The sequence below is a fragment of the Acinetobacter sp. V89_4 genome (assembly GCF_029967875.1).
Classification (GTDB): domain Bacteria; phylum Pseudomonadota; class Gammaproteobacteria; order Pseudomonadales; family Moraxellaceae; genus Acinetobacter; species Acinetobacter oleivorans.
This window is the reverse complement of record NZ_JASCAI010000029.1, coordinates 1-230,686: the sequence shown is the minus strand read 5'-3', so window position 1 is coordinate 230,686 and position 230,686 is coordinate 1. Positions and strand designations below refer to the sequence as shown.

The window sequence follows — 230,686 nt, the reverse complement described above, 5'->3', positions numbered from 1 at the left end:
TATTTTTTTCAAACACAAAATGTCCAACCCAAGCATTTGCGTAACCCGCTACCAAACCATAGATCACATATTTGGCCTGTCTCTTACGAATTGCTTTTGAAAAAAAGTATATACCAATACTACTACCCACCACATGTAAGCGTCTGCTCATGATGTTACGGTGTTCGGTTAAATAAAAACGATAAAATTCCTGATAGTTTTTAATCGGCAATTCAAACTCTGGCTGAGCTTCATGGCTAAAGTTTACTGGTGCATTCACGATCATCTTCCTGATTTTTATTTGATCAAAACGTCACCTGATTGTACACCTAAATAAAAGCCTAGCGTCATATGTTTGATTGTAACTTTCTCTATCAAAAGCATTACTTTTAGGACTAAGCTATTATACTTATTCAAGATAGTTTAAATACCTGATTCAGGGAGATATATTATGGTCGAAGTCGAACTAAAGTTTCAGTTACCTGAATCGAAGAAAAAAACTGTCCAGCAATACTTAAAAAAACATAAAGCGAAATATATTCACTTACAGGCAAAATATTACGATACCCCTGATCGATTACTCGCAAAAAATGGCATGGCCCTACGTTTACGTAAAGAAGATGATCAATGGGTACAAACATTTAAAGCCGCAGGTCAAAGCCACCTGCACCGTGTTGAAGAAGAAATTCATTTAGGTGCGTGTGACCAAGAACCTGACTTAAACCTTGAGTTATATCAAGATAATAAAGTCGTAACTGATTTAATCAATGCGGTTTTAGGAACGCAAGCTGAAAAACTAAGTTTGCAGTTTGAGACCGATGTACAGCGCACCTATCATGTGTTTGAAGCAGATAATACAGCTATTGAAGTTTGTTTAGATGACGGCGTCGTAAAAACTGCAGATACACAAAGTATAATTTGTGAAGTCGAATTTGAACTTAAGCAAGGCGCAGTAAAAACGCTAATTCAATTTGCACAGCAATGGATTAATCGTTATGCCCTTTGGCTTGATGTCAGAAGTAAAGCCGAGCGTGGGAATTTATTAGCACTGGGGCAAGCAGCCTCACCCGCTGTACATGCCAAAGCGCTGACATTAAATAAAGATATTACTGCTGAACAGGCTCTAAAAAAGATTATCGAAAACTGTTTAGGACAATTCTTACCCAATATGGCTGTAATTGCCGATGGAGTTGCCGAACCTGAGCATATTCATCAGGCACGTGTAAGTTTACGTCGTTTACGCAGTGCACTAAAACACTTCTCTGGCTGGTCAAGCGAGCTAAACCCTGTTTGGGAAGAACAAATTGCCGAGCTTTTCCGTAAGCTTGGAGACACTCGTGATGAAGATGCTATCCGTACCGAGGTGTTACCTGTCATTCAACAACATGGCTCACCAGAACTTTTACTACCTGTTTCAGTTCAGCCCTCAAAAGAACTCTCAACAATCTTTACCTCTGCGGACACGATTAAGCTATTACTCGATTTATTAGCATTTGCGTATTCAGAAGAAGATTCAAAGAACAAAACAGGTGGATTAAAAAAACATATTAAAAAGAGTTTAGATAAATTACATCATAAAGTGATTAGCAATGCTGAACACTTCTCTGAGCTTGAAGTTTCTGAACAGCACAAAATACGAAAGACAGCTAAGCAGTTACGTTATTGTGTTGAGTTTATTTCAAGTCTTTATCCTGACAAGAAAGTACAGCAATATTTAAAACATCTACAACCTGTACAAAACACCTTAGGTCAATATAACGACTTATTTATTGCGGAAGGTATTTTCAATAAAGTTGTCGAAAATGACTCATCTTTCTGGTTTGCCTTAGGCTGGGTAAAAGCCAAACAACCGCACCTACAAAAGCGCTCAGCAAAAGCTTTACAAACTTTTAGCCAAGCTGAAACTTTCTGGTAATTTATAAAAAGTCGCTGTAAACAGGCAGCGACTTTTTATCGGTATTTACCAAATACTTTCCACACACCGTTATCTGCTAACGGGTCATTATAGCTATCACTACGTTGCTTTCTTGGCTTATCACGGGCATCGACCAATTTAAAATGTGGTTCTACCCCTAACACAATACCATTGGTATAAAACCGTGAACGGGTATATTCACTTTGTCCATGTTGAAATACATACGTTCTTAAATCGATAAATTCACGGTGAGCAACTAGAGCCGCGGTATCATCGCTCTGCAACCATTCTTGCATTGTAAAAATCTGATCAGTTTCGAACTGCCCGCATTTTTCAATAAGACTTGCCACACCACGGAAAGTTTTCGATTCTTTTGCGCGTGTTTTATTAATCCGAATTCGATCTACATGAAAAAAGAATAGCGGTAAATTTAAATGACTTGGCAAATGAATGGCATCTGGTAATTCATCTTCCATAAATGGCTGAAAAAGTTCTTGTGCCCTTTCAATTAGGTCCTGCCATTGGTGATAATAATTTTCGACTTCTTCTTGCAAGCCATAATAAATTGGCAATCCTTCAACATGTTCTAAATATTGAGGTGGGAAAACATGCTGGCGTAATAAAGCAATATCTGTTTTTAAACTTTGAATAGCAATCGCATCTTGCATATTAGACTCTCCAACCAATACTTAGGCTATTTACAGACTAAGTCAAAGGTTTTGTTTCCGCAAGCGTTTGCCTATAATAAGCAGCTCTATTTTTGCGGGAATAAGTCATGTCTCAAAAGATTAATGCAACAGATATTACTGAAGAAGAAGCGTTAAATGCGGTTTTCTTTGAGCGTGCGGATGAATTCATTAAACAAGCCAATGATTTTTGTCGCCCGCCAAAAGGTGAAAAGCCAGATCCAGCCGAACTGCGTGGTCAAGTAAGCGCAGCAATGTTGTTTGCTAGTGCCCGTTTTAACACGTGGGTAGCAGCAAATAATTTTAAAGATGGCGAAGAAATGCGCGCTGCTAAAGATCAAGTGATGTCTTATCTTGTGCAACAATTTCAAATGATGCTTGAAGATAATTTTGATGAGTACTGTGAACAGTTCGAAAATTATTTACGTTTCCGTAAAAATGAAGATTTTCATGCGCATAAACATGATCATTAAGATGATTTAAACATCCAAATAAAAAGCCACAATTTAGTGGCTTTTTATTTGCGATAAGACTTTATTTTTTTGCTGCCTGACCATATTGATCAGCCATCACCTCAACTAAATGTTCAGGTTTAATATACTTTTTAATTACTGCATTTACGTCTGCAACAGTCAGTTTAGTCAAGTTTTGATCATGTCGAATACGGTCTTGTAATGTTTTATCTGTTTCAAGCTGTAGATTTAACATCCCATGAATATTACGTTCATCTTCTAATGCCGTAACGCGTTTCTTCATGATATCTGCTTTAGCAGCTTCAAGCTCTTGCTCAGTCACACCATTTTTCAACAAGTCATTCAACACTTTATGTATTGATGCAGACACTTGTGCTGAGCGACCAGAAGTATAATTTGCACTAATACTTAAGGCCCCTACATTCGTATCACGGTCAAGTTGCAGCCCACTTCCAAAACCATAGACTAGCGCATTTTTCTCACGAAGCTCTTGAGCCAAACGTGATGAAATTTGAGACTCACCTAAAATATAGTTAAGTAAAATTAATGCAGATGCATCTGGATGGTTTTTCCCAACTGGAATTGAAAGCACACTTTGGTAACTACCAAATTCGCGCTGCTCAGATAAAACATGAACTTGCTGAGCTGGAAAATCAACATGATTAATCAAGATTTTTTGATAAGGCTGTTTACCATTCCAACGACCAAATTCCTGATTAAGTAATTTCTGCATTTTTTTCGCATCAAATTTACCTGTAATAGCAATTTGAGCATGGTTCATTGCAAAGAAACGCTCATACAACTCTTTCACTTGCTCTTGAGTTGCATTTTTCAATTGCTGTTTTGCCAGTTCAGGTTCAAAGTGATAACGCAAATCACCCGGTTGATATTCTTCGAGTAAACGTGAAAGTGTTAAGCCCGCTACTACATCTGGCTCGGTATAAGGACGATCAAGACTTGATAAACTTTGCGATTTAATTAAATCAAATTGAGATTGCTCAAATTTTGGATTTTTCATCACATCAAGAACAAACTCGAAAAACTCATCAAATTTTTCTGATTTAGACTGAATATTAATAGTCATGCCATTGCCGTCAGCACTTGCATAAGCCGCGCCGCCCGCATCAATCGATTTATCGGCAATATCTTGCAAACTGTATTTATCAGAACCACGAAGCAATAAGTATGAAGTTAAATCAACGACCGTACCTTTATTAAATAAAGATTTTTCTGTTCCGAAGTCCATCGTAATCGTTGCATAAGTACGATCATCACGTGTTTCAACTGGGAATAAAGCGTACTTCATTCCATTTTTCAGTTTTCCACGGATAATCTTTTTCTCATTACTTTCAACATATTGCTTAGAAGTTTTTAAAAACTCCGCGACTTCTTGTTGATACACCTTTGGATCTTTTAAAGGCTCTGCCTTTGCTTCTACCTGATCTAGAGTTTTAGGTGCGTCTTTTGCATTTTGCTGTTGAGCTTTTTTCTGATCTTCAGGTGTTGGTAAAATATCACCGTCAATACGATGCTCTGCAACAAGGAATTGTTTTAAAGTTTGATTCACTTGGTCTAACTTAACGTTTTCTACTGAATCTAAATCTTTAAAATATTGATCCCACTGACCGCCAGCGACAGTGTAATCACTTAAACGTGACCCAAGTGCTACCGCATCTTTAGTAATTAAATCACCTTGAGTTTTCATTAAACTCTTAACACGATTTAATTCAACCTCAGTAAAAGGCTTTCCTTTCTCGATACCCGCTAGCAGAGAGCTTTCAACTTTTTTAGGGTCATTACTTGGTGAATAAATGGCACCCAAAAACACCACATTAAAATCTTGGTCTAACCACGTACTTGCATCAACATTTGTGGTAATGCCTGTTTCAACCATATTCTGGTATAGATGACCACTTGGCTGCATGGTATATAACAAAGGTGCTAAAGCGAGTGTTGGCTGAATTTTGGTATTTTTACCATTCATATAGATATGGAATTTAGCGAGATCGCTCCCCTTTTTCACGACAAACTGACGATTTTTTATTTTTGTAGAGTCGAGCACAGGAATCTGTACAGGCTTAGGAACATCACGCGCCGCAATTGGGCTAAAGTATTGATCAATGGTTTTTAAGACATCTGTCTTATCGAACTTACCTGAAATCACCATGACTGCATTATTAGGTGCATACCAGCTACGATAGAACTGATTCAATTCAGGCATTTTAATAGATTTAAGCTCAGGTAAATCGCCAATCGGTAAACGACCTAAATATTGGTTACCATAAGCTGACTTCCACATTTGATCCATCAGGACAGCAAAAGGCTGATCCATACGGACTTCACGTTCGCGTTTTACGATTTCGATTTCAGAAGGAACAAATTTTTCTTGTAGAACTAATTTATCCATACGTTCCGATTCAAGATATAACACTTCATTGAGTGCAGTCTTTTCCGGGCGAACGATATTGGTATATTTGGTCGAGTAATAATCTGTGCTGGCGTTCGTCATCAATGTATATTGATCTAGACGACGCTGGAATTCTTCCCCTTTAACATTTTTTGTCCCCTTAAAAGCCAAGTGCTCAAGCAAATGAGCTAAACCACTTTTACCTTGCGGGTCATTTAATGAACCAGTTAAATAAATGGTATTAATAAAGATTTTATTTTCTTTGTCGTTCGGCGCAAGTACAACCCGAAAACCATTATCTAATTTATATTCCTCAATATTTTGCTTGCTTTTTACTAGTGTAGTTTGTGCAAAAGACGCAGCACTTAAACCAAGAATACATAGGGAGAGAGTCAGTTGTTTAAACTGCATAAACATATAAATACCAATTAATTTGAATAATAAAAAATCAATAGTTGTGGGAGTATAGTAGGAAATTTAAGCTGACATTAATAGTAAAGATTTGAAAAAAAAGCCGTTTATTTAAACGGCCTTATATTTTAAAGAAAAATTTCAGCTTGCATATAAAGTTTTCCATAGCCTGAAATTTCAATACGCTCTTCAGACAGGATATTGCAATATAAAACGCCTCCACGGCTAGAAGCCTGATAAGCCAATATATTATTTTTGCCCAGCTTTTCTGCCCATAACGGCGCTATTGCAGTATGAACTGAACCTGTAACAGGATCTTCATCAATGCCCGCGACAGGTGCAAAATAACGCGATATACAGTCATATTGTTGGTCTGCTTTTGAGGTAATTACAACCTCCATTCCCGTCGTTGTAATCGCAGTCCGCTTACCTAGGATTTTGAGCAAGCTCATGTCAGGTTGCTCGTCTAATACATCTTGCACTGACTCATATTCAACAATGTAAGCTTGAACATTTTGATAAACCGCTTTAAATGGTTTGGTTAATGCCTCACGTAAAACACCTGGATAATCTTCGACTTGATGAGCTTTACGAATCGGAAAATTCATTCTGATTTTGCCATCTTCATCTTGATGAACGATAAAAAGACCTAAGTTTCGGACATGAAAATTAATGGTCTTTTTATCAGTAAAATCTTTAAATATTACAAAAGCACTTGCAAGCGTCGCATGCCCACAAAAATCGGCTTCAACTGTTGGCGTAAACCAACGAATTTCATAATTTTCAGCGTCTATGATTTTTACAAAAGCAGTCTCAGATAAGTTATTTTCAAGTGATATCTTTTGCATTAAATCTGCATCTAGCCATTCTTTTTCAACAATCACAGCCGCAGGATTGCCACGAAATAACTCTTTTGTAAAAGCATCGACTTGATACATTTTCATGATAGTGCTCTCTTTTGTAACAGGTTCATTTTCGAAAATTATTTAAAAGAAAAAAAGATACAGTTTTTTAAAAATTAACATCACAGTGGCAATTAAAGCATATAAAAAAACGGCTCATCCAAAGTGAATGAGCCGTTTAATACTAATTCTTAATGATGTTGAGTTAACTCAATTTCATCTTCACTATTTAAGATGTCTTTATCGGTCTGACCCATAAATTGACTTGTAACTACGCCCGCAGTCATTGAGCCATTTACGTTTAACGCAGTACGTCCCATATCAATGAGGGGTTCAATTGAAATAAGAAGTGCAACTAAAGTCACAGGTAAACCCATAGCTGGAAGAACAATCAGTGCAGCAAAAGTCGCACCACCACCTACTCCAGCAACCCCAATTGAACTTAAAGTCACAATACCCACTAACGAAGCAATCCACATTGGATCTAGCGTGTTAATTCCCATGGTTGGCGCAACCATGACTGCCAACATTGCTGGGTATAAACCCGCACAACCATTTTGACCAATGGTCGCACCAAAAGAAGCAGAAAAACTTGCAATAGATTCAGGAATACCTAAACGGCGAGTCTGCGTCTCAATGCTCAGTGGAATACTGGCAGCACTTGAACGGCTGGTAAATGCGAAAGTCAGAACAGGAGCAACTTTTTTGAAGAACTTAACTGGAGAAACGCCTGTCAGGGTCAAAATAATGGCATGCACGACAAACATGATGGCTAAACCTAAATAAGATGCCACCAAGAAACCGCCTAGATTTAAGATATCTGCCACATTCGAACTTGCCACAACTTTGGTCATGAGGGCAAAAACACCATACGGTGTAAGTGTCATCACTAAACGAACCAACTTCATTACCCAAGACTGTAAAGTCTGAATTGCAGTCAGAATACGCTGGCCTTTCTCTGCATCATCTTTCATTAGGTTAAGCGCAGCTATACCTAAAAAGACAGCAAAAATAACCACACTAATAATTGAAGTTGGGTTTGCACCAGTTAATTCGGCAAATGGATTACTTGGAATAAAAGAAAGAATAAATTGCGGTACACTTAAATCAGTAACTTTACCTACATAATCTGTATTAATGGCAGTTAAGCGTGCAGTTTCAGCAGCACCTTGCACTAAACCTTTTGCCGTTAAGCCAAATAGGTTAGTAACAAATACACCTACGAGTGCAGCAATCAGTGTTGTAAAGAGTAAAGTACCGATTGTATAAAAACTGATTTTGCCTAAAGATGAAGCTTGGTGTAATTTTGCAACCGCTCCCAAAATAGACACAAATACCAAAGGCATAACGACCATTTGTAAAAGTTTTACATAGCCGTTTCCAACGATATTAAACCAGCTAATAGATTCAGCAAGAATCGGATGGCCACCGCCATAAATCAAATGTAGTCCTAAACCAAACACTACACCTAGAACTAAGCCAGCCAGAACTTTTTTCGATAAGCTCCAGTCTGTTTTACGTGTTTGGGCGAGTAAAAATATTAACCCGACAAAAACCACAATATTGATGATTAAGGGTATATTCATTCCCAAACTCCAAATTATTGCTTGTGTCATCTTTCAAGGGGGCATATTTGACCATAGCCGGCCTATATAAACTACCCTTTTCAACAATTTTATAGCATCAAGATGATTACAAACTTGCGTGAGAATATAAAATGACTTTTAAATACATATATATCACTTTTAATTTATAAATTAAGTGAGATATTTATGTATAAAAACCAGCCTCTACTTAAGCAACCTTTAATTCAAATTGCTGCTCAATAAAATGAATAAATTGCTTTAAATTGGTCCCCCATGTTTCTGGTAACTGGGCAACTAAATAGGTAGTGAAAAAAGCAGATTCTGTATTTAGTCCAAAACAATTAACTGAAACTTTATCTGCAACTTTTGTGAGATATGATTTCGGTAATAAAGCAAAACCAACACCCAACTCTACACAGCTCACGATTCCGTCAAGACTACCCATTTCCATAATTTGCGAAGGCGGAATACTAAAGTCATTCAAGAAAAGCTCTATGGCATGTCGATATGAACAACCTTGCCGAAATGCAATAAATCTGGTCTTTGCAAGGGTTGCCTTGTCTGGAAAACTCTGTTGTTGCTTAGGGCAAACCAAAACCAGCTCTTCATGCCACACAGGAAAACTATATAACTCAGGAATCGAATGTTTAGATGCCACAAAAGCACAGTCCAATTCCCCCTGATGTACCGCATTTAATAAATAACGGGTCGGATGAGTTTGAAGCTCAATAGGCAAAGTAGGATATTGCTGCATAGATTGATTGAGCAACTGTGGCAAACGTATTGCTGCGGTTGTTTCCATGCTGCCCAAGCGAATAGTTTCATTCGGGTCAATATCACCTTCTTGAAAGATCTTTTTAGCTTTATCGTGCAATGCAATCATTTGAACAGCGTAACTATGTAGCTGTTGTCCTGCATTCGTTAAAGTCACAGGATTATTACGATTGAATAAAATAACCCCTAACTCTTCTTCAAGTTTTTTTATATGGCTCGTGATATTCGATTGAACCGTATACATTTTTTGTGCAGCCAATGAAAAACTTCCACTCTCTGCAACCGCTAAAAAAAACTCTAAAGACTTAAGTAACATTTCACTATCTCAAAATAAGATAATTGCTATCATATTAAATCATTTTTAATGATTGATAAACTCGCTTTTAATAATAAAAAAATTGAGCGTCTTCTCATGTCTACGTTTTATCGAATGAGCTTAATTGTCTTTTTGGCAACTTGTTTGGGAATTGGTGTTTTTAGATTTTCCTATACCGCACTCATGCCCATCATGATCGAGCAGTACCACTGGACCCATGATTTTGCCAGTTACTTAGGCAGCGCAAATTTATTGGGATATCTCATAGGTGCCTTATTAGCGCTATTGAGTATTAAAGAAAAGTACATTCCATTCATGATCGTACTTTCGACTATAGCTGGCAGTCTCAGCCTACTATGCTGTTCATTCATGGATATGCCTTTGGTGTGGTTCATTTTCTGGCGTACGATTTCAGGTATTGCTGGCGGCTTACTTATGATTTTGGCACCTAGCTTTGCAATGAAATACATTCCCACCACGCAAAGATTAAAAGTTAACTTTTTAGGATTTAGCGGAATTGGTGTGGGGGTTTTATCTGCCACCATTATTATTCCCCTACTTAAAAATATGCCCGTGCATTATGTTTGGGATATTTTTGCAGGTATTTCTTTATTAGGAAGCTTAACTCTTTATTGCTTATTAAGTAGCAATACTTCCCAGATGATTAAACCGCAATCTACTACTTTACAAGCCTCACAAAAATCACGTTTGGGTCTGGTCATTATTATTGCCTATATGTGTAGTGCCTTTGCCTATATTCCACATTCTTTGTTTTGGATGGATTATTTATCTGGAACTCTGCATTTCCCCTTACAGCAAAGGAATTTATTTTGGGTTCTCTATGGATTAGGAAGCTGCATTGGTGCATTTGTCGCTTATTGCTTAAGCCGAATAGTGGGATATATACAGGCCATTAAATGGCTCTATGGCATTTACTGCCTAGCCGTTGTTTTACCTTTCCTTTCACAGACCACTTCTTTACTCGCCTTGTCTTCACTTTTGACAGGCTTACTGACTCCCGCCACCGTATTTATTAGTTCTTATAGTCTGCTACAGATTTATGAGCAAAGTTATCAAAAGCTTTGGAGCCTTGCCACTATTGGGTTTGCTAGCACTCAGCTTTTAGGTGGGGTTGTCATTAGTACTCTGCATCATTTGCATTGGTCTTATGCCCATCTCTTTCTTTTGGGTGGAATCGTTCTTCTTTTTGCGGTTTGCCTTTTATTTCCTGTACGCCCTTCTTTCACCTCAACTCTCGGAGAAAACAAATCGTGAAAACTCTGCTCTTTCCTTTATTTCTAGTTGCTTTCGTTCTTGTTATTCAAGCCCTAGACCAGAGTTATCAAAAGAAAACTGGTTTTATTAAAACTCCGAAGCATCCAGAATTTATGCAATAAAGAAAGCCCTCAATCGAGGGCTTTCTTATGCAAAATTTATTTAATCTTCCATATGTTTGATAATCGCATCACCAAATTCAGAACAACGTAATAAGGTTGCACCCGGCATTAGGCGTTCAAAATCGTAAGTTACGGTTTTAGCAGCAATCGCTCCAGCAATTCCTTTAATGATCAGGTCAGCTGCTTCTGTCCAGCCCATATCACGTAGCATCATTTCTGCGGAAAGAATAATAGAACCAGGGTTTACTTTATCCTGACCTGCATATTTAGGTGCAGTACCATGAGTTGCTTCATAAACTGCAATTGCACCACCAATATTCGCACCAGGTGCAATACCAATACCGCCTACTTCTGCTGCCAAAGCATCAGAAATATAATCACCATTTAAATTTAAAGTAGCAATAACGGAATAATCTGCTGGACGCATGAGGATCTGTTGTAAAAATGCATCTGCAATGACATCTTTAATAATGATGTCTTTACCAGTTCTAGGATTTTTAATTTTAACCCATGGACCACCATCAATTAGTTCTCCACCGAAACGATCTAGAGCCAGTTCATAGCCCCACTCTTTAAATGCCCCTTCGGTATATTTCATGATATTCCCCTTGTGAACTAGCGTCACAGAAGCCTTATCATTTTCGATTGCGAACTGAATGGCTTTACGGACTAAACGCTGTGAACCTTCTTTCGATACAGGTTTAATTCCAATCCCACATCCTTCAGGGAAACGGATTTTTGTGACTCCCATTTCTTCTTGAAGAAACCTAATCACTTTTTTAGCTTCTTCAGAATCAGCTTTCCATTCAATACCTGCATAGATATCTTCCGAATTCTCACGGAAAATCACCATATCTGTTAATTCTGGGTGCTGAACAGGTGAAGGAACGCCTTCAAACCAACGTACTGGACGTACACAAACATATAGATCTAATTCTTGGCGTAAGGCAACGTTGAGTGAACGAATGCCTCCACCCACTGGTGTCGTTAACGGACCTTTGATTGATACAACAAATTCACGAAGAGCTTCAAAAGTTTCTTCTGGCATATAGTTGCCATAAATTTTATTAGCTTTTTCACCGCAATACACTTCCATCCATTCGATTGAGCGCTTGCCACCGTAAGCTTTTAAAATAGCAGCATCTACAACTGTTTTCATGGTTGGCGTAATATCCACCCCAATACCATCACCTTCAATGAAAGGAATAATTGGATGGTTTGGTACGTTCAGTGACAGGTCTGCATTTACTTTAATTTTGTCGCCGTCAGCAGGAACCACGATCTTCTGATAACCCATTGTGTAAATTCTCCCTTTTATAATACTTAATTAACTAAAAATAATTATCGATAAACAATACTTTCAACTTTTATTAACGCATAATAGCTTAATCGAATTTAATTCTTTTTGAGATTTATGTGGGAAATAAGCAAATTTCACACTTAAATATAGCTCAATGTTTTCTCTAGTTATTTGAAAGAAGAAGCCATTTTTTATGAAAATTGTCATTCTCAACAAGCCTTATGACGTTCTCTCCCAGTTTCGTAAAGACGAAGCGCATATGACCGTCTCGGACTTTGTTGATGACCCGACTTTGCGCTTGGCAGGCCGTCTTGATATGGACTCTGAGGGTTTAGTCTTTTTAACCGATCATGGTGGTCTGAACCAGTTCATTACCAATCCTGCAAATAAAAAATACAAAACGTATTTAGTTCAAGTTGATGGCGATGTAACTGAAGAAGCGCTTGAGCAGCTTCGTAAAGGTGTAGAACTTAATGATGGTATGACGCTTCCGGCTACTGCCATTAAAGTAAGTGAACCTGAGTGGTTATGGGAACGTAATCCACCTGTACGTTATCGTGCAAATATTCCAACATCTTGGGTCGAAATTTCAATTTGCGAAGGCCGTAACCGTCAAGTTCGTCGTATGACTTCTGCGGTAGGTTTTCCAACTTTACGTTTAATTCGTACTAAAATTGGTTCAATTGATTTAGTTCAACTCGGTTTAAGACCTGGTGATGTGAAAGAAATTGAGCCTTTGCTTTATCCTGACTTTAAAGATGTTCCTGCGGAAGAGCCTTATCGTTCACGTTCATATGTGAAAAAACCAGGTGGTACTGGCGGCAAACCGATGGTTCGTAAAAACAAAGATGGTTCTGCGAAAAAGTCGGGTACAAAACGTATCTGGCAAATGGATGAAAGCGAGAAGCCGCGTCGTAAGACTAATGGTACAACTCGTCCAAATACAAAAGCACCACGTGGTCGTGGACGTAATAGTCGTTAAGATCTAAATTTTCAAAGCTCACTTCGGTGGGCTTTTTTAATGTCATTTATTTTTATAAAAATAAAAAAGCCGGTGTTTATACACCGGCTTTTGAGCTATTCACTAACGAATTAGTAATTAAGCACCAACAGTTGCAAGAGCTGCATTAAATGTAGCACTTGGACGCATTACAGCATCTACTTTTGCTTTATCAATTGCATAGTAACCACCGATGTCAGCTGGTTTACCTTGTACTTGAGCAAGTTCAGCAACAATCTTCGGTTCTTCTTCAGCTAATGTTTTTGCAAGTGAAGCAAATTTAGCTTTTAACTCAGCATCTTCGTTCTGTGCAGCAAGTGCTTCTGCCCAGTAAAGTGACAAGTAGAAATGGCTACCACGGTTGTCAATCTCACCTGTACGGCGTGATGGAGACTTACCATTATCAAGTAACTTGTCAGTCGCTTCATCAAGCGTCTTCGCAAGTAACTTAGCACGAGCATTATTTTCTTTAATGCCCATTTCTTCTAAAGAAGCTGCTAGAGCAAGGAACTCACCAAGCGAATCCCAACGCAAGTGGTTTTCTTCAACAAGCTGTTGTACGTGTTTTGGCGCTGAACCACCCGCACCAGTCTCGTACATACCACCACCCGCCATAAGCGGAACGATAGATAACATTTTCGCAGAAGTGCCAAGTTCCATAATTGGGAACAAGTCAGTTAAGTAGTCACGTAAGATGTTACCAGTTACAGAAATAGTATCTAGACCACGTACTACACGCTCAAGTGTGTAACGCATTGCACGAACTTGAGACATAATCTGGATATCAAGACCAGTCGTGTCATGATCTTTTAAATACGTTTGTACTTTCTTGATCAATTCATTTTCGTGTGGACGGTACGGGTCAAGCCAGAAGATTGCAGGCATGCCTGAGTTACGTGCACGAGTTACTGCAAGTTTTACCCAGTCACGAATCGGAGCATCTTTAACCTGACACATACGCCAGATATCGCCTTCTTCAACATTTTGAGTCAATAACACTTCACCAGTGTCAAGATCGGTAATGTTTGCAATACCAGCTTCTGAAATTTCAAAAGTCTTGTCGTGAGAACCGTATTCTTCAGCTTTTTGAGCCATCAAGCCAACGTTCGGAACAGTACCCATAGTCTTCGGATCGAAGTTACCATGCCACTTACAGAAGTTGATCATTTCTTGGTAAATACGGGCAAATGTTGATTCTGGCATAACAGCTTTAGCATCATATTGCTTACCATCAGCACCCCACATTTTACCACCGGCACGGATCATTGCTGGCATAGAAGCATCAACGATGATGTCGTTTGGTGAATGGAAGTTAGTGATGCCTTTTGCCGAGTCAACCATTGCAAGTGCAGGACGGTGTTCTTGACAAGCATGTAAGTCTTCAATGATTTCTTCGCGTAATGAAGTAGGAAGAGTTTCGATTTTCTCGTATAACCCAGCCATACCGTTATTAACGTTAATGCCTAATTCGTCAAATAACTTACCGTGTTTTTCGAAAGCTTCTTTGTAGTAAATTTTCACACAGTGACCGAAAACGATCGGGTGTGAAACTTTCATCATTGTCGCTTTTACGTGTAGAGAGAATAAAATTCCCGCTTCTTTACAATCATCAAGTTCTTTTTCATAGAAATCACAAAGTGCTTTCTTGCTCATGAACATTGAGTCAATGATTTCGCCTTCTTGAAGCGCAACTTTTGGCTTAAGAACAATGCTCTTACCACTGGTCGTGATAAGTTCCATTTTCACATTACGTGCGCGATCAAGTGTCATTGATTTTTCACCATGGTAGAAGTCACCTTCTTCCATATGTGAAACGTGAGTTTGTGACCACTGTTTCCACTCGCTCATTGAATGAGGGTGTTTTTTCGCATAGTTTTTAACTGCTGCTGGAGCACGGCGGTCAGAGTTACCTTCACGAAGGACAGGGTTTACTGCTGAACCAAGGCACTTACCATAACGAGCTTTGATTGATTTTTCTTCTTCGGTTGCAGGATTTTCCGGATAATCAGGAATTGCATAACCTTTTGATTGAAGCTCTTTGATACATGCAGTTAATTGCGCAACAGACGCACTAATGTTCGGGAGTTTGATAATGTTAGTATCTGGATCTTGTGTAAGACGACCAAGCTCTGCAAGGTTGTCGGATACCTTTTGCTCTTCACTTAGGTAATCAGCGAATTCTGCGAGCACACGTGCAGCTACAGAGATGTCACTTTTAATAATCTCGATGCCAGCTGGCTTAGTAAAGGTCTCAATGATCGGCAGTAGCGAATAGGTCGCCAATAGTGGCGCCTCGTCAGTCAGTGTGTAAATAATAGTTGACTTTTCACCAGCCATATATAGCCCCTTCCGTTTGATTGAGTGTTGAGGACCGAGCTTTTGGCCCAGTGCCTACGAACCGATATGCTTAAATAAAACCCTGAGAGTATCGGCTCTCATTGCCTTCCAGTCAACGAAATATCCAGTGATAACGACATTTCGCAGCGAAATAATACATAATTCAAATATATAGATAATTTTCTGATATCTAAGTCATTGTAATACGCACATTCAGATCACTTTCCAGGCATTAAACATCATTAAATTACATGAGATATCTTTCAGTGTTCTGACAATTATTATACTTTTCATTCAAAATAAACTCAAAGGCAAAACGGATTTCGCCATCTGGAAGTACTTAAAAGTAAAAACCGATGTGCAAAACATCGGTTTTTTATAAACTATTTAGCTTTAATCTAAGCTTTTAACCATTTTTCAGTTTTAGCTTGATCTTCAACGATGAGTTCAACTTCGGTTAAATCAGATGTAGCGCAATCGACTTCAAAAGAGATTAACTCATCACGACGGAAAGCAAAGACAGTATAAGTTCCGCCCTGCTTTGCATACTTCTCAATAAGCTTAGTGGATGCTTTTAAACCATCAATTGCAATAATCACATCATTGGCAGAAATACCTGCTTTCGCTGCTGCACTATCACGGCGGGCACTTTGCACAAGCACACCTTCTGGCTTATCGACAAGTTTTAAACCTAATGGCAAAGATTTATCAGTTTTAACTCTATAGCTTAAGCCAAATTCAGGAAACAATTGATCAAGCGGTAATTCATCAGTCGTGTTAATCAGATGATTAATTTGTTCAATCCAATTATCACCTGTCAGTTCTTTACATAAATCAAAAATGGTTCTTTCGTTTACCTGCATATCATTTTGAGTATTTTCATATAATCGACGCATTAAAGCATCCAGACTAGAACCACGTAGACGTAAGCCTAAATCTAGGCACAACGCAACTAAAGCACCCTTATTGTAGTAACTCGTACCCGCGTTATTTGAGTTTTCATCTTGACGATAAAATTTAATCCAAGCATCAAAACTTGATTCGGCCACTGTTTGAACAAAACGGCCTGGGTTTTGTAAATAGCGATCAATTTGTGCTTTGAGTAAATCAAGATAAGACTTCTGAGAAATTACGCCACTACGTAATAAAATCAGGTCATCATAATATGAAGTAAAGCCTTCAAATATCCAAAGTAAAGAGGTATAGCCTTCTTGGTGCAAATTATAATTTGCAAAGTTTTCTGGACGAATAAACTTTACTAACCATGAATGAAAGTATTCGTGACTACATAAGCCTAAAAAGCGTTGATAGTCTTTAGAAGGTTCAGTTGGTTCATTTGATTTTGGCAAATCGTCACGCGGTGTAATCAGACTTGTACTATTACAATGTTCTAATCCACCATAACTATTCCCTGTTGCCATCGTCATAAAGGTATAGTTTTTAAATGGCGCTGAACCGAACATATTTATTTCGGCTGCACAGATCTTTTCAATGTCAGCTTTTAAGCGATCAACATTGGCATTATGTGGGCCAGAAATTACAAACTCATGTTCAATATCATGTGTTTCAAAACTAAAACGTGTTTGATCAGCCAATTCAAACGGGCTATCAATCAATTGATCATAATGATCGGCTTTTAAAGTAAAGCGGCCTTTGACTAGACTTTTTGAAGCTAAGCCCGTTGCTAACTGAAAATGTTTTAACTCATCGGGTAAGAAAACTTCGACTTCACAAGCAGACTGTTCTTGTCCTTCTAAAGCTAAACATACGCATGCTGGATTAATATATAAGCGGGTCTGATCGACATATGCACCACGTACAGACAAATCATATGCATAAACATCATATTCAATCGTCATTAACTCATGATCGGTATTAAATAAACGCCAACGATTCTTGCTCGTTTTTTTAATATCCAGCAGACGTCCAGCTTCATCATAAGCTTTAACGGCTTCAATATGTTTTGAGAACTCTCGAATTAGATAACTACCCGGAATCCACGTTGGCAGCCAAAGTTCCTGATTCGGATTGGCTAAAAAACGAATTGTCACGTGAACAAGGTGTTGTTTGTAATCATCGAACTCAATTTGATAATGCAACATAAATTCTTCAATTTAAAAATAAGAACGGCTTCGCATTAGATTATCACTTTTTTGTATCGTCTTGCGTACATGTATTTTTTGGCAACAATTTCCACTAGCCATCCATAAAAAAAAGGCATAGCATGCTGTGCATCTGTGTCCCGTATTTGCCAGTAAAAGTTAAGGTCATCCGTGAAATTTTTTCTATCTCTTTTTACCCTCTTCAGTATTTTCTGCACCACTCTAACCAATGCTGCGCTACTCAATATTGCACCTGAAAGTGTTGAAGCCGCCGCATGGACTATTGTAGATACTCAATCGGGTCAAATCATTGCCGAGCATAATAGCCATGTGCAACGTGCGCCAGCATCTTTAACCAAAATGATGGTTGCCTATATTGCTTTAAAAGAGATTAAAGCAGGAAAGCTGAAAAAAGAAGAAATCATTACTGCAACACCAGTGGTTGGTGTCGTACAGTGGGACGAATCACAAATGTATCTTAAAGCTGGTGAACAAATTTCTGTTGATCAGTTATTGGCAGGTTTAATTGTTATGTCTGCGAATGATGCAGCCGTGACCTTAGCTGAAAAAATTTCTGGTGATGTTCCCCATTTTGTACAACGTATGAATCAGGAAGCTCAGGCTTTGGGTATGAAAGATACCCATTTTAGTAACCCTCCTGGAATTACGATGCCGGATCATTACACTACGGCACATGATTTAAGCTTATTAGGTCAGGCCGTAATTAAAGAAACGCCTGAATATTTGCATTATTCAAAAATGCCAAGCTTTAGCTTCAATCAACGTTTTCATCATGCGACTAACCTTGCTTTGAAATATGACCCATCTGTTGATGGTCTAAAAACTGGTTACACTAAAGCAGCGGGTTATAATTTGGCATTAACAGCTTCACGTCCTTCATTTTCATCAAATTTGGCTCAAAGACGTTTATTGGTCATCGTTTTAGGTACACCGAGTGCGGTAAAACGTGCTGAGATTGCAGATAAATTAATGAATCTTGCTTATACCTATACACGTGATGAAGTCATTATTCCTGAGCAAAAATTAATCGCAGAGCTACCTGTTGTAAAATCGACTTTAAAAATGTTTAAGGTAGCGACAAAGCAACCTACGATTGTAACGACTTCTTTATATGCTGACCCAGCACCAATTGACTTAAATAATTTTGATAATATCACTCAGCGCGTTCAAGTACTTGATAGTAACCTTCAGCCAAAGGTTATTGCTCCTCTCGAAACGACTCAAACACATGTAAACATTGAACTCAATGAAAAACAATTAACTGCGCCTTTAATGAAAGTAATGAGCTTAGCAACAGTATCGATTTATCAAAATAATCAACTGATCCGTAGTCTTCAAATCGAAGATAATGTACATATTGAAGAAGCTAATATTTTCCAAAAAATTGCAATGTGGTTTTCTAGCCTCTTCTCTATTTTTTCATCAAGTGAACATAGTGCTGCAAAACTCTACCCTGTAGATTCGCACTAAAAACATCAAATTGTGCACAGACGCACAATAAATTTTATAAATAAAAGATGGCATAATTTAGCCATCTTTTTTTATAGAAAAATAATTAGGTGAAAAAAATGGCCCAAAATTTACATCATATTGTAATTGTTGGTGGTGGTGCTGGTGGCTTAGAACTGGCAACACAACTCGGTGAAACTTTTGGGAAAAATCGTAAAGCAAAGATTACATTGGTTGACCAAAATCTTACCCATATTTGGAAACCTTTGCTTCACGAAATCGCTGCTGGTTCTTTAAATCCACACGAAGAACAAACTAACTATTTCGCACACTCAGAAAAACATCATTATGAATTTGTGCTCGGAACATTAATTGGGGTCAATAAAGATAAAAAATTAATTGAACTAATGCCCCCTCAAGTGTCTAAGGATCAACAGAATCATTCGCAAGAGCTCAGTTATGACACTCTTATTTTAGCGCTTGGTTCAGTATCAAATGACTTTAATACCACGGGTGTGCGTGAAAACTGTCATTTCCTCGACAGCAGAAAACAAGCCGATGTTTTCCAGCAAGATTTATTACATCTTTATATTGAAGCTCAAAATCAACCTAATCAACGGACTTTAAATATTGGAATCGTTGGTGCGGGGGCAACAGGTGTAGAGCTTGCAGCCGAGTTAATTGAAACAACCAAAAACTTTTATCGATACGGTTTAAAGAAAATTCACCCTAACCAAGTCAAAATTACACTCATTGAAGCCTCTGAGCGCATTTTACCTGCTCTGACAGATAAAACTGCTGAACATAGTGCCGAACAACTCAGAAAAATGGGCGTTGAAATTTTAACTCAACACCGCGTTGAAAAAATTGATAAGCATTGCATCTACTTTAGTAATGGCAACCAACTCAAAAGTGATATTACCGTTTGGGCAGCAGGCGTAAAAGCACCTAAGGTACTAGAAAGCTTTACAGATTTTAAACGCGATAACATTAACCGCTTAATGGTCTATGCAACGTTGCAAACCTATTCTGATCCAAATGTATTTGCGTTTGGTGATTGTGCTCATTGCCAACTTGATGCACGAAACCCTCCTCTTGGACCACGTGCTCAAGTTGCCAGCCAACAAGCAAGCTTTTTAGTTGATGCGATGGCTGCCAGACTTAATGGCCGTTCGCAGCCAATGTTCACTTTTAATGACAAAGGTTCACTTGTGTCTTTAAGTCGTAATAAAGCCGTTGGAGAATTACTTGGCGATGTAAGTGTGCAAGGTTATATTGCAAAAACTATGTACGTATCTTTGTATCGTTTACATCAAGCAACGATTCATGGATACACTCAAGCTGGACTACTCACAATGAAAGATTTACTTACAAGACGTGTACGTCCAAAAATTAAGCTGTATTAAGTTGAATTTTTTAAGTTCGTCCCTATTTAAATAAAAACGCATTAGAAAAAGTGCCAAAGATTAAGATTTTGTAGTCTACAAAATTTATTTTTCACTTTATGATGTACGCTTTAATTGATTGAATGGATCAAAAACATGACTGCTATTGCAAATAACCACGTGGTTTCATTCCACTACAAATTAACAAACGCTGAGGGTGAAACACTTGATCAATCTCAAGGCGAACCACTTGCCTATTTGCACGGTGCAGGCAATATCATTCCTGGTCTTGAAAATGCATTAGAAGGTAAAACTGTTGGTGACAAATTTACTGTTAATGTACCAGCAGCTGAAGGTTATGGCGAATACAACCCAGACCTAGTACAAGAAGTTCCAGCTCAAATGTTCCAAGGTGTTGAAAACATTCAACCTGGTATGCAATTCCAAGCTCAAACAGATGACGGCGTTCAGATCGTAACTGTTAAAGCTGTTGAAGGCGACAACGTTGTTGTAGATGCTAACTTCCCACTTGCTGGTCAAGATTTAACTTTTGAAGTTGAAATCGTAGAAATCCGTGAAGCTTCTGAAGAAGAATTAGATCACGGTCACGTACACGGTGCAGGTGGTCACCACCACTAATTCATCTTTAGATGAAGATAAGAGCAAAGCTTCGGCTTTGCTTTTTTTATGTATTTATTTTTATATAATATCTTGATAATAAACCTCTAACTCACTCAACTTTATAAGGGTATCTTTCATGTCAAACGTAAATCAGCTGATTTGGTTTCGTCAGGATTTGAGAGTTCGAGACCATGCTGCTTTATGGCATGCTTGCCAGCAAGGACCTTCAATTGGGTTAGTTATTTTGTCGCCTGAACAATGGAAAATACATCACGATGCAACTATAAAAATTAATTTCTATTTACATCAGCTTCAACAACTTAAAAAAGAATTAGAACAGCTTAATATTCCACTTATTATTCAAGTGATTCCCTACTGGAAAGATATTGCAGATTATATTTGCCAACTCACACATCAACTTCATATCGAAAATGTTTACTCAAATATAGAAGTAGGTGTGAATGAGTTAAAAAGAGATAAAACTGTACAGCAGGCTTTAAATCAACAAGGTAAAGAACTTTTTTTATTTCATGACCGTACGATTTTTCCTTTACGTTCTATTCGCAACCAGTCACAGCAACCATATCAAGTTTTCGGCGCATTTAAAAAAGCATGTTATTCGAAACTAGATATCAGTGGTTTGCCTCAGTGCTATCCAATTCCTGAAAAGCAAAAATCTAACCCAGAGTCTGATTCAAATATAAAAAGTTTAAGTCTAGAAGATATCGAAGCTTTTTTTGACTCATCTATTTCTAAAGAGCAACAAAACTTGTGGCCGACTGGAGAAGATTTTGCTCTGGAGCAGCTCTACATATTTATTGAAGATCATTTATCTGATTATAAATTAGAACGTGACTTTCCAAATGTAAAAGGAACTAGCCAACTTTCCCCCTATTTAAATCTTGGAATTTTGTCTATTCGTCAATGTTTACAAGCCCTTTTCCGAGCTGAACATGGCAACTTCCATCTGGCAAACGAAGGTCAGCAGACTTGGTTAGATGAACTGCTTTGGAGAGAGTTTTATCAGCATATTTTATTTGATTTTCCACATGTTTCTAAACACATTCCGTTTAAAAAAGATACTCAGAAAATTAAGTGGAATCATAATCCAGAGCACCTAATCGCATGGCAAACTGGCCAAACAGGTATACCGATTATTGATGCGGGCATGCGTCAGCTACAAAAAACAGGATGGATGCATAATCGAGTACGCATGATTACCGCTATGTTTTTATGTAAAAACCTACTCATCGATTGGCGAATAGGTGAACAATGGTTTATGGAACACTTAATCGATGGTGATTTAGCAGCGAATAATGGTGGTTGGCAATGGTGTGCATCAACCGGAACTGATGCTGTCCCCTATTTCCGAATTTTTAACCCTATTGCTCAGTCTAAGAAATTTGATCCAAACGGAGACTATATTCGTCAATGGGTGGATGAGTTAGCCCATCTAGACAATAAAGTGATTCATGAACCCTACTCAAGTAAGACTCCACTTCAGTTGAATTATCCGAAACCAATTGTTGATTTGAAAGAAACTCGTATGAAAGCAATTGAAACTTTCAAGAGTATTTAGATAAGACTTGCGTCTTATCTGTTTATTTTTGATTAAAAAAATACGAGAAATTTGACTATATTGTGACTTTACTCTAAAAATAATACTAAAAGGATTTATAAAAGGACAAACACAACAATAAATTCAAAAAGCATCACAGCTCATTATAAAAGTATAAAAATTAACATTACAAAAAAGGTAGCCAGAGGTCGCATGCAGCAAAAGAACCCGGGAAGAACACTCGTCTTATGGATTATCGCAGCTCATCTATTTATGGGGATGGTGGCATATGAGTGGCTGCCGGTAAGTTTTAGAGGAAGCTGGATTTTTATTCTTATTCTTTTAATTTCTGGTGCTTTTTTAGAAGTCGGCGCATCTTTAATTGTTGGTTTACTCGCATTTATAGGTGTTGCAGTATATTTTCTGCTTGACCTAGGCGCACAAACACATATTGAACGTCAGCTCCTTTTACTTTTTATTATCCCTCTTATTCCTCTTTTTCTTAGTGCTGTACGCCACAATATTGAAATTAACGTCCAAAAATATCGTGATATACAAAGTTATGATCGAAATTATCGCCGTGATATTTTCCCGCTTAGCGCACTTAAGTATTTTCAACGTAGTTTCTTTAAACTTCTTGATCATCACCACATACAAGACTATGAAGTCTTTGAAATCAGGATTCTCAACCGAAGCTTAATTAAAGAAATGTTAGGTGATGATGTATGGAAAACAACTCAAAATGAAATGATTAAAATTTTGAGCCAGCATCACCCGCAAGAAATTGTTTTCCAGTTTGCTGATGATGATCTAGAAACGATATACAGTATTGTTATTCGTAAACAAAAAACAGAAGAAGAACCTGAATTTATTAAAAAGCTAAGAGAAATTATGACTTTGCGGCTTGAAGTCGAATATAAAGTTATTCAGATTCCACCTGAAGAGGAGATTACTTAATGTCTAATCTTCTTAATATTTGTGGAATTATTATCGCCTCTAGTCAATATCCAGATGGCACTTTGCAGCAGTTCTATCGTCAATATTATCATTGTGAAATTAAATCTGAACAAACAAAAACTGAAGTTCAGAGCATGAATGACCTTTCCATGTTTTTCCCGTCACAGGACACATGGTGGCCTATTTTTACAATTGATCAAATCAGTTCCGATAGCTTTCAAGGACTTATTCATAAAGGAATAAAGCCAGGCATCATATTACCAGATGAAGTTTTTAGCTTTTCTCACTATTTCTTATTAAAAGAAGCAGTGAGCCAAGGTGCTATTCCGATTGTACTTTTTAAATCTGAACAACCTCAATATTTTGCCGCCAAAGCTACATTTTCAACTGCAATTGGCTTACGGCCTATGGCTGCTTTTGTTTCAACAGGTTGGGATGAAAATTTAATTTCCCAGACGGCTGGTAGCTATATTGTTCAGTTTAATCCAAAGGAACTTCCGCTACCCTCCAGAGAGATTAAACAAAAGCAGCACTTATTTTATTCAGCCAAAAATTTTAATGGTCATGTTTCTGGTTATGAAATTATTATTAACCCTCCTGCTGATCTTCCGACCACAAATATTCGATATCCTCAACTCGGCATTTCATGGAAATTTAATAATATTAAATACATAAGCACCCCAGAACATGTAAACACTAGTTTTATTGGGTATGTTTTTATTGGTTTAAGCACAGTCGTAGTTCCACTCGATCTTATTTTAACCACAACCTATCCTGACCTACTTGGTACTTTCGGCAGCTATATTTCTTGGATCTCCTTGGTCGTCGGGGTGATTTTATTGTTATTGCTGATCTCATCTATCATTAGGAGGGTTAAATCAAATGGCTCCCATTGATATTCTCTTCCTATTTGGTTTTTTAGGCATCTGGATTCCTCAAGCATTTTGGGCATGGCTAAGTTATCAGGCTTGGAAATACTCAAAAACAGCAGAAAAAGAATTGCAGAACTTACCCGTACCCGATAGATGGCCCGTTTTGAGTGTTTTGATTCCTGCCTATAATGAAGGCGTAGTCATTGAAGATACTTTACATGCAATCGCGCAACAGGATTATCCAGCCGAAGCATATGAAGTTTTGCTGATTAATGATGGTTCTAAAGATAACACCCTAGAAATCGCCGAAAATCTAGCGCAGATTTATCCTTGCATAAAAATTGTCAATGTTCCTAAAGGGATGGGAGGCAAAGGTAAATCTAGGACACTAAATAATGGTCTACCTCATGCCAAAGGTGAACTCATTGTTGTTTATGACGCAGATAGTACACCTGAACCCGACTGCGTAAGGTTATTAGCTCAAACACTACTTGCAGATAAAAAATTAGTGGCTGTAAATGGCAAAGTAAGAACCCGTAATTGGCAAGATAGTATTCTGACTCGATTTATTGCCATTGAATTCATCTTTTTCCAATGGATTTTCCAAGGTGGGCGTTGGCAACGTTTTGAGCTATCGACATTAATGGGTACCAACTATGTCATTTGGCGTGATGCTTTAGAAACCTTGGGTGGTTTTGATGAGAAGTCATTGGTCGATGACACTGAAATGAGCTTCCGAATTTTTATCGGTCAAAAACGAATTAAATGGGTTCCCTACGCAATTGGTTGGCAACAAGATCCGCCATCATTAAGTGTGTTTGTTAAGCAGCGCTCACGTTGGACTCAGGGTAATTTTTATGTGACTCGTAAATATTTACCCGTAGCGTTAAGAACCCCATTTCCTATTGGAATTGAAATTCTAAATAACATTATGTGCTACATACTTTTCGTACCTGCTTTATTCTGGAGTCATATTACCTTGACGCTTGGGTTACTAGGTATCGCAGGCATTTCAGTTCCAGGCCCCTTTACATTACTGTGGGGCCTCTCGTTTTGCCTATATGTCGCACAAATGTGGTTTACCCTTTCACTCGAAAAAGTTAAACCAGAACTCTATTTTTACTCTGTTTTATCTTATGTAAGTTACTCACAAATATTTCTATTTATTGTTTTTAAAGCCGCATATGACATGCTTAAAAATAAAATACAGGGCAACTCCCTTCAATGGTACAAAACGGAACGTAGCAAGGAGAAAAAATAAATGAAAAAGACTTTTGATCTCTACAAAACAGCTCAAGTGCTCCTTGCCAGCACCAGTCTTATGCTCGCCATGTCTGCTCATGCGTACATATGGAAACTCGACGATATTAGTACTTCAACTAAATATACGGTCGAGCCTCATTTTTTCTATATTGGAAAAGGTGCCCAGTGGCAAAACATTCAATTTTCAAGTGATTATTCCACTGAAAGTGATACAACTTTACTCGTAAAATATGATGATAAACTCATTTATAACACTACGCTGAGTGGTGATGGTCAATTCAAATTTGATATCCCAGCAAGTCAGAGTGGCTTTCATCGTTTAGATTTTATTATTCAACAGTATGCTAAACCGACTACGCTGAATCAAACAAAAGAAACATTCTGTACAGAAGATATTGATCACTTAACTTATTTAAGCAATTCCCAACTCGACTTTACGCCTATCCGTAATATATACCGTTTAAAAGACTTACCAGATGCTTTAGCTAATCCACAAGCTAGACGGCCTACTCCATTTGTTGGTATTTTAAAATATAACCGTAAAGAGATTATAGAAGCTTCTATGCTCGCTAGATTAGCAAGTTCATGGACTTCAATCACACCAATTGAATGGGTTGATTCAGGACAAACTAATTTAAATGATGAAACAAATTTCATTATTGAAGTGATTCACTCAGCTACGCCACTCAAAGGGGGAGCATTCGTACAAATTGCAAAACCAGCAGATGGAGTAGCTACTCTTTCAATTACTTATCACACACCACAAGAACTCACTGCTGCCATAAATGGACTAATCAACCCCTCGTATGTAGAGCAACTTGATACAGGAAGTGCAATTTTCCCCACAACGATCTCCACTCCAACTTGGGCACAATTTAAAAAAATCAATACACTTGCAGACTTAGGCATTGAGGACTTCAGATTAAATCACGCTGAAAAGAACTTATTCCTTGATTTCCCAGCAGTATGGCAACCAACCGATATCTTGCAAGGGCAAATTGCACTACGTATTCAAAGTGGTTTATTGCAAGGTTCAAATATTACGGCTTGGATTGATGGCGGACTCGCAGGCAGCATGAAAACAGCCGACCTTGCTTCCGATCCCGTCAACCGACAATTCAACATTTTTGCCAAAGCTATTTCTAATACGACCAATTTTAATTTAAAGCTAGAAAACTCAGTCATTGCTAATTCACAGTGTTTACCCACTGCACATGGTTCGCTCTGGATTGATACAGCTAAATCTACTCTAAAGCTACCTCATAAACTAAAAAATGGTGTAGCCGCAATTTCAATGACTTTAGCAACGACTCCGACAATTGCAATTGATGATCAATCTGGTGCGTTAAATATCGCGATTGTATTAGGCCAAACTGCGAAAAAAATGCTTTTAACACAAGGACCAATGCCACTTAACCTAGTCCGGTATTCGCCAAATGCACCACAAGCAATAAATGTTCGTGTGAATAAAGATATTTATCAACAACAGGTATTAATGCATCAAGATATTATTTATGCGCCTGCTGCCCAAAATGGTTTCATTGTCAGTTATAACAATAACCGCTTTGATGTGATTACCGACTCACAAGGCGGTGCACAAGCTTTCATGCACCTTTGGGAAAAAATACAACATAAAATTCCAAATAACGTGACAAAAATGCTCGTTTCAGAAAATGGAAATATTTATGTTTTACAAAAACTTATTGTCGGAAATCAAAAAGCACCTTTAGTTCAACAATCTTCTTTCTTCTTATTAGTTGTGATTATCTCTGCAATCATGATAATAATTATCTTCTTGTGGTACTGGTTAAGACGAAATAATGAAAAAACAGATACCAATTAAAATAGCTGCTTTTATTATTTTAATTATTTGTAGTGTTATCGCTTATGCGGGGTTGTTCAAACATCAAGGACAAGCCCCACATATTGAAGGAATTTTCTGGCAGCCCGACAATAACACGACTCCACCAGAGGGAAACTGGCACTATTTAGGTGTTGATACATTTGTTCCCCAATGGTCTGTTGTTGAGTCTAAATCATGGTGGAAAGAATCAAATTTTCCTCAATGGGAAAAAGCAATTAATTTAGAAAAAATTAAACAAGAGCCTTGGGCTAAAAATCTAATATTGGGTTTAGCCGGCGAATATAATGAACCTAAAGCTCGGGCAAATGTCACTGAGTTAGGGGAAAAATCTGCTGAAATTATAAAAGAGCAAAAAACTGCACCTAAAGGTTATTATTTCCCAGTGGAAGCAGATCCGACTTGGTTAAGAGTAAGTGCTTTAGGTCAGGTTTTAACTAAACTTCCAGTACCAGTTTGGGTGAGTATTTATAGTGGTGAAACCGAACCCGAACATTACGATTTATGGGTTAAAAGCTGGTTACCAGAACATAACGGCGTTTTCTTCCAAGACGGAGTTGGCGTAGGTGTACGTTCTCCTCAGCAAGCTAAACATATTTTAGATCAACTTGAACAAAAGCTTGGAAAAGATAAAGTAATTATAGTACTCGAAGCCTTTAGAGTTAAAAAGAATGGGCAATTTAGAGCCGCATATCCTTGGGAAATTATTTCTCAGCTAAAAGCATATGAAGGAAAAACTGTCTATATTTTTGATGGTCCTCATTACATGAGCCGCTGGTGCGTCAATATAGTGAGCTTGTGGTATCGCCTCACTTATGGTGGTGTTAATAAAGCCATAAGTGAGAAGAAATTCTTAACTCATCATTATGCCAATTCATAAGATTTAGCAATTTGATCTAGAATACGTTGAGCTGCTTGCCCGTCACCAAATGGGTTTTCTACATGTGCCATTTTTTCATAGTGCTGTCGGTCGGTGAGTAACTTTTCAGCTTCTTCAATAATTTTTTGTTGATTCGTTCCCACCAAAACGCCTGCTCCCACTTCAACAACTTCAGGTCGTTCTGTGGTATCTCGTAAGATTAAAACTGGCTTATTAAATGATGGACTCTCTTCTTGTAAACCACCTGAGTCCGTCAAAATAAAAGTAGATCGGTCTATGACTGCCAATAAACTAGGATAGTCTAATGGTTTAACTAGATGGATTTGCGGATGGTCTTTAAACTTATCATGAACCACATCATGTACTGCTGGGTTTAAATGGACTGGCCAAATAAAATGTAAATCAGGATGGTCATGGGCTAAGTGCTCAACGGCATTACAAATATTTTGAATTCCCCCGCCAAAGTTTTCACGACGATGCGCAGTAATAAGCACAACTTTATCATCTTGCTTTAATTGAATTCCATAAGGTTCAAGCTGGTTCTTCAAATCAGATTTTTCAGAAATTAATTTACGTCCTAAATACACTGCATCAACAACTGTATTACCTGTAACTGTAATGAGTTCTAATGGAATTTGCTCATTGAGTAAATTTCTTTTTGATTGTTCTGTCGGAGCAAAATGCCATTTGGTAATACGTGACACTAACTGACGATTTCCCTCTTCTGGAAAAGGATGATCCAAATCATAAGAACGTAAACCAGCTTCGACATGTGCCACAGGAACTTTCATTGAAAACGCGACTAAGCCAGCTGCTAAAACAGTTGTTGTATCTCCTTGAATAACAATTGCATCTCTTTTTTGCCCATCAGTGTATACATTCTCGATTTGGCTCAAACCGTGTATGAGTAGCTGATTTAAACTTTGTCCCGCATTCATAATTTTAAGACGATGGTCAATTTCAACCCCAAAGAAATCTATCGCATCTCTTACTAATTCATCGTGTTGACCAGTAAAAATCACCTCAACTTGAAAACGAGGATCTTGCTTTGCCAATAAAATAACAGGGGCAAGTTTGATTAATTCAGGACGAGTTCCAAATACAATAGATATAAAAATTTTCTTCATTTTAGAAATCCTTATAAAAGACGAGTTCCACTCGGGTATTGTTGTAATGATCTTTTGTATTTACTGGCACATCTTTAAAGTAATTGCCATATAGTCGCTCAACACGTAGTTTTATCGGCTGATAATTAAAAGGCTGCCATGAAATGCCGGGGCCATATTCAAATAAATTGTTGTAATACTCATCTTTACTGTCAGCTAAGCCATGCAATTTCAAATAAGCCTGTACAGTTCCGTTCTCACCTCTATAGACATTCAAACCCGTACGTAAGCGTAAATCGCCAATAACGTTATAATCTTCTCTAGAATAAGTTGCTGCATTACCATATAAATCAGTGAAGTAATCATTAAAGCAAAGTGAATGATTACAATTATTTTGAGAATACCACTCTTGATAACCTGTCACCCCACCGACAACACTTTCACGAAATTTATCTCTATTTCGATCAATCAGATCGTAACTTCCCCCTACTTCTAAATACATGCGCACAGGTATAGATGTCCAAGGTTGATAATTAGCGCCCACACCTAGAGTTACTGCATTTTCATCAATAATTTCAGGTCGTACCCCGCCCTGAGATTGGGTATCACGGTTTAGGTTTAAAAAGCCATACACTTGTGCTCGACCATTATCAAGATTCTTACCATAGCGAGCTTTAAGTGGAAAAATCACATCGTCGTAACGTGACTCATATGAAGGTGCAAAATACACATCACGGAAATAAGTTTTGACTTCCCCTCCACTTAAATTCTTTACGGCCTGTGTCGCCTTATTGGCAATATCGGTATCTTTAGATTGCGTAAGCTCCTTAAAAACTACCAAAGCTTCTTTATTATTTTTTTGAGAGTTAAGTAAATAGGCTTCTTGAAGTTTTAAATTATCGTCTGCTGGGTATAATGCCTCTGCTTTTCTTAAACTTTGCAAAGCTGCTTCTTGTTTGCCTATTCTAATCTGCAAATAAGTTAAACTTTTCCATACTTTAATATCTTGAGGTGTCATTTCGCCGAGCTCTAATAATAACTTCTCGGCATTTTCCGGTTGAGTCTTCTCAATTTTATAAAATTGGTCCCATTTATCATAAATCGGATTACCTGGTTTATATTCTTGATTCACAATCTCTTGGGCAAATGTAGTCTCTATGCTTAAGAGGCCTAAAGCTGGACAGATCGAACCAATAACGATGAGGGAACGGGTTAGAGATTTTATTGTTTTGTTATTCATTGAGACCTCTAGAGTAAAGTGGATAGAATGTTTGCGTAGAAGTAAGATTAAAATTTAATCAATAAATATTATAATTAAACTTATAAATTACACTATTTTGTAAGTAGGCTAGATTCCATAAATTGTTCATTTTATCTCCTTTTATATTATGTTTTAAAAAGTAGTTATCTGATTGTTTTTCCTATAATGACACATTTTTTAATCGTATTATTGTAAATAATCTTATAGGATAAGATAAAAATTTATAACTAAAAAAGGTAAAGTCATGTCCTTTTCCCAACATCCAGAACATCATTTTATTCACCGCTCAGGTTGGTTAAGGGCAGCCGTTTTAGGCGCTAATGATGGAATTATTTCTGTTACTAGTCTAATCATGGGAATGGCTGCAAGTGGAGCCACTGCTCATACGCTTCTTATTACCTGTATTGCTGGTTTAATTTCTGGCGCAACCTCTATGGCAGCCGGAGAATATATTTCTGTAAAATCACAAGAAGATATTGAAAAAGCAGACTTAAAATTTGAGGCACAAGAACTCAAAAAGCATCCGCAGCGTGAGTTGGATGAGCTCACCCAAATTTATATAGCCAGAGGCTTAGCACCAGATTTAGCTCGACAAGTTGCGACTGAACTTACAAATCATGATGCCTTAGGTGCTCACGCACGTGATGAAATTGGTATTCATGAAAATACAGCAGCAAATCCTGTTCAAGCCGCATTAGCTTCAGCTGGCTCATTTTCATTTGGGGCATTGTTTCCTATGCTCGCTATTTCACTCAGCCCTGATATATGGATCGAAAAAACAGTTTTAATATTTGGCATTATTTCATTAGCTTTTTTAGGAGCGTTATCAAGTCATTTCGCAGGTACTTCGAAACTGAAAGGAAGTTTACGCATTACCTTGTGGGGAATTTTAGCGATGGCTTTTTCAAGCTGGATCGGATCTTTGTTTCATGTTACTCCACTTTAAAAAACCAGAACTTTTAAATATTTAAGAAATAAATATTTAAAAACTAAATGCCCAATATTATTTGCTCTTGGTTCTGATTTCACGTTATGGTGAAGAGAAAGAAATGAGGTGAATAAAATGACCCTGTTACAACAACTTGAAATTAAGCATCCTATTTTTCTTGCCCCTATGGCGGGTGTATCTACCCCTGAACTTGCTGCAGAAGTTTCTAATCAGGGTGGTCTTGGGTCATTAGGACTTGGAGCAAATACGGCGCAAAGTGCTCGAGAACAAATTTTAAAAACTCAAACACTTACAGAAAAATCATTTCAGGTTAATTTTTTCTGCCATCAGCCCGAACAACTTAACCCTCAAACCTCAGCACAATGGATTGAATATTTACGGCCACAGTTTGAAAAGTTCGGAGAACAGCCTCCTCAAAGCTTAAACTGTATTTATCCAAGTTTTCTTGATAACGATGATTTTCTAAATGTCGTATTAGAAACTAAACCTAAAGCTGTAAGTTTTCATTTTGGCATTCCCCATCCCCATCAAATTCAGGCATTAAAAGATGCCGGAATTATCACTATGGTTTCTGCTACTAATTTAGTTGAAGCACAAGCCATTGAAGCGGCTGGTATTGATATTATTATTGCTCAAGGGATTGAAGCAGGCGGACACCGAGGAATCTTTAATAAGACTTTTGATGCAGCAATTAAAACAAGTGATTTAGTACATCTTATTGTCAAACATTGCAAACGACCTGTGGTAGCCGCTGGTGGTATTATGAACGGTGCACAAGCACGACATATGTTGAGCTTGGGAGCTACAGCTGTTCAACTCGGAACTGCTTTCGTTCAATGTCCATCTTCAAATGCATCTGCCGAGTACCGTAAAGCTTTATTTAATGAGCCTGTGACGCAAATTAGTGCCAGTCTTTCTGGACGTCCGGCCCGTGGATTGCTCAACCATTGGCATACACAAATTGATTTACCTAATCGCCCTCCTCAACCAGAATATCCATATACTTATGATTTGGCTAAGCAACTCAATGCAATTGCAAGCAAAAATAAAGACTATGGCTTCGGTGCTTTTTGGGCGGGTAGTAATGTCTCACAAATACGTGAATTAGCTGCTGCCGATTTAGTTAATCAGTTAGTGGTAGAAATGCTAGAAGATGAGTAAATTTAAAAAAGCCAGTAAACATTTACTGGCTTTTTCTTTAATGAGTTTCTAATAAGTTAACCTGTTCAACTTGCACATCACTCATCAAATTGCCTTCAGCTAATAACTGATTAAAATAGTTTTCGACCACTAATGCTTGTTCAGCAGTACTTTCAACTTTATACATATTTTGGCGAAATTCGTTACTTGAGCGTAATCCTTTTGTGTACCAAGCAATATGTTTACGGGCAATACGACATCCAGAATATTCACCATAAAATTGATAAAGTTCTGATAAATGCCCAAGTAGTACATGCTGCACCTCTTCAATATTAGGTGCAGCTAAGTGCTCTCCAGTTTTTAAATAATGAGCAATTTCACGGAAAATCCATGGTCGACCTTGGGCAGCACGACCAATCATGATTGCATCAGCACCTGTATAATCGAGCACATATTTTGCCTTTTCAGGACTATCAATATCACCGTTTGCAATAAGTGGAATATTGATTAACTCTTTGACATGTTTGATCAAATCATAACGTGCTGTATTTAAATACATGTCTTCACGGGTGCGACCATGTAAAGCCAATGCAGCAATTCCCGCTTCTTCTGCTCTTTTTGCGACTCTTAAAATATTTTCTTGACCATTTAAAAAGCCCAAACGGGTTTTTAATGTCACAGGAACCTCAACAGCAGTAACCACTGCATCAAGAATTCGTGCCACTAAATCTTCATCTTGTAATAATGCTGAACCAGCAAGTTTGTTACATACTTTTTTGGCTGGACATCCCATATTGATATCAACAATTTGTGCGCCATTTGCCACTTGATAACGTGCAGCTTCTGCTAATTGCTCAGGATCAGAACCTGCAATTTGAGCAGAAATTGGAGCGAGTTCGCCGTCAAAATTTGCACGGTAGAGGCTCTTTTTGCTCATCCGCAAAGTCTTATCGGCAGTCATCATTTCACTGACTGCATGGCCTGCGCCAAAATACTTGCAGAGCGTTCTAAATGGACGGTCAGTGACCCCAGCCATTGGAGCAACGATTAAATTATTTGACAGTTGATAGGGACCAATATACATATATATTCATACAATTGATGATCAACATAGTATACTTCATCCGCTTAATCGGCTCATCTTTTTATGCAGGTGCTTTCCTCGCCATGAACAAACCGTTGTCTTCCCGTTTTTTATTAAAATCATTCGGTATGGTTGCCGTGTGCATGAGTTTAGCTGCTTGTGGAGATAAAGCTTGGTGGTCAAATAATGATGAGCCTGAATTAGAAAGCCAACAGATTAAAAAGTTAATTCCATCGCGTGTGCATGATCGTGAATCATGGGCTAAAGATATTGATGACATTATGAAAGACTTGGATATTCCTAAAACCAAGAAAAATGTCTGTAGTATTGTGGCTGTAGTAGATCAAGAATCTAACTTTGTTGCCAACCCTCAAGTACCGGGTTTAGGCCAAAAAGCAGTTGAAGAAGTCAGCACACGTTTAAATGAAAAGTTTGAAGATAAGCTTGGCAAAACCATTGGTGGAACAATTGCGGGTTATTTTGAAGAAGTGCTAAGAACTCAGCCTTCTCCCGATAACAACTATATGAGCCAAATGCGTAAGGTTAAAACCGAGAAAGACCTCGATTTACTTTACCGAGAAATTTTCGATTTTATGGCTAAGCATTACCATGTGAGTGCATTAACAGGTGCGGCCAAATTAGTTGGACAAGATATTGGTGAGAAAATGAACCCTATTACGACTTTGGGTTCTATGCAAGTTCATATTAACTATGCGAAAGCTAATAAACGCTCAAGCATGAATACTGCTGCACTTCGTGATGACTTATATACTGAATATGGCGGTTTATATTATGGTATTCATCGTTTAATGGTTTATCCAGCAGACTATGATAAAGCCATTTATCGATTTGCAGACTATAACTCAGGTATGTATTCTAGCCGTAATGCTGCTTTTCAAAGCATGTTAAATGACCTAACAGATACTGAAATCAGTCTTGATGGAGATCTGCTTCTTTACACAAAAGATGGTGATCCACGCCCGACTCAAAGCCAGTCAGAAAAAGAACTGATTACTGTATTTGCAAAAAATAATGTATTGGTTACCCCACGACAAATTCGTGATGATCTTAAATTAGAAAAAGAGAAAAAGTTTGAAAGTACTCAAACCTATATTGCTCTGACGAAACTTTATAAAGCAAAGACAGGTAAAGACCCTATCTATGCAATGATGCCACAAGTGGTCATTTCTGGGCCAAAATTAAGTCGTGACTATAATACCAACTGGTATGCAACCCGCGTAAACGGACGATATGAATCATGTATGCAACGAGCGAAACGCATAAGACTATAAAAAGTCTCGCCCTGTTCGATTTTGATGGAACCTTGTGTAGTAAAGATAGTTTTACAGGGTTCATCTTTTATGCTTTGTCTAAGCGCCATATTGTTAAACAAGGTTTGAAAATCCTGCCATGGATTCAAGCCTACTATCTTAACTTTTATCCAGCCCATGCTATGCGTGCCAAGTTATTTCGTAGCATGTTCAAAAATACCCCTGCAATTGAGCTGCAAAGATTAGGTGAAGAATATGCTCAAGATTTAGTCTCTTCGCTTTCACCTGAACTTTTCGCACAGTTACAACACCATCAGTTACGTGGTGATCGAGTGGTACTGGTTTCAGCTTCAATTGATGTCTACCTTGCCCCACTTTGCAAACTACTGAATATCGAATTAATTTGTACTGAAACTCAAATTAAAAACGGCATGATGACAGGTTACTACTCCACCCCAGATTGTAGTAGTGAACAAAAGAAGTTAAGAATACATCAGCAATATACGCTCCAGCATTACCATCAAGTTTATGCGTATGGTAATAGCTCAGAAGACCTAGATATGCTCAGTCTCGCGACACACCCCTATATGGTGGGTGAAGACCGTGTGCTACCTAGTTTAACACCAGAAAAAAAGCTCGCATAAAGCGAGCTTTTTTATTTAGACATAACTTAATAAATTGCCATATGATCGCGATGAATCATTTCAAGTGAACGAGCTTCACCTAACACTTGATAAACCTTATCTGAGGCTAAGCCTTTAATAATTTCAGCAGATCGTGAACTGAAATTCACTCGACCTACTGCAATACGTTTACCTTGTTTATCTACACATTCAACCACATCGCCACGATCAAAATGTCCTTCAACAGTTTTAACTCCAACAGGGAGCAAACTGCGATGTTTTAATTTAATCGCTTCAACAGCACCATCATCAATTACAAGACGGCCTGCCGTTTGTAAATGAGCAGCGAGCCATTGTTGATGAGCAGTCATACGGTCTTTATCTGTAGTAAACAACGTACCTAGCATTTCACCTGCCATCGCACGTGACAAGACATTATCACTTTCACCACTCGCAATGAGTGTTGGACAACCAGACTTAGCAGCTAAACGTGCGGCACGAACCTTAGTCACCATACCACCTCTGCCAAGCACACCGCCACCGCCAGCCATTTCGAATAAAACATCATCCATGGCACGAACAGTAGAGAGTAATTTCGCATCGGGGTTGTGACGCGGATCTGAGTCAAACATACCCTGCTGATCAGTTAAAATAATCAACAATTCTGCATGAACCTGACCTGCAACCATCGCAGCTAAAGTATCGTTATCACCAAAGCGAATCTCGTCGGTAGATACCGTGTCATTTTCATTAATAACCGGAATTACACGCCAATCAATCAAGTTTTGCAAAGCATCACATGAGTTTAAATAACGACGGCGGTCTGCTAAATCATCATGAGTGAGTAAAACCTGAGCAGTACGAATGCCATGTTCTTCAAGTACACTAGACCAAGTATGAATTAAACCCATCTGCCCAATTGCAGCACAGGCTTGTAGACTGGGTAGATCGGTGGGTCGACTTGCAAGCTTCATACGAACCATACCTTCAGCCACAGCTCCAGAAGACACTAAAATAATTTCGTGTCCGGCATCGTGTAGATCTGCAATCTGTTTCGCCCAATGCGAAATAGCATTCAAATCTAAACCTTGCCCATTGGCTGTGAGTAAAGATGATCCGATTTTAACAACGATTCGTTTACACTCACTGAGCTGACGTTGCCCATCGACCACTTCTATCATGTTTTCCTCGGTTTTTTAGTCACGAACGTAGATGCTTTCTACATCATTGTCGTCTTCATCATCGTCAAAATCATCATCATCGCCCAACATGCCTTCCAGACGTTGTGCTCGACGCATAGCACGATATGCTTCTTTTGCCGCAATGGTTTGTTCACGTGTTTCAACTTCTAGTTGTTCACGGAAAGCTCTTACTTCTGCTGCATATTCAGGATCTTCAACTTCGCGTTCACGTTGTTGTTCAATCTGATCCATGAGGTAATACACAACGTCTTTTGTACCTTCACTTAATAGACCTGATGTCTTAAAGACAGGTCCAGTCCACTCTAGTTCATCTAGAATATGCTGACACCACTCTTCACGACTTTCTTCAGCAATCTGATCCAGTTTATTCAGTACTAAAACAATCGGTAGTTTAGCCAATGTAGGAGAAAACTTAGCTAACTCATTCATAATTGCTTTTGCATTATGCGCAGGATCCGAACCGTCAATTGGTTGCACATCAATAATGTGTAAAAGTATACGCGTACGTGCCAAATGTTTAAGGAAACGAATTCCCAAACCAGCACCTTCCGCTGCACCTTCAATCAAACCAGGAATATCGGCCATTACAAATGAACGATGACGGTCAGCATCTACAACGCCAAGGTTTGGAACCATGGTTGTAAATGGATAATCTGCTACTTTTGGTTTTGCAGCACTTACAGCACGAATAAAGGTTGATTTACCAGCATTTGGCATACCCAATAAACCAACATCTGCCAATACTTTTAATTCAAGACGAATTTCACGAAATTCACCTTTGATGCCTGTCGTACATTTACGCGGAGCACGGTTAGTTGATGATTTAAAGTGGGTATTCCCCAAACCACCATCACCACCACCTGCAACCAGAATTCTTTGGCCATCTTCAACCAAATCGCCAATAATATCGCCTGAATCTGTATCAACAATTGTTGTACCAACGGGTACTTTTAAAACCACATCTTCACCACCACGTCCGGTACAGTTAGCACCTGCACCATTCTTTCCGCGTTCAGCACGGAACTTACGTGTGTAACGGTAATCGACTAGCGTACTTGTATCATCATCAGCTTGAATATAGATACTTCCACCACGTCCGCCATCACCACCATCTGGGCCACCAAATGGTACAAATTTTTCACGGCGAAAACTGGCTACGCCATTGCCACCGTCGCCAGCCTCTACGGTAATGACTGCTTCATCAACAAAGCGCATCTGCCAATCCTCTAAAAACTCTAAAACCGCCTATTCTGCCATATTTTCATAAAATTCTCGAATAGAAAATGGGACAATTCCCATTTATAACGGTCTGTTTTTATCTTTAAGTCATCAAAAGCAATTTAGATTTACAAATACGGGCTTTACCCAACATAAAATGCAGAATAACTATTTAATTTTTAAGGATGCACATTGCGCAGTGGCAAGGTCATTTGCATATCAAGATTTGCTTTTGTTTTTGGAACCGAATTATACATGATCGCATTAAATGAAGAGACATTCCCCATTTCCATAGGGTCATTCACTTGTAGACTTGGGTTAAACCGATGTTTAACAGATAAATTTACTGGCTCATCAAATTCAAAATAAACAGGACCATCAAAAACAATTTTAACTGGAATGGTATAACTACGTTTTAAATTAAAAGGAACATCTAGCTTGATAGGAATATCTAGCTTAAGTGGAAATTTTGGTAAAAATTTACTTTGGTAGACGAGGTCTGTAGTAGTTTCAAGAGGCATAACCTGATCAATTTTTAAAGTTGTTGAATAGTCAACGCTCACTGTAATTGGTGTCTCTACAGCAAAACTTAAATCTGCCAGATATTTCCCTTTTAAAGGTAAAGTTAGTTGGCGGTCTATATCTAATGTTGTATCAAGTTTACCAATAGATTGAACCTGTAAAGTATTGCCAACTTGAATCTTTGTTTCTAAAGAGTCAGGCAAACTAATATCCGCATTATGAGCCGAAACAACTAAATTAGCTTGAATATTGAGATATACCCAAAACATAACAGCAGCAAGGATCATCATTAAGAAAAAACTGATCAACATACTCTTGAGTGAACGAAACATTACTATTCACCCTATTGATCAGTTGTTGTCTGCGATGTTTCTGAACCCACTACCCGATTTAATCGCATAGTGGACAGAGGAATTTTTAACTCACCATTTGCAATCTTCACAGGCAATGTGTTTTTCACATCAACCGAAGCATTTAGTGCTGTTTTAACAGGGACATTCAAATTACCCTCAATTGGAATATTAGTATCCAATCTTGCTTTTAGAGGAATATGGAGATTTTCTTTTAATACCGTCCGCACTGGCGCATCAAATTTTAAATGAACCTTTTGCTCAAGCGGAACATTAATATCAATCGGAACATCAAGTTTTAATGGAATTGTTCCTTTTAATGGTAACGTAATATCACGTCCTAAAACCCTCACTTGAACCTTCGTATCGATTGGTAAATTCTGTTCAACTTTTAATGTTTCTTTGACAGGAATGGTGGTGCTAATCGGCACCATATTATCGAAGTAAACACGTGGCGTTAATGTCTGGGTTAATGGAATATTCAGTTTCTCATCAATTGGAATACTGGCATTTACCCGCCCTTTTACATCCACGTTTAAAGCATCTTGTACTTTAACCTTAACTTGTAGAGGTTCTTGCAAGTCAATAGCAACTGCTTGATTCTTCAAAGGAATGTAAATATTAAAATGCTTAAACACCCATATTGCAATGAGTACACCACATAAATTGGCAATAATGATGAATATAAAAACGACCAACAAACGTTTAAACTGCGACAATTCCTATCCCTTACTATTTTCTTTTTTTCCTTAATTCCTATTCTCATTTATTTACAAAAAATAGTCAGCATATATTTTGTACGGTTGTAAAAAAACCCAGTCTAAACTGGGTCTTTTTGTGAAAATCTTTTATAGATCGTTAAATGATCTTAAGCATTCAATTCTGCTGGAATTTTTTTGTAACTTACGCCGCACATTTGTTCAGCGATACGTAATACCTGACAGCTATAACCAACTTCGTTATCGTACCAAACATAAGCAGTTAAACGGTTACCAGAAGTAATCGTTGCTTGAGCATCATACACACCAGCAGTACGAGAACCGATAAAGTCACTCGATACAACTTCAGTCGAGTTGGTATAACCAATTTGACCTTGAAGGCTAGAGTTAATCGAAATTTGACGAATGTATTCGTTCACTTCTTCACGATCAACTTCTTTATCAAGCGTTAAGTTCAAGATAGCAAGAGATACGTTTGGCGTAGGAACACGTACAGAGTTACCAGTTAACTTACCTTTCAATGCAGGTAATGCTTTAGCAACAGCTTTAGCAGCACCAGTTTCAGTAATAACCATGTTCAATGTAGCTGCACGACCACGACGATCTGCTTTATGGTAGTTATCAATTAAGTTCTGGTCATTTGTAAATGAGTGAACAGTTTCAACGTGACCGTTAAGAACTTTATATTTGTCATCCAATACTTTAAGAATTGGAGTAATTGCATTTGTTGTACAACTTGCAGCAGAGATGATTTTGTCTTCATCTAAGATATCTGTGTTGTTTACGCCAAATACAACGTTTTTCATTTCGCCTTTACTTGGTGCAGTCAATACAACACGTGCAACGCCTGGGCATTTCAAGTGTTGGCTCAGACCTTCAGCATCACGCCATTTACCAGTGTTATCGATTAAAAGCGCGTTTTGAATACCGTATTCAGTATAGTCAACTTCACTTGGGCTTGATGCATAAATCACTTTAATGAAGTTACCGTTAGCAATGATTGCTTCGTTTTCTTCATCAACAGCGATTGTACCAGCGAAAGTGCCATGAATAGAGTCACGACGAAGTAAAGAAGCACGTTTTGCTAAATCGCCATCAGAAGATTTACGCACAACGATTGCTTTAAGGCTTAGGCCACGACCTAAACCTGATTGGCTAATGATTAAACGAGCCAAGATACGGCCAATACGACCAAAACCATAAAGAACTACATCTTTAGGCTGTTCAGAAGTTGCACTACCTTTAATTGACTCAACTGCTTGAGCAACAAAAGCGTCAACATCACCGCCTTTTTCTTTATATTCAACTGCAAGTTTACCGATATCAACTTCTGCAGAACCAATGTTTTCAACTTTTGCTAAAGCTTCTAAAATTGGAAATGTATTTACAACAGAAAGCTCAACATCTACAACACGTGTACGACGGTGAGTTTTCAAAATTTGAATAACAGAACGGTTAATTAAAGAGCGACCGTAAACAGATACGACAATATTTTTTTCACGGTATAATTGACCGATTACGGCAATCATACGTTCCGCGATTTCTTCACGGTTTTTCCAACGGCCTTGGTGTTCAGCATGCAGGGCGATGATAGTGTCTTTGCTCACAGATACGTCCTCTAATTAATTATATCTAGGCGTGATTTTTTAAACCCCGTAATTGTAATGGAATTATCGACAAGAATGAATCAAAAGCTGACGTTAGTGGCTAGATTTTCCTAAAATTCATCATAAATTCATAAAATACCTATAATTATTTTTTATTATCTTATTGTTTAAAGCAGCTAAATTTTTGCTTTTTCTTACTTTTTAGATTCTGATGCTCTAATCATGAGCATCATTTTTTAATCTTTTTTGATATTTTGCGACGTTTAGCTGCAAATTTTTGGCTTTTTGACGTTGTTGATAAAGGTGAACTGCGCCTTCTAAAACGAGTACAAATACTGCACACCAGATCGGAATATAAGTAAACCATTCTTCTTGGCCAATACTCTCCCCTAAAACTAGAGAAGCTAAAGCAAGCAAAACTGGTTCCAGATATCCTAAAAGTCCAAACACAACTAAAGGTAAAAAGCGACTTGCCAGAATATAACTTCCCAAACCAATAGCACTTAAAATTCCAAGCCCAATAATGATCAAAGCAAGGCTCGGTTGATCTATAAATTTGCTATAAGGGAGTAAACCTGTATGAGTTAAATAAATCGCAATCGGCAAAATAATGACTAAGTCCCACCAAAAGCCGCCTAAATTGTCTGTTTTAATTTTTTTACGCAATAAAAAGTAGGCAGAATAACCAACCGCAACCAATGCAGTTTCCCAAGCAATGCTTCCTAAACGCCAGATTTCATGGCCCACACCAATGACAGCAAGAATAATTGCGACCCATTGAAATTTTGATATTTTTTCGCCATATAGCACACTTCCAGCCAATACTAAAACAAGCGGCAATAGAAAATATCCTAAAGATACTTGTAGGCCTCGCCCATGCATAGGCCCCCATAAAAACAGCCAAAGTTGGACTGAAGTTAAAACGGAGGTTGTGATTAACAACAATAATAAAGATGGCTTAGCCAAAATACGCTGGTAGATATTTTTGATATACGCTAAATCGCCACTCCACCACATAAACAAAGTTAGAAATGGGATTGTTGCAATAATCCGCCATCCGAAAGTTTGTTCACTATCAAGCTGGCCTAACAATTGAGTATAAAAATAAAGTACACCAAAAGTGACAGATGCCATGACAGACAAGCTCACGCCCTTAAACATCACCACCCTCTTAGACTTTATTAAAAACAGCTCACCACAATACTTGATTTATCCACTATAAAAAAGAAAAAACCATGTGAAAACATGGTTTTTTCTTAATCAGACATTTACATTTATTCTTTATGTTCTGTACGGATAATATCGCGAATATCAAAACCCAATGTTTTTGCATAATTTAGATATTCATCCACCACTTCTTGTTCAGGATGAGGAGTTCTTGATAATACCCAAAGATATTTACGAGAAGGTTCTCCTACTAAAACAGTTTGATAGTCTTCATCTATTTTTAAAATCCAGTAATCTCCGCGAATAACTGGAATCCATCGCACAGCTTCCGGTAAGAAACTCACCTTCAATTTGCTGTTATATGGCGGGTTAACCACGAAGGCTTCACCAATAGATTGCTGTAATTGTTTTCTATTGTCATAGCAGCGATTATCTACAACCACATTTCCATTTTCATTTAAGGTGTAAGTTGCAGATACGTTATAAGCACATTTTTTTTGGAAAAATGCAGGCTTACGGGCGACTTCATACCAAACACCTAAATATCGGTCCAGTTCAACTTTATAAACAGTTTGCAAGGGTTTCGGCTGAGCATAGACATAGGTTCCAACAGCTAAACCAGCCAAAACGACACCGCCTAACGCAATTTTAGCCAAACGCCAACTGGCTTGCGGAACATTATTTCGAAATGCCATTGTTGCCCTCAACGATTAGTTGTGAATACAAAAGAACTCAAATATCTACAGTAGCTTGTTTTTTAAACACATTATGTAGCGTTATGTATTCATTTATTGCAACATCTGCGCTTTTAATCGAAGAATTTCATCACGTATCCGCGCTGCTTGCTCAAACTGTAAATCTTTCGAGGCCTTCAACATATCTTTTTCAAGCTTAGTAATATGTTTACTAAACAATTTAGGGTCTGAAAGAATATGTCTTTCATCGGCACTCAATGCTTGTGCTTGTTCAAGTACTTTTTCATCAATCTCGTCGTCTGAAAGTACCTCACCCGAGTCAATTTCTTTGACAGCCTGACGAACCGCACTCCGCGGCGTAATACCATGCAACTCATTAAATTCAATTTGCTTGGCTCTACGGCGATCAGTTTCATCTATTGCTTTTTGCATAGAGTCAGTAATTCGGTCAGCATATAAAATTGCTTTACCTTTTACATTACGCGCAGCACGACCGATTGTCTGAATAAGAGAACGTTCCGAACGTAAAAAGCCTTCTTTATCTGCATCTAAAATGGCAACCAAAGAAACTTCTGGCATATCCAGACCTTCACGTAGCAGGTTAATACCGACTAAAACATCGAATACGCCTGTACGTAATTCATGAATAATTTTGACACGTTCAACCGTATCAATATCTGAGTGGAGATAAGCCACCTTAACGCCATATTCTTTTAAATATGAAGTCAGATCTTCTGCCATACGCTTCGTTAAAGTCGTAATTAATACCCTTTCATTCAAATTCTTACGAATATTAATTTCAGAAAGAACATCATCCACTTGGGTTAAGACAGGACGAATCTCAATTTCAGGGTCAATGAGACCTGTTGGACGTACCACCTGTTCAACGATTTGATCTGACTTTTCTAATTCATATTTAGCAGGTGTTGCACTTACAAAAATGGTGGTCGGTACAATACGTTCCCACTCTTCAAACTTCATTGGACGGTTATCAAGCGCACTTGGTAAACGGAAGCCATAGTTTACTAAGTTTTCTTTACGCGATCGGTCACCTTTGTACATCGCTCCAATTTGTGGAACGGTAACGTGTGATTCATCAATAATCAGTAAAGCATCTTCTGGAATATAGTCGAATAAAGTCGGCGGAGCTTCACCAGATGGGCGCCCAGACAAATGACGTGAGTAGTTTTCGATACCATTGGTATAACCCAGCTGTTGCATCATTTCCAGATCGTAACGTGTCCGTTGCTCAATACGCTGTGCTTCGAGCAATTTGTCATGTTCACGGAAGAATTTAAGTTGATCTTGTAATTCATCCTTAATTGTATCGATGGCACGGGTTAAATGATCTTTTGGTGTTACATAGTGGCTTTTCGGATAGATCGTTACCCGAGAAACTTTACGAACCATTTTACCAGTTAGCGGGTCAAACCAACGGATTGAGTCGACCTCATCATCAAATAGTTCAATGCGAATGGCATGTTGATCAGATTCTGCTGGGAAAATATCAATAATTTCACCGCGAATTCGATATGTACCACGTAAGAATTCAAGTTCATTACGCGTATATTGCATTTCAACCAAACGACGGATGATTTCATCACGGCTTACTCGGTCACCCTCGACCACATGCAGCAACATTTGCATATAAGCATTTGGATCACCCAAACCATAAATTGCAGACACCGATGCCACAATAATTGCATCGCGACGTTCTAATAAAGCTCGTGTTGCAGATAATCGCATCTGGTCAATGTGATCATTAATAGCTGCATCTTTTTCGATGAACGTATCCGAAGATGGAACGTAAGCCTCTGGCTGGTAGTAATCGTAATAACTTACAAAATATTCAACCGCATTATTAGGGAAGAAAGATTTAAACTCACCATAAAGTTGGGCAGCCAAAGTTTTGTTATGGGCCATCACAATTGTAGGACGCTGTGTTTGAGCGATCACATTTGCCATGGTATAGGTCTTACCTGAGCCAGTTACCCCTAGCAATAACTGATTACGAAAACCATGCTCGATACCATTGACCAGCTTTTCAATTGCTTGTGGCTGATCACCTGCTGGCTGATAATGAGTGACCAAATCAAAAGGTTGATTTTCGTTCAAAGTTATCTCTCTTTATGAAAAAATTGAATTTGACGTCTCCCCTTTTAATGGGGATTTTTATCTTAATTTAAAGTGCAAATGGAGTTGGAAATTCAATGTAAAAGATTAAGCATCTTAACACTTGACCAATACCATAATCAGTTGCAACATGAAGCTATCCATTAAATAAAAAGCATAACCATGACCTATCAATATCATGATGAAAGTATTGTAACCGAACTTCCAGAAGATACAGTTTTTGTATTTGGTAGTAACCTTGCTGGACAGCACGGTAGCGGCGCAGCACGCGTTGCCAGTCAACACTTCGGAGCAGTTGAAGGTGTGGGGCGCGGCTGGGCTGGTCAAAGCTTTGCAATTCCAACTTTAAATGAACATATCCAACAAATGCCTCTTTCACAAATTGAGCACTACGTTGAAGATTTTAAGATATATGCAAAAAACCATCCTAAAATGAAATATTTTGTCACTGCTTTAGGTTGTGGCATTGCAGGTTATAAAGTCTCTGAAATTGCACCACTCTTTAAAGATATTGATCACAACGTTATCTTTCCAGAATCTTTTAAACCGTATGTTGAAGATAATGCAGTTTCACAATTTCCAACCTTAACTCAAAAGATGGTAAAAAGTTTCATTAATGATGAAGTAATTTTTTACTTTAATCATGGAAGTGAATCTTTTGAAGAAGCCTTAGATAAAACAGATTTATCGGCTGCTGAAAAAGCGATTGCTCTTATTGTTTTAAATGAAGAGCTATACCCTCGGGATCGTTATGGCCGAGGCCGCGATCATGAACTTAGCGATATTTTAGGTAAGCTCAATGGTAAAATTTTTGACCTGCACGGCAACTCTGAGGGTGCCATGATTTTTGTGAGCGCAGTCGTTGCACTCATGGAACTTTATGATTTTGACGAGCAAGACTTTATCAAATTATGGCGTGGTGAAAAGAATATTGACCACCCTATTAATCGTTAATTTCTCTAATAAACTTATGAGCTAAGCAGATAATATCTGCTTTCTCATTATTTTATTTTTACTTACATTTAATTTTCTTATTTTTAATTATTCTAATAAATTTAAGTCCTTTATATTCCCAAATCTTAATTTTTCTCATTATACTTTAAGGCAAACTGAATACTTAAAGAAACATATGGAAACTTTAGATTCTTCAATTTTTGACCTTAGCCCAATTCCAATGTGGATTGAGGATTTCAGTGAAGTTAAACAACAATTTGACCTATGGAGAAATCAAGGTATTGAAAACCTCCATGAATTTTTAAGCCAAAATAAAAATTTAATTATTGAATGTGCCCATAAAATTAAAATTGTTCGTGTAAATCAGAAAACCTTAGAACTCTTTGAAGCAAAAACTCACGAAGAACTATATTCGAGTTTAAATCTTATTTTTAAAAAAGAGATGTTTGAATCACATATTAATGAATTACAAGAACTATGGAATGGTAAAACCCATTTTTCAAGTACGACTGTAAATTACACTTTATCGGGCAAACGTATTGATGTTCAGTTAAGAGGCTCAATTTTACCTGGTTCTGAATCGACTTTTGAACGTGTATTAATTACTACCGAAGACATTACGCCTTATCAAAATGCGCTTCGTGAAGAAGAAAAAAATCGTCGCTTGGCTGAATCCATGTTTATCTACTCACCCACGTCTCTGTGGGTCGAAGATTTCAGCCGTATAAAAAATAGAATTGATCAACTTAGGCTATTGGGAATTGAAGATTTTAGAACTTTTCTAGATGTTCATCCTGAATTTGTCCGCCAATGTGTAGAAGATATTCTGATTTTAGATGTTAATCAGGCAACTCTCGATTTATTTAAGGCCCCTGATAAATCCACACTTTTCAGAAATACACATAAGGTTTTTGCTGAAGAGATGATTGAAACATTTCGCGAGCAACTCATCGAATTATGGCAAGGTAATATTCATCATAAACGTGAAGCCATTAACTACGCTTTAGATGGCCAAATAAGAAATGTCTTGCTTCAATTTACCGTTTTTCCTGGATACGAAGAGACTTGGGGACTTGTACAAGTTGCACTTACCGATATTACAGCGCGAAAAAAAGCGGAAAACTACCTTGAATATTTAGGACAACACGATGTTCTTACCAAACTATATAACCGCGCTTTTTTTACAGAAGAACTGAATCGTTTAAATCGAAGCATTATTCGCCCTGTTTCTTCAATTTTCTTAGATATGAATGGATTAAAAGAAACCAATGATCAGTTTGGTCATGATATTGGGGATGGTTTATTGCGTCGCGTTGGAAATATTTTAAGTCAGGCCATTTTAAATACGCCCTATACGGCTTCTAGAATAGGTGGCGATGAATTCGTGATTTTAATGCCGGGGGCAGATGAGGCGAATGTTCTTATTATGCTTCAAACCATTCAGGAACTTTTCAATATCGACAATCAATATTATTCAAGTCACCCAATTAGCATCGCAATTGGACATGCAACCACTCAAACAAATGAACAAATTGAGGACATGTTAAAGCGAGCGGACCATCACATGTATCAAAAGAAAAAAAGTTATTATCAGGAGATTTTACTCAATCAATAAAAAAACAGGCATATTGCCTGTTTTTCAAAATTAGCGTTTTCCCATAGAACGACGCGTACCACGTGGAGGCATCCACGTTCTATCTGCGTATTGCTCTGGTTTAGGACGTACTTGGTTGTGTACCGCATCGTCGGCTTGATTGCTTTCATTCGGCATTGGGAATGGCAATTTCACCAAAGCCTTTTTCTGTTTTGGCTGTTGCTCAGTCATGATTCATTCTCGAAATTTCGATTGCGACTTATTATAAATGATTTTTATCATTTCTTTCCAAAAAAGCTTCAATTGAATAAAACAGAGACAAGATCTTTCTTAAATCAAACTTTTTTACATCTAAAAATACCCACATCCGCAAATTACTTAATTTTTGCGATAAGATAGTATGCTTTTTATTTTTTAATCCCATAAGAGGAATATTGCCGTGGACGTACGTCTTTCTGATCGTGTCAATGCTATCAAACCGTCCCCTACACTTGCTGTAACCAACAAAGCTGCTGAACTTAAAGCTGCTGGCAAGAACGTGATTGGTTTAGGTGCTGGCGAACCAGACTTTGATACCCCGCAACACATCAAAGATGCTGCAATTGAAGCGATTAATAATGGTTTCACCAAATATACGGCTGTAGATGGTACTCCTGGATTAAAAAAAGCAATTATTGCTAAATTTAAGCGTGATAATAATCTTGATTATCAAGCGAATCAGATTTTGGTTTCATGTGGTGGTAAGCAAAGCTTTTTTAACTTGGCACTTGCTCTATTAAACAAAGGCGATGAAGTTATCATTCCAGCACCTTTCTGGGTAAGCTATCCAGATATGGTTATTATTGCTGAAGGTACTCCAGTCATTGTGAAATGTGGTGAAGACCAACGTTTCAAAATCACTCCTGAACAATTAGAAGCTGCTATTACACCTAATACTCGTTTAGTTGTATTAAACAGCCCTTCTAACCCGACTGGTATGATTTATAGCAAAGCTGAATTAGAAGCTTTAGCTGAAGTTCTACGTCGCCACCCACAAGTATTTGTTGCATCTGACGATATGTATGAACCAATTCGTTGGGAAGATGAGTTCTACAACATCGCAACAGTTGCTCCAGATTTATATGACCGCACGATTGTTTTAAATGGTGTATCTAAAGCATATGCAATGACTGGTTGGCGTATTGGCTATGCAGCCGGCCCAGCAAAAATCATTGGTGCAATGAAAAAGATCCAATCACAGTCAACTTCTAACCCAACTTCTATTTCGCAAGTTGCTGCTGAAGCTGCATTGAATGGTCCACAAGACGTTTTACAACCGATGATCGAAGCGTTTAAACGCCGTCATGACTTAGTTGTAAACGGCTTAAATGACATCAAAGGTATCTCTTGCTTACCTGCTGATGGCGCTTTCTATGCCTATGCAAACATTCGTCCTCTTATTCGTGCAAAAGGCTTAAAATCTTGCACAGAGTTCTCTGAATGGTTATTAGAAGAAACTGGCGTAGCAGTAGTACCTGGTGATGCATTTGGTTTAGGCGGTTTTATGCGTATTTCATATGCAACAGCTGACGAAGTACTTGTTGATGCGTTAGCACGTATCAAAAAAGCTGCTGACTCAATTGAAGGTGTGGATGCTGCTATCGCTTCAATCGAAGCTGAAAAAGCTGCGAAATAATCTGTAAAAATTAAAAGGGCCTCAAAATTGAGGCCCTTTTTTATAATTAAAATTATTATAGGTTAAATAACGCAGCAACCTGAGCCTCGGTCAATTTCTTTGTATCATTTTGAAAAGTATAAAAATCGGGTTTTGAATCAATAAAAATTTCCATATCCAAATTCAAGTCTTCTACTGGCTCATTTAAAGAAAATGCATTGATGTTGCAGTAGCTTTGATCTTTCATTCTCCAAAAAATTGTTGTTCCACAAGCATTACAAAAACCTCGTTCTCCCCAGTCAGAAGAGTTAAATACACTAAGATGCTTTTGCTGAATAAACTTTAAACTACCTTTGACCACATCAATTGTCATAATGACACCACTGGTTTGCCTACGACACATCGAGCAATGGCAAGCATGTACATCATGATTTTTTAATTCAACTTCAAAAGTTGTTTCACCACATAAACACTGACCGTTCATTATTATTTTCCATAAGAAGTTTATATTTTTAGAGTTATAAAATATTCTGCTCAACCAAAATTTACAAGTTCATAAACTATAAAGTGGCCTATATTTCTTGTACTTGACAATATATATTTTAACGCCTAATTTAACATCAAGTTCCATTTTAGAACTTAAAGAATTAAAGGACTCAAAAAATGAAAAATCCGATGGAAATGACTGGTCTTGAATTTTTACAAGCCATGATAGAAGGCCATATTCCTCCTGCAAGCATTAGCAAAACCATACCTATGCAACCTACTGAAATCTCGGAAGGATCTGTTACTTTTAAAGCCCAAGCTGATCATAACCATCTAAATCCACTCGGTGGAGTGCATGGTGGTTTTGCTGCCACCGTCCTAGATTCGGTAACTGGCTGTGCAGTACATACGATGTTACCTGCGGGTGTAGGCTATGGCACAATCGACCTTAACGTGAAAATGTGCCGCCCGATTCCAAAGAACCATCCTTTAATTGCGACAGGCAAAGTCATTAATTTAAGTAAAAATTTAGGTATTTCCGAAGGAAAGATTATTGATGAGGAAGGTAAACTGTATGCCTATGCAACAGCAACCTGCATGATTATTCGTCCCTAATGATTAAAGGCAGCCTTAAACCGCTGCCTTTTTTGTTGAGTAATCTTGATTATTTGGACGTTCACAAGTTTGCGCAATCACATAAGGTGCCCAAATATTTTTAAGTTGAAGTTCTATAATTTCTTGATGCTCAGTAGACCAAGCTAATACTTTATTTTTACCCAACAATAACTCCCCTTCCAATTGAAAAATATATAGAGATTTAGAGGAGTTTAATAATTTCGAGCTTTTTAAAATTTTAAGTGAATTATGCACATTCCATTTAGAACTAAACCAAAGCTGCAGTAAATCGCCTAAATATAAATTCTGTTTTTTGAAAGGATAAGCATCAATCCATGCATCTTCTACAGGTGTGTAATAAGATTCTGATTGAGTTAAGACATTAAGATAATTTTGTTGATAAAAATCAAAATTAGAAAAAATAGAAGCAATCGTAAGTGTTTTCATACTTATCTCCGATTTAGCCATTTTAGTGCTGGCAAGTTGGTTTAAATCCACACTGTTTGGATTTCTCCAAACGCTTGTTCTTTCTTGAATCTAGCAATTGACTTTTTAAAGTTCAAGTAATTTCTTAACACAGCACCCAACTGATCAAATAAAAAGCATACAACACAAAAATGAAGTAAACATGACAATTTAGACTTGACCCTTCTCAAAATCTCCTTATAATCGCATGCAGATTCTCCCATAGCTCAGTCGGTAGAGCGACGGACTGTTAATCCGCAGGTCCCTGGTTCGAGCCCAGGTGGGAGAGCCAAATACTAAAAAGCCCGCAGCATTAAAGCGGGCTTTTTTTTGCCATAATTTTATTAATAGTTATAAAAAATCCCCTATCAAGATAGAGGATTTAATTTTCATGCTTAAACCATTTACTTGGCTTAATGATCTAATCTAAGTTTGAAAAAATATTCCTTTCTTAAATCATTATTCCATTTCAACCACTTTTAAAGGATTAAAAGACTGAGTGGTCGGCATCATTTCAATACGATTAATATTAATGTGCGGAGGTTGTGAAGCAACCCAAGCTACCGTATTTGCAATATCTTCTGGCAAGATTGGATTCTTTTTATCATAAAGACTGTTCACTTTCTCTTGGTCACCTTTAAAACGTACCAAAGAAAACTCTGTACCCCCACAAAGCCCTGGCTCAATGTTAGTTACTCGAATACCCGTACCTGCTAGATCAGCTCGAAGGTTTAAACTAAATTGCTCCACAAATGCTTTGGTTGCACCGTAAACGTTACCCCCCGGATATGGGTATGTACCTGCAATTGACCCCATATTGATAATTAAGCCAGACTTTTTCTTTACCATGCTTGGCAAAATTAGTCGGGTAATAGTAATAAGCCCCTTAACATTGGTATCAATCATAGTGTACCAATCATCTAAATCTGATTTATCTGCTGATTCTAACCCTAAGGCCAATCCAGCATTATTAACCAATAAATCAATTTCACTGATTTGAAATTCGGCTGGTAAGTCAACCAAGGCTTTATTTATATTTTCTACGGTATCTGTCATGTCAAATACTAAGGGATAGAACTTTTCACCAAGTTCTTGCTGTAATTCTTTTAATTTTTCTGCCCGTCTTCCACAGCCAATAACTTTGTAGCCTAATTCAATCAGTTTTTTTGAAATACTATAACCAAAGCCCGCAGAGGCACCTGTAACTAATGCTAACATTCTTATATCCTTAAAATATTCGACTAATTGAGTTAAACCGATTATGAACAAAACTATCTTTATATTTACATAATATTCGTTATTACTTTAAAAAATAAAAGTTTTTAAAAAAATTTTAAGAGAAATTAAAATTTATAAAAAATATATTTATTAAATAATTATATGCATAAAAAAACTAAAAGCAGAACATGCCGACCGCCGAAGAAATAAAGCTCACCTAATAAAAAGTTTACCTTTTACGGTAAACTTTTTATTTAAAACTTCTAATATTATGCAGGCACACCGCTATGAAAACGGAAGGTATCATCAGGCGTTAAAATCAGATTCTTTTCAACCTCACGAATATGCTCAATACGCTGCTGAATATCCTCTTTAGGATTTTTCATTTTTGCAGTTTTTGCAACATCAAGTGCAAGTGCCAAGTAGTCCTCAAAATGACGAGACTCCGACTTAAGCAAATAGCGATAATAGCGTCCTAACTCATCGTCTACACGTGGGGCAAGAGCATGAAAGCGTTCGCATGAGCGCGCCTCAACAAAAGCACCTACCACAAGTACATCAATTAAAGCCTCTGGCTCATAAGTACGAATCTCTTTACGGAGCCCACCAGCATAGCGCCCTGCACTTAAGCCATCCCATTTTTGACCACGCTTAGCCATAAGCTCAAGCACTTGTTCATAATGAAGCATTTCTTCCCGTACCAGCTGTGCAAGCTTTACTTGCAAATCAGGGAAGAAGCTATAACGGAACATTAAGTTCATTGCTGTACTAGCTGCTTTTTTTTCACAATTCGCATGATCTTGCATCAAAATATCTAGATTATTGATTGCCTCATCTAACCATGCTTTTGGCGTTTGACAGCCTAAAAAAGCCAAAACAGGTTGCATTAATTCATCGTAATTGATACTCGACATAAACAATTAACCTGCCACCTGAATTGCTGCTTTCATATCTTTAACAGCTTGAACCAGACCTACAAAAACACTATCTGCAATAATTGAGTGCCCAATGTTTAACTCGTGAATTTGCGAGATAGCAGCAATTGGAGCAATATTTTTAAGGTTAAGGCCATGACCAGCATTTACAACTAAACCTTTTGAAGCTGCATATTCAACACCTTTGATGATACGCGCCAGCTCAGCCTGTTGATCTTGCTCTGTTGCCGCATCTGCATATGCACCCGTGTGTAACTCAATCGTAGGTGCACCACATGCAACTGCTGCATCAATTTGAGCTAAATCCGCATCAATAAATAATGATACGTCGCAGCCAATAGCAGCTAAAGTCTGAGTTGCAGCTTTAACTTTTTCAAAGTTACCTACTACGTCTAAACCACCTTCGGTAGTTACTTCTTGGCGTCTTTCAGGAACAAAACAAACATGCTGTGGCTGAATTTCTTTCGCAAACTCGACCATTTCATCAGTAACAGCTAACTCAAGATTCATACGTGTTTTTAATAATGGACGCATGCGGCGTACGTCATCATCTTGAATATGGCGACGGTCTTCACGCAAATGCAAAGTAATGCCCTCTGCACCCGCTTGTTCACAAATAAGAGCAGCTTCTACAGGATCTGGGTAAGTAGTACCGCGCGCCTGTCTCAAAGTAGCAACATGGTCTATGTTTACACCAAGCAATGCAGCCATAAATAAATCCTAATTACGATTGAGTTTGAGTGTTTTGAATCCATAATTGTCGACTTTTTAGGGGACGATCACCTAAAAGCGATGTAATCATTTGACGGTATAGTTTACCTAATAATTGCAATTGTTCGAGAGAAAAATCCTGCCCTTGCTCATAATCCAACATAGACAAAATCGCTTTCCCCCACAAAGAAGAACGACTCGCCTGCACAACAGGAGCGAAACCTTCTGTCACTTGAAATTGATAAAACTGATGAGCCTGGATAGGCTGTTGTTGGGTATCGACTGAGAAATCAATCGCATATCCAAGTTCAGGAAGTAAAACATGCTCGAACTGGCGCAAAATCTGGCGAAGAAAAAGGTCAGGATTTTCGTGGGAAGATAATTCTTGTAATTGAAGTAATGTTAACTGATATTGCTCAAACGTTTGTGGCATTGTCTCTTCTAAGGGACAAAGTCTAAGAACAACTTCATTTAAATAAAATCCGGCAAAAAAAGCATCACCAAAAAAGAAAACAGGCTGATTTAAGATTTCAAGCTTTGTAAAGTTTTTCAGCTCACTTTTACCCGTGGCTTGCAAGCGAATAGGCTGATATTGAGGGGGCGGAGTCTGTCTTAAAATACCATCGACTCGCCCATACTCCTGAGTAAAAAGATGCACAATATGACTTTTTTCACGGTACTTACGGTGATGAATCATATATCCATGGAGGACTTCATTGCGCATCATAAAAAGAAACTATTCCTCAGATTCTTTTTCTTTTTTGTCATCCTCATCATCACCGTCAGGAATTACCGCCCCTACAACAGCTGCTGTACCTTTAACAACACCTTTTGTAGTTTTATAGGCGATACCTACTGGTACGGTTACAAGCTTATATACACAACCTTGTAACATCAATGTACATCCAATTATAGCGACCAATGATGTAATTGTTTTCATACCAGCATCCTTATCCTTTAGATATCACTATACCCTAAGCTTTTTAAAGCACGCTCATCATCAGACCAACCACCTTTAACTTTAACCCACAAAGTAAGCATGATCTTTTGCTCAAACATTTTTTCCATGTCTTTACGAGCATCCATACCGATTGTTTTAAGCTTGGCACCTTTTTCACCAATCACAATCGCTTTTTGGCCTGCACGATCTACAAAAATCGTTGCATCAATATAAGTACAAGCTGGCTTTAAACGACCAGTTTTTTCATTAACAGTCTCTTCTTCCGTTTTGAAAGATTCAATTTGTACTGTTAAATCATAAGGTAATTCTTCACCTAACTGACGCATGATTTTTTCACGAATAATTTCGCTAGCTAAAAAGCGTTCAGAACGGTCAGTAATCTGATCAAATGAATACAAAGGTGCTTGGTAAGGAAGATACTTCTCAATTGTTTCACTCAAGTGTTCCAAATTTGCTCCGCGTAATGCAGATACAGGAACGATCTCGGCAAAATTCATAAGCTTAGCGCGCTCTTGAATCAAAGGAAGAATATCTCTTTTATCTTCAAAAGTATCAGCCTTATTAATCACCAAAATAACTGGCATTTCAGCATTCTTGAGCTTTTCAAGCACTAAGTCGTCATTTTGCGTCCACTTATAAGCATCAATAACAAATAAGACCAAATTGACGTCGCGCAATGCAGAATGAGCTGCACGGTTCATCATTTTATTAATAGCACGCACTTCTTTTTTATGCATACCCGGGGTATCTACATATACCGCCTGCATTTTTTCACGCGAATCAATACCAATAATTTTATGACGTGTTGTTTGAGGTTTACGCGAAGTAATAGAAAGCTTTTGACCTAACAAATGGTTCATGAGGGTAGATTTACCCACATTTGGACGTCCCACAATCGCCACAAATCCGCTCTTAAAATCCGAAGGAATTGTTACGCCTTTGGAACTAAAAAATTGATCAATCAGATTATTAGGATCTTGGTTCTCATTTGAATCTGGATTGATTTGATCAGAATGCATCGACATGCAGGTTATTGCTCCAATAACTTTAAAATTTCCGCCGCTGCTGCCTGCTCGGCAAAACGACGACTTGAACCCTCACCATGAATCTTTGATAAGCCATCTATCAAACATTCAACTTTAAAGTGCTGGTGAGGTGCATCACCCTGAATATCTACAACCTCGTAAACAGGGAGAGGTTTTTTACGTGCTTGTAGATACTCTTGTAAACGTGATTTAGGGTCTTTAAGTTGATCCGTAGGCTCAATATGGTCTAAATACGGTACATACCATTTTAGCACAATATCTGTAAGTAAGTTGAGATCACCACTATCAATATAAATTGCACCAATAATGGCTTCTACCGTGTCAGCCAATATTGACTCACGATGATGACCACCAGATTTCAATTCACCCGTACTTAATATTAAACACCGACTAAGTTGCAAATCGGTTGCAATCTTACCTAACGCTTCCTGACGTACTAAAGTCGCTCGCATACGCGTTAGGCGACCTTCGTTTTCATTTGGATAAGCATGATATAGATAATTGGCAATAATCATGCCTAATAATGAATCGCCTAAAAACTCTAAGCGCTCGTAATTGTATTTATGACTCACCGAACGATGAGTCAAAGCCAACTGTAACAATTCAAGCTGCTTGAATTGATATCCGATTCGACTCAATAAGCGAGGATCACTTAGTTTGAACTGATGTTTTATCAAAACTCTTCTCAAATGTTAAAACTAAATCAATATTTGATAAGAAGGGTTTTCTTACCTCATATTTCTTTTGGACTTTTAGACCAGACTCATTAAACACTTGCGCAATCTCTTTAAAATGAAGATCACGAATATTGTTCATTTCCAGACGCTGATCCATTTGTGTCATAAACTTCTGTGGGGTGATGTCAGAAGAGCTTTCTTGTAAAAGCTCTTCTATTTGATTATTAATCAATCGATCATCCCAATATGCTGGCCAAACTGCAAGTACAGCTTTTACTGCAACCGCAAATATAACCACCCCAAATAAAATTGCTAAATACGAAGTACCTTGTTGTGCCTTACGCATTTCTTTTTTTCCTAATGGTTGTTTTTAATCTATTTTTCCATTTCGGCCAAAGTTAGGAAGATGTAAACCTGGTTCTTTATGCATCCAGACATAGAATGCTCGTCCTGTTAAATTTTCTTCAGGAACGAAACCCCAGAAACGACTATCTGCACTTTGATCACGGTTATCCCCCATTGCAAAGTAATGTCCTTTTGGAACAGTCACTTCCCAATATAAACCGTCTTGGTTTGCATATTTACCATTTTCAACATAGTTGATAAACGGTGCTTGACGCGCCACATTTACGCCTTCAAGTTCACGCATTGTAAAGGTATGCGTACCAATCGTCTCTTTATGATAAATAGACGTTGGTGTATCTAATACATCTTTTTCACGGCTAAACTGTGTTAATACTTTCGGTACTTTTTGTCCGTTAATAATCAATTGTCCATGATCATAAACAAGATGATCGCCTGGCAAACCTATTACACGTTTAATATAACTAATGGTAGGTTGAGGTGGATAACGGAATACAATCACATCACCACGCTTTGGTTCTCCCACATCAATAATTTTCTTATTAACGATAGGTAAACGCACACCATAATCAAATTTATTAACCAGAATAAAATCACCAGTTTCTAAAGTAGGTACCATAGAGTCTGATGGGATATTAAATGGTTCGTAAAGGAATGAACGAAGTATAAGTACTACAGCTAAAACTGGCCAAAAGTCATAAGCCCATGTAATAACAAAATTTTCGTTCCCGCGCCCTTTATTTGCACGCTGTTTGAATACAAGTTTATCTAACAACCACACTGCAAATAGAATCAGCGTAACTGGAACAAGAATTAAATTAAAATCAAAATCCACACGACCTCACTCGCAGCCTAGCTGCTTGTCTTAAAATAGGGAAAAGTAATGTCTTACTTCCCCTACCTTCATTTCTTATCTTTCTACTTTCAATACAGCCAAGAACGCTTCTTGTGGAATTTCAACACTTCCCACTTGTTTCATACGTTTCTTACCTTCTTTTTGTTTAGAAAGTAGTTTTTTCTTACGTGAAACGTCACCACCATAACATTTTGCCAATACGTTTTTACGCATCGCTTTTACAGTAGAACGGGCAATAATTTGCGCACCGATTGCTGCCTGAATAGCAACATCGAACATTTGGCGAGGAATCAGGTCTTTCATTTTCTCAACCAATGCAATACCACGATGGCGTGCATCATTACGGTGACAAATCATAGCCAAGGCATCAACCTTTTCGCTATTAATTAACACATCAACCTTAACTAAAGCTGAACTTTCAAAACGTACAAAGTTATAGTCTAAAGATGCAAAGCCACGAGAGCATGACTTTAATCTGTCAAAGAAATCCATAACGACTTCAGCCATCGGGATTTCAAAAGTAATAGAAACTTGGTTACCCAAGAATTTCATATCTTTTTGTACACCGCGACGTTCGATACATAGCGTCATTACGTTCCCTAAGTATTCTTGAGGAACAAGGATATGACATTCAGCAATTGGTTCACGCAAATCTTCTACAGTCGATCCATCCGGCATTTTTGATGGGCTATCAATGTAAATCGTTTCGCCTTTCTTGGTTAATGCTTCATAAATTACGGTAGGTGCTGAACTGATGAGGTCAAGATCGTACTCACGCTCTAAACGCTCTTGTACAATTTCCATGTGTAGCATTCCTAAGAAGCCACAACGGAAACCAAAGCCTAAAGCATCCGAACTTTCTGGTTCAAAGAATAAAGCTGAGTCGTTAATTTGTAATTTTTGTAGCGCTTCACGGAATGGCTCAAAATCACTCGCATCAATCGGGAAAAGACCAGCATAAACCTGTGGTTTAACCTTTTTGAAACCCGGTAAAATCGCAACATCCGGGGTAGATGTAAGAGTAATCGTGTCACCTACTGGTGCACCAAAAATATCTTTAATACCCGCAATTACAAAACCTACTTCGCCAGCTTCAAGGATATCTGTTTCAGTATGCTTCGGATTAAATACACCCACTGAAGTTACTGGATGAGTTTGACCTGTCGATTTAACCAACATTTTGTCGCCCTTACGGATACGACCTTGTTTAATACGTACAAGAGAAACTACACCTAGGTAGTTATCAAACCATGAGTCGATAATTAATGCTTGTAATGGAGCATCACGATCACCTTCAGGCGCTGGAATAACATCGACTAAACGCTCTAAAACACCTTCAACACCTAAACCAGTTTTTGCTGAACAGGTTGGTGCATCTGTGGCTTCAATCCCGATAATTTCTTCAATTTCATGAATTACACGTTCAGGTTCAGCCTGCGGTAAATCAATTTTATTTAAAATAGGAAGAACTTCGAGACCTTGTTCAATCGCGGTATAACAGTTTGCAACTGATTGTGCTTCTACACCTTGTGCAGCATCTACAACCAATAGTGCACCTTCACATGCAGCTAATGAACGAGAAACTTCATACGAGAAGTCTACGTGTCCGGGAGTATCAATAAAGTTAAGTTGATATTCCTGACCATTAGGATGAGTATAATATAGCGTGACTGAAGCGGCTTTAATGGTAATCCCACGTTCGCGCTCAAGCTCCATTGAGTCCAAGACTTGAGCTTGCATTTCACGATCTTGTAGACCACCACACATCTGAATAAAACGGTCAGCCAATGTAGACTTACCATGGTCAATGTGGGCAATAATCGAGAAATTTCGTATATTTTTGATATCGACGGATTTTTTAGCTTGCGCCATGGGTTACCTTGAGAAAATATAGAGTGCTATGTAGCTTGTTTTAATACACAGCCAAAGCAGTTAAATAAATTGCGTGAGATTATAACAGATGGATATTTTAAAGTATCCAAAATAATCATGAGCTTTGTACTTATGTTTTAAAAATGACAATCAAAGTGAGGCCACTACTTCAGGTTATTGAGCATACGAAATAGTAAAATCATAAGGGTTTATGCTTGAATCAAGCGGCTTGTATGCATGGGTAAAAGTTGGAGACATTCGTTTTGGACGTCCTGTAGCAATTTCAATGCATGCCCATTTAGTATTTCCGACAAATAATACAGCCTGATCTGATGGGCGGAAAAATACATATTGGCGAAACGAATAAAGAGCATTGATATCATCTAACCATGTACGTAATACAATTTGTTCGCCTTCAAATGCAGCTTTACGATATTGCACATGATGCTCAACCGCGACCATTGCATGTTTTAGTTCAAGATATTTAGTTACCCCGACTCCTAATGTTTCAACATGAGCAGCAGCTACATCTTGCATCCACTGTACATACATCACATTATTCACATGTCCTAACGCATCAATATGATGTGGCTGCACCTGAATATGTAAATCAAAAATACTACTCACAAATGTTCACTCTTATTTATTAACTTTTAAACTGAAATAAGTGTAGGTAGATATCACTATACGCTCAAGATAAATAACAAAAAACCACCCATGTTTAGGGTGGCTCATTGTTTCTTTTTTAAGTTTACTGAATACGTAAACCAAGCATTGCGCGTTGTCCCTGACGAATAATTGCAACACGCGCTACCGTATTTTTTTGCAAGTTAGAAACGACTTTTGCAAAATCCTGACTATTTAAAATCTGGTTATTGTTGACTTGAACAATCACATCACCCGGAATGATATTTGACAATGATGCTAAGCCACCACGGCGAACATCTTGTACATAGATACCACCTTTTACACTCAAAGCACTTTTTTCTGGCTCAGCTAAATCACGAATGCTCATTCCTAAAACTGGTCCTTTAGATACAGTACTTTGTGCACCTGTGGCAGGCGTTTCATCTGGAGCAGTCGTTAAAGTTGCTGAAATATTACGGGTTTTGTCATCACGTAATACTTCAAACTGGACAGTTTGATTCGGCTGTACTTTGTTTAATGCATATAGTAATTCACTCGTGCGCGATACCGGATTACCGTTATATTTCAAAATCACGTCACCAGCTCGCAAGCCTGCTTTTTGTGCAGGTGAGTTCGGAGAAATTTGAGTAATTAAAGCACCTTCAGGTTTTGGTAGCTTGTAAGCATCGGCAAGGTTGCGGTCAATGTCTTGCATCATCACACCAAGATAAGAGCGTGTTACCTTACCTTTAGTTTTAAGCTGTTCGGCTACATCCATCGCTACGTCAATCGGGATAGAGAAAGACAAGCCCATATAGCCGCCAGTACCACTAAATATTCGAGAGTTTACCCCGACTACTTCACCATTTTGGTTAAACAATGGACCACCAGAGTTACCTGGGTTTAGCGCAACGTCAGTTTGAATAAATGGTACCGAAGTTTCACCACTCATATTTCGTGATTTAGCACTCACAATACCTGCCGACGCAGAGTAGTCAAAACCAAAAGGCGAACCAATTGCTAAAACTGGCTCTCCCACTCGTAAACGGTCAACATTTCCTACGCGTAAAGCTGGATAACTATTTCCAGTCACTTTTAACAATGCAACGTCTGTACGCTCATCACTACCGACCACCGTTGCATCAATTTCACGACGATCATTTAAAGTAATGCTAATGCGTGAGGCATTTTCAATCACATGGTGGTTGGTGAGTAGGTAACCATCTTTACTAATAAAGAATGCGCTACCATATGCGGTTTTTTCTTGTGGACCCTGTTGCTGTGGAATGATGACCTGATTTCCAAAGAAACGTTTCAAAATTTCAGGGACTTGCTGCTGCAATAGTTCATCCTGAGTCATTTTTTTTACGACGTTTACACTCACCACTGCTGGACTAACTTGTTCAACGAGGTTTGAAAAATCAACAGCAGCATTTGCCTGAACAGCAGCAACTGTAAATACCGCTGCATACATTCCTTGTTGTAAATAGCGAGTTTTCATTCGGTGCTCACCCACAATTGGTCTACGAGAATAAGAATAAAACTGTTGTATCACAACGCTTTGGAGTTGTGCGTAACAATATGTTTATTTGTAAGGCATCCTTACAATCATTATTTTACGCATTGCAACTTTTTAAGCCAATTGCAATTTTTCTCTGAGTTAGAGCGCTTAAGCTCTTGCCTTTTTAGATAAAAAGGGGTGTCATTAGCGGACGTTTTAGATTGTTGCGAATGGACATGCCTAATTTACAGACAATTCACCACTTTGACGTGATTATTGTGGGCAGCGGCGGTGCTGGTTTAAGTCTGGCTTTATCGTTACCAAATCATTTTAATATTGCAGTTTTAGCCAAAGCTGCTTTAACCGAAGCAAGTACCTTCTATGCTCAAGGTGGGGTTGCTGCTGTTCTTGATGAGACTGACTCTATTCAACAGCACATTAATGACACTATGATTGCAGGTGCTCATTTATGTGAAATGGATGCGGTACAACATACCGTAGAAGGCGGTCGTCCTTCTGTTGATTTTCTTTTAAAGCAAGGCGTGCAATTTACTTTAGATGAAGATGAACAACTTCATTTAACGCGCGAAGGTGGCCATTCACAGCGACGCATTATCCATTCGGCTGATGCAACAGGCAAAGCCATTTCAACCACCTTGGTTGAACGTGCCAAAGAACGTAAAAATATTACTATTTTTGAAAACTACATTGCGATTGATTTAATTACATCGCATAAATTAGGTCATACCGATCAAGCGAATCGCGCTATTGGTTTGTATGCTTTAGATGAAAATACGGAAAAAGTTCATACTTTCCTTGCACCATTCACCGCACTGGCTTGCGGCGGTGCGATGAAAGCTTATCTGTACACATCTAATCCAGATATTGCTACTGGTGATGGTATTGCAATGGCCTTCCGTGCAGGTTGCCGTGTAGCCAATATGGAATTTAACCAATTCCACCCAACTTGTCTGTATCACCCTCAAGCTCGCTCATTTTTAATTACTGAAGCCATGCGCGGTGAAGGTGCTTATTTGCGCTTACCTGATGGCGAGCGTTTTATGCTACGTTTTGATGATCGTGCAGAACTGGCTCCTCGCGATATTGTGGCACGTACCATTGACCATGAAATTAAACGCCTCGGTATTCGTCATGTGTGGTTGGATATTACACATAAATCACCAGAGTTTATCAAAGAGCACTTCCCTACACTTTATGCACGATTGCTTGGGTTAGGTATCGACATTACCAAAGACATGATTCCAGTGGTACCAGCAGCTCACTATACCTGTGGTGGTGTTGTGGTTGACTCAAATAGCCAGACGGATATTGAAGGTCTATATGCGATTGGTGAAACGTCTTATACGGGTTTACATGGCGCAAACCGTATGGCAAGTAACTCATTACTTGAGTGCTTCGTTTACGGAATGAGTGCAGCAAAAGATATCGAAAATAAATTTGATGAAAACTTCAAATTACCTGAAGTACCAACTTGGGATGACTCACAAGTAACTAATCCTGATGAAGATGTGGTGATTTTACAAAACTGGGATGAGTTACGTTCGACCATGTGGAATTACGTTGGTATTGTAAGAACTACAAAACGTTTAGAACGTGCTTTGCACCGTATTGAAATGTTAAAGCGTGAAATCACTGAGTATTATCAAGACTACCGTGTTAGCAAAAACCTAATTGAGCTGCGTAACCTTGTTTTAGTATCTGAGATGATCGTGCGCTGTGCTATGCAACGTAAAGAATCACGTGGTCTACATTACACGCTTGATTATCCAGAAACTTCGAGTGAGATTCGAAAAACAGTTCTAACACCACCAAATTTTGCAGTAGAACAGCCATTGGTTAATACTGATATTTAAGCTGTTCTTCTAAAAAAAGCACAGTTCAGACTGTGCTTTTTATTTGCTTTGATATTTATGATTTAGGTGGAATTGAATAAGTCGCGGTCACATGTGCAACGGGATCTTCTAGCCCTACTGAATAAATCCAGACCTCTCCCACCACCAAGCTCTTTCCGACTTTCATGAGCTTACACTCACTGCATAGGTCTTGATCACCTGCGGGTTTTCTTAGAAAATTAATATTAAAATTGGTCGTTACAGCTAAACCGATAATTCCGATTTCACCTAATATTGCAATATATAAAGCAAAGTCGGCCAAAGTCATCATGGTTGGACCAGATATGGTACCACCTGGCCGTTGATGCCTTTGATCGACATGATAATAAACGACAGCAGCTTTAGGCGAGACTGATTCAATCGTGCAATGTTCAAGACTTGGTGGAAATTCCTTTTCAAGAAATGCCACGATTTCTTCTTTTGAGCTTTTCATCCTTGTTATTCTTCAATCTATAAATCATATGTAAGATAGCATAAGAAAATAGCAGATATTTTCTATGACGTTTTAAATCAAAATTAACGTCATTTTTCACCACTCTCATAGTCTATAAGAGTGGCTCATCCAATTGCTTATCCTAAATATTGCAATGCCTGTTCGAACACCTGATCAGGACTTTGAGTTGCATCTATTCGCTTAATACGTTCTGGTTCAGCTTTCCATAAGGTTTCATAGCCTTCACGAACCTTAGTAAAGAAGCTTAACTTTTCTTGTTCAAAACGATCTAAAGCTCCGCGTTCGCGTGCTCGATTCATGCCCAATTCAATCGGTGCATCTAACCAGAACGTTACTTCTGGCATGCGTGAAACAAAGTTCTGATTTAAAAGCTGTAATTTATCTTGGCTTAAACCACGACCAGAACATTGATAAGCAAAGCTTGCATCAGTAAAACGATCACTTAAAACAATTTTATTAGACTCTAGAGCCGGCAAAATAACCTGTTGTAAGTGTTGAGCACGTGCCGCATAAATGAGTAATAACTCGGTATCATGGCTCATATTTTCATCATGATTCACCGCCAAAAGCATTGAACGTATTTGTTCTGCTAACGGCGTACCACCCGGTTCACGGGTTAAAACAACTTGTTTACCTTGCTCTTCAAAATACTGATGAATTTTTCGAATGAGTGTAGTTTTACCTACCCCCTCCGTGCCTTCAAAGCTAATAAACATCTCTTTTCCTTATTTCTTCGATCTCAACACGGATAAGTACTCTTGCACCGCTTGATTATGCGCTTGCAAGCTTGCCGTAAATTTATGCCCACCATTGCCAGTCGCTACAAAATAGATATTATTTGAATCATCTGGATGCAATGCAGCTTCAATTGCTTTTTGGCTTGGTAAAGCAATTGGCGTTGGCGGTAAGCCATTAATAGTATAAGTATTATATGCTGTTGGGGTACGGAGGTCTTCTCGAGTAATATTGCCTTTATAGTTATTACCCATACCGTAAATAACAGTTGGATCCGTTTGTAAACGCATACCAATTTTTAAACGGCGTACAAATACACCCGATACTTGCTCAAGCTCACTATCTAAACTTGTTTCTTTCTCAACAATAGAAGCCATAATTAATGCTTCATATTTATCTTTATAAGGTAAATTCGGCGCACGATTTGCCCAAGCTGCATCTAGAGCTTTCATTTGACGGTGGTATAAATCAGTCAGAATTTTCTTATCTGTTTCACCTTTGGCAAAGAAATAAGTATTAGGTGCGAACAAACCTTCAGGATGCCCATAAGGAATCCCAAGCGCCTTCATCAGCTGATCATCTGGTAAATCTAATATTGTATTTTTTACATTTTTATCATTTTTGAGTGCAGTAATAAGCTGTTTAAAAGTTGTACCTTCAATGACCAAGACACGGTTCATCTGAGCATTATCTGCATCAGATAACATCTCTAATACTTCTCTTACACTCATTCCCTGTTCAATTTCATACACACCAGCTTTCATGCTGTCATGAATCATAAATTTCTGATAAAGCTTCAACACCACTGGAAAGCTAATTTTGCCTTCTTTCGCCAAACGATCAATAAAACCAGAATAGGTTTCACCAGATGTAATAGATAACATCTGTTTCTTGCCTTCAATAGGATAAGCTTTAAATAGACTCGACCATAAAATGGCAAAAATAGAAATTAAGACAATAAACAGGCCAATTAGAACCAATCGCTTAGAAAATTTTGGAGCTTGTTTTTTGTTATTTTTCTTGGCGTTTTTTGCTTTCGCATTCACAGGTGGCTTCGGCATATTAATAAATCTGATTTAAGTTAAGGATATGAAATAAATCTATGCATGCCTGTGTTTCTAGCGTTTTCTCACCTAAATGAGTGACTACTCGCATAGGGTTTAAAGCATTACAAAAGAATAGACTTTGTATTTCAGATACTTCATCTAACTCAATTACACGTACTTCACAGGCAATACCATGGTGCTGCATACGCGCCAGAATTTCTGCCCGCATTACACCGTGGACGCCATTATAACGAAGTTCAGGAGTAATCCATCTATCATTTAAGCGAATAAAACAATTACTACTAACCCCTTCAACAATATAACCTTGTACATCAGTAACTAATGCTTCAACCCACCCTAGTTGATCTGCTTCTTTTTTTAGCAACACTTGTTCAAGACGGTTTAAAGATTTAAGCCCAACCAAGCTCGGCATGGTTAAACCTAAGGCCTGATTTAAAACACCACACTGTATAAAGTCTGGTTGAAATGGTTCTAAAGCTTTCGGATAAAACCAGATATAAATATCAGCGTCATGCTTTGGTAAGCTATAACCACGGTCGCCTTCACCACGACTAATCACAATTTTTAAAGTGCCGTTGAGTACAAGATTTTGCTTTTGTAATTGCTCTAAGCTCTGTTCTATGAGTTCAAAATCCGCAGTTAAAGACAGTTTTTGACATGCAAGTTTTAGGCGCTCCCAATGTCTTTCTTTAAGCTCAATCTGATTTTGAAAAACACGAATTGTGGTAAAGCATCCATCTCCATAATGAAATGCTCGATCCAGTAAAGGAATGGTTTCAATAGGTTGCCCATTTTTAAAACACCACATGTTTAACCCATCCTATGCTTAAAACGACCCGACAATACAACACCTTTCATTTAAATATTAAATGACTGATTTTAAAAAATTATACCGATTTCGTATCCACTTTTGAAACTTGTTCTATATCAAGATTTAAGAATAACTTATCTATTTTTACTATTTCTATTTTTTTCATATTAAATTCGTTTTTTATTATTTTTTTAGAATAAAGACTAGCGCTATTCTGCGTTCATGTTTTGAACATTTCATATTTTTTGAGGACTTATCTCATGCGTTTTTCACAATTAAAAGTCGGGGTTATCGCTGCACTTCTGTCTGTTTCCTCATTTGCAGCGCAAGAATTTTTAAACGTCTCTTACGATCCTACTCGTGAGTTATATACAGATTTCAATAAACAGTTCGGTACTTACTGGAAACAGCGTACTGGTCAAGATATTGAGTTCAAACAATCACACGGCGGTTCTGGTAAGCAGGCGCGTGCAGTAATTGATGGCTTAAATGCAGATGTAGTGACATTAGCACTTGCAGCTGATATCGATGAAATTGCAGAAAAAGCAAAATTACTTCCAGCTGACTGGCAGAAAAAGTTACCGCAGAACTCTACCCCATACACTTCAACAATTGTGTTCTTAGTGCGTAAAGGTAATCCAAAACAAATTAAAGACTGGGGTGATTTAATCAAACCAGGTGTAGAAATTATTACGCCAAACCCGAAAACTTCAGGTGGTGCTCGTTGGAATTATCTTGCAGCTTGGGCTTGGGCAAAACATCAACCAGGTGGTAACGATGCTAAAGCACAAGAGTATGTTCGCCAAATTTATAAACACACTAAAGTTTTAGACTCAGGTGCACGCGGTGCAACCACAACTTTTGCTGAACGTGGTATTGGTGATGTGTTACTCGCTTGGGAAAACGAAGCATATTTAGCTACTCGTGAACAGCCGGGCAAATTTGAAATTATTACCCCGTCTCTTTCAATTTTAGCTGAACCACCAGTTGCTGTTGTTGAGAAAAATGCTGCGAAAAAAGGCAACTTAACGATTGCTAAAGGTTACCTCAACTACTTGTATTCACCAGCTGGCCAAGAAATTGCAGCACGCAACTTCTACCGTCCACGCAATGCAGCCGTTCTTAAGAAATACAGCAACGTATTTAAGCCATTGAAGCTTGTAACTATCGATAAAGAGTTTGGTGGTTGGACGAAGGTACAAAAGAAACACTTCGACAATGGTGGTGTTTTTGATCAAATCGTGAAAATCAATAGTACAGAGAAGTAATTCTTTGTACTAAAGATAAGGAGAACAGACATGATTCATACTGTAATTGTTCCAGGTGTAGGTGGAAGTGAACATCAGCATTGGCAATCTTGGTTGCAGCGTAAACTCGTGTCTAGTTCTCGTGTTGAGCAAAAAAACTGGGATAGACCTGTACTAAGTGAATGGGTCGAGCAATTCGTTAAAACGGTTCAAGCAGCGCCAGCTCCTGTGCAAATTGTTGCTCATAGCTTTGGTTGCTTAACAAGTGTTGCTGCTTTAGCTGAGCATCCAGAGTTAAAAAACCGAGTTAAGAAACTTATTTTAGTCGCTCCGGCAAATCCAGCACGCTTTGGGGAAGCAGGGTTTGCTCGACATAGTTTGACTGACTACAAAGATTATTTTCATCAATTAAAAATTGATGTGCCTACAACGCTCCTCATTAGTGAAAATGATCCATGGCTTGGTTTTTTTGATGCATTACAACTTGCGAAATCATGGAAATTAAACCCTGTTAATCTTGGTGAAGTCGGCCATATTAATGTTGCTTCAGGTTTTGGCCCGTTTCCAGATTTGCTGAATTATTTGATTCCAGAAGATTCGATGTGTAGTCACTCATCTATCGACCCGGTAAAAACTCATTTCTCTTTGAAATTTGCTTAATACCCAGCTTTATATCGCACCGTTTATCTTTATTTATTCGCTTACTGGTTTCAGCAGGCTTTTCTCTTTGAGGAAATATCATGTCGCAGCGATCCCGAGTGCTGCCTGGGTTTGGTCTATCTTTGGGCTTCACCCTCGCCTACGTTTCTTTTATTGTGCTTATTCCATTAGCCGCAGTCTTTATCAAATCATTTGGAATTGGATGGGACGGATTATGGGAAATTTTAACCTCTGAGCGTATTTTAAAATCGCTTCAGCTCAGCTTTAGTTCAGCTTTAATTGCAGCCTTTATTAATGTTGTGTTTGGCTTACTTTTAGCTTGGTGCCTTGTCCGTTATAACTTTCCTGGGAAACGCTTGGTTGATGCATTAGTCGATTTACCTTTTGCTCTTCCCACTGCAGTTGCAGGTATTGCGCTTACCTCACTCTATGCACCCACTGGCTGGATCGGTCAGTATTTAGAACCACTCGGTATTCAGGTTGCATATACGCCAATCGGTATTACGTTGGCATTAATATTCATTGGTATTCCATTCATTGTAAGAACAGTTCAACCTGTACTCAGTGATATCGAAACTGAACTTGAAGAAGCAGCTTCGGCACTCGGCGCAAATCGCTGGCAGACAATTACTAAGATTATTTTACCAATATTACTACCAGCCCTATTCACAGGCTTTGCTTTAGCATTTGCTCGAGGTGTCGGTGAATATGGTTCAGTTATTTTTATTGCAGGTAACCAGCCGTTTAAAACAGAAATTGCTCCGCTCATGATCATTTCACGCCTTGAAGAATATGATTATGCAGGTGCAACAACAATTGCTGCGGTCATGTTAGTTCTCTCTTTCATCATTTTATTTGCCATTAATTTACTTCAAGCGTGGGCAAACCGTCGTACAGGGAGAAATATCACATGAACCTACATACTGACAGCAATGCACTTGCGCTTAAATTGCAATCACGAGATGCAACACGCGAACCAACTTGGGTACGTTATACCTTAATTACAATTGCGCTGATTTTTTTCCTCAGTTGTCTCATGTTGCCACTCATTCTGGTTTTTGTAGAAGCATTTAAACAAGGACTTGAAGTCTATGTTCAGGCTTTGATTGATCCAGATACGTTATCAGCAGTGAAATTAACTTTATTAACCGCAGCAATTGCAGTGCCGATTAACGTGATCTTTGGTGTTGCCGCAGCATGGGCTGTTTCCAAGTTTCAGTTTAGAGGTAAGGCAGTTTTAACCACCATCATTGATATGCCTTTTTCGGTTTCACCCGTTATTGCAGGTTTAATGATTGTACTTATTTTTGGTGCTCAAGGTTGGTTTGGCGGCTGGTTAATGGACCATGACATTAAGATCTTGTATGCAGTACCCGGAATTGTTTTAGCAACCATCTTTATTACAGTCCCTTTTGTAGCTCGTGAGTTAATTCCACTCATGGAAGCTCAAGGAACAGAGGAAGAAGAAGCAGCGATTGTATTGGGTGCTTCAGGCTGGCAAACCTTTTGGAAAGTGACATTACCTAACATTAAATGGGGTTTGATTTACGGCGTGATTCTGTGTAATGCCCGTGCAATGGGTGAGTTTGGTGCAGTATCGGTAGTTTCTGGCCATATCCGTGGTGAAACCAATACCCTGCCACTTCATGTCGAAATTTTATATAACGAGTACACCTTTAGCGCAGCGTTTGCCGTGTCCTCATTGCTTGCTTTTTTAGCCCTATTAACGCTGGTATTGAAAACGTGGTTAGAACTACATCAAGACAAACCACAACCACATTCAACTGATTCGTAAGGAATGAAATCATGAGTATTCAAGTTAAGAATATTGAAAAACACTTTGGTGCATTCCATGCGCTTAAAAATATTTCTCTAGATTTTCCGGAAGGTGAGCTGGTTGCCCTACTCGGCCCATCTGGTTGCGGTAAAACAACCCTCCTTCGGATTATTGCAGGATTAGAATCAGCTGATGGTGGTCAAGTGCTGCTTGAAGGTGAAGACGCGACCAATGTACACGTGCGCGAGCGTCAGGTTGGTTTTGTATTTCAGCACTATGCTTTATTTCGTCATATGACTGTATTTGACAATATTGCATTTGGTTTACGTGTTCGTCCTCGTGCAACACGCCCATCTGAAGCTGAAATTAAAAAACGTGTCACTCGTTTACTCGATCTAGTTCAACTTGGATTTTTAGCAGACCGCTACCCTGCTCAGCTTTCTGGTGGACAGCGTCAGCGTATTGCTTTAGCCCGTGCTTTGGCAGTAGAGCCACGAGTCTTATTGCTTGATGAACCATTTGGTGCGCTAGATGCTAAAGTCCGTAAGGAATTACGTCGCTGGTTACGTAACTTGCATGATGAATTGCATATTACGTCAATCTTTGTAACCCACGATCAGGAAGAAGCACTTGAGGTTGCAGACCAAATTATTGTAATGAATAAAGGAAATGTCGAGCAGATCGGCTCACCTCGTGAAGTTTATGAAAAACCTGCAACGCCATTTGTATTTGATTTCTTGGGTCAAGCAAATCGTTTTGAAGGTGAACATGCCGGCGGTATTATTCGTATTGGCAATGACCGTATTGAATTACCAACAGCAGTTGAGGCACCTCAAGGAAAAGTGATTGCTTTTGCCCGTCCAGATGAGTTACATATTCACTCGCAACCGCAAGCGAATACGATTGAAGCGACTTTTGTACGTGAAATCTGGATTGCCGGAAAAGTTGTGGCGGAATTACAAGACCGTAATGGACGTTTAATTGAAATTGCTCTGAGCAGTGAAGCTGCAAAATTACATGCATTTAAACCAAATCAAACTGTTTGGGTGAGTGCATCTCAATTGCACTTATTTGCAGATCAAGTTGCTTAAGAAATATATTTGGTGAGGAAATATCTTGCGGAACTAAAGCAATTCCTCACCTCTTTTGAGGAAAAGTGTGAATGAACTTTCAACAATTAAGAATTATCCGAGAAACTGTACGCCAAAACTTTAACTTAACCGAAGCATCGGCTGCACTCTACACGTCTCAATCGGGTGTAAGTAAACATATTAAAGATCTAGAAGATGAGCTAGGTGTACAGCTTTTTATACGAAAAGGTAAACGTCTTTTAGGTTTAACAGAACCGGGACAATCTCTTCTTGGCATCGTTGAACGCATGCTGGTTGATGCTGAAAATATTAAACGCCTTGCAGAAGACTTTAATAAAGTTGATGAAGGCACATTAACGATCGCAACAACCCATACTCAAGCACGTTATGTGCTACCTCCGATCGTTAATCAATTTAAGAAGTTATTTCCTAAAGTTCATTTGATTTTACAACAAGCTAGCCCTGTTGAAATTTCAGAAATGCTTTTACAAGGTGAAGCAGATATTGGAATTGCTACAGAGTCTTTAACAACAGAAGAAAATCTGGCTAGTATTCCTTACTATCAATGGCAACACAGCATTATCACACCTCAAAATCATCCTTTAGTAAAGGCAGACAAGATTACGCTTGAACTTTTAGCGGACTACCCACTTATTACTTATCATGGTGGTTTTACAGGTCGCTCTAAAATTGACAAAGCTTTTGAAGAAGCTCACCTTGATGCAGATATCGTAATGTCTGCTCTTGATGCAGACGTTATTAAGACTTATGTCGAATTGGGCATGGGAGTCGGAATTGTCAATGACGTGGCCTATGACACAGAACGTGATCATCGCTTAAAACAAACTAAAACTGATATTTTTGGTGTCAATACGACATGGATTGCAGTTCGTAAAGGCCATCTACTACGCGGTTATGGTTACGAGTTTATTTCTTTATGCTCACCTGATGCCGATATTAAAGCGCTTAAGAAAATTGCTTACCCAGATGAATAAAGATTAAAAGTAAATAAAAGAGCTTTTTAGCTCTTTTATTTTATTAGACGCAAAAAAACGAGCCGAAGCTCGTTTTTTTTGTATTTATTACCAGAAGAAGTTCACACCAACTTTACCAACCGGTAACCACTGGTATTTATCGTCATTCGCGATTTTATTTTCTTCTGCACGTAAGTCCTTATCAAAGTCAGCACCATTAACATTAACAAATGTACCATTTGATTTAAGATTTACACTTGGATTACCTGTGTAATATGCACCAACCTCACCAAATACACCCCAGTTCTTATTGATCTTAGGCGCAAAACCAAAACCTAAATAAGGGGCAATATCATTTTTATAACTTAATTTACCATCCACTGAACCATTAAAGTTATAATTATTACCATTTACTTTAATAGTACCATCTTGTGAACGTTTGCTTAAATCATAATCGTTATCAAGGTATGCTGCACCAGCTGCTACATATAAGCCTTGAGCCCAACGGTTAGTACTTGCACCCCAAGGACGAATTTCAGCGTTTAAATAAACGTTGTTATTATCCATATCAACGTCATATTTCGTACCATTTACAGATACGTCATCACGCCAAGAAATATCCCCACCGTTATAACCAAGTGCCAAACCTACATATGGGTTTGCTTGCCATAATAAAGCACCACCGTAACCAGTTGTACCTACCTCAGCACGCGCTCCCACAGGAATTAATTGGTTTTTGTCAAATGCGTAGCTGTCATGAACAACTGCTTCATCTGCCATTACAGCACCAGCAGCGAATAAAGCTGTTGTTGTTACTAAAACACGTAAGGCTTTCATAGTTTTCTCCTCAAAAAGGCTCTGTTTTTAATTTATTCATCTTGTGACTGAAATCATAATAAAGAGAGCTTAGAGTCTTTTTTATACAAAAAGTGGTAGATTTCTGTTATTTTTTGATACAAATTGAGTTAAATTTTTATTTTCAAATCATTTTTGTGTAAAAAACACTTGATTATCTAATAAGCTTAATTTCATTTACCTCATTTATATCCTTGATTAAACGTAACACGTTTTTTCAAAGATTCTTGTCACAAATTAGTGTAAAATCTTTAAAATTTTTTATGGAAGGAAGATCATGTCTCAGCTTTCTACGATCATTGAGCAAGCATTTGAAGACCGCGCAAACTTTACTGCAGCAGATTGCTCAAGCGAAATCCGCCAAGCTGTTGAAGAAGCAATTGCTGGTTTAGATAACGGTACACTTCGAGTTGCTGAAAAGATCAATGGTGAATGGGTTGTTCACCAATGGTTAAAAAAAGCTGTTTTATTATCATTTAAATTAAATGACAATAAACCAATCGAGTCATGTGATCTTCGTTTCTACGACAAAGTTGAAACTAAATTCTCTGGTTGGACTGAAGAACAATTTAAAGCAGCAGGTGTTCGTGTTGTTCCTCCTGCTGTAGCACGTCGTGGTAGCTTCCAAGCTAAAAACGTAGTGTTAATGCCTTCTTATGTAAACATTGGTGCTTATGTAGATGAAGGCACAATGGTTGATACATGGGCAACTGTAGGTTCATGTGCTCAAATCGGTAAAAATGTTCACTTGTCTGGTGGTGTAGGTATCGGTGGTGTTTTAGAACCATTACAAGCTAACCCAACCATTATTGAAGACAACTGCTTTATCGGTGCGCGTTCAGAAATCGTTGAAGGCGTGATTGTTGAAGAAGGCTCAGTTATTTCAATGGGGGTTTTCATTGGTCAATCAACTAAAATTTATGACCGTGCAACTGGCGAAGTCCATTATGGTCGCGTTCCAGCAGGTTCAGTTGTTGTAGCAGGTAGCCTGCCGTCAGCTGATGGTAAATACAGCTTATATGCTGCAATTATTGTGAAAAAAGTTGATGCGCAAACACGTGCAAAAACAAGTTTGAACGATTTGTTACGCGCTGACTAATTTCAGTTTGATCAAACATCTCTACGGTCAACACTGATCGTAGAGATTTTATTTTTTATATAGTGTGGTATTTCTAGAATGGCTTCCTTACGTTCCTCTGCAATTCCTGTCTCAGACCCTGCGTCCGGTTTACGCATTACCGAGATTTTTTACTCGTTGCAGGGTGAAGCAAACGCCTCTGGCCTACCGACTGTATTTATTCGTCTAACGGGTTGTCCATTACGTTGTAGCTATTGTGATACCACTTATTCTTTTGAAGGCGGTGAACGTTTTTCACTTGAACATATCATTGAAACAGCTACCCAATATCAAACACCTTATATTTGTGTAACTGGTGGTGAACCACTTGCACAGCCAAACTGTTTGATTTTATTACAACGTCTATGTGAAGCTGGCTTTGATGTTTCTTTAGAAACCAGTGGCGCGCTCGATGTCTCAAAAGTAGATTCGCGTGTTTCTAAAGTTCTTGATTTAAAAACTCCAACTTCTGGTGAGGAACATCGTAATCTCATCAGCAATCTTGATCATTTGACTGCGCACGATCAAATTAAATTCGTCATTTGTAACCGCGAAGATTATGAATGGTCAAAGCAGCAAGTTGAAAAATATCAACTGCATAAAAAAGTCAGTACCGTTTGGTTCTCCCCTGCCTTTGCAGTTGAAAAAGGTGCTGTTGGCCTGCCACGTCTAGCACGTGATCTAGCACAGTGGATACTTGATGATAAACTCGTCGTTCGCTTCCAACTTCAGTTACATAAACTGCTTTGGAACGATGAATCAGGTCGTTAATCACTCAATAAAATAAATCATTCCGAATATGGAGAAAAATATGCGCCCTCGTGCCATTGTTTTGCTTTCAGGCGGCTTAGACTCAACCACTTGCCTAGCTTGGGCACAAGCACGCTATGAATGTATTGCTATTAGTTTTATGTATGGCCAACGCTCAACGACTGAACTAGATGCAGCAAAAGCATTAGCTCAACGTGCAGGTGTTGAACATCGTGTAATTAATATCGATTTGGCGAATTTAGGCGGATCTGCACTTACAGACCACAACATTGCCGTACCAGAACAGTTACAAGAAGGTATTCCTGTAACTTATGTACCAGCACGTAACACTATTTTCCTCTCTTATGCTCTAGCAGCAGCAGAAGTATTTAATGCCGAAGCGATTGTTATAGGTATCAATGCTGTTGATTATTCAGGATATCCTGATTGTCGTCCTGAATTTATTGATGCTTTTGCGAATATGGCACGCTTAGCAACTAAAGCTGGCGTAGAAGGAAAACCACTTAAATTTGAAACACCACTGTTACATTTATCCAAAGCGAATATTATACGTTTAGGGATTGAACATGGCGTAGACTATAGTCAAACGGTATCTTGCTACCAAGCAGATGCTCAAGGACGTGCGTGTGGCAAATGTGACAGTTGCCGTTTGCGTAAAGAAGGCTTTATCGAGGCTGGTGTTGCCGACCCAACACGCTATATACCGTAATAAGTAGGTAAAATTTATGAAGTTGTTAAAATCAAATCTTATTCTTTCATCTTTGTTTTCAACAGTTGCTCTTATGGCTGGTGCAGCACATGCTGCCGAAAACCCAGTTCAAGCAGCATATAAAAGTACTAACGTTAAAGGTGCATTAGTTAACGTTTGTAAAGATCAAACAGCTAAAGGCGGTAAACTAAGTTCATCTGAAGTTAGCAAATTCTGTAGCTGCCAAGTTGAAGCACAAGGTAAAGTGACTGAAGCACAAAAATGGGAAATCCAAAGTGCAATCAATGCGAAGAAAAGCCCAAGCTCTCTAGGATTTGTACAACAACAAAACCGTGATCTTAAAGCATGTTTCGGTCCTCAGTTAACAACTAAACTTGAAAAATTAACTGAAGATGCAATGAAAGCTGCTCAACAACAAGCTCCTAAAAAATAAGCTTTTGTTATTCCAAATTAAGCCTGCATTTATGCAGGCTTTTTTGTAGCTCTGTTAAAATGATCTTTTCGAACTTGAACAATTCACCTGAAATAAACCATGCAAGAACAATGGAAAACCAACGCAATAAATAAGACCTCTATTGTCTCCTTCAGTGGTGGCAAAGACAGCTCCCTTGCACTCTACCATGCAATGAAAACTGGCACGGTGAGTGGGCTCATTGTCATGCTGGAAGAACAAGGTCAGCGCTCTCGTTCACATGCTATGCCACTCGATATTATTCAAGCACAAGCTAAAGCAATCTGCTTACCAGTATTCATGGCTTCATCAAGCTGGAATGACTATGAGGCTAAATTTATTGAATTACTCATTCAGGCAAAACAACAAGGTGCCGAGGTACTTGTTACAGGCGATCTGGATATGCCTGAACATGGGTGTTGGCATGATCGAATAACTCAACAGGTAGGACTCAAATTAGGAATGCCTCTTTGGCTTCGTCCACATCGTGAAGTTGTTGAAGAATTTATCAATCTTGGTTTCCGTAGTGTGCTTGTAACAGTGAACTTAAAACTAGGAATGACAATTGAAGATTTAGGAAAAACTTTAACCTTAGAATATATAAAAGAACTTGAAAACCGTGGTATTGATCCATGTGGTGAAGGTGGTGAATTTCATACGACTGTGATTGATGGCCCAATTTTTAACAAACCAATTCCTGTAAGAAAGCTCGATATTGTTTATCATGAAGAATATGCTTTTTTACCACTTGAATTAGATCAAATTTAGCTTTTTTGAAGGATGAGAAATGACTGACAATATCCAATTACCAAATCAGGTATTCCCAACAACACAAGGTGAAGTGAACTTGACTGAGGTCGAAAATGAATGGTTAATCATTTACTTCTACCCTAAAGATTCAACTCCAGGATGTACAACACAAGCTGTTGGTTTTTCTTGTCTACAAGATCAGTTTGAAGCTTTAAGTGCTCGTATTTACGGTGTTTCGCGCGACTCAGTAAAAGCGCATCAAAACTTTACTGAAAAGCAGGCACTGACTATTGATCTAATTAGTGATAAAGAAGAAGTACTGTGTAAACACTTCGATGTGATTAAAGAAAAAAATATGTATGGCAAAAAAGTAATGGGTATTGAACGCTCTACTTTCATTTTCCATAACAAAACTTTAGTTAAAAGCTACCGTAAAGTTAAAGCTGCTGGGCATGCAGAACAAGTTTTAGAAGACTTAAAAGCCCTTCAAACAGCTTAATAAAATTAACTAACAAAAAGCGAGTTTCACACTCGCTTTTTGTTTGCAAAGCATTACACAATACTTTGACTTTGGCGTATCATAAAAATATTAGAATAATTATTTTAAGGCAATGATATGAGTTTACTCAAAACCTGCTCTTTGCTGCCTGCTACTCTTTTTATCGGTGCATGTAGTGCAAATACATTAACAATATCCACTGATAGCACCACATCAATTGCTCAAATTCAAAAAAAATCCAATGAAATAAGCTGCCAAGATTTACAAAACCCAGCCTATCAACAAGCTGTACTGAACACAATTAATCAGATCCGACAGCAATCACGTCAATGTGGTCAGCAGTATTTCCCAGCAACCAGACCTTTGAACTGGAGTAATAATTTATATAAAGGCGCACTTTCTCATAGTGAAGATATGGCTGCACACAACTTTCTCGGGCATGTTGGCTCAACGGGTCTGGACTTAAAATCACGTTTAAAAATTTACAATACCCTTGGTAAAGCCAATGGTGAAAATGTCGCTAGTGGCCAAAAAACTTTAGGGCAAGTTATGTCTAGATGGCTAACAAGTCCCTTGCATTGTAGTAATCTAATGAATCCAAAATTCACCACTTACGCAATCGCGTGTGCTTCTGATCAGTCTGTGAAGCAAAAGAGTTATTGGACTCAACAATTTGGTACACGTTAAAAGGAAAAATGATGCAATCTGGTTCAATCACTCCAATTTTAAGAATTTTTGATGTTGATTTAGCTCAATCATTTTATCTTGAGTTCTTAGGTTTTCAGCTTGATTGGCAACATCAATTTGAAGATAACTTCCCGTTATATTTACAAATTTCCAAAGATGATTGCGTTATTCATTTATCAGAGCATTTTGGTGATGCAAGTCCACATAGTGCAATCCGTATTTATTGGGAACATATTTATGAGCTGCACAGCGAACTAAGCAAAAAAGATTATAAATTTTCTAAGCCTCAGGTTGAAAAAACAAATTGGGAAACACTTGAACTCAGCATCACCGATCCTTTTTCCAACCGAATTATCTTTTGGGCAGATGCTTAATCATTCAGTCCGCTAAAATTTGATAATGGAATACTTTCGATATAATTCTCCATTGATCATCTTCAAACACAAATGTAAGTGCATCATAAAAATATTTAGGGTGTATAACGCATTCAACGTGTACTAGCGCCAACCGTTCATTAATCAAATTGATTGAACTGATTTTATCCTGTCGTGTTTGTCGCATTGAAGCTGGAGAAATCCGACTCGCAACAATTGGAAAATATTCAGCCATGCTAAGTCGTAGTATGGGTTGCTCGGTTACATTGATATATATAGCATCAGGATGAAAAACATTATTTAGAAGTTGCACATCACAAAAATACAAACCATCAAAATATTGCTCTAATTGTTTCTGAATCACAGTAATAGGATTATTTTGCATTTTAAGTACTCAAACTTTGTCTTTTTCGTATCGCAAAAACAGTTTTACCTGCAATACCCCAGTTATCAGTTTCAACTTCATCAATGACTACAAATGTATGGTAGGATCTTTATCAAGCACACGAACCACAAGCTGAATTAATTTAGATTGGTTTTATCATCTATAAGATATTTGCGCTGGAGTTCAGCATAAATTTCAGTTTCTTTAAATTCATCTAAAAATTTAATCGTTCCTACAGGGAAAAATTCCGTTTGGATTTCACCACGATAATAAGCTTCACGCATTGGTGTTGCCGAAATTGAATTTTTTAAGCTATCCAGCTCAACCATAATCCATTCAGGAAACAGTCTCAAATAATAGGAAGACTCGTCTTTAAAATGTCCGATCAAACCAACTTTTGAGTTAGGTTCAATTACGCCATTCACTAAAGATTTGACTTGTTTCACCCACTTTTCGTCATTATAAACATCTACCACATGTACAAAACGGATGCGTTTTTGTTCTTCTAGAGAAAAATTTGACAAGATCATTTGCTCACGCTCTATTGCTAAGAACGGATTTTTAATATTACGTTCCATTTGAGCAGAGCCTAACGCCAAAACCACATAATGGCTTTGTTGTAAGGCAATTTCAATGGTCTGCATATGAGCCAAATGAAATGGTTGAAAACGCCCTATAAAAACGAGATAGTCAAATTTATACATAATTAGATTTTCACTTTTTATGAACTCATCAGTAACGCTCATTACAAAAAATATGCGCCATAATGAGAACCTAAAAATTAACAACGTGGTTTAAAGCAAGGATAGTACGATGACACTTAGCTGTATTCAACAACCTCATCAACATTTAAACGCAAATTTAGAAGGTGGCGTACTCACCTTAGCCATAAATCGCCCAGATGCAAAAAATGCACTCTATGGCGAACTTTATTTATGGATTGCCAAAGCATTGAATGAAGCCGACCTTAATAAAGATGTTCGAGTAGTTATTCTACGTGGTGTCGAGCAAGATTTTACCGCTGGCAATGACATGAAAGATTTTATGGGTTTTGTACAAAATCCAAACATGGGGCCAGCTGGAGAAGTTCCACCATTCGTTCTACTTAAAGCGGCTGCCAAATTATCAAAACCACTTCTTATTGCAGTAAAAGGTGTGGCAATTGGAATTGGCGTTACGATTTTATTACACGCAGATTTAGTTTTTGCTGACAACACGTCCCTATTCCAGATTCCATTTGTAAGTCTTGGCCTTTCTCCAGAAGGTGGTGCAAGTCAGTTACTCATTCAACAAGCGGGTTATCACAAAGCAGCTGAGCTTCTACTTACTGCAAAAAAATTCAATGCTGAAACTGCTGTACAAGCAGGCTTAGTTAATGAAGTAGTTGAAGATTCTTACGCATCTGCTCAGGCAACAGCTCAGCATTTAGCAGCTTTGCCTCTTGCATCATTAAAGCAGACAAAAGCGCTTATGAAGCATAATTTAGAGCAAATTATTGAATGTATTGATCATGAAGCCGAAATCTTTATGCAACGCGTTCACTCACCTGAAATGCTAGAAGCAGTACAAGCATTTATGCAAAAACGTAAACCAGATTTCTCTCAGTTTAATTAAAATCAACTTCTATGATTTGAATAAACTCAAAGGCAGGCTCTTCATAAGGATGGCTTGCCTTTAATGCTTTCGCTACGGTCTTGGCATTTTCTTCAATTACGATTGTTTCTACACGCCACTCATCAACTTGTTCGAGTTCACCTAGCTCTCCGATATAAGGATCGGCGCCTTTAACTGGCTTAAACTGCCCTATTCCTTTCACTTGCCATGCGCAGTGTTCATAATTACCGATACCACCTGCACCAGCAGAGAAAATGGCTTGTTTAGTCGACTCAAGATGTGACTCAGGTACGTAATAAATCAGCTTTAACATGAGCAAAATGACTCAAAACTAGCGAACTTGAAATCATACCGTTAAAAAAGCCTCAGAATCAAAGTCAGCTCATCATTACCAAATAATTTGCTCCAATAAAGAGTATTTGAATCGCAAGCGCTAAGCCAAATAAACGCCAGCCCATATCTTTTTTATAAAACGTTTTTATGTGATTTTCATTTTTCATCATTTTGATCTCCGATTTTTTATCGTTGTTACAGAGAAAGCAAAAATTGAACCAACCTCAAATAAAGCATAAGGGGTTAAATAGTAAGCTGTCTATACTCTTATACATTTTTTTAAAATGCTTCAAGAGCTTCAACAATCCATATGCAGCTATTAGTTTGAAGAAATTTGAAAATTCAGTGATTTATCGTCATCCCTATAATTTTAAGCATCCGATTTCTTTAAATATCTATTCTCATATATTGTCATAGCGAAAGCCAAACCACACAAAATGACAAAACCACAAGTCATTGGAATTAATGTACCGTTATATAATTGCCCAATAATAGAGGCAAGAATAAGTGACAAGACAGAGGAAGCTGCACCAATAATAGCCGATGCCATTCCAGCGACATGCCCCATTGGTTCCATCGCAATCGCGTTTAAATTACCAAATAGAGTTCCGAATAATAAAAATAAAATGCAGGCATAAAGCATAAACATCCAGAATGATACAGCCACGCCTAAAAGCTGAATTCCCAAGAAAATTAAAGAAATTAAGCACAAGCCTAAAAAGCCATAAATACAGATTGGACGCATACCAAACTTCATAACAATTTTAGAGTTTGTAAATGAGGCGATTCCCATCACACCAGCAAGTACAGCAAAATAAGCACTAAATTCTTGTCCTGTTTTACCAAACTGTTGCATAAAAATTTGTTGAGAAGTTCCCAAATAACCAATGAAACCACCAAAGCAAAAGCCTGCACATAGCAAATAACTCATGGTAGTTTTATTACTTACAACTTCTTTAAAGCCCTCTTGAAATGCTTGCAACCGCATAGGTAAACGATTTTCAGGAAGTAATGTTTCTTCTAATCGTAAAGCAACCCATGCTCCAATCACTGTGGCATAGACCATATATAAAACAAAGATCTCACGCCAACCAAAGAAATGAATAATGAGTTGCCCTAAACTCGGTGCAACTGCTGGAGCCACCATAAATACCATCATGATTAAAGACATGATGCGAGCCATTTGAGCTCCGCTGTATTTATCTCTAACAATTGAAATCGTAGCAACATAAGGCCCTGAAACACCAATACCTTGAATAAAGCGCCCAACTAAAAACCACTCAAAACTTTGTGTTGTAAAGCACAATAAACTTCCCAGAAAATAAATAATAATTCCTGTGAATAAAATGCGTTTACGCCCAATCGCATCGGATAGAGGCCCCGCAATGAGCTGCCCAATGGTCATGCCAGAAAAGATACCAATGATGACCCATTGCGACTGATTATTATTTTTTAATTCAAAAACACGTCCAATCTCACCTAAAGCAGGTAAAACTGCATCTATCGAAAAAGAAACAATCGACATGAGCAATGCCATGAGCAATGCAAATTCACGGAAATGGATTTTTGATTTCATTTTTCTTCTCTACTATTTATTCTATTTACATTGTACTACATGCAAATAAGCCACCTTACGGTGGCTTATTTCAACTTTTCTATTAACCAATAAACTTACGTGCGTTACGGAACATACGTAACCATGCACCATCTTCAGTCCACTCTTCTGGACTCCAAGAGTGTTGAATTGCACGGAAAGTACGCTCAGGGTGCGGCATCATAATCGTTGCACGACCATCTTTAGAAGTAACACCAGTAATCGCTTCAGGTGAGCCGTTCGGGTTCAATGGATAATGTTGAGTCGGGTTACCGTGACTATCAACATAACGCAATGCAACTTGGTTAGCTGCGTTCAAGCTTGCAATGTTAGCTTCACTTGCAACAGCACGACCTTCACCATGTGCAACAGCAATCGGTAAGATTGAACCTTCCATACCATCAAGCAATACAGAAACAGATTTTTCAACACGAACGTTTACGCTACGAGCTTCAAAAACTTCTGACATATTGCGGTGGAAACGTGGCCAGTGCTCAGCACCCGGGATAAGCGGTGCCAATTGTGACAACATTTGGCAACCATTACAGATACCTAAACTGAATGTTTCTTCACGATGGAAGAACTGTTCAAACTGATCACGTAATTTAGCATTGAACAATACTGATTTTGCCCAACCACCACCTGCGCCCATTACGTCGCCGTAAGAGAAACCACCACAAGTCACTAAACCTTCGAAATCACTTAGGCTTACACGACCAGCAAGTAAATCGCTCATGTGTACATCAATCGTATTAAAGCCAACTTTGTCAAAAGCTGCTGCCATTTCAATATGACCATTTACACCTTGCTCACGCAAGATTGCCATATTAGGACGACGTGTATTAATGAACGGCGCTTCAATAGGTTCATTCAAGTCGAATGTTGGTTTAGCAATCAAACCTTGATGCGTATTGTCAGTAATTAATGAAAATTCCTGATCAGCAGTTTCTACGTTATCACGTAAACGTTGGATCTGATGAGATACCTCAGACCAAGCTTGTTGTAATTCAGCACGATCTAAAGTTAAACCATTTACAGATAATTGATCTGAATTATTTACACGACCAACTACAGCAATTGCATCTTTTAAGCTAGAAGCTGCGATTTCTGCTTGTAAAGCTTCCCAATCAGTTGCTTTAATTTGAAGTACTGCACCAATTTCTTCTGCAAATAAGCCCGCAGTAGTCTGGTTTTCTAACGCAACACCTAAACGTGCAGCAAACATCATTTCAGCTACAGAAGCTAATAAACCACCATCACCGATGTCATGGTAAGCTTGAATCAAACCACGATTGTTCCAGTCTTGGATTAAAGCGAAGAACGCTTTGAAATCATCAAAACTATCAACATCTGGAGTGATTGAACCGATTGCTTTATATACTTGAGCAAGAATCGAACCACCTAAACGGAACTGACCTTTAGACAAATCAATACGTACAAGTACTGAATCTTCTAAATTTTTAAGTTCAGGTGTTAAGGTCTTACGAACATCAGTTACTGGAGCAAATGCAGTAATTACACCCGTCATTGGAGAAGTTACAGCTTTATCTTCGCCGTTGTCATTCCAAGTCGTACGCATTGAAAGTGAGTCTTTACCTACAGGAATCGCAATTCCTAAAGCAGGACACATTTCCATACCAATTGCTTTCACGCCTTCAAACAATGCTTGATCTTCACCTTTTTGACCAGCAGCAGCCATCCAGTTTGCAGAAAGTTTGATATCACTAATTTGTTCAATGTTTGCACATGCAATATTGGTAATTGCTTCCGCAACTGCCAAACGAGCAGATGCGGCTGGGTTTAACAATGCAACTGGTGGACGTTCACCCATTGCCATTGCTTCACCAGTGAAACCTTGCAAACTTGTTGTTGTTACTGCTGCATCTGCAACAGGAACCTGCCAACGACCAACCATTTGATCACGTGCAACCATACCTGTAATTGAACGGTCACCAATGGTGATCAAGAATGACTTAGACGCAACTGTAGGGTTTTTCAATACGCGGAAAATCGCATCTTTCAAATCAACTTTTGAAGCGTCAAAATCATCGCCACTACGTTCAATAGTTTCATAAGAACGCTGCATGCGTGGCGTACCACCAAGCATCACCTGCATTGGCATATCAACAGCATCATTTTGGAATAATGGATCTTCAACTGTTAAGTGACGTGCTTCAGTTGCTTCACCTAACACAGCAAACGGACAACGTTCACGTGCACAGATTGCTTCGAACTGCTCTAAAGATTCTGGACGAATAGCAAGAACATAACGCTCTTGTGCTTCATTTGACCAGATTTCCATTGGGCTCATGCCCGGTTCTAATGAAGGAATCTTACGAAGGTTAAGAACTGCACCTAACTCATGATCATTCACAAGTTCAGGCATAGCATTTGATAGACCACCCGCGCCAACGTCATGTACAGAAACGATTGGGTTGAAGTCTTCTAAACGCCAGCAAGTATCGATTACTTCTTGACAACGGCGCTCCATTTCTGGGTTTTCACGTTGTACAGAAGCGAAATCAAGGCTTTCACCCATTGTACCGCTATCTACAGAAGATGCTGCACCACCACCAAGACCAATTAACATTGCAGGGCCACCCAATACAATGAGTAAATCACCTGGTTGAATCGCATCTTTTTCTACATGGTCAGGACGGATATTACCGTAACCACCAGCAATCATGATTGGCTTATGGAAACCTTTCACTTCACCATTTACATTCTGTTCGAAAGTACGGAAATAACCATTTAACGCAGGACGACCGAATTCATTGTTAAATGCCGCGCCGCCTAATGGACCTTCAATCATGATTTGTAATGGCGATGCCATACGTGAAGGTTTACCGTAGTTTTCTTCCCAAGGTTGTTCAAAACCAGGAATGTTTAAGTTCGAAACTGTGAAACCTGTTAAACCAGCTTTTGGTTTACCACCACGACCTGTTGCACCTTCATCACGGATTTCACCGCCTGAACCAGTTGCAGCACCAGCAAATGGAGAAATTGCTGTTGGGTGGTTATGAGTTTCAACCTTCATTAAAATATGAGCAGCTTGACTCTTATATTTATAAACAAAGTGACCATTTTCATCCGCTTTCGGATAAAAACGCATCGTGTCATAACCCACAATTACTGAAGCATTATCTTTATATGCCGATAACACATCAGTTGGAGATTCTTTATAAGTGTTTTTAATCATCTGGAACAATGATAATGGTTGTTTTTCACCATCAATTGTCCATTCAGATCCAAAGATTTTATGACGACAGTGCTCAGAGTTTGCTTGTGCAAACATCATCAACTCGATGTCATTTGGATTACGGCCAAGCTTACCGAATGCTTCAGTTAAGTAATCAATTTCTTGTTCAGATAACGCAAAACCAAACTCATTGTTAGCTTTAACCAAAGCTTCTTTGCCTTGGCCCAAGATATCAATTGAATTTAATGGTTTTGGAGCTGTTTCTGAAAATAATGCTTTTGCATCATCAATTTGAGCAAAAACTGTTTCTGTCATACGGTCATGAAGTACTTGTTTAACTTCATTCGTAATTTCAGTAACACCTTTTAACGTGAATAAAAGACCACGTTCTAAACGGTGTACTGGTGTATTACAGTTTTTGAAAATATCAGTTGCTTTAGAAGACCAAGGTGAAATAGTACCCACACGTGGTGTAACTAAAATCTGAATCTCATCACTTGCAGATTGACGAAGTTCAAAAGACTCACCGTCATTCAATAATTGCAAAGCAGATTGATGTTGCTGCTCGTTGAGCGCTTGATCAAACAAATAGACCCATTGGCTGTCAAAAGATTGAACAGAACTAATTGACGATAAACGTGTTAATAGTTGAGCTTTCTTAAAAGAAGAATGTGCTGCTGCACCGGCCACGATAAACATGTTGATTTTGGCTCCACGGGCAGGTCTTGTGAACCTTACCGCAATGTGACTTTAGAGAGAGCGCATATTCTACTGCTTCTTGCTAAAATCAGCTAGATGTAGAATCAGTATTCTGTAACCTAATTCTGCAAGAAGTGAGTAGTTTTTTGTTCAAAATCATTTTTTTAGGCATTCTAGCTAAAAATAAATTGTTTCATGTTTATTCAATAACATAATAAAACCTGAACTAAGACAAACTATGTCGCACCAAGCTAGTGCTTTTAACTTTTTTTTGGCATGATCAGGTTTTACAGTTTTGAATAATGATAAATGGAACAAATGCGTTGGTTAGAGCTGCTTTCTGCAGTTCGTTTAGGTAGTAAAAAAAGCAGTACAGAACTGGCTCGTAGCCCATTCCATAAAGATTATGACCGTATTATATTTTCTCAAAGTTTTCGTCAGCTAAACCGTAAGACGCAAGTTCACCCACTCGCACAGCATGATGGCATTCATACCCGTTTAACTCACTCACTTGAAGTTTCCTGTATTGGCCGCTCAATGGGTATGCTTGCCGCAGAAAAAATTAAAAATGAATTACCCGTCTGGATTTCTCCTGCTGATGTCGGCGCAATTATTCAAGCAGCTTGTCTTGCCCACGACATTGGCAACCCACCTTTCGGACATGCAGGTGAATACGCAATTCGCGAATGGTTCGACGATGCTTCACATGATGATTTTTTAAAAAAGCTAAGTCCTGAAGAAGAGGCCGATGTACGTCAGTTTGAAGGTAATGCTCAAGGATTACGTTTATTAAGTCGCATTGACTATCATCCAAATGATGGAGGAATGCGCTTAACCTATGCAACCCTAGGTGCTTATTTAAAGTATCCATGGCTTTCAAAAACGATTGCGTCACAAGGTGATCGCCCTTCTCATCAACGAGCAAAGTTTGGTTGTTATCAATCTGAAAAAGAAATTTTAAAACAGATTGCCGAACAGCTCGGACTTATTCAGTTAGGTGAATATCATTATTGCCGTCACCCACTCACCTATTTGTTAGAAGCTGCGGATGACATTTGCTATGCCTTAATTGACTTAGAAGATGGCATTATCTTAAATATGCTGAGTTACCAAGAAGTTGAGCCAATTTTCTTAAACCTTATTGCCGACTATGGTCAGCCTGAAGAATTGTCACATCCAAATAGTACATGGCAACAAAAGATTTCGGCATTACGTGGTCGTGTTATGAAACGGCTTGTGGATGAAGTCACCACAGCTTTTGCTAAACATCATTATGAAATCATTACAGGTCAGCTTAAAGGTAACCTTTTACAATATTGCTCACCCGATATTGCAATTGGTATCGAAACAGCCAAAAATCTAGCGCGTGATAAAATTTTTGAGCATCCACAAAAGTCTGGCTTAGAAATTATTGCGCATCAAAGTTTGCAAACGATTTTAGATGCTTTTGTACCGCTGACCACACCACATAAATCTTTAAGCTTTAAAGAACAACGTTTAATGTCTATCCTTAATTTGTATGGTGCTAACTTTAGCAATAATCATTACAGCAATATTATGCAAGTACTCGATATTATCAGTAAGTTTTCAGATCATCAGGCTTATAGCTTGGCTCAAGAGCTACAAGGTAATAAAATTGGCTTGTTTTAAGCTGGCTTAATATAGAAAGAAATAAAACCAGTGTCGTTTTCAATTAATGTTAAAACGACCAGATTTACAGTTATGAATAAGTGAAATTAATCTATGATCGGATGTTTAATTGGCGAAGTGTTTGCCCTAGAAGCCCCTACTGTCTTACTGAATGTAAATGGTGTGGGTTATGAAATTGATACGCCACTTTCAACATTTTGCCAATTACAAAAAGGCCAGAAAGTTACGCTATGGACCCATTTAGTTGTTCGTGAAGATGCTCAACAACTCTACGGTTTTAGTGATGCTCAAGAGAAAACAATTTTCCGCACCTTATTAAAAGTAAATGGTGTTGGTCCGAAAATGGCATTGGGTATTCTATCGACACTAAGCGTTGAGCTATTGGTTCACACAATTGAGCATGACGACATTAACACGTTAGTAAAAGTTCCGGGTGTTGGTAAAAAAACAGCTGAACGTTTAATGATTGAGCTTCGTGACCGTTTCAAAACATTAGCCCAAGGTACTTCTACTTCAGCTAGCCTGCCTCAAATTCAGTTTGCTGCAAACTCGCCTGTGGCAGAAGCAGAAGCCGCTTTGCAATCTTTAGGTTATAAGCCACTTGAAGCGCAAAAAGCTGTTGCTGCGGTTAAAGCCGATTACACAGAATCAGCCGATATTATTCGTGCTGCTCTTAAATCAATGATGAAGTAAAACAATTATGCAAGACCGTCTAATCAGTGGAGCGGAAAAGCCTGAAGATCATTTTGATCGGGCTATTCGACCAACTTCTCTTGCCGACTACATCGGACAGCCTGTAGTACGCGAGCAAATGGAAATTTTCATTGGCGCAGCTCGCGGTCGTGGTGAAGCACTCGACCACACGCTGATTTTTGGTCCACCGGGCTTAGGTAAAACCACCCTTGCCAACATTATTGCGCGTGAAATGGGCGGTAATCTTAAATCTACTTCAGGGCCAGTTTTAGAGCGTGCGGGCGACTTAGCTGCAATGCTGACCAACCTTGAAGAAGGCGACGTCTTGTTCATTGATGAAATTCACCGCCTTTCTCCAGTGATTGAAGAAATTCTTTATCCAGCGATGGAAGACTACCAATTAGATATTATGATTGGTGAAGGGCCTGCTGCTCGTTCAATTAAACTCGATTTACCCCCGTTTACACTGGTCGCGGCTACAACACGTGCAGGTTTGCTCACCTCACCTCTACGTGACCGTTTCGGTATTGTGCAACGTCTTGAGTTTTACTCTGTAGAAGACCTCACTCATATTGTGTCACGCTCTGCAAACTTGATGAATGTACCCATTACTGTTGAGGGCGCAGAAGAAGTTGCACGCCGTGCACGTGGTACACCACGTATTGCCAATCGTTTATTACGACGTGTTCGTGACTATGCCCAAGTAAAAGGCACAGGCGAAGTGACCCATGAAATGGCACAGCGTGCGCTTGATATGCTCAATGTTGATAAAGCTGGCTTAGACACCCTAGATCGCCGTTATTTGAGCATGCTGCTAGAGCGTTTTGATGGCGGCCCTGCTGGAGTCGAAGCGCTTGCAGCAGCAATGGCTGAAGATAGCGGCACACTTGAAGATGTGATTGAACCGTATTTAATTCAACAAGGTTATGTGATGCGTACCGCGCGAGGTCGCATTGCAACGAACCAATCTTATTTACAGTTTGGAATGACACCACCTGAGCCTAAAAACTAATCAAAGGAAGAGAATTTTCTCTTCCTTTTTTAAGTCCTCTATTCTTACAACTCAAATAAAAATTGTTTTATTAATAATTTAGCCACTCGATACCTTTTAAGTCTTTCTTTATACCTTATTGATTTTTTAATATTTTCAAAAACTGAATTATAAGAAATCTAGATATTAAATCTTATGAACAATAATATTTTTAGGATAAGGACATGTATAAGAAAGCCGCTTTACTTTTGCCACTCATCTTAATGAGTCAACTGAGCCTAGCAGATTGGGTTAACGATGCCGCTCAACAAAATGAAAATCAAGTCATTCAGCTAAGACAAAACATTCACCAACACCCTGAACTCGGCAATATGGAATTTAAAACCTCTACCCTTGTTCAAAAAGAATTAAAGTCTTATGGCATTCAAGTCAAAACAGGTTATGCGAAAACAGGTGTAATTGGCATCTTAAAAGGTAATAAACCTGGCCCTATTATTGCGCTTAGAGCAGATATGGATGCTTTACCTATGGAGGAAAAGAGCGGTGTTCCCTTTGCCAGTAAACAAAAAGCAATTTATCAAGGCAAGGAAACTTATGTGATGCATGCATGTGGACATGATGCACACACTGCAATGTTATTAGGCGCAGCAAAAATTTTAGCTGCGAATAAAGATAAAATATCAGGCACAGTTATTTTTGTTTTCCAACCTGCTGAAGAAGGTGGTGCAGATATAGATAACTTCACTCAGGGTGATCAAATCGGTTCACGAAAAATGATCGCTGATGGTGCTTTTAAAGACTATAAACCAGAAGCTATTTTTGGAATGCATGTCATTGCAGGTATGAAAAGTGGTCATCTTTATTATAAAGATGGTGCCATTTTAAATAGTGCAGACCACTTACGTATTCAGGTCAACGGCAAGCAGGTTCATGGTTCGACGCCATGGTTAGGCAGAGATCCAATTTATGCATCGGCACAAATGATTAATAATTTGCAAAGTCTTATTAGCCGAAGAACAGATCTAACTCAAGGTATGGGCGTGGTTAGTATTGGCAATATTCAAGGTGGTACAGCAGGAAATGTGATTCCCGAACAGGTCAATATGATCGGTACTATTCGCTCTAATAACGAAGAAATAAGAAATAACATCTTAAAAAGTTTACCAGTCATGATAGAGCATAATGCTCAAGCCAATGATGTAACTGCTAAAGTTGAAATTGCACCTTATGCACCAGTAACCATGAATGATAAAACCCTTACTCAACTTATTCAGCCAACATTAGCCAAAGTTGTAGGAGATTCAAAACTGCATGTGCTTGATCACAATGCAAGCGCTAGTGAAGATTTTGCCTATTATGGCAAGTTAATGCCCTCATTTTTTGTTTTCTTAGGGGCGACACCAGAAAATCAAGACTTAACCCAGGCTGCACCGAATCATAATCCCTATTTTATTGTAGATGACAAAGCTCTAAAAACTGGAACCGAGCTACATGTAAGGTTCGTATTAGATTATCCGAATATATCAAAACAAGTCCAAACTTCATGGAAGCCCTCTTAACTTAAAAAGCTTGCTAGCCATAAGATGTAGCGTTTTTAGATTAGAAATTCAGCAATCGCAATTGAAAGGTTGTGCCATAGGACTTAGTATGCAATCTGCTAAACTGCCCCGTATTTAAAAGCAGATGTATGGCTTTTGAATGGAACTAATGTTTTATTCAAAGCCATATTTTAAATATAAAGCTCTATAGTGAACTAAAACGGAATCCTCTCATGGCGAATCATTTTGAATTCAACATTCGTGTTTATATTGAAGATACGGACGCAGGCGGTATTGTTTACCATGCCAACCACATTCGCTATATGGAACGTACCCGTACTGAATGGCTCCGTGCTTCTGGCGTTGATCATTACTGGCATCAAAAAGACTACAACTTTGTCGTACACAAAATTGACGTAAAATACATGCGTCCTATTTTAATGGATGATTTAATTACTGTTACAGCACGTGTAGTTTCATGTAAAGCTGCGTCATTTGTGTTGCAACAAAATATTTATCGTGGTGAAATCTTGCTTGCTTCTGGCGAGGTTGAGTTGGCATGTTTAAGCAAAGAACTTGTAGCTCGTCGTCTTCCAGAAGAAATACGTGATCTTATTCGTAAAGAATTGGAACAAGACTAAAAAAACAACCGGCATATGTAACTATGGCAACAAACATTGAATCAACCCTGCATATTTCTGACCTTATTTTACAGGCAAGTCCAGTCGTTCAGTTGGTCATGCTAATTTTATTGTTAGCATCAATCTTTAGTTGGTATCTGATTGCCAAGTTACATATGAGTTATAAAAAAGCACATCAAGAAGATGAACATTTCCAGAAAATGTTCTGGTCGGGTGCTGAACTCAATACGCTTTACAACAATGCTCAGCTCAACTCAAAACGCTCAGGTCTTGAAGATATTTTTTATCAAGGATTGAGTGAGTTTTTTAAACTTAAAAAACGTCAGGCCCCTATTTCACAAACGATTGAAGGCACTGAACGTATTTTACGTGTAGGTTTGAGTCGTGATCAGAGCCATCTAGAATACGGCTTAGGTACTTTAGCAAGTATTGGCTCTGTAGCTCCTTACATCGGTCTATTCGGTACCGTTTGGGGGATTATGAATGCATTTATCGGTTTAGCTGCTGTTGATCAAGTCACTTTGGCAACTGTTGCACCTGGTATTGCCGAAGCACTTATTGCAACCGCAATTGGTTTATTTGCTGCAATTCCTGCTGTATTGGCTTTTAACCACTTCACTTCTAAAAGTGAAAGTGTTTACTCTGATCGTGCTTTATTTGCTGAAGAGATGATTGCCTTATTGCAACGTCAGTCTGTGGGTTCATCACAGGAAGATGCATAATGGCAATTCAGCGTTCAGGGCGCTTTGAGCGCATAAAAAAACCACTAAAAAGTGATATGAACGTCGTACCCTATATTGACGTTATGCTCGTACTTTTGGTTATTTTCATGGTGACTGCTCCCATGATTACTAGTGGTATTAAAGTCGATTTACCTCAAGCAAATAACCATCCAATCGAATCAAAAGATATGCCAGCCATGGTCACCATTGGTAAAGATGGCAATATTTATCTTCAGTATGAAGATTACAAAGATAGTGAACCATTGTCTCGTGAAAAACTTGAAGAAGTTTTAAGCGGTGCTCAAAAGCAAGCTGAACAAGAAAATAAACAACTCACAGTTTTAGTCAATGGTGATAAGTCTCGTCCTTATGGAGAAGTCGTATCATTGATGGCAAGTTTACAAGAAGCAGGTTTAACTCAAGTTGGCCTTCTGACAGAGCCTTTAAAATAAGCTATGAATAAAAATCAAAAGCCACACTTTAAACAAAATGCGATTGCATTGAGCTTCACACTAGGAGTTCATGCAATTGCCATTGTTGGCTTGCTTTTTTTAGGCTTGAGTAAACCACCTGAACAGCCAAAAAAGCTAACAACTATTTTAGTTAAGCCAGAAGATTTACCTCCTCCGTTAGCCAAAGAAGTTGAACAAGAGACTACAGCTACAAATGAAGCAAAAGAGGTGTTAACCCCTATTGTGGATGAAACGCTTCCTGAAAATCTTCCGGCTACGCCCCCTCCTCCGACCGCTCAACAACTTGCTGCTCAAAAGCAAAAGGTCGAACAGGCACAGCAAGCAAAATTAGCTGAACAAAAGCGTAAAGCTGAAGAAGCTGCAAAAGCTAAACAAGCAGCAGAACAGCAACGTATAGAGGAAATACAAAAGCAGCAAGCTGAAGCTAAACGCCAAGCTGAGGCTAAAATAAAATCCGAAGCCGAACAAAAACGTAAGGCTGAACAAAGTGCAAAAGCTGAAGCAGATGCCAAGGCAAGACAAAAAGTTGCTGAAGAAGCTAAACAAAAAGCAGAGACCGATGCAAAGCTAAAACGTGAGGCTCAAAAAGCCGAAAACGCTAAACTTCGAGCACAGCAAGAAGCTAAACAAAAAGCTGAAGCAGATGCTAAAGCTAAGCAACAAAAAGCTAATGATGACGCTAAACGTAAAGCTGAAGCAGACGCTAAAGCTAAGCAGCAAAAAGCTAATGATGATGCTAAACGTAAAGCTGAAGCAGACGCTAAAGCTAAACAGCAAAAAGCTAATGACGACGCTAAACGTAAAGCTGAAGCAGATGCTAAAGCTAAGCAGCAAAAAGCCAATGACGATGCTAAACGTAAAGCTGAAGCAGACGCTAAAGCTAAACAGCAAAAAGTTAATGACGACGCTAAACGTAAAGCTGAAGCAGACACTAAAGCTAAGCAGCAAAAAGCTGCTGATGATGCTAAACGTAAAGCTGAAGCAGACGCTAAAGCTAAGCAGCAAAAAGCTGACGACGCTAAACAAAAAGCTGAAGCAGACGCTAAAGCTAAACAGCAAAAAGCTGCTGATGATGCTAAACGTAAAGCTGAAGCAGAGGCCGAAGCAAAAGCTGCATCTGCTCAAAAAGCACAAGAAGAAGCAGCTCAGAAGAAAGCCGAAGCTAAAAAAATTGCTTCTTCAGCTAGACGTGATTTTGAGCAAAAAATTCGACGCTCTTGGGATGTTCCGACTGGTAGTAGCGGTAAAACAGTTGGTGTCCGTTTTACCCTTTCAGACTCAGGTAGCGTTAATTCTATTGTGATCACACGTTCAAGTGGCGATGATGCTTTAGATGCAAGTATTAAGGCCGCAATTCAAGCATCTGCGCCATATCCTATGCCATCAGACCCTGATGCAAGACGGGAAGCAAGAAGTGTTAACTCTACATTTAGAGCGCAATAATTTTGAAAGAGTTACATGCTTTAAATAGTTTAAGGCATGTAACTATGCTACAAAATCAACAGTCACAAAAATACCTGCTATGACTTTAAACTTATGAATACGAGCCGCAAACACCTGCTATCTTTAGCATTGATCACCGCCTTAAGCCCTATTGCTTCTACAACTGCTTTTGCCCAGTTATATCTGGAAATTGCCAAAGCACCAGATCAGGCACCAAAAATTGCTATTGTCCCGTTTAACAATGACAATGGGCTTTCTCCTATTGTTGAAACTGACTTAAACCGTTCTGGACGCTTTACAAGCTCATCTAAAAATTTGCCTGCCAATGCTGCAATTAATCAGATCCAAGCTTCTGACTGGCAAGCTGCCGGAATTCCATATGTAGTTACTGGACAAATTAAACAAACAGCTACAGGTTTTGAAGTTCATTACCAACTTTATGATGTACAAAAGCAACAATACATTTTAAATGAACTTTTAAATGTACCCGCTTCACGCATACGTCAAGCTGGCCATATGGTGAGTGATGCTATTTATCAGGCACTTACTGGTATTCCAGGTGATTTTAGCGGCCGTATTGCATATGTACTCAGAAACCCTGCCACCCCTGCAGAGCGTTATACTCTACAAATTGCAGATACCGATGGTGAACAGCCAAAAACTGTTTTGTCATCTCGTGACCCAATTCTTTCTCCGGCATGGACACCAGATGCCAAGAAAATTGCTTATGTTTCTTTTGAAACCAAACGTCCAGCAATTTATCTACAAGATTTATCTACTGGAACACGTGAAGTACTCACTAGCTTTAAAGGTCTAAATGGCGCACCGAGTTTTTCACCTGATGGTCAATCAATGCTATTTACAGCATCTATGAATGGCAATCCAGAAATCTATCAAATGGATTTATCAACTCGCCAAGTTAAACGTATGACAAACGACTCGGCAATTGATACAGAAGCACGTTATACACCAGATGGAAAATCGTTTATTTTCACTTCTGACCGTGGTGGTTCAGCCCAAATCTATCGTTATACCTTTGCTGATGGTTCAGTAAAACGTCTAACATTTAAAGGTTCATTTAATGCACGCGGAACTTTGAGTGCAGATGGCAAAAAGATTGCTCTTGTTCATCGCCCAAGTGGCAGCAGTTATAAAGTTGCAATTCAGGACATTAATACTGGCATCACCAATATTCTTACTCCAACCAGTTTAGACGAATCACCAAGTTTCTCACCGAATGGGCAAATGGTGGTCTACGCGACTCGTGAAGGTAACCGTGGCTTGTTATCTATCATGTCGACTGATGGACGTTTCCGTATGAATTTACCAAGTGAACAAGGTGAAGTACGTGAACCAGCTTGGGCACCAAAATAACTTTTAATTCCATTGATGGAGAAGATCATGAAATCAATCAAATATTTAGCTTTACCCTTTCTTAGCGTAGCGCTTGTAATGACGGGTTGTGCTAGCCGCAAACCAGCAACAACTACTGCAACTGGCACAAATCCAAGTACAGTTAACACTTCTGGTTTAAGTGAAGATGCGGCATTAAATGCTCAAAATTTGGCTGGTGCTTCATCGAAAGGTGTAACTGAAGCAAATAAAGCAGCTTTGGCTAAACGCGTTGTTCATTTTGATTATGACAGTAGTGATTTATCTACTGAAGACTATCAAACGCTTCAAGCTCACGCTCAATTCCTTATGGCAAATGCAAATTCAAAAGTTGCATTAACTGGCCATACAGATGAACGTGGTACACGTGAGTACAATATGGCTTTAGGCGAGCGTCGTGCTAAAGCGGTACAAAGCTACTTAATTACCAATGGTGTAAATCCACAGCAACTTGAAGCTGTAAGTTATGGTAAAGAAGCTCCTGTTAATGCAGGACATGACGAATCTGCGTGGAAAGAAAATCGCCGCGTTGAAATTAATTACGAAGCAGTGCCTCCTTTATTAAAATAAGGCATCTGCATAAAAAAACGCTCATATTTTATGAGCGTTTTTTTATAACAACAGAACTTAAGAAGATTTCTTTTCTTCTTCAGAATGTTGCATAGATTCAATCAAATCATGCTTATTAAAATCTTTATATTCAGGCTTAGCCTCGTAGTCTTTCCAAGCTTCCTGAACATTTTCTTTCGAAATTTCATCTAGATTGATTGGTTCACCTGCTGTTGGGGTCGCATCAAACTTCTTTGTTGTCATTTCGATTCTCCTAAAAATATACAGTCCTTTGTAATGCAATCAACATACCATTTTAATTGGGGCTTGTAAGCATAAATCCAACACAAATAAAGTAAGATAATTTTTATTTTGTGACATTCTCATCTAGAATATGCCACGTATTTATCTGACTCATTTTGATGCTTGAAGCACAGGAGCTTTTTTTATGTCCAACCTCACATTGTCCCAATTTTTACAACAACAAAAAGGGAATCTAACACCTGAGTTGGCTCAAGTCATCGACACTATCGCCACCACCTGTAAAACGATCGATCAAGCCTTACAAAAAGGTGCACTCGCTGGTATTTTGGGTAGTGCTGGTAATGAAAATGTTCAAGGTGAAACACAAAAAAAACTTGATGTGATTTCTAATGACTATTTAATTGATGCTTTAAAAGTTCATCCACAAGTGGGTGGCCTCGCTTCTGAAGAGCTTGATGAGTTCACACCTGCACAAGAAAATGGTAAATATCTGGTTTTATTTGATCCATTAGACGGCTCAAGTAACATCGACATCAATATGTGTGTAGGCACAATTTTCTCTATTCTGCCTGCGAAAAATGCGGTAACCCAAGCAGAAGATTTCATGCAAGCAGGTACACAGCAAGTTGCTGCTGGTTACGTACTTTATGGTCCATCAACCATGATGGCCTTAACTGTAGGAAATGGCGTAGTATTCTTTACTTTAGACCCAGAAACTCAAACATTCTTGCTTACTACTGACAATGTTCAAGTTTCAGCAGATACTCAAGAGTTTGCAATTAACGCATCTAACCAACGTCATTGGGAAGAACCTGTAAAACAATATATTGATGAATTACTTGCAGGTAAAACATCTGTACGTGAAAAAGATTTCAATATGCGCTGGGTAGCATGTATGGTGGGTGATATTCACCGTATTTTATGCCGCGGCGGTATTTTCCTTTATCCGTACGACTTAAAAGATCCGAAAAAAGCAGGTCGCTTACGTTTAATGTATGAAGCAAACCCAATGAGTATGCTGATTGAACAAGCTGGTGGCACATCAACTACAGGCCGTGTTCGCATTTTAGATATTGAACCGACAGAACTTCACCAACGTGTTCCTGTAATTATTGGTTCTAAGAATGAAGTTGAACGTGTAACAAGCTATCATTAATAATTTTAATTATTTAGGGCATCATAGTATCATGATGCCCTTTTGTTGGATATTTTCTCATGGCGGTTATTTTTTTAGAATCTAAAGACAATGCAAAAATTAAACATTTGCGTGGGTTAATTGAACTTAATAGCGCCCGAAAAAAGCACCAACAAACAGTTCTTGAAGGTACCCATCTCTGCTTGACGTGGTTACAACAGCAAAAGAAGATTTTTTCTTTATTTACGACAGAACAAGCATTAGAACATACTGATTTAAAAAAAATAATTGAACTACATCAAGGTCATATCTTTGTTATTAGTGAAGTTTTATATAGAGATTTGAGCACACTAGGTACAAGCTTACCTTGCTTAGCTATTATTGATTTACCTAAAACTGCATCAACAATTGACTATAAAGTAGATACTTTAATTCTGGAAAATATACAAGATCCAGGTAACGTAGGCACATTGTTACGTTCAGCAGCAGCGGCAAATATTAAACAAATTATTTGCACTCAAGGATCTGCATCACTTTGGTCACCACGAGTTTTAAGAGCAGGCATGGGAGCTCATTTTAGCTTACATTGTTTTGAAAACTTTCAACTCACAGATATTCTTCCAAAATTTCAAATTCCAGTTTTTGTTACAAGCTCTCATCGCTCAACCAGTCTTTATTCAAAAGATCTTTCAAAACCATGTGTCTGGATTTTAGGAAATGAAGGCCAAGGTGCAAGTGATTACGCCTTAGATCATGCACAATCTGTAACTATTCCTCAGCCTGGTGGACAAGAGTCATTAAATGTAGCAATTGCAGGATCAATTTGTTTTTTTGAGATGGTTCGTCAACGCCAATAAAACGTTAATTTATTTTACATCTCACATATTTGTGAAAAAAATCAATTACACTAGTAAAAAATAACCGATTGTTGTCAACCTCCCACCTCTTTTCAACGTTATATAAGAGATATATTGAAGATAAGGTGGGTATGTCCAATGACAGGATTTTCCATCTCCATGGATTTAGCACCGAAAAAGTCTCGATCGGAAACATCTAGTGCTCATGCAAGCACGGCTGAACAACGCCTGAAAGTTTTCATGCAAGATGTTACTGGTCGCGCTTTGGTGATGATGGAGAGTGCTACCCAAGGTCAACAAGGTATTGCGATGGATTTGGTTCAAGAAGCATTTATTGCTTTACACAAATCTTATGCCGATAAAAGTACTGAAGAATGGTATCCCCTGTTTTATACTATTTTAAACAACAAACTTCAGGACTGGCGCCGCAAAGAATCTCGTAGAGCAAACCCATTTTCATTCTTCAAAAAAGTTAGTCTGGATAGTGACGACGATGAAGTTATTGATGTAGTTGATGAAAAAGCCATTAATCCTGCGGATTTTCTTGATCAAGCAGTGACTATCGAAGAAATTCGAGAAGCAATTTCAAAGCTACCTGTTCGTCAACAACAGGCATTTATGTTACGTGCGTGGGAAGGTTTTGACACACACACAACAGCTCAGATCATGAACTGTACTGAAGGTAGTGTAAAAACCCATTATCACCGAGCAATTCAGGGACTTAGAGAGTACTTAGCCCATTTAAATCCCTTGGGAGGTTCTGATGAATCATGATGATTTCACTAAAAAGGTGACGTCTAAACTTGATAGTTTGGCACATCACCATAAAAATAAAACAGTGGTCATGAATCATGTGCTTGACCATATTCAACAAAAACCAGCCTCTTTTTATAGTGTCTGGAAAATGTCTGGTTTTGCACTTGCAGCTGCGATCACAGGTTTTGTAATTTTACCTAATTCAGCAGATATTGTTGATAAGCCGCAAAATCAAGTGATTGTAAATCCTAAATTATCTCCACAAATGGTGGAAGATTTAGAAATGCTAATGGTCTTGGGTGAGGATAAAGTACAACATGGCAGCTAAAAAATTAGCACTTATCCTTTGTTCATTAAGTTTCCTGCAAACGAGTTTTGCAGGTTTTGAACGATTTTGGATTTTTTCTAAGGATGCCAATACACAAGTTGATGACACATGGAATGCTCTTTCTGAAGAGGAACAACGTGCAGTTATTAAACGCTACCAGAGCTTAAAAGAGTTACCAGCGAATCAAAGTACGAACCTACAGCAACGTATGGACTGGTTTACTCAACTTCCCGATGCTGAAAAAGAAAAAATGCGTGAAGCATGGCAAAAAATGAGTACACAAGAGCGTAATGACTTACGCCAACGTATGCTTAAAGCGAATGGCGAAGAAAGAACAGCTATTCGTGAAGAGTATATGAACAAGTATTTAGAACATTAAATATAATTCTGTAAAATTCGTACACAGTGACTTTAATATCTTAAATAATTTTCTATAAAAAAGCCTCCAATAGGAGGCTTTTTTATTTTATATCGTTTATTTACGGTAGCGTCTATAGACCGCTAAACCAAGTAAAGATGCTAAAGACAAAATTCCTAAGCTACCACCACCGCCCCCACCACTTCGAGAATCATCTGTGGTAGTTGCAGTACTTATTAGATTAATTGTCCCAGGTTTCGCTGAAATTAACCCATTAGCATCATAGACATTATAAGAAAGTGTATCATTAAAAGTGTTAAAGACATTTTTTGCTTGAATATAAATATTACCGCCATAACATGTATTTTTACTGTCTTTACCAGGACACGGCCCTTCTCGATCTGCCTTAACCACCGTAAAAATTCCATCTTTTGAAGCTTTGCTTGGTAAATAAATTGGTAAGTCCACAAATTGAGACTTATTAGAATTTGTACTAAGTGTACTAGCCGGCCCATCTCCATCATCATTCGCATATTTGAGCAAATTCAAAGGAATCATTTCATTTGCTAAATACTTAAAAGTTATTGTGCCGTCTCCAGAAACAGGAGCGATATTTGCAAATTTTGCTTTAATCAATCCACTACTAAGTTCGACACCCGCTTTAGTGGTAATTGTATATTTACAAAATTCATTAGTTGTACTTGAAGTAACATCATCATCTACACGATAAAAAAGAATTTGCTGTACTGCTGGATTCCACACACATCTCTGGTTTTCCTTAGTTTTAGTATCAGTAGTTAAATCTTCTACTTTTTGCGCCACACCCAAGGGTTCTGCTTTAACATTATAATCAGCCGTATTAAAAAACTTTAATACATGGTTACTGTCTTCATTTGGTAGAGGAAAACCATAATTTTTTAAATCAATGTAAATTGCTCGATATTTTGTATTTACATGAGCCGTATCATTTTTAAACTTATCGAGTAAATCCTTAAATTCAGCTAAACGAACTTTATAGTAAATGATAAAGTTTGATGGCGTAGTTGGATCTTTGAGCAGGCTATCATACAAATCATAGCTTTTTTGATATGTATCTATTAAGGTCGTAAATGAAATATTACCTAAACCTTCTAGATCACCTGCCGTAAGTTTCATCAACTCAACCGAACCAATATCACAACTATTTTTATTTGAAGTTTGATAATAGTATGTATTACTTACCAACCTAGCTAACCCACGCTGATCTTGAGTCTGGCAAGTACCAGTACCTTTATTTTCTGAATCTACATCAATTAAATCTGGCTCTGAAAAATTATTTTTAGGATAGTAAATTGGTAAAAAACCATTATTTTCATTAGGCCCTTTTAAAGGCTCCAATAAAGTATTTAAAGTATTATTTTTTACATCAATATTAGTATTACCCTCAGGAACTACTTCTTTGGGTACATCACATTTTGGTGCATTGCCTGTTAAATTTAACGCATTAAACTTCAAATCTAGTCCAGTATCTTTTTCCTCAGCTGCTGCCCCAAGTAAATATCGGCAAGCGTAACCCCCTTTATTAAAAGCTAATACATTAAAATTTAAATTTTTATCACCTAATTTATCATATAAAAAAGTTGTGTTTGCAGAGTTCTCAACAATCGTATTATTTTGCAGTATTAAACTACTATCCGAACTTAAATTACTGGTTTGATTTTTTGCTGGATCAGCATCTCCTGTAAATTTAAGAATACTACCGTTAGTCAGACTCGCAATATTTTGTGCAATTGTGTTATTTGTAAAGGAGGCTGTAGGGCTACCACAAAAATTAAAAGCACTTATTGAATTAGTCGATCCATTATTAACAAAACTATTTGAATCCAATGAGATAGTACGGGCGCTATATGAAGTATTAAACATACAACTCATTGCGAGAATACTACCTTCAGTTGAAGTCAGGCCATTGTTTTGAATTAAAGAATGACTCATCGTTAAACTCGCAGTATTACCTCCAAGGTAAATTGCTCCACCTTTAGATGCTTGTGAGTTTAATATCTGACTATTTTTTAAAGTTACATCAGCGCCAGCATAAATTGCACCACCAGACTCAGTACTTTTCCCATTTTCTAAAATAATATTAGTTAATGTTAAAGGTTGCTGGTAAACAGCCGTATTAAAAATACGTGATTTTCCCCCAGCATTTATACGAGTTTCAAGCGCTTTTTGGGCTGGATAGTCATTAGTTAGAACTCCTTTTCGCTCCCAATCCGTCGCTTCTTTCCCAATAATATTCAAACCGATTTTAGGGGTTAATTCTTTATTTAAGGTGTAAGTACCACCTTCGAGTTGAATTGTGTAGTTTGCATCAATTGCAGAAACCTCACACCCTCCATAAGATTTACGCATTTCAGCTGCTGTAATCGCTTCACGTAGAGAACATGCATTCATGTTCTCATTATCTTCGTCAGCAAATGTTGTAACTTTTATTGTTGTTTGAGCCATTAAAGGCATTGCTGCGATAACAGTAATTACACCCAGTGCTTTTTGATAATTTTTCATAGCCCACATCCCTGTTTATGACTTGAAACGGCGTAATGCAATTAATCCAAATAACCCTAAAATTAAACCACCGCCTACACTTCCCCCACCGCCAGTACTCACCGATTTATCTTCAATTCCAGATAAAGGTTCCTGAACAATTCTTGTTGGGATAGTAATATATTGAAAATCTTCACCCTCATTAAAACGAGATACGCTAGTAACTACTTGAATACTAAAAATATCTGCACCATGCCAATTTCCATTTGGCGTATAAATTATATTACCATTTTGATCTAAGGTTATAGTGCCTTTTGAAACTGGTGTATCTGTACTTTGTCTAACTTTAAGACATCCTGGTTGCCAGTCTTTGCCATCAGCACGCTCACCAAACAATCGCTTACACGTAGCAGGCGTAACCAAATCAGCTTCACTTAAAGAACCTAAAATACCAATTTTTGCAACTTGGCCATATTTAATATCTTGACCAACTGAAGAGACTTCACTATCTACGATATATTCGATTGCACCTAAATCACAGAGCTCATCATATCCACTGCGACTCTTACCACGTTGATCGTATCGTTCACAACTCGCTAAACCAATTGAAGAGCCATCACTATAAAGACGTCCTTTATTAATGATCAATGATTCAGCTAAATTTTTATAATTCTCAAGTAATCGTGGTCTAAAGAAACCCAAAAAGCTATTTTTTGGTGTGTTATAAGGGCATAACAATCCATTTTGAGCCGTTACATCGCACACACCTTCATCTGTATCCCCCGCAATTAATTTTTCATTAGCGGGATAAAGAATATTAGGAAGCTTTGAGGTCGCATTTCGGTTACATTCTGCGGTAACCAAATTACTTTGTATAACTGCTTTATCGGTTGTACCTACCTGACAATTTAGAGTATTCCCTACTAATATACTGTTTGAAACAGAAGCATTTCCTTGAGGAGCATCAAGAAATAGTCCTTTGTCATTTTTAATCATCGTAATGTTATTAACAAACATCCCATCTCGGATATTTGCAATAAAACCACCTTTATTATGAAAAATTGTACTATTACTTAATCCAATAGCACGTGAAGTTAAATATCCCCCAGTACTTTCATCTGCAAACTTGGTTTGAACATACAATAAAGCGTTATCTGCGGCTGTAACTTCATTATCACGTAAAACAGATTGAGTAATGTAATAAAGAGGCATTTCGCTATATAAAACTGCTCCCTGAGCCGCTTTATTATTCTGTATTAAATTATTGGTAAGAGTAACTGTACCAGCTGTTCTTGTCGTATTAGATAAATTACCAGCATTGTAAATTGCACCACCACGAGTAGCATAACCATTAAGCAAACGTGAATTTTTAATAGTTAATTGTTCATGGTTATAAATTAATCCTCCATCTAATGCGGAGGTTTTAGAGCCAGCCCCTTGTAAATTAAGGTCACTCAAAGAAACAGAAAAAGAGGTTTTTTCAACATTACCATCATCAATTTTAAACAGGCGATCTGTACCTGCCATTTTAATGCTTGCGTTATGGGTTCCTGGAGCATCATTATCAATAAAACTAGAGTCACTCTCTGTAAGAATATTTAGAGCCCCGGTAATTGTTATACTTGTATTCAATGCATATTCTTTATCACGCTTCAAAATAATATTTGAAGAGGCGTCTTTACCTCCGCATCCGTGATAACCAGTTGCATATTTTTCAACATCAGCAGCATTGGAAGATGCTCGATAATTAAGAAATTGTACGGCCTCACGCAACGTACATAATGTATCGTCTTTATCTTCATCAATTAAGCTTGTGACTTGAATATCGGCAGAATAAGCGTGTCCAGCAGCAGCCAATAAAGCAAAAGCAATGCTCCGTTTGAGCATACCCATCTCCTTACATCTTTTTTCATTTTTCTTTGTCAATATTGCAAAATTTCCGCTTTTGCAATCGCATCCTTTGTGCGTACTTTGTCACAGCAAGTAGAATTTCTCAAGACATTTTGGTCGGTCTGTAGAGTCATTTTTGAACCAGCTTACAAAAAGCTTCATACATTTAAAAAACTTTTTTAAATACAAAAATGTGAATGTTTAAAAATTAGAAGGAGCTTTAAAAAGATATATAGGCAAGTGCTCTGAAATTAGAAATCTTGTGTCCGAGACACTATTTTTAGTAGTTTTTTATGTGCGCAGGTGAGGCAATAAGACAAGATTAAAGAATATCTATGGTTGATATTCATCAATCAAAGCATAAATTTGCCTTAAAGTTGCATTCGAAAGTTTTGTTTTTTCGCCTTTGAGAAGTTTTTCTAACTGAGCAACTGTCTGTAGTAAAAGAGAAGCTTGGTGAGGGCCATGTAATAATAAGTAGTCAACAATTTGCTGATCAAAATGGATACCACGTCTAGACATTACAGACGTAACTAAAGAGTAACGGTCCGCATATAAGCTTCCACTCGGCACTTTAACACTAACAGCTTGCGTAAGTCGTGACTGTAAGTCTGGCAATTCTAACTTTAATTCGATAGGCGCTACACGTGAAGAGAATACTAGCTGTCCTTCGTGATTATTCATTAAATGGAAGACAGCTTTTTGCCAATGAGGCACACCACTAATTGACTCAATATCATCCAAAGCGACAAGATCATAATGCTCTAAAGAAGTAATTGCTTCGATAGGAGCATCGAGAAGTTCAAGCAAAGAAACTTTAATTGCAGATTTGCCTATTTCTAAATAAGAGTCACAAATTGCGGAAAGTAAGTGACTCTTTCCTGTTCCTGCTCCACCGTAGATATAAAACCTACTCACCAGACCAGCATGTAGTTGACGCACAGCATCGACTACATTCCCCCAACTCGGTCCCGAAAAATCACTGATTCGGGCATCAAGTTGAGGTTCTATATCCAGTTGGAGTTGACGCATATATTGAATTAACCTTGAAATTATTTCTGGTTAGGGGGATTTCAGTTCATCTGTATCTTGCTGTGTTTTAACTTCAAGATCAAGCTTAGTGCTTTCAGTTTCTACATGAATTTGCTCAATATCGCCATGTTGGATCACTAATGTAGAAGGTGGAGCATAAAGTGAGCTTCTTTCATAATTCTCTCTTAAATGCTTCAACAACACTACAATAACAGCAGCAACAGGCAATGCAATTAACATTCCTAAGAAACCTGCAAGCTGTGCACCTGCCAATACGGCAAAAACAACTGCCACAGGAGATAAACCAATTTTATCACCCAGTAGGAATGGCTGAAGAATATAACCCTCTACCGCTTGGCCAATCATAAATACTACCCCAACCAGTAATAAATGCATCCAATCCAAACCGAATTGGAACAAGCTGGCAATAACAGCTGCAATAATACCTACGGCAAATCCTAAATAAGGAATAATACTGGCAAGACCAGCTACCATACCAATAATAAGACCAACTTCCAAACCAATGAGCTGCAAACCAACTGCATATACTACGCCTAGTAAGAGCATGACGAGAAACTGACCTTTAACAAACGCTCCTAAAACGCTATGGCATTCACCAACAATCTGTAAAGTAGTTGCTTCATATGGGCGTGGAATGAGACGGCGTAAGTTTTGTAGCATACGGTCCCAGTCTAATAAAAAATAAAAAGCAATAATTGGAATTAGAACAACTGTTCCACCAATTTGAATAAAATTGAGACCTGATTGTGCAAGCTTTAATAAGACAGCTTGAATACTATCGGCACTGTAATTTGTCTGAACATAATCCATGACAGCTTTGGACATTTGATCAGTATCAATTTCCATTTGCTGAACATTAAATGTCGAAGAAACCCATGGTAATAGTTCTGCATTAATCCAGTGAATGCCTGCTGGAATGCTATCTCGAGCGTAAACCAATTGTTTCCAGATCAGAGGAACCAAATACCATAATGCAATGGTTAGTGTTACACCGATTCCTATAAACACCACGCTAATTGCTAACCAGCGAGGCAATTTGATTTTTACCAGAACATCAACAAGTGGACTGAATAAATAAGCCAGGAAAAAAGCACCGATAAAAGGAATGACTACAGGCTTGAGTAAGTACAATACCCATACCAGCAATACAATACCTGCGAGTAAAAGAATACGGCGCAGTATACGATCTTGCATAAAATCTAGCCTTTTTTGATTTAATCGTTATAAATGAAAAAATATTTTTATTAAAGATAGCATTTTCGAGCATAAATAACATAAGAGTTTCGTATATTCAGGTTATAATCTGCCGCCAATGCGGAGACTTCATTTATGAGCAACTCAACTTCTACCCCAAATACCGGTTTAAGCTATAAAGATGCGGGTGTCGACATTGAAGCGGGCGACGCACTGGTCGATCGTATCAAGTCAGTCGCTAAACGTACAAGTCGTCCTGAAGTAATGGGCGGTCTTGGTGGCTTTGGTGCACTATGCAAAATTCCTAAAGGTTATGAAGAGCCTGTTTTAGTTTCTGGAACCGATGGTGTAGGAACTAAATTACGTTTGGCACTTAATCTTAATCGTCATGACACAATCGGCCAAGATCTTGTGGCTATGTGTGTAAATGACCTTTTAGTTTGTGGTGCAGAACCATTATTCTTCCTTGATTATTACGCGACTGGTCACTTAAATGTTGACGTTGCTGCAAATGTTGTTACTGGTATTGGTAAAGGTTGTGAGCTTGCAGGTTGCGCACTTGTAGGTGGTGAAACCGCAGAAATGCCAGGCATGTATGAAGGCGAAGATTACGATCTTGCTGGTTTTGCTGTTGGTGTTGTTGAGCAAAGCAAAATTATTGATGGCTCTAAAGTAAAGTCTGGTGACGTACTTATCGGTGTTGCATCAAGTGGTGCTCACTCGAATGGTTACTCATTACTACGTAAAATCTTAGACGTTAAAAACGTTGATTTAACTCAAGTAATTGATGGTCGTCCTCTTGCAGATGTTGCAATGGAACCAACACGTATCTATGTAAAACCAGTTCTTGAACTTTGCAAACAAGTTGATGTACATGCTATGGCACACATCACTGGCGGCGGTTTACCTGGTAACTTACCACGTGTATTACCAAATGGTGCTCAAGCGGTCATTGATGAAGCATCTTGGGAATGGTCTGAGTTATTCCAACTTCTACAACGCGAAGGCAATGTAGAGCGCTTTGAAATGTACCGTACGTTTAACTGTGGCGTAGGTATGGTCATTGCTGTTGATGCCAATGATGCAGAAAAAGCAATTGAAGTGCTTAATGCTCAAGGCGAAAAAGCTTGGAAAATTGGACACATCCAAGAAAATGCTGAATCAGTGGAAGGTGCAGACGAAAAAATTCGTGTGATCTTTGCATGATAAAAATTGCTGTTCTAGTCTCTGGGAACGGCAGTAATTTACAAGCCTTGATAGATGCAAATCTATCAGGGCAAATTGTAGGTGTACTGTCTAATAAAGCAGATGCTTATGCCCTAGAGCGTGCTCAAAAAGCCAATATTGCTACGGCCGTTATTTCTCATAAAGACTTTCCAACTCGTGAAGTGTTTGATGAAGCAATGCATCAACAGCTCTTGGCTTGGCAAGTGGATGTGGTTATTTTAGCCGGTTTCATGCGCATTTTAACTCCCACCTTTGTCAACAAATGGCAAGGGAAAATGCTGAACATACATCCCTCACTTCTTCCAGCTTATAAAGGTGTGAACACTCATCAACGTGTTTTAAACACAGGTGATCGTTTACATGGTTGTACCGTACACTTTGTAACGGCTGAACTAGATTCTGGTCAATCAATTGCCCAATCCGCTATTTCAGTTAAAGAACATGATACTGCCGCTTCATTAGCAAATCGAGTGCATGCACTTGAGCACTTTATCTACCCACAAGTAGCAGAGTGGTTATGTAACGGTCAACTTACATGGAAAAATGGCCAAGCTTATTTCCGCGATCAAGTTCTTGAACACCCTATTCGTTTTGCAAATTGGTAAAACTTTTTAATTAAAAGCAAAAATAAAAAAGGACATGCCAGCATGTCCTTTTTTTATAAGTCTAAAAATTAATTTGGCTGATGATGAATCAATTTCTTTATAGAATTCACTGTATCAATTGGATGTTCTAGAGGAAACATATGCCCACCCTCAACTACAGTAAATGGGATTCCCATTTTTCGCTTTGCCATTTGAGGAAAGCCCCTTTTTAAGAAATCACTTCCTTTACCTACAACTAAATGCACAGGCATCTTAGGTTTTGGCATAGGCAGCCACCACCAAGAAGGATTCTTACGGAAAATTGCAACTTCATCCTCACGAGAAATCGTTAAAGTAACTCCACCGCGAACCGAATCTTCTCTCAAAGCATAATTTATATAAGCCTGAAAACAATCTTCATCAAAATCTTTATAAAATCCTTTAGGACGTAGTAACTCAGCAGCCTGCTCTCTCGAGTCCCAATGTTCACGACGACGTGCAGATAAACCTGCTGGAGTCATCGCATCAACCAATTTAGGACGAAATAATTTTGCCATGTGAAATGCAAATGAATATCGTCCTAAAATAAGAGGCGGATCTAACATAATGACTTGAGAAAAAAGTTCAGGACGCTGAAAAGATGCCATCAACGTTAAAACCGAACCAAGAGAATGGCCAAGTCCAATCACTTTACGTCCTTTCGCCTGTCGCACAATACTGTCAATTACCTGATCAACCAAAGCAGGCCAATGGTTAGTCACAGGATAACGTTTATCAGGACCAATCAGGGGAACATAAATAATGTCATATTCCCCTTTCAACTGGTCAAACAGTTTTTGATACACTTTTGATGGCACGCCATTCGCATGAGCAAAGTGTATAACTGGTTTCATTGACATACCGCTATCCTAAAAACAGATTTTATTGTAATTTTGCGCTTTGACGAGTCTGCACTTCTTGAGCAATAGATTCACTTACCCCTTGCCCGATTTGTGCCCCCATACGACCTAAAATGGATTGTAATGGGTTGCGCTCAATTGTGTAGTCAACTTTATTATCAAGGTTTAGTTCACGCATCAAGCTCGTAATGTTACCTGAACGGTCAGCAACGCCCAACTGGATTGCTTGTTCGCCAGTCCAGAATAAACCAGAAAAAATAGCTGGATCGTTCGATTTCAAACGCTTTCCACGCCCTTCTTTAACTGCAGTGATAAAGTGAGTGTGAACATTATCAAGAACAGATTGAATATGTTGCTTTTGCACAGGATCAATCGGTTTTGTCATACTTAAAATGTCTTTATTCGTTCCTGCAGTTAAAGTCCGATCTTCAATGCCAAGTTTCTGAGCTAAACCAGTAATCCCATAGTTAGGCATGATCACACCAATTGAGCCGACCAGACTTGATGGATTGACAATAATCTCATCCGCAGCAGACGCAATATAATACGCACCTGATGCGCCCATATCACCAATCACAGCGTAAACCTTTTTATCTGGATGCTGTTTTTTCAAATAACGAATTTCCTGCCAGATTTCATCAGACTGAACTGGAGAACCGCCAGGCGAGTTAATATTAAGTGCAATAGCTTTACTATTTGAAGCTTCAAAAGCACGTTTAAGCGCTTTATTTGTATCTTCACTATTTACTGATTGATTACTCGAAGCATCAATAGTTCCAATAATATCCACTACTGCCAAATGAGCACTACTGCTACTTACAGCAGAGCCTTCTTTGCTGGTTGAACAGCCTTTACCCATGAGTACAATAATGAATAATAAATAAATAAAAGTTAATGTTTTAAAGAAGATTCCCCAACGGCGACTACGGCGCTGTTCCTCTACTGAAGCAAGTACAGCCTTCTCAAGAATTTGCCATTCTGGTCCATTTTGTTTAGGGATTATAGGTTCATTTTGTGGTTTTGGTGGCCAATCGGACATAAAATTCCAATCCAAATTAATCTAAAATGATGTCATTATATACGTTGATTTGATAAAAACTGTCTAAATAATATGATTTCATTTATAATAATTTTATCTTTTTTTAATTATTGCTTCCTTTTTACCGCGATAGATGACCAAATTAGATACAAAAAGCATGAACTACTACCTACTCAAAACTTTTAGCCGCCAGCCAATTCAATTTGGACGTTTTCTTGCTCGTATGTTGGCAGGGTTAATCAATACTTTAAAAATTACTAAAACATCAAAAAGTATAGAACTAAATCTACAAATCGCCCTTCCACATTTAACGCCACAGCAGCGAATAGAAATTACGCAGCAAGCTATTCGTAATGAAGTCACCTCATACTTTGAATTTTTAAGTATTTGGGGTTCATCAAATAGTAAGAATATCGAAAGAATTCATCATATTGAAGGTGAACATTACTTTCACGAAGCACTTGCAGCAAAAAAAGGTGTAGTTTTGATTGTTCCACATTTTGGTACATGGGAAGTCCTGAATGCTTGGTGTTCACAATTCACTTCAATGACAATTTTATACAAGCCAGTAAAAAATGAAGATGCTGACCGTTTTGTTCGAGAAGCACGTAGTCGTGAACAAGCTCACTTGGTTCCTACTGACGAAACTGGTGTAAGACAAATTTTTAAAGCCTTAAAACAAGGTGAAACTACCGTAATTTTGCCTGACCATACACCTAACGTCGGCGGCAGTATGATCAATTATTTTGGTGTTCCCCTTGCCTCAAGTAATTTAAGTACCAAGCTTATTCAAAAAACTAAAGCAAAAGCTTTATTCCTTTACGCGATTCGTAACGAAAATGACGGTTTCACGATGCACGTTGAACCTATGGATGAGAAAATCTACGAAGGTAGTGCAGATGATGGAACTTATGTCATTCATCAGGCTATTGAACAACTCATCTATCGTTATCCAGAACATTACCACTGGAGTTATAAACGTTTTAAAGCAAACCCTGCTTTAGATAATATTTATAATATTGATCCAGCTGAAGCTCTTCAAATTGTGGATAAGCTTAAAGCAGAAGCTTCACAAATTTCTGTGAAGCCAAGTACGCTCGAAACGTCGAGTGTATAAAATCATTTGATGATTCTCAGATACAAAACTTAATGTTCCTTGCTCAACTGTGCTTTTAAATGGAATATTAAGTTCTTGTATTCTCGCTAAAACCTCTTTGCTTGGATGACCATATCGGTTATTGAAGCCAGCAGAAGCAATAACAAGCTTGGGATTTAACGTCGCTAAGAAGTCATAGGCTGAACTATGCTTACTACCATGATGACCTAATACCAAAACATCTACTTTTAAATCAGGATATTCTTTTATCAATTGATATTCTGCTTCCCATCCCGCATCCCCCATAATTAAATAATTCTGATAACCCCGTACTTGTTTTAAATGAATATAAACGACACAAGAATATTCATTTTGGTTAGTAGGAACTAAATTTAAATCATTTTCTTTAGGCCAAAGTATCTCAATATCTAACTGAGGATATTGCCATTTTTGCCCTTGATGACAATAGGTAAATGGTTCTTTCACCTGCTCTACCCATAGCTCATTTGATATGACTTGTTTGATAGGAAAAGCCTGAGCGATAAAAGGAAATGCCCCACTATGATCTTGGTCAAGATGAGATAACACGACGTGATCTAGTTGCTTAATACCTTTCTGACGTAAATATGGAATTACTACATTTTGACCAATACTGAAAGCCTTCTCATCATAAGAACCCCCCGTATCAATTAACCATGTCTGCTCTGGATGTTGTAGAAAAATCGCTTGTCCTTGGCCTACATCTATAATATTTAATTGAATTTGCTGTGAGGTTTTATTCAGAATGACTAAGGGTAAACAACATATAAGACTCCAAGATTTTGGTAAAATACCACGCGGTAAAAATAAAATAATAATGGCACAGCTTAAGCCTATCAAAGCCAGTGGTGTCAGACTAAAACCTTGCAACGGCAGAGATAATTTCTCTAAAAGACTAAAACATGTCAGCACCATACTGAGCAAAATATCATTAAGCTGAAAGAGCGCATTTCCAAGTGAATTAAAAATAAGCCACACACAAGCAGCGAAAATATTTAAAGGAACAATAACTCCTCCTAACAGAGGAACAGCAATAATATTTGTGAGAGGTGCTACCCATGAAATCTGCTGAAAGAAAATCAACATTAGAGGACATAGAGCAATAAATATTTTGCCCTGAGATTCAATTAGGGTTTTAGTTAAAAGAATTATTCTAGATAGCAAACTCAAAGAGGCAAGATTTGGAGCATGTACTATGGTTTGATAAATGCGTAATAAAATAAAGCAAGAACCATAAGAGAGCCAAAAACCTGCTGATAAAACACTAAATGGATCAAAAAGTAAAAGTAGACTTGCGCTATAAACCAAAAGCGAAAATGGCTTAACTGGCAGTTTGACCAACAATAAAAAGGCAAATAAAAATACTGAGAGTAAAGTTCTTAAGGCTGGAATTTCAAAGCCAACAAAAGCTGTATAAATCAAAACGCCAAAACATAACGGAATCATTGCCCATATTTGTTTGGGTTGCCACAAATAAAGCTGAGGATAATAACGTTGTACTAATTGATGTAATCCCCAAGATAACAAGATTGCAAAAATGAGTACATGAGGCCCTGAAATGGCCAACAAATGAGAGATTCCTAACTGCTTAAATTGATTTTTAATGTCTTCATTTAAAAGACTTTCATCCCCTGTTAAAAGCGCTAATAGCAATCCTTTATTCTGAAATGGAGATTTTTTTAGCATTAATCTAAATTCTAGACGGAGTTTTTCTATATTTAATTGTTGTCTAGTCAAAAAATTTTGTTGCTGTTTTAAGTGATTTTGATAACCCAACCGATAAATTTCATTCGAGTTTAAAGGCTCAATATGCTGAACACTGAAACCTGACATTATGTTTCGTTGAATGAACCATTGTTCTTGATCAAAAGCACCTGATACTGCATAACTATGAGCTGGTCTGGTTTTACCCGAAATTCGATAGTAATGACCTAATTGTAATTTTGGCCCCTCTATTAATGCACTCTCATTTTCATTTTTTAAATATAACAACCAATTCACCACATGGGATGACCGCCCTAGAACTTGAGCGAGTTGCTGTGTCTTATTATCTTTTTCTTCACTTATTCGGTCTATATACACAACAATATCTAAAGACTCAGGTTGCATCTCCCGTAGTTCTAGTCTTTCATTTAAGGCATGCTGAGCATACTGATGACCTATAATAAAAAGGCTTAGACCACAGATTAAATAATAAACTCCTTTTAATATGGGACGATTTACAACAAGATGCCGCTTAAAAATATAAAACATTAAGCAGATAAAGAGCAAAACTTTACCAATCAAACCATATTGCGTTATGAGAGGAAGATCTATTCCCATAAATGCAATACCTACAATCCACCCCAATAAAATAAGCTTTAACATTTAAAATCATATCGTTATCTTTTTAGGGGCAAAATTAAAGCCCAACTGAGTGGGCTTTAACAATGTGATTTAATGACAATTTTTTAAGAACCGCTTACCCAAAGACCATCTTCCATATGCAAGATTGAATCTGCTGCCTGAGCCAACTGCTCATCATGGGTCACAATGAGCATAGCCATATTGAGCTCTTTCTTAAGATCAGTCAGTAATTCGAAAATACCAACAGCTGTTTTACGGTCCAAATTACCCGTTGGCTCATCCGCTAAAACTACGGCAGGTTTAGTGACTAAAGCACGTGCCAAAGCCACACGTTGACGCTCACCACCTGAAAGTTCACCAGGTTTATGATCCATACGGTGAGATAATCCCACTCGATCTAGTAAATATTCAGCTTGTGCCTTTACCGACTTATATTGACTGTCTGCTCGAAGCATTAAAGGCATTGCCACATTTTCAAGCGCAGAAAACTCAGGTAATAAGTGATGGAATTGATAAACAAAACCAAGGTATTTGTTACGTTGAAAACCACGTTCGGCTTCACCTAAATTATCAAAACGTTGACCATTTAAAAATACTTGTCCTTGTGTTGGTTGTTCTAGACCACCTAACGCATGAAGCAAAGTACTTTTACCTGAGCCACTCGCACCAACAATCGAAACAAACTGCCCTGCTTCAACTTGTAAAGAAAGACCTTTAATAACTTCAACCTTAGATTTACCGTCATCAAAATGTTTATATATTTCTTTCGCTTCTAAAACAATTTTACTCATAGCGCAGTGCCTCGGCAGGTTGAACTTTGGCAGCACGAAGCGCCGGATAGATAGTCGCCAAGAAGCTTAAAAGTAAAGAAACAATCACGATAATCGTCACATCTTGCCATCTTAAATAAGAAGGAAGGTAATGCACGAAGTAAGCATCGAATAGATTTAAGCCCAACACATTGTTAAACCATGAAATGATATCGCTAATGGTTAAAGCTAAAATTACACCTAAAACTGTACCAGCAACTGTTCCAATCACACCAATCACGGTGCCTTGCACCATAAAGATTTTAGTAATCATTGATGGCGAAGCGCCTAATGTACGTAAAATGGCAATATCTGATTTTTTATCAGTCACAACCATGACTAACGACGAAACAATATTAAATGCTGCAACCACAATGATAAGTACAAGCAATAAACCAACTAGTGTTTTTTCCATTTGAATGGCATTAAACAGATTGCCATGCGTATAGGTCCAGTTCGTTGCATAGAAATTGCTTGGTAAACTTTTTACCAAGTCATCGGCAACTTGTGGCGCAGCAAAAATATCATCTAGTTTTAAACGAACACCTTGAGCACCATCAGGTAGGCGTAATAAGGTTGAAGCATCATATAGGGCGATATAACCCACCATAGAGTCGACTTCAGCGCCTACACTAAAAATACCAACCACTTTAAAACGCTTGAAACGAGGTACAACACCGGCTGGAGATGGCGTTGCTTCAGGTAAAACCAATGTCACACTGTCATTTAGACGTAAGCCCAATGAATCAGCCATATCTTTACCAAGCACAATACCAAACTCACCCTTTTTAAGTGAATCTAGACTTCCGGCAACAATATGATTTTGAATAATAGAAACATTCTTTTCATATTTTGGGTCAATACCCGTCACCATAATACCAGCGACTTGCCCTTGCGCGGTTAACATACCTTGCAATTGGGTAAAAGGTGCAACCCCAGTTACATGTGGATGATGTTCAACTCGTTTTACCAGTTCAGGCCAATCCGTAAGGATTTGTGTAGATGAAACTGTCGCTTGCGGCACCATTCCCAAAACACGGTTTTTCAATTCACGATCGAAACCGTTCATTACAGAAAGTACCGTAATCAGCACTGCGACACCTAGTGTCAAACCGACCATCGAAACCAATGCAATAAAAGAAATAAAATGATTACTGCGTCTTGCGCGAGTATATCTCAACCCTATATACAGTGAGATTGGTTTAAACATACCTTCTAAATCCAAGGTGATTGATGGGAAATAGCAGATGCCAATGTCAAATTACATTCACATTTACTATTTGGCCATATCGTTAGATGCTGTATTAAGGTTTAAAAATCAGTAAGTTCTGATCTTCCCTTAACAATCCTAATATTATATTGCTGCGCTATTTTCTACTACTTAAGTTAGGAGATCAATTTGATCATGCATTTCGCTACGAATTAGAACAATTTAATGAATAAGCTCAACAAATTACCCAAATCTTCTCCTATTTAGACTTCATATGTTGAGCAAAGTTCCGGTTTGCCTGAATGTCTTTATAGAAATATAAAAAGAGCCCAGACAAGATAATTAAAGCCCCTACAAAAACCATAATCGAAAGTTGTTCATGATTTAAGGCAGCTCCAATCATCATCGCTAACATTGGTGTAATTACTGTCGTTAAAGATAAAGTCGTTGGCTGAATATTTTGTATAAGTTTGAAATAACAAAACATGGCGACTAAAGAAGCCATGAGTACCGTATAAATTAAGGCAAATAAAGATTTAGCATCTGGTAAATGTGTCGGTGCATATTGCCAAATAAATGGAATAAAACAACTAGCAAAAATAGAAGACACTAAAATAGAACCTGTTGCCTGAGCCATCGGCTGGATCTGAGCATTAACTTTCTTAACCCAGAAAATTGAAAAAGAATAAACAAACACACTGATCAGCATAAGGACAATACCAAACGGATGCACATGCTGATTTGCACCGCTCAAACAAATAATCGCTAGCCCACTGACCGCAATTGCCATACCCAACCATTGCAGCTTATAAAGTTGTTGGCCAAATGCAAACCGACCAATAAGCCCTGCCATAATAGGTGCTAAGCCAAACATAAGTGCAATCATGCCTGAACTTAAATATTGGGTTGCGGTATAAGTAAAAATTTGGGAGCCAATTAAGCTAAAAGATCCGGCAATGTAGCTATGAACTGCTTGTCGATGAGTCGGAAAAGGTGTTCTTAAAATCAGTAATATGATGACAGCCAAAGGCAATGCAATAAAAAAGCGTAACAACAATGCCCACATCAGATGTAAATCAGACACACTCCAAACAATAGCCAATGGAGTGGTTGCCCAAATGAACACTAATAAGGCATAGGTTAAAGCCAAATTGGTTTGCGATGGCATGTGATGCTCACTTAGCTGTTTTACGTTTTTGCTTTAAAATTGTTTGATCTAATGAACTTGAAAATTCACGCTTATCTCGCTCGGAAATAGGCGGTGGTCCACCAGTTTGCACACCCGCACCACGAAGCGTATCCATGAAATCACGCAGATGTAAACGTGCTTTTACATTCGCAGTTGTATAGACTTCACCACGCGGATGAATAGCAACGCCTCCTTTCTCGATCACTTGAGCTGCCAGTGGAATATCTTGCGTAATGACAATGTCATTTTCAGTCATACGATCAACTATTTCTTTATCGGCCTGATCTGCACCACTTAAAACTTGTATTGACTTAATACGAACAGAAGGTGTAATCCCAACATTTTGATTGGCAACAAAAATAACTTCTAATTGATAACGATCTGATGCACGCAAAATTACTTCACGTAAAATTTTTGGTAAGGCGTCTGCGTCTACCCATAGCTTAAATGGCAGCACGTTATTCTCTATTTCCACTAAAAATCTAAGTCTAACAGATGCTTTTCGAAGGTGAGTAGAAATAAACATTAAACTTATTTTTAATTTCAACATTCAAGTTTTTATAGAGGAAGCTTCCTTTTAATTTATGAATAGAAGCCGCATTTCTCTTTAAATGACTAAATATGTGCTTTTACAAGAGAATTTACACATGATGACTTGAAAAATAGTAAACACCCTCGATTTAATATAACAAGTAATGTGAACCCAACAGCATCGTGCTTATGAAAAATCAAAACAGTCCAGAAGTAATTAAAGTAAATGACCAAAATTTTGGTAGTCATGGCGAACATTGGAATCTATTGACGTCCCATCCTGAAACAGATGTACCAAAATGGTTAGGACTAGCACTTGATGCACCTGTAATGCCGATGGGCTTATGCGAACATGAAGAAGATATGGATCAATCTTTTTGGTTGATTCAAGGCCCACAAAACCAAAAAGTTACAATCAACCAGATTATTGCTGTTGAAAACCAAAAGCCTCGAGCACTCAAAACAGCCTTTCCAAGTTTTGAAAGCCCATATCAATATAATGCAAAAATTGAACGTATCATTACTTGTGACTCTGCAACGCAAGCCGTGTTAAGTTTAAGACTAAATAAAAATACAACCGTTTATGCGTTTGATAATTTATTTAGCGTTAACGCTTGTCAATATGACAAAAACCAAAACTATCAAGTTCAATTTAATGCATGGGCTTATGAATTAGAACCAGTTCCAGCAGGTGAGAAAATTGTTGTTGATGACCCAGCTTCAATTAAACATCATCGTGCATTAAATGCAATTTTGACTGAACATAATGGTATTGCTCCTGAAAATTTGCAGGAACTCATTAATGAATGGCAGCCAAAAACCCCAGAAGATCAAGAACCTGTAACTGTTGATTTTTCTAAAATGGTCGCATATTTATATGGCGAAAATCTTGGTCAAGAAGATGAAGCATGGTTCCAAGGTAATATTGTTGGCAAAACTTCTATGACATTTATGGGGGCAGAATATACCCTTTATGATGTCACTTTGGTTTTAGAAGATGATCTTCCTGCCATATTAGTGCGCATTGCGACCAAAAACGATTTGTATAAAAACTTTAATATTGGCGAATATATTCGCGGTAATATCTGGATTCAGGCGACTATTTGTGCTAAAAAGGGTGAAACTAATTGAATTTCACTAATATTTTAATAATTAGGTTATTGAATGAAGATTATACCCGAACAAACTACCAGCCTCATTCAATCTAGTAGCCTGCGCGTAAAGGTCGATACTGGTGCGTTTTGCTTTTTTGTATTGGGTATGTTTTTAGCTGCCATATTCATGCACCAACTTGGTTTAGTGCCTTTTTAGTTTATAAAATTTATTCAAAAATAAAGCCCTCATTTGAGGGCTTTATTTATTTGATTTGCTTAACCATTACGTTTTGCAAAATCATCCATAAAGCTAATTAAAGCCTGTACGCCTTCTAATGGTACAGCATTATAAATACTTGCACGCATACCACCTACAGAACGGTGTCCAGCTAAATTCAACAAATGGTTTGCTTCAGCTTCTTTTAAGAATTGCTTGTCTAAAGCTTCATCTGCCAAGGTAAAAGGTACATTCATAATTGAACGGTTCGGAATTGCAATCGGGTTATTGTAGAAATCGCTTGAATCGATATAACCATATAACAACTGAGCTTTTTCAAGGTTAACTTTATGGATAGCATCTACCCCACCCTGCTCTAGTAACCATTCAAATACTAAACCAGACAAGTACCAAGCGTAAGTCGATGGCGTATTTACCATAGAACCATTTTTCGCTTGATCACCATATTTTAAAATGCTTGGAATTTCTGGTTTAGCTTGATCAAGTAAGTCATCACGAATAATGACAATTGTTAAACCAGCAGGACCAATATTTTTTTGTGCGCCAGCATAGATTAAACCAAACTTGGTCACATCTAATGGAGCAGATAAAATACTTGATGAATAGTCACAAACGAGTGGAGCTTTTACATCAGGAATTCCTGCGAACTGTAAGCCACCAATCGTTTCATTATCCGCATAATGTCCATAGGCTGCATCGTCAGATAAATTCCATTCGCTTTGTTCAGAAATTGCGAACTTACCATCTACTTTAATACCAGCATTTACAACATTAATGTCGCCATAACGTTTTGCTTCTTTTAATGCTTTTTCAGACCAGATGCCCGTATCAATATAATCAGCTTTACTGTTCTTACCTAAAAGGTTTAAAGGAATCGCAGAAAATTGTAATGACGCACCGCCTTGTAAAAACAGTACTTTATAGTTTTCTGGAATATTCATTAGCTTGCGTAAATCTGCTTCAGCTTTTTCAGCCACAGCAACATAGTCAGCACTACGATGACTCATTTCCATGATGGATAGACCTTTACCTTGCCAATCCAACAATTCTTGTTGAGCTTTTTCTAAAACGGCAGTAGGTAATGCAGCAGGACCAGCACAGAAATTGTACGCGCGCATGATTTTTCCCTTGTATAAAGTCAAACACAATAAAAATGGCATTTAACCACAGATTGCTTAAGCTTGCAGCAGCTTCTCAAGTAAATATTTCAATGCTGGACTGTATTTAAGTTTATTTTTTCAATTACTAGTGCCGTTATTTACTTACTTTTAATTACTGCCTTCCAAGTTTAAAAAGATTTTTAAGCAAAAAGATCAACTTGACTTGTGATTATAATTTCACATACCTTGATAGATATTAGAAAAAATATTGGCTTAGTAAATTCAATAATTAAAGGAGCTAAAATCAAAATGTTTTTATACAAATGTATAATAAACAATATGATAATTGAATTTAATAACAAGAAATTTAAACTATAAGGGATGCCAGAAATTGTTATTTAAAATGCCAGCACATCGATATAGACAGTCTATTTTTCCCTTTTCATTTAAACCTAAACATCTTGCTTTGGCTTTAGGCTTTTTTTTCACTAATCATTTATATGCCCAAAGCTTAAGTTATGCAGAAGCAGAACAACAAGCTTTGAAAAGTTCATATAGTACTCAAGCCAACCAAGCATTACAGCAAGCATCTCAATTAGAAGCTGAAGCAGTAAAGGGCCTCGGATTACCTCGAGTTGATTTAAATGTGAGAGCATATGCTTTTCATAGTGAAACAGATGTACCTCTTGGCTCTTTTAAACAAAAACTTGAGAATGATTTAAGTCAAGGACTCAATGACAAGCTTTCACAGTGGAACAATGTCATTCCATCGGATGTGCTGGGACAAGTTCAAGAAGGCGCCAATCAAACCATCCATGATGGTATTAACCGATTTCCAGATTATGCGAATCTGACCATTGAAGATCAGGTAGTACGCCCTTCTATTTCGGTCGTTATGCCACTCTATACAGGTGGTTTAACCAGCAGTGCAAAAAAACTAGCAAATATCCAAGCACAGCGTTCAGAGCTTTCAAGCCAGCAACAACAAGATATACAGCGGTTTGAAGTGGTACAAAGCTATTTCAATGTTCAATTACAGCAGCAGCTGGTCGCAAGTAGCTTATTTAACTTTAATGCGATGCAGAAACATTACAGCAATGCCCTAAAGCTCGAACAACAAGGATTTATTAGTAAAGGGCAACGCATGCAGTTTGAAGTCGCTCGTAATAATGCAGAACGTACTTTACAAAATACTCAAGCCAACTTAAACGCCAGCCGCTTTAGCCTTAATAATCTTTTACATCAACAAAATAATGTAGATTTAAGTACGCCACTATTTGTAAATAACACCCCAAGCCAGTCTCTAGAATCACTTTTAAGCAGTTATTCGCAAAAATCTAGCCTTGTACAAAAAATGCAGATGGATACTCAACTGGCTAATGTAAATATTCAAGCTCAGGAAGCTGCAAAAAAACCAAGTCTTTTTGCTTTTGGTGAATATGCTCTCGATAAAAATGAAAACTGGATTGTCGGTGTAATGGCAAAATACAACCTATTTTCAGGTGTAGATAAAAATAAGAATATTCACGCTGCCGAATTGAAGCGCTATGCCTCTGAACTCATGACTGAACGAACTAAACAAGAGATTGAAGCTCTTTTGAATAAATCATATAACGAACTTAACTCTGCTCAACAAAGTCATCAGCTCTTACAAAGAAACGTAAATGCCGCTCAAGAAAACCTACGTATCCAAGAGCTTTCTTTCCGTGAAGGAATGGGTACAGCAACCCAAGTAATTGATGCACAAAATGCATTAAGCGCGTTAAAAACTGAAATGGCTTTAAATGCTTATAAATATGTCATGTCACTCGCGACTTTACTACAAAGTCACGGCTCAATTGACCAGTTTAAAGCTTACGTTAATCAACCACATACCGACTATATTCGTTAAGGGGAGTATAAAATGAATCAAGACTCAGCTCATTCAGAACAAGATGCTCCTGTTGCGGATACGGCAGAAAACAACCCAGTTCAAAAAGATGATCAAGCAAGTGATCATCAAGAATCAAGCACAAATAAAAGTGACTCCAAACCACCTAAAAATTCAAAAATTAAACTGATTATTGGTGTAATCATTATTGCCCTATTGGGTTTAATTATTTTTGGTTTGTGGAAAAGTTATCAGCCAAAGCCTATTGAACTACAAGGCCGAGTTGAAGCCGAAACTATTCACGTAAGCACAAAAGTTCCGAGTCGTATTGAAGAAATTTATGTACAAGAAGGCCAGAAAATTTCCAAAGGCCAGCCACTTGTTCGTTTAGTTAGCCCGGAAATAGAAGCTAAAAAGCAACAAGCTTTGGCTACCTTACAATCTGCTTTAGCATTTCAATCTACGGTAGATCGTGGTTCTCAACAAGAGAATATCGATACACTTTATGCCAACTGGCAAAGCACAAAAGCACAAGCAAACCTTGCAAAAACCACTTACCAACGTGGTGAAAATTTATATAGACAAGGTGTCATTTCGCGGCAAAGACGAGATGAAATGCTCGCAGCACAAACTTCTGCTCAAGAATTAAGTGAAGCTTCTTATCAACAATATGCTCGTGCAAAACGTGGCAGTACGAGCCAACAAAAATCTACAGCAGATGCACAGGTTGAAATTGCAAAAGCAGCTGTAGGTGAAGCAAAAGCACTAGAGGAAGAAACACGTTTACTCTCTCCTATTTCAGGTACAGTTTCAAAAACTTATGGCAAACCTTCTGAGTTAGTCGCTATGGGTGTACCTGTTGTCAGCATTTTAGAAGATGATGATTTATGGGTAAGCTTAAACGTGGGTGAAAATCAATATACCTCTGTTTATAAAAATAAAACCCTTGAAGGATTCATTCCAGCACTTAATCAGAATGTGAATTTTAAAATTAAAAATATAGATGCTGAAGGTGAATTTGCCACCATAAAAACGACTCGCCAAACTGGAGGCTATGATATTCGCAGCTTTAAACTGCATCTTGTGCCTGAGCGTCCAGTGCAAGATTTAAAAGTTGGGATGAGTGTTCTATTTAAAATTAAAGAAGAAAAATAAAGCATGTTTGCCAGTATATTACGTGAACTAAACTATCTAAAAAGCAACAAATGGGATTTGTGTATGGTGACACTCATCCCCGCTTTTATCATTTTTATGTTTAGCAGCATGTTTTACGCAGGTAAAGCTGAGCACTTACCAATTGCGATTATTGATCAGGACCAAAGTGAACTCAGCCGTAATATTGAAAAGTATCTTTCGTTAAATCATACGGTAGATATTAAAACAGTTACGGCAAGCTCCACAGAAGCGGAGCAACTACTCAATGAAACCAAAATATGGGGATATGTTTTCATTCCAGACGGCGCCGAAAAGCGTTTTGTGAAAGCCCAAGATGCTCAAATCAGCATTGCATTTAACCAGTCTTTTTTTAGTGTCGGTAATACAATTTCTTCAGCAATGTTGGTCAGCACCCTCAATGCTTTAGCAGACTATGCAGGCCAAAGTTATCTCGCAAATAATATCCCCTATTTAGATGTTCCTACTGCTCATGTCAAAATCTCAACGCTTTATAACCCAAGCATGAGCTATGAGTTTTATTTAGAACCCTTCATGGTTCCTGCTGTATTGCATCTATTGCTATGCTGCTGTGTTGCCTTTGCCATTGGACAAGAACTGAAACGTGGCACATTAACCCAGTGGGTAAACCGAGAAAGTTTTATTCAAGGCTTATTGGCTAAAAATTTACTCTATAGTCTTATTTTTTGTTTCTGGACATGGTTATGGATGTTTTGGCTAGTCGAAATCCGAGGCTGGTTTGTAGCGGGTTCTCTTAGTTTATTGCTATGCGCACAATTCCTACTTTATTTTGCCTATGCTTTGATTAGCAGCACAGTGATTTTAGCAACCAAAAATTTAAGCAAAACTTTTGGCTTTATTGCCGTTTATGGTGGGTCATCTTTAAGTTTTGCAGGCGTTACCCTGCCTTTAAATAATGCACCGATTTTCACTAAGTTTTGGTCACTTATTATTCCCTATACCCCTTATGCCAAACTGCAAACTGAACAATGGGTCATTGGAAGTCCAATTTTCATTTCAATCACTCCATTTTTAATACTTATGGGTTATTGCCTTATTTATTTCTTCTTAAGTTGTCTGCTTCTTAAAAAACTAATTCAGGGAGCAGCACAATGAAAGAGTTTTTAAAGGCATATTTGCAAACTTTTAAAGATATTGTAGGAAACAGTTCAGTTTTCACAACTCTGATTTTATCGGTCATTCTTTATAGTTTTTTTTACCCGACCGCCTATAAAGCTGAGCGGGCTGAATCAATTCCAATCGTGATTGTTGATGAAGAACAAAGCCTCCTAACGTCTCAATTAATCGGTCAAAGTGCAAATAGTCCGCATGTTCATATTGTTACTGTTACAAGCAATTTCTTACAAGCAGAACAAATGGTTCGTGAACAAAAAGCCGATGGTATTTTACTTTTACCAAGTAACCTAACGCAAAGCTTACGACGCGGAGAAACTGGTGGAATTGGCTTATACTTAAGTACAACCAACTTTTTAAAAACTAAAGAAATTGGGCTAGGTCTTGCTACATCTATTGAGGCCACATTAAAAGAATATGTCGAAAAATTTGGAGAGCGCACACATTTCCAACCCGCACTTTCTATTCATCAGGTCCCTTTATTTAACCCCCTTTCAGGCTATGGAAGTTATATTTTTCCGGCTGTTGCATCTTTAATTATCCATCAAACCATTGTGTTAGGTTTAGCGATGCTGATTGCAAGCTACCGTGAGCAACACCAAAAAATTACAGCTGTTCGCTTCGCTGGAATTTTCGCAAGTATATTTACTATTGGTTGTTTAAGTAGTTTTTATCTTTTTGGTTTTACGTTGTGGTTCAACGACTATCCACACGGTGGAAACTTCACTGGTTTACTAGTCGCTGTTCCTATTTTCATTAGTTGTGTGATTGGATTAGGTATGTTGATTGGTTCACTTTTAGATATGCCAGAACGTGCTGGACATATTATTGTGTTTAGCTCTGTACCCCTATTCTTATTAACTGGTGCTGCATGGCCACATCAAGCAATGCCTGAATGGTTACAATGGTTTGCGTGGTGTCTACCATCAACACATGGGGTACAAATGTTTGTGCAACTTAACCAGATGGGTGTTCCTTTAGCCACAGTTGTACCAAAACTGATATTTCTTGCGACAATCGGTCTTATTTTTTTAATCTGGGCATATTCACGTTTAAAAACCTCCAAGTGAAGAGTTTTCTAAACTTGGAGCATAAATTATATTTTTATTTACTATAAAATCTGATAGTTAAAAGTCATTCCTTAAAAACTATTGACCATAAAAATATAAAAAAACCAATAAATTCAAATTATTAATTGGTAACAATTGTCATAAAACCTTAAAAAAACTTTAAGTTGAAATTAAGAAAATTTCTCCATAGTAAAACTGTTTAGTTTTTCAGCAGCCTAAAAGGGTAACTCTGCTACCCTGCTCTATGACGGAATTTGATATGGCAAAGGTATGTTATTGCGCAGATGACTTTGCAATGAATGCAGAGATATCTAATGCAATTATTCAGTTAATTGAAAGAGGAGCACTGCAAGCGACCTCATGTATGACTCAATCTGAACTCTGGGAAACAGCTGCTGCCAAACTCAAACCTTTCTCGAATCAAATTGATATTGGCTTACACTTAAATTTCACTTATGCGTTTACTTCAGGTAATACGGTTTTCTCATTACCTGCACTCATGTTTCGCGCATGGTCATCAAATCTTAACCGTGAATTAATTACCCAGTGTATTGAAGAACAATGGGATGCATTTGTTTCAGTCATGGGAAAACAACCCGATTTTATTGATGGACACCAACATGTTCATCAATTTCCGTTTATACGGGATATTTTGCTACAGCTTTTAAAAGAGAAAAATTTCACTGGTTGGATACGTAATTTACAACATCCAATTTATCTACCCCATTATCGTTTTAAAACTCATATGCTTTCTGCACTTGGCTCAAATGCCTTAGCAAAGGCGTGCCAAAATTACCAGTTTAGCCAAAATGAATATTTCGCTGGTATCTACGACTTTAAACAAACTGATTATGCCGAACTGAATCAATATTGGCTTGCTCAAGCAAAAGACCACTTACTGATTATGTGCCATCCCTCACTTTCTACACCAAGTGAGCAAGACCCAATCCAGCATGCACGTATCCAAGAATACCAATATTTTTCTTCTGATCAGTTCCCTCTTGATTGCCAGAAAAATGGCATCCACCTTACCAGACTAGGGGCAATGCAATGAGCACAAAACCTTTTTTATCCTGCGTTGTTCCCGCTTATAACGAAGCAGAGAATTTAAAGACATTTATTCCAGCTTTAGCAAACAGCTTAAAGCAACAAAATCTTAGCTATGAAATTATTGTGGTCGATGATGGCAGTAAGGACGATACCATTCCGATCTTGCAAACAATGATCGAAGATTATCCTTTAGTTGTGCTGGAATTATCACGAAATTTTGGTAAGGAAGCTGCTTTAAGCGCAGGTTTAGACCATGTAAATGGTGAAGTTGCGCTTCTCATTGATGCTGACTTTCAACATCCTTTTGAAGCAATACCGACCATGATTAACCTTTGGAAAAATGGTTATGACATGGTTTATGGCATTCGTAATCGTACTACTGAATCATGGCTCAAACGGACCTTAACTCAAGGTTACTACCGTATTTTAAACTTAAGCTCTCCTATTGATATTCCTGAAAATGCTGGTGATTTCAGACTTCTTGACGCAAAAGTTGTTGAAGCGATTAAACAACTACCAGAAAAAAATCGCTATATGAAAGGCCTTTATGCATGGGTCGGTTTTAAAAGTATCGGGATTAATTTCTCCGAGCAAGATCGTCAACATGGTCGTTCTAGTTTTAACGTAAAGTCATTATTCAATCTGGCAATGTCGGGTTTAACTGGGTTTTCAGATTTACCTTTACGAATTTGTATTTATCTAGGTGCCCTGTTGGCTTTAGGCGCTATGAGTTACGGTGTCTGGATCATTATTAAAACCCTGATTGAAGGAATTTCTGTACCAGGTTGGGCAACTCTTGCAGCAGGTATGACACTATTAGGTGGTATTCAATTGTTATTCATTGGAATTTTAGGTGAATACATTGGCCGTATTTATGCAGAAGTTAAAAATCGACCTAAATATATTGTTTCAACCGAACATTCTCGTATTAAGCAAGAACACTCAATCACTCACTCAGAAAATACGTTCTCTAGTTTCTAATGTTTGCACATATTTTTCAGTTCGCGCGGTTTACCACGACTGGGGCCGCGGCGGCACTTACGCACTACAGTATTGTCATGCTCTTGTTTAAACGAAACATTGCATTGCAATATGCCAATTTAGTCGCTTTTCTACTTGCCTATTGGGTGAGCTATTTTGGGCATCGTATTTTTACTTTTAAAGCCCAGCATATTTCTCATCGACACACACTACCCAAATTTACCTTAGTCGCTGGATTAGGTTTTTTATTCAATGAGAGTTTTCTCTTACTTTCTAATCTGTATTTCAGCGCCCCTGTTTCAACATTGGTTTGTGTGGCTATTGTCCTGACTTCAATTGTGACTTTCTTGCTTAACCGTTTTTTTGCATTTCAACATTAAGGATTATGTATGCAGCAATGGCTTCGTAGTTCCAAATTCTTATTAATATTTTTACCGATTTGGTTGTTTGTTTTGTCTTGGATAAGACCTCTCTCTGTGCCAGATGAAGGACGCTACGGAGACATTAGTCGATCTATGTTTGAGTCGGGAGATTGGTTGATTCCCCGTATCAATAGCTTGCCATTTATGCATAAGCCTCCTCTATTACATTGGTTAAGTTCTATATTTATGGAACTGTTCGGTATGCATATTTGGGTATTGAGATTAGTTCCAGTGCTAGCAGCTACACTCATGCTCGTCAGCCTATTCTTATTCGTTAGAAAGCACATTTCAGAACGTATAGCACAACTTACTGCCATTATTTTAGGCACCAATTTACTGTTTTTTGGTAGTAGTGAATATATTAACCATGACCTCCTGCTTGCTTCATGGATTACAGTCAGTGTTTTATGTTTTGTTGATTTCACAATTTCAGCGCGTAAATCTATTTTATTTTTAGGATATTTTGCAGGTGCGGCTGCGTTCTTAAGTAAAGGCCTGATTGGTGTATTAATTCCCGGCATGATTCTCTTACCATGGTTGCTTTACACCAAACAATGGAAAAAAATCCCTTCATTGCTTAACCCTTTGGGGATTCTGTTATTTATATTATTGGTTAGTCCATGGCTCTATGCAGTCCAACTTAAATACCCTCAATTTTTGCATTATTTCTTTATCGACCAACAATTTAGTCGATTTAGCTCAAAAGAGTTTAATAATAAGCAACCATGGTGTTTCTATCTCATTATTTTAATGTTCAGCTTTTTACCATGGATTCTGTCGAGTAGATTTGGATCTATTAAAGCCGTATTTCAAAATTACAAGAAGTCCGCTTTACTGGCCCTGCTTATATGGTGGTTTATTTCTGTTACGGTTTTCTTCTCTATTCCGCCTTCTAAGCTAGCTGGCTATATTTTACCAGCTGTGCCTCCACTCGCTGTTTTCTTGGCTCTTGTTATCAACCAAGTACTTGAAAGTGAATATAAAACTAAATTACAGGTTTGGGGTTTACCTATATTTATTATGCTTGTCGGAATAGGTATTGCTGCTACACCGCATTTCATGCGTGCACATCAACCCTTTTTCCAAAACCAAGCGGTATTTATTTATATCATTGGCTTACTATTAGTTGTGCTTCCACTGGCTCTAGTCTGGTTATATAAAACGCAGAAATTAAACTATTTGAACTATATTTTTATCAGTTTAATTGTTCTATGTAGTTCAGTCCCCTTCGCCGTTCGTATTTTAGATACCAAAAATAATGTGGGACAAACGAGTTTTTCTGAATATATGACACCATCAACAAAAATAGTTTTCTACAATTACTATTTCTATGATGTGCCTTTCCTTTTACAGCTAAAACAGCCTGTATATATTGTAAATCAATGGGATACAGTACATTCAGATAGTGCTTCTTTAGAAATTAAAGATGGTTTATTGTTTGAACCACAACGCAAAAAATACTTATGGAGTGAGCAACAGCTTCAAGATGCTTTAACGCAAAAGCAAGATTTGATTGTCGTAAGTCAACCTCATAATTTTGCGACTAAAGATCCATCTGTTAAAACACTCCATTATCGAAATTATGATGTATTTATCTTCCACTCAAACAAATAAATAACCCAATAAAAAAGGAAGCTTACGCTTCCTTTTTTATTTAATTAACACTTACTCTTCTGACACATCGTCATTCGTAGAAACTGCATCTTCACCATCTACTTCTGAAGTATCAACTTCTCCTTCGAGAAACTCTTCTTCATCTTCGACAGCTTCAATAGACACAACGCCCACTAAAGTTTCTTCTTCGCTTAAACGAATCAGACGAACACCTTGTGCATTACGACCCGTCATTGCAACTTCAGCAGCACGCGTACGAACTAATGTACCGCCATCAGAAATAAGCAACAGTTCTTTGCTTTCATCAATAGATACTGCACCTACAAGCTCACCATTACGTTCACTTGTCTTAATCGCAATAACGCCCTTACCACCACGTTTTTTGGTTGGGAAGTCATTTACAGGAGTACGTTTACCATAACCATTGGCACTCGCACACAGCACTTCGCCCGTTTCAGGAACAACAACAAGTGATACGATACGACTTACGACATTTAAATCTGCTGAATCTTCGTTGTCATCAGATTCATCATTTTCAACTTCTGCATCTTCTTCACTTAAAGTGCTGCTTGCAAAGCTAACACGCATACCACGGACGCCTTTAGCAGTACGGCCCATTGAACGCACGTCGGTTTCTGCAAAACGAATTGCCTTACCTTCATTCGAGAACAACATGATTTGCTGATTACCATCAGTAATCGCAACACCAATTAAGGTATCTTCTTCATTCAGTTCAATTGCGCGTAAACCATTTGAACGAATGTTAGCAAACTGCTCCAAATCAACACGTTTAACCGTACCAGAAGCTGTCGCCATAAATACATAATGGTTTTCTGGGAATTCAGTTAACGGCAAGATAGCTGTAACTGTTTCATTCGCATCTAAAGGTAACAAGTTTACAATCGGGCGGCCTTTAGCACCACGTGATGCTTGAGGTACTTCAAATACGCGAAGACGATACACTTTACCTACGTTAGTAAAGCAGAGTACAGTCGCATGGTTTGAAGCAACAATCAGATGTTGAATAAAGTCATCATCTTTCATTGAGGTTGCTGACTTACCACGTCCACCACGGCGCTGAGCCTGATAGTCTGAAAGTGGTTGAGTTTTTGCATAACCTGTTTGTGAAACCGTTAATACAACTTGTTCTTCAGGAATTAAATCTTCACGGCTAAAATCAATACGTGATTCAATAATTTCTGTACGACGACCATCACCATACTGTTGTAGTACTTGCGCTAATTCTTCACGAATTACAGCCATCAATAAATTGAAATCATTAAGAATTGCCGTAAGTTCAGCAATTTGACCTAAAATTTCAGTATATTCTGCATGTAATTTGTCTTGCTCAAGACCCGTTAAACGATGTAAACGCAATTCTAAAATTGCACCCACTTGCGTTGGTGATAAACGGTAAATTGATTCAGTTAGACCAAATGGACGATCTGGGTTTTCACCTTCGATTTCATCTGGGCGAACAGAAATAGCGCCAGCTTTTTCAAGTAAAGAAATAACGCCACCACCAGCCCACTCACCAGCTAGTAAACGCTCGCGCGCTTCAGCTGGGTTAGCAGAAGTTTTGATGGTTTCAATAATTTCATCAATATTGGCTAAAGCAACAGTTAAGCCTTCTAAGATATGACCACGTTCACGTGCTTTACGTAATTCGAACATGGTACGGCGTGTCACTACTTCTTGGCGGTGACGAATAAATGCCGCAATAATATCTTTCAGATTCATCAATTTTGGTTGTCCGTTATCAAGACAAACCATGTTGATGCTGAATGAGTTTTCAAGCTGTGTATTTAAGAATAAGTTATTTACAACGACTTCTGCGTTTTCACCACGTTTCAAGTCAATCGCAATACGCATACCGTCTTTGTCAGACTCATCACGAAGCTCTGAAATACCTTCAAGTTTTTTCTCTTTAACTAACTCGGCAATACGTTCAATAACTCTTGCCTTGTTGACTTGATATGGAATTTCAGTAAAGACAATGGTTGTACGGCCTGTCTTTTCATCTTCTTCGAAATGGTACTTACCACGAATATGTAGTCGGCCTTTACCTGTACGGTAAGCATCAACAATGCCTGATTTACCGTAAATAATACCGCCAGTAGGAAAATCAGGACCAGTAATGTATTCCATCAATCCTTCAATCGAGATATTCGGATTGTCAGCATAGGCTAAGCATGCATTCACAACTTCTGTCATGTTATGCGGTGCCATGTTGGTTGCCATACCTACGGCAATACCAGCAGCGCCATTAATTAACAAGTTAGGAACACGTGTTGGAAGCACCTGAGGAATACGCTCAGATCCGTCGTAGTTATCTTCCCAGTCAACTGTGTCTTTTTCTAGATCTGCAAGAAGCTCGTGCGCTAACTTAGTCATACGGACTTCGGTATAACGCATTGCAGCCGCGCTATCACCATCGATTGAACCGAAGTTACCCTGACCATCTACCAATAAATAACGTAAGCTAAAATCCTGAGCCATACGTACAATAGTTTCATAAACAGCTGAGTCACCATGAGGGTGATATTTACCGATTACGTCCCCAACAACACGTGCAGATTTCTTGTAGGCTTTGTTATAGTCATTGCCCAATTCGTGCATGGCAAATAGCACACGACGGTGAACAGGTTTCAGACCGTCTCTCACATCCGGCAATGCACGAGATACGATTACACTCATTGCGTAATCTAAATATGAATGCTTGAGTTCATCCTCAATGGCAATCGGTCGGATTTCCGATACGCTCATGCATACTCCTTCTTACAGATAGAAATTTCCATCTGCTAATATGTCTTGATCTTGCAAAAAATTTAGTTCTGAAAACTGAACTAAAATCGAAAAAAATATAGCTGTATAGTATAGCACAAACTGCTCGTTAACTGGGAGTTTAGCAATCTGAAAATAGCATTTTTTTACAATAAAAATTTCATTAGAATTAATAAGTTAAAATTAGAGAATTCTAGTTTTAAATGTATTTCTTAAAACTCAACAGTTCGACCAAAATATAGACAACACAAAAGTGCTCTCTTTAGAGCACTTTTCATCTAATCTTAAAAACAAAACTTAGTTTATTAGCCAAAATAAATAATATTTAGCTTCAACATACTTGTCTTGTTGTAAACCCATTATTCTTTTAATAATAGGTTTGAAATATCATTTTGTAGGCCGATATTGAGCAGGAATCCACTGATATCCTTTTGAATTTTTACTAATATGCCCAATACCAGGAAAAGCAACATGCGCAGCTCCCACCCACCATTGGTTTTTATAAGCTTGTTCAAAAATACTTTTACGAACAGCTATAGCCTGATTCGAGTGAGTATCAGGTTTGTAGCTTGCTTCAGGATAAGGAAACTGTACTGCACCATAGTGTACAACATCGCCAAGACCTAAAAACTTTTGACCGTTTTGTCCATCTACCAAATATGAAGAATGACCTTCAGTATGACCATGAGTAACGATGAGTTGAACATTCGGTACGTTAAAAGAGGTTTTGGTAAACGCGACGAGTTGCCCTGCCTTTTGGTATGGCTGTAAGGCATCTCTCGTCATTTTAAATATTGGCTTAAAAAAATCATTAGCTTTTGCTTCATTTGCAGATGATGTCCAAAAATCGACATCTTCTTTAGCTAGATAAACCTTCGCATTTGGATAAGCCATTTTGCCATCGAGTGTAATACCGCATAAATGATCAGGATGGGCATGTGTAATCAAGATGGTATCTATTTGTTCAGGCTGTACGCCTGCGTTCTTTAAATTTTCACGTACATGACCCAAGGTTGGACCAAAACATTTTGCAGTGCCAGCATCAATTAAAATATTTTGTGTGGGTGTTTGAACAAGATAGGCAGAGAAATCTGTGACAATCTGATTATGCTCATCTACAGGAACAAAGTTTTCTGCAAACAGTCGATTGGCTTTTTCAGCTGAAATACCTAGTAAATCACTACGAGGCAGTCCCAGTTCCCCATCAAACAATGCTGTTACCTTAAGGTTGCCTACTGGTTGTAAAAAGTAACCATCGACTTGATGTACACTTGGCGTTTGTTCTGCATGTATAACTGTACTGGCACTCAGTAGCAATAATATCGTTAGTGATTTTAATGATTTCATCATAGAGTCCTTCGTATTTTCATACTTTAACTCTATTGGTTTTGATCTATTTAAATCGCTCAATAAGCGATAAGAAACGCTCAAATTGACTTATTCAGCAGCTAGAACAGTAGGATCTATACCATAACGCTCTATAAAGCGATCACGAAAAATAGCAACAGACTGGTATCCCGATTTTGCTGCAATAGTTTTCATAGGTAATTTTTTCGAATACAACAACTCAAGTGCAAAAGTAAGCCGTGCATGGGTAATCGTTTCTCTTAAGGATGTGTCTTCATGGCTAAGCTTACGGCGCAGTGTCGCACTGCTCAAACCTAATCGCATTTCAAACTCACTAGACTGCCAATGGTGCTGTGGATTCTCTATTACCCAATCATGAATGATTTTTGTCAATTTAGGTGGAGGTACAATTAACACATCTGAACAATGCTGTTGGCATAACTGTACAAGTATAGCGGTAATACATAAACGTGCTTTCACCACATCATGATTAAATAAAGCCGCTTGCCACTCAGCTAAAGATGTAGCGAAATCATCTATTGAAAACTTTAATATTGCTTCAGTTCTGTCTACAACTGGCTTAGCCCAAATCATTTGTGCAGCTTGAATGACTTCGTCACACATAGGCACCAGAATAGTGAGATATTCACCCGTTATAGGGTCAGGTAGATTAACTGCATCGATAACCGTATCGGGTTTTATAATATAGAGATCACCGGCACTAAAATTGATTTGTTTTGTTTGAAGATTTAATTGCTGTTGCCCATATAAAATAAATCCCATGTGCAACTGACTAACTTTAATATTGGACAGCCCATGCTGATTTTTCGAACGAATACATAAATAATCTCGTGCCATATCTGCCCGTGCCAATCTTACAAGTGATTGATGTAATTGGTGGGCCTCTAGGGAAGCGGAATAATTAATATTCATAATGATGATCTAAATAAAAAACGCCCTTGGCTATTTATAGCACAAGGGCGTTTTTCGAATAAGTGACAAGCTGTAAATTACAACTTGCTTACCAACTCTGGTACCACAGTGTTCAAATCACCAACTAACCAGTAGTCAGCAACACTGTTGATTGGCGCTTCTTCGTCTTTGTTGATTGCAACAATAACTTTAGAATCTTTCATACCAGCTAAATGCTGGATCGCACCAGAAATACCTACAGCAACGTAAAGGTCAGGCGCAACGATTTTACCAGTTTGACCCACTTGGAAGTCGTTAGGTACGAAGCCCGCATCAACTGCCGCACGTGAAGCACCTTGTGCTGCACCAAGCTTGTCAGCTAATGGATCAAGTACTTTATGGTAGTTCTCACCAGAACCTACACCACGACCACCAGAAACTACGATACGAGCCGCAGTTAATTCTGGACGATCAAGCTTAACGATTTCTTCAGATACAAAATGAGAAATACCTGCATCTTTCGCTTCACTTACCGCTTCAACCGCAGCAGAACCACCTTCAGCAGCTACTGGATCAAATGCTGTACCACGAACTGTACCCACAATGATTGCTTCGTCAGATTGAACAGTCGCAATCGCGTTACCTGCATAAATCGGACGCTTGAATGTATTTGCAGATTCAACAGAAATAATGTCTGTGATCATGCTTACATCAAGAAGAGCAGCAACACGTGGAAGAATGTTCTTACCAGTTGTTGTAGAAGCAGCTAATACGTATTTGTAACCTTTAGCTAAATCGGCAACTAAGGCAGCTACGTTTTCAGCTAACTGGTTTGCATAAGCAGCATTGTCAGCAAGTAAAACCTTGCTTACACCAGCAACTTTAGCAGCAGCATCAGCAACTGCCTGAGCACCAGAACCAGCAACTAATACAGTAATATCACCACCGATTTTTTGTGCTGCAGCAACAACGTTTAAAGTAGCACCGTTAAGTACTTGGTTGTTGTGATCAGCGATAACTAAAATACTCATGATTTTATCCTTCCGTATTAGATCACTTTCGCTTCATTTTTCAATTTTTCAACAAGCTCATCTACAGATTTCACTTGTACGCCAGCTTTACGTTCTGCTGGAGCTTCAACTTTAACAGTTTTAAGCTTAGTACCAGCTGCAACGCCATAATCAGCAGGAGATTTAGTATCAAGTGGCTTCTTACGAGCTTTCATGATGTTAGGCAATGCTGCATAACGTGGCTCATTCAAACGCAAGTCAGTTGTAATGATTGCTGGAAGTGCCAGTTCAACAGTTTGTAAACCACCGTCAACTTCACGAGTTACTTGTACTTTGCCGCCATCAACTTTCACTTCAGAAGCGAATGTACCTTGACCAGCACCTAATAATGCGCCAAGCATTTGACCTACTTGGTTAGAGTCATCATCAATTGCTTGTTTACCAAGAAGGATAAGTTCTGGTTTTTCAGCGTCAACAACACCTTTTAAAATTTTAGCAACTTCTAAAGCGCCAATTTCATCAGTGGTTTCAACTAAAATACCGCGGTCTGCACCTAAAGCCATTGCAGAACGGATTTGTTCTTGAGCTTCTTTAGGACCCACAGAAACAACAACGATTTCTGTTACTGTTCCTTTTTCTTTTAAGCGAACCGCTTCTTCCACTGCGATTTCACAAAATGGGTTAATTGACATTTTAACGTTAGTTAGGTCAACCCCACTATTGTCCGGCTTAACACGAACTTTGACGTTGGCATCAACCACGCGTTTTACAGCAACAAGAGCCTTCATGTAATCCTCGGCTGTTCTAGCAAAAGTAAATGTTGAGAAAAGTATATTAACTCTTCAATTAAAATTTTTTAGGTACCCTATCTTGCAATGTGTTTGGCATTTCGGTCAAGTCACAATTTTCCAGAACAGCACAAAAAAAATGAAACCATCAGTTCATAAAAAAAATATTATGCCTTATTCGGTGCTATTTCGTTCTTTTTACACTCTATTTTATATATTGATTTTTATTATCTTTTTATCTTATTTAGCTTATTAGTCAGAAACATAAGATCGCCTTAAAATAATCGAGATTAGATGTTTTTGACTGAGGGGTACCGACAAAATATCCCAAGATCAAAATGGTCAATTTGACTATTTCCCCTATTTCTCTTAAACAAATTTCTAAAAAAAAACAAATGATGTCTACATTCGTATAAGACTTGCCATTTTAATCAACTTTATTATTAAGATCGTTCTTCAATCTATTCATTCTTTTGTGCCCTCGGATGAGCTCGATCATAGACTTGTGCCAAATGATCAAAATCGATATGCGTATAAATTTGTGTCGTAGACAAATTACTGTGGCCTAACATTTCTTGTACTGATCGCAAATCACCACTACTTGATAACATATGGCTAGCAAAACAATGCCGTAATAAATGAGGATGCAAATCTACATTCACACCTGCTCTTTGCGCTTGAAGCTTTACACGCTTTTCGATTTGCCGTGGGGTTAACACACCGCCTCTTTGAGAAATAAAAACAGAAGCATTTTGATCAAAATGGCCTTTCCAGATTTTATAAATTTTCAGCCAATTCAATAAGCTTTCCTTCGCCTTTTTCCCAAATGGTACAATTCGGGTTTTATTTCCTTTACCCGTAATACGTACCAGTTGACGGTTAAAATCGATATCTTTAATTGTTAAGCCTTGCAGTTCAGCCAGACGCAAACCACTTGAGTAAAGTAACTCGAGCATGGCTTTATCTCTTAACCACAATTGCTGATCAATTGGTTTTTCAGGCACAGGCTGATCTAAAATTTGATTAACCGTTTCTATGTCGATCATACCCGGCAAGGGTCTAGGCTGACGTTTAAGCTTAAAATCATCAGTAGGGTTAATTTCTAGATATTTTCCTTGTTCAGCCCATTTCATAAACTGGCGAATTGAAGTGAGATGACGCTGCATACTGCTTGAACTTAACTGGTCTTGCTCAACACGCTGGGCCAAATACTCACGTAAATCTGAAGCTTCAATATTTCTTAAATCTATTTGTTTGAGTTCGCAGAACTCAAGAAAGCTTTTAACATCTCTTTCGTAAGCTGTAAGCGTGTGCTCAGAATGGTTCTGAATTTTTCTTTCTTTTAACCACATTGAGAGCAGCTGTAATGCAAAATCCAAATTGCTCTCCATTTATTTGCTCATTTTATTTTTTCAGTGTATCAAAAAGTAGTTGTTCAGGAAATTTAAGATCGTACAACGCCACAACTCATTACCTTATATATTACACTTCACTTTAAGTATTCGTCGGAACCCTGCTGTCATGACTACCATACTCATTCCCTACTTAATTGCCATTACTTTACTTACGCTTACCCCTGGTCTGGATACGACTTTAATTATTCGTACCGCTACTCTTGAAGGCAAATCTAAAGCATTTCAAGCAGCAGTGGGTATTAGCCTTGGCTGTATTGCATGGGGAATTGTGGTTGCTTGTGGTCTAGGGGCTTTGCTCATGGCTTCTGATTTAGCTTTTAATATTCTGAAATGGATGGGAGCTGCTTATTTAGCTTGGCTGGGTTTGAATATGATTTTAAAACCGCGTAGCCAACTTGCAGACATGCAAGAAACCAACTCCAATGTCCCTTCTTCACAGAATTGGTTTATTAAAGGTTTTTTGGGTAACTTACTTAATCCCAAAGTCGGTATTTTTTATATTTCATTTCTTCCACAATTTATTCCACCACAAGCGTCGGCTGTCACTTGGATTATGGGGCTTGTGATGATTCATGTGGTGATTGGAACCTTATGGTCAATTTTATTAATTTTGGCTATGCAACCACTATCACGTTATCTGAAGCAACCCAAATTTGTGAAATATATGGACCGGATTACGGGCAGTATTTTTGTGTTGTTTGCTTTGAAATTGGCTTTGAGTAAAAGATAATTAAATCAAATATTATTGTACATATAAAAGAAAGCCTCTTTTATCATTTTAGTTAATAAAAGAGGCCTCTATTTAGGTAATGCTATTAGCCTTGGAAATAACGTAAATCCAAACGCCCATCATATACATGAGTTGTTGGACCAGTCATCCAGACCACATCACCTTCTTGCCATTCGATTTGTAGCTTACCGCCAGCCAATTCAACTTCTACAGAATTAGCAAGTAAACCACGGCGCATACCACTTACCGCAGCAGCACAAGCCCCTGTACCACATGCAAGGGTTTCACCTACACCGCGTTCAAATACACGTAAACGCACATGCTTTTCATCAATGATTTGCATAAAGCCAGCATTCACACGTTCAGGGAAACGTTTATGTGATTCAACTTGCGGACCAATGCCAGCAACATCTGCAGTTAATACATCTGGAACAATAGTGACAGCATGAGGATTGCCCATATTGACCACATCAATACTAATGTTTTGGTCATTGGCTAACTCAAGTGTATATAAAGCTTCTGGTTGTTCAGCAATGAATGGAATTTCATTCGGCAAAAATTTCGGGTAGCCCATATTCACGCGAACCCAACCATTTTGCCCCAATTCAGGTTTGACAATCCCTGCTTTGGTTTGAACAGTAATACTAGTTTTCGTTGTTAAATGACGCTCATGTACAAAGCGAGCAAAACAGCGCACACCGTTACCACATTGTTCAACTTCAGAACCATCAGCATTAAAAATACGGTATTTAAAATCTGCTTCCGGCAAATCAGGTGGTTCAACAATTAAAAGTTGATCAAAACCAATACCGAAATGGCGATCGGCTAAGCGTTGAATTGTTTCTGTATCCAAATAGGCGCGTTGGCTGATCAGATCAACCACCATAAAGTCATTGCCTAGGCCATGCATTTTAGTAAATTCTAACAACATTTCATTTACTCCTCAGGCAATAAACTTTCTTTTTCCCAAAGGGATTCAACTGTTTCACGCTCACGAATCAAATGGGCTTTGTCGCCAGACACCATCACTTCTGCGGCACGTCCACGTGTATTGTAATTTGAACTCATTACAAAACCATAAGCGCCAGCGCCAAGAACAGCTAACAAGTCATTTTCTTTTAACGCTAATGAGCGATCTTTACCAATAAAATCACCTGTCTCACAGATTGCACCCACGAGATCCCAAGTTTTTTCTTCAGTATCTGAACTTGGTACCACAGGTTGGATATCCATCCAAGCTTCATATAATGCAGGGCGAATTAAATCATTCATTGCTGCATCAATAATGGCAAAGTTACGGTGACTCGTAGGCTTGAGCAAATCCACTTTGGTTAAAAGCACACCTGCATTTGCACTAATGCTGCGGCCCGGCTCCATATAAACCTTAAGACCTAACTTTTCTAAAGCAGGTTTCATTGAGTTGGCATATTCTTCAACACTTGGTGGTGTTTCATCTTTATAGCAAACCCCTAAACCACCACCGATATCGATGTGTTTAAGATTGATACCAAGTTTTTTTAGTTCCTCAATCATTACCATGACACGATCTAAAGCATCAACGAATGGTTTAGTCTCGGTTAATTGCGAACCAATGTGGCAGTCAATTCCAATAATCTCAAGGTTTGGTAAAGATGCAGCATATTGATAGGTTTCATAAACGGTATCACTTGGAATACCAAATTTATTTTCTTTTAAACCTGTTGAAATATAAGGATGTGTTTTTGCATCTACGTCTGGATTTACACGTAAAGAAATCGGCGCTTTTTTGCCTAGACGAGCTGCAACTTTTTGAAGACGATCTAGTTCGGCATACGACTCTACATTAAAGCAAGCAATGCCTACATTTAACGATGTTTCAATATCGGCTTCAGTTTTACCTAAGCCAGAAAAAACAACTTTAGATGCATCTCCACCCGCTTTTAAAACACGTGCAAGCTCACCACCTGATACGATATCAAAACCAGCACCAAGTTTTGCCAATACATTAAGAACAGCTAAATTTGAGTTAGACTTCACCGCAAAACAGATTTGATGATCAATAAAATCAAAAGCACGATCCATATCTAAGTAATGTTTTTCAAAAGCTGCTTTTGAATAAACATACAAAGGTGTGCCAAATTGCTGCGCAAGCTGCTCCATAGAACATTGCTCTGCGTGCAATACTCCATTAATGCGAGTGAAACTCATGAATTTGTCCTTATTTCAAAGCTTAAGGTGAAGTTGTTTGGGTTGGGGCTGATGATTCAACTGGCTGATCAGCTTGTTCATCCTGTTGCACAACTTGTTTCTGTTCTTTATTACGATAGAGCAAGTATTTCGCGCGTTTGTCATAATTCGGATCAGAAGGTAGCTGTAATGCTCCTGACTGACCGCAAGCGCTTAGCAAAATACTGCTGCTCAATAAACTGATGAGGCAAATGACACGACGCATCTGAGCACCTGATTTAAACAATTCGATGCAGTATACCGTGATCATGCAGGCGGCTAAAGAGTAAACTTAAAGAGAAAAACAATATGCATAAAAAACGCCAGCTTTTCAGCTAGCGTTTAATCATAACCAAATAAATTTAACTACTTTTTATGACGCGGTTTATAGAAGAAGAAATAACCAATGATCAAGATAATAAACCAGATTGGGCTGACTTTAAGCGCTTTAAACGTATCTGGCTCTAAAGACAACACGTAAATCATACCAATAAAGAAAATAATCGTGATCCAACATGTAAATAGGCCACCCGGCAATTTAAATGTTGATTTTGCATGCAGCTCAGGACGTGTAGTGTAATAACGGATATAACTCCAGATAATGAGTAACCACACACAAATGAACAGAATCGTTGAAAGTGTTGTTGCAAGCGTAAACGCCTCAACGGTATTTGGTACAAAATACTGTAATGCTGCACCTAACAATAAACACGCAGCAGAGAAATACAATGCATTTGCAGGTACCGCACGTCTGTTCAATTTACCAAAAGCTTTTGGTCCTTGATCTTCACGAGATAGACCAAACAACATACGGCTTGTTGAAAACACGCCACTGTTCATTGATGACATCACTGATGACAACACAACCAAGTTCATTAAGATTGCTGCTGCCGCAACGCCTGCTTGACTAAACAAATTTACAAACGGGCTGATCGCCGGATCAATTTTATTCCATGGTGTTACTGACATTACAATAATTAATGCGAACACATAGAAAATAATGATACGAATTGGAATTGAGTTAATTGCTTTAGGCAAATTACGTTCAGGATCTTTAGTTTCCGCAGCCGTTGTTCCGACAAGCTCTACACCAACGAAAGCAAAAATCGCAATCTGGAATCCTGCCAAGAAGCCATGCACACCCGTCGGGAAGAAGCCGCCATTTGCCCACAAATGAGTAAAGGATGCCACTTCACCAGTAGTCGAGGTAAAGCCTGTAAAGATCATCCATAAACCCACTGCAATTAGAATAATAATTGCTAGGATTTTAATCAGCGCAAACCAAAACTCCAACTCACCAAACAGGCGAACTGTTAACAAGTTCAAGCCCATAATGAATACAATGGCAGCAACACTGATCATTGCACCTTCGACTGGCGAGAAAGGTAGACCATTATTAAAGAATTGCAAGTAATAGATAATTGCAGAAAGATCGGCAATACCAATGGTGATCCAACACAGCCAATAGGTCCAACCTACAAAATAACCTGCCCATGGGCCAATTAAATCTGTTGTGAAATCAATAAATGATTTATAGGCAAGATTTGAAAGAAGTAATTCGCCAAGCGCACGCATGACAAAAAACACCATCACACCAATAATCAGGTAAATAAATAAGATTGAAGGGCCAGCAAGACTAATCGTTTTGCCTGATCCCATAAACAATCCCGTACCAATTGCACCGCCAATCGCGATCAGCTGTAAATGCCGATTTGAGAGGCTACGATGGAGCTCACCTTGTTCATGAGGCTCATTCAGATTTTGATTCGACATCTTATCAATACACTCCAGTAATTTTTTTTAGTCCGTTAGCTAAAATCAAAAAGACGATATCGCACCATTTGCAGGTATCTTTTAAATGTATATTTTTTGATAATTTTTCAGCTAACCGATTTTTATCTGTATTGCTGATGATTTCAAGCTACATACAATTAAATCTGATAATACGCACAAGCCCATAGCAATACAACGCACTTTACGGTCTAAAAACATGACTTGAACTTGTCTGATTTTTAAATTAAAAAGACGATTCAATTGACCATTTTCTAATCTTCAATTTCATTTCAGTCCTTCATCTGTTTATTAAAAATACCCCTGCTCGACCTTAATCTTTTAAATTAACTAACACATGACAATGACCTAATATTTTCGTTGTTTTAAATTAAGCAAAATGTATTCCACTTCAAAACTGATTCTCTATTTTGGTTTTGTTATACTCCGTTTCTACTATTAATTAAGAAGTTTTTAACTGAAGTCGAATATGAGCAAAGTCAAAACTGTTTACCGTTGCGAACAATGTGGTGCCGATCATCTTAAATGGGCAGGTCAATGTTCAGAGTGTGGTGAATGGAATTCTTTGACTGAAGTCAAACTTGAGCCAACTACCGCTCACCGCGCACGTCCAAAAGTTGGGGGCTATGCTGGCCAAGCTGCCAATATTACAACACTAAATAAAGTCACTTTTTCCCATGAAACACGCTTACCGACAGGCATCAGCGAATTTGATCGCGTACTTGGCGGAGGCTTAGTTACGGGTTCAGTCGTATTGATTGGTGGTGACCCCGGTATTGGTAAATCGACTATTCTTTTGCAAACTGCAACCTATATGGCAAGTGCAAAAAGCTCTGCACTTTATATTACCGGTGAAGAATCTTTATCTCAGGTTGCACTTCGTGCTCAACGTCTTGACTTACCTACTGACCAGTTAAAAGTCATGGCAGAAACCTGTGTTGAACGTATTTGCGAAGTCTTAGAACAAGAAAAACCTGTCGTGGCGATCTTAGATTCGATCCAAACGCTATATACAGAAACACTTCAATCAGCACCGGGTGGTGTTTCGCAAATTCGTGAATCTGCTGCTTTATTAACTCGTTATGCAAAAAATAGTGGCACTGCACTCTTCATTGTTGGTCACGTGACCAAAGAAGGTGCACTGGCAGGTCCACGTGTTTTAGAACACATGGTGGATTGTGTACTTTACTTTGAAGGCCAATCAGACTCACGTTATCGAATGATTCGTGCTGTTAAAAACCGTTTTGGTGCGGTGAACGAGCTTGGCGTATTTGGCATGACAGATAAAGGCTTACGTGAAGTTGCTAACCCTTCTGCCATTTTCTTAAGCCGTTATGATGAAGCGATTCCGGGTTCAATTGTCATGATTAGCCGTGAAGGGACTCGCCCTCTTTTGGTGGAAGTCCAAGCTTTAGTTGATGATGCTCAAGGACAACCTCGTCGCGTAGCATTGGGTCTGGAACAAAACCGTTTGAACATGCTGCTTGCTGTAATGCATCGCCATGGCGGTGTTCAAACCACCGGACAAGACGTCTATGTCAACATTGTCGGTGGTTTAAAGATTACCGAAACAGGTTCAGACTTAGCAGTTTTATTAGCATGTGCTTCAAGTTTACGAACCAAAGCATTGCCTCAGCAACTTGCCGTTTTTGGAGAAGTTGGCCTTTCTGGTGAAATTCGTCCTGTACCAAATGGCCAAGAGCGTTTAAAAGAAGCTGCAAAACATGGCTTTAAGTATGTCATTTTGCCTAGAGGTAATGCGCCGCAAAAAGCAATTCCAGGCGTACAAGTCATTGCGGTTGCCCGTCTGCATGAAGCATTGACTGAGGCAATGCAACTCAGTGATGAATTGACATAAAAAAACATACTTTTATGGTTGAAATTTAGCGTAAATACCTTCATAAATACTATTACAATTTAATTTTAGACAGGAATTTCCTATGGAAGTACACCAGCGTGGCTTGATTACCGGTATTTTAATGGCTGCTTTAGCAATTTCGCCTCTTGCTGAAGCTAAACGTGCAGGTGGTGGTAAAAGCCACGGTATGGCACGCTCTACTACTTCAAGCCAGTCTTATCAACAACCTCGTCAAGTGACTCCTGCTCAACAACCTGCTACTGCACCTCAACGATCAGGTCCGGGTGTTGGTTCAATGGTTGCAGCTGGTGTGGCTGGTGCTGCCGTAGGTGCTGTTGCAGCAAATGCTTTAGCTGATGACAAACCAACATCAACTGAACATCAAGCAACTCAAGCTGGAACAGAACAAGCTGCTCAAGCGCAACAAGAAGAGAAAAAAGGTGGAATTCCTAGCTGGCTTTGGGTATTACTTGCAGCAGCTTTAGCCTTTTTTGTTTTCCGCAAATTGGGCGCAAAAAAAAAATTAGCAGCTAATAATCCTTACGCACCAAATAACGACGGTCAAAACCCATTTGGTCGTTCTGCTGCACCACAAGCGACACCACGTAATGCTGGAGATAATACAAATATCTTTGGTCAATCTGTTGGTGGCGGTGCAGCAACCCAAGCTCCTTTTGGCGGTGCAACAACGAGCAATGGCAATCAACTTCCAGATGGTAGTGAACCTGCTGCTTTCTTACGTATTGCACGTCAACGTTTTAATCACATCCAGTCGATGAATACTGCAAGTAACATTGAAGAAATTCGCCGTTACTTAACACCAGAACTTTATAGTTCTATGTATAACGACATCATGGAAAACCAAGATCAAGACGTTGCTGAATTTAGCAATCTGAATGCGATGGTTGTAGACAGTGCGACTGAAAATGGTCAATACGTTGTAAGCGTACGCTTTACAGGTACAGTAAGTGAAGATTTAAACAGCTTGCCACAACCATTTACTGAAATCTGGCACTTTGTTAAACCTGCTGGTTCTCAGCAAGATTGGGTTGTTGCAGGTATTCAACAAGCTTAAGCTAAATAAACCCTCAATAAAAAAGCCACAATATTGTGGCTTTTTTATTTGCCAGTTTTTAAGCAATTTCAGCTGGGAATGTAATGACTTTTTCAATTTTGACCTGATCCATTGCAACCATGAGTAAACGGTCTATACCTAAAGCAATTCCTGAACATTCTGGCATATGAGGCAGTGCTGCTAACAAGTGTTCATCTAAAGGCATAACATGAAGGCCTTGCTTAGCACGCTCTGCATTGTCTGCTTCAAAACGTGAACGTAACACCTCTGCGTCGAGCAATTCATCGTAAGCATTGGCAAGCTCTAAACCTTCAATATAAACCTCAAAACGTGCTGCGACCTCTTCCCCATCTTCATCTACTTTCACTTTTGCCAAAGATGCCATTTCTGGTGGAAAGTCAGTTAAAAAGACTGGCGCATCAAATCCTAAACTTGGTTCAACAAAATGAGAAAATAATAAATCCATGTAAGCTAGACGATCATCGCCTAAATCAAGATTTAATCCCACACGATTTGCAGTATCTTTGAGTTGCTTCAATGTTGCTTGTAAAGGGTTGATATCGAGGCGATCTTGAAAGGCATGTTTATAACTTAAAATAAACGGACGAACTTCACCAAAACGATGCTGCAAACAAGTCTGCAATAAATCGGCAGTTTCATGCATTAAAGCTTTTAAGTCTAGACCCGGACGGTACCATTCGAGCATGGTAAATTCACTATTGTGTTTACGCCCATGTTCATCGTCTCGAAAAACCTTACAAATCTGATAAATCGGCCCACTACCGCTTGCCAATAACCGTTTCATAGCAAACTCAGGCGAGGTCTGTAAATATTGAGTCTGCAATTTGCCATTAATATGACGTAAAGCCTGAACAGATGCTAAATGCACATCGGTGACACCTGCTTGTGAAACAATCGGTGTTTCGACTTCCATGACATCACGTTCAGCAAAAAATTGACGAATCTGGTTATAAAGCTTAGCACGAGCCTTTAAAGCATCAATTGAACAAGTAGGTTGATAACTTAAACTCATGCCTGTGGTCCCCCGTGTGCTGCCCATTCACGGCGCAGCGGATAATTCTTACGTAATAAATCAAATGCTTTTTGCTCTACTTTACCTTCTTTAACACAGGCACGGATGTTGGCATCATCTTGAGCAATATCATAAATTTTAGCTAATTTTTGCTTGAGCACTGCCTTTAAATCATGTCCTGAAAAATAGTCTTCGCATGCAGGTAACTGAGTCTCGAAACGTTTATTTATATCAAACCCAAACTTTTGGCAGAATGCTTCATAAATCATTTGCGTACCTCGAGCCTTCCCTTCAAGGCTATAACCTGCAATATGCGGTGTTGCCAACGCCAACATGTCTATAAGTTCTTCAGATATGACTGGTTCATGCTCAAACACATCGAGCACAACTTTACGTTGGGTACGCTGAATATCTTCGATTAAAGCAGCTTCTTTAACGACTGGGCCACGCGCACTATTAATTAAAATCGTGTTTGGTTGAAGTGCAGCAAACGCTTGCTCATCAAAAAGATGATACGTCGCATGTTCACCATTTTTGGTTAAAGGCACATGAATTGAAATTGCATTCGCTTGTTGCAAAAGGGTTTCTAAACTTACATTTTTAATTGAATCTAACTGCACAAATGGGTCAAAACCAATCACATTCCAGCCAAGCAACTGGGCCATGTATGCCAAACGCTTACCGACGTTTCCAAGCCCCACAATGCCTAGGGTAAATTTTTCTTGTTGTTCTAAAAGGTTGGCATCTAAATGAAGTAAAGCAGTAATGACATATTCAGCAACTGCCTGCGCATTACAACCTGCTGCATTCGCCCATGTAATTCCTTGTTTTTCTAAAGCAGAAATATCTAAATGATCGGTGCCGATTGTGGCACTACCCACATATTTTAAAGCGGTGTTTTGAATTAAACTTTCGTTTACTGCGGTGACTGAGCGAACCAATAAAGCTTCAGCATCTTTTATATCTGCGTGCGTTAAGGTGCGTCCTGCATGGTGTTGAATATCGCCAAATTCTGAAAAAAAGTAATCGGTAAATGCCAAGTTTTCATCTGCGACGATTTTCATTATCTGCAACTCAAAGCTTATAAAAACGTTATTATCCTTTGAGTTGTAGCAAAGCACAATGTTCAGGGCGTTAAATTACGATAAGGCTTCTAAGCGTAGTTCACCTACAAGCCACCACCAAAATAAAAATAAGCCATCACCGCAAGAGTAAGCCACATTAAAATAATAAGTACAGCAACCAAATAATTTCGTGGCCCTTTTTCATGTTCTTCTAGCCATTGGTTAGCTTGCTGTTCTGCATCGAAAATAACTTGTTGAGGCGTAAATCGAAGCGCTAACCAAATGAGTATCGGCAAAATGATGGCCTCATCTAAAAGTCCTAAAATAGGAATAAAATCTGGAATTAAATCGATTGGACTAAAGGCATAAGCCACAGCCACCACAGCAATAACTTTTGGGAACCATGGCATTTGAGGATGCTTTGATGCAAACCAAAGCATAATAATTTGTTTTTTTAGACGTTTTGCCCATTCTTTTAGTGATTGTAACCAAGACATTTGGACAGACTCTGAACTACATAAGTCTGATCATAAAGTATAAAGTTCGTGCTTAACTTAAAATTAGGCAAAATAGAAATGTATATTTCCATTATGTTTGATCATTCTTAGCATTTGAGCTGCTCTGATCAATATTTCAATGCATGATCTTTATGTGTATAAAACGAAATCATCTCCACGACAAAAGCTTGCTAAAGTTAGGCCAGAAGTTTTTGCGAGCCGAATGGCCATACTGGTTGGAGCAGAAATTGAAGCCAATAAACCAATATTAAGCTGAGCGCATTTACGAATTAATTCGTAGCTTGCACGACTGGTCATAACAACAAAACCCAAACTGGTGTCGTAGTTTTCTTGAGCTAAATAACCTAGTAGTTTATCTAAGGCATTGTGACGGCCGACATCTTCAAATAAAGCCATGATTTTGCCTTGAACCACCCAAGCAGCGGCATGAGCGCCACCCGTCAAGGCAGTAATTTTTTGTTGATCTTTTAATTGAGAAATCGCGACTGGAATTTGTTCGAGCCACTCTTTGGAAGGTTCGATGGTAATTTTAGGAATATCGAGCTGAAGCTGCTCTAAACTTTCAATGCCACATAAACCGCAGCCTGTACGACCCACTAACATACGCCGCCTTTCTTTTAACGCAGCAAATGCTCTAGATGAAATGGTCATATTCACTTCAATTCCCAATTCACTTTCATGAACCTCAATGGCATACAACTCTTTTAAGCTCATTAAAATTCCTTCGGACAGACTAAAACCTTTAGCGAACACACTCACATCAGTAGGTGTTGCCATCATCACTGCATGAGAAATGCCGTTATATACCAAAGCAATCGGATGCTCTTGAACAATATTATCTAAAACACTTTCAGATTCGGTTTTCTTAAACCGCTTTACTTGTAATGTTTCAACCCCATAAGAATGTGGTGTCAAAATAATTTCCTTTATCTTGAAATGGCGCTTGATTAGAGCGCCATTTGTTTGAATTACATTTTTAATATCGCTGTTAATTTAAAGGTTACTTACTTTCTTATCTGCATCTTCAGGGTCAACTGCCGTTGCCAAATTAAAGTGTGCAGGCGCATCACCAGCATGCAAAATTACAGGAACACTTTTTGAAGCTGGAATCTTGGCGTATTTATCATGACTGCTTAAGGCTACCAAAGGATTGGTCTCTGGATAGTACGCAGCTAAACTGCCACGTGGAATGTTGTACGGCACAATACGGAAACTATGCACAATACGTTTCACACCATCTGAGAAAACACTTTCAATATCAACCCACTGATTTGCTTCAAAGCCAGCTTCATCAATATCGGCTTGGTTCATAAACAACACACGGCGCTGTCCAAATACTCCGCGGTAACGGTCATCGAGACCATATAGCGTAGTGTTGTACTGATCGTGAGAGCGAGTAGTCATTAAGGTATAAACTTTACTCTCGCTATAAGCGGCAGCATATTGATTTTCTTTATCACCATAGACTTCACTTAGAGGTGTAATCATAAACTGAGCTTTACCACTTTTTGTGTTCCAGATGTGCTGATTAGCCGGATGTTCTAGATGGAAACCACCTGGGTTATAGACACGTAAATTAAAATCATGGAACTCATCAAAAACCTCAGCAATTGAGTCACGAATACGATCATAACTTTCAATGTACCATTTCCATTTGATCTTGCTGTCTGGCAGCACAGCTTCAGCCATTCTTGCCACGATATCTGGTTCAGATAGAATATTTTCAGAAATTGGGGTATTACGCCCAGCCGACAAATGAATATTACTCATTGAATCTTCGACTGAAATTGCTTGTGGGCCATGAAGCTGCTCATCAATTTCGGTACGGCCTAAACAAGGTAAAATCAGCGCCTCTTTACCACACACCAAATGGCTACGGTTTAACTTTGTTGCGACATGAACGGTTAAATTACACTTTCTAAGTGCTTCTTGGGTATACGGCGTATCTGGCGTCGCAACTGCAAAGTTTCCGCCTAGACCAATAAAGACTTTGACCTCGCCTTCAGCCATGGCTTTAATGGTTTCGACGACACCATGTCCATTTTTTCTAGGAGATTTAATCCCAAACACGCGGTCAATGTTGTCGAGTAATTTAGGGCTAGGTAATTCATTAATGCCCATGGTTCGGTCACCTTGCACATTACTGTGCCCACGAACTGGACAGAGCCCTGCACCCGGACGACCAATTTGCCCACGAGCCAATAATAAATTCGCCAACATATGCACATTAGCTGTTCCGTGGCGGTGTTGAGTAATACCCATCCCCCAACAGAAAATTGAGCGTTCAGACTCTAAAAAGAGCTTGGCTAATTTTTCTAAATGTTCAGGCGATAGACCCGAATGTTTATAAATATCTTCCCACTCAGTTTTTTCAACTTCAGCAATCATCTCGTCGAAACCAATGGTATTCACCGCAATAAAGTTTCGGTCAAAAACACTTGGTTTACCTGAAGCTAGCGCTTTTTTATCCCACTCATTTAGGTGCTTTAAAATCCCTAACATGAGTGCATAGTCACCACCAATTTTAGGTTGGAAATAATAACGACTAATTGGGGTACTGCCGTTAGTCATCATTTCAAGTGGTGCTTGTGGGTCTTGGAAACGCTCTAGGCCTCGCTCTTTAATCGGGTTAATCGCAATAATGTTACCGCCACGTTTAGACACTTCACGTAAAGTACCTAACATACGTGGGTGATTGGTTCCGGGGTTATGACCAAAACTAAAAATTGCGTCGGCTAAATCAAAGTCTTCTAGCGTGACTGTGCCCTTTCCTAAACCAATCGAATCAAGTAACCCAACGCTTGTGGTTTCATGGCACATGTTTGAACAGTCTGGGAAGTTATTTGTTCCAAAGCTTCGCACAAACAATTGATATAAAAATGCTGCTTCATTACTTGCACGGCCAGAGGTATAAAACGCAGCTTGATCTGGGTTATCTAAGGCATGAAGGTGTTTAGCAATAATCTGGAATGCTTCATCCCATGAAATTGCGACATATTTATCTGTTGCAGCATCGTAGCGAACTGGATCTGTTAAGCGACCTAAGTCTTCAAGAAAGAAATCACTTTGTTCTGATAACCAACTGACCGTGTGACCTGCAAAATATTCGGGAGTCACTGTTTTACTGGTTGCTTCAAATGCAACTGCTTTTGCGCCGTTTTCACAGAAATTAAAGGCATGAGCATTTTTCTTTTCTGGCCATGCACAACCGGGACAGTCGAACCCTGTAGGCTGGTTAATATTGAGTAAGGTAATCGAACCTTTTTTTAAAATATCTTGCCGCTTTAAGTTTCGAGCAACACTGAGTAGTGCTCCCCATCCGCCCGCAGGATGAGTATAGGGTTCAATTCGTGCAAAGCCGTTATTTTCCTGAATATGCTTTTGTTCTTCTGAATTATCCACTTTGTCATCCTCTTATTACTTTTTACACATTCTATAGGTGCAATAAATCACAACTTAATTATGGTTATATCTACGCTATTTGCTGTTTATCTTAATAAGTAAAAATCCACTTTTATCTTACTCATGATATTTAGAGGCAGCCTCAACGCTAGTTATAATATGTGCCATATTTTTTATAATTACAATCATTCAGCAAAAACCAAAAAATTATTTAAATTAAATAAAAACAACATCTTAAAAACACAACGATCTATTTTTTACAGATAAAAACATAATTCACTTTATATTTTTAAAAAATAGAAATGATGTAATGAGCTGAAATTTACGTCATTTTAAGTAGGTTTTTATGGGTTTAAGCAGTATAAATTAATTGAAAAAAACAGATTCAGAGAACTTATGAAGGTTGTGATTGCGCCAGACTCTTTTAAAGACAGCCTATCGGCTTTGGGCGTCGCTCAAGCCATTGCCAAAGGATGGCAAGAGGTTTTTCCAAATGCTGAAACACTGATATGTCCAATGGCAGACGGTGGTGAAGGAACCATAGAAGCGGTGTTAGAGGTCTGTGAAGGGGAATGGCGTGAAAAAACCGTAATGGGACCATTAGGTCAGCCTGTTCAAGCAAGATGGGGATGGTTAGAAAAACAAAAAATCGCCATCATTGAAATGGCTCAAGCCAGCGGCATACAGTTAGTTCCACCGTCTGAGCGTGATGCTTGTCACAGCACAACGTTTGGCACAGGCCAGCTCATTTTGGATGCTTTAGACGCAGGTGCAAAAGACATTATTTTAACCGTGGGTGGTAGTGCAACCAATGATGGAGGTACAGGATTACTCAGTGCTTTGGGCGCAGTTTTGCTCGATGCTAACCACAACGTTTTACCCCTTGGTGGACTCGCGCTCAAAAATCTATCAAAAATTGATTTAACACATTTCGACCCACGTATTCAGCAAACTCGGTTTTTACTGGCTGCCGATGTGACCAATCCACTTTGTGGTCCAAACGGCGCATCTCATATTTTTGGTCCACAAAAAGGTGCTTCCCCTGCTCAAGTAGAGTTACTCGATGGAGCTCTTGCCCATTTTGCCGATGTCTCGCTTAAGCTTTTAGGTTTCGATAAACGAGATGAAGCGGGTTCTGGTGCTGCGGGAGGTTTAGGTTTTGCAGCCAAAAGTTATTTAAATGCTGAGTTTAAAGCTGGAGTTAAGGTTGTGGCTGAACTCAATCAGCTTGCCCATAAAATCTCTAACGCGGATTGGGTCATTACAGGCGAAGGTAAATTTGACCAACAAACCTTAAGTGGTAAAACAGTTTTTGGGGTGAGTCAAATTGCCAAAACACACAATGTTCCTGTCATTGTCATTGCAGGAACATTAGGCGAAGGCTATCAAGCGCTTTATGAGCACGGCGTTACAGCTGCATTTTCGCTAACTAATGGCCCTATTACCTTAGAACAAGCCTGCGAACATGCGGCCAAACTTATTTATGAAAGAACTGTCGATATTGCGAGGTTAATTCAATTTAGCCAAACCAGTTTGAGAGATAAAAAAGTTTAATCAGCTAACTTTAAAAAGGCTTTCTTTACAGCTTTCCAATATTTCATCGCTAAGGTTTGATTGGTCTGGGCATGCGCGAGACAATGCAATTGCCCCTACAGATTGGGCAAGAATATTAATGGCTTGCTTTCTCAACTCTGGCGCTTCCAAAGAAACTTGTTTGGCTCGTTCATTCATAATGAACTGAATAAGTTGCTCAATACCCTCTTCAAATTCGACTTTTACTTCGTCTGGCTGTCTTGCAGCATCACAAGATAACGCTGTTAAGGTACATCCCAAATCTCGGTTGTCTCGATGAGTGCGGGACACATAAAGCTGAATAAATTGAGTTAAGTTTAAACCTTCTATTCTTTTTAAAACCTGCTCAAGCCCATGTTTAACGGTAATTGAGACAAGGTCGGTCTTCGAAGTGAAATGTTTATAAAAGCCGCCGTGAGTAAAGCCCGCGCTAGACATTAACTCGGCAATGCCAACTCCGTCATAGCCTTTGCTACGAAAGAGTTGAGTCGCCTTTTCAACAATTTTATCTCGGTTTTCTTTTACCTGAGTTTTACTGACTTTCATTTTGGCGCACCCACTTTTATTCACCCTACTGGTCATAATTATACATTGATTATGGTTGACATCAAAACTCGCATATTTTAGATTATATTCATCATCTAAAAATTAAAGCCTGGAGACATCACATGTCAGCTCAATCAAAAGTACTTATTACAGGGGCTTCGTCAGGAATTGGTTCTGTCTATGCAGACCGATTTGCTCAACGTGGCCATAACTTAATCTTGGTTGCACGAGACACCAATCGCTTAGATAAAATCTCAAAAGACCTTCAAGAAAAATACGGTGTACAGGTCGAGTTCATTCAAGCCGATCTATCAAAAGATCAAGACATCACTAAAATTGAAGATGTACTCAAAAACGATGCTGATATTGAAATTTTGGTAAATAACGCTGGGATTGCACTGAACGGAAACTTTTTAACTCAAGATATTAAAGACATTGAAAAACTTATAACTTTAAATATGACCGCAGTTGTTCGGTTGTCTCATGCAATTTCGCAACCCCTTCTACGCAAAGGTAAAGGCGCCATTATTAATTTAGGTTCAGTGCTTGGATTAGCTCCTGAACTTGGTTCGACCATTTATGGCGCAAGTAAATCTTTCATCCAATTTTTTAGCCAAGGCTTATATTTAGAGTTAAAAGATCATGGCGTGCATGTTCAAGCCGTATTGCCATCTGCAACTAAAACCGAAATTTGGGAACGTTCTGGCATCGACTTAAGCCAAGTTCCACCATTAATGGATGTCCAAGATTTGGTCGATGCGGCTCTGATAGGTTTTGACCGTAAAGAAACGATCACAATTCCTGTGCTGAAAGACGAAAATCAATGGAATAATTTTGAAAAATCACGTATCACATTACTACCAAACTTTTCTTCGGCTGAAGTAGCCCAACGTTATAAAACTAACTAATACTGCTACCCAATTCTCAAGTAGGAAAATCTTATGAATGTTATTGATGCCATCCATAACCGCCGTGCAGTTAAACGCTTTGATCCTGCATTTCAACTTTCTGACGATAACAAAAAGCAGTTATTACAAGAAGTTTTAGCAAATGCTCCAAGTGCGTTTAACTTGCAACATTGGCGCCCTGTTGTGATTGAAGATGCTGAGTTAAGACAAAAGATTCGTACGATTGCATGGGATCAACCACAAGTTACCGAGGCTTCTTTACTCATTGTGTTATGCGCAAAAGTAAGCTCGTGGGAAGCCGATGCTAAACGCGTGTGGGATGGCGCGACTCCAGAAGTGCAAAATATTATGGTAGGTGCGATTGATCAATATTACCGTGACCGCCCGCAAACTCAACGTGATGAAGTGATGCGTAGTGCGGGTATTTTTGCTCAAACCTTGATGCTTCTTGCTCAAGAGCATGGTTTAGACAGTTGCCCAATGGATGGTTTTGACTTTGACGCAATGGCAAAGCTCATTAACTTACCTGAAGATCATGTGGTGTGTTTGATGATTGCAGTTGGTAAGTCAGCCTCTCAGCCTTACCCGCGTGTGGGCAAACTTCCTTACGATGATGTCATTATTCAAAATACATTCTAAGTTTTTAGTCGGAGTTAGGCCCTCATGCTATTTATCGCATGAGGGCCTAACTGTTAATGACATTCTGTTTTGTAAAATCATTTTGCCTTTTGGGCATTTAACTTATTGGTTAAACGACGAACTAAAAGAAAAAATAAAGGCACAAAGAAAATAGAAAGTAGAGTTCCCGAAATCATCCCACCAGTTACGGCGATACCAATTTCTTTTCGGCTCACAGCTCCTGCTCCTGTAGATACAGCCAATGGTAGAACACCTGCAACAAAAGCCAGAGATGTCATAATAATTGGCCGTAATCGCTGACCCGCACCTTCAATAATGGCGTCCATTAATGCCTGACCAGCTTCCAATTTGGCTGCTGCAAATTCAACAATCAAAATAGCATTTTTGGCAGAAAGCCCAATGGTGGTAAGCATAGCGACCTGAAAGTAAATATCATTCACAAAACCTGCCAGACTTGCAGCAACTACAGCGCCAATAAGACCTAAAGGAATAACCAACATGACAGAAACAGGAATAGACCAGCTTTCATAAAGTGCTGCCAAACATAAAAAGATAAAGATGATTGAAGCCAAATATAACCAGATCGTTTGACCACCCGCTAACTTCTCTTGATAAGACAATCCACTCCACTGAAGATTAAAGCCTTGTTGCTGGTCAACTAACTGCTGCATTTTATCCATAGCCCCGCCAGAACTTTCACCTGTTGCAGCAGAGCCTTGAAGTTGGACGGCTGAAAGACCATTAAAGCGTTGCAACATTTGAGGCCCCATTTGCCATTTCACAGAAGAGAAACTAGAAAATGGTGTCATTTGACCAGTAGCGCCACGAACATACCACTGCCCAATATCTTGAGGTAAAGAACGATAGTTCGCTTCGCCTTGTAAATAAACTCGCTTAACACGTCCCCTATCAATAAAGTCATTAATATAAGATCCGCCCCAAGCAGAAGATAAGGTATTACTGATATCAGCTTGGGCTAAACCAAGAGCGCTGGCTTTTCTTTGATCGATATCGACTTGTAACTGTGCTTTATCTTCTAAGCTATTCAAACGTACTGCTGCTAGGCCAGAATCAGCATTTGCTGCTTTTAACACATTATTTTGTGCTGCAATTAAAGCATCTCGTCCTTTATTTTCAGCATCTTGCAACCAAAATTCAAAGCCACTAGATTGCCCAAGGCCTCTTACAGCAGCGGGTGAAAGTACCTGAACACGTGCGTTACGCAGTGACTTAAAATGTGCATTTGCACGAGCAATCACAGCTTCGGCTGTATTTTCACTACCTTCTCGGTCATCCCAATGTTTGAGTCCGGCAAATGCCATTCCCACATTTTGCCCACTGCCTGCGTTATTTCTACCCATCACCATGAAAATCACATTGAGATTATTCTTTTCTTTCGTCAAGAAATAATCTGCGATCTGATTACCAACCCTTTCTGTTTCAGCTAGTGTCGTGCCTACAGGCGTACTAAATTGAACCATAACTGAGCCTTGGTCTTCTTGGGGTAAAAAACCCGTATTCATACGCGTATATTGCCAACCTAACAAAGCTGTAATACCCACGAATATGATCATAAATATTTTGGGTTTACCTAAAACAGCAAGTAGTTTTGTGCGGTAGCCTGATTGACCTTGCTCTACTTTACGGTTGAACCAAGTAAAAAATTTTCTCTGTTTATGCTTTTCATTTGCAGGTTTAAGTAAGGTTGCACATAGCGCAGGTGAAAGTGTTAAAGCAACAATTGCAGAAAGCACCATAGCCGATACGAGCGTTACCGAAAACTGGCGGTAGATAATCCCGACTGAGCCACCAAAAAATGCCATAGGTAAAAATACTGCTGCGAGTACCATTGCAATACCAACGAGCGCGCCAGATATCTCCTGCATTGAAATTAAAGTGGCTTGCCGAGCATCAACATTTTGCTCATGCATAACCCGCTCAACATTTTCCACGACCACAATTGCATCATCTACAAGCAAACCAATTGCCAAAACCATCGCAAACAAAGTCAGTGTATTAATGCTATAGCCCAATATGCTTAACACCCCAAATGTACCTAACAATACAACTGGGACTGCAATTGCCGGAATTAAAGTCGCACGCCAGCTCTGCAAAAATAAGAACATGACAATAATGACGAGAACAATCGCCTCAGCTAAAGTTTTAATCACCCCATTTACCGAAGCTTCCACAAATGGCGTACTGTCGCGTGGGTATGCAACCTTTAAACCCGCTGGCATAGAGGCAGTTAATCGTGTGACCTCAGCTTTAACTCGTTCAGCGGTTTCTAATGCATTGGCACCAGATGCAAGCTGAATAGACATACCCGAAGCTGGCTTTCCATTCAGACGTGTAGACGTCTGATAACTCTCTGCACCACGCTCGACTCGGGCAACATCTTTAAGTAATACAACCGCACCATTTGTTTCTGTCCGCAAAATAATATTTTCAAATTGGCTCACGGTTTGTAGCCGAGATAATGCTGTTACTGTTGCATTTAGAGCCTGCCCATCACGCGTGGGTAATGCGCCCAATTCTCCTGCTGTAATTTGAGTGTTTTGTGCTTCAATTGCGGTTCTAACATCTGATGGCATTAATCCATAACTGTTTAATTTATGAGGATCAAGCCAGATACGCATTGCATATTGAGCACCAAATACAGTGATTTCACCTACTCCATCGACCCGACTTAATGGGTCTTGAAGTGTGCTCACCATATAGTCAGATATGTCGACAGAAGATCTAGTCCCACTTTCATCGTAAAGCGCAAAGACCAGTAAACTATCGCCTTGTGACTTTGTCACAGTGATCCCTTGCTGCTGAACCTCTTGAGGCAATCGACTCAGTGCCTGATTCACAGCATTTTGCACCTGTACCTGCGCAGTATCGGGATTGGTATTTTGATCGAAACTCAGACTTATGCGTGCTTGTCCTGCCGAACTACTACTCGATGAAAAATAAAGAAGACCATCAATACCCTTAATTTGTTGCTCCAAAATCTGGGTCACACTATCTTCAACAGTTTTGGCCGATGCGCCCGGATAATTCGCAGTGACATTTACACCCGATGGTGCAATGTCAGGATATTGCTCAATGGGTAACGTTAAAATCGAAATCGTCCCCAATGCCATAATACAAATAGAGAGGACCCAAGCAAAAATAGGTCGTGCAATAAAAAAACTCGACAACATACGCAATCCTCAGCTCATTGGGGTAGGATCAATCGTCATGCCGGCACTTAAACCTTGCAGACCATCAACAATGACTTGATCTCCCGCTTTCAAGCCAGAGGTCACTAACCAACGATTATCAATCGCACTCCCTAAAGTAATTTTTCGTTGTTCGGCTTTATTATCTTTTCCAACAACCCAAACAAGAGGATTTCCCTCGGTATCTCGGAACAGCGCACCTTGAGGAATTAAGATACTGTTAGGACGTGTGCCCGTTCCAAGTTCCGCCCGTACATATATTCCCGGTAATAAAGCATTATTCGGGTTAGAAAACGCAGCACGTAACGTGACACTTCCAGTGGCTTCATCTACTGCAATATCACTAAATTTAAACGTTCCTTGTTCCGCATAGTTTGTGCCATTTTCGAGCTTTAAACGTACTGAAAGTTCATTCGGTTTTATTCCATTTTCAGTAAGCTGTTTGCGCAGCGCCATGTATTCATCACTCGACTGAGTCAAATCGACATACATAGGATCTAGTTTTTGAATCGTTGCTAAAGGATCTGTTTGAGCCGAAGTGACTAAAGCTCCACGTGTAATCGAAGAACGCCCTATTCGTCCTGAAATAGGCGCAGTAACTTGCGTATAACGTAAATTGGTTCGTGCCGTTTTCAGTAGGGCTTCATTTACTGTCACGGTGGCTTTTGCTTGTTCATATGCACTTTGAGCATTATCAAGCTCTTGCTGACTCACGCCATTTACTTTAATTAATTCTTTATAGCGCTCGGCTTGCAAACGAGTCGAATTGACTGTTGCTTTAGCAAGTGCAAGGTTACCCGCGGCCTCGTCAACGCTATCCCGATAAAGTGAAGAATCAATTTTATAAAGGGGTTGCCCCTTATTCACCTGAGAGCCTTCTTTAAACAATTGCTCTATTACTACTCCATTGACTTGTGGCCGCACTTGAGAAATTTCAGAGGCCACCGTTCTACCAGCCAATTGATAGGTAGATTCAATCGTCTCTGGTTTTATAGTGATAATGCCCACCTGTTGAATATTTTTGGTCGCAGGCTGGTCAGCATCACAGCCATTCAAGAAAAGCAACAAAGGCAATAAACACAAAGTATTACGATGAAAAAAATTAAAAACAAGCATATCTGGGACCCCAGACTTATAGACAATTTATTTACTTTACTGTAAAGTAAATAAATAAGATGTGCAAGAAATCCTCATATGTTAAAAAAATCTCCAGGTCGCCCTTCTCGAATTCGCCCTACTATCCTTGCAGCAGCACGTGCACTATTTCTTGAGCATGGATTAGAAGTTCGTTTAGAAGCTATCGCAGCTAAAGCCGGAACAAATCGACAAACTTTATATAACCATTTCCCAACTAAGACAGCTCTACTTATTGAAGTTTTTGATCATTTAAAAACAGAAATGGAAGTGCCTTTTGTTGAACAACATGAATTAAAAAATAAGCGCCTAGATCAATTACTCTTAGAAATTGGGCAGGCTGTACAAAATCATTTTTATAATATTGACGTCATTCGTCTGCAAAGATTGCTGATTATTGCATTAGTTGAAATGAAGGAAATTCTTCCAAAAATTCAACAGCGTACTCAAGGAAATATTAAAAGATCGTTAACCGATATTCTTGCAACAGCACACAATGCAGGCATTGTTAAAATTGATCAGCCAGAGGAAGCAACAAAAGCATTCCTCGGTGCTGTAATGGGATATGCATATCCTGCTACGCTGATTAGCGGAAACATTCCGACTCCTCAAGAGCTACAGCAGTTAAATGAAGAAGTTTGCCGAACCTTTTTAAAAGCATGGCAATATAAAGAATAGATTTTATAAAAAGCCCTTTGATAAGAAGGGCTTTTTTATGAAATAGCTAAACTTGAAAACGATGAATGATACATATTACGCCGCTTTAAACTGCTTCAAAAAACATTCTAATATCATCTCTCTATTCCCTACTTGACCCGAGCTTAAAAGCTGAATAATCGCGCCTTCAATCATATATAAAAATAGTTTGGCATCCTGAAAGGAAACATCGGTTTTTAGTTTTATAAGTTGACTATAGATTTCATTCAGCAGCCATGTTCTATACCTCACTGCAATTTGATAGGCTTTGGGATAGGTCAGTTTCGTTTCAAAAATGGCTTTAAATAATAAGTAGTACAGCCCTTCTAAATCGGTATGTAAAAGATAAAGTGTTTTAAGTTTATCCATCACATCTGCACCTTGGTCGTAGTCAGCAATTGATACTACTTTTTCTTTTAAGCGCTCTTTTTGAATGTTCAAACAGATTTCGATAAACCGCTCTTTAGAGTGAAAATAATGATAAAAAGTCGCTTTGGGAATTTGAGATTCTTTCACGATTCTGTCTATTCCAACCGTATGAAATCCGTGGTGGTGAAACAGATTAATCGATTTATTTACGACTTGTATGGCACGTGGAGAGATCACTAAATGTCGCATAGTTTTACCGTTATAAAATTCTTGTTTTAGATAAACGAGATACTTTTTTGGGAGAAAAAAGGCATAGCAAAGCCGTAAAGACTGTGCTTGGCACATCTCAAGTTTTATTGTTGCTGCAAGTTTTTAGTCGTGACGATTTAAAGCCTCATCAGCCGCATGGCGATCAGACTCATAAATAACTAAGTTGTGTTGTTATAGCGTTTGGCAAAGGTTGCCAAGAAATAATGGATGTGCAAAGCCAACTCCTTTTTATTTGGAGTTCTGCCAGACATTTATAGAATTATGGTGGCAGAACGAGAAAGGGTTAGCAGACTAGTATTATCTCAAACTAGCACACCCGAAGGTGTCCCTCTCCCGTCCTACCGCTACGGGAAAGGAACGAGTGGCTACCACATATGAGTATTCCTCAGAAGGAATGGCTCTGATGCGGGAGATAATATACGGTCTGCTAAAACCGACTGGCAATGTGGCCAGCAGGCAAAGGATAGTGCTCTGCCCTTTTGCAGTCAAGCACACAAAATGACATTTGTTTTAAATTAGATCATTAAAAAGTAAGGATAAATAATGAGTGAGTTATTGTTAAAGTGGGGTTTATAAAGGGGGAGATAATTGGCTTGGAAGGCTGTTTAGGATAAGCAGAATTTTTAAATAAGGTGTATCTTATTAATTTTAGAATACCCTTAAAATATAGGTTATTGAATGTATCAAGAATATAAAAAACTTTTAAAAATTAGAAAGTACTTTGTTGTTTTTACACTTTTTGGAATACCTTTTTTCTTATTTTGCATCTTTCAGCTTTTAACTTACTTTAATGTAAATATTTCAGTGATTACACTTATTTTAATTATAGTAGCTTTACTACTCATGCTTTTTAGTAACTTGTTTTTCTTGTCTAAAGATACTTGCCCTTGGTGTAAAGAGAGTTTTTTTACAGAAAGTTTTGGAATGGATGGAATAAGTCTTTTATTTAGAAAAAATTGCAAGACTTGCGGAATGCCCAAAAAATCAAAACATTCTTAATATTAAAATCTTATTTCATATAAAATGAAGAAGCATACTAATGACAGGTTACTCATATAAGATATATTATATGAGACTAAAAGGTGAATAAAATTAAATGAGTGATGCAGAAAAATTCCAGCTCAAACTGGAATTAACATTAAACTTAAAATCTGCTAAAGAAATTCAAAACTGGGCTATAGATAAATTAGACAAAAATCCAGCAGATCTATTAGCTTTAGATATTTGTTTTTTGTCTAAAGATAAAGAAGTCTTAGATTATTTTAATAAAATTAGTATTGCTGAAACTAACGTAGAACCTACTCTTAAGAAAAAAATTCTTTATGAAATATTAAAAAAATATACAGAGATAACACCCTCTATCGGATATTCAATAGAATTAATTTCTAATTTATTTGCAATATTAATAAAGATATCTAGATTTGCTGAAGATGAAGAGCTATACGATTTTATAAATTATTATGATGATGAATTATATCTGGCTTTAGAAGGTATAGCTAAATTAGAGCTAGATGAGATATGGCCTACCTTCTTAAATGATCTTAAAAATTGGCTTTCGTTACGATGTGAGCTTCTTTCATAGAATAACTGCTCTTAGAAATTAGCCTCACTTAAGGAGGCTATATGATATCTTTTAATAATTTTCCAATTCAAGCTCTAAATCATTTAGTACCTGCTCTATCTCTGGAGTTACACCATTTTTTGAAGGACTGTAAATCAAAACAGCCTATTTATGATAGGCCGTTTTTTAAGCTAGAGAGATTTTTTATCAGGTGCAGTATGTTAATTTTAGAAATAGTTTGAAAAGTAACTTCTAATAATCTTTGATTGTTTCTTTTGAAGAAAAATTAAAAATCTCCAATAACATAGACCAGGAAATAATATAAAAATAATAAAAGATATATCGGTGTACATCATCCACCATTTTGGAGGTGCTTCCCCCTCCATAGATTCCATATAATTTATTTTTGGAGAAATTTCTCCTGTAAAAATCCATCCTAAGAAAAAGAAAAACAGCGAGGTTATAACTATCGAACTAATACAAATAGTCCACACATTAAGATAATTATAATGATTTAAAAGCATGGAAAAAATAAAGGTAAAAGGTACAGTCAAAATACAATAAGCTAAATAAACAATGCTATAACCTACAATACCAAGAAAAAACGCAAAAATGTGATCTAAGTTAAATTCGACTTTATTCACATTCATGAATTTAAAAAAGAAATGCCATAAAAGTAATGGCAATGGAGTAAGCAATAAAGCTTTTTTAATTTGTTCACTTGAGTATTTCATTAACTTGATGTTCTTATATATTCAACAATCACATTGCGATTATATATATTATTAAATAAATATATAAATAATTTATTTAATAACTTTTAATTAAAATACAATGGACTAAATAAAAAAAACTAAGCCCCGATTACCGAGGCTTAGCTTTAAAATAATTTTAAATTAAAAATTACTTATTTGATGTCAGTAAACTCAGAAACAGGTTTGTTCACTTCAACTTTTGTGCCAGCAAATTTTTCGCTCACAAACTTTTGTACTTTAGGTAAGTGGTAAAGTTCACCCAATTTCGTATAGATCGGGTCATTTTTATTCGCTTCAGCCACACCTAATAAGTTCACATAAAGCTTTGTAGACTGGTCAATAGGTTCACGGAAGATAGAATCTTTCAGAACGTTTAAGCCGCCTTCAAGTGCTAATGTATTACCCAATACAATTGCATCAACGTCGTTTTTAACACGAACTGCTGTAGTCATTTGAATTGGTTTTAATTTTAAACCTTTAGGGTTTTCAGCGATGTCATTCGTTGTCCCTTTTACGGGGTCAAAGTCTGGTTTAAGTTTAATAAGTTTAGCAGACTGTAATAATGTTAATGCACGCGCTTCGTTAGCAGTATCGTTTGGAATCGCGATTGTAGCGCCTTGTGGGAACTCATCAACAGTTTTAACTTTATTTGCGTAAAGACCCATTGGTTCCAAGTAAGTCGTCGCAACAGCCGCAACTTTAGCTGTATTTGAAGCATTGTAAGCTGCTAAATAGTTAAATGACTGGAACGCGTTTACATCTTGTTCGCCACTTGCTACAGATGTGTTCAACACAACGTAGTCCGTCAAGTTAGTCACTTCGAGTTTAATACCCGCTTCTTTAGTTTCAGGAAGCGTTGCAACATATTTCCATACGTCAGTGTCTGAACCTGTTGAAACAAGTTTAATTGTGCGTACTGACTCAGTTTTGTCTTTAGCTGGTGCTGAATTTTCAGTTTGTGCAGGTTGTTTATTACATGCAGTCAGTGTGAGTACAGATGCACTGAACAGGACACTAAATAATTTTTTCATAGATACATCCTAAAATAGGAAACGCCTACTCTACAAAAGAGCGAGGCATTCCCAACCATTGGGTCGAAATGCAATATTTGGCTGGAAGTAATTCCAGATATATAAGGGTTTAGAAGCCTGAATTCAGCCTTATTTCTTCCTTGATCTTGCTCGCTGAACAACAGAATTATGTTTTGAATCAGTTTCTAAATATTGGATCATCATATATCAATAAGTGAATATTCTACAAATAACTTGTTCGATTTTGATATATAGATGCGCTCTTGGTAAGGTACTGATAATAAAAAACATATTATATAAATAAAACAGTTTTGATTAAAATACGTACTTATTTGATTTATATGAAATTTTCAGGATTTGTTAGCAATATTTAAGCTAACTATGACTGTAATTTATGCCGTATGCATAAAAAAAAGCCCCTGTTTTCACAAAGGCTTTTTAAATTAGTTAGTTAAGCTCAGTTTCAATTACTTATGAATCCAAGGCACGGCTGGTGAACCAATCCACGCAGATTTAGCAGGAATATTTTCACCTTTCATAACCAACGTTAATGGCCCTAACACTGCATGATGGCTAACATTGGCGTTATATAAAATAATACTACGTGAATTTACAACCACATCATTTCCAATATTCACTTGTCCAATTTTCATAATACGATCTTCAAACAAGTGGGTTTGTGGGCCCGAGAAGCTATTAAACTCTGCACGGTCACCAATGCTTACACAGTCGAACTCAGTGATATCAGCCGTATCCATGTAAACATCTTTACCAATTTGAACACCCAAAATACGTAAGAAGAATGGCAGCATTGGCGTTCCTCTTAAGTAGTTTAAGAAGTTAGGAATCGCAACTGATTCATATAAGCTGGTAATCCCTTCACTTAACCACACAAACATGGTCCACATTGGCGCTGAACGTGGTTGATAACGACCAATTAAAGTCCACTTCATCAATGCAACAATAATGAAACAGCCTACACCATAGAGTAAACCAGCAAGCGTTAAAGCCAATAAACCAGTTGGGATGTTGTATTTATTAATAACATCGATAACTTCAAGCACAATCATATAACCCACGCCAATTGCGAGTGCGGCTGGTAATACAACACGAAGGCCTTCAATAAAACCACGCATGAAACGGCGCTTGAAGCTTGGTTTAAACGTTAAGTGGTCAGGATATTTTTCGGCTGCTTCACGTGCAGGCAATAATAATGGCGGCGAACCAAACCAAGTTTGACCCTCATACATTTCAAGGTTATCTGGTGTTTTTGACTGTACGCCAATTAAAACGTTATCTGGTAAAACAGTTCCATCAGCAATATATGCACTGTTTCCAACAAAGCTACGGTTACCAATTCTGGTCGATTTTAATGTCATCCAACCACCTTTGATCTCTTCATCACCCAACATTACAGCATCGGCAATAAAGCTTTCTTCACCCAAAGTCAGCATTTCAGGAATAACACCATTTGCGGTAGAAATTTCGGTATTTTTACCAACTTTCGCTCCCAACATACGGAACCATGTAGGCGCATAAATCGTAGCAAACAGGCCGTGCAATGTTTGTAAGCTTGTTTCTAAAATTTGAGATGCAAACCATTTACGATAATACGTGCTGCCATGAACAGCGTACGTTCCAGTCTCAAGACGAGGCAATGCAATTTTGCGTATTGCTGAAGAAATAACAGCAGTAATCATCATCATCATTGCACTAGCTGGAATTGCTAAAGCAAAATAATAAAGTGCGATTTGCAGGTGGTTATTCGGATTGATATTAAATACGTTTACATCTAACCAATCGACCAAAAGGAAACTTGGGAAAATTGGAATAAAGAACAGACAAGCAATGATTAACGCACTAACCCCATAATATCCATATTCAGCAATCTTACGAATGAACGATAATTTAGGACGTTCTGGCATTTTAGCGTGTTCATCTACATGCCCTATTTTCTTAGCTGGCGTACCATCCCAAACTTCTCCGGCTGGTACAACCGTGTCATATTCAATTGAAGTTAAGGCATTTACATGGGCTTGTTTTTCTAACACTGTATTTTCTTCTAATACAGCATATGAACCCACATAACTATCTTGTTTAAGATGAATTGAACCCAACACCAAATGTCCATGTTCGACTTTGGCATTTTCTAAATTCACTTGAGAGCCAATACTCACACCATCTTCAACAGTTAATAAAGATGGCATGCGAATATGAACTGAACTAATGGTGACATCATGTCCAATTTTTGCGCCGAGTGCTTTTAAATAGAGGTTAAGTAAAGTTGAACCTGACAATAAATAAACTGGTGAAATATTACTAATACGGTCTGCTAACCACCAACGGAAATACGTCATTCCCCAAAGTGGATAACGTCCTGCACCAATGCCCAGCATTAATAATCGTTTCACCGTAATTGAAAGTACAAAACTACTAATAATAACGCTGATATAAACCAATAGAGACAACGCGATTGCATATGGAATGCTGTCTCGGGTTCCACCTGTAAAATAGTGATAGGTAAAAAATGGTGCCAACCACTGCAAAATATTAATCGAAATTAAAACTGGAATGGTCGCAAGCTGCGCAATACCACATAACCATTTATAAGTTTGATTACGCGGGTTGTCTTGCCCAATCTGGCTATCAAATAACGTTGGTTCTGGCTGTTCCAACATTAAAGCAGCAATTGCCCCCACTCTTCTCGCTTGATATAAGCTTTGAATTGTAAGATGGCTATATTCTTGATGTTCGCGCAGGTTTGAAATTAAAACGGCTGCTAACAGCGAATGCCCACCTAAATCATCAAAGAAATCCGAATCTAGTTTAATCGGCATGTTCGGAAACAGACGGTTCAAAATTTCAAATAAAATTTCTTCGGCTGGATTTTGCGGCTGATCAGATTCACTGCGATCAATCACACTCGTAAGCGGTCTTACTTTTAACGCTTTACGGTCAATTTTTCCAGATAATAAACGCGGTACTTCTTCAATAATCTCAAAACGATTCGGCACCATATAAGGTGGTAAACGTTGAGCTAGAGTATGACGAAGCTGCTTAATTTCTATCGGTTGTTTGGCATCAAGCTCAGCTGCAATAAAAGCAATAAGCTGATCAATTCCGTCTTCTTGACGTAAAATTACTGCTGCGGTACCAATACCATCAATGTCACAAAGCGCAGCTTCAATTTCACCGAGTTCAACACGGAAACCACGGATTTTCACCTGATCATCAGCACGACCTAAGCAGTGGACTTGACCAAATTCATCAATTTTTGCCAAATCACCAGTACGGTAAAGTAACTCTTCATCCGCACTCATTGCCCAAGGGTTTTCAATAAACTTATCAGCAGTTAAATCAGGTCTGCCTAAATAGCCTGGTGCCACACTCGGACCGAAAATACACAGCTCGCCTGTTTCACCTTGAGGCAGTAATTCTCTTTCAGCGTTAATCACCAACATGCCATAGTTTGGTAGAGGTTTACCAATCGTGACGGGTTTACCGCGTTCTAACGACTCAAGGCTTGCAGTAACCGTAGTCTCAGTTGGGCCATAGGTATTAAACATTTGATGGTGAGGTAATGCCCAACGGTCCACCAGTGAGTCTGGGCACATCTCCCCACCTAAGTTAATAATTCTTAAATTAGGTACATCTTCAGGGAACAAAGCCAGTAAGGTTGGAACAGCATGTAATACAGTAATTTGTTCCTGCTTTAATGTTTGGCATAAACGTTCAGGGTCACTGACAAGCGACTTAGGTGCAATCCACAAAGTTGCACCAACCAAATAAGACAGCCAGATTTCTTCAAACGACATATCAAAAGCGACAGAAAAGCCTTGATAGACTTTATCTTGCTCTTGAATATCTAAAATATTATTTTCACTACGTAGAAAGTGACAAATATTTTTTTGAGTAATTACAATCCCTTTCGGCTTACCCGTTGAGCCTGAAGTATAAATAATATAAGCAGGTTGATCGGAGGTCGTTCTAGCTAAAGGAATATTTTCACTGAGTGGCTTTTGAAGTTCAGTATTTGTCCATTTTGTTTGTGGCACTTCAGCTAAGTGTTCATACCATTCATCGGTAGTAATCATCCCGACAGCTTCGGCATCTTCAAGACAAACCGCAATACGGTCGGCTGGCGTATCCATATCAAAAGGAAGCCAAGCTGCGCCACTTAAACAAATCGCCAATTGGGCTTTTAAAAGCTCAATACCACGAGGTACCCATAACCCAACAATATGACCAGGTTTTACCCCTCTTATCGTCAAATGTTGAGCCATAATTAAGGCTTGCTGATATAACTCCCCATACGTCAATGTTTTATTTGCTTCAATTAAAGCTGTTTTATCTGAGAGATTTTGAGCAGTTTGAATAAAAATATCGGCGAGTACTTCATCTTGCAAAAATTCGGGGTGAAATTTACCACGAATAATATTCTTCGAACTTGTTACGAATTGGTTCATTTTTTATAACTCACTTTAATTTTTTGATTTAGCTAAAATAAAGTCATGTTTGAGTTTTTCTGACCTATTAAAGAAATCAATTGCTATGTAATAAATTAAAGAGTTGAACTTAAATGAAGATTAAAGTTTTTATTTTAAGAATGGAGAGTGAACTATTAAATGAGAAGAACAATCGATTTTTATTACTTATAAATCAAACTAAGATGACAATAAGGAAAAATATAAGCACATATTTTTATAAAAATTAAATAGCGTTATTCAAAATTGATATATAACAAATTACTTATTGCACAAGGCTACTTCACGAACTAGGGCAAGAAAGGCTTTCAAACCAGCAGATTGGTTGCGTCTTCCTGAATAATATAAACAGAGACCAGACATACAAGGCATCCAATCGTCCAAAACAGAAATAAGTTGACCTGACTCAATTTCAGCACGAACATCCTGTTCCATAAAGTATCCTAGGCCAATGTTCTCTAATACTGTAGCTCTTGATAAGCTTGCTTCATCAAGGGTAATCGGTCCTTGCACATCAATTTGAATAATTTCTCCATTTTTTTCAAACTTCCAGCTAAATAGTGCACCATCAGGAAGACGTACTCGAATACATTTATGTCTAAAAAGATCTGTTGGTATTTTTGGCTTTCCGTAACGCTCCAAATACTCAGGTGAACCAACAACAACATATCTTTGAAGTTTACCAAGAGACACTGCAATCATGTCACTTGGAACAAGATGGGCAACTCGAATACCTAAATCAAAACCATCAGCAATAATGTCAACAAGTTTACCCTCAGTCACCAAATCAATATTCATTTCTGGGTAACGTCGGAGAAATTCGATAATCACAGGAGAAATAATTTCTCTCGCTGCAAATGCGGCCGCATTGATTCTTAATGTACCTGAGGGTGTTTCTCTCTGCGAACGTACAATATCTAAGGCACTATGAATATCCTGAAGAGCAGGCCCGACTTGTTCTACAAAAAGTCTGCCTGCTTCTGTCAATGAGACACTACGTGTTGTTCGATTAAACAGACGTACACCCAAATTTTCCTCTAATTTACTAATTGCATGACTTAAAGCTGTTGTAGACATCCCAAGTTCAATCGCAGCGCCACGAAAAGTTCCTCGCTTGGCGATTGCCATTACTGCTTTTAGATCATTTAAATTTGCTCGTTCCATTATCCTGATTTATTCAACTAAACATCCCATTTTATACGGATTGTTAGAACAATCGTCAAATTATAAAATTTAAAACATCAATTTAGATCATTCAAAAAGAGCGACTCATGAAAGATATACCAGAAGTGGTTAGTGCATACTTTGATGCTGATCAAGCGAACGACGTAGATGCTTTAAACCAAATTTTTTCTGACTCTGCCATTGTTGAAGACGATGGCAGTCTATACAGAGGAATTGTGGAAATTCGTACATGGTTGCTGACAATGAAAGAAAAATACCAGTACTCACTTGAAATTATTGAGGTTTCTAATACAGACCATATCAGCACGGTTTTAACACAAGGGAGTGGCAACTTTCCAAATAGCCCTGTGAAACTTAAGTTTCAGTTCACACTTGAAAATGGCAAAGTTGTTAAATTGAGGATTTATTAATGGAAGATTTTATTACTTTAAAAGGAAAACGTGCCTTAATCACTGCGGGTACAAAAGGTTCTGGCGCTGCCACAGTTCAATTATTCCATGAACTCGGCGCAACAGTACTAACTACTGCTAGAACTCAACCAGATTATTTACCGAATAATGCACATTTTGTTTCTGCTGATCTCACAACTCGAGAAGGTTGTGAAGCTATCGTCCAAGCAGTACAAGAGATATTAGGTGGTGTGGATATAATTATACACATGCTTGGTGGTTCATCTGCACCAGCAGGTGGATTCGCAGCATTAACCGATGAAGAGTGGTATAAAGAACTTCACCTAAATCTGATGCCTGCAATACGTATTGATCGTCAACTAATTCCCAATATGATTCAGCAAGGCCAAGGTGTTGTAATCCACGTTACGTCAATACAACGTTCACTTCCATTACCAGAAGCTACGACAGCTTATGCTGCTGCAAAAGCAGCGCTAGCGACTTATAGTAAAAGCCTGTCAAAAGAAATATCTCCCAAAGGTATTAGGGTTATTCAAGTCTCTCCAGGATGGATTGAAACAGAGGCATCTATTGCTCTTGCAGAGCGACTGGCTTTACAAGCTGGTACAGAATTACGAGGGTGGTAAAAAGATAGTTATGGATTCAATCGGAGGAATTCCTATTGGACGACCAGCTAAACCTGATGAAATAGCAAATCTTATCGCCTTTTTGGCATCATCCCGTGCGTCTGCAATTACAGGTACTGAATATGTGATTGATGGTGGGACGATTCCTACAATTTAATAGTCATATTGAATCACACCTATACTGTATTTTCTCTTCACTTGAGCAGTTTTAAATTACAGGTAAAAAAAAAGCCCTCGTCATTAACAAGGGCTTTTTAAGAATTTGGCGGAAGCGGTGAGATTCGAACTCACGGAGGACTCACACCCTCGTCGGTTTTCAAGACCGGTGCATTAAACCGCTCTGCCACGCTTCCAACGAGCGCTATAATATAAATAAAAACTCAAGTTGGCAAACCTTTTATTTAACTTTTAATTCAAACGCTCAAAATAAATACAAATTAATTTAGTTTTCTGGATTTTCGTTCTTTTCATAGCGAATTGTATTGATATACCAAAGCTTTTTTCCAGATGGCGTGTGTACTTCAATCTCATCATCGACTTCTTTGCCGAGCAGTGCACGAGCCATCGGCGATTCAATTGAGATATGCTGCGGGTGATGATCATAAATTTCATCGATCCCTACAATACGTAAAGTTTTTTGCTCGCCTTCTTCATTTTCAATCTCTACCCAAGCGCCGAAGTAAACCTTACCGTCTTGTTCAGGAGCGTAATCAATGATTTTTAATTCTTCTAAACGTTTTCCTAAATAGCGTACTCGTCGATCAATTTTTCTAAGTAGCTGCTTATTGTATTGATAATCGGCATTTTCACTGCGGTCACCTAAGCTTGCAGCCCAATTCACTTTCTTTGTGATTTCCGGTCGTTCTTCATGCCAAAGTTGTTTTAATTCAGCAACTAATTTGTCATGCCCAGATCGAGTGATTAAGTTAGATTTCATGATTAAAAACCACTGTTTAACAACATATCGCTTACAAGATGTAGCATTTTATACCCTATTTTCTCATATCAGAAGTGTATAAATTTTCTTCCTTAAGAAATTCATGTGTTTATGATGATATATCGAATATTTAATTGTACGAAATTTGACAATACTTTTTTTCAATACTATGATGCGCGCAGATTAAATGTTGAGCAATTTTTAACCTTCTAGAAAACTATGTAGATTTTCTACACAGTTTGTTTTTTTCATTTCATGTCATTTTGAATGACGTCATGACTGCCCACCCCTTATTGAATTTATCAACTTTTAGAAGTTATGGCAGCTTTTTGTCTAACTTTTGGGGCATAAATTACCTGTAGCGGAGACAACATGCACAGTAATTCAAGTTCAGGGTCGAGGCTTTGCCTTAACTCTTTATTTTCTTCTCTCCCGTTAAAAGCACTTGCACTTAGTACTATGCTTTTTCCATTTCATAGTATTAATGCAGGAAAAACCCTACAGTACAATACTGTAGTAAATACAAACACTTTAACTGTTGTTGCGGTAGAAAGCCCGACAACCGTTTTCAAAGAAGATCAGTTTTTACATGGTTTTGGTTACGACTTAGCCCGTAACTATGCACAAAGCCTTAATGTAAAGCTGGACTTTAAAATCGTGGCAGACAATGCCACTGCCCTTAGATGGGTTCAGCAAGGTAAAGCAAACTTTGCGATGACGACCGCTGGTTTAAGTACCATCGAGAACAAAGGTTTGATGTCTTTTTCTGCAAGCTGTGGTGACACAGTCGATCTGCAAAAAAATGGTTTAAATCCTGAGTTAAGCTGGGTGTTTAAACAAGCTGATGACCCCCTCACCCAGACCGCTAGTGGCTTTGTATGCCAAAGTAAGCAAAATGGTGTGACTCAGCAACTCGCTTCTTTCTATAATCGTAATGTGGTGAAACCAGAAGCTTGGTCAACCATTCAACGTGACTTAACGACGCGTTTACCGATTTATAAAGCGAGCTTTAAACAAAGTGCAGCTAAATACGATCTCGACTGGCATTTACTTGCCGCAATTGGTTATCAAGAATCATATTTAAAGCCAGAATCTGTTTCTCCCACAGGTGTTCGTGGCTTAATGATGCTGACCAATAGCACTGCTCGAGCAATGGGTGTGAGCAATCGTAGTGATCCAGCTCAAAGCATTCAAGGTGGCGCGAAGTATTACGACCAGATGTTAAGTGAATATGATGATATTCCTTTCCCTGATCGGAACTGGTATGCGCTGGTGGCCTATAATATGGGACCAGGTGCGGTAAACCAGATTCAGAAGCGCTTGCAAGCACAAGGGAAAGATCCGAACCAATGGGTTAATCTCTACGATTATTTGCAAAGTAATAAAACGCGTAATGGTCGATATAAGCAAGCGGTTCAATATGTCACGCGTATTCGTGCTTATCTTGAACATATCAAAACAGCGCAAACACGAATTAATATCTAATTTTATTATTTAAAAGTTGATAAATTCTTTGTTTGTGTGAATAAAAAGCTTACCTCTTGGGGTAAGCTTTTTATATGAATTCTTTTAGATTTAAGCTGTATGCTCTAATACTTTCTTAAACAAATCTTTTTGTTCTTGGCTTGGCTTAGCTGTTTGTAAAGCCATTAATTGAGACATATCACCTTGAACTTTAATTTTACCAGTCATGAATGCCTGCATAGCAGCAGCCATATCAAACTCTAAGAATACTTTACGTAAAGTTTCAGCATCCATATTTAAAGTTGTTTTGGCATTTGAAGACAAACCTTTTTGGATTTTACCCCCATCTAAAGCTAATTCGGTATTTCCAGAAGCATCTGTAACTACTAAATTAATTGCCAAATTCGCAAGAGCAGGTGGCAAATTAAGATCCCCTGCTTCAGCAGTTAATTTTTCGACAGTAGCAAACCAATCTTCAGTTAAAAATGCAGGCATGATTCTTCCTCAAATTTATTTGTTCAATTTCTCTAGTTGTCTATCCAGACAACATCATGTGAAGCAATTCTGCTTGAGCGTTGTTATAGCATGTAATTTAAATTTAGGGCTATGACTTTTTGTACGGAACATTCATTTTTTAGTATTTTGATACATTAAAGGCACTTGTTTATAAAGTGCCTTTAACATTGTCTATGTCTAGCGTTTATTCAGCAGCAAAGCTTAAGTTCACGACATCTAAACGGTTTTTAAGCTCTTCCGGATCTTTAAAATCTAACTCGCGCTGAGAATCTAAAGCTTCGAAATCGAACAATTCACGGTCCGCTAACTGAGACGGTGATACGTTTTGTAACGCACCGAAAATACTGTGTAAGCGTTTCGGATATTGTTTATCCCAGTCACGCAGCATTTCATTAAGCATTGCACGCTGTAAGTTTTCCTGCGAACCACAAAGGTTACATGGAATGATTGGGAACTGACGTAACTCTGCATATTTGATGATGTCTTTTTCTTCAACATATGCCAATGGACGAATCAGAATATTCTTCTTGTCCGATGATAAAAGCTTTGGAGGCATCGCCTTTAAACTTCCGCCATGAAACAAGTTTAAGAAGAACGTTGCAAGAATATCATCACGGTGATGTCCTAAAGCAACTTTAGTCGCACCAATTTCTTGTGCAAAGCCATATAAAGAACCACGGCGTAAACGTGAACATACTGCACAGTAGGTTTTACCTTCAGGTGTTAAACGTTTAGTAATGGTATAGGTGTCTTTTTCTAAAATGTAATATGGAATGTTATTTTCTTCCATATAACGAGGTAAGACATCTTCAGGAAAGCCCGGTTGCTTTTGGTCAAGGTTAACCGCAACAACATCAAAATTGATTGGTGCAATACGTTTAAACTGCAACATGATATCGAGCAAGGTATAACTGTCTTTACCACCAGACACACACACCATGACCTTATCGCCCTCTTCAATCATATTGAAGTCACGAATAGCATGCCCAACTTGACGGCGAAGCTTCTTGAGCAAACGGTAATAGGCCGAGCTTGTTGGAAGTTCAGGCTTAAAATTAAATCCCTGATTGGACTCAACTGGCGCGTACATAGACGAGATATACCCATAAATAAAAATACCGCGCAATTTTATATGATTCAGAAGAGAATCGCATCAAAAGAATAGTTTCAATTCTTGAAGTCGTCACATTGCTCATGCATGATGCAAAAGTGATGCTCTATTTTTGACTGAAGCGTTCAAAAAATGTGCAAAATGCTTACTTTTTGGACTTTTCCACAGTTTTCCACAAAACCTGTGGATAAAATTGTGGATTTCTTCGTACTTGACAAACTGTTTTGACCTTCTGTTAAGGGTTTTATTTAAATTGATCATTTTTTAACCAATGTTTTTTACCGTTTAATATCAACATGTTATTCAAGTCAATAGAATCATTTTAAAAATAATTTTTAATTTTTTTTGATGAGCATTCGAACAAAACAGCTTGATTTTTTGAAAGAGTCGAAATAAAAAAAATTACACAAAACTTCTTTAAGTAATATTTTTTGATAAACTCTTTGGCAAGTTTTAAATACCTTAAAATTGTGAATAACATAAAATGAAAAATTCGGTTCAATTTCTTATTTCTTGTTTGCTGGGGATGACCACTTTTACGGTCGGCATAACTTCGAGTTCAGCAGGCCAAATGTATATTTACCAAGATAAAAATGGTAGTACATTGCTGACTAACCGAAAAAGTTATGATCAATCACTTAAAAAAGTAAAAGTGACTTACTACCCTGATAGTAATATTCATAGTTATACGAACTGGGGAGCATCAGAAGCTTCTGTTCTGCCAAGCTACAATAAAAATAAAAATGCTTTTGATCATATTATTAAACAAGCTGCTCTACAGCATGGTGTATCTGAAGGCTTAATTAAGGCTGTCATGCATACCGAGTCAGGATTTAACGTCAATGCCCGCTCTCCAGTTGGCGCGCAAGGTCTTATGCAACTCATGCCTGCGACTGCACGTCGATTTAACGTGACCAATGCCTTTGATGCTCAGCAAAATATATTTGCAGGTGCAAAATATTTAAGCTGGTTACTCAAACGTTTTGGGGGTAATACTCAAATGGCGCTTGCTGCTTATAATGCTGGCGAAGGAAACGTTGATAAATACGGCGGTATTCCCCCTTTTCGTGAAACACAAGACTATGTACGCCGTGTAACGAGTCGATATCAAAACTTATATTCATCTGGTTCTGGTTTCTCATCTTTTTCTAATACTTCAGCACAAGTCACCTCTCAATCCTCTAATTCAGTGGAAAAGACAACAGCTCAAATAGCAACACCAGCTCCTAAATATTCCAATTCTCGTCAAATTGTGACTTTATCTAATGGAACATTTACTGATGCGCCTACAGGTACTTATGTTACAAACAATGCCACAGCAATTGCACATATTCGAATAGAGTAAGAACGTTTACTGACAGTTTATTCCGTCAAGTTTATGTGCTTTAAATTGTAAAGATCTATTACCTGATCCTTACCATTTAGGCGAATTTAGCCAATTATTCTTTAAATTTAGGTACATTCTGCTAAATGAAAGAATGTATCAATTCCTTATTTTTTTCTTGAATTTTTCCCCTAAGCCCCGCATATTAGCTGCATGATTTAGAATTTGTAAATCAGATAACATTTTATTTATAAGAGGATTTTCTCAATGATGCGGATTGGTTTGTTTTTGCTTACCAACCTCGCGGTACTGGTTGTAGCTGGCATTATTTTGTCACTCTTCGGTGTCGGTAGTTACCATGGCGCGGGTGGCTTGAATCTAGGCAACCTTTTAGTGATCTGTTTTGTGTTTGGTATGGTGGGATCTTTAATCTCGTTATTCATGTCAAAATGGATGGCTAAGAAAACGACCGGTACAGAACTGATCGACCCGAATGCTCCTCGTAACCAAGCTGAAAGCTGGTTATTGCAAACAGTCGCTGAACTTTCTCAACGTTCTGGTATTAACATGCCAGAGGTTGGTATTTTTCCATCATATCAATCCAATGCCTTTGCAACAGGCTGGAATAAGAATGATGCCTTAGTTGCATTTTCATCTGGTCTACTTGAACGTATGAACAAAGATGAGCTACGTGCTGTGCTTGCGCACGAAATTGGTCACGTTGCGAATGGTGACATGGTTACCCTAGCACTCATCCAAGGTGTCGTGAACGCCTTTGTTATGTTCTTTGCTCGCGTAGTCGGTGATTTTATCGACCGTAATGTTTTTGGTCGTCAAGATGATCAAGCCCCAGGTATGGGTTATTTCCTCATTACCATGGTATTAGATATCGTCTTTGGTATTCTCGCTTCTGCGATTGTGATGTGGTTCTCTCGTTATCGTGAATACCGTGCTGATGAAGCAGGTGCACGTTTAGCAGGTAAACAAGCAATGATTTCTGCATTATTACGTCTCCAAGCTGAGACAGAATTGCCAGATCAAATGCCAAAAGAAATGAAAGCTTTCGCGATTGCGGAAGGTAAAGAACAAGGCTTTAGCTTAGCTGCTTTGTTCCAAACCCACCCAACAATTGAACAACGTGTGGCAGCTTTACATCAATTAGATTGCCCATAAAACGTTTAACGTGAAGAGATAAAGCCTCCAACTGGAGGCTTTATTTTTATTACATGGTTTGATAGAGACCCCAAAGATAACTTGCACCCCACCAAACAGCGAAGCCAATTAAAAGTAGTACAAACGCGCCTAATAAATCGGGTATATGCAACCATAACCAACTCACCACAGGATTACGCCAGAAGGCTGAGTGCTGCTGCTTCTTTTCGAGCTTTTCATGTAAATATGGATGAACAACATGAATATCGCTCTGAATCGCATATTCTTCGCGTATGTGCGTATGAACCACATCTAATGCTTTTCTACTAGGACGTATAAAAATATCAAAAATAGTCCCAGCAACTGGAACAAAACCTACTACAGCATCTACAACTGCCAGTTTGATAACTGGAGTTAACTTGTGTTGTGGTACACCAATCTGTTTAGCTTTATAAATCGCATAACACGTCAGCACAAAACCTGCGACATCACCAGCAATCGGAATCGTGCTCAGTGCAGCATCTGCACCAATGCCCTGCTTTGTAAAAGGAATACGCACCGCGCTGTCCATCATGGTGGCAAACTTGGCAAGGTCTCGTTCTAATGCGATGACCTGTTGCTCTGTTAATTTTTTTTCTTGAGGCATCTAAATCAAATATATGAAGAGAAGTTAAACTTAATATACTTGATTTAATGCCTCTTTTTAAATTGTTTACTTTTAACTAGATGCTTTCGATCTAAATAGTGAACGTAATAACACATACATAACTGGAATAAAGAATAAAACCAGCACCGTACCAAACATAACACCACCTAAAATACTAATACCGATTTCTTGACGACTCACAGCCCCTGCACCTTGAGCAAATACAAGAGGAATCACACCTGCACCAAAAGCTAAAGATGTCATTAAAATCGGTCTTAGACGCAAGCTAGCGCCCTCTAAAGCCGCCTGAATGGCATTCTTACCCTTTTCTTGAGCCAAGGCTGCAAACTCAACAATTAAAATTGCGTTTTTACATGACAGGCCAATTGTGGTTAACAGTGCAATCTGGAAATACACATCATTTGGTAGTCCGAAAATATAAGAGAAAATGACACTTCCTCCGACACCTAACGGAATAGAGGTCATCACAGCGGCTGGAATGCTCAAGCTTTCATATAGAGCGGCTAAACATAAGAAAATAAAGCCTGCCGAAATTAAATATAACCAGACGGCCTGATTTGTCGACTTCTGTTCTTCAAAAGATAAACCTGTCCAAGCTAAACCGACATCTTTTTGCTGATTTACAAGTTGTTCAACATCTTTCATTGCCTGACCTGAACTGCTGCCACTCGCAACATCGGCCTGTAATTGCAAGGCGCTATAACCCATATAGCGTTTTACAATTTCAGGAGCGCCCCCCCAGCTAAAGTTAGCAAATGAACTAAAAGGCACCATTTCATTTTGGTTGTTACGCACAGACCAGTTATATAAATCTTCAGGTTTCGATCTGAACTCAGCATCACCTTGAATCATGACACGCTTAATACGACCACGGTCAATAAAGTCATTCACATATGTTCCACCCCACGCACTCGACAAAGTGTTGTTAATCGCGGGTAGTTCTAAACCATTTGCTAATGCTTGTTTCTGATCAATTTTGATATTGAGATTTGCTTTACTATTGGTTGATTGCTTATCAAAGTTTTCAAAAGTTGAATAATTTTTACTTTGAGTTTGCAATTGACGGAAGGTGCTATCTAGAAAATCTTGTCCTTGCCCATTTAAATCTTGAATCCATAAATCCATACCATCGGTTTGACCTAAACCATTTACTGAAGGTGGTAAAGTCACATTAATTTGAGCATTATTTAATTGACTAAAATATTTCATTGCCCGCTTTTGTATAGCATCCGCTGAGTTTTCTTTTCCAGTACGCACATCCCACGGTTTTAAAGCAATGAACCCTTGTGCTAAATTTTGCCCTGTACCCGAATTGTTTCGACCATAGCGGATTAAGACTAAATCCACATTTTTGTCTTCTTGAGTTAAGAAATATTGACGAACTTGTTCACCAATTTTCTGACTTTGAGAAATTGGAGCACTATCAACAAGCTTAATTTGAACGCTTAAAATGCCTTGATCTTCTTTAGGAATAAATCCACTTTTTAAACCGCTATAGAACAGGGCAAAAATAGCAATCAAAGCCACAAAAATCACAACAACCGACTTACTGTAACGAATGCTTGTTTGGACGATCTTGATATATTGATTTTTAAGTTGATCAATCTTTTGGTTAAACCAAACAGCCCAACGCATAGGCTGAGGGTTAGGCTTTAAAATTAAAGCACACAATGCAGGTGTTAAAACTAATGCAACAACGAGCGATAACGCCATAGCGGCAACTAAGGTAATGGAAAACTGGCGGTAAATCACCCCAATTGAGCCACCTAAAAAAGACATTGGAATAAAAACAGCAGTTAGTACCAATGTAATCCCAATTAAAGCACCACTAATTTCGCCCATTGACTCAATAGCTGCTTCTTTGGGTGTTAAGTGCTGTTCATGCATGAGCCGTTCAACGTTTTCTACGACTACAATTGCATCATCCACTAACAAGCCAATGGCGAGTACCAGTGCAAATAAGGTTAAGGTGTTAATGCTAAAACCGAGCACATATAAAACAGCAAAAGTTCCTAAAATAACAACCGGAACGGTAATACTCGGAATGAGTGTCGCGCGCCAGCTTTGCAAGAACAAAAACATTACCAGAATAACTAAAATAATCGCTTCAATAAGCGTCTTTACGACTTCCTTAATCGACTCTTGAACAAACGGCGTGTTATCACGTGGATAAACAATTTTATAACCCGCAGGTAGTTTAGTTGTAAGCTGATCTAGAGTTTGATGGATGAGTTTAGAGGTCTGAATGGCATTTGCACCCGAAGACAGTGAAATACCTAAACCTGCGGCAGGATAACCATTAATGGTGTTAAAAAACTGATAGTTTTCTGCACCCAACTCAACTCTAGCAATATCTTTTAGATAGACATAACTCGCTGTTTGGTTTGATTTCACTACAATATTTTTAAAATCTTCGACTGTTTTTAGTCGAGAACCAGCTGTAACTTTAGTATTTAAATATTGCCCATCAATAACAGGTAAATCACCAATTGCACCCGCAGCCACTTGAGTATTTTGAGCGGTGATTGCACTGGCAACATCACTTGGCATTAAATTATATTGTTTTAATTTATCAGGGTTTAACCAGATTCGCATTGCATATTGCGAACCGAAAACATCAGACTCACCCACCCCTTCAATACGGTTCAGGTTATCTACCACGTGTGTCGTTAAATAGTCTGATAGCTCAATATTCCCCGCTTTACCAGTCGAGTCATATAAACCTACCACCATAAAAGTATCGCCCAGAGACTTACTTACCGTCACTCCTTGGCGTTGTACTTCATCTGGTAAACGTCTTATCACGCCACTAATACTATTTTGTACTTGTACCTGTGCTGTATCTGGATTTGTTCCATTATCAAAACTAATGGTAATTCGGCTACGTCCCGACGAGTCGCTGGTAGAGCTGAAATAAAGTAAGTGATCAATACCTTGTATTTGCTGTTCTAAAATCTGAGTAACACTTTGCTCAACCGTTTGTGCATCTGCCCCACTATAACTTGCCGATACTGTAATTTTTGGTGGTGCAATATCGGGGTAGCGTTCTACTGGCAAATTCAGTACCGAAAAAATACCAAATGCCATAACAATAATTGCAAGTACACTGGCAAAAATAGGGCGCTGAATAAAAAATTTAGATAGCATGGCTGCTCAGAATTAAGTCGTCAATTAACGGGTGGCAATACCGAATTCGGCATCTTGATCATCAACGAGCGATATATAAAAGACAAGTAGAATTAACACAATAAATGCAATTAGGACAAAAACAAAGCAGGAATGGCTATTTCCTACAAACCCATAAAGAAGGTTTTAACAAGTGTCACTGAAAATTCATGAATTCTTCATGATCAAGTCAAACTAAATGAGCACACTGGAGCCGTTTCAACTAAAACAATATGAGTAGAATTATGTTTAAAAGAGCAATTTTATGCTTAAGTTTAATTAGCTTAGTTGGTTGTAATGACGATGATAAAACTGAAAACACACCAACTACACCAGAGTATCAACTACCTAAGATTTTAGTGATTGGGCACCGTGGCGCTAGCGCTTTACGCCCTGAACACACTCTAGCTTCATATCAAAAAGCCATTGATGATGGTGCCGATTTTATTGAACCGGATTTAGTGTCTACAAAAGACGGCGTGTTAGTTACTCGCCATGAAAATGAGATTGGTGGAACAACCAATGTAAGCACTTTAACTCAGTTTGCAGACCGTAAAACAACAAAAAATATTGATGGTAAAGACCTAACAGGTTGGTTTACAGAGGACTTCACTTTAAGTGAATTACAGCAGCTTAAAGCACGTGAACGTATTCCAGAGTTCCGACCTGCAAACACAGCCTATAATGATCTTTACCCTGTCCCGACTCTAGAACAAGTGATTGAGCTGGCTGAAGCAAATTATAAAAAAACAGGAAAAATTATTGGTTTATATATTGAAACCAAACATCCGACTTACTTTAAAAATCATAATCTGGCAATGGAAGATACTCTTCTTAAAACACTAGCCAAATATGAATATACACGTGATATTGCACCTGTCTATCTACAATCTTTTGAAGTAAGTAATTTAAAATATTTAAAAGATCAGCTCGACCTTCATAAAACCATCAAACACGCACAAATTATTCAACTTTATGACGCTAAAACCTCTCAACCAGCCGACTTCGTTGAATCTGGTGAAACTAAAACTTATGCTGATTTAGCCACAGCACAAAGCTTAAAAGACATAGCTAAATATGCAAACGGTGTAGGACCAAGTAAAGGTTATATTCTAAACTTTAATGACAATGGCTCAGTTCAAACGACTTCGTTTATTTCTGATGCGCATAAAGCTGGCTTAAAAGTACATCCTTATACTTTCCGTCCAGAAAATAATTTCTTACCAAAGCCTTTAAAATGCAGTCAAGATAAACCAGCTGAGCGCTGCCCAACTGGTGCTTTAAAAGAGTTTGAAGCCTACTTCAAAGCGGGTGTTGATGGAATCTTTACAGATGACCCAGCACTTGGCCGTGAAGCCGTTATTAATTATGAAAAAGCCGCAAAATAATTAAAGCTTTTAATAAAAAACAGGGCAATAAATGCCCTGTTTTTTTTATTTCTCTACGACATTATTAAAATAAAGTGGGATCCACTGATATTGCTCGGCGTTTACTTTATAAACATGGCCAATGCCTGGGAATGGTAAATGTGGTGCTGCAACCCATTGCTGTTTATTTGAAATTTCAGCGAACATTTTTAAACGGGTATTAATTGCCTGCTCAGAATTCACATCAAAATCCACACCAGTTTTTGGAGCATCAAACTGCAAAGAATGCGAGTGAACAATGTCTCCAACAAAAATGATTTGCTGATCATTACTCTTTAAGCGAAAGCTATGATGCCCAGGTGTATGACCGCGCGTATCGATCACTTCAAAACCTTGAATAACATCGCCATCTTTAAAGGTCTTAAATGCTTTTTTTGCTTGATATGGAGCAAGAGCAGTTTTTATGTTTTTCACAGTACCTAAATAGTTTTGCTTTTTATCTGCTGGCACTGTTTTTTCAGAAGCTGGATTTAACCAATAATCAGCTTCGCGTTCATGTGCATAAACGGTTGCATTTGGAAATACAGCTTTCCCATTTTGAGCAATACCGCATACATGGTCTGGGTGTAAATGTGTGAGCAATACTGTTTTTACATCAGCAAGTTGATAACCTGCCAATTCAATATTTTTTGCAATCGAACCCAATTGTGGGCCAAAACAACTTGCTGCACCACTATCGACAAGCGTTAAACTCTTACCATCATCTACTAAAAATGCATTGACCGAAGTTTGAATACCCTTCTCATTCACAGCAGCATATTTAGTTAATATTTTAGTTTTCTGAGTCTGATTTAAATTTTTAAACAAGTTAGGATTTAGATAAATCGTGCCATCAAGTAAAGACGTTACACGGTATTTTCCGAATTGATGCTTATAATATCCAGGTACTTGTTGAGTAGGAGTTTGCTCAGCATACGCAGCATGCATGCTACAAAATGCAAAACCCAAAGCTACACATAATTTTTTCATCTCTTCTTCTCTATTCAGTTATAAAGTCAAAATCTTTAAAAAAGATTTAATAATTTTTTAAGACCCAAATTATATAATGCATGAAATGTGTCAGAAATATAAGTAAATGAATAGCTATTCTCCTTATAAAGGTAAAACAGGCCTTAAGCGTATATTAAATGCAACGGGCTACTCGATTTCCGGATTTAAAGCAGCATATAAAAATGAAGCAGCTTTCCGTCAAATTGTTTTGATTAATCTTATTTTAATTCCAGTCAGTTTTTTTCTTGACGTAACCCGCAGTGAACACGTCTTACTCATTATCGTATGTCTATTTGCAATGATTGTTGAACTGTTCAATTCGGCTATAGAAGCAGTCGTTGACCGAGTGTCTCTTGAAAAACATCAGCTTTCTAAAAATGCAAAAGATATGGGAAGTGCGGCTCAATTTGTTGCGCTTTCTATTATTGCTATTACATGGTTGTTCATTTTATTAGGATAAAAAAAACCATGCTTATAAGTAAATAAGCATGGCTGTAACAAAGAGGAACTTCTAGCTGCTGTTCCTGTTTTTTAATATAAGTTATTGAACTTAACTATTTCTTAAAATCACGTAAAATAAAAAATCCCTGTATAAACAGGGATTTTTTTAGTTCAAGCGTTGATGCGTTATTACATCATTCCGCCCATACCACCCATACCGCCCATATCTGGAACAGCTGGTTTATCTTCTGGAATGTCAGTAATCATACATTCTGTAGTTAACATTAAACCAGCTACAGAAGCAGCGTGTTCAAGTGCAGAACGAGTTACTTTAGCTGGGTCAAGAATACCCATTTCTAACATATCGCCATATTCGCCAGTTGCAGCGTTATAACCGAAGTTACCTTCACCAGCTTTAACTGCATTGATAACTACAGATGGCTCATCACCAGCGTTTGAAACGATTTGACGAAGTGGAGCTTCGATCGCACGGCGTAAAATATTGATACCCGCTGTTTGATCGTCGTTAGCACCTTTTAGGTTGTCTAATACATTTACAGCACGTACTAGCGCAACACCACCACCAGCAACCACACCTTCTTCAACTGCTGCACGAGTTGCATGAAGTGCGTCGTCTACGCGGTCTTTCTTCTCTTTCATTTCAACTTCAGTTGCCGCACCAATTTTAATTACAGCAACACCGCCTGCTAATTTAGCAACACGTTCTTGTAATTTTTCACGGTCGTATTCTGAAGAAGATTCTTCAATTTGAGCACGGATTTGCTGAACACGCTCAGCAATAGCAGCTGCATCACCAGCACCATCAACAATTACAGTGTTTTCTTTAGAAACAGTGATCTTGTGTGCAGTACCTAAATCTTGAAGAGTTGCTTGTTCTAAAGACATACCAACTTCTTCAGAAATAACAGTTGCGCCAGTCAAGATTGCGATGTCTTGAAGCATTGCTTTACGACGGTCACCGAAACCAGGAGCTTTAACAGCACATACTTTGATAATACCGCGCATGTTGTTTACAACAAGTGTAGCAAGCGCTTCGCCTTCAACATCTTCAGCGATGATAAGAAGTGGTTTACCAGTTTTCGCAACTGCTTCTAAAACAGAAATCAATTCACGAATATTACCGATTTTTTTGTCAACAAGAAGAATGAACGGGTTTTCAAGCTCAGCTGTTAAAGTATCTTGCTTGTTTGCAAAGTACGGAGAGATGTAACCACGGTCAAACTGCATACCTTCTACAACGTCTAAAGCGTCTTCGAAGCCAGAACCTTCTTCTACAGTGATTACGCCTTCTTTACCTACTTTTTCCATCGCTTGAGCGATAAGTTTACCAACAGTAGTGTCAGAGTTAGCAGAGATAGAACCAACTTGTTCGATCGCTTTAAAATCATCAGCAGGTTTTGCATTTGAACGGATATTTTCAACTACAGTTTTTACTGCGATATCGATACCACGTTTTAAATCCATTGGGTTCATGCCTGCAGTTACAGATTTGATCCCTTCATTTAAAATTGCTTGAGCAAGTACAGTTGCAGTTGTAGTACCGTCACCAGCGATGTCGTTAGTTTTGCTAGAAACTTCACGAACAAGTTGAGCACCCATGTTTTCAAACTTGTCTTTTAAAGAAATTTCTTTAGCAACAGTTACACCGTCTTTAGTGATGTGCGGAGCACCGAAAGAACGGTCAATCACTACGTTACGACCTTTAGGGCCTAAAGTTACTTTAACAGCATCTGCAAGTACGTTTACACCTGCAATCATTTTTGAGCGAGCTGAATCACCAAATTTTACGTCTTTAGCTGACATATTAAACTCCGAATCTTTTTAAATACTGAATCTGATAATGAATTGAGTTATGGATTGATTAGCCTTCCAACACAGCTAAAATGTCTGACTCTTTCATGATTAAGAGTTCTTCACCACTTACTTTCACTGTTGTACCTGCATAAGTACCAAACAATACTTTGTCACCAACTTTAACATCCAAAGCACGTACGCCATTCTCAGTGATTTGACCATTACCTACTGCAATTACTTCACCTTGAGATGGTTTTTCAGCAGCAGAACCTGGAAGTAAAATACCGCCAGCGGTTTTGGTTTCTTCTTCTACGCGACGAATTACAACGCGATCATGTAATGGACGAATGTTGCTCATAATTAACTCCATCAGACTAAGTCTTTTTGATTAATCGTTATTGCTTTAATCCAGAGCAATAACAAAATATTTAGATGTCACTTTTGTGGGGATGAAAAAAAAGGCTTCAAGGGGAAAATGAAAAAAAACTTATCTTTTTTGGTCATTTTTTAACAGGTTGTGAAGAGTTTTTATTAAATTTAAAGCACAAAATAAAAGGGACTATTTTCATAGCCCCTTTTATTAAAAAAAATAACAATATTAAACAACAAGTTGTTGGTTATTTAACAATTCATCCAATGTTGTATTTACATGATTCAAAGTAATCAATGAAATACTACTAAACATTGTACCTTCACCATCTCGGTCAAGGCTAATAGTCGTGTTTCCAGCATCTTGCTCTACATTAATAAATTTCGCTAATGTGCTCACATCTTTAGAATAGTCAATTAATAGTTCACTTAAATCAATTTTGTCAGCTTGGAGGTCAGTTCTTACATCACCTAAAGTAAAATCTAACACCGTATCATGTCCATTCCCACCAGTCGCATCTTGGCTATTTAGCAATTGGAACAGAATGGTATCGGCACCTTCATTAGTCATATAGGTATCATTACCTTCACGCCCATTCAAAACGTTATTCCCAGAGTTACCTGTTAAAAGATTATCTAAAGCATTGCCTGTTGCATTCAGATGAGCAGAACCAACCAGTTCCAAGTCTTCTACATAACGACCACTTTCTAAACCTGTCGACCAATCAGAATATCCAACCAAACTATAACTCACAGAGCTAATTATTTTATCGTGTCCATCAAAATCAACATCTCGATAGCCAGATTCAACAAGTTGACTTTCCCAGTAACCGCTTTCTACGAAAACATCTTGATAATGGCTAGTATCTACCCAAATATCTTCATAACGACTTGTATCAATATAAACATCTTGATAATGGCTGAATTCAATATAAACATCTTCAAAATGACTAGTATCAACCCAACCTTCCTCTGAGCGGATATAAGTCAGTTCATAGCCTTCTTGCCATTGCTTATTTACAGCATCATAATGTTGTTCTACATATCGACTATAGTCGCTCTCTGATGTTCCATTATCTATATAAGTTATATTGCCCTGATTTATATATATTTTTTGTATAGTTGAATAACCACTTGTGATCCATTGCGTTTCATAAAATCCATCTGTTATTAATTGTTGTTCATAATATCCATCAACAAGCCATATCTGTTCATAATGACCTTCAGTGACCCATTCTGCATGGGTATAACTATTATCAATCCAGACATCTTTATATATTTCATACGGCTCAACAATATATTCTTGAACAAAATCACTTATATGATCAACTATATAAATATTATCTGTAGCATCACCTATAAACTGATCAACCGTGATCGTATGTAAGTCGCTAATCGCTTTACTGATAGTTTCACTACGATTTCCTGCACGATCAATAACAGTAATATCAAATGATGTCGCATTCTCATACATATAAGTAGAGAAAGTTCCATCTGCCATGACCATAGTATTTGTTACAAAAGGTTCTTGATCAGCAAAATGATATGTAACTTCAAGAGTAGCCTTACTTTCTGCATGCCCCGTGAGCTCGTCCCATCCCTTCATAGCAAGCTGTGTGGCTACATTCGGTGCTGTTGTATCATTTATAGCAACAACCGTTGTACTCTCACTCTCATTTTGATTGGCATCAACTACTTTTACCGTCAATGTTTCACCATGCCAATATTGTGACCATAAGTATGTTGTGAAACTTCCATCATTTTTGACAGTAGTTTGACCAACTAAATTATTATCATCAAAAATATTAACAGTTGAATATGCTTCCGCTTGTCCCGAAAGTACATTTCCATCTTCTAAGACAAGCTGAGTTGCTGCATTTGGTGCGACGATGTCTATAGGTGCGGTAATTTCGGTGTAAGTGCTTAGATAGCCATTTTGTTCCACAACAATGCGTAAGGTCTGTCCACTCACTTGAGGTGAGTACAACTGGATATTAAAGTGTCCTGTTTCATCTACAGAACCACCACCAATATAATTAGTAGATACGTTAAAAACATGTACATAACTACTTGCTACAGCAGTTCCCTCAATAAACAAACCATTTTCAGAAACAACAACATGCTCTGCTGATGGAGGTGCATTAATATCTGCATTAAAAGTAATATTCAATGGTGTACTTATATTTTTGGCTAAATCTATTACCGTGATAAATAATTGCTCTCCACGTAATATAGGTAGATAAATATTAGCATTGAAATATCCTAATTCATCCGATTGAGATTCTGCTCGTAAATTCCCATCCGCATCCATTACCTGAATGATTGCTTTTGAATCAGTGTGACCTGAAATTCCCTGACCATCATTGTTAATCACCACATCGTCAATCACTGGAGCAATATTGTCTAAAGGCGCAATAATTTCAGAGATTGGGCTATATTGATTGGTATTCTGGTCATAAACTCGAACTTGTAATATCTGTCCCTTTAGATAATAGTCATTTAACTCAATAGCAAAACTACCATCTTCGTTCACGACACTGTTCCACCCCCAATTAATGCTTTGACCATCCGCGGATGTAACAACAATCGTCATTCCTACTGTCGCCTTACCTGTAAGAATATGGCCATCAACATCCAATTTTAGCTCTGTTGCAGCAATGGGTGAGTTCGTAAATACAGGTACTAACTGATGAGCAACTTCACTTCGGTTGCCAGCAATATCTTTGACAACAATACTCAAATTTTGTGTCTGATATTGACTCAGATTGATCCATTGATAAAATTTTCCATCATATCCAACATACATTGTTGTGATAACTGCACCATATTGATCAATAATTTCAACAGTTGTATTTGGTTCAGCCTCACCAAAAAGCAATCCGTCTGAGGCTAATGTAATATTTGCAGCAGCTGGCGGTGCGACATCATCAATTAAAGCATTTTGTTTAACCTCAATACTTCGGTTACCTGCTATATCTACAACGATGAAAGTTAATTCCTCTCCATGTAAATAGACTTGATTAAAATAACCTGACACATTACCAGCACCATCTACATAACCAGAACCTATCACCTCACCCGCAGCATTTTTGACTTCAATCCGAGTATTTACTTCTGCTTGCGCCGTAAAGTTTTGACCGTGTGAGTCGAGCACAATATTCTCAATCGGATTTGGTGCGATATCATCAATCAAAGCATTCTGCTTGACCTCTGTACTACGGTTCCCCGCTCGGTCAATGACAACAAAAGTGAGCTCTTCGCCATGTAAATAGACCTGATATAAGTAACCAGAAACATTACCCATGCTATCGGTTGAACCAGATCCTACAACCTCACCAACAGCATTTTTAACTTCGATTCGACTATCTGCTTCCGCTTGCGCTATAAAGTTTTGACCATTTTCATTTAAGACGATGTTTTCAATTGGATTTGGTGCAATATCATCAATCAAAGCATTTTGCTTAAATTCAACACTTTGATTACCTGCTTTATCTATAACGATAAAAGTGAGTTCCTCACCTTTTAAATAAACCTGATTGAAATAGCCTGTCACATTACCAGTGCTATTGACATAACCATAACCGACAAACTCACCCGCAGCATTTTTGACACCAATAAAACTATTGGCTTCTGCTTGTGCCGTAAAATTTCGCCCATTTTCGTCAAAGATGATGTTTTCAATTGGATCAGGCGTAATGGTATCCACCAAAGCATTGAACTTAAGTTCGACACTTTGATTGCCCATTCGATCTATGACAACGAAAGTTAATTCTTCTCCATGTAAATAAACTTGGTAGAAGTAACCTGTCACATTACCTGCGTTATCTGCAGAACCATGACCTATTAACGCACCCTCAGCATTTCTGACTTCTATATTACTATTTGCTTCTGCCTGCGCTATAAAGTTTTGACCGTTCGGATCAAGTACAATATTTTTAATCGGATTTGGCGCAATATCATCAAATGGAGCCTTAACTGAAACAACATCACTCACATTTCCAGCTCGATCTTTAACAATAACTGTGAATTCTTCACCATGTAAATTAGAGCTACCCAAGAAAATAGTGAATGTACCATCAGCATTTACACTCTGACTCCACGTATTCACCTGTTGACCATTCTGATCAAAAATCTGGATGAAGGTATTTGGCTCAGCTACACCCGAAAGGGATGAACCATCTTCACTGAACGTGAGATTACTCGCAGCCGCGGGAGCAATATCATCAAGTGGCGCTTTTACAGTAACCGCGCTACTCAAATTACCAGCCCGATCTACTACAACCACCTTAAATTCTTCGCCATGCAAGTAATTAGTATCTAATGAGACGCTAAATGTTCCATCCCAATTAACATTATTATTCCACTGATTTACCAATTGACCATTCTGATCAAATACTTGAATCGTAGCATTGGGTTCTGCCATACCAGTTAGATATGAACCATCTTCGCTAAATACTAAATTAGTCGCATTTTCTGGTGCCGTATTATCGAGAAAGGCTGTTTGTTTTACTTCAACGCTGCGATTACCGGCTTGATCAATCACAACAAAAGTGAGTTCCTCACCTTTTAAGTAAATTTGATTCAAGTAACCCGAAACGTTACCAGCACTATCTACATAACCGATACCTACAACCTCACCCACAGCATTTTTAACTTCAACCTTGCTATTTGCTTCTGCTTGCGCTGTAAAGTTTTGACCATTTTCATTAAAGATAATGTTTTCAATCGCGTTCGGAGCAATGTCATCAATCAAGGCATTCTGCTTGACCTCTGTACTGTGGTTACCCGCTCGGTCAACGACAACAAAAGTGAGTTCCTCACCATGTAAATAGACTTGATATAAGTAACCTGAAACATTCCCCATGCTATCGGTTGAACCAGATCCTATGACTTCACCAGCAGCATTTTTGACTTCAATTTGAGTGTTTGCTTCTGCCTGAGCTGTAAAGTTCTGTCCGTTCGCATCAAGTACAATATTTTCAATCGGATTTGGTGCAATATCATCAGTTAAAGCGTTTTGCTTGATCTCTGCACTGCGGTTACCAGCTCGGTCAACGACAATAAAAGTGAGTTCTTCTCCATGTAAATAGACTTGATATAAATAACCTGACACATTACCAGCGCCATCTACATAACCTGAACCTATGACCTCACCCGCAGCATTTTTGACTTCAATTTGAGTGTTTGCTTCTGCTTGCGCCGTAAAGTTTTGACCGTTTGAGTCGAATACAATATTTTCAATCGGATTTGGTGCAATCTCATCAATCAAAGCATTCTGCTTAACTTCTGTACTACGGTTACCCGCTCGGTCAACTACAACAAAAGTAAGCTCTTCGCCATGTAAATAGACCTGATACAAGTAACCAGAAACATTGCCTGTGCTATCTGCTGATCCATAACCAATAATGTCACCATTGGTATTTTTAATTTCAATCTGGCTATTTGCTTCAGCCTGAGCTGTAAAGCTCTGTCCATTGATATCTAATACAATATTTTCAATCCGATTTGGTGCGATATCATCAGTTAAAGCACTCTGCTTGACCTCTGCACTACGGTTACCCGCTCGGTCAACTACAACAAAAGTAAGTTCCTCACCATGTAAGTAAACTTGCGGGAAATAACCAAATACATTACCTAAGCTATCGGTATAACTAGTAGTAATCTTATTTCCAGCCTGATCTAATATTTCAATAGAGCTTCCAGCTTCTGCCTGAGCTGTAAAGCTTTGGCCATCTTCATTGAAGATGATATTTGCAATCGGATTTGGTGCAATGGTATCAATTAAAGCATTTTGCTTAAATTCGATACTGCGATTACCAACTCGATCTATGACAACAAAAGTAAGTTCTTCACCATGTAAATAGATTTGATTGAAAAAGCCTGAGACATTACCAGCACTATCTGTAGAACCCCAACCCGTCTGATTACCTAATGAATCAAAAACTTCAATCTGACTATTCGCTTCTGCTTGTGCTGTAAAGTTTTGACCGTTTGCATCAAGTAAAATATTTTTAATTGGATCCGGTGCAATATCATCAAGTGGAGCTTTAATTGAAACAGCTTCACTCTCATTTCCGGCTTGGTCTTTAACAGTGACCGTGAATGCCTCTCCATGTAAATTATTGCTACCTAAGAAAACAGTAAATGTACCGTCCGAGTTTATGGTGTTATTCCATATATTCACGAGCTGACCATTATGATCAAAAACCTGAATCGTAGTATTCAGCTCTGCTACACCTGTAAGATATGAACCATCTTCTGAGAAAACTAAATTGCTGGCTGGTGTAGGAGCAACTGTATCAGCAGTAATTACAGTATCGGGGCTTACTTGCCCACGAGCATCCTTAATTGATAAGAACAACTGCTCACCATCAACAAGAGGACGGTCAAGCTGGAGTTTAAAATAACTTGATCCATTCCAGCCATTATCTTCACCGACTTTAATTTCAGCTACGACTTCACCTTTGGCATCTTTAACAATGAGAGTACTATTATTTTCAGCTTGCCCACTTATCACTCCGTCCGAAGTAAAGCTATCTACATGGGGGGCAAAAGCATAGTTAGGCGCCTGTATCTGAGCTGCTAAACTTACATTTCCATTTACATCGGTAGCCGTGACATAAACCGTCTCAGCATTAGTTAAAAACACACCTAGTTCTATCGAGAAACTTCCACTCTCGTCGGTCCAGTTATTCCAAAACCATTTATTAAGAATGTTTCCTTGTCCATCTTTAACTAAAATTTCAGAGAAAGGTTCTGCATGACCATAAACTAAATCACCAGCATCATTAAAATTTAAATCTGTTGGAACAGGTGGAGGAGTCAGATCTACAACAATATTCTGCTCAGGGCTCATCAGACCTTTATTATCAATAATTTGAACGGAAATTTGCTCTCCATCAATTAAAGGTCGGTTTACACTCAAGCTAAAATGACTAAATTCATTCCAACTATTGTCATCACCTAATGTAACCTTTCCTAATTCATTACCGTCAGCATCACGCACAATTACCGTACTATTATCTTCAGCAAACCCAGAAATTAAGCCTTCTTGTGTAATACGTTCAACATGTGGAATATAAGCAAAGTTTGGAACTTCGATTAGGACTTCACTCGTATTTTGATTTTTATCTACTACTTGTACGGTAACCGACTCACCTTCTTTTAAAAATTGGAACACAGGTAAACTTGCAAAGCCTTGTTCATCTGTAACACCGTTAGCGATTAGATTTCCTGTTCCGGAAAACACAAGAATAAGGCTGTTAGGTTCATTGACATGTACTGATAAAGTTTCGCCACTGATATCAAATTGTGGAGTTTCTAAAAATACTGCGGGCGTATAGTCTGCGGTAATATATTGTGGATGGCCTGAAACATTATCTTTATCGGTAGAGATAATAATTTGAGTACCTTCCTTCAAAGGTTGGTCGAGGGACAAAGTAAATGGTCTGACTTCACCTAATTCCATTACATTAAAAGGCGTAATACCTGAACCCTCAAATGCAATGGAGTTAAACTCTTGTAGGATATTTCCATTCTGATCTTTTACAATAAAATGACTACCTTCAGTCGCATAACCAGTGATCACACCTTCTGGACTAATTCTTGTAATACTAATAGCAGGAACTTCAGTAACTAGTCCAATTGATGATTTTTCGCTGCTGTATCCATTATAAGTAGCGACTGCATACACCTCTTGATTTGAGTTAATCGAAAGGTTTTGTAAGGTGAAGTTACCCTCTTCATTGGCTATTGTACTTGCAAGCCAATCACCATTTTTATTGTAGATATCGACTTTACTTCCTTTATGTGCGCTACCCGAAATGATAGCTCCATCTATATTATTAAAGGTTAGTGAATCTAGTGTTGGTGAATTCGGAGTATGATCTACATTATAATTTTGAATCTGTTTAATAATCGCTGTATTGCCAGCTTGATCAGTAAGGCTAATATCAATTGATATATTGGTTTGCGACTCTTCTGACCACAAGAACTCTGCTGGAATTTCAGCAACCCATTCTTGAGTTAGCTCATCAAAATGAAAGTTATAAACAACATCATTTAATGTCGTATTTATTGAAGTCAGTGAGCTATTTAAATCTGTTGGTAGATTATCTACGTCCAGTCTTATAGAAATAACTTGATCTTTTTCAACTAGACTTATTGTATTGTCTTCAGTAATCGGCTTTACAGTTACTGCAATTGCTTCAACATTTAAAGAATTATCTACAACCACTTTTTGTACAGCGGTTTCTGAGGTATTGCCTGCAAGATCCGTTACTACGGCTTTATAGAGATAAATACCATCAGCTAAATCTTTTTGTTCAGCTGTTGTTTCCTGCCAAGTTTTTCCTTCATCTTTCGAAATTTCATAGTGGTCTAGTAAAGCAGCTTGTTCGCCGATCACAATTGGTTGAGTTAGCTTCAAAGTAAAATTATTATCTTGCGTAATCCGATCCGTTGCTGAAACACCTGTATCGCTCAAATCAGATAAAGTCAGTTCACCTGCTTGCGGTGCTGTTGTATCGACAACGACTTTTTGTATAGCGGTTTCTGAGGTATTACCTGCAACGTCTGTTACTACAGCTTTAAATTGATAAATACCATCAGCTAAATCTTTTTGTTCAGCTGTTGTTTCCTGCCATGTCTTACCATCATCTTTCGATATCCAGTAAGTGATTTGGCTATTTGCTTCTTGTCCACTAATCTTTAAATCAAAAGTTTGATCTTGCGTAATCTGATCCGTTGCTGAGACGCCTGTATCGCTCAAATCAGATAAAGTTAGTTCACCTGCTTGCGGTGCTGTGGTATCCACAACCACTTTTTGTATAGCGGTTTCCGATGCATTTCCAGCTCGGTCTGTTACTACAGCTTTGTAAAGATAACTTCCATCCACTAAATCTTTTTGAGTTACTGTTGTTTCTTGCCACGTCTTACCATCATCGGTAGAGACCAAATACGTTACTCGACTTCCACTTTCCTGTCCCTCAATCTTTAAAGTGAAGTTTTTATCTTGAGTGATCTGGTCGGTTGTTGAGGCGCCTGAGTCTAAAAGATTTTTGAGAATCAAATTACCTGGCTCAGGAGGCGTCGTGTCTTTAGGATCTTTCCTTGACAATAAAGCAATTGTTCCTGCGCCTGCTAAAGCACTGACCACCCCAGTCCAGAGAGGTATAGAAGATGAAGAGTCTATAAGTTTTGGTGCATCTTTTACTTCTAAATAATTAACAGTAGTCTGTCCAGTAGTATCTTCACCTAAACTGGCAGTCCAATAACTCTGCCCTTCATTTAAAAGAATTTGCGGGTTTTCGCTAATAAAATAGTTTTCTAAAATAATTTCAGTTCCATCTTTTAGATGAATAATTGCATTATTTCCCTCTCTTGTTATTGAGGCAATTTTTTCTGGGCTTATATCGATTTTTGCGATTTCTTTAGGATCTACTACAATAGTTTTTGTCTGGCCTACATCAATATCAACTGTATTATTTTTTGAAGCATTATTTGCCATTAATGATACTTGTACCATTTATTCACCATGAAATTTTAAATATTATTAAGTTTTTCTAAAATATTAAGTCAATAGATACTCATTTTATAAAATATTATTAAATTTCACAAAATACTAAAACCCTTATTATAGCTAGTTAAAAACATGGCTTTTTATATAGTTAAAAATTTTTATGTATCCATTAATATTATTTTTAAAATGATAAAACATTTAGAATGTTTTCCTATTCCCCATATATAGAATTTAAAGCTTAGGCATTGTAATGGATAAAATTTTATCAATCTACTCTTAAATTAAATGTCTTATAGAATTGTTATAAATTAAATTAATTGAAAAATCTTTAAATCGTAATTAAACCAATAATGATTAATTCTTCCTTCATTTGAAATGACATTAAAACTATTTGGAACATGATAATGCAAGCGGCTAGATGTCGCTGTTCCTGCATGAATATCATAAATAGGGTGATCTATTTCTAATTGATAAATTTGCGTTAAATCATATACGGCTGTTTTATGAAGATGCCCATGTAACATACCAAATAGCCCTGTCTTACTCCATTTTTCGAGAGCCATTTTCCCTAATACGGGACAATCTTTAATACCATGCTCATCATCAGGCGGGGTATAAAAAGGCTGATGAAAAACAACTAATTTGATTTTATTCTCTGGCCCTTGCTGTAATCTCTCATATGTAGTTTGAATTTGCTCAATCGAAATATGTCCACGCGTATGATAACGGCGGCGTATACTGTTTACGCCAACAATATAGAAATGTTCAGTTTCTAAAGTTGGTTCAAGCTGGCCAAAAAAATATTGATAGCGAGTAAATGGTGAGAAAAAACGGTTCCAGACATGGTACAACGGAATATCGTGATTACCAGGCACAACAATATAAGGAATATTAAGACTATCTAAAAACTGACGACAATTATAAAACTGTTGATATCTGGCTCGCTGAGTGATATCTCCACTCACAACAATAACTTCAGGTTTATGTTCAGTACAAAAAAGCCGAATTGCATCTAAACAGGCCTCAATTTCTGTTCCAAAATGCAAATCAGACAGATGTAATAACATTGGGCACCATAATATTTAAAGCATTCTTTTCTACAGTGAAATTTAATGGTGTTTTCATCTCTAAAATTTCACCATCTAAAGCTACAGTAAGTTTTGATTTTTTTGCACATTCAACAATGACATGATCAGCACAAAAACTATAAACATCTTTTGTCTCTTCAACCTTTCCCTGAATCCATTGCCAAAGCATATTTAATAAGCTAAGCCTATCACTTTTTGTAATGACCACTCCAGCGACTCTCCCTTGTGCAGCACAATCAGCAATTCTTAATTTCATATCACAAAGTTGCAGTTGATTATTACCAAAGAAAATTAGTGGGGTTTTGACTGGATATTTTTTTCCATCAACTGTGACGGAAAGCTTCAAAGATTTATTTTCTCTTAATAAAACATCTAAAGCTGAGGTATAGGCATGTAAGGGTAAACGTCCTAAGTATTTATTGTAGAGCTCACGTTTTTTTATAAACAATGGATAAAGGCCTAGGCTCGCATTATTTAAGTAAATATGATCATTAATAGTCGCAATATGTACAGAACGGGGTGTACCTGTAGCAATGACTTCAGCCGCCTCTAACAAATCTAAAGGAATATCTAAAACTTTAGCGACGTAGTTAAAAGTCCCCAAAGGTAAAATTCCCATAGGAATATTGGTATGACGAAGTTTTGATGCCACTGCATTTAACGTCCCGTCTCCACCTGCTGCCACAACAACGCCTAAATTTGCGTTTTGACTATGCCGATGAATCACTTGATTCATTAAATCATCAAATGAAACATCTTCCGCTAATTCAAAAACTTGTATTTCAAAACCAAATTCGGTGAGTACAGTCATTAATTGCTCATACATATCTTCATGTTTTGAAGCATGAAAACCCGACTTCTGGTTATAGATGATAGAGAGAGGTTTTAAAGTCCGCATTTTTATTATCTTAAAGAGGATTCACCTTGTATTTTGTATAGAAAATCGCCTAATAAAAGTCTCTTTATGTAAATTTCGAATGATGATCATTTGTTTAATCAATAATAATTCTCAAGAAAAATTTAAACATCAAGTTATTGATTTTAAAAAAAATAAATAATATAAATAACACACATACAACATAAAAATGTAAAGAATAAAATACATCAAAAAACAATAAATATATGATTTAAATTAAAAAAAATAAAAAATCAAAATATCTATTTCTTATTCTTTAGTCTTATTTTTTTTATGATTTTGTGCTTTAATACAGCCACTTTTTTATTTGATCTTTCATTGTACCTCAATGAATGACTTGTACGTTGTACATATTTTGAATAGGCCTCACCATGACCACAGTGAACGCACCAGAATTCGTTCGTCATCCTAAGCTTATCGCATGGGTTGAAGAAATTGCAAACTTAACCAAACCAGCAAAAATCGAATGGTGTGACGGAAGCGAAGAAGAGTATCAACGTCTAATCGACTTGATGATCGCTAACGGCACCATGCAGAAATTAAACCAAGAAAAACATCCTGGTTCTTATCTTGCAAATTCTGACCCATCTGATGTTGCGCGTGTTGAAGATCGTACTTACATTTGCTCTCAAAAGAAAGAAGATGCTGGTGCGACAAACAACTGGGAAGAACCAGCTGTTATGCGTGAAAAGTTAAATGGTTTGTTCGAGGGATCAATGGAAGGTCGTACAATGTACGTTGTGCCTTTCTCTATGGGTCCACTTGGAAGCCATATTGCTCATATCGGTATCGAGTTAACTGACTCTCCTTACGTTGCTGTTAGCATGCGTAAAATGGCACGTATGGGTAAAGCAGTTTATGATGTGTTAGGTACAGACGGCGAATTTATTCCTTGTATTCATACCGTAGGTGCTCCACTTGCTGAAGGGCAAAAAGACGTTGCATGGCCTTGTAACCCTGAAAAATACATCGTTCATTACCCAGAAACTCGTGAAATCTGGTCTTACGGTTCTGGTTATGGCGGTAACGCATTACTTGGTAAAAAATGTTTAGCACTTCGTATCGCTTCTGTTATGGGTCGCGAACAAGGTTGGTTAGCTGAACATATGCTTATTCTTGGTGTGACTAACCCACAAGGTGAAAAGCACTATATCGCTGCAGCATTCCCATCTGCATGTGGTAAAACAAACTTCGCAATGTTAATTCCACCAGCAGGCTATGAAGGCTGGAAAATTGAGACTGTAGGTGACGATATTGCTTGGATCAAACCAGGTGAAGATGGTCGTCTATACGCAATCAATCCAGAAGCTGGTTTCTTTGGTGTTGCTCCTGGTACAAATACCAAGACTAACCCTAACTGTATGGCAACTCTTCACAAAGATGTTATTTATACAAACGTTGCGGTAACTAACGACGGTCAAGTATGGTGGGAAGGTCTTTCTAAAGAAATTCCAACTAACTTAACTAACTGGAAAGGTCAACCTCACGTAAATGGTGAAAAAGCTGCTCATCCAAATGCGCGCTTCACTGTTGCTGCTGGTCAATGCCCTTCTATCGATGCTGACTGGGAAAATCCAGCAGGTGTTCCGATTTCTGCATTTATCTTCGGTGGTCGCCGTGCAGATACGGTTCCTTTAGTTTCTGAAGCTTTTGATTGGGTTGATGGCGTTTATAAAGCTGCAACTATGGGTTCTGAAACTACTGCTGCTGCTGTTGGTCAACAAGGTATCGTTCGTCGTGATCCATTCGCGATGCTTCCGTTTGCTGGCTACAACATGGCTGACTACTTCGATCACTGGTTAAGCCTTGGTCAAGAAGTAAGTACAAAAGCTGAAGCTGCTGGTAATAAATTACCAAAAATCTTCAATGTAAACTGGTTCCGTCGTGATGCTGAAGGCAACTTCGTATGGCCTGGTTTCGGTCAAAACATGCGTGTTCTTGAGTGGATCATTGACCGTTGTGAAGGTCGTGCAAACGCTGTTGAAACACCAATTGGCCTTGTTCCAACTTACGATGACTTGAACTGGGAAGGTACTGAATTCTCTAAAGAAGAATTTGACCTTATCACAGCTCAAGATAAAGATCAGTGGGTTACTGAAATTGAAAGCCACACTGAGTTATTCAATAAACTTGGTGAGCGCTTACCAAAAGCATTAAAAGAACGTCAAGCAGCTTTACTTGAAGCTGTAAAAACTGGCTTCTAATTGCTAAATATAAAAAAGGTCGCCTTGTGCGGCCTTTTTTATTATGCGGCATCATCTTTTTGTCGACGTCCAGCCAAATAGCTTTCCAAATTTTTTACTTGTTTTTCATCAAATGCCAAACCTAACTTAGTTCTACGCCACAATATATCTTCTGCCGTATTTGCCCATTCATTTTCACATAAATACTGAACTTCAGATTCAAATAAACCATAACCAAAATCTTGCCCTAACTGCTCAAGAGCTTTTCGCTCATGCAAAATATCCCAAACCCTAGAGCCATAGGCATTTGCCCAGCGAGTAGCAAGCTGCTCGGTTATCCCTTCAACTTGGTTTTGAATCTCTATAACTAAATCTTCAAGTGTGGTCCAATTCTCCGCCCCAGGTAATACTTCATTTGCAGTCCATTCATCTCCCATATCTGTAAAAAACGGGCCAAGTTGCTCCAGAGCCGATTCAGCTAATTTCCGATAAGTTGTAATCTTGCCACCAAATACCGACAGCAAGGGAGTTGTTTTATCTTCAACTTGCAATGCCACAGTATAGTCACGTGTAACTGCAGATGGATTATCTGACTCATCATCACATAAAGCTCGAACTCCAGAAAACTGACTGACGATATCTGTACGGGTGAGCTGCTTTTTAAAATGTGAATTTGTGACTGTCAAAAGATAATCTATTTCTACATCGGTAATCTCTACCTTTTGTGGATCATCCAAATATTCCTGATCTGTTGTACCTATTAATGTGTATTGTTCTAAATAAGGAATGGCAAACACAATCCGTCTGTCTTCATTTTGCATAATAAAAGCTTTATGACAATCATAGAGTTTAGGCACAACAATATGACTTCCTTGTATCAGCCGAATTTGATATGGCGATTTTAATTGTAGGTTTTCACTAATAATTTCTTCGACCCAAGGACCTGTTGCATTCACTAAGGCTTTTGCTCGTATTTGATAAGACTCAGCCCCGCTTTGTAGTTCCAAATGCCACAGTTCTTGTTGCCTATAAGCCTTAACACATCTTGTTCGTGTTACCACCTTGGCACTCTTCTCTTTAGCTTGTAGCGCATTTAGCACAACAAGACGTGCATCATCTACAGTACAGTCCGAATATTCAAAACCACGCGTTATAGCTGGTTTTAGGGGGCTATCTTCTTTGAAATAAATAAGATTTGACCCTAATAATTTTTCTCGTTTTCCTAAATGATCATAAAAAAATAGGCCTGCCCGAATTAACCACGCAGGACGCAAATGTGGTCGATGAGGCATAATAAAACGCATTGGTTTAATAATATGTGGGGCTTTAGCCAACAAGACTTCACGCTCTGCTAAAGCTTCTCTAACCAATCGAAATTCTTTATGTTCTAAGTAGCGTAAACCGCCGTGAATTAATTTACTGCTCGCAGATGAGGTGTGACTAGCTAAATCATCTTTTTCACATAAAAATACCGATAAGCCCCGACCTGCCGCATCATTAGCAATACCGACGCCATTAATACCGCCACCAATCACGGCAATGTCATATATTTTTGAATAATCATTAGGCTGTACTGTCATTTCTCATTTTCTTTTTATTGTTGATCTTATAAAAATTAAAACATCAAATTGATGAAACAACAATCAAAAAAGTAGAATAATCAATTTTAAATAACCGAGTATTTAGCGTTAATTGATTACCCTACTATTAAATTTAACCAGTTAAAGAACAGATCAATCCTCAGCCCAACTTTGACTACGCTTAACTGCCTTCAGCCAACCTTTATAAATAACTTCAGATTGCTCACAAGACATTTTTGGTTCAAATACTTTTTCTATCGCAGACTTATTTCTTAACTCATTAAGATCTTGCCAGAAACCCGTTGCCAATCCTGCAAGAAAAGCTGCACCCAAAGCAGTAGTTTCTTTCATTATTAGGCGTTCTACTGGGGTTGATAAAATATCGGCTTGAAATTGCATCAAGAAATTATTTTCCGTTACCCCACCATCGACTCTAAGTGTACGAAGCTCTTCTTCTGCATCTTGCTGCATCGCATCAAGTACATCTCTTGTCTGATAAGCAATTGACTCTAAAGTTGCACGAATAATATGTTCTATACTTGCTCCACGAGTGAGACCAAAGATTGCCCCACGTGCTGTCGGATCCCAATAGGGAGCCCCTAAACCTGTAAAGGCAGGTACAACATATACACCATTGCTGTCTTTTACACGTGTTGCATAAAGCTCAGAGTCTTTAGCATTCTTAATTACTTTTAACTCATCACGAAGCCATTGTACGCAAGAGCCACCATTAAACACGGCGCCCTCTAAGGCATAGTTCACTTCACCATTTGCACCACATGCAATCGTCGTCAGTAAACCATGCTCTGAACGAACAATCTTTTTACCCGTGTTCATGAGTAGAAAGCAGCCTGTGCCATAGGTATTTTTTGCTTGCCCGGGTTCTATACAGATTTGCCCGAAAAGTGCAGCTTGTTGATCCCCTGCTATACCAGCAATCGGAATCCCCACTTCTTGCCCGCTAATGGTATGTGTGTATCCATAAACCTCGGATGAACTACGCACTTCGGGTAGCATTGCTCTAGGAATATCTAAAGCTTGTAAAAGTTTTTCATCCCATTCGAGCTTTTCAATATCAAAAAGCATGGTTCGCGAAGCATTGGTAAAATCAGTGACATGGACTGCGCCATTAGTTAATTTCCAGATTAGCCATGTGTCCACCGTACCGAACAATAACTCCCCTTGCTCAGCGCGCTCACGACTTCCTTTTACATGGTCCAAAATCCATTTAATTTTTGTAGCAGAAAAATAAGGATCAATAACTAAGCCAGTTGTTTTACGAATATATTCTTGCCAACCAGCTTTATGCAATTGATTACATATTTCAGTTGTCTGTCGGCTTTGCCAAACAATTGCATTGTAAATCGGCTTGCCTGTTTTCTTATCCCATACAATTGTGGTTTCCCGCTGGTTTGTAATCCCAATTGCTGCGACTTGTTCACTCTTGATGCCAGCTTGAGCTAGAGCTTCTACCCAAACAGCACTTTGTGTGGCCCAAATTTCCATAGGATCATGCTCAACCCAACCTGGCTGCGGATAAATCTGAGTAAATTCTTTTTGAGCAATACTTACAACGTTAGCATCATGATCTAAAACAATTGCTCTTGAGCTTGTTGTTCCCTGATCAAAAGCAACAATATATTTTTTCGGGCAATTTGACATCTGAATGTCCCTTTCATTATCCACACACATCTAGCCCATAATGCCAAGACATCATGCCTAACTGTATTTATTTAAAATTTTCTTTGGAATATATCATTATTTTTAAGAGATATAGGTTTTCTTGGCTTAAACATTACGCATTCTTTATCACTTTTTACTACTTGGAAAAAATAGTATGTCAAAGATTGGAGTAAGACTATAAAAATGAGCTGATCGGCCAATTTGAAATCACATGAATATTCAACTTATTCCTTTGCTTAAATAATAAACATTGTTTTACAGACATAAAAAAAATAAAGTGAAATACTCCTCTGGATAATATGTAAAAACGGAATAAAACTTCTCTTTTTTAGCATTCAACCCAAGCGAAACATGGAGCGACTCATGGTTGATCAACCTTCTACCGCAACAACTCCGCATTCTAATTTAGATACAAAAACCCGGCTAAAATCAATTTTGGGCGGTTCCGCGGGTAACCTTGTCGAATGGTACGACTGGTACGTATATGCCGCATTTACGCTCTATTTTGCTCATGCATTTTTCCCAAAAGGAAGTCAAACAGCTCAACTTCTTCAAGCGGCTGCAATTTTTGCTGTAGGTTTTTTAATGCGCCCGATCGGTGCATGGATTATGGGAATCTATTCAGACCGTAAAGGACGTAAAGCAGGTCTCACTCTTTCCGTTACTTTGATGTGTGTAGGCTCACTTCTTATTGCTGTGACACCAAGTTATGAAAGTATTGGTGTATTTGCCCCTCTTTTATTAGTTGTCGCTCGTTTAATTCAAGGTTTGAGTGTAGGCGGTGAATATGGTGCCAGTGCCACTTATTTAAGTGAAATGGCCGAAAAAAATCGGCGTGGTTTTTTCTCAAGCTTTCAATATGTCACCTTAATTGCAGGACAACTAACGGCTTTATGTGTTCTTTTAATATTACAAATGGTGTTAACCGAACAACAGTTACATGATTGGGGATGGCGTATTCCATTCTTTATTGGTGCTTTACTTGCCATTGTTGTGTTCCGTATTCGTCGTGGCTTATTAGAAACACAATCTTTTAAAAATGCCCAAGCTGAAAAAGACCAACCACAATCGGGCATGTTTGCTTTATTCAAACACTACCCTAAAGAAGCTTTTACAGTATTATTTTTAACAGCTGGCGGAACTTTAGCTTTTTATACCTATACCACTTACCTACAAAAATATTTAGTAAATACGTCCGGATTTACAAAACCCGAAGCCACTCAAATTACCACGTTAGCGCTATTTATTTTCATGTGCTTACAACCTGTAGCGGGTGCTTTGTCAGACCGAATCGGTCGAAAACCTCTTATGATTTTCTTCGGAATAACGGGTGTTTTATTCACATATATTTTATTTGATGCACTCGCAAACACGCATAACTACTGGACAGCTTTCTGGTTATGTTTTGGAGGTCTAGTGATGGTGACTGGCTACACTTCAATTAATGCTGTGGTTAAAGCAGAGCTCTTTCCTGCGCATATTCGAGCTTTAGGGGTAGCTTTACCCTACGCGATTGCCAATACATTATTTGGCGGTACAGCAGAGTTCTTTGCTTTAAGTTTTAAAGAAGCTGGACATGAATCTTGGTACTTTATTTATGTGAGTATTATGATCTTCATTTCACTTATTATTTATATTTTTATGAAAGATACTAAGCATCATTCAAAAATTAAAGAACATTAATATTTTAACAAAAGAGCTAATATCGCCAGCCGATGTTAGCTTAAATCGTGCGATTAAGCCCCAACAATCGCTGTGTTTTATGAGATACTAGAGATAAGAATATAAGGATGATACTGATGAATAGAAGTATTTTATGTTTGGCATTAAGCAGTATGTTTGTTTTAACCGCTTGTCAGACCACCCCTCGACAATACAATGGTTCAACTGGCTACCAGATTGAAAACCAAACAAAAACTTCGGCAACTTTAGCTTACACATTGGCTAGCCGCACTAATCAGCAGTTAGATGAACGTAAATTGCAACGTGCTTGTCAAAATGTATTAGGCGCTCAAAAAGTTTATAAATTATCAGTTCTAAGCATTAATGAGATTTCAAACCCAGCTCAACAAGAACATTATGGTGTTCAATTGGGTGAAACTCGTGCCTCATTTGGTTTATCGAATACGCCTAGTTTAAACAATGGCGAAGACTATGCAACTCGCCAAGCGCTTGAAGCACGTCCAAGTACATTAAAAGTAGTTCGTTATACTTGCTCATAATATAAATAAGACGCTGTTCTTTTACAGCGTCTTATAAAAACTTACATTTCTAAACTCTTTAGCTTCATCAAGATCTGGCCATGTCGATGCACTTCTTTCATCAATTTTTTGATATTTTGGATGACTAAAGTTTTTAACACGACTATCTGCGACCCAAACCTCTGGCGAAAATTTCAAAAATTCATCTAAAAAGAAACGATTGCACTGGTCATACAACACATCAGCAGCTAATAAAACATCAACTTGCTCTGCTTTATATAAATCGTCTAGATATTCTAGCTCAACATCATTCAACAAAGCATTTTCACGGCAGGCAGCAAGACTAACTTGATCAATATCACAACAAATTACTCTTTTAGCACCAGCCATTTTAGCTGCAATTGCGACTACGCCCGAACCTGCACCAAAATCTAGAACAACTTTATTTTTAACATGATGAGGCTCTGCAAGTAACCACTGCGCCATTGCTAAACCAGATGCCCAGCAAAAAATCCAATATGGCGTGTCATTCCAGATACGGCGAATAACCTCATCATCTAAGCGATCGGTTGGGAAAACGGGTGGAATCAACCACAAGGAAACAGGCGTCCCTGGTAACTGTTGTACCATCAACTCACAATGAGGAATAACTTCATGCAAGGCTTGAAGTAAATGTTCAGGGGCTTTGGCAAATTGAAAGGTGCAGCTCATAAATAAGCTCAAAAAATTATAATTACTATTTGATCATCTACATCGCGAGCAAGACTAAAACAGCGGCTTATAACATGATAGCGTTTAGTTACTAAAAAATACGTTAGTTCAATTCCAATGTATTAATTACAGCAACCGTTTTGGTCTTGCCTAGCTTCGCTACTCATCCCGAAAGAAAAGTAACATACGTGCTCCTAACATTTACACTAAACAGTAGGACGCCGTCGTGAATAAATTAAATTAACCTAAAGCTTTTTCAGCAGCTTCTACAGTTTGACGAATCAAAGTTGTAATTGTCATTGGACCTACACCACCTGGTACTGGCGTGTAAGCAGAAGCTATTTCTTCAATACCTTGTAGCTGAATGTCGCCTACACCACCGCCATCACGTGGATGGAAACCAGCATCAACAACTACTGCACCTTGTTTAATCCAGTCTTTTTGGATGAGTTCAGCTTTACCTACAGCACCAACAATAATGTCAGCTTGTTTCACAAGCTCAGGTAAATTTTGAGTACGTGAATGACAAATCGTTACTGTTGCATTCGCTTGCAATAGCATCATTGCCATTGGTTTACCTAAAATTGCTGAACGACCAACCACAACCGCATGTTTACCAGCAATTTCAATGTTGTTTTCTTTTAAAATGGTCATAATGCCCGCAGGAGTTGCTGAACCATATGCAGCTTCGCCCATAGCCATACGGCCAAAACCAAGACAAGTTACACCATCAACATCTTTAGCTAATGAGATTGCATCAAAACATGCGCGCTCATCAATTTGTGCAGGAACGGGATGTTGTAGAAGAATACCGTGAACATCTGGATTAGCATTTAGCTTTTCGATTTCAGCTAATAATTGTTCTGTTGTAGTTTCTTGTGATAACTCAATTTTTAAAGAATCCATGCCTACTCGACGGCAAGCATTTCCTTTCATGCGTACATAAGTTGCAGATGCGCCATCATCCCCAACCAAAATAGTCGCTAAAATTGGGGTACGACCTGTTTTAGCTTTTAAAGCTTCAACACGTACTGACAAATTTTCTTCAATTTGCTTTGCTAATGCACGACCGTCTAAAACCAATGCCACAGCACATCTCCAAGGTAGACATGAATTTAATGTGCCAATAATACATGATTATTTGGACAAATTTATTCTAGATGTTGCTTTTATGTTCATCTTATCTCAAAACAGTATTGTTTTTTTTCTAAAGGTTGCTAATATGTGCATCACCAAATGTAGGCGGGGTGGCAGAGTGGTCATGCAGCGGACTGCAACTCCGTGGACGCCGGTTCGATTCCGACCTCCGCCTCCAAATTTGGTAAAGCCCGGGTGGTGAAATAGGTAGACACAGGGGATTTAAAATCCCCCGCCCACAAAGCGTGCCGGTTCGAGTCCGGCCCCGGGCACCATTTTCTAGTATAGAAATTGGTGCAATAAAAAACCCAGCGTAAGCTGGTTTTTTTATGCCTATAAAAAAGGATGCTTATTAGCACCCCCTCTCCACTCGATCTATTTAAGCAGTTTTTTGCTTATCTTTTTCAGGTGTTAAATTCGCATCTAACACCAATTGATAGTGTCGACTTGAATCTACTTTATATTCTGCATTTTTAATTGAATCCACAAAAATCCAATCCGATTGCACTTGCGTATCATCGAGCGTAACGACCAAATAACCGCGTTGATTTAAATTACAATACGTCAATTCATCGATAAGTGTAGTAAAGGCAAATTCAAACTTTTGCAACTGATCCAAAGGAATACTTAAATATTTTTCAAGACCCGGTGAAGAAACTGAGCTTGTCGCCAGTTCAACACCGACATACTTCCTTTTTTGGCTATACAGGTAAGATGTCCATGCATTATGGGTATCGCCAGCCAAAACAATAATTTTCTTATTAAACTCTGCTAATTTATCATACACAAACTCTCGCTCAGCATAGTACCCATCCCAAGCATCGAGATTATATGGAACTAAAGTTGTGACTCGCGCTTTTTCTTGAACAGTTAAAGTTGGATCACCCTGCTCTAATCGTAATTTCAATGTGACTAATTCTGTAATTTGCGCATTCATTTTAGCTAACGCATCTGGCGAAGTTCCGCCTGAAGTAATTTGCCCCAGAGAAACCAATAACTCAGCAGGAATCCACATTTTACTCATTAAGACTTGCTGACCAATCACATTCCATGTTGCTGTAGATTGCTTTAATTTATCAACCAACCAATCTCTTTGTGTGAGTCCCATTAAAGTACGCTTTGAATCTGTTAAATCAGCCTGAAATTTTTGAGCGTCTAAACCAGAAGCTGTCATATAGTCCTTATATTCAAGCTGTTCATCTCGCGCAATAATGCGTGTATCTAGCATTGTTAGTTGTACAAGTGACCCAAAATTAAACTGACGATAAATATTTAGATGATCAGTGTTAGAAACAGGGCGAATTGGCATCCATTCAAAATAAGCCTGTAGAGCAGCTAACTTACGATCAGAAAAAGATCCTTCATTATCTTGATGGTTTTCCGCACCATCACGCCAAGTATCATTTGCTAACTCATGGTCATCCCAAATTACAATGAAAGGATGACGTTGATGAACTGCCTGCAAGTCTTTATCCTGACGATATAGCGCATAACGTTTGCGATAATCTTCTAGTTTAATAATTTCTTTATTATTATCAGATGGCAAAGTACGGCCCAATTTTTCGGCATCTTCTGTCGCATATCCATCAGCGCCATATTCATAAATGTAATCTCCCAAATGAATGACTACGTCCACATTCTGTTTTGCTATTTCACGATAAACATAGAAGTAACCCGCAGGATAGTTAGAACAAGAACATACTGCAAAGCTGACCTTATTGGTACTTACAGGCAAAGTTTTAGTTTGACCCACAGGTGAAGTTTTATTACCAAAATGGAAACGGTAATAATAAATGGTATCCGTCTGTAGACCTGTTGCATCTACTTTCACGGTGAAATCATCTGTCTTAGTCGTTTGAACCACGCCAGTCTTCAAGTTCAGCTTAAACTGGTCATCGGTAGCAATTTCCCAAGTCACATTAAGGCGCGCACTAAGATCTACCGGTGTTAAACGCGTCCATAAAATTACTTTATCCTGCAAAGGGTCGCCGCTCGCAACTCCATGTAAAAAATCTGCTTGTGCCTCCGAACTTTCTTCATCGGAACCATCATTACAACCCGAAAAAGCTACCGGCAAAGATAGCGCCCCAAAACCGAACAGACTTTTTTGAATTAATTCTCGGCGTGAAATTTTCTCTGACATAAAATTACCTAAGTTTTAAGCAATGAGTGTCTTAAAGTTAAGTAGATAAGATGAACAACTGATCTCAGTTTAATGAACAAATCATGACATAAATTGGTTAATTTATATAAACACGAACAAGAACTGATTGAAAATAAAGCAAACTCTCTGGTTTTCTCTTGCCAATCGCGCACTTGTCCTCTATTATTGCGCACATGCCCGGGTGGTGAAATAGGTAGACACAGGGGATTTAAAATCCCCCGCCCACAAAGCGTGCCGGTTCGAGTCCGGCCCCGGGCACCATTTTCAAATATTGAATTTGGTGCTACAAAGAATCCAGCGTAAGCTGGTTTTTTTATGCCTAATTAAAATGAATTGTATGATAAGAATATTATTACTTCTAGTTAGCACTCTCCCCTTAACAAAGGTTCATGCTACAGATCTTTTTTCTAGCACTGTTTATTTCAGAGATAACCATTAGTATTTTTCAGGTTACTCTATCATCAAAGATGATTATTTAGTTAAAGCATCCAAATAGATAATAGATAAATTCAAAGCATTAGAACGAAAAATAGAAACTTATTGGATCACTTTATTAATAGGCGCCAACTCTCAAGAGAATGGTGTTTTAGTTTTAAAAACTAAAGAACTAGATGAAATTCATTTAAAAGCATCTTGTCATTTATTAGATGCATTTGAAGGTATTGTGAATCGAGAGTAATCACCACTCTCGATTCATCACCAGCTCTTCCATTTCAAGGTCTAAATATCCTGCATCCTGTGCCACCATCATCATTGCTTCAGCAATATAGTCAGCAGCACTATCATCCAAGGAAGAATCTAGATCTTCGAACTGAGGTTTCATTTCATTGATTTCAATTACAGTTTGATGAGCATATCGATAAATATCCTGATCAGCTAAAGCAGGCTTCTGAACTTTTTTGGCAAATTGTTCAATTAACTGCTTGAGTTCAGCGACTAAAATATCTGGATAATACTCATCATCAAACATTGGGAGAAGTAAGTCTTCGAACATACAAAAGTTTACACAGCAGCAGAAACTTGCCGCTTATAACATATTTTCAAAACAATAACGACAATTTTCCCTGACTCAATCATCTAACCCATGAAATTAATCAATCATAGTCTGATTATAAAAGCCTATTTTTTTAAGCTTGTTTCATCGCTTTCCAAACAAGAATTGTATCATGCATGGCTTTTACATCATGTGCACGAACAATTGACGCTCCTTGCTGAATACTAAGCAAATGCCCCGTAACACTTCCTACCGCACGCTGATCTGCAGCTACGCCGTGTAAAGCTTCGCCAATAAAACGTTTACGAGAAAGACCCGATAAAATTGGATAACCCATTTCACTAAGCTTCCAAAATTCATTTAACAGTCTTAAATTTTGCTGCGCATTTTTTGCAAAACCAAATCCTGGATCAATAATAATATTCTGTTTTTTTACACCTGCAGTTAAAGCCTCTTCAACGCGCTGCTGAAGCTCTTGCATTACATCCAATGTCACATTCGTATATTGATCTAGCTGATTCATTGTGGTGGGCTCACCACGCATATGCATGATCACCACAGGGATATCCAACTCTACTGCCGTTTTTAAAGCATTTGGTCGAGTAAGCGCACGTACATCATTCCAAATATGAGCACCCGCTTCTTTTGCTACACGGATAACATCTGGCTGACTCGTATCAATTGATAGAATCACATCATGTTTAGCTAAAGCTGCAACTACAGGTACAACTCTTCTAATTTCTTCTTCTACACTTACCTCAGATGCCCCCGGACGAGTAGATTCCCCACCAATATCAATAATGGTAGCACCCTGCTCTATCATGACTAGCGCATGTGCAATAGCTTGATCCACTTGATTATGTTTTCCACCATCACTAAAAGAATCTGGCGTGACATTTAAAATACCCATAACATGAGGCTGTGATAAATCCAACTGAAGCTGCCCACATTGTAGAATTTGCTGAGGTAAAGGCATTAACTGCATGACAAGCTCCAATTTAGTATTCGGCAACATTTTAACAAGACTCTGATCAATATACTGCTGATTTCTTTTCGGCTTTGTCTGAAATACATGCATAAAAAAAGAGCCACATGACTGTGGCTCTTTTGCTTAACTCATTTAGTTCATTGCTGGTAATGGTGGTGGTGTAGATGGACCATCTTTTGGTGGTTCAAATGCAGCCACTGGATTTTCAGCAACATACACCTTAGGTGGTTGCGGTTCACGGCCTTCCATAATGTCACGAATTTGATCACGATCAATGGTTTCCCATTCCATCAAAGCTTTTACCATTGCATGGGCAATATCTTTATTACCTTCTAAGATATTACGTGCAACTTTATATTGCTCATCAAGAATACGACGCACTTCTTCATCAACTAACTGTTGAGTTGCTTCAGAAATCGTACGGCTTCCTACATTTCCAAAGAAACCATTTTGGTTTTCATCTTCGTAAACCATTACGCCCATTTTGTCAGACATACCGTACTTAGTAACCATTGCACGCGCCATTTTAGTAGCTCGCTCAAAGTCGTTTGAAGCACCAGTAGATTGCTGTTGGATAAACACTTCCTCAGCAATACGACCACCAAACAAAATCGCAATTTCATTTAGCATCTTGTCTTTATAATGGCTAATCTGGTCTTGTTCAGGTAACTGCCAAGTTACACCCAAAGCCCAACCACGTGGCATGATCGTTACTTTATGAACAGGATCTGTACCAGGCAAAATCTCTGCAACAATTGCATGACCAGCTTCATGATAAGCAGTTGCACGACGCTCTTCTTCACGTAGAACCATCGACTTACGCTCTGGACCCATGTAGATTTTGTCTTTTGCATCTTCAAAGTCATGCATGTCGACCGTATTCTTATTACGGCGTGCAGCAAATAATGCAGCTTCGTTAACAAGGTTAGCCAACTGTGCACCAGAGAAACCTGGCGTACCACGTGCTAACACTTTCATGTCCACACCTGTAACTGAAGGTAATTTTTTCAAATGTACATTCAGAATTTGCTCACGACCACGAATATCCGGTAAACCAACCATTACTTGACGGTCAAAACGACCTGGACGTAATAATGCTTTATCAAGCACATCAACACGGTTAGTTGCAGCAATAACGATTACGCCTTCATTACCTTCAAAACCATCCATTTCCACAAGCATCTGGTTTAAGGTTTGTTCACGCTCATCATGACCACCACCTGTACCCGAACCACGGTGACGACCAACAGCATCAATCTCATCGATAAAGATGATACATGGCGCGTGACGTTTCGCTTGCTCAAACATATCACGGACACGGGACGCACCCACACCCACGAACATTTCTACAAAGTCAGAACCTGAAATGCTGAAGAAAGGAACTTTCGCTTCACCAGCAATTGCTTTAGCTAATAATGTTTTACCAGTACCCGGAGGACCAACCATAAGTACGCCACGAGGAATAGTCGCGCCCAAACGTTTGAATTTTGCAGGGTCTTTTAAGAAATCAACAATTTCAACAACTTCTTGTTTTGCTTCATCACAGCCGGCGACGTCAGAAAAATTGACTTTGATTTGGTCTTCAGAAAGCATTTTTGCCTTCGATTTACCAAAACTCATCGGTCCATTCTTTCCGCCTGCACCACCACCCATGTTACGCATAAAGAACATGAATAACAAAATGATTAACAGTACAGGGAAACTAGCAATGAGAAGTTGCATCAAAATGCCTTGACGTTGTGGAGCTGTTCCCTCAACAACAACATTTTGTTTATTTAAGCTTGGCATAAGCTCAGTGTCTTCAACTTGCGGACGAACAGTTTCAAACTGTGATCCGTTAGTTTTTTCACCATTAATATTTAAACCGTCAATTGTGACTTGCTTAATTTGGCCACTATTCACCGCTGCAACGAAATCTGAATATTTCATCGCAGTAGGCTTGTTGCGGTCACTGATATTACTGAAAATTAAAATCAGAACACCAAGTATTATTAGCCACAATACGGCATTCTTGAAGTAATCGCTCAAAGCTTTATTCCCATATCGATCTAATTTGATCATGCCCAATCTTGGCCGATCGTCATAAAAGCAGCAACTGTATTGCTTGCGGATAACCTAAAAGTACAAAATGCACAATTTTTAGGAGCTTGGCAAGTAAACTTTATTGCAATGCTTTCTTACGCCCTTGTCCAACCAAAAAAACTTCTTTAGATCGTGCACGAGAAGCTGCTGGTTTTACTGTTTTTAACACATCAAAACTATCAACTACTTGTTTACGAAACTCATCAAATCCTGCACCTTGGAACACTTTAACCACAAGTTGTCCATTAGGACCAAGAACCTTTTGAGCAAAATCTAAAGCCAGTTCACATAAGTAAATCTGTCTAGGTTGATCAACAGCCCTATTACCAGATGTATTGGGGGCCATATCAGAAATTACAATGTCTACTTGTCGCCCATTTAAAATATTTAACAATTTTTCAAATACATCTTCTTCTCTAAAGTCGCCTTGTAAGAAAGTGACATCAGGCAAAGCATCCATAGGCAAAATATCGGAAGCAATCACTAAACCTTTGCTACCAACAAGTTTCCCTGCGATTTGAGACCAACTACCAGGAGCCGCACCCAAATCTACTACCGTCATGCCTGGCTTGATCAGCTTATATTTTTCTTGAATTTCAAGAAGTTTATAGGCCGCTCGAGCACGATACCCTTCCTTTTGAGCTTTTTTAACAAAAGGATCGTCTAGATGTTCTCTCATCCACGCACGACTACTTTTCGACAATTTCTGGTTTGTAATGCGTGTTGCCATAACTCACTAAATATCAAAAAAACTTCTGATCGTTCATTGTACGTGAAAATTACTCTCATTACAGTACGGATGTAGCGTAATCTCACTAAGTTTTACAGTTTTTTTCCAATAATGTTGATCGATTATTTATACAGTTTTTCGTACATCTGGATTTAAGTTTTTTGCTATACTAAGCCGTTTTTAAAATCAGGTATTTTTAATGGCCGCTTTATCTATCCATGAACGTAAACGTTTACGTCAAATTGGTCATGTGCTTAATCCAGTTGTCATGATTGGTGGACAAGGCTTAACAGACGCAGTAATCGAAGAAACGCTTCGTGCTTTAAACGACCATGAGCTTATTAAAGTTAAGATTGCTGGTGAAGACCGTGAAGCGCGTACTGCAACAATTGAAGCAATTGTAGAAGCAACTGGTGCAGAAGCTGTGCAAAAAATTGGTAAAATTGTTTTGCTTTACAAAAAAGCAGCTAAACAAAACCAGCATTTGTCTAATCTTGTTCGTCACGCTCACTTAGCAAACTAATTTAATTTGACAAACTATGGCAAGTTACGAACTTTCAGCTTTTGATCGTTTTCATGCTGTTTCCGTTGTTGGCGCAATTGAACAGCAAGCACCCTATACTTTAAATATCGGTTTTTGGATTCGTGATCCAAATCAACTTATTATATGGCCTCAAGAAGTCGCGGCTCATCCTCGTCAAGATTTTTTGTGGGAAGAAACTTGTTTCGAAATTTTTGTTGGCGTGCATGATGAAGATTATTATCGGGAGATTAATCTTTCCCCTTCTCAAGCATGGCAGTCATATCAGTTTGAAGAATACCGCTATCCAGAAAGTATACCTCCCCTTGCTGCTTACGATATTGAACTGAATCATCTCAAGCGTACTCACTATGGCTTAAATGTTAGTCTCGATTTAGGGCAATTTATGCAACAGCATCGCTTGAAATGGGCAAACCTTTATTTAGGTTTAACTACAGTTTTAAAAACCAAAGAAGGTATGCAGTACTATGCAATGCAGCATAGTGGAAAAAGTGCAGATTTCCATAATAAACGTGACTGGTTACATCAGTTCTAAAAATAAAAAAGCGAGAAATTAATTCTCGCTTTTTTATAGCTAGACCAAAGCAGTGATCATTAATTGTCTCGTGCTTTATTCCAAGCTTCAACTGCATTATTTTTAGTACGTTTAATACTTTCACTTAGAGAATCTTTGTGTTTCAAAGAAATCTGGCTAATATCACCTTTAAGCTCTTTGCTCACTTTTGTTAAATCTTCAATAAGCGCATTAATTTCTGCTTTCAAAGCATTTTTAAGATCAGATAACCCTTCTTGCGAAGTACTAAACTGAGCCTTAATCACATCAAGACGTTGTAAAATATCTTGTTTAATTTGGACAAATTGATTTTGAATATTTTTATTTAACTCGTGAGTTTCAGCTTCAATTTTCTCTTGAGCCTCACTTAAAACTTCTTGGACTTGTTCTTGAGTTTCAGCAATCGCCTCTTTTACCTGAGCTTTTGCTTCAGTAGCAACTTCTTTAACTTGCTCAGTTTTTTCAGCAACAGTTTCTTTTACCTGTGCAGTTTTAGCGGTTACTGTTTTTTTAGCCTTAGTTGTAGTTGCAGCTATGGTTTCTTTCACTTCATTGACCTCAGCTTTGACTGATTCAACTACTGCTTGAGTTTTTTCACTCACTTCTTTTGAAACTTCATTATTGCTCATACTATTTCCTCATATTGTTTATTTTTTAACTAGCAATACAATAAATCCAGTTCAAAGAATTCTCCTTGCAAATTGTTAGACAATTTATCAAAAGTATCTGATTCAGATGAGTGGATAATTTTTTTATAAAAAGCAAGCAATGAATTATATTTTTTAGCAGAAAATAAATAGACTTTTAGGGGTTCCATGCGTATAATGCGCTGTTAAGTTACAAGCGGGCAGACCGATAGGGAGGGCATGTTTTATCCAAACATCGCCGATCTTTTTTGGGTCTACTCGCTTTTTTACAGCCGAAATTCAGGAGCTTTGGTTTGAGCATCCCCGCCATTTTAGCCCTCGCAGATGGAACGATCTTTAAAGGAACGTCAATCGGCGCAACGGGAAGTACGACTGGAGAAGTCGTTTTTAACACAGCCATGACTGGCTATCAAGAAATTTTGACTGACCCAAGTTATGCACAACAAATTGTGACATTAACTTACCCTCATATTGGTAACACTGGTTGTAACGCGGAAGACGTTGAATCTGGTCGTATCCATAAAGTATGGGCGAATGGTTTAATTATTCGTGACCTTCCTCTACTACACAGTAACTTCCGTGCTGAGCAGTCGCTGAGCGAATATCTGCAAGAACACAATGTTGTTGCAATCGCAGATATTGATACGCGTAAATTAACACGTATTTTACGTCAGACTGGTGCACAAAACGGATGCATCCTTGCTGGTGAAAATATTACTGAAGAAGAAGCAATTGCAAAAGCTCGTGCTTTTGGTGGCTTAAATGGCTTAGACCTTGCAAAAGAATGTTGTGATCCAACTGGTTTTGAATGGTCTGAAGGTTCATGGACTCTAGGTCAAGGCTTCTCTCAACCTGAATTAAAATATCATGTAGTTGCATACGATTACGGTGTCAAAACCAACATCTTACGTATGCTTGCAGACCGCGGTTGCAAATTAACCGTTGTACCTGCAGAAACTCCGGCTGAAAAAGTATTGGCACTTAATCCGGATGGCGTATTCCTTTCAAATGGTCCTGGCGATCCAGCTGCTTGTGATTACGCAATCGAAGCTGTAAAAACTATTGTTGAAACCACAACATTACCTGTATTTGGTATTTGCTTAGGCCACCAAATCTTGGCACTCGCTTCTGGTGCAAAAACTGTAAAAATGAACCATGGTCACCACGGTGCTAACCATCCTGTACAAAATCTTGAAGATGGTACAGTGATGATTACTTCACAGAACCATGGTTTCGCTGTAGATGCAGAAACTTTACCGGCTAACTTAAAAGCAACGCATAAATCATTGTTCGATGGCACCTTACAAGGTATCCACCGCACAGACAAACCAGCTTTCAGCTTCCAAGGTCACCCTGAAGCAAGTCCTGGTCCACATGATTGTGCACCTTTGTTCGATCATTTCATCGAACTTATCGAAGCATCTAAACAGTAATTACGGAGCGAATAATGCCTAAACGTACGGATATTAAAAGCATCTTAATTATTGGTGCTGGCCCGATTGTGATTGGACAGGCATGTGAGTTTGACTACTCAGGTGCTCAAGCATGTAAAGCTCTTCGTGAAGAAGGCTATCGTGTTATTTTGGTTAACTCTAACCCAGCGACCATCATGACAGATCCTTCAATGGCTGATGCAACTTATATTGAGCCGATTACTTGGCAAACAGTTGCACAGATTATTGAAAAAGAACGTCCAGATGCAGTATTACCAACGATGGGTGGTCAAACTGCATTGAACTGTGCTCTTGCGCTTGATGAGCATGGCGTTCTTGAAAAATATAATGTTGAATTAATTGGCGCAAGCAAAGAAGCGATTGAGAAAGCCGAAGATCGTAAACTCTTCGATATCGCTATGCGTAAAATTGGATTGGAATGTCCAAAAGCTGCCATTGCTGAAACAATGGAAGAAGCTTTAGCAATCCAGTCACGCTTTGGTTTCCCAGTAATTATCCGTCCATCATTTACAATGGGTGGTTCGGGCGGTGGTATTGCATATAACCGCGAAGAATTCCTTGAAATTTGTGAACGTGGTTTTGACCTCTCTCCTACTCACCAGTTATTGATTGATGAATCTTTAATTGGCTGGAAAGAATACGAAATGGAAGTTGTTCGTGACAAAAACGACAACTGTATTATCGTATGTGCGATCGAAAACTTTGACCCAATGGGCGTTCACACGGGTGACTCAATTACCGTTGCTCCTGCTCAGACATTAACAGACAAAGAATATCAATTGATGCGTAATGCTTCGGTTGCAGTTCTTCGTGAAATTGGTGTTGAAACAGGTGGTTCTAACGTTCAGTTCGGTATTAACCCGAAAGATGGACGTATGGTTGTTATTGAGATGAACCCACGTGTATCACGTTCATCTGCTCTTGCTTCTAAAGCAACAGGTTTCCCAATCGCAAAAATCGCAGCAAAACTTGCTGTTGGTTATACCCTTGATGAATTGAAAAATGACATCACTGGTGGCGTGACTCCTGCAAGCTTCGAACCATCGATTGACTATGTTGTAACGAAGATTCCTCGTTTTAACTTCGAGAAATTCCCACAAGCAGAACCAGTTCTTACCACTCAGATGAAATCTGTTGGTGAAGTCATGGCAATTGGCCGTAACTTCCAAGAATCTGTACAAAAAGCATTACGTGGTCTTGAAGTTGGTGTAAGCGGTTTTGATGAAAAAATCGAAGCTGGCGCAACAAATGCAAAAGAAACCATTTTAAAAGAGCTTAAAGTTCCAGGCCCTGAGCGTATCTGGTATGTAGCAGATGCTTTCCGTCATGGTTTCTCTTTAGATGAAGTGTTTGAAGCAACCAAAATTGACCGTTGGTTCCTCATTCAAATTCAAGACATCGTTAAAACTGAAGCTGAAGTAAAAGCTTTAGGTTTTGGTGACTTAAACGCTGACAATATCCGTGCTTTCAAACGCAAAGGTTTGTCTGACCTTCGTATTGCGCACCTCATGGGTATTTCACAAAAGCAATTCCGTAAACAACGTTGGAACTTGGGTGTTTATCCAGTTTACAAACGTGTTGATACATGTGCTGCCGAGTTTGAATCTGGTACTGCATACATGTATTCAACTTACGATGAAGAATGTGAAGCAAATCCATCAAATCGTGACAAGATCATGGTCATTGGTGGTGGTCCAAACCGTATTGGTCAAGGTATCGAATTTGACTACTGCTGTGTACACGCTGCATTAGCTATGCGTGAAGATGGTTATGAAACAATCATGGTTAACTGTAACCCTGAAACTGTTTCTACTGACTACGACACATCAGATCGTTTGTACTTCGAACCTGTAACACTTGAAGATGTACTTGAAATCGTACGTACAGAGAAGCCAAAAGGCGTGATCGTACAGTACGGTGGTCAAACACCTCTTAAATTGGCACGTGCTTTAGAAGAAGCTGGTACACCAATTATTGGTACATCACCAGATGCAATTGACCGTGCAGAAGACCGTGAACGTTTCCAGCAAATGATCCAACGTTTACAGCTTCGTCAACCAAACAACAGCATTGTAAAATCTGCTGAAGAAGGTATCTCTGAAGCTGCGAAAGTAGGTTATCCGTTAGTTGTTCGTCCATCTTATGTATTAGGTGGTCGTGCGATGGAAATCGTATACAACGAAGAAGAACTTAAACGTTACCTTCGTGAAGCAGTTCAGGCATCTAACGAAGCCCCTGTTCTTCTTGACCGTTTCCTAGATGATGCAACTGAAGTTGATGTTGACTGTGTATCTGACGGTAAAGATGTTGTGATCGGCGGTATCATGCAGCACATCGAACAAGCAGGTATTCACTCAGGTGACTCAGCATGTTCAATTCCTCCTTATTCTTTATCTAAAGAAATTCAGGATGAAATGCGTCGTCAAACTGTTGCGATGGCAAAAGAACTTGGTGTGGTTGGTTTAATGAACGTTCAGTTCGCAGTTAAAGGCGATGATGTTTACGTTCTTGAAGTTAACCCACGTGCTTCACGTACAGTTCCATTCGTATCGAAATGTATTGGTGATTCTTTAGCAAAAGTAGCTGCACGTTGTATGGCTGGTCAATCTCTTGAATCTCAAGGGTTTACTAAAGAAATCATTCCAACACACTTTGCTGTGAAAGAAGCTGTTTTCCCATTCGCTAAATTCCAAGGCGTAGACCCAATGCTTGGACCTGAGATGAAGTCTACAGGTGAAGTAATGGGCGTTGGTAAAACATTTGGTGAAGCATTCTATAAAGCTGTTTTAGGCTCAAATGATCGCTTACCAGGTTTACCAACTGAAGGCGAAGTCAAACATGCTTTCTTATCTGTACGTGAATCTGACAAGAAATATATTGCAGATATCGCTAAGAAATTAGCTGCATATGGCTTCAAGCTTATTGCAACAGGTGGTACATACCAAGTGCTTAAAGAAGCAGGTTTAGAATGTGAATCTGTGAATAAAGTGACTGAAGGTCGTCCACATATTGTTGACCGCTTGAAAAATGGTGAAATACACCTTATTGTCAATACCACTGAAGGTAAACAAGCTCAATATGACTCTGCAATGATTCGTCGTGCTGCCCTACAAGGCAAAGTGTATTACACAACGACTATCAATGGTGCAGAAGCTGTTTGCCAAGCTTTTGATGTGAAATTGCCAATGGATGTATACCGCTTGCAAGATTTAACTGTAGGTTAATTTGTTACCGATAAGTCCCGTCACCTTATCGGTGGCGGGATTTTTTCATTTTTTTTAACTGTGTTTTCTCAAATTAAGAGGGACCAAAATGCAACGCTATCCAATGACCCCTGAAGGTAAAATTGCCTTAGAGAAAGAATTACAACATTTAAAATCTGTTGAACGTCCACGTATTATTCAAGCTATTGCAGAAGCACGTGAACATGGCGACTTAAAGGAAAATGCTGAATATCATGCTGCACGTGAACAGCAAGGTTTCTGTGAAGGCCGTATTCAGGATATCGAAGGTAAATTAGGCGCTGCTCAAGAAATTGATGTTAAAACACTTGAGCAAAATGGCCGTGTTGTTTTTGGTGTAACAGTAACAATTGAAAATCTTGATACTGAAGAACGTAAAACTTATAAAATTGTTGGCGATGACGAAGCAGATTTTAAAATTAATAAAATCTCGGTGAACTCACCAATCGCACGTGGTCTTTTGAGTAAGAGTGAAGGCGATGAAGTAAAAATCGTGACTCCTCAAGGCGAAGTCGAATATGAAATCGTAAGTGTAGAATATCTCTAAGATAATGCACAACTAGCCCCTCTTTATGAGGGGTTTTTATTCAATATCATTGATATATTTTTGGGAAATCACACATGGATAACTCTTTAATTAACACACCAGTTCGTCATTGGTGTGAGTTTGAATTTATCCATAAAACTGTTAAAAACCCGAATATCCATATTAAAGGTAATTACTCATATTATTCAGCCTATTGGGATCAAGGTTTTGAACGTTGTGTCGTGCGTTACTTACATGATAAAGCCTCGACACCTGATAAACCAATTGATCAACTTCATATTGGCAATTTTGTTTGCTTTGGCGCTGAATGCGTCATTATGATGGGTGGCAACCAACTTCATAGACCAGACTGGATTTCAACTTTCCCTTTTGATACCCGTAGTTTTTTAGCAGCTGGTGATACTGTAATTGCAGATGGATGCTGGATTGGTAGTCGTGCAATGATTATGCAAGGGGTCAAACTTGGTGAAGGTGCAGTGGTTGCAACCGGAGCTGTGGTTACTAAAGATGTTCCACCCTATGCAATTGTAGGTGGCGTGCCTGCGAAAATTATTAAATATCGTTTTCCACAAGAACAAATCGATAAACTGCTTGCTTTAAAACTCTATGATTTGGATGAGAAGCAAATTTTGAAAATACGCGAATATTTACAAACTGAAGATATAGATGCTTTATCTAGACATATAGAAAATTTGCGGAATCTATAAAAATATATCTACAAAAATTTGTTGGTATAAACTCACAAATGATTACGTGCTTGAATTTAAATCGTCAAAAAATAAGTATAAAGTATTGAATATATAAGCATCATTACAATAAGGAAAACACTCATGTTATATCAACATATTCTTGTACCAATTGACGGTTCTGAAACTTCTTTAATTGCCATGAAAGAGGCAATCAAACTGGGAAAAGCGTTAAATAGCAAAATTACGGTTGTGCAAGTTATGGCTCTTGATCCGTTTATTGCTGACGCCTATGTAAAAACTGGTCAAACGAATGATTTAATTGAACGGACAAGAACCTATTTACTCGATATTTTAGAACACGCAAAACAAGAATTTGCCGATGAAGGCATTACTGTCGAAACCAAACTACTTGAAGGTTTTGTTGTACATGAAGAGATTATTCAGGCTGCTCAAGACTTAAATGCAGATCTGATTGTTATGGGTTCTCATGGCCGTACAGGGGTCCGAAAACTTGTACTTGGTAGTGTTGCACAAAAGGTCTTAGGTGAAAGTCATATTCCTGTTTTAATTGTTCGATAATTTCAATATTGCCTATTTTGTTAATTTTAATAATTTAGGCAATGATTTTAAAAATAGCATTTCTAGGGTCGTTAAGGCTGCCAAGCAAATTGCTTTAAGTTTACTTTACCATTTAACAAATAGACTCCTTCAGCTTCTAGCTTTAACTGCTGAACATTTTCACCTTTGTCATTAAATTTGCTTAGGCTAATTTTGCCTTGAGAATTAATAACCCGATACCAAGGGACTTGATGATCTGCTTCAAGATGTTTCAAAACATAGCCAACTAATCTCGCATGTTTAGGTAACCCTGCCATACGAGCCACTTGCCCATAAGTTGCGACTTTTCCGTAAGGAATCAAAGCAATGACTTCTAAAATATGCCGATGTAGTTCATACTGAGTTGTCAAAATGGACTCCATAAAAATTGACATAATTCATATCATATAAAAATTTTTGACTAAAACTAAATGCAATCCAAGGTGGGCTTGAGGGAAATCTGCATGAAAAAAATATTATTGGTGGTTACTGGGACTTTACTTTGCGCTTCTTGTACTACTCGCCCTCCTATTCCTTCAGGAGAAGTACCTAAAGTATCAATAGATGGCCGCCCTATCGTTCCTGTCACATTCGTTTTTACCACTAATTCTCCAGAAGCTACAAAGTTTGATAATTACCAACAGATGCGTAAAGAAATCAAAATATTAAATAAATATTATGTAGATGATAAAAATAATAAGATTTTTAAATTCAAATTACACCGTTATATCCCTTACGAAGAGTTTTCAAAATTACATTGCGATTTAAAACAGCAGATCAATCAACCCTACCCGATCTCTACTGAAACTATTCCTGCCAGTGTAAATACCTGTTTTCCTAAAAGAACTGCCAGCAAGGAAGTCATCGTTTTTATTTATGATGCCTATTCGACTAAATGGAAATTTGAAGATGTAACAAGTAGAGCATTTCGTAATAATGGTAAACCTTTTGTTTTATTAGATTGGAACCGACTCAATTATAATATTCAGGCTGGCAGCGTACACGAAATGGGGCATGTGTTTGGTCTAAAACATGTCTGTGCGCCTAATGCCACAAAACGCACACCAACCAACATCATGGCGAGTGCTGAATGTAAACGTGGTAGCGGTGGACTTAGAAATTTAGGTTTTACATCGGTCCAACTTCAAACAATTTTAGAAAATTACCAACGTTATCCATAAAAATTTTAAAAACTCATTTCGATGAAAAAACCTAAATCATCTTGTGCCGCATAATAATTTTCAGGGGGCAGTAATGAAGTCATATAACTGCTGGCCTCTGAATAGTCGTCCTCATTGACTGGATACGGCTGCCAAAATGTTTTCAAATTATTGGTATAGATTGGATATAAACGCAGTCGATCTTTTGACAAATCTAGCCGGGCAATACATCCATACGGCAAAGCATTTTGCTCTGTATATTCACCATTGCTATTAAAAACCGCATTGCCAATACCAAATACCACAGGCTTTTGATTAATCACTTTAATTGGTTGGATGGTATGAGCTCCATGACCGATAACGAGGTCCGCACCAGCTTGAGTCAGAATATCAGCAAGCTTGCTCTGCTCTTTTGTAATTGGCTTAAAATCGATACCCCAATGAGAAATAACAATAACTTTATGCTCAGGGTTAGTCTGCTTATAACGACCTATTTGTTCAAGCAAAACCCCATTTAGACATGCAACTCCACTCTTAGGACCTAAGGCATAAAAATCATAATCTAGATAGGCAGTGTCTCTGTGCCAATAGCCGTTAAAAATAGTGTAATGCTTGTTATTAAAAGTGATTTCAAAGTAGTTATGGGCTTCTTTTTGATTTGTGCCTGCACCGATATAAGAAATATTGGCCTGATCAAATTGTTGTAATGTATAAGCTAACCCAGGATCACCATAGTCTTTTAAATGGTTATTTGCCAATACCACATGGTTAAGGTGAATATTTTTGAACGCTGCTAATGTTTGTTCGGCATCAGCTTTAAGAATAAATGGTTTTTTATGTACTAAAGGAGATTTGGTTTCTAAAGCAAAGACAGCTTCAAAGTTAGCAATATTTAGGTCATGTTCCCCTAAAAAGGCTTTTATTTTATCAAATGGATAGTCATACCCATATTGCTGCAGAGCATCCATTTGTCCTCTCGCCTTACGCTTTTCAGTGTAGATTTCCCCGAAATAAGTATCCCCCAAAATGTTAATAATGCCGCTTGGGGTGGAGCAACTTTTAGGTCTTACAGTCAGTGCTTGAAAACAGTGATAATAAGGAATTAAGTGCTCAGCACGATGAATATCATCTAAAAAAGAAAAGAAACCGATAGTCTGGTTTTCCTCAAAGAATGTCAGATAAATTTTTCTAAATGAATTTGTAAGAGATAAAACCTCTACTACATTCTGTGCCATTAATAGAGTCTGTGGTAGATAAGACTTTCCTTTAAAATTCAGCTCTTTTATAAAGAATAGTTTTCTGATTTCAGCTGGATGGCTATAAATATTTTTAACTAATAAAAACAAATGTTTTAACTGGTTTTGTGTACTTCCTTTTTTCAAATTTAAATTATAGGTAGCAGCTCTTTTTGACAAAATTAAGTAGGCTTGCTCATGTGTACCGCAGAGCATATTGCTTAAAGCATCTTTCACATCTGATGCTTGGGTGAAAATTAGCAACTGCAATAGTTCAATGAAGTTGTAATGTTCCGAGGGTTTTAAGCCTAGATTTTGCTGACCTAATTGCTCAGATAGATGTTCAGGGACAACATAGTCATCTTGAGCTTGTACACTTTTTTGCTGAAATTGCTCTAATGCGTAGTCGATTAGCAGTAGCGTTGAAATATCATCGTCAAATTCGAATTGCCATAAAGCTTCATCGAAACTTGTCGTATCGATATGCGCTAATAACTTGATTTCAACAGGCTGATATTTCATGGCTCATCACCTTTGTAATCTTTAACGTAAGCAATGTAACCCGATAAGTTGTGTTCTTGATCATCAATCCGTACTCGAAAACGATCATGGCGAATATAAAACGCATGTAAAATTTTATCTGGCCGAGCCATATACATCGCCATTTCCGCATAAAAAAATCCTGTAGTTTGGAAATCAGCTCTAAACTCAATTAGCTTTTGAAGCTCAGACATATAAGCCTGCTCAAAAAGTGCTGTCCGCCCCTGCTCTTTTAAACGGTTCACCATTTTATAAGCAGCCATTAGCATTTCTAATAAAGTTGCATATGTTGTTTTTCGATTTTTAATAAAGATAAAATGTTTTAAATAATTATTTAAACCAAAAATAAAATATTTATCTTCAGGGCATATTTTAGTGAGCTCATTTGTACAATAACTTAACCAATGATCATGGTATTTTTCATATCTCTTTTCAATAAAACACTCAAACATTAATTTAACGGTTTCTAATAATCTAGAATCTTCGTTAGTTTGATATAAACGTAATAATGCTAAAGCAGCTTCACCATCATAATAAATAATTCTAAATTTCTCTTTTAAATCATAATCTGGATAATTTAATACATGAGTTGTTGAGCCATTTGAATCGACTAATTTTAAAATACCATTTGCTAGTTTTTCTGCATATTTTTGATAATCCGCTTTTTGAGTAATTTCTTGATATTTAGTTAACATTAAAATAGCGGCCGCATTGGCGCCTAATTTGATTTCGAACTCCCCTTCTTTACCATCAATCATAAAGGCTGTTTCTGAGTCTTTTTCTTTATAAAAGTTGGTCAGTGCATAGTGAATGGCAGCATGTATTTTGGGCCAATATTCTAGCTTGTTCTGCACTTCAAAAGTTTCTAGTAAGGCATATACCGAGGTACAGTGACGTACCGTATTGTAGTTACGAATATCCCGATCATAGGCAGAAAAATAACCATAAATAAATTTGCCATTTTCTTGAATCTGGTCATGAAGAAACGCCGAATTTTGCTCAATTATATGCTGAAAATGCTGTTTTTTATTGCTTGAAATTCCTCTAATTCCATTTACATCATAACCACTCGCTAAGTTAATAAATTCCTCATTTTCATAAAATGCTGCGTAGGTATCAAAAGTCCAAATGTCTTGCAACTCTTGTAATTTAATCTGTGGTTTTGGAGCGTTATATTTTTGCTTAATTGCATAATTTAGGTTTGTTTCATCAAAAAAGTTTGGTTTGTCGTAGCTCAAGCCTCGAATGATTGCTTTTCCATAAATCTCTTGCTCAAGAAAAGCCACTGAACAGTGTTCATCAAAACCAATCCCTTTACGGTAGTGGTTGTTGTGAAATTGATGGTGAACCTGCTGTGCTACTTCCTTCCAAGCTTGTCTTGTTAAGTTATATGCCACATCAATTTTTATATAATCAGCAAGTGGTTCATGTGCAAACTGGTTATTAATAAAATCTAATAATTGTTTTTTAGCCTGCTCTAAATTTGTTTTCTCACTTTGCCAGACACTACATCTTTGGTCTTTAGAGCCATAAGATAAAAATAAAATAATATCCTGTTTAAGACTCGGAACGTGCTGAATAACTTGTTCTAACCAAAGGTTCATTTGTCTTTGGAATTTTAAAAATGCCGTCACTCGAATTTAGTCCCTATTCGTTAATTTTTGTTCTATAAAATTTTCAATACATCATAGCACGGACAAACTAAAAGCTAGATTAACGTATTGTTTAAACATAAAAAAAGAGCCCGAAGGCTCTTTTTTTATTTGGTTAATTATCTATTAATAGATAATTTGACCATTAGCAAGCAACTCTGCCTCACTAGTCGTAACACCTTGTAAAACCAACAGATTCGTAAAGTTATTTGTAGGTAGAATCACCCCAGTTAATCCATCACGGTCAATCTGAATTGTTGTATTACCACCACTTACAACGACATTGAGATATTGTCCAATAGTAGCATCTGTTTGAGCTCCATCGAGTAATCCTCTGATATCAATCAAATCAGCTTGCTGATCTGTAGCAACATTACCCACATGGAAGTTAGTCCAAGTATCTACACCATTACCACCTGTATTACCACCATTACCTATAGCAACGTTATTTAATACATGATAAATGAGAGTATCTGAACCAGCCCCAATCGTGCCAGTATCTGTATTGAACGTATCATTTCCTGATGTGCTAATTACATGAGTATTGTAATCAGAAGTAGTCAGATTAACTGTCAATGACGATAAAGACTCGGCGCCATTCGCTGCCACCAACTTATAGTTAATGGTATCGGTTGGATTCGTTAATGTTAATGATGAAGTATTGGCACGGTAATCATAGTCACCATTTGAATTGATCACAAATGTACCATTCGCAGTAGTGATAGATTGTCCAGTAGCCTCAACATATACACCAGGACTTGTTTCAACATAGAGTTTGACACCATCAGCAGTAAAGATACCACTGTCTGCAACTCCACCTATTGTGTCACCATGGACAATGTTTCCATGAATCCAGTCAGATGAATAATTGTTCAAGTGAGTTGTAGTGGTCGTTACTTGAGTATCCAATGTGGTTACACCAAGTGTAATCGCTGTCAACGTATATTGAACACGGTATGTACCTGCTTCCAAGTGTAGAACGGAATCTTGGAAAGCTACAGTCCCGAGACTAATACCACCCACGCTCGCAAGTGCTGTCGCCGAACCAGTATAAGTAGTATCAACCCATACTCCACCAACAAATTGCTGAACAACATAGCTCACTGTTGGTAATGCACTCAACAATGGTTGGTTAGCATAAGTTGCTGCTACCTGTACATCTACTAATTCTCCAGCCCCAACGGTGAAAGTATTAGAAATTACAGAAGTCGAACCAATCAAGTTGATTGTTATGTTCGGACTTGGAACATCTACAGGTGTATCAGTTGAGTTACTAAAATCAACCGTTGCAACAGCTTGGTCTGCATTGGCAACGATTTGAGTCGTACCATCCGTTCCAGGACTAGCAGTATTCCAAGTAATGCTGACATCAGGTGATCCAATTTGTATGTGCAATACCGCTGTACTAGTACCACCTGATACAGGATCAGTAATCGTGTAAGTGAAGCTATCTACTTTACCAATGTTTGCAGCATTAGCAGTTGGTGTATAGCTATATGAACCATTTGCAGAGATAGTAAGTGTTCCATAAGCTCCTATTACTGGGGTTGAAGAACCAATAGATGTTGGTATTGCACCTACTTGCTCACCCACAACAGTAGACACAACTGTTGTTCCTGTAATTGTATCTGGCACATATGAAGGACCATATATAGTTGAATCATCATCAGTAAGCACATTACCGCTCACTGTTGCTGCACTATATGTAGGTACTACTGTGTGATTATAGTCATCGCGAACCACACTCATTGTGCCTAACAATCCTACACCAACACCGGTATAGACCATAAACGCTCTATAAGAACCACTTGCCAAGTCTGTGATAGTCGCACCGAATCCATTACCACCGAGTATTCCGACGTTAATTAATCCCGTACTAGCATCACCTGCAACATTCTGCCACGAACCATCTGGTGCTTGTTTTTGTAACACTATTTTATAGTCGTTAAGCAAAGACAAACTTAGTAAAGCGCCATAGCTAATCGTTGCGTCTGAAGTATGTCCAGCAGCAATACTGAAGCTCACACTCGGGGTACCTAGAAGCGATACGTTGAGACCCTCAGTTACGCCTATCAATGCTAGATAGGTTGCAGAACCAGCATTAATACCCGTTGTAGTTAATGGAACAATATCAATTGCCACACTATCTACATTGTCATGTGCAGTAATTGTTGGCACAAGAACAAGACCAGCAAGGTTAGCGCCAGTACCCAGGTTACCTGCAAGGTCAGTATAGGTGTTATTTGCAACACTGATGCTCGGTGCTGTTGCACTGCCATCTTGAGTGAAGGTCGCTGTCCAGGTCACACCACCATCTGCTGTGGTCAAGCCAGTAAGCGTACCACCTGCCAAGGTCACATCTGTTGCATCAAAGCCAGTTACTGCTTCACTGAATGTGAAGGTTACTGTGGTGCTTTCACCTACAGACAGGTTAAGGTCAGTTGCACTGATCGCAAGCGTCGGTGCAACAATATCTGCCACTAAACCAGCCAATGCCGCACCAGTACCTAGGTTACCTGCAAGGTCAGTATAGGTGTTATTTGCAACACTGATGCTCGGTGCTGTTGCACTGCCATCTTGAGTGAAGGTCGCTGTCCAGGTCACACCACCATCTGCTGTGGTCAAGCCAGTAAGCGTACCACCTGCCAAGGTTACATCTGTTGCATCAAAGCCAGTTACTGCTTCACTGAATGTGAAGGTTACTGTGGTGCTTTCACCAAGAGCAAGATTCAGGTCTGTTGCACTGATCGCAAGCGTCGGTGCTACCACATCTGAAGTCAAGCCAGTAAGGTTAGCGCCAGTACCCAAGTTGCCAGCAAGGTCAGTATAAGTGTTATCCGCCACACTGATGCTCGGTGCTGTTGCACTGCCATCTTGAGTGAAGGTCGCTGTCCAGGTCACACCACCATCTGCTGTGGTCAAGCCAGTAAGCGTACCACCTGCCAAGGTCACATCTGTTGCATCAAAGCCAGTTACTGCTTCACTGAATGTGAAGGTTACTGTGGTGCTTTCACCAAGAGCAAGATTCAGGTCTGTTGCACTGATCGCAAGCGTCGGTGCTACCACATCTGAAGTCAAGCCAGTAAGGTTAGCGCCAGTACCTAGGTTACCTGCAAGGTCAGTATAAGTGTTATCCGCCACACTGATGCTCGGTGCTGTTGCACTGCCATCTTGAGTGAAGGTCG

The 230,686-nt window shown here is 38.3% G+C and carries 200 protein-coding genes, 5 tRNA genes and 5 pseudogenes (1 of these 210 cut by a window edge); 99 read left to right on the top strand and 111 right to left on the bottom strand.

Annotated features, from left to right (window positions below; all coding sequences use genetic code 11):
- Positions 1–265, bottom strand: the 5' portion of a protein-coding gene (locus tag QLG01_RS16965; RefSeq protein ID WP_282496987.1) for a DUF962 domain-containing protein. Its footprint begins 119 nt before the window's first position; only the first 265 of its 384 coding nucleotides appear in the window; the start codon lies at positions 263–265; the stop codon falls past the left edge of the window.
- Between the two features lie 165 nt (positions 266–430).
- On the opposite strand from QLG01_RS16965, the gene QLG01_RS19055 reads away from it, so the two are divergent.
- Positions 431–1,894 carry a CHAD domain-containing protein gene (locus QLG01_RS19055; protein WP_348994507.1) on the top strand — a complete coding sequence of 488 codons (1,464 nt, stop codon included), beginning with the start codon at positions 431–433 and terminating at the stop codon, positions 1,892–1,894.
- Positions 1,895–1,929: 35 nt separating this feature from the next.
- Here QLG01_RS19055 and QLG01_RS16945 read toward each other — a convergent pair whose 3' ends face one another.
- The gene (locus QLG01_RS16945; RefSeq protein ID WP_005307359.1) at positions 1,930–2,562 is read right to left on the bottom strand and encodes a hypothetical protein; all 633 of its coding nucleotides are present in this window, start codon (positions 2,560–2,562) and stop codon (positions 1,930–1,932) included.
- A gap of 107 nt (positions 2,563–2,669) precedes the next feature.
- Here QLG01_RS16945 and QLG01_RS16940 point away from each other — a divergent pair, with 107 nt between their 5' ends.
- The gene (locus tag QLG01_RS16940) at positions 2,670–3,053 is read left to right on the top strand and encodes a DUF3144 domain-containing protein (RefSeq protein WP_004790823.1); all 384 of its coding nucleotides are present in this window, start codon (positions 2,670–2,672) and stop codon (positions 3,051–3,053) included.
- Positions 3,054–3,114: 61 nt separating this feature from the next.
- On the opposite strand, the gene QLG01_RS16935 is transcribed toward QLG01_RS16940, so the two are convergent.
- The 4 genes from QLG01_RS16935 to QLG01_RS16920 all read right to left on the bottom strand — a co-directional run bounded on the left by QLG01_RS16935 (position 3,115) and on the right by QLG01_RS16920 (position 9,449).
- On the bottom strand, positions 3,115–5,877 hold the full coding sequence (locus QLG01_RS16935; RefSeq protein ID WP_192455004.1) for a pitrilysin family protein: 2,763 nt from the start codon (positions 5,875–5,877) through the stop codon (positions 3,115–3,117).
- Positions 5,878–5,999: 122 nt separating this feature from the next.
- A complete protein-coding gene (locus QLG01_RS16930; protein ID WP_282496986.1) occupies positions 6,000–6,815 on the bottom strand; it encodes a PhzF family phenazine biosynthesis protein in 816 nt (271 codons plus the stop codon).
- A 149-nt stretch (positions 6,816–6,964) separates the two neighbouring features.
- Complete coding sequence (locus QLG01_RS16925) at positions 6,965–8,359, bottom strand: L-cystine transporter (protein ID WP_005307367.1); 1,395 nt, start codon at positions 8,357–8,359, stop codon at positions 6,965–6,967.
- Between the two features lie 208 nt (positions 8,360–8,567).
- Positions 8,568–9,449, bottom strand: a complete 882-nt coding sequence (locus QLG01_RS16920; protein ID WP_005307370.1) for a LysR family transcriptional regulator — start codon at positions 9,447–9,449, stop codon at positions 8,568–8,570.
- A gap of 48 nt (positions 9,450–9,497) precedes the next feature.
- Between QLG01_RS16920 and QLG01_RS16915 the strand changes: the two genes are divergently transcribed.
- On the top strand, positions 9,498–10,724 hold the full coding sequence (locus QLG01_RS16915) for a YbfB/YjiJ family MFS transporter (RefSeq protein ID WP_282496985.1): 1,227 nt from the start codon (positions 9,498–9,500) through the stop codon (positions 10,722–10,724).
- On the top strand, positions 10,721–10,846 hold the full coding sequence (locus QLG01_RS16910) for a hypothetical protein (RefSeq protein ID WP_013197121.1): 126 nt from the start codon (positions 10,721–10,723) through the stop codon (positions 10,844–10,846). Before QLG01_RS16915 ends, QLG01_RS16910 begins: the two co-directional genes overlap by 4 nt.
- 40 nt (positions 10,847–10,886) lie before the next feature.
- On the opposite strand, the gene icd is transcribed toward QLG01_RS16910, so the two are convergent.
- Positions 10,887–12,143: an NADP-dependent isocitrate dehydrogenase gene (icd, locus tag QLG01_RS16905; protein WP_282496984.1), complete on the bottom strand. Its 1,257-nt coding sequence runs from the start codon at positions 12,141–12,143 to the stop codon at positions 10,887–10,889.
- 196 nt (positions 12,144–12,339) lie between these two features.
- Between icd and QLG01_RS16900 the strand changes: the two genes are divergently transcribed.
- Positions 12,340–13,128, top strand: a complete 789-nt coding sequence (locus QLG01_RS16900; RefSeq protein ID WP_004790791.1) for an rRNA large subunit pseudouridine synthase E — start codon at positions 12,340–12,342, stop codon at positions 13,126–13,128.
- A 117-nt stretch (positions 13,129–13,245) separates the two neighbouring features.
- Here QLG01_RS16900 and QLG01_RS16895 read toward each other — a convergent pair whose 3' ends face one another.
- Together QLG01_RS16895 and QLG01_RS16890 are read right to left on the bottom strand one after the other, a co-directional pair.
- A complete protein-coding gene (locus tag QLG01_RS16895; protein WP_005307379.1) occupies positions 13,246–15,483 on the bottom strand; it encodes an NADP-dependent isocitrate dehydrogenase in 2,238 nt (745 codons plus the stop codon).
- Between the two features lie 398 nt (positions 15,484–15,881).
- Positions 15,882–17,585 carry a PDZ domain-containing protein gene (locus tag QLG01_RS16890; RefSeq protein ID WP_282496983.1) on the bottom strand — a complete coding sequence of 568 codons (1,704 nt, stop codon included), beginning with the start codon at positions 17,583–17,585 and terminating at the stop codon, positions 15,882–15,884.
- Positions 17,586–17,756: 171 nt separating this feature from the next.
- On the opposite strand from QLG01_RS16890, the gene QLG01_RS16885 reads away from it, so the two are divergent.
- The 9 genes from QLG01_RS16885 to QLG01_RS16845 all read left to right on the top strand — a co-directional run bounded on the left by QLG01_RS16885 (position 17,757) and on the right by QLG01_RS16845 (position 28,452).
- Positions 17,757–19,076 (top strand): D-alanyl-D-alanine carboxypeptidase PBP6B, encoded by a 1,320-nt coding sequence (locus QLG01_RS16885; RefSeq protein ID WP_282496982.1) that lies wholly within the window; start codon positions 17,757–17,759, stop codon positions 19,074–19,076.
- Positions 19,077–19,174: 98 nt separating this feature from the next.
- Positions 19,175–20,461, top strand: coding sequence for an NAD(P)/FAD-dependent oxidoreductase (locus QLG01_RS16880; RefSeq protein WP_282496981.1), 1,287 nt, complete (start codon positions 19,175–19,177; stop codon positions 20,459–20,461).
- 135 nt (positions 20,462–20,596) lie between these two features.
- Positions 20,597–21,079, top strand: a complete 483-nt coding sequence (slyD, locus tag QLG01_RS16875; protein ID WP_005307390.1) for a peptidylprolyl isomerase — start codon at positions 20,597–20,599, stop codon at positions 21,077–21,079.
- 118 nt (positions 21,080–21,197) lie between these two features.
- Entirely contained in the window at positions 21,198–22,640 is a 1,443-nt protein-coding gene (locus tag QLG01_RS16870) for a deoxyribodipyrimidine photo-lyase (protein WP_282496980.1), read from the top strand.
- Between the two features lie 192 nt (positions 22,641–22,832).
- Positions 22,833–23,576, top strand: a complete 744-nt coding sequence (locus QLG01_RS16865) for a hypothetical protein (RefSeq protein ID WP_005307396.1) — start codon at positions 22,833–22,835, stop codon at positions 23,574–23,576.
- A complete protein-coding gene (locus QLG01_RS16860) occupies positions 23,576–24,472 on the top strand; it encodes a hypothetical protein (protein WP_282496979.1) in 897 nt (298 codons plus the stop codon). The genes QLG01_RS16865 and QLG01_RS16860 overlap by 1 nt, the downstream gene beginning before the upstream one ends.
- Entirely contained in the window at positions 24,459–25,709 is a 1,251-nt protein-coding gene (locus tag QLG01_RS16855) for a glycosyltransferase (protein ID WP_005307402.1), read from the top strand. The genes QLG01_RS16860 and QLG01_RS16855 overlap by 14 nt, the downstream gene beginning before the upstream one ends.
- Positions 25,710–27,554: a hypothetical protein gene (locus QLG01_RS16850; protein ID WP_250375305.1), complete on the top strand. Its 1,845-nt coding sequence runs from the start codon at positions 25,710–25,712 to the stop codon at positions 27,552–27,554.
- Complete coding sequence (locus tag QLG01_RS16845; protein ID WP_005307408.1) at positions 27,532–28,452, top strand: hypothetical protein; 921 nt, start codon at positions 27,532–27,534, stop codon at positions 28,450–28,452. Before QLG01_RS16850 ends, QLG01_RS16845 begins: the two co-directional genes overlap by 23 nt.
- Here QLG01_RS16845 and wecB read toward each other — a convergent pair.
- Together wecB and QLG01_RS16835 are read right to left on the bottom strand one after the other, a co-directional pair.
- On the bottom strand, positions 28,437–29,579 hold the full coding sequence (wecB, locus tag QLG01_RS16840) for a UDP-N-acetylglucosamine 2-epimerase (non-hydrolyzing) (protein ID WP_005307411.1): 1,143 nt from the start codon (positions 29,577–29,579) through the stop codon (positions 28,437–28,439). The two genes, QLG01_RS16845 and wecB, sit on opposite strands and share 16 nt — an antisense overlap.
- A 1-nt stretch (position 29,580) precedes the next feature.
- Positions 29,581–30,798 (bottom strand): hypothetical protein, encoded by a 1,218-nt coding sequence (locus QLG01_RS16835; protein ID WP_282496978.1) that lies wholly within the window; start codon positions 30,796–30,798, stop codon positions 29,581–29,583.
- A gap of 265 nt (positions 30,799–31,063) precedes the next feature.
- Here QLG01_RS16835 and QLG01_RS16830 point away from each other — a divergent pair, with 265 nt between their 5' ends.
- Positions 31,064–31,765 (top strand): VIT family protein, encoded by a 702-nt coding sequence (locus tag QLG01_RS16830; RefSeq protein ID WP_151766872.1) that lies wholly within the window; start codon positions 31,064–31,066, stop codon positions 31,763–31,765.
- A gap of 117 nt (positions 31,766–31,882) precedes the next feature.
- Positions 31,883–32,929 carry a nitronate monooxygenase gene (locus tag QLG01_RS16825; RefSeq protein ID WP_151766871.1) on the top strand — a complete coding sequence of 349 codons (1,047 nt, stop codon included), beginning with the start codon at positions 31,883–31,885 and terminating at the stop codon, positions 32,927–32,929.
- 37 nt (positions 32,930–32,966) lie between these two features.
- On the opposite strand, the gene dusB is transcribed toward QLG01_RS16825, so the two are convergent.
- Positions 32,967–33,992 (bottom strand): tRNA dihydrouridine synthase DusB, encoded by a 1,026-nt coding sequence (dusB, locus tag QLG01_RS16820; protein WP_005307422.1) that lies wholly within the window; start codon positions 33,990–33,992, stop codon positions 32,967–32,969.
- Between the two features lie 83 nt (positions 33,993–34,075).
- On the opposite strand from dusB, the gene QLG01_RS16815 reads away from it, so the two are divergent.
- A complete protein-coding gene (locus QLG01_RS16815; protein ID WP_199944324.1) occupies positions 34,076–35,284 on the top strand; it encodes a DUF1615 domain-containing protein in 1,209 nt (402 codons plus the stop codon).
- Positions 35,251–35,907 (top strand): HAD-IB family hydrolase, encoded by a 657-nt coding sequence (locus tag QLG01_RS16810; RefSeq protein ID WP_282496977.1) that lies wholly within the window; start codon positions 35,251–35,253, stop codon positions 35,905–35,907. The genes QLG01_RS16815 and QLG01_RS16810 overlap by 34 nt, the downstream gene beginning before the upstream one ends.
- 26 nt (positions 35,908–35,933) lie before the next feature.
- Here the strand turns inward: QLG01_RS16810 and proB are convergent, their stop codons facing one another.
- The 8 genes from proB to uvrB form a co-directional block, all read right to left on the bottom strand.
- The gene (proB, locus tag QLG01_RS16805; RefSeq protein WP_151826778.1) at positions 35,934–37,067 is read right to left on the bottom strand and encodes a glutamate 5-kinase; all 1,134 of its coding nucleotides are present in this window, start codon (positions 37,065–37,067) and stop codon (positions 35,934–35,936) included.
- A gap of 15 nt (positions 37,068–37,082) precedes the next feature.
- Positions 37,083–38,303 carry an Obg family GTPase CgtA gene (gene cgtA, locus QLG01_RS16800; protein ID WP_004790763.1) on the bottom strand — a complete coding sequence of 407 codons (1,221 nt, stop codon included), beginning with the start codon at positions 38,301–38,303 and terminating at the stop codon, positions 37,083–37,085.
- 182 nt (positions 38,304–38,485) lie between these two features.
- A complete protein-coding gene (locus QLG01_RS16795) occupies positions 38,486–39,160 on the bottom strand; it encodes a hypothetical protein (RefSeq protein WP_005307432.1) in 675 nt (224 codons plus the stop codon).
- Positions 39,161–39,171: 11 nt separating this feature from the next.
- Positions 39,172–39,897, bottom strand: coding sequence for a hypothetical protein (locus tag QLG01_RS16790; RefSeq protein WP_004790761.1), 726 nt, complete (start codon positions 39,895–39,897; stop codon positions 39,172–39,174).
- Positions 39,898–40,046: 149 nt separating this feature from the next.
- Positions 40,047–41,504 (bottom strand): glyceraldehyde-3-phosphate dehydrogenase, encoded by a 1,458-nt coding sequence (locus QLG01_RS16785; protein ID WP_004790760.1) that lies wholly within the window; start codon positions 41,502–41,504, stop codon positions 40,047–40,049.
- Positions 41,505–41,720: 216 nt separating this feature from the next.
- Positions 41,721–42,668, bottom strand: coding sequence for an EamA family transporter RarD (gene rarD, locus QLG01_RS16780; protein WP_081402201.1), 948 nt, complete (start codon positions 42,666–42,668; stop codon positions 41,721–41,723).
- A 110-nt stretch (positions 42,669–42,778) separates the two neighbouring features.
- Complete coding sequence (locus QLG01_RS16775; RefSeq protein WP_005307444.1) at positions 42,779–43,366, bottom strand: lipocalin family protein; 588 nt, start codon at positions 43,364–43,366, stop codon at positions 42,779–42,781.
- Between the two features lie 93 nt (positions 43,367–43,459).
- Complete coding sequence (uvrB, locus tag QLG01_RS16770; protein WP_174740113.1) at positions 43,460–45,481, bottom strand: excinuclease ABC subunit UvrB; 2,022 nt, start codon at positions 45,479–45,481, stop codon at positions 43,460–43,462.
- Between the two features lie 180 nt (positions 45,482–45,661).
- On the opposite strand from uvrB, the gene QLG01_RS16765 reads away from it, so the two are divergent.
- Both QLG01_RS16765 and QLG01_RS16760 read left to right on the top strand, forming a co-directional pair.
- Positions 45,662–46,453, top strand: coding sequence for a hypothetical protein (locus QLG01_RS16765; protein ID WP_004790757.1), 792 nt, complete (start codon positions 45,662–45,664; stop codon positions 46,451–46,453).
- Positions 46,454–46,628: 175 nt separating this feature from the next.
- Positions 46,629–48,115: pseudogene (locus tag QLG01_RS16760) on the top strand (sensor domain-containing diguanylate cyclase).
- On the opposite strand, the gene QLG01_RS16755 reads toward QLG01_RS16760, so the two are convergent.
- Positions 48,099–48,278 (bottom strand): hypothetical protein, encoded by a 180-nt coding sequence (locus tag QLG01_RS16755; RefSeq protein ID WP_002118942.1) that lies wholly within the window; start codon positions 48,276–48,278, stop codon positions 48,099–48,101. The pseudogene QLG01_RS16760 and the gene QLG01_RS16755 overlap by 17 nt on opposite strands.
- A gap of 208 nt (positions 48,279–48,486) precedes the next feature.
- Between QLG01_RS16755 and QLG01_RS16750 the strand changes: the two genes are divergently transcribed.
- Positions 48,487–49,722: a pyridoxal phosphate-dependent aminotransferase gene (locus tag QLG01_RS16750; protein WP_002118408.1), complete on the top strand. Its 1,236-nt coding sequence runs from the start codon at positions 48,487–48,489 to the stop codon at positions 49,720–49,722.
- A gap of 55 nt (positions 49,723–49,777) precedes the next feature.
- Here the strand turns inward: QLG01_RS16750 and QLG01_RS16745 are convergent, their stop codons facing one another.
- Positions 49,778–50,185, bottom strand: a complete 408-nt coding sequence (locus QLG01_RS16745; RefSeq protein ID WP_282496976.1) for a GFA family protein — start codon at positions 50,183–50,185, stop codon at positions 49,778–49,780.
- 179 nt (positions 50,186–50,364) lie between these two features.
- Between QLG01_RS16745 and QLG01_RS16740 the strand changes: the two genes are divergently transcribed.
- A complete protein-coding gene (locus QLG01_RS16740) occupies positions 50,365–50,802 on the top strand; it encodes a PaaI family thioesterase (RefSeq protein WP_016146110.1) in 438 nt (145 codons plus the stop codon).
- Between the two features lie 15 nt (positions 50,803–50,817).
- Here the strand turns inward: QLG01_RS16740 and QLG01_RS16735 are convergent, their stop codons facing one another.
- Both QLG01_RS16735 and QLG01_RS16730 read right to left on the bottom strand, forming a co-directional pair.
- Positions 50,818–51,249 carry a hypothetical protein gene (locus tag QLG01_RS16735; RefSeq protein ID WP_282496975.1) on the bottom strand — a complete coding sequence of 144 codons (432 nt, stop codon included), beginning with the start codon at positions 51,247–51,249 and terminating at the stop codon, positions 50,818–50,820.
- Positions 51,250–51,290: 41 nt separating this feature from the next.
- Complete coding sequence (locus QLG01_RS16730; protein WP_282497029.1) at positions 51,291–51,437, bottom strand: hypothetical protein; 147 nt, start codon at positions 51,435–51,437, stop codon at positions 51,291–51,293.
- Positions 51,438–51,483: 46 nt separating this feature from the next.
- On the opposite strand from QLG01_RS16730, the gene QLG01_RS16725 reads away from it, so the two are divergent.
- Positions 51,484–51,559: transfer RNA gene (locus QLG01_RS16725), tRNA-Asn, on the top strand.
- A 167-nt stretch (positions 51,560–51,726) separates the two neighbouring features.
- Here the strand turns inward: QLG01_RS16725 and QLG01_RS16720 are convergent.
- The 12 genes from QLG01_RS16720 to QLG01_RS16665 all read right to left on the bottom strand — a co-directional run bounded on the left by QLG01_RS16720 (position 51,727) and on the right by QLG01_RS16665 (position 62,034).
- A complete protein-coding gene (locus QLG01_RS16720) occupies positions 51,727–52,485 on the bottom strand; it encodes an SDR family oxidoreductase (protein WP_282496974.1) in 759 nt (252 codons plus the stop codon).
- 269 nt (positions 52,486–52,754) lie between these two features.
- A complete protein-coding gene (locus tag QLG01_RS16715) occupies positions 52,755–53,399 on the bottom strand; it encodes a tRNA-(ms[2]io[6]A)-hydroxylase (protein WP_013197099.1) in 645 nt (214 codons plus the stop codon).
- A gap of 6 nt (positions 53,400–53,405) precedes the next feature.
- Positions 53,406–54,131 (bottom strand): pyridoxine 5'-phosphate synthase, encoded by a 726-nt coding sequence (pdxJ, locus tag QLG01_RS16710; RefSeq protein ID WP_004790748.1) that lies wholly within the window; start codon positions 54,129–54,131, stop codon positions 53,406–53,408.
- A 13-nt stretch (positions 54,132–54,144) separates the two neighbouring features.
- Complete coding sequence (locus QLG01_RS16705; RefSeq protein WP_282496973.1) at positions 54,145–54,858, bottom strand: DNA repair protein RecO C-terminal domain-containing protein; 714 nt, start codon at positions 54,856–54,858, stop codon at positions 54,145–54,147.
- Positions 54,859–54,867: 9 nt separating this feature from the next.
- On the bottom strand, positions 54,868–55,071 hold the full coding sequence (locus tag QLG01_RS16700; RefSeq protein ID WP_004790744.1) for an NF038104 family lipoprotein: 204 nt from the start codon (positions 55,069–55,071) through the stop codon (positions 54,868–54,870).
- 17 nt (positions 55,072–55,088) lie between these two features.
- Positions 55,089–56,111: a GTPase Era gene (gene era / locus QLG01_RS16695; protein ID WP_081399272.1), complete on the bottom strand. Its 1,023-nt coding sequence runs from the start codon at positions 56,109–56,111 to the stop codon at positions 55,089–55,091.
- An 11-nt stretch (positions 56,112–56,122) separates the two neighbouring features.
- Entirely contained in the window at positions 56,123–56,815 is a 693-nt protein-coding gene (gene rnc / locus QLG01_RS16690) for a ribonuclease III (protein WP_004790741.1), read from the bottom strand.
- Positions 56,787–57,161 (bottom strand): DUF4845 domain-containing protein, encoded by a 375-nt coding sequence (locus QLG01_RS16685; protein ID WP_005307477.1) that lies wholly within the window; start codon positions 57,159–57,161, stop codon positions 56,787–56,789. The genes rnc and QLG01_RS16685 overlap by 29 nt, the downstream gene beginning before the upstream one ends.
- Positions 57,162–57,185: 24 nt before the next feature.
- A complete protein-coding gene (lepB, locus tag QLG01_RS16680) occupies positions 57,186–58,013 on the bottom strand; it encodes a signal peptidase I (protein WP_282496972.1) in 828 nt (275 codons plus the stop codon).
- Positions 58,014–58,088: 75 nt separating this feature from the next.
- Positions 58,089–59,906: a translation elongation factor 4 gene (lepA, locus tag QLG01_RS16675; RefSeq protein ID WP_151827507.1), complete on the bottom strand. Its 1,818-nt coding sequence runs from the start codon at positions 59,904–59,906 to the stop codon at positions 58,089–58,091.
- 174 nt (positions 59,907–60,080) lie between these two features.
- Positions 60,081–60,533 (bottom strand): acyl-CoA thioesterase, encoded by a 453-nt coding sequence (locus QLG01_RS16670; RefSeq protein WP_004790729.1) that lies wholly within the window; start codon positions 60,531–60,533, stop codon positions 60,081–60,083.
- A 124-nt stretch (positions 60,534–60,657) separates the two neighbouring features.
- Entirely contained in the window at positions 60,658–62,034 is a 1,377-nt protein-coding gene (locus tag QLG01_RS16665; protein WP_005307484.1) for a Do family serine endopeptidase, read from the bottom strand.
- Between the two features lie 230 nt (positions 62,035–62,264).
- Here QLG01_RS16665 and nadB point away from each other — a divergent pair, with 230 nt between their 5' ends.
- The gene (nadB, locus tag QLG01_RS16660) at positions 62,265–63,908 is read left to right on the top strand and encodes an L-aspartate oxidase (RefSeq protein WP_282496971.1); all 1,644 of its coding nucleotides are present in this window, start codon (positions 62,265–62,267) and stop codon (positions 63,906–63,908) included.
- 55 nt (positions 63,909–63,963) lie between these two features.
- Here the strand turns inward: nadB and QLG01_RS16655 are convergent, their stop codons facing one another.
- The 4 genes from QLG01_RS16655 to pabC all read right to left on the bottom strand — a co-directional run bounded on the left by QLG01_RS16655 (position 63,964) and on the right by pabC (position 67,011).
- Positions 63,964–64,380: a PaaI family thioesterase gene (locus QLG01_RS16655; RefSeq protein WP_282496970.1), complete on the bottom strand. Its 417-nt coding sequence runs from the start codon at positions 64,378–64,380 to the stop codon at positions 63,964–63,966.
- A gap of 137 nt (positions 64,381–64,517) precedes the next feature.
- Complete coding sequence (tmk, locus tag QLG01_RS16650) at positions 64,518–65,117, bottom strand: dTMP kinase (RefSeq protein WP_111854469.1); 600 nt, start codon at positions 65,115–65,117, stop codon at positions 64,518–64,520.
- 9 nt (positions 65,118–65,126) lie between these two features.
- Complete coding sequence (gene mltG / locus QLG01_RS16645; RefSeq protein ID WP_282496969.1) at positions 65,127–66,197, bottom strand: endolytic transglycosylase MltG; 1,071 nt, start codon at positions 66,195–66,197, stop codon at positions 65,127–65,129.
- Position 66,198: 1 nt separating this feature from the next.
- Positions 66,199–67,011 carry an aminodeoxychorismate lyase gene (gene pabC / locus QLG01_RS16640; protein WP_282496968.1) on the bottom strand — a complete coding sequence of 271 codons (813 nt, stop codon included), beginning with the start codon at positions 67,009–67,011 and terminating at the stop codon, positions 66,199–66,201.
- 263 nt (positions 67,012–67,274) lie between these two features.
- On the opposite strand from pabC, the gene QLG01_RS16635 reads away from it, so the two are divergent.
- The 6 genes from QLG01_RS16635 (at position 67,275) to QLG01_RS16610 (ending at position 72,784) form a co-directional block, all read left to right on the top strand.
- Positions 67,275–68,282, top strand: a complete 1,008-nt coding sequence (locus tag QLG01_RS16635) for a sulfate ABC transporter substrate-binding protein (RefSeq protein WP_005307495.1) — start codon at positions 67,275–67,277, stop codon at positions 68,280–68,282.
- A 30-nt stretch (positions 68,283–68,312) separates the two neighbouring features.
- Complete coding sequence (locus QLG01_RS16630; protein ID WP_005307497.1) at positions 68,313–68,921, top strand: alpha/beta hydrolase; 609 nt, start codon at positions 68,313–68,315, stop codon at positions 68,919–68,921.
- A gap of 80 nt (positions 68,922–69,001) precedes the next feature.
- Positions 69,002–69,835: a sulfate ABC transporter permease subunit CysT gene (cysT, locus tag QLG01_RS16625; RefSeq protein ID WP_005307499.1), complete on the top strand. Its 834-nt coding sequence runs from the start codon at positions 69,002–69,004 to the stop codon at positions 69,833–69,835.
- The gene (cysW, locus tag QLG01_RS16620; protein WP_282496967.1) at positions 69,832–70,716 is read left to right on the top strand and encodes a sulfate ABC transporter permease subunit CysW; all 885 of its coding nucleotides are present in this window, start codon (positions 69,832–69,834) and stop codon (positions 70,714–70,716) included. The genes cysT and cysW overlap by 4 nt, the downstream gene beginning before the upstream one ends.
- 11 nt (positions 70,717–70,727) lie before the next feature.
- Positions 70,728–71,789, top strand: coding sequence for a sulfate ABC transporter ATP-binding protein (locus QLG01_RS16615; protein ID WP_005307505.1), 1,062 nt, complete (start codon positions 70,728–70,730; stop codon positions 71,787–71,789).
- Positions 71,790–71,860: 71 nt separating this feature from the next.
- Positions 71,861–72,784: a CysB family HTH-type transcriptional regulator gene (locus QLG01_RS16610; RefSeq protein WP_004790709.1), complete on the top strand. Its 924-nt coding sequence runs from the start codon at positions 71,861–71,863 to the stop codon at positions 72,782–72,784.
- Positions 72,785–72,871: 87 nt separating this feature from the next.
- Here QLG01_RS16610 and carO read toward each other — a convergent pair whose 3' ends face one another.
- Positions 72,872–73,600 (bottom strand): ornithine uptake porin CarO type 4, encoded by a 729-nt coding sequence (carO, locus tag QLG01_RS16605; RefSeq protein WP_151767148.1) that lies wholly within the window; start codon positions 73,598–73,600, stop codon positions 72,872–72,874.
- A gap of 295 nt (positions 73,601–73,895) precedes the next feature.
- Between carO and dapD the strand changes: the two genes are divergently transcribed.
- The 8 genes from dapD (at position 73,896) to QLG01_RS16565 (ending at position 78,976) form a co-directional block, all read left to right on the top strand.
- Complete coding sequence (dapD, locus tag QLG01_RS16600; RefSeq protein WP_005307511.1) at positions 73,896–74,717, top strand: 2,3,4,5-tetrahydropyridine-2,6-dicarboxylate N-succinyltransferase; 822 nt, start codon at positions 73,896–73,898, stop codon at positions 74,715–74,717.
- 78 nt (positions 74,718–74,795) lie between these two features.
- Complete coding sequence (gene queE / locus QLG01_RS16595; protein ID WP_151767147.1) at positions 74,796–75,506, top strand: 7-carboxy-7-deazaguanine synthase QueE; 711 nt, start codon at positions 74,796–74,798, stop codon at positions 75,504–75,506.
- A 40-nt stretch (positions 75,507–75,546) separates the two neighbouring features.
- Positions 75,547–76,215: a 7-cyano-7-deazaguanine synthase QueC gene (gene queC, locus QLG01_RS16590; RefSeq protein WP_004790702.1), complete on the top strand. Its 669-nt coding sequence runs from the start codon at positions 75,547–75,549 to the stop codon at positions 76,213–76,215.
- 16 nt (positions 76,216–76,231) lie between these two features.
- A complete protein-coding gene (locus tag QLG01_RS16585) occupies positions 76,232–76,648 on the top strand; it encodes a hypothetical protein (RefSeq protein WP_003650267.1) in 417 nt (138 codons plus the stop codon).
- A 99-nt stretch (positions 76,649–76,747) separates the two neighbouring features.
- Positions 76,748–77,434: a diphthine--ammonia ligase gene (locus tag QLG01_RS16580; RefSeq protein ID WP_282496966.1), complete on the top strand. Its 687-nt coding sequence runs from the start codon at positions 76,748–76,750 to the stop codon at positions 77,432–77,434.
- A gap of 19 nt (positions 77,435–77,453) precedes the next feature.
- On the top strand, positions 77,454–77,915 hold the full coding sequence (locus QLG01_RS16575) for a peroxiredoxin (RefSeq protein WP_282496965.1): 462 nt from the start codon (positions 77,454–77,456) through the stop codon (positions 77,913–77,915).
- Positions 77,916–78,032: 117 nt separating this feature from the next.
- On the top strand, positions 78,033–78,602 hold the full coding sequence (locus tag QLG01_RS16570; RefSeq protein WP_282496964.1) for a CAP domain-containing protein: 570 nt from the start codon (positions 78,033–78,035) through the stop codon (positions 78,600–78,602).
- Positions 78,603–78,613: 11 nt separating this feature from the next.
- Positions 78,614–78,976: a glyoxalase superfamily protein gene (locus QLG01_RS16565; RefSeq protein WP_282496963.1), complete on the top strand. Its 363-nt coding sequence runs from the start codon at positions 78,614–78,616 to the stop codon at positions 78,974–78,976.
- Between the two features lie 4 nt (positions 78,977–78,980).
- On the opposite strand, the gene QLG01_RS16560 is transcribed toward QLG01_RS16565, so the two are convergent.
- The 3 genes and pseudogenes from QLG01_RS16560 to QLG01_RS16550 all read right to left on the bottom strand — a co-directional run bounded on the left by QLG01_RS16560 (position 78,981) and on the right by QLG01_RS16550 (position 80,065).
- Entirely contained in the window at positions 78,981–79,361 is a 381-nt protein-coding gene (locus tag QLG01_RS16560) for a nuclear transport factor 2 family protein (RefSeq protein WP_282496962.1), read from the bottom strand.
- A gap of 1 nt (position 79,362) precedes the next feature.
- A pseudogene (locus QLG01_RS16555) lies at positions 79,363–79,511 on the bottom strand (tautomerase family protein); the annotation flags it as partial.
- A complete protein-coding gene (locus tag QLG01_RS16550; RefSeq protein WP_282496961.1) occupies positions 79,499–80,065 on the bottom strand; it encodes a nicotinate-nicotinamide nucleotide adenylyltransferase in 567 nt (188 codons plus the stop codon). The pseudogene QLG01_RS16555 and the gene QLG01_RS16550, both read right to left, overlap by 13 nt.
- A gap of 109 nt (positions 80,066–80,174) precedes the next feature.
- On the opposite strand from QLG01_RS16550, the gene QLG01_RS16545 reads away from it, so the two are divergent.
- Entirely contained in the window at positions 80,175–80,975 is an 801-nt protein-coding gene (locus QLG01_RS16545) for an enoyl-CoA hydratase-related protein (protein ID WP_005307529.1), read from the top strand.
- Here QLG01_RS16545 and QLG01_RS16540 read toward each other — a convergent pair.
- From QLG01_RS16540 to purL, 4 genes are all read right to left on the bottom strand, one after another.
- Entirely contained in the window at positions 80,968–81,288 is a 321-nt protein-coding gene (locus tag QLG01_RS16540) for a hypothetical protein (protein ID WP_005307532.1), read from the bottom strand. The two genes, QLG01_RS16545 and QLG01_RS16540, sit on opposite strands and share 8 nt — an antisense overlap.
- A gap of 64 nt (positions 81,289–81,352) precedes the next feature.
- The gene (locus QLG01_RS16535; protein ID WP_005307535.1) at positions 81,353–81,478 is read right to left on the bottom strand and encodes a KGW motif small protein; all 126 of its coding nucleotides are present in this window, start codon (positions 81,476–81,478) and stop codon (positions 81,353–81,355) included.
- A gap of 200 nt (positions 81,479–81,678) precedes the next feature.
- Positions 81,679–82,884 carry a multidrug effflux MFS transporter gene (locus tag QLG01_RS16530; protein ID WP_199942878.1) on the bottom strand — a complete coding sequence of 402 codons (1,206 nt, stop codon included), beginning with the start codon at positions 82,882–82,884 and terminating at the stop codon, positions 81,679–81,681.
- 82 nt (positions 82,885–82,966) lie between these two features.
- Positions 82,967–86,800 (bottom strand): phosphoribosylformylglycinamidine synthase, encoded by a 3,834-nt coding sequence (gene purL, locus QLG01_RS16525; protein ID WP_107882928.1) that lies wholly within the window; start codon positions 86,798–86,800, stop codon positions 82,967–82,969.
- Positions 86,801–87,109: 309 nt separating this feature from the next.
- On the opposite strand from purL, the gene QLG01_RS16520 reads away from it, so the two are divergent.
- The 11 genes and pseudogenes from QLG01_RS16520 (at position 87,110) to pal (ending at position 96,913) form a co-directional block, all read left to right on the top strand.
- On the top strand, positions 87,110–88,450 hold the full coding sequence (locus tag QLG01_RS16520; protein WP_004790671.1) for a deoxyguanosinetriphosphate triphosphohydrolase: 1,341 nt from the start codon (positions 87,110–87,112) through the stop codon (positions 88,448–88,450).
- A 93-nt stretch (positions 88,451–88,543) separates the two neighbouring features.
- Positions 88,544–89,143, top strand: coding sequence for a Holliday junction branch migration protein RuvA (gene ruvA / locus QLG01_RS16515; protein WP_005307546.1), 600 nt, complete (start codon positions 88,544–88,546; stop codon positions 89,141–89,143).
- 7 nt (positions 89,144–89,150) lie between these two features.
- Positions 89,151–90,155 (top strand): Holliday junction branch migration DNA helicase RuvB, encoded by a 1,005-nt coding sequence (ruvB, locus tag QLG01_RS16510; protein ID WP_004790665.1) that lies wholly within the window; start codon positions 89,151–89,153, stop codon positions 90,153–90,155.
- A 203-nt stretch (positions 90,156–90,358) separates the two neighbouring features.
- Positions 90,359–91,693, top strand: a complete 1,335-nt coding sequence (locus QLG01_RS16505; RefSeq protein WP_282496960.1) for a M20 family metallopeptidase — start codon at positions 90,359–90,361, stop codon at positions 91,691–91,693.
- 212 nt (positions 91,694–91,905) lie between these two features.
- Positions 91,906–92,313, top strand: coding sequence for a tol-pal system-associated acyl-CoA thioesterase (gene ybgC, locus QLG01_RS16500; RefSeq protein ID WP_004699892.1), 408 nt, complete (start codon positions 91,906–91,908; stop codon positions 92,311–92,313).
- A gap of 23 nt (positions 92,314–92,336) precedes the next feature.
- On the top strand, positions 92,337–93,035 hold the full coding sequence (gene tolQ, locus QLG01_RS16495) for a protein TolQ (protein WP_151821470.1): 699 nt from the start codon (positions 92,337–92,339) through the stop codon (positions 93,033–93,035).
- Complete coding sequence (gene tolR / locus QLG01_RS16490; RefSeq protein ID WP_004790658.1) at positions 93,035–93,487, top strand: protein TolR; 453 nt, start codon at positions 93,035–93,037, stop codon at positions 93,485–93,487. Before tolQ ends, tolR begins: the two co-directional genes overlap by 1 nt.
- Positions 93,488–93,490: 3 nt before the next feature.
- Positions 93,491–94,705 (top strand): annotated as a pseudogene (gene tolA / locus QLG01_RS16485) (cell envelope integrity protein TolA); the annotation flags it as partial.
- Positions 94,679–94,951, top strand: a complete 273-nt coding sequence (locus QLG01_RS16480) for a cell envelope integrity protein TolA (protein WP_228253331.1) — start codon at positions 94,679–94,681, stop codon at positions 94,949–94,951. The pseudogene tolA and the gene QLG01_RS16480, both read left to right, overlap by 27 nt.
- Before the next feature lie 93 nt (positions 94,952–95,044).
- Complete coding sequence (gene tolB, locus QLG01_RS16475) at positions 95,045–96,325, top strand: Tol-Pal system beta propeller repeat protein TolB (protein WP_016137340.1); 1,281 nt, start codon at positions 95,045–95,047, stop codon at positions 96,323–96,325.
- Between the two features lie 27 nt (positions 96,326–96,352).
- The gene (gene pal / locus QLG01_RS16470) at positions 96,353–96,913 is read left to right on the top strand and encodes a peptidoglycan-associated lipoprotein Pal (RefSeq protein WP_013197071.1); all 561 of its coding nucleotides are present in this window, start codon (positions 96,353–96,355) and stop codon (positions 96,911–96,913) included.
- A gap of 57 nt (positions 96,914–96,970) precedes the next feature.
- Here pal and QLG01_RS16465 read toward each other — a convergent pair whose 3' ends face one another.
- Entirely contained in the window at positions 96,971–97,156 is a 186-nt protein-coding gene (locus QLG01_RS16465; protein ID WP_004790651.1) for an NF038105 family protein, read from the bottom strand.
- Positions 97,157–97,340: 184 nt separating this feature from the next.
- Here QLG01_RS16465 and QLG01_RS16460 point away from each other — a divergent pair, with 184 nt between their 5' ends.
- The 5 genes from QLG01_RS16460 to QLG01_RS16440 all read left to right on the top strand — a co-directional run bounded on the left by QLG01_RS16460 (position 97,341) and on the right by QLG01_RS16440 (position 100,611).
- Positions 97,341–98,312, top strand: coding sequence for a class 1 fructose-bisphosphatase (locus QLG01_RS16460; RefSeq protein WP_013197070.1), 972 nt, complete (start codon positions 97,341–97,343; stop codon positions 98,310–98,312).
- A gap of 59 nt (positions 98,313–98,371) precedes the next feature.
- Complete coding sequence (locus tag QLG01_RS16455) at positions 98,372–99,148, top strand: RNA methyltransferase (RefSeq protein ID WP_151821468.1); 777 nt, start codon at positions 98,372–98,374, stop codon at positions 99,146–99,148.
- Positions 99,149–99,307: 159 nt separating this feature from the next.
- On the top strand, positions 99,308–99,922 hold the full coding sequence (locus QLG01_RS16450; RefSeq protein WP_005307565.1) for an RNA polymerase sigma factor: 615 nt from the start codon (positions 99,308–99,310) through the stop codon (positions 99,920–99,922).
- The gene (locus QLG01_RS16445) at positions 99,912–100,232 is read left to right on the top strand and encodes a hypothetical protein (RefSeq protein WP_004643705.1); all 321 of its coding nucleotides are present in this window, start codon (positions 99,912–99,914) and stop codon (positions 100,230–100,232) included. Before QLG01_RS16450 ends, QLG01_RS16445 begins: the two co-directional genes overlap by 11 nt.
- Complete coding sequence (locus QLG01_RS16440) at positions 100,222–100,611, top strand: DUF3106 domain-containing protein (RefSeq protein ID WP_004790640.1); 390 nt, start codon at positions 100,222–100,224, stop codon at positions 100,609–100,611. Before QLG01_RS16445 ends, QLG01_RS16440 begins: the two co-directional genes overlap by 11 nt.
- Before the next feature lie 96 nt (positions 100,612–100,707).
- On the opposite strand, the gene QLG01_RS16435 is transcribed toward QLG01_RS16440, so the two are convergent.
- The 4 genes from QLG01_RS16435 to cxpE all read right to left on the bottom strand — a co-directional run bounded on the left by QLG01_RS16435 (position 100,708) and on the right by cxpE (position 107,247).
- Complete coding sequence (locus QLG01_RS16435) at positions 100,708–103,131, bottom strand: CSLREA domain-containing protein (RefSeq protein WP_282496959.1); 2,424 nt, start codon at positions 103,129–103,131, stop codon at positions 100,708–100,710.
- Between the two features lie 15 nt (positions 103,132–103,146).
- The gene (rbtA, locus tag QLG01_RS16430; RefSeq protein ID WP_282496958.1) at positions 103,147–104,997 is read right to left on the bottom strand and encodes a rhombotarget A; all 1,851 of its coding nucleotides are present in this window, start codon (positions 104,995–104,997) and stop codon (positions 103,147–103,149) included.
- 336 nt (positions 104,998–105,333) lie between these two features.
- Positions 105,334–106,032: a DnaA regulatory inactivator Hda gene (gene hda, locus QLG01_RS16425; protein WP_004790634.1), complete on the bottom strand. Its 699-nt coding sequence runs from the start codon at positions 106,030–106,032 to the stop codon at positions 105,334–105,336.
- 30 nt (positions 106,033–106,062) lie between these two features.
- Positions 106,063–107,247 (bottom strand): chloramphenicol efflux transporter CxpE, encoded by a 1,185-nt coding sequence (gene cxpE / locus QLG01_RS16420; RefSeq protein ID WP_282496957.1) that lies wholly within the window; start codon positions 107,245–107,247, stop codon positions 106,063–106,065.
- A gap of 135 nt (positions 107,248–107,382) precedes the next feature.
- On the opposite strand from cxpE, the gene purM reads away from it, so the two are divergent.
- Positions 107,383–108,453 (top strand): phosphoribosylformylglycinamidine cyclo-ligase, encoded by a 1,071-nt coding sequence (gene purM, locus QLG01_RS16415; RefSeq protein WP_005307576.1) that lies wholly within the window; start codon positions 107,383–107,385, stop codon positions 108,451–108,453.
- A complete protein-coding gene (purN, locus tag QLG01_RS16410; protein WP_004790628.1) occupies positions 108,450–109,079 on the top strand; it encodes a phosphoribosylglycinamide formyltransferase in 630 nt (209 codons plus the stop codon). Before purM ends, purN begins: the two co-directional genes overlap by 4 nt.
- A gap of 68 nt (positions 109,080–109,147) precedes the next feature.
- Here the strand turns inward: purN and QLG01_RS16405 are convergent, their stop codons facing one another.
- Entirely contained in the window at positions 109,148–109,957 is an 810-nt protein-coding gene (locus QLG01_RS16405; protein WP_192455041.1) for an alpha/beta hydrolase, read from the bottom strand.
- Positions 109,958–109,979: 22 nt separating this feature from the next.
- A complete protein-coding gene (gene sppA, locus QLG01_RS16400) occupies positions 109,980–110,996 on the bottom strand; it encodes a signal peptide peptidase SppA (RefSeq protein ID WP_004790623.1) in 1,017 nt (338 codons plus the stop codon).
- A gap of 133 nt (positions 110,997–111,129) precedes the next feature.
- Here sppA and QLG01_RS16395 point away from each other — a divergent pair, with 133 nt between their 5' ends.
- The gene (locus tag QLG01_RS16395) at positions 111,130–112,113 is read left to right on the top strand and encodes a lysophospholipid acyltransferase family protein (RefSeq protein ID WP_192455042.1); all 984 of its coding nucleotides are present in this window, start codon (positions 111,130–111,132) and stop codon (positions 112,111–112,113) included.
- On the opposite strand, the gene QLG01_RS16390 is transcribed toward QLG01_RS16395, so the two are convergent.
- The 3 genes from QLG01_RS16390 to QLG01_RS16380 form a co-directional block, all read right to left on the bottom strand.
- On the bottom strand, positions 112,066–114,498 hold the full coding sequence (locus tag QLG01_RS16390; protein WP_282496956.1) for a DNA internalization-related competence protein ComEC/Rec2: 2,433 nt from the start codon (positions 114,496–114,498) through the stop codon (positions 112,066–112,068). The genes QLG01_RS16395 and QLG01_RS16390 overlap by 48 nt on opposite strands.
- Before the next feature lie 83 nt (positions 114,499–114,581).
- Entirely contained in the window at positions 114,582–115,268 is a 687-nt protein-coding gene (gene lolD, locus QLG01_RS16385; RefSeq protein ID WP_005307591.1) for a lipoprotein-releasing ABC transporter ATP-binding protein LolD, read from the bottom strand.
- The gene (locus tag QLG01_RS16380; RefSeq protein ID WP_004790618.1) at positions 115,261–116,496 is read right to left on the bottom strand and encodes a lipoprotein-releasing ABC transporter permease subunit; all 1,236 of its coding nucleotides are present in this window, start codon (positions 116,494–116,496) and stop codon (positions 115,261–115,263) included. The genes lolD and QLG01_RS16380 overlap by 8 nt, the downstream gene beginning before the upstream one ends.
- Positions 116,497–116,621: 125 nt before the next feature.
- Between QLG01_RS16380 and QLG01_RS16375 the strand changes: the two are divergent.
- A pseudogene (locus tag QLG01_RS16375) lies at positions 116,622–116,726 on the top strand (PilZ domain-containing protein); the annotation flags it as partial.
- 29 nt (positions 116,727–116,755) lie between these two features.
- Here QLG01_RS16375 and QLG01_RS16370 read toward each other — a convergent pair.
- Together QLG01_RS16370 and QLG01_RS16365 are read right to left on the bottom strand one after the other, a co-directional pair.
- The gene (locus tag QLG01_RS16370; RefSeq protein WP_282496955.1) at positions 116,756–117,664 is read right to left on the bottom strand and encodes an EamA family transporter; all 909 of its coding nucleotides are present in this window, start codon (positions 117,662–117,664) and stop codon (positions 116,756–116,758) included.
- Between the two features lie 7 nt (positions 117,665–117,671).
- On the bottom strand, positions 117,672–118,160 hold the full coding sequence (locus QLG01_RS16365) for a YaiI/YqxD family protein (RefSeq protein ID WP_014207405.1): 489 nt from the start codon (positions 118,158–118,160) through the stop codon (positions 117,672–117,674).
- A gap of 245 nt (positions 118,161–118,405) precedes the next feature.
- On the opposite strand from QLG01_RS16365, the gene QLG01_RS16360 reads away from it, so the two are divergent.
- The gene (locus tag QLG01_RS16360) at positions 118,406–119,347 is read left to right on the top strand and encodes a hypothetical protein (RefSeq protein WP_004790613.1); all 942 of its coding nucleotides are present in this window, start codon (positions 118,406–118,408) and stop codon (positions 119,345–119,347) included.
- Between the two features lie 33 nt (positions 119,348–119,380).
- Entirely contained in the window at positions 119,381–119,527 is a 147-nt protein-coding gene (locus QLG01_RS16355) for a hypothetical protein (RefSeq protein ID WP_004790612.1), read from the top strand.
- Between the two features lie 59 nt (positions 119,528–119,586).
- Here QLG01_RS16355 and serC read toward each other — a convergent pair whose 3' ends face one another.
- On the bottom strand, positions 119,587–120,666 hold the full coding sequence (gene serC / locus QLG01_RS16350) for a 3-phosphoserine/phosphohydroxythreonine transaminase (protein WP_282496954.1): 1,080 nt from the start codon (positions 120,664–120,666) through the stop codon (positions 119,587–119,589).
- A gap of 385 nt (positions 120,667–121,051) precedes the next feature.
- Here serC and QLG01_RS16345 point away from each other — a divergent pair, with 385 nt between their 5' ends.
- The 8 genes from QLG01_RS16345 to QLG01_RS16310 all read left to right on the top strand — a co-directional run bounded on the left by QLG01_RS16345 (position 121,052) and on the right by QLG01_RS16310 (position 129,962).
- On the top strand, positions 121,052–122,539 hold the full coding sequence (locus QLG01_RS16345; RefSeq protein WP_282496953.1) for a TolC family protein: 1,488 nt from the start codon (positions 121,052–121,054) through the stop codon (positions 122,537–122,539).
- Positions 122,540–122,551: 12 nt separating this feature from the next.
- Positions 122,552–123,673: an efflux RND transporter periplasmic adaptor subunit gene (locus QLG01_RS16340; RefSeq protein ID WP_282496952.1), complete on the top strand. Its 1,122-nt coding sequence runs from the start codon at positions 122,552–122,554 to the stop codon at positions 123,671–123,673.
- Positions 123,674–123,676: 3 nt separating this feature from the next.
- Complete coding sequence (locus QLG01_RS16335; RefSeq protein WP_192455047.1) at positions 123,677–124,807, top strand: ABC transporter permease; 1,131 nt, start codon at positions 123,677–123,679, stop codon at positions 124,805–124,807.
- Positions 124,804–125,895, top strand: a complete 1,092-nt coding sequence (locus QLG01_RS16330) for an ABC transporter permease (RefSeq protein WP_151768767.1) — start codon at positions 124,804–124,806, stop codon at positions 125,893–125,895. Before QLG01_RS16335 ends, QLG01_RS16330 begins: the two co-directional genes overlap by 4 nt.
- 259 nt (positions 125,896–126,154) lie before the next feature.
- The gene (locus QLG01_RS16325) at positions 126,155–126,949 is read left to right on the top strand and encodes a ChbG/HpnK family deacetylase (RefSeq protein ID WP_282496951.1); all 795 of its coding nucleotides are present in this window, start codon (positions 126,155–126,157) and stop codon (positions 126,947–126,949) included.
- Entirely contained in the window at positions 126,946–127,926 is a 981-nt protein-coding gene (locus QLG01_RS16320; RefSeq protein WP_282496950.1) for a glycosyltransferase family 2 protein, read from the top strand. The genes QLG01_RS16325 and QLG01_RS16320 overlap by 4 nt, the downstream gene beginning before the upstream one ends.
- Positions 127,926–128,306, top strand: coding sequence for a GtrA family protein (locus QLG01_RS16315; RefSeq protein WP_151827763.1), 381 nt, complete (start codon positions 127,926–127,928; stop codon positions 128,304–128,306). The genes QLG01_RS16320 and QLG01_RS16315 overlap by 1 nt, the downstream gene beginning before the upstream one ends.
- Before the next feature lie 9 nt (positions 128,307–128,315).
- Positions 128,316–129,962 carry a glycosyltransferase family 39 protein gene (locus QLG01_RS16310; protein WP_282496949.1) on the top strand — a complete coding sequence of 549 codons (1,647 nt, stop codon included), beginning with the start codon at positions 128,316–128,318 and terminating at the stop codon, positions 129,960–129,962.
- Between the two features lie 51 nt (positions 129,963–130,013).
- Here the strand turns inward: QLG01_RS16310 and gyrA are convergent, their stop codons facing one another.
- The 6 genes from gyrA to xerA all read right to left on the bottom strand — a co-directional run bounded on the left by gyrA (position 130,014) and on the right by xerA (position 138,155).
- Positions 130,014–132,728 (bottom strand): DNA gyrase subunit A, encoded by a 2,715-nt coding sequence (gyrA, locus tag QLG01_RS16305; RefSeq protein ID WP_004790593.1) that lies wholly within the window; start codon positions 132,726–132,728, stop codon positions 130,014–130,016.
- Positions 132,729–133,133: 405 nt separating this feature from the next.
- A complete protein-coding gene (locus tag QLG01_RS16300) occupies positions 133,134–134,093 on the bottom strand; it encodes an MBL fold metallo-hydrolase (RefSeq protein ID WP_151988345.1) in 960 nt (319 codons plus the stop codon).
- 90 nt (positions 134,094–134,183) lie between these two features.
- Positions 134,184–135,026 (bottom strand): AraC family transcriptional regulator, encoded by an 843-nt coding sequence (locus tag QLG01_RS16295; RefSeq protein WP_282496948.1) that lies wholly within the window; start codon positions 135,024–135,026, stop codon positions 134,184–134,186.
- A 77-nt stretch (positions 135,027–135,103) separates the two neighbouring features.
- Entirely contained in the window at positions 135,104–136,036 is a 933-nt protein-coding gene (locus QLG01_RS16290; protein WP_004790587.1) for an FAD-binding protein, read from the bottom strand.
- A 17-nt stretch (positions 136,037–136,053) separates the two neighbouring features.
- The gene (locus QLG01_RS16285; RefSeq protein WP_005307637.1) at positions 136,054–136,803 is read right to left on the bottom strand and encodes an electron transfer flavoprotein subunit beta/FixA family protein; all 750 of its coding nucleotides are present in this window, start codon (positions 136,801–136,803) and stop codon (positions 136,054–136,056) included.
- A gap of 461 nt (positions 136,804–137,264) precedes the next feature.
- Positions 137,265–138,155 (bottom strand): site-specific tyrosine recombinase/integron integrase, encoded by an 891-nt coding sequence (gene xerA, locus QLG01_RS16280; RefSeq protein ID WP_282497028.1) that lies wholly within the window; start codon positions 138,153–138,155, stop codon positions 137,265–137,267.
- Positions 138,156–138,324: 169 nt separating this feature from the next.
- On the opposite strand from xerA, the gene QLG01_RS16275 reads away from it, so the two are divergent.
- Positions 138,325–138,948, top strand: a complete 624-nt coding sequence (locus QLG01_RS16275; protein ID WP_282496947.1) for a LysE family translocator — start codon at positions 138,325–138,327, stop codon at positions 138,946–138,948.
- A gap of 85 nt (positions 138,949–139,033) precedes the next feature.
- Here QLG01_RS16275 and dapF read toward each other — a convergent pair whose 3' ends face one another.
- The 4 genes from dapF to QLG01_RS16255 all read right to left on the bottom strand — a co-directional run bounded on the left by dapF (position 139,034) and on the right by QLG01_RS16255 (position 142,926).
- Positions 139,034–139,879, bottom strand: a complete 846-nt coding sequence (gene dapF / locus QLG01_RS16270; protein WP_016140226.1) for a diaminopimelate epimerase — start codon at positions 139,877–139,879, stop codon at positions 139,034–139,036.
- Positions 139,880–139,884: 5 nt separating this feature from the next.
- Positions 139,885–141,135 carry a diaminopimelate decarboxylase gene (gene lysA, locus QLG01_RS16265; RefSeq protein ID WP_151964215.1) on the bottom strand — a complete coding sequence of 417 codons (1,251 nt, stop codon included), beginning with the start codon at positions 141,133–141,135 and terminating at the stop codon, positions 139,885–139,887.
- Between the two features lie 22 nt (positions 141,136–141,157).
- Entirely contained in the window at positions 141,158–141,379 is a 222-nt protein-coding gene (locus tag QLG01_RS16260; RefSeq protein WP_004790575.1) for a lipoprotein, read from the bottom strand.
- Between the two features lie 140 nt (positions 141,380–141,519).
- Positions 141,520–142,926 (bottom strand): amino acid permease, encoded by a 1,407-nt coding sequence (locus QLG01_RS16255; RefSeq protein ID WP_005307657.1) that lies wholly within the window; start codon positions 142,924–142,926, stop codon positions 141,520–141,522.
- A 487-nt stretch (positions 142,927–143,413) separates the two neighbouring features.
- On the opposite strand from QLG01_RS16255, the gene radA reads away from it, so the two are divergent.
- Both radA and QLG01_RS16245 read left to right on the top strand, forming a co-directional pair.
- Positions 143,414–144,802: a DNA repair protein RadA gene (gene radA / locus QLG01_RS16250; RefSeq protein ID WP_013197043.1), complete on the top strand. Its 1,389-nt coding sequence runs from the start codon at positions 143,414–143,416 to the stop codon at positions 144,800–144,802.
- 82 nt (positions 144,803–144,884) lie between these two features.
- Positions 144,885–145,877: a TIM44-like domain-containing protein gene (locus tag QLG01_RS16245; RefSeq protein WP_013197042.1), complete on the top strand. Its 993-nt coding sequence runs from the start codon at positions 144,885–144,887 to the stop codon at positions 145,875–145,877.
- 58 nt (positions 145,878–145,935) lie between these two features.
- Here QLG01_RS16245 and epmA read toward each other — a convergent pair whose 3' ends face one another.
- The 5 genes from epmA to QLG01_RS16220 all read right to left on the bottom strand — a co-directional run bounded on the left by epmA (position 145,936) and on the right by QLG01_RS16220 (position 151,894).
- Entirely contained in the window at positions 145,936–146,910 is a 975-nt protein-coding gene (gene epmA, locus QLG01_RS16240) for an EF-P lysine aminoacylase EpmA (protein ID WP_174744014.1), read from the bottom strand.
- A complete protein-coding gene (locus QLG01_RS16235) occupies positions 146,907–147,974 on the bottom strand; it encodes a 4-phosphoerythronate dehydrogenase (RefSeq protein WP_282496946.1) in 1,068 nt (355 codons plus the stop codon). The genes epmA and QLG01_RS16235 overlap by 4 nt, the downstream gene beginning before the upstream one ends.
- Before the next feature lie 104 nt (positions 147,975–148,078).
- Positions 148,079–148,471: a DUF1232 domain-containing protein gene (locus tag QLG01_RS16230; RefSeq protein ID WP_013197039.1), complete on the bottom strand. Its 393-nt coding sequence runs from the start codon at positions 148,469–148,471 to the stop codon at positions 148,079–148,081.
- A gap of 150 nt (positions 148,472–148,621) precedes the next feature.
- Positions 148,622–149,407, bottom strand: coding sequence for a formate dehydrogenase accessory sulfurtransferase FdhD (fdhD, locus tag QLG01_RS16225; RefSeq protein ID WP_192837061.1), 786 nt, complete (start codon positions 149,405–149,407; stop codon positions 148,622–148,624).
- 78 nt (positions 149,408–149,485) lie between these two features.
- Positions 149,486–151,894: an FdhF/YdeP family oxidoreductase gene (locus QLG01_RS16220; protein WP_282496945.1), complete on the bottom strand. Its 2,409-nt coding sequence runs from the start codon at positions 151,892–151,894 to the stop codon at positions 149,486–149,488.
- 396 nt (positions 151,895–152,290) lie between these two features.
- On the opposite strand from QLG01_RS16220, the gene QLG01_RS16215 reads away from it, so the two are divergent.
- Positions 152,291–153,448, top strand: a complete 1,158-nt coding sequence (locus tag QLG01_RS16215; RefSeq protein ID WP_250375263.1) for a glycerate kinase — start codon at positions 152,291–152,293, stop codon at positions 153,446–153,448.
- Here the strand turns inward: QLG01_RS16215 and QLG01_RS16210 are convergent, their stop codons facing one another.
- Positions 153,449–154,012, bottom strand: coding sequence for a TetR/AcrR family transcriptional regulator (locus QLG01_RS16210; protein WP_282496944.1), 564 nt, complete (start codon positions 154,010–154,012; stop codon positions 153,449–153,451). It lies immediately after the preceding gene.
- Between the two features lie 122 nt (positions 154,013–154,134).
- On the opposite strand from QLG01_RS16210, the gene QLG01_RS16205 reads away from it, so the two are divergent.
- Together QLG01_RS16205 and QLG01_RS16200 are read left to right on the top strand one after the other, a co-directional pair.
- Complete coding sequence (locus QLG01_RS16205) at positions 154,135–154,920, top strand: SDR family oxidoreductase (protein ID WP_192837065.1); 786 nt, start codon at positions 154,135–154,137, stop codon at positions 154,918–154,920.
- 33 nt (positions 154,921–154,953) lie between these two features.
- Positions 154,954–155,559, top strand: coding sequence for a nitroreductase family protein (locus tag QLG01_RS16200; protein ID WP_250375261.1), 606 nt, complete (start codon positions 154,954–154,956; stop codon positions 155,557–155,559).
- A 77-nt stretch (positions 155,560–155,636) separates the two neighbouring features.
- On the opposite strand, the gene adeE is transcribed toward QLG01_RS16200, so the two are convergent.
- Together adeE and adeD are read right to left on the bottom strand one after the other, a co-directional pair.
- Complete coding sequence (adeE, locus tag QLG01_RS16195; protein WP_282496943.1) at positions 155,637–158,750, bottom strand: multidrug efflux RND transporter permease subunit AdeE; 3,114 nt, start codon at positions 158,748–158,750, stop codon at positions 155,637–155,639.
- Positions 158,751–158,759: 9 nt separating this feature from the next.
- The gene (gene adeD / locus QLG01_RS16190) at positions 158,760–159,884 is read right to left on the bottom strand and encodes a multidrug efflux RND transporter periplasmic adaptor subunit AdeD (protein ID WP_282496942.1); all 1,125 of its coding nucleotides are present in this window, start codon (positions 159,882–159,884) and stop codon (positions 158,760–158,762) included.
- A 78-nt stretch (positions 159,885–159,962) separates the two neighbouring features.
- Here adeD and QLG01_RS16185 point away from each other — a divergent pair, with 78 nt between their 5' ends.
- Positions 159,963–160,580 (top strand): TetR/AcrR family transcriptional regulator, encoded by a 618-nt coding sequence (locus tag QLG01_RS16185; RefSeq protein ID WP_005307701.1) that lies wholly within the window; start codon positions 159,963–159,965, stop codon positions 160,578–160,580.
- Positions 160,581–160,655: 75 nt separating this feature from the next.
- On the opposite strand, the gene QLG01_RS16180 is transcribed toward QLG01_RS16185, so the two are convergent.
- Positions 160,656–161,216, bottom strand: a complete 561-nt coding sequence (locus tag QLG01_RS16180; RefSeq protein ID WP_282496941.1) for a TetR/AcrR family transcriptional regulator — start codon at positions 161,214–161,216, stop codon at positions 160,656–160,658.
- 699 nt (positions 161,217–161,915) lie between these two features.
- On the opposite strand from QLG01_RS16180, the gene QLG01_RS16170 reads away from it, so the two are divergent.
- Both QLG01_RS16170 and QLG01_RS16165 read left to right on the top strand, forming a co-directional pair.
- The gene (locus QLG01_RS16170) at positions 161,916–162,236 is read left to right on the top strand and encodes a hypothetical protein (RefSeq protein WP_017388991.1); all 321 of its coding nucleotides are present in this window, start codon (positions 161,916–161,918) and stop codon (positions 162,234–162,236) included.
- 97 nt (positions 162,237–162,333) lie between these two features.
- Positions 162,334–162,819 carry a hypothetical protein gene (locus QLG01_RS16165; RefSeq protein ID WP_267530915.1) on the top strand — a complete coding sequence of 162 codons (486 nt, stop codon included), beginning with the start codon at positions 162,334–162,336 and terminating at the stop codon, positions 162,817–162,819.
- A gap of 206 nt (positions 162,820–163,025) precedes the next feature.
- Here QLG01_RS16165 and QLG01_RS16160 read toward each other — a convergent pair whose 3' ends face one another.
- From QLG01_RS16160 to QLG01_RS16145, 4 genes are all read right to left on the bottom strand, one after another.
- Complete coding sequence (locus tag QLG01_RS16160; protein ID WP_282496940.1) at positions 163,026–163,532, bottom strand: hypothetical protein; 507 nt, start codon at positions 163,530–163,532, stop codon at positions 163,026–163,028.
- A gap of 173 nt (positions 163,533–163,705) precedes the next feature.
- Positions 163,706–164,584: a MetQ/NlpA family ABC transporter substrate-binding protein gene (locus QLG01_RS16155; protein ID WP_005307722.1), complete on the bottom strand. Its 879-nt coding sequence runs from the start codon at positions 164,582–164,584 to the stop codon at positions 163,706–163,708.
- A 467-nt stretch (positions 164,585–165,051) separates the two neighbouring features.
- Positions 165,052–169,050, bottom strand: coding sequence for a delta-poly-L-ornithine synthetase PosA (gene posA, locus QLG01_RS16150; protein ID WP_282496939.1), 3,999 nt, complete (start codon positions 169,048–169,050; stop codon positions 165,052–165,054).
- A 279-nt stretch (positions 169,051–169,329) separates the two neighbouring features.
- Positions 169,330–170,232 (bottom strand): LysR family transcriptional regulator, encoded by a 903-nt coding sequence (locus QLG01_RS16145; protein WP_013197016.1) that lies wholly within the window; start codon positions 170,230–170,232, stop codon positions 169,330–169,332.
- A 107-nt stretch (positions 170,233–170,339) separates the two neighbouring features.
- Between QLG01_RS16145 and QLG01_RS16140 the strand changes: the two genes are divergently transcribed.
- Both QLG01_RS16140 and QLG01_RS16135 read left to right on the top strand, forming a co-directional pair.
- Positions 170,340–170,663, top strand: a complete 324-nt coding sequence (locus QLG01_RS16140) for a nuclear transport factor 2 family protein (RefSeq protein WP_013197015.1) — start codon at positions 170,340–170,342, stop codon at positions 170,661–170,663.
- A pseudogene (locus QLG01_RS16135) lies at positions 170,663–171,446 on the top strand (SDR family oxidoreductase). Before QLG01_RS16140 ends, QLG01_RS16135 begins: the two are co-directional and overlap by 1 nt.
- A gap of 106 nt (positions 171,447–171,552) precedes the next feature.
- On the opposite strand, the gene QLG01_RS16130 reads toward QLG01_RS16135, so the two are convergent.
- Together QLG01_RS16130 and greB are read right to left on the bottom strand one after the other, a co-directional pair.
- Positions 171,553–171,642, bottom strand: a tRNA-Ser gene (locus QLG01_RS16130).
- Positions 171,643–171,731: 89 nt separating this feature from the next.
- Positions 171,732–172,226 (bottom strand): transcription elongation factor GreB, encoded by a 495-nt coding sequence (greB, locus tag QLG01_RS16125; RefSeq protein ID WP_004790517.1) that lies wholly within the window; start codon positions 172,224–172,226, stop codon positions 171,732–171,734.
- Positions 172,227–172,598: 372 nt separating this feature from the next.
- On the opposite strand from greB, the gene QLG01_RS16120 reads away from it, so the two are divergent.
- Positions 172,599–173,711, top strand: coding sequence for a transglycosylase SLT domain-containing protein (locus QLG01_RS16120; protein ID WP_192833995.1), 1,113 nt, complete (start codon positions 172,599–172,601; stop codon positions 173,709–173,711).
- Positions 173,712–173,801: 90 nt separating this feature from the next.
- On the opposite strand, the gene QLG01_RS16115 is transcribed toward QLG01_RS16120, so the two are convergent.
- Both QLG01_RS16115 and ttcA read right to left on the bottom strand, forming a co-directional pair.
- Positions 173,802–174,185 carry an SCP2 sterol-binding domain-containing protein gene (locus tag QLG01_RS16115; protein ID WP_002118641.1) on the bottom strand — a complete coding sequence of 128 codons (384 nt, stop codon included), beginning with the start codon at positions 174,183–174,185 and terminating at the stop codon, positions 173,802–173,804.
- A gap of 205 nt (positions 174,186–174,390) precedes the next feature.
- Positions 174,391–175,296: a tRNA 2-thiocytidine(32) synthetase TtcA gene (gene ttcA, locus QLG01_RS16110; RefSeq protein ID WP_005307874.1), complete on the bottom strand. Its 906-nt coding sequence runs from the start codon at positions 175,294–175,296 to the stop codon at positions 174,391–174,393.
- 505 nt (positions 175,297–175,801) lie between these two features.
- On the opposite strand from ttcA, the gene QLG01_RS16105 reads away from it, so the two are divergent.
- Positions 175,802–176,662, top strand: a complete 861-nt coding sequence (locus QLG01_RS16105; RefSeq protein ID WP_282496938.1) for a lytic transglycosylase domain-containing protein — start codon at positions 175,802–175,804, stop codon at positions 176,660–176,662.
- A gap of 246 nt (positions 176,663–176,908) precedes the next feature.
- Positions 176,909–177,814, top strand: a complete 906-nt coding sequence (gene htpX, locus QLG01_RS16100; RefSeq protein WP_282496937.1) for a protease HtpX — start codon at positions 176,909–176,911, stop codon at positions 177,812–177,814.
- A 49-nt stretch (positions 177,815–177,863) separates the two neighbouring features.
- Here htpX and QLG01_RS16095 read toward each other — a convergent pair whose 3' ends face one another.
- Together QLG01_RS16095 and QLG01_RS16090 are read right to left on the bottom strand one after the other, a co-directional pair.
- On the bottom strand, positions 177,864–178,439 hold the full coding sequence (locus tag QLG01_RS16095) for a DUF4112 domain-containing protein (RefSeq protein WP_013197011.1): 576 nt from the start codon (positions 178,437–178,439) through the stop codon (positions 177,864–177,866).
- A gap of 72 nt (positions 178,440–178,511) precedes the next feature.
- The gene (locus QLG01_RS16090) at positions 178,512–181,607 is read right to left on the bottom strand and encodes a multidrug efflux RND transporter permease subunit (RefSeq protein ID WP_282496936.1); all 3,096 of its coding nucleotides are present in this window, start codon (positions 181,605–181,607) and stop codon (positions 178,512–178,514) included.
- Between the two features lie 263 nt (positions 181,608–181,870).
- Between QLG01_RS16090 and QLG01_RS16085 the strand changes: the two genes are divergently transcribed.
- A complete protein-coding gene (locus QLG01_RS16085; RefSeq protein WP_282496935.1) occupies positions 181,871–183,013 on the top strand; it encodes a glycerophosphodiester phosphodiesterase in 1,143 nt (380 codons plus the stop codon).
- 45 nt (positions 183,014–183,058) lie between these two features.
- Here the strand turns inward: QLG01_RS16085 and QLG01_RS16080 are convergent, their stop codons facing one another.
- Positions 183,059–184,021, bottom strand: a complete 963-nt coding sequence (locus tag QLG01_RS16080) for an MBL fold metallo-hydrolase (protein ID WP_282496934.1) — start codon at positions 184,019–184,021, stop codon at positions 183,059–183,061.
- 106 nt (positions 184,022–184,127) lie between these two features.
- Between QLG01_RS16080 and QLG01_RS16075 the strand changes: the two genes are divergently transcribed.
- Positions 184,128–184,502 (top strand): diacylglycerol kinase, encoded by a 375-nt coding sequence (locus QLG01_RS16075; protein WP_016137277.1) that lies wholly within the window; start codon positions 184,128–184,130, stop codon positions 184,500–184,502.
- 170 nt (positions 184,503–184,672) lie between these two features.
- Here the strand turns inward: QLG01_RS16075 and groL are convergent, their stop codons facing one another.
- The 5 genes from groL to QLG01_RS16050 form a co-directional block, all read right to left on the bottom strand.
- Positions 184,673–186,307: a chaperonin GroEL gene (gene groL, locus QLG01_RS16070; RefSeq protein ID WP_005307896.1), complete on the bottom strand. Its 1,635-nt coding sequence runs from the start codon at positions 186,305–186,307 to the stop codon at positions 184,673–184,675.
- 58 nt (positions 186,308–186,365) lie between these two features.
- Entirely contained in the window at positions 186,366–186,656 is a 291-nt protein-coding gene (locus QLG01_RS16065; RefSeq protein WP_002120604.1) for a co-chaperone GroES, read from the bottom strand.
- Positions 186,657–186,896: 240 nt separating this feature from the next.
- Positions 186,897–196,193 (bottom strand): biofilm-associated Ig-like repeat protein Blp1, encoded by a 9,297-nt coding sequence (gene blp1, locus QLG01_RS16060; RefSeq protein WP_282496933.1) that lies wholly within the window; start codon positions 196,191–196,193, stop codon positions 186,897–186,899.
- 302 nt (positions 196,194–196,495) lie between these two features.
- Positions 196,496–197,254, bottom strand: coding sequence for a metallophosphoesterase family protein (locus QLG01_RS16055; protein ID WP_282496932.1), 759 nt, complete (start codon positions 197,252–197,254; stop codon positions 196,496–196,498).
- Positions 197,235–198,173, bottom strand: coding sequence for a diacylglycerol kinase family protein (locus tag QLG01_RS16050; protein WP_282496931.1), 939 nt, complete (start codon positions 198,171–198,173; stop codon positions 197,235–197,237). Before QLG01_RS16050 ends, QLG01_RS16055 begins: the two co-directional genes overlap by 20 nt.
- Before the next feature lie 389 nt (positions 198,174–198,562).
- Between QLG01_RS16050 and QLG01_RS16045 the strand changes: the two genes are divergently transcribed.
- Positions 198,563–200,395 carry a phosphoenolpyruvate carboxykinase (GTP) gene (locus tag QLG01_RS16045; protein ID WP_005307903.1) on the top strand — a complete coding sequence of 611 codons (1,833 nt, stop codon included), beginning with the start codon at positions 198,563–198,565 and terminating at the stop codon, positions 200,393–200,395.
- 41 nt (positions 200,396–200,436) lie between these two features.
- Here QLG01_RS16045 and glpD read toward each other — a convergent pair whose 3' ends face one another.
- Both glpD and glpK read right to left on the bottom strand, forming a co-directional pair.
- On the bottom strand, positions 200,437–201,954 hold the full coding sequence (gene glpD, locus QLG01_RS16040; protein ID WP_282496930.1) for a glycerol-3-phosphate dehydrogenase: 1,518 nt from the start codon (positions 201,952–201,954) through the stop codon (positions 200,437–200,439).
- A 153-nt stretch (positions 201,955–202,107) separates the two neighbouring features.
- A complete protein-coding gene (gene glpK, locus QLG01_RS16035) occupies positions 202,108–203,616 on the bottom strand; it encodes a glycerol kinase GlpK (protein WP_282496929.1) in 1,509 nt (502 codons plus the stop codon).
- 372 nt (positions 203,617–203,988) lie between these two features.
- On the opposite strand from glpK, the gene QLG01_RS16030 reads away from it, so the two are divergent.
- Together QLG01_RS16030 and QLG01_RS16025 are read left to right on the top strand one after the other, a co-directional pair.
- A complete protein-coding gene (locus tag QLG01_RS16030; protein WP_081399115.1) occupies positions 203,989–205,320 on the top strand; it encodes an MFS transporter in 1,332 nt (443 codons plus the stop codon).
- A gap of 116 nt (positions 205,321–205,436) precedes the next feature.
- Positions 205,437–205,859: a hypothetical protein gene (locus tag QLG01_RS16025; RefSeq protein ID WP_005307920.1), complete on the top strand. Its 423-nt coding sequence runs from the start codon at positions 205,437–205,439 to the stop codon at positions 205,857–205,859.
- 21 nt (positions 205,860–205,880) lie between these two features.
- Here QLG01_RS16025 and QLG01_RS16020 read toward each other — a convergent pair whose 3' ends face one another.
- Together QLG01_RS16020 and folD are read right to left on the bottom strand one after the other, a co-directional pair.
- Positions 205,881–206,549 (bottom strand): 50S ribosomal protein L11 methyltransferase, encoded by a 669-nt coding sequence (locus QLG01_RS16020; protein WP_282496928.1) that lies wholly within the window; start codon positions 206,547–206,549, stop codon positions 205,881–205,883.
- Between the two features lie 240 nt (positions 206,550–206,789).
- On the bottom strand, positions 206,790–207,638 hold the full coding sequence (gene folD / locus QLG01_RS16015) for a bifunctional methylenetetrahydrofolate dehydrogenase/methenyltetrahydrofolate cyclohydrolase FolD (RefSeq protein ID WP_003650084.1): 849 nt from the start codon (positions 207,636–207,638) through the stop codon (positions 206,790–206,792).
- Positions 207,639–207,790: 152 nt separating this feature from the next.
- Here folD and QLG01_RS16010 point away from each other — a divergent pair.
- Both QLG01_RS16010 and QLG01_RS16005 read left to right on the top strand, forming a co-directional pair.
- A tRNA-Cys gene (locus QLG01_RS16010) sits at positions 207,791–207,864 on the top strand.
- Between the two features lie 11 nt (positions 207,865–207,875).
- Positions 207,876–207,961: transfer RNA gene (locus QLG01_RS16005), tRNA-Leu, on the top strand.
- A 104-nt stretch (positions 207,962–208,065) separates the two neighbouring features.
- Here the strand turns inward: QLG01_RS16005 and QLG01_RS16000 are convergent.
- Complete coding sequence (locus QLG01_RS16000; RefSeq protein WP_282496927.1) at positions 208,066–209,829, bottom strand: alkaline phosphatase D family protein; 1,764 nt, start codon at positions 209,827–209,829, stop codon at positions 208,066–208,068.
- Positions 209,830–210,025: 196 nt separating this feature from the next.
- On the opposite strand from QLG01_RS16000, the gene QLG01_RS15995 reads away from it, so the two are divergent.
- A tRNA-Leu gene (locus QLG01_RS15995) sits at positions 210,026–210,111 on the top strand.
- A gap of 418 nt (positions 210,112–210,529) precedes the next feature.
- Here QLG01_RS15995 and QLG01_RS15990 read toward each other — a convergent pair.
- The 4 genes from QLG01_RS15990 to rlmE all read right to left on the bottom strand — a co-directional run bounded on the left by QLG01_RS15990 (position 210,530) and on the right by rlmE (position 214,644).
- Positions 210,530–210,844, bottom strand: a complete 315-nt coding sequence (locus tag QLG01_RS15990; RefSeq protein ID WP_005307931.1) for a DUF5713 family protein — start codon at positions 210,842–210,844, stop codon at positions 210,530–210,532.
- A 133-nt stretch (positions 210,845–210,977) separates the two neighbouring features.
- Positions 210,978–211,829 carry a dihydropteroate synthase gene (gene folP / locus QLG01_RS15985; protein WP_282496926.1) on the bottom strand — a complete coding sequence of 284 codons (852 nt, stop codon included), beginning with the start codon at positions 211,827–211,829 and terminating at the stop codon, positions 210,978–210,980.
- A 135-nt stretch (positions 211,830–211,964) separates the two neighbouring features.
- Positions 211,965–213,860, bottom strand: coding sequence for an ATP-dependent zinc metalloprotease FtsH (gene ftsH / locus QLG01_RS15980; RefSeq protein WP_034591375.1), 1,896 nt, complete (start codon positions 213,858–213,860; stop codon positions 211,965–211,967).
- A 133-nt stretch (positions 213,861–213,993) separates the two neighbouring features.
- The gene (gene rlmE, locus QLG01_RS15975; RefSeq protein WP_004790464.1) at positions 213,994–214,644 is read right to left on the bottom strand and encodes a 23S rRNA (uridine(2552)-2'-O)-methyltransferase RlmE; all 651 of its coding nucleotides are present in this window, start codon (positions 214,642–214,644) and stop codon (positions 213,994–213,996) included.
- Between the two features lie 199 nt (positions 214,645–214,843).
- On the opposite strand from rlmE, the gene yhbY reads away from it, so the two are divergent.
- Both yhbY and QLG01_RS15965 read left to right on the top strand, forming a co-directional pair.
- A complete protein-coding gene (yhbY, locus tag QLG01_RS15970) occupies positions 214,844–215,167 on the top strand; it encodes a ribosome assembly RNA-binding protein YhbY (protein WP_004790462.1) in 324 nt (107 codons plus the stop codon).
- Positions 215,168–215,183: 16 nt separating this feature from the next.
- Entirely contained in the window at positions 215,184–215,720 is a 537-nt protein-coding gene (locus QLG01_RS15965; RefSeq protein WP_004790459.1) for a DOMON-like domain-containing protein, read from the top strand.
- 59 nt (positions 215,721–215,779) lie between these two features.
- Here the strand turns inward: QLG01_RS15965 and QLG01_RS15960 are convergent, their stop codons facing one another.
- Together QLG01_RS15960 and QLG01_RS15955 are read right to left on the bottom strand one after the other, a co-directional pair.
- Positions 215,780–216,367, bottom strand: a complete 588-nt coding sequence (locus QLG01_RS15960) for a hypothetical protein (RefSeq protein WP_049837312.1) — start codon at positions 216,365–216,367, stop codon at positions 215,780–215,782.
- Between the two features lie 29 nt (positions 216,368–216,396).
- Positions 216,397–216,555, bottom strand: coding sequence for a hypothetical protein (locus QLG01_RS15955; RefSeq protein WP_151989327.1), 159 nt, complete (start codon positions 216,553–216,555; stop codon positions 216,397–216,399).
- 123 nt (positions 216,556–216,678) lie between these two features.
- Between QLG01_RS15955 and carA the strand changes: the two genes are divergently transcribed.
- The 5 genes from carA to QLG01_RS15930 all read left to right on the top strand — a co-directional run bounded on the left by carA (position 216,679) and on the right by QLG01_RS15930 (position 222,896).
- A complete protein-coding gene (gene carA, locus QLG01_RS15950; RefSeq protein WP_005307938.1) occupies positions 216,679–217,818 on the top strand; it encodes a glutamine-hydrolyzing carbamoyl-phosphate synthase small subunit in 1,140 nt (379 codons plus the stop codon).
- A 14-nt stretch (positions 217,819–217,832) separates the two neighbouring features.
- Complete coding sequence (carB, locus tag QLG01_RS15945; RefSeq protein ID WP_004790453.1) at positions 217,833–221,063, top strand: carbamoyl-phosphate synthase large subunit; 3,231 nt, start codon at positions 217,833–217,835, stop codon at positions 221,061–221,063.
- 88 nt (positions 221,064–221,151) lie between these two features.
- Complete coding sequence (gene greA, locus QLG01_RS15940; protein WP_005307940.1) at positions 221,152–221,628, top strand: transcription elongation factor GreA; 477 nt, start codon at positions 221,152–221,154, stop codon at positions 221,626–221,628.
- A gap of 74 nt (positions 221,629–221,702) precedes the next feature.
- A complete protein-coding gene (locus tag QLG01_RS15935; RefSeq protein WP_282496925.1) occupies positions 221,703–222,335 on the top strand; it encodes a CatB-related O-acetyltransferase in 633 nt (210 codons plus the stop codon).
- Positions 222,336–222,458: 123 nt separating this feature from the next.
- Positions 222,459–222,896: a universal stress protein gene (locus QLG01_RS15930; protein ID WP_049837314.1), complete on the top strand. Its 438-nt coding sequence runs from the start codon at positions 222,459–222,461 to the stop codon at positions 222,894–222,896.
- 71 nt (positions 222,897–222,967) lie between these two features.
- On the opposite strand, the gene QLG01_RS15925 is transcribed toward QLG01_RS15930, so the two are convergent.
- The gene (locus QLG01_RS15925; RefSeq protein ID WP_282497027.1) at positions 222,968–223,297 is read right to left on the bottom strand and encodes an MGMT family protein; all 330 of its coding nucleotides are present in this window, start codon (positions 223,295–223,297) and stop codon (positions 222,968–222,970) included.
- 81 nt (positions 223,298–223,378) lie between these two features.
- Between QLG01_RS15925 and QLG01_RS15920 the strand changes: the two genes are divergently transcribed.
- Positions 223,379–224,095, top strand: coding sequence for a metalloprotease (locus QLG01_RS15920; protein WP_282496924.1), 717 nt, complete (start codon positions 223,379–223,381; stop codon positions 224,093–224,095).
- Positions 224,096–224,100: 5 nt separating this feature from the next.
- Here the strand turns inward: QLG01_RS15920 and QLG01_RS15915 are convergent, their stop codons facing one another.
- From QLG01_RS15915 to QLG01_RS15905, 3 genes are all read right to left on the bottom strand, one after another.
- Entirely contained in the window at positions 224,101–225,831 is a 1,731-nt protein-coding gene (locus QLG01_RS15915) for a CapA family protein (protein WP_282496923.1), read from the bottom strand.
- Positions 225,828–227,483 (bottom strand): poly alpha-glucosyltransferase, encoded by a 1,656-nt coding sequence (locus QLG01_RS15910; RefSeq protein ID WP_282496922.1) that lies wholly within the window; start codon positions 227,481–227,483, stop codon positions 225,828–225,830. The genes QLG01_RS15915 and QLG01_RS15910 overlap by 4 nt, the downstream gene beginning before the upstream one ends.
- A 144-nt stretch (positions 227,484–227,627) precedes the next feature.
- The coding region (locus QLG01_RS15905; protein ID WP_282496921.1) for a BapA/Bap/LapF family large adhesin at positions 227,628–230,686 on the bottom strand (3,059 nt) is incomplete at its 5' end.

Excerpts from the sequence above, each read along its gene's own strand:
- QLG01_RS19055 (WP_348994507.1), top strand. The coding sequence starts at position 431 with ATGGTCGAAGTCGAACTAAAGTTTCAGTTACCTGAATCGAAGAAAAAA.
- QLG01_RS16945 (WP_005307359.1), bottom strand. The coding sequence starts at position 2,562 with ATGCAAGATGCGATTGCTATTCAAAGTTTAAAAACAGATATTGCTTTA.
- QLG01_RS16940 (WP_004790823.1), top strand. The coding sequence starts at position 2,670 with ATGTCTCAAAAGATTAATGCAACAGATATTACTGAAGAAGAAGCGTTA.
- QLG01_RS16935 (WP_192455004.1), bottom strand. The coding sequence starts at position 5,877 with ATGTTTATGCAGTTTAAACAACTGACTCTCTCCCTATGTATTCTTGGT.
- QLG01_RS16930 (WP_282496986.1), bottom strand. The coding sequence starts at position 6,815 with ATGAAAATGTATCAAGTCGATGCTTTTACAAAAGAGTTATTTCGTGGC.
- QLG01_RS16925 (WP_005307367.1), bottom strand. The coding sequence starts at position 8,359 with ATGAATATACCCTTAATCATCAATATTGTGGTTTTTGTCGGGTTAATA.
- QLG01_RS16920 (WP_005307370.1), bottom strand. The coding sequence starts at position 9,449 with ATGTTACTTAAGTCTTTAGAGTTTTTTTTAGCGGTTGCAGAGAGTGGA.
- QLG01_RS16915 (WP_282496985.1), top strand. The coding sequence starts at position 9,498 with ATGATTGATAAACTCGCTTTTAATAATAAAAAAATTGAGCGTCTTCTC.
- icd (WP_282496984.1), bottom strand. The coding sequence starts at position 12,143 with ATGGGTTATCAGAAGATCGTGGTTCCTGCTGACGGCGACAAAATTAAA.
- QLG01_RS16900 (WP_004790791.1), top strand. The coding sequence starts at position 12,340 with ATGAAAATTGTCATTCTCAACAAGCCTTATGACGTTCTCTCCCAGTTT.
- QLG01_RS16895 (WP_005307379.1), bottom strand. The coding sequence starts at position 15,483 with ATGGCTGGTGAAAAGTCAACTATTATTTACACACTGACTGACGAGGCG.
- QLG01_RS16890 (WP_282496983.1), bottom strand. The coding sequence starts at position 17,585 with ATGTTGCATTATCAAATTGAGTTCGATGATTACAAACAACACCTTGTT.
- QLG01_RS16880 (WP_282496981.1), top strand. The coding sequence starts at position 19,175 with ATGGCCCAAAATTTACATCATATTGTAATTGTTGGTGGTGGTGCTGGT.
- slyD (WP_005307390.1), top strand. The coding sequence starts at position 20,597 with ATGACTGCTATTGCAAATAACCACGTGGTTTCATTCCACTACAAATTA.
- QLG01_RS16870 (WP_282496980.1), top strand. The coding sequence starts at position 21,198 with ATGTCAAACGTAAATCAGCTGATTTGGTTTCGTCAGGATTTGAGAGTT.
- QLG01_RS16865 (WP_005307396.1), top strand. The coding sequence starts at position 22,833 with ATGCAGCAAAAGAACCCGGGAAGAACACTCGTCTTATGGATTATCGCA.
- QLG01_RS16860 (WP_282496979.1), top strand. The coding sequence starts at position 23,576 with ATGTCTAATCTTCTTAATATTTGTGGAATTATTATCGCCTCTAGTCAA.
- QLG01_RS16855 (WP_005307402.1), top strand. The coding sequence starts at position 24,459 with ATGGCTCCCATTGATATTCTCTTCCTATTTGGTTTTTTAGGCATCTGG.
- QLG01_RS16850 (WP_250375305.1), top strand. The coding sequence starts at position 25,710 with ATGAAAAAGACTTTTGATCTCTACAAAACAGCTCAAGTGCTCCTTGCC.
- QLG01_RS16845 (WP_005307408.1), top strand. The coding sequence starts at position 27,532 with ATGAAAAAACAGATACCAATTAAAATAGCTGCTTTTATTATTTTAATT.
- wecB (WP_005307411.1), bottom strand. The coding sequence starts at position 29,579 with ATGAAGAAAATTTTTATATCTATTGTATTTGGAACTCGTCCTGAATTA.
- QLG01_RS16835 (WP_282496978.1), bottom strand. The coding sequence starts at position 30,798 with ATGAATAACAAAACAATAAAATCTCTAACCCGTTCCCTCATCGTTATT.
- QLG01_RS16830 (WP_151766872.1), top strand. The coding sequence starts at position 31,064 with ATGTCCTTTTCCCAACATCCAGAACATCATTTTATTCACCGCTCAGGT.
- QLG01_RS16825 (WP_151766871.1), top strand. The coding sequence starts at position 31,883 with ATGACCCTGTTACAACAACTTGAAATTAAGCATCCTATTTTTCTTGCC.
- dusB (WP_005307422.1), bottom strand. The coding sequence starts at position 33,992 with ATGTATATTGGTCCCTATCAACTGTCAAATAATTTAATCGTTGCTCCA.
- QLG01_RS16815 (WP_199944324.1), top strand. The coding sequence starts at position 34,076 with ATGAACAAACCGTTGTCTTCCCGTTTTTTATTAAAATCATTCGGTATG.
- QLG01_RS16810 (WP_282496977.1), top strand. The coding sequence starts at position 35,251 with ATGTATGCAACGAGCGAAACGCATAAGACTATAAAAAGTCTCGCCCTG.
- proB (WP_151826778.1), bottom strand. The coding sequence starts at position 37,067 with ATGATAGAAGTGGTCGATGGGCAACGTCAGCTCAGTGAGTGTAAACGA.
- cgtA (WP_004790763.1), bottom strand. The coding sequence starts at position 38,303 with ATGCGCTTTGTTGATGAAGCAGTCATTACCGTAGAGGCTGGCGACGGT.
- QLG01_RS16795 (WP_005307432.1), bottom strand. The coding sequence starts at position 39,160 with ATGTTTCGTTCACTCAAGAGTATGTTGATCAGTTTTTTCTTAATGATG.
- QLG01_RS16775 (WP_005307444.1), bottom strand. The coding sequence starts at position 43,366 with ATGGCATTTCGAAATAATGTTCCGCAAGCCAGTTGGCGTTTGGCTAAA.
- QLG01_RS16765 (WP_004790757.1), top strand. The coding sequence starts at position 45,662 with ATGACCTATCAATATCATGATGAAAGTATTGTAACCGAACTTCCAGAA.
- QLG01_RS16755 (WP_002118942.1), bottom strand. The coding sequence starts at position 48,278 with ATGACTGAGCAACAGCCAAAACAGAAAAAGGCTTTGGTGAAATTGCCA.
- QLG01_RS16745 (WP_282496976.1), bottom strand. The coding sequence starts at position 50,185 with ATGAACGGTCAGTGTTTATGTGGTGAAACAACTTTTGAAGTTGAATTA.
- QLG01_RS16740 (WP_016146110.1), top strand. The coding sequence starts at position 50,365 with ATGAAAAATCCGATGGAAATGACTGGTCTTGAATTTTTACAAGCCATG.
- QLG01_RS16735 (WP_282496975.1), bottom strand. The coding sequence starts at position 51,249 with ATGAAAACACTTACGATTGCTTCTATTTTTTCTAATTTTGATTTTTAT.
- QLG01_RS16720 (WP_282496974.1), bottom strand. The coding sequence starts at position 52,485 with ATGTTAGCATTAGTTACAGGTGCCTCTGCGGGCTTTGGTTATAGTATT.
- QLG01_RS16715 (WP_013197099.1), bottom strand. The coding sequence starts at position 53,399 with ATGTCGAGTATCAATTACGATGAATTAATGCAACCTGTTTTGGCTTTT.
- pdxJ (WP_004790748.1), bottom strand. The coding sequence starts at position 54,131 with ATGGCTGCATTGCTTGGTGTAAACATAGACCATGTTGCTACTTTGAGA.
- QLG01_RS16705 (WP_282496973.1), bottom strand. The coding sequence starts at position 54,858 with ATGATGCGCAATGAAGTCCTCCATGGATATATGATTCATCACCGTAAG.
- QLG01_RS16700 (WP_004790744.1), bottom strand. The coding sequence starts at position 55,071 with ATGAAAACAATTACATCATTGGTCGCTATAATTGGATGTACATTGATG.
- era (WP_081399272.1), bottom strand. The coding sequence starts at position 56,111 with ATGCATTCTGATCAAATCAATCCAGATTCAAATGAGAACCAAGATCCT.
- QLG01_RS16685 (WP_005307477.1), bottom strand. The coding sequence starts at position 57,161 with ATGCGTAAGGCACAACAAGGTACTTCGTATTTAGCAATTTTATTTGGG.
- lepA (WP_151827507.1), bottom strand. The coding sequence starts at position 59,906 with ATGGCGCAAGCTAAAAAATCCGTCGATATCAAAAATATACGAAATTTC.
- QLG01_RS16665 (WP_005307484.1), bottom strand. The coding sequence starts at position 62,034 with ATGAAAACTCGCTATTTACAACAAGGAATGTATGCAGCGGTATTTACA.
- nadB (WP_282496971.1), top strand. The coding sequence starts at position 62,265 with ATGGACATGCCTAATTTACAGACAATTCACCACTTTGACGTGATTATT.
- QLG01_RS16655 (WP_282496970.1), bottom strand. The coding sequence starts at position 64,380 with ATGAAAAGCTCAAAAGAAGAAATCGTGGCATTTCTTGAAAAGGAATTT.
- tmk (WP_111854469.1), bottom strand. The coding sequence starts at position 65,117 with ATGTTTATTAGCTTTGAAGGCACGGAGGGGGTAGGTAAAACTACACTC.
- mltG (WP_282496969.1), bottom strand. The coding sequence starts at position 66,197 with ATGCCGAAGCCACCTGTGAATGCGAAAGCAAAAAACGCCAAGAAAAAT.
- pabC (WP_282496968.1), bottom strand. The coding sequence starts at position 67,011 with ATGTGGTGTTTTAAAAATGGGCAACCTATTGAAACCATTCCTTTACTG.
- QLG01_RS16635 (WP_005307495.1), top strand. The coding sequence starts at position 67,275 with ATGCGTTTTTCACAATTAAAAGTCGGGGTTATCGCTGCACTTCTGTCT.
- QLG01_RS16630 (WP_005307497.1), top strand. The coding sequence starts at position 68,313 with ATGATTCATACTGTAATTGTTCCAGGTGTAGGTGGAAGTGAACATCAG.
- cysT (WP_005307499.1), top strand. The coding sequence starts at position 69,002 with ATGTCGCAGCGATCCCGAGTGCTGCCTGGGTTTGGTCTATCTTTGGGC.
- cysW (WP_282496967.1), top strand. The coding sequence starts at position 69,832 with ATGAACCTACATACTGACAGCAATGCACTTGCGCTTAAATTGCAATCA.
- QLG01_RS16615 (WP_005307505.1), top strand. The coding sequence starts at position 70,728 with ATGAGTATTCAAGTTAAGAATATTGAAAAACACTTTGGTGCATTCCAT.
- QLG01_RS16610 (WP_004790709.1), top strand. The coding sequence starts at position 71,861 with ATGAACTTTCAACAATTAAGAATTATCCGAGAAACTGTACGCCAAAAC.
- carO (WP_151767148.1), bottom strand. The coding sequence starts at position 73,600 with ATGAAAGCCTTACGTGTTTTAGTAACAACAACAGCTTTATTCGCTGCT.
- dapD (WP_005307511.1), top strand. The coding sequence starts at position 73,896 with ATGTCTCAGCTTTCTACGATCATTGAGCAAGCATTTGAAGACCGCGCA.
- queE (WP_151767147.1), top strand. The coding sequence starts at position 74,796 with ATGGCTTCCTTACGTTCCTCTGCAATTCCTGTCTCAGACCCTGCGTCC.
- queC (WP_004790702.1), top strand. The coding sequence starts at position 75,547 with ATGCGCCCTCGTGCCATTGTTTTGCTTTCAGGCGGCTTAGACTCAACC.
- QLG01_RS16585 (WP_003650267.1), top strand. The coding sequence starts at position 76,232 with ATGAAGTTGTTAAAATCAAATCTTATTCTTTCATCTTTGTTTTCAACA.
- QLG01_RS16580 (WP_282496966.1), top strand. The coding sequence starts at position 76,748 with ATGCAAGAACAATGGAAAACCAACGCAATAAATAAGACCTCTATTGTC.
- QLG01_RS16575 (WP_282496965.1), top strand. The coding sequence starts at position 77,454 with ATGACTGACAATATCCAATTACCAAATCAGGTATTCCCAACAACACAA.
- QLG01_RS16570 (WP_282496964.1), top strand. The coding sequence starts at position 78,033 with ATGAGTTTACTCAAAACCTGCTCTTTGCTGCCTGCTACTCTTTTTATC.
- QLG01_RS16565 (WP_282496963.1), top strand. The coding sequence starts at position 78,614 with ATGCAATCTGGTTCAATCACTCCAATTTTAAGAATTTTTGATGTTGAT.
- QLG01_RS16560 (WP_282496962.1), bottom strand. The coding sequence starts at position 79,361 with ATGCAAAATAATCCTATTACTGTGATTCAGAAACAATTAGAGCAATAT.
- QLG01_RS16550 (WP_282496961.1), bottom strand. The coding sequence starts at position 80,065 with ATGTATAAATTTGACTATCTCGTTTTTATAGGGCGTTTTCAACCATTT.
- QLG01_RS16545 (WP_005307529.1), top strand. The coding sequence starts at position 80,175 with ATGACACTTAGCTGTATTCAACAACCTCATCAACATTTAAACGCAAAT.
- QLG01_RS16540 (WP_005307532.1), bottom strand. The coding sequence starts at position 81,288 with ATGTTAAAGCTGATTTATTACGTACCTGAGTCACATCTTGAGTCGACT.
- QLG01_RS16535 (WP_005307535.1), bottom strand. The coding sequence starts at position 81,478 with ATGATGAAAAATGAAAATCACATAAAAACGTTTTATAAAAAAGATATG.
- QLG01_RS16530 (WP_199942878.1), bottom strand. The coding sequence starts at position 82,884 with ATGAAATCAAAAATCCATTTCCGTGAATTTGCATTGCTCATGGCATTG.
- purL (WP_107882928.1), bottom strand. The coding sequence starts at position 86,800 with ATGTTTATCGTGGCCGGTGCAGCAGCACATTCTTCTTTTAAGAAAGCT.
- QLG01_RS16520 (WP_004790671.1), top strand. The coding sequence starts at position 87,110 with ATGGAACAAATGCGTTGGTTAGAGCTGCTTTCTGCAGTTCGTTTAGGT.
- ruvA (WP_005307546.1), top strand. The coding sequence starts at position 88,544 with ATGATCGGATGTTTAATTGGCGAAGTGTTTGCCCTAGAAGCCCCTACT.
- ruvB (WP_004790665.1), top strand. The coding sequence starts at position 89,151 with ATGCAAGACCGTCTAATCAGTGGAGCGGAAAAGCCTGAAGATCATTTT.
- QLG01_RS16505 (WP_282496960.1), top strand. The coding sequence starts at position 90,359 with ATGTATAAGAAAGCCGCTTTACTTTTGCCACTCATCTTAATGAGTCAA.
- ybgC (WP_004699892.1), top strand. The coding sequence starts at position 91,906 with ATGGCGAATCATTTTGAATTCAACATTCGTGTTTATATTGAAGATACG.
- tolQ (WP_151821470.1), top strand. The coding sequence starts at position 92,337 with ATGGCAACAAACATTGAATCAACCCTGCATATTTCTGACCTTATTTTA.
- tolR (WP_004790658.1), top strand. The coding sequence starts at position 93,035 with ATGGCAATTCAGCGTTCAGGGCGCTTTGAGCGCATAAAAAAACCACTA.
- tolB (WP_016137340.1), top strand. The coding sequence starts at position 95,045 with ATGAATACGAGCCGCAAACACCTGCTATCTTTAGCATTGATCACCGCC.
- pal (WP_013197071.1), top strand. The coding sequence starts at position 96,353 with ATGAAATCAATCAAATATTTAGCTTTACCCTTTCTTAGCGTAGCGCTT.
- QLG01_RS16465 (WP_004790651.1), bottom strand. The coding sequence starts at position 97,156 with ATGACAACAAAGAAGTTTGATGCGACCCCAACAGCAGGTGAACCAATC.
- QLG01_RS16460 (WP_013197070.1), top strand. The coding sequence starts at position 97,341 with ATGTCCAACCTCACATTGTCCCAATTTTTACAACAACAAAAAGGGAAT.
- QLG01_RS16455 (WP_151821468.1), top strand. The coding sequence starts at position 98,372 with ATGGCGGTTATTTTTTTAGAATCTAAAGACAATGCAAAAATTAAACAT.
- QLG01_RS16450 (WP_005307565.1), top strand. The coding sequence starts at position 99,308 with ATGGATTTAGCACCGAAAAAGTCTCGATCGGAAACATCTAGTGCTCAT.
- QLG01_RS16445 (WP_004643705.1), top strand. The coding sequence starts at position 99,912 with ATGAATCATGATGATTTCACTAAAAAGGTGACGTCTAAACTTGATAGT.
- QLG01_RS16440 (WP_004790640.1), top strand. The coding sequence starts at position 100,222 with ATGGCAGCTAAAAAATTAGCACTTATCCTTTGTTCATTAAGTTTCCTG.
- QLG01_RS16435 (WP_282496959.1), bottom strand. The coding sequence starts at position 103,131 with ATGAAAAATTATCAAAAAGCACTGGGTGTAATTACTGTTATCGCAGCA.
- rbtA (WP_282496958.1), bottom strand. The coding sequence starts at position 104,997 with ATGCTCAAACGGAGCATTGCTTTTGCTTTATTGGCTGCTGCTGGACAC.
- hda (WP_004790634.1), bottom strand. The coding sequence starts at position 106,032 with ATGCGTCAACTCCAACTGGATATAGAACCTCAACTTGATGCCCGAATC.
- cxpE (WP_282496957.1), bottom strand. The coding sequence starts at position 107,247 with ATGCAAGATCGTATACTGCGCCGTATTCTTTTACTCGCAGGTATTGTA.
- purM (WP_005307576.1), top strand. The coding sequence starts at position 107,383 with ATGAGCAACTCAACTTCTACCCCAAATACCGGTTTAAGCTATAAAGAT.
- purN (WP_004790628.1), top strand. The coding sequence starts at position 108,450 with ATGATAAAAATTGCTGTTCTAGTCTCTGGGAACGGCAGTAATTTACAA.
- QLG01_RS16405 (WP_192455041.1), bottom strand. The coding sequence starts at position 109,957 with ATGTCAATGAAACCAGTTATACACTTTGCTCATGCGAATGGCGTGCCA.
- sppA (WP_004790623.1), bottom strand. The coding sequence starts at position 110,996 with ATGTCCGATTGGCCACCAAAACCACAAAATGAACCTATAATCCCTAAA.
- QLG01_RS16395 (WP_192455042.1), top strand. The coding sequence starts at position 111,130 with ATGACCAAATTAGATACAAAAAGCATGAACTACTACCTACTCAAAACT.
- QLG01_RS16390 (WP_282496956.1), bottom strand. The coding sequence starts at position 114,498 with ATGTTAAAGCTTATTTTATTGGGGTGGATTGTAGGTATTGCATTTATG.
- lolD (WP_005307591.1), bottom strand. The coding sequence starts at position 115,268 with ATGAGTAAAATTGTTTTAGAAGCGAAAGAAATATATAAACATTTTGAT.
- QLG01_RS16380 (WP_004790618.1), bottom strand. The coding sequence starts at position 116,496 with ATGTTTAAACCAATCTCACTGTATATAGGGTTGAGATATACTCGCGCA.
- QLG01_RS16370 (WP_282496955.1), bottom strand. The coding sequence starts at position 117,664 with ATGCCATCGCAAACCAATTTGGCTTTAACCTATGCCTTATTAGTGTTC.
- QLG01_RS16360 (WP_004790613.1), top strand. The coding sequence starts at position 118,406 with ATGAAAAATCAAAACAGTCCAGAAGTAATTAAAGTAAATGACCAAAAT.
- QLG01_RS16355 (WP_004790612.1), top strand. The coding sequence starts at position 119,381 with ATGAAGATTATACCCGAACAAACTACCAGCCTCATTCAATCTAGTAGC.
- serC (WP_282496954.1), bottom strand. The coding sequence starts at position 120,666 with ATGCGCGCGTACAATTTCTGTGCTGGTCCTGCTGCATTACCTACTGCC.
- QLG01_RS16345 (WP_282496953.1), top strand. The coding sequence starts at position 121,052 with ATGCCAGCACATCGATATAGACAGTCTATTTTTCCCTTTTCATTTAAA.
- QLG01_RS16340 (WP_282496952.1), top strand. The coding sequence starts at position 122,552 with ATGAATCAAGACTCAGCTCATTCAGAACAAGATGCTCCTGTTGCGGAT.
- QLG01_RS16335 (WP_192455047.1), top strand. The coding sequence starts at position 123,677 with ATGTTTGCCAGTATATTACGTGAACTAAACTATCTAAAAAGCAACAAA.
- QLG01_RS16330 (WP_151768767.1), top strand. The coding sequence starts at position 124,804 with ATGAAAGAGTTTTTAAAGGCATATTTGCAAACTTTTAAAGATATTGTA.
- QLG01_RS16325 (WP_282496951.1), top strand. The coding sequence starts at position 126,155 with ATGGCAAAGGTATGTTATTGCGCAGATGACTTTGCAATGAATGCAGAG.
- QLG01_RS16320 (WP_282496950.1), top strand. The coding sequence starts at position 126,946 with ATGAGCACAAAACCTTTTTTATCCTGCGTTGTTCCCGCTTATAACGAA.
- QLG01_RS16315 (WP_151827763.1), top strand. The coding sequence starts at position 127,926 with ATGTTTGCACATATTTTTCAGTTCGCGCGGTTTACCACGACTGGGGCC.
- QLG01_RS16310 (WP_282496949.1), top strand. The coding sequence starts at position 128,316 with ATGCAGCAATGGCTTCGTAGTTCCAAATTCTTATTAATATTTTTACCG.
- gyrA (WP_004790593.1), bottom strand. The coding sequence starts at position 132,728 with ATGAGCGTATCGGAAATCCGACCGATTGCCATTGAGGATGAACTCAAG.
- QLG01_RS16300 (WP_151988345.1), bottom strand. The coding sequence starts at position 134,093 with ATGAAATCATTAAAATCACTAACGATATTATTGCTACTGAGTGCCAGT.
- QLG01_RS16295 (WP_282496948.1), bottom strand. The coding sequence starts at position 135,026 with ATGAATATTAATTATTCCGCTTCCCTAGAGGCCCACCAATTACATCAA.
- QLG01_RS16290 (WP_004790587.1), bottom strand. The coding sequence starts at position 136,036 with ATGAGTATTTTAGTTATCGCTGATCACAACAACCAAGTACTTAACGGT.
- QLG01_RS16285 (WP_005307637.1), bottom strand. The coding sequence starts at position 136,803 with ATGAAGGCTCTTGTTGCTGTAAAACGCGTGGTTGATGCCAACGTCAAA.
- xerA (WP_282497028.1), bottom strand. The coding sequence starts at position 138,155 with ATGTGGTTAAAAGAAAGAAAAATTCAGAACCATTCTGAGCACACGCTT.
- QLG01_RS16275 (WP_282496947.1), top strand. The coding sequence starts at position 138,325 with ATGACTACCATACTCATTCCCTACTTAATTGCCATTACTTTACTTACG.
- dapF (WP_016140226.1), bottom strand. The coding sequence starts at position 139,879 with ATGTTGTTAGAATTTACTAAAATGCATGGCCTAGGCAATGACTTTATG.
- lysA (WP_151964215.1), bottom strand. The coding sequence starts at position 141,135 with ATGAGTTTCACTCGCATTAATGGAGTATTGCACGCAGAGCAATGTTCT.
- QLG01_RS16260 (WP_004790575.1), bottom strand. The coding sequence starts at position 141,379 with ATGCGTCGTGTCATTTGCCTCATCAGTTTATTGAGCAGCAGTATTTTG.
- QLG01_RS16255 (WP_005307657.1), bottom strand. The coding sequence starts at position 142,926 with ATGTCGAATCAAAATCTGAATGAGCCTCATGAACAAGGTGAGCTCCAT.
- radA (WP_013197043.1), top strand. The coding sequence starts at position 143,414 with ATGAGCAAAGTCAAAACTGTTTACCGTTGCGAACAATGTGGTGCCGAT.
- QLG01_RS16245 (WP_013197042.1), top strand. The coding sequence starts at position 144,885 with ATGGAAGTACACCAGCGTGGCTTGATTACCGGTATTTTAATGGCTGCT.
- epmA (WP_174744014.1), bottom strand. The coding sequence starts at position 146,910 with ATGAGTTTAAGTTATCAACCTACTTGTTCAATTGATGCTTTAAAGGCT.
- QLG01_RS16235 (WP_282496946.1), bottom strand. The coding sequence starts at position 147,974 with ATGAAAATCGTCGCAGATGAAAACTTGGCATTTACCGATTACTTTTTT.
- QLG01_RS16230 (WP_013197039.1), bottom strand. The coding sequence starts at position 148,471 with ATGTCTTGGTTACAATCACTAAAAGAATGGGCAAAACGTCTAAAAAAA.
- QLG01_RS16215 (WP_250375263.1), top strand. The coding sequence starts at position 152,291 with ATGAAGGTTGTGATTGCGCCAGACTCTTTTAAAGACAGCCTATCGGCT.
- QLG01_RS16210 (WP_282496944.1), bottom strand. The coding sequence starts at position 154,012 with ATGAAAGTCAGTAAAACTCAGGTAAAAGAAAACCGAGATAAAATTGTT.
- QLG01_RS16205 (WP_192837065.1), top strand. The coding sequence starts at position 154,135 with ATGTCAGCTCAATCAAAAGTACTTATTACAGGGGCTTCGTCAGGAATT.
- QLG01_RS16200 (WP_250375261.1), top strand. The coding sequence starts at position 154,954 with ATGAATGTTATTGATGCCATCCATAACCGCCGTGCAGTTAAACGCTTT.
- adeE (WP_282496943.1), bottom strand. The coding sequence starts at position 158,750 with ATGTTGTCGAGTTTTTTTATTGCACGACCTATTTTTGCTTGGGTCCTC.
- adeD (WP_282496942.1), bottom strand. The coding sequence starts at position 159,884 with ATGCTTGTTTTTAATTTTTTTCATCGTAATACTTTGTGTTTATTGCCT.
- QLG01_RS16185 (WP_005307701.1), top strand. The coding sequence starts at position 159,963 with ATGTTAAAAAAATCTCCAGGTCGCCCTTCTCGAATTCGCCCTACTATC.
- QLG01_RS16180 (WP_282496941.1), bottom strand. The coding sequence starts at position 161,216 with ATGCGACATTTAGTGATCTCTCCACGTGCCATACAAGTCGTAAATAAA.
- QLG01_RS16170 (WP_017388991.1), top strand. The coding sequence starts at position 161,916 with ATGTATCAAGAATATAAAAAACTTTTAAAAATTAGAAAGTACTTTGTT.
- QLG01_RS16165 (WP_267530915.1), top strand. The coding sequence starts at position 162,334 with ATGAGTGATGCAGAAAAATTCCAGCTCAAACTGGAATTAACATTAAAC.
- QLG01_RS16160 (WP_282496940.1), bottom strand. The coding sequence starts at position 163,532 with ATGAAATACTCAAGTGAACAAATTAAAAAAGCTTTATTGCTTACTCCA.
- QLG01_RS16155 (WP_005307722.1), bottom strand. The coding sequence starts at position 164,584 with ATGAAAAAATTATTTAGTGTCCTGTTCAGTGCATCTGTACTCACACTG.
- posA (WP_282496939.1), bottom strand. The coding sequence starts at position 169,050 with ATGAACCAATTCGTAACAAGTTCGAAGAATATTATTCGTGGTAAATTT.
- QLG01_RS16145 (WP_013197016.1), bottom strand. The coding sequence starts at position 170,232 with ATGGAACGAGCAAATTTAAATGATCTAAAAGCAGTAATGGCAATCGCC.
- QLG01_RS16140 (WP_013197015.1), top strand. The coding sequence starts at position 170,340 with ATGAAAGATATACCAGAAGTGGTTAGTGCATACTTTGATGCTGATCAA.
- greB (WP_004790517.1), bottom strand. The coding sequence starts at position 172,226 with ATGAAATCTAACTTAATCACTCGATCTGGGCATGACAAATTAGTTGCT.
- QLG01_RS16120 (WP_192833995.1), top strand. The coding sequence starts at position 172,599 with ATGCACAGTAATTCAAGTTCAGGGTCGAGGCTTTGCCTTAACTCTTTA.
- QLG01_RS16115 (WP_002118641.1), bottom strand. The coding sequence starts at position 174,185 with ATGCCTGCATTTTTAACTGAAGATTGGTTTGCTACTGTCGAAAAATTA.
- ttcA (WP_005307874.1), bottom strand. The coding sequence starts at position 175,296 with ATGTACGCGCCAGTTGAGTCCAATCAGGGATTTAATTTTAAGCCTGAA.
- QLG01_RS16105 (WP_282496938.1), top strand. The coding sequence starts at position 175,802 with ATGAAAAATTCGGTTCAATTTCTTATTTCTTGTTTGCTGGGGATGACC.
- htpX (WP_282496937.1), top strand. The coding sequence starts at position 176,909 with ATGATGCGGATTGGTTTGTTTTTGCTTACCAACCTCGCGGTACTGGTT.
- QLG01_RS16095 (WP_013197011.1), bottom strand. The coding sequence starts at position 178,439 with ATGCCTCAAGAAAAAAAATTAACAGAGCAACAGGTCATCGCATTAGAA.
- QLG01_RS16090 (WP_282496936.1), bottom strand. The coding sequence starts at position 181,607 with ATGCTATCTAAATTTTTTATTCAGCGCCCTATTTTTGCCAGTGTACTT.
- QLG01_RS16085 (WP_282496935.1), top strand. The coding sequence starts at position 181,871 with ATGTTTAAAAGAGCAATTTTATGCTTAAGTTTAATTAGCTTAGTTGGT.
- QLG01_RS16080 (WP_282496934.1), bottom strand. The coding sequence starts at position 184,021 with ATGAAAAAATTATGTGTAGCTTTGGGTTTTGCATTTTGTAGCATGCAT.
- QLG01_RS16075 (WP_016137277.1), top strand. The coding sequence starts at position 184,128 with ATGAATAGCTATTCTCCTTATAAAGGTAAAACAGGCCTTAAGCGTATA.
- groL (WP_005307896.1), bottom strand. The coding sequence starts at position 186,307 with ATGTCAGCTAAAGACGTAAAATTTGGTGATTCAGCTCGCTCAAAAATG.
- QLG01_RS16065 (WP_002120604.1), bottom strand. The coding sequence starts at position 186,656 with ATGAGCAACATTCGTCCATTACATGATCGCGTTGTAATTCGTCGCGTA.
- blp1 (WP_282496933.1), bottom strand. The coding sequence starts at position 196,193 with ATGGTACAAGTATCATTAATGGCAAATAATGCTTCAAAAAATAATACA.
- QLG01_RS16055 (WP_282496932.1), bottom strand. The coding sequence starts at position 197,254 with ATGTTATTACATCTGTCTGATTTGCATTTTGGAACAGAAATTGAGGCC.
- QLG01_RS16050 (WP_282496931.1), bottom strand. The coding sequence starts at position 198,173 with ATGCGGACTTTAAAACCTCTCTCTATCATCTATAACCAGAAGTCGGGT.
- QLG01_RS16045 (WP_005307903.1), top strand. The coding sequence starts at position 198,563 with ATGACCACAGTGAACGCACCAGAATTCGTTCGTCATCCTAAGCTTATC.
- glpD (WP_282496930.1), bottom strand. The coding sequence starts at position 201,954 with ATGACAGTACAGCCTAATGATTATTCAAAAATATATGACATTGCCGTG.
- glpK (WP_282496929.1), bottom strand. The coding sequence starts at position 203,616 with ATGTCAAATTGCCCGAAAAAATATATTGTTGCTTTTGATCAGGGAACA.
- QLG01_RS16030 (WP_081399115.1), top strand. The coding sequence starts at position 203,989 with ATGGAGCGACTCATGGTTGATCAACCTTCTACCGCAACAACTCCGCAT.
- QLG01_RS16025 (WP_005307920.1), top strand. The coding sequence starts at position 205,437 with ATGAATAGAAGTATTTTATGTTTGGCATTAAGCAGTATGTTTGTTTTA.
- QLG01_RS16020 (WP_282496928.1), bottom strand. The coding sequence starts at position 206,549 with ATGAGCTGCACCTTTCAATTTGCCAAAGCCCCTGAACATTTACTTCAA.
- QLG01_RS16000 (WP_282496927.1), bottom strand. The coding sequence starts at position 209,829 with ATGTCAGAGAAAATTTCACGCCGAGAATTAATTCAAAAAAGTCTGTTC.
- QLG01_RS15990 (WP_005307931.1), bottom strand. The coding sequence starts at position 210,844 with ATGTTCGAAGACTTACTTCTCCCAATGTTTGATGATGAGTATTATCCA.
- folP (WP_282496926.1), bottom strand. The coding sequence starts at position 211,829 with ATGCAGTTAATGCCTTTACCTCAGCAAATTCTACAATGTGGGCAGCTT.
- rlmE (WP_004790464.1), bottom strand. The coding sequence starts at position 214,644 with ATGGCAACACGCATTACAAACCAGAAATTGTCGAAAAGTAGTCGTGCG.
- yhbY (WP_004790462.1), top strand. The coding sequence starts at position 214,844 with ATGGCCGCTTTATCTATCCATGAACGTAAACGTTTACGTCAAATTGGT.
- QLG01_RS15965 (WP_004790459.1), top strand. The coding sequence starts at position 215,184 with ATGGCAAGTTACGAACTTTCAGCTTTTGATCGTTTTCATGCTGTTTCC.
- QLG01_RS15960 (WP_049837312.1), bottom strand. The coding sequence starts at position 216,367 with ATGAGCAATAATGAAGTTTCAAAAGAAGTGAGTGAAAAAACTCAAGCA.
- QLG01_RS15955 (WP_151989327.1), bottom strand. The coding sequence starts at position 216,555 with ATGGAACCCCTAAAAGTCTATTTATTTTCTGCTAAAAAATATAATTCA.
- carB (WP_004790453.1), top strand. The coding sequence starts at position 217,833 with ATGCCTAAACGTACGGATATTAAAAGCATCTTAATTATTGGTGCTGGC.
- greA (WP_005307940.1), top strand. The coding sequence starts at position 221,152 with ATGCAACGCTATCCAATGACCCCTGAAGGTAAAATTGCCTTAGAGAAA.
- QLG01_RS15935 (WP_282496925.1), top strand. The coding sequence starts at position 221,703 with ATGGATAACTCTTTAATTAACACACCAGTTCGTCATTGGTGTGAGTTT.
- QLG01_RS15930 (WP_049837314.1), top strand. The coding sequence starts at position 222,459 with ATGTTATATCAACATATTCTTGTACCAATTGACGGTTCTGAAACTTCT.
- QLG01_RS15925 (WP_282497027.1), bottom strand. The coding sequence starts at position 223,297 with ATGGAGTCCATTTTGACAACTCAGTATGAACTACATCGGCATATTTTA.
- QLG01_RS15920 (WP_282496924.1), top strand. The coding sequence starts at position 223,379 with ATGAAAAAAATATTATTGGTGGTTACTGGGACTTTACTTTGCGCTTCT.
- QLG01_RS15915 (WP_282496923.1), bottom strand. The coding sequence starts at position 225,831 with ATGAAATATCAGCCTGTTGAAATCAAGTTATTAGCGCATATCGATACG.